Consider the following 230,686-nt stretch of genomic DNA (forward strand, 5'->3'; position numbering starts at 1 on the left):
AGCGGCCAAAGCAGGGGCATCATTGACGCCATCACCGACCATGATAATTGGTTTGTATTGTTTGGGAATATTATTGATCAGGCTGATCTTATCTTCAGGCAGGCACTGGGCATGGATCTCATCAAGTGCCAGTCCGGCTGCAATCTTATCGGCGACAGGCTGCTGATCACCAGTCAGCATGATTAGTTTGGACAATCCCAATTCTTTTAGCCGAGCCAGTGTGTCTTTGGCTTCAGGCCGGACCGTATCTTTAAAAGTGATTGATCCAGCGTATTTACCATCAATTGAGACATAGACGGCCGTCTGATCCGGTAGATCTGTGGCTGGATTTTGGGCAAACGCGGCTTTACCGACAGCGATTTGCTGGCCATCAACTTCAGCTTTAATCCCTTGTCCTGTGACTTCGGCTAAGTTTGTGACAGGCAGCAAGTGGATTTTTTTATTTTTAGCATCGGTCAATAATGAACGGGCCAAGATGTGTGAAGAATCCTGCTCGGCACTGGCTGCTAGAATCAGCAGGCGGTCTGCGGAAAGTGCAGCATCCGCTGATTCGATCTGGTCAACGAAGAGACTTCCGGCCGTAATCGTACCTGTCTTATCAAAGGCGGCACTTTTGGCTTTCGCTAATTTTTCAATTGTCGTCCCGTTTTTAACAACGATGCCTTTACGGCTGGAACGGCTCATACCAGCGACTAATGCGACTGGGGCGGCTAAAATCAAAGGGCAGGGTGAAGCCACGACCAGCACTTCAGCAAATCGGACCGGGTCCTTAGCGAGAAACCAGGCAATGCCCCCGATTAGATAGGCAATCAGGGTGAATGGTACTGCATAATGGTCAGCAAGTCTGACAAAATGTGCTGGCTTGGCTTCAGATTCCTTGACTAAGCGAACCAGCCTTTGATATTGGCTGTCTGAAGCGATTTTCGTGACGCGAAACTGCAAAGCACCATCACCATTGACAGATCCGGACATCAGCATATCATCGGCATCTTTTGTAACAGCTCGCGATTCACCGGTTAGAGATGATTCGTCAACGGTCGACTCGCCGGAAATGATCATGCCATCGACTGGCACTGTCTCGCCGGGTTTGACAAGAATGATATCGCCGATTTTGACGGCTTCGACTGGCAGATCGGTTGTCTGCTGGTCGCTGATTTTGTGAGCCGTATGCGGCGAATTATCCAACAATGACCGAAGTTCGCGAGAGGGCTGGCGGCTTGCGTAATCTTCCAAACTGTCACCGCCAGTCAGCATAATCAAGACGATCAGGCTGGCCCAATATTCACCAACGGCCAAAGTCGCGACGATGGCTGTAATCGCCAGAATATCGACACCGTATTTACCGCTGCGGATGGTTTTGATCATGCCGATCAGCATGGAAATCGTGGTCAGCCCCCCAGCTAGCAGAATCAGCCAGTAAGCAACGGCGCCGGCTGCAAAGACAAATTGGCTGATTAGGGCAATGACACCGATAATCAGCGCTAACATAAATTTTCTAAAATTAGACACTTAAATCCCCTTAAGTTTGAGAATATATTAGCATATCGATTTGAGTTAAAAAATGAGAAAAAATCAGATTATTTGTGAAAAAAGGGTTTGATGCCGTCGGTGGGAGTCGAACCCACAAAAAAACAAGCCTCACGACTTGTTTTTCTTATGGATAAATCCGTCTTTTTTAAAAGCGCGATAAGTGTTGATGACACCGAAAAAAATCAGAAAGGCCGATGCAATGATCCCAGTCATGTATTTGCCCAGCGTGCTCAGGACATCCGGCTGCTGTGAAAAAATCAGTAAATTCACCGTAAAGACAAAGAAGAGAGTTATAAAAATGTCGAAAATATCAAAGGCTAGATGCAACCACCGCCAGCGTTTTGCTTTTGTCACTTTGTCAGTCATCGCGTTTCCTCTCTGATGCCGCCAGTATAGCGCGATCCGGGATAAAAATCAGCGCAGCATTAATTCTGCTTCCATATGTATATCATCTTGCAGGTAAACGATAATCAATCTAATCCATTGTCATCGCGGCTGACTCCAAAACTCGCAGCTTCTTAAAGCCGAGATGCTCATATAACAATCCAGCCGCTTCAGCTTTTTCGGACTGAACCAGGGTCATGGTTTTACCACTGTCAGACATATATAAATATTGCCAAAGAAAAGCGATTAAATTTGTCGCAATAGATTGATGTCTGAATGCCGGCGCCACAGCTACAAAAAGCAGGCGTGCCAAGGTTTCTTCGACCTCGACGAGCGCGTATCCGCACAATTGTCTCCCTTGGTAGGCCAAAAAGAGGGGATGTTCAGCTGAGATATCGGCAACAGCATCATCATGAAACATTTGATGATGCAGCTTGAGAGCTTCTTCTGCTTTTTCCTTTGGAAGCGGATTTTCATAAGCCTCAAAGCGCAGGCTAGATGGCCTCATAGCTACGGGGTAAACCTGCCAAATAGTCTGCCGGGTCAACGCCGCCTGATGGCTTTTCAACCAATTGGCGAGTGCGGCGTTTTCCAATCCATAAAAGAAATTGATTTGTGCAGGAAAGTGCGAGATAGATTTTTTCAGATTTTCCGCCAGTGCTATTTCCGGGAAAACAGTACCCTGAAAAAAGGGTCCCCAGACTTCGACGAACCATTCTTTGCCGACTGCATATTGATCCAAGACCAGCAGGCAGTCGTCTTGATCGACAACAGTCACATCCGAATCGGCTAAATCAAGCTGAATTTCCGCTGCATTATCCGTGACAAATTCACAGTATTGATCTGGCCTTTGATTCAGATTGGCGATGCGGTCCGCGATCATTTTATTTGTCATGCAAGCTCATCTTCCCATCCATTATTTCATAAATTTTATCAGCAAAAGGCATCAAACGTGTATCATGCGTGACGATGACGACGGCTTTGTCACGCTGTTCAGCCAGTTCCTTAAAGAGTTGTCCGATTTTAACGACACGGTCCGAATCCAAAGCGGCACTGGGTTCGTCGGCAAGAATCACTTCCGGATTTGTGTAAACGGCTCTGGCGATCGCCACGCGCTGTCTTTGTCCACCGGATAGTTGTCCGGGATATTTGTTGACCAAATCTTCGATACCTAATTGGGCAAACAGTTCCTTTAGCTCCTCTGCATTCAGATTACCTTCCGGCTTGATCCGATCGACAAAAGCCAACTGCTCGCTGACTTTTAAATAGGGCACTAAGGCGTATGATTGCAGGACAAAACCAATGTGGGACAGTCTTAATTGATCGCTTTGTTCGCGGCTTAACTGATTAATTGATTGGCCTTCGATTGAAACATCACCCGAAGAGGCTGTCTGCAGACCGCCGGCAATTGTCAAAAAGGTACTCTTGCCAGAACCTGAAGGGCCGACAATCAGTACCAATTGTCCTTTTTCCGCAGAAAAATTAATGTCCTGTAAGACATGAACAAGGCTGCTGCCGGAACCGAAATAATGATTGACTTTTTTTAATTCAATTGCTGCCATATTAGCCTCCAATAACGCTGACCGGATCAATTTTCGCGATTTTTCTTGCTGGCAGCGCCGCACCGACAATCCCCATGACCATCAAACCTAGAGTAATCAGCGACAGCATGACCAGATTAAAGGAGAGCGGGACGCCGAAGGGAATCAAGCTGGCTGTAACAGCCGTTAATAAAGCACCGCCAATGATGCCGATGATCATTAAGACCAGTGATTGGCTGATAATCGTATTGACAAGTTTAGCTCCGGGAATACCTTGCGCGCGTAGTACGGCATAGGTTGGCAAAGCCTGAATTGTGAGGATGTACAGGAAGACGGCAATCACAACCAATGAAATGACCATCAAAAATCCGATCATAAAGGCAAAAGTCGTGTTCTGTGCTGAATAGCCGGGCAATTTGGAGATGAAGTAGTGACTGCTATACCGTTTTAAACCTTTGACACCGGCAGTAAAATGAGCTGTTTTTGAAATGATCGCACTGGCAGCAACTTGACCGCCAGGAAAAGGACGCAACTTTTTCCAAACGGCTATCTGTCCGTATACGATAGGAGCGATGTTCAGCTTCGCATTTTTAGTAAAACCGACGATTGTATACTGGTTGGACGCGGAATTGAATTTGATTTTGTCTCCGATCTTGTAGCCCTCGGATTTAAATTGCTGATCGACGATGACTTCGTGCTGCTTGCGAAAACGGCGGCCGCTGCTGGCCACGAGGTTTTTTGCAATATATTGGCTTTTGTCGAGTCCGATAAACTGTGCCGATTCTTTTTCGCGATTGCTGCTTTTGACAACGATTGCTGCTTGTCCGACAATTGCTTGGCTTTTCGTCAGGTTGGTTGCAGCGAGCTGTTTCTTTGTGATCGTGGATTGCGACAAATTCACATTAGCGTCGCGATTCAAGAGGACAGTTTTTGTGTGCCAGGAGGTGATTGCCTGCGTGTTCTCGCTCGCTAAGCCGTTTGCCAGCCCCGACAGAATAAAAATCAGGTAGCTAATCAGGACAATCATGGCCGTGATCAGCGTGTAGCGCAGTTTCTCGTGACGAATTTCCTTTAGAGCCAGATACATAATCATCCCTCCCTGCCGTGCTTGTGAATTCTGCCTTACCGCCTCATTTTACTCTTAAGTAGATTTTTCCTAGCGCTTTTGCGTGATAATAAAAAGTATCGATGAGAGGGGGCGATCGTGATGATTAATCAAGCTATTATTTGTTTCAACAATAAACGATCACGAGGTAATTTTTATATTGGTCACACTAAGAAAAGCATCACCGGTCGAACTCACTCAAATATATATGATGGGCTACGACGCCTGGGGCGAGCATCAATCAGTCGCAGCTTATTTACAGGAATGTCGTTCTTCGACTAAATATCAGCGGGGCACTTGGTGGGTTCTTGAAGAACAAGGCCAGCTGCTGAGTTCGTTAATTATTTATGAGCTGTCTAATCATGTATTAGGGATCGGATCGGTCTCGACTGATCCGGTTAGCCGGCATCAAGGTTATGCAACGGCTATGCTTAGACAATTCATGACTGCCCATCTGGCATTTAATTTCTTTTTATTCAGCGATATTGATCCATCTTTTTATATGCGGCTGGGCTTTCAGGCTGTCAGTCAGGAAAACCAGTCTTATTCCGATACGACGCTGATGTATTATCCTGAGGATTTTCATCCAGCAAAGGATCAGCTGCCAACTTATTTTTAGGGTCGCAAACGGTCAGAAAAACATTCTCAATTAAATTCGGGGGGTGTTTTTTTGACTTTGATCTTGTCATTGCGAACACATGTTCGTATAATTTTCCTATGACTAACGAGCAAATAATTATCCAAGCTGTCCGTGATCTGCCGTCTACTGATTACAGGCTGAAAATGATGGACTTTGAAGATCTGCAAGCATTGACAGATTTAGATGAAGCCGATCTAGTTGTTGCTTTAAACCATCTCCATGATCGCGGGCTTTTATTTAATGGCTATATTGATGAGGAGACAGGGGAAGTCGTGACTGACGATATTGGCTATTTGTATAAATTGGCAAACTGAATTCTTATGTGAAAACGGCCGAGTCTCATAGTTTGATCTGGAATCGAACCCACAAAAAAACAAGCCTTTCGATTTGTTTTCTACTGTATATTAGTTGCCTTGTGTGATCAAATTATAGGAACGCCATAGGCTACGAAGTTGTTTTGAAGAGGAATTTTCCGATAACAAAGAATTGAGAGGGGGCACTATCATTTCAAACCTAAATTCTGTTCACCAGATTGCTTGCCACACTGTCAAAATTCTGAAAGAAAACGATGAATTTTATAAAAGAATTCCAGAAAATCTAAGAAACAAAATAGACCAAAAAGATACACAAAAAAGTCTACCAAAAAGTAGTCTGGTGGGCTTCAATTTGTCTATTTATTATTGATCTGGCTGCAATATTGGTTAGTAAGTCGATGCACCTACTGTTACTTTTGCGTAATTGTCAATTCTTTTAGTTGAGTCGGCGTTATTTAGGAAGTGATAACGCCAATATTTGCTTATTTCATCAAGATTTAAGTTGCGCTTTATCATAAATTTGTTATTCTATTGTCAAAATCAAGGTAATATATTGATATGATAACGTTTAGTAGGACTATCAAAAAATTTAAGAAAAGATAAAATGATGACCCAATGTCAATTAACTCGGGTTCATATTATTCTTGTATCTTACTATTGGAAAGAAATATGAGGTCAGTGCCAAGTATGAAGGTGCTTAATCAGTTATCAAGTAGCCTTAGAGCAGAAAAATCAATTCTCTATCAGGCTGCAGGATTTGTTCCAAGTGGTACGGATGATTTTGATTCTAATATCAACATTAGTCATCCCCTCTCATTTTTAAAGATGAGGAGGTTCCCCAATTACCCATTTATGGCCGGATTTTTGCAGGTGCGCCATCTGGCGTTCAAGAAAATATTGAGGGTGCAATTACACCCAAAAAAGTTTGGTCGATAAATACGGTTTAGATGAATTGATGGGTTTACGCGTGGTTGGAGACTCCATGACCAAAGCCAGCATTGCTGAAAACGCCGTTGCTGTGATTCATAAAACATCCGATTTCGATAATGGGAATATCGTAGTGGCCATCATTAATAACGATGCAGGTACCTTGAAAAGAGTTTATAAGCGGCCCGATGGCATTTATCTTGAGCCTGATAGTTACGATCCCATTTATAAGCCATTTCCATATACTGAAAAACATATAAAAGACGAGGATCCAAGTGTCATTATCGTGGGCGTGTATCTGTACTCTGTAAGTGGAATTATTTAAAAACGCACGTGCAGCGACCACGTAAAACCGGATAAGATAAAATGAATTAATAATGAGCGTTTATAACACACTAGCTGTTTGGCAAAGGATTGAAAAAATGGGAATTAAAAACGATCTATCAAATTTCATTAATAGGAAAATCTATTCGAAGGAAGAAATTGAAAAAAATAAGCAAGAACTTCTCAAGCTTCGTGCCAAAATTGAAAAAAATAAAGTCCAATTAAAAAAATTAAAAGAGACAATTGCTGTTTCTCGAAATGAGTTTGACAACATTAACCAATCGATTTCAGCAGATAAGGAACTCAGTCAAATATTAGATCTTCAAAAGAAAGCCCACGAAAACCTTACTAATTTATTGGATAAAATCAAGTCTGAAAACAATGTTCAAGAATCAGGACTTTTCATACCAAGATATAATTTCGCAAGTTCGTTAAATTACAAAGATAAACTCGCTAGAATTCGTGAGAACGAAAAATTAATGATTGATACTGGAGACGCCGTGATGATAAAGGAACGGGTATCCCTGAACGGAGATTATGACAAAGGTGAAGCATTACAGAATTCACAGGCAAAAGCATTAACACGATGCTTTAACGGCGAAGCAGACGCGATTATATACAAAGTAACAGCAAGCAACTGGGAGCAAAGGAATAAACAACTGGGCAGAATTTTTGTTTCTCTCAATAGAATTTTCAAAAAACAATATATGTCCATCTCTGAAGCCTACCTGAGACTGAAACAAGATGAACTTAAGTTGGCGGCGGAATACGAACTTAAAAAAGAAGAAGAAAGAGAGGCATTGAGAGAACAAAGAGAAAAGGAACGAGAAGATAAAAAACTCCAAGAAGAAATTAAGAATGCTAGAAAACAAATTGAAAAAGATAAGCATCAATACCAGAATGCAATTCTAAAAACTCAAGAGCGTTTACAAAATGCGGCATCAACTGAAATAGCCAAATTAAAACAGCAGTTGGAAGAATATAGACAAAAAATGGCCGATTTGAGTGCGGAAGAAGAAAGTGTTGACTATCGGGAAGGGCATGCCACGGCTGGTTATGTTTATGTAATTTCTAACATCGGTTCATTTGGAGAAGGAATTTTTAAAATTGGAGTAACGAGGCGTCTAGATCCCTATGAACGTATTGCGGAGCTTAGTAGCGCATCTGTGCCATTCAGATTTGATGTTCATACAATGATTTTTAGTGAAGATGCTTATGGGCTTGAAACCGAACTGCACCAAACGTTTGACAAATACAAAGTAAATCAAGTTAACCTCAGAAAAGAATATTTCAAAGTTCCTTTGAAAGATATTGAAGATGTTTTGGCCAAACACAAAGATTTAACTGTCGATGTTACGGAAAATGCTGAAGCTTTTGAATTTCATCAAAGTCTAGCAATTGCTAGTCAAAAGCTGAATACAAAAGTACATACTGCGGCCACTTTAATTCACTAAGAAAATGAAAACAAAAATATTAAATATCTTTTTATATTTACTTGCTGCAATCTCCATCCCACTAGCATTCATGGACACATCAAAAGCACCGCTTATTTTTGCAGACTGGGGAATTTGGATCATTTTTGTTTTTGACTATTTTTTTGAATTCAATCTAGCTAAAGATAAAAGAAATTATTTAAAGCACCATATCATAGAACTCATCTCAATCATCCCCTTTAATGCGTTCCCGGCATTTAGAATTTTAAGAATCGTGAGAGTCTTCGCCTTCGCTGGCCGTTTTCTGCATAAAACCAAAGACTTTCTTATCGAAACAAAAGTCTATATTGCTTTTATCATTACCGGCATCATCCTGATCATTTCAGGATTGTTATTCGCCTTTTACCAAAAAGATAACTTTCTAGATGGCCTATTTTGGGCCCTAGGTGTAGCGACAACAAGCGGGTCCCCATTCACTGCTACCAAAATGGTGATTAAGATCGTCAATATTATTCTCATGTTTACCGGAATTGGACTAGTTGGGTATTTCACCGGTGCATTGGCAAGTTGGTTAACGAAGGACGATATTTCCAACAATGATATTGATAAAAAACTAGATGAAGTACTGAAGAGAATCGATCTTATTGAGAGTGAAAGGAAATAACACAAAATGAGTGACACTGAAAAACAATATTTTGCAAGTCAACTACGTCAAGCCGTTGATAATTCTGATCTGACATACAGCGACCTTGCTCATACAAGCGGTATTAGTCTATCCACAATTAATCGATGGAAAGAAGGAAAAGCAGTACCAAGATTTGAGAATATTCTCAAACTCGCTGACGCACTGAATGAAAGTATCAATTGGTTTCTTGGCCGTTATTAATGTAATCAGTTAATTACTATGAGCTTAACGTACATACGTGCTGCGACCACGTTAATCCACCAAGGAAAATGAAAATGGGATTATTTTCACAGTCACAGAAAAACAGCAGCGAGAATGTTTATACAAACAGCGTTTTGCCTAACCTACATGCTAAAGACGGCAATAAACATATTGTCATGATCACGAGCTTCAGTAAATGGATCGACCAGGTGTTTGGTGTTGAATCTAAATATACGACTCAAGTTGGCTACATTGTCGATAAAATGCAAGAAGACGGCTATGAAATAGTCGCTATCGAACATACAACTTTGCAAAATCAGGGCATGTTTAAATCCATGGAAGGATTTCATACTTTAATTTACCTATAAGTGATAACTAGCTATGAGTCGAAAGAAGCGAATTAAAGGTTAATAAGATGTCAAATGGAGATTTAGATAATTTCATAGCTGCAGAGTTGCAGAAGCTTGATAAAGATATAAATTTAGATTTTCAGGACTTATATGTGGATTTCAAGAATTCAGATTTAATAAATCTTCTCTCAACTTTACAGAGCTTAATAAGTAGCGATTATGTCACAGATAGTTTCGCTATGAATCAACGGCTTCCAACGGATGATAATGAAGCATACTTTTGGGCCCCTGAGAGCAGGAAAATTCTGTCACATATTAGAACAATCGAAAGACTGCAAGATTTTTTGGTGGGCAATGAAGATGAGTTTCAAATTGATTCTTATTATAAAAATATTTTTGATAATTCGCTCAAGTTTCTAAAGCCTACAGGTGGAAGCGTTATTCCACCGCACACTGCAGAAGTTACTCTTTATTTGAAGAAACCTATTTTTTTGAAATCTGAGAAATTTAACATTAAGAGAAGTAACGAAAGCAATTGGATCAACAAGCAATTAATTGGCCAAGGATCATATGCCAGGATATATAAATATAACGATCCATTTTACAAAACCACTTTTATTCTAAAGTCTGCTCAGCCAGATCTTAATGACCAAGAGCTAAGACGATTCAAACAAGAATTTGCAATTTTACGAAAATTGGACTCGCCTTATATCGTCAAAGTCTACGATTACAATGAGACCAACAACACGTACACTATGGAGTACATGAAATCTGATCTAGACAAATTTATAAATCACAATAATAACAAACCAGATTTCAATAAATCGACAAGATTTTCAATAGTTAACCAGTTATTTGCCGCATATAAATATGTGCATGATCAAGGAGAACTTCAGCGAGATGTTAATCCAAAAAATATTTTAATTAATCAGTATGGAGATCAAACAATTGTTGTTAAATTATCCGACTTCAATTTGGCAAAAATTCCTAATAGTGAAATTACCGAAAGCGTTAGTGAAGTCAAGGGCCATCTAAAATACATCGACCCTGCTTTACCGGACTATGACTTTAAGCACTATGGGATTAAGAACGAAATCTACTCTATTGCACTAGTAATCAATTTCGTTATGACCGGGAAAGAATCATTTAAAACAACTAAAAATGAACAATTTGATCATTTTATGCAGAAAGCCACTGACTTGAACATAAATAATCGCTACGAAAACGTGTCAGAAATGAAGGCGGCTTTCAAAAAAATAATTTTTGACGAATAGTTTATAGACAGTAAACTTCATCAGGTTAAAAAACACATGCATTTATGAAAATTTTATTGACATCGTAACTGACATTAAATTTTATATGAAGTCTAATCGGAAATATGAAGAAGGGAAACACTATCATGGCTGGAGATATTAACTTTGATTTAGGACAAATACTACCTGAAAAAAGCATGGACGCACTTTTATATCCGACTTGCAAAGATCTTGGCATTCTTGCAGGGGGATTGGTAACAGCAATTACAAAACCGCTTCTAAAGTGGTCACTTTGTCAACAACAGGACATTGATGACTATCAAAATAAAATACAAAAGAATTTAAATACTATACCCGAGGACCAACTAGCAACTGATAAATTTGGAATGGCAATCAAAGCACTTAACGATTCACGGTTCCAATTAGGTGATGAAGGTTTGAGAGAAATGTTCGCGAAACTGATTGCAACAACTTTTGATAAAAGAAAAAATGAAAATTTGGTCCCACTATTTTCATCTCTCCTATCAAACATGTCACCAAAGGAAGCTGGATTCCTAAAAAAGTGGTATGAAAAAACTAAAGTATCACATTTTAACTCCGTCGTCATCAATATGGTTCAGCAAAATTCCATTGGCACTCAATTTCCTCTTTTAGATGGAATCCTGGTATATCCAGATGGATCAATGGAAAATGATGCATTAAATATTAATCTCCTAGAAAGTGCTGGCCTTATGGTTAGGTATAGAGGTCGAGAACTGAAGCATGAATTATTTCAAAAGCAGTATATTTCTGCTGAAAATTATTTCAAAAGCATTAAAGTGCCTCAAGAAAAATTCATGCCAGACTGTCATTTGGAATCAGAAAGAGGATATGTGATTTTGACAGAATTAGGCAAAATGTTCACGAATGTTTTGTTTGATTGATAAATGTTTCCTACAAATAGTTATGAAAAAAGTAACCATATATCTATCTACGGGTCTTTACTCTGGAGCAAGCTGAAAGCGGCTATTCGATTGATGAGCAGATCTCTAAATTAACTTATATACGTTGAAGTGAAAGATTGGACCGTCTATCAAGTTTATAAAGATCCTGGCTTTTCTGGATCTAACATTAAACGCCCAGCCATCACGAAATTGCTTGGAATTTTTGAACAACTTTAGTTATCTTTATTTTAACGATACTGGTTTTATGTTCACAATGGCCCAGCCCGGAATCGAACCCACAAAAAAACAAGCCTTTCGACTTGTTTTCTACTATATATTAGTTGCCTTGTGTGATTGAATTATAGGCTTTTCTGACAACATTGAAGTTACTATTTTTCGAACGCTCAAAGCCGGCGATGCCATAAAGGTTTTCGACGAGCTTTTTGCCTTTTTTCGTCTTCACGATTTGCATGAAGGCTTTAGAAATTTTCTGATCCAGCGAAGAAGACAAAGTCTTGCGAACCGTGATCGTATCATTAGGAATCTTCATGGTCTGTGCCAAAATCCGCGTGTCTTTGAAAATGTTAGGCACATCGCTCTTGACGAGGTTGCGGGCATCCTGATAAACGAATGCAGCGTCTGCCTGCTTGTTTGCCAAGGCCAGAACCCCTTGATCATGGCCTTTGACAGTAACGAGATGGGCATTTTTCACAACATCGATTCCTTTAGCATTCAGGTAGTAGATCGGGAAGATGTAACCCGAAGAACTGGTCGAATCCTGGACCGCGATATTTTTGCCTTCGAGGTCTTTTAAGCTCTTGATATTGGAATCCTTGCGGACAAGAATCAGTGACCGGTACCAGCTGACCATTTTCTTTTGATTGGAGCCGTCGTGATTGATGCCGTTTCGTACGACTTGAAGCAGGACTTTGGATCCATACTGCTTGTGTGCCTGGACGTAGCTTGCAGGCGGTAGGAAACCAACATCGATTTTGCCGGAGCCTAGGGCCTCGACGATCGAATTATAATCAGTGGAAACGGTGACCTGGACTTTTTTGCCTAAGCGTTTGGATAACATTTTTCCTAACGGGATGGCGCGGGCCTGCATGGTTGACGCATTCTCAGAAGGGACGAATCCAACGCGGATTGTCTTGGGATTGCGGCTTTGTGCAGCTGAAGCAGGGGATGCAGGCAGGCTGACAATCAGACCAGCCGCCAGCAGCAGACTGCCGATAAAGGTGATAATTTTTCTCATAACTTCTCACTCTCTTAATCTTGTTAATTTAAGTAAATAATACCTTTAATTGGTTAAAATAAAGGTATCGTTTACTTTTATTTTAACCTCTTGATACGATATCACGGTGAGGAGGGGAAAGCAAGTTCGCTTTGGATGTAAATCGCTGAAAAATATTTATTTTGGGAATGTTTTTAACATTATAATTAAGTGAATTAATTATGATAAATCCGCCAATCATTAAAAAAATAAAGTATTCCGAGGCTTCGATTGAGAGTCTTGATGATGTTTTAATCAACTCTGAGGAAAAGCACTACATTGAGGATTATCCGACTGTTTATGTTGTCAATGACAAAAAAGATAATGCAGGGAGGCTGAACTTTGATGTCTATGTTGGAGAAGCCAACTGGATTATTCAGAGAACAAAACAGCATCTTGAGAATGCAAATGATAAATTACAGCATTTGAATTCTGATGCGCAGATCATGATTATTGGCCATGATCATTTTAATAAGTCAATGACTTTGGATATTGAGAACCGGCTTATCAATCATATGATTGGCATTGATAATGTTGTTTCCTTGAATGGCCGGGGCAATCAGCAGGGAACTTATTTCACCTCCAATTTGACAGGCGAAATTTTTAATAAAATATGGCGAAAAATGCATCTGATTGAGCCTGAATTAATTCCACCTCTAAATGTTGTCAGAGATTCGGCACTTTTCAAAGCTTCGCCATTCCATAACCTTTCCGAAGAACAGCGAAATGATAAAAACCAAATTGTTGCGGAAACCGAGGCTGCACTTTCTAGAGACGAAATTGGCCAGTTAATCATTGTCGAAGGAGCCGCCGGAACTGGCAAAACAGTCTTGCTGAGCAGCTTGTTCTATGAATTCGCCTCACACGGCGGAGGAGAATTCAGCAACTCGATTATTAATGATGCGAGGAGTTTTCTGCTTGTGAATCATGACCAGCAGTTGACTGTTTACCAGCAAATCGCCAAGAAACTTAATTTGAGTTCAAAAAATAAAGAAGTCGTTTATAAGCCGACTGTCTGGCTAAATTATATGGAAAACCAGCCAATTGCTGATGTTGCCTTAGTTGATGAGGCACATTTACTTTGGACTCAAGGTAAACAAGCTTATCGTGGCAAAAATCAACTGGATGATATTCGCAAACATGCCCGAGTTGTGATTGCTGTTTTCGACAAAAATCAGATTCTGAGATCCGAACAGCATCTGTCCGATGAGTCAATCGCGAAATTATATGTTGGAGCAAAGGTGATTAAGCTGAATCATCAATTTCGCATCCACGCAAACGAGAATACAATTCAGTGGATTGATGATTTTGTTGAAGGCACACTCACCAAAATCCCTAAAGACGACAGCTACGACCTGAAAATTTTTGATGATCCCGAAAAAATGTACGAGCAAATTAAGCAAAAGAATCAAGATCAGCGATTCGGCTTGTCCCGTATGCTCGCGACTTTTGATTGGAAATATATTGAAAACAAGGAGCCTGAAAATGGCGGGCTCTGGCGTGTGACCGTTGGTGATTTCTCATTGCCATGGAATTTGGAATTAGAAAATAAAACCAATAGGAAACGCAATAAAGGTCTTTCTTGGGCTGAGCGGGATTATACAATTAATGAAATTGGATCAACATTTACGATTCAAGGTTTCGATTTAAATTATGCAGGTTTGATTATCGGGCCATCGGTTAAATGGCGTAATGGTCGTTTGGTCTTTGATCGCGATGCAAGTGCCAATCATAATGCAATTAAAAAACGTGACGGTCAGGATTTTTCTGAGCAGCACCTTCGAAATGAGTTAAATGTGTTAATTAAAAGAGGTGTCCGCGGCTTATGTATTTATGCAGTCGATGATGAACTGCGAAATAAACTTATGTCTTTGACGAACTAATATTAAAAACTAAATTTTAATGATATTTGGTATCAGCCATTCTTTCAAATAGCCATTTATTTTTTTAATTTTGCTTATATTTCCGTGTTAATTAAGTTTAAAATTATATCGAAAAGGATGGTTTTTATGGCACGGGATTATTCAGTTGGGTTGGATATTGGAACGAGTTCTGTTGGCTGGGCGGCGATTGACAATAAATATCACTTGATTCGAGCAAAAAGTAAGAATTTGATCGGAGTCAGGCTTTTTGATTCTGCCGTTACTGCAGAAAAAAGACGAGGCTATCGTACGACACGTCGGCGATTGTCACGCAGGCACTGGCGTTTAAGGCTATTGAACGACATATTTGCAGGGCCACTGACAGATTTCGGGGATGAAAATTTTCTTGCACGTCTCAAATATTCTTGGGTTCATCCACAGGACCAATCAAACCAGGCTCATTTTGCCGCCGGACTCTTGTTCGATTCCAAAGAACAGGATAAAGATTTTTATAGGAAATATCCCACAATCTACCATTTACGATTGGCATTGATGAATGATGACCAAAAGCATGATCTCAGAGAAGTCTATTTAGCGATTCATCATCTAGTCAAATATCGTGGTCACTTTCTCATCGAAGGCGATGTGAAAGCAGATTCTGCTTTTGACGTACACACTTTTGCAGATGCTATTCAGAGATATGCCGAGTCAAATAATTCGGACGAAAATTTACTTGGTAAAATTGATGAAAAGAAGTTGTCTGCTGCATTAACTGATAAACATGGTTCGAAGTCTCAACGCGCAGAAACAGCAGAAACTGCTTTTGACATTTTAGATCTACAAAGCAAAAAACAAATTCAGGCAATTTTAAAATCTGTCGTTGGTAATCAAGCTAATTTGATGGCGATATTTGGCTTGGATTCATCAGCTATTTCCAAAGATGAACAAAAAAATTACAAATTCTCTTTTGATGATGCTGATATTGATGAGAAAATTGCAGATAGTGAAGCATTGCTGTCAGATACTGAATTTGAGTTTCTTTGTGATTTAAAGGCGGCTTTTGATGGTTTGACCTTGAAAATGCTTCTAGGCGATGATAAAACGGTCAGTGCCGCGATGGTTCGCCGCTTTAATGAACATCAAAAAGATTGGGAATACATAAAATCTCATATTCGTAATGCAAAAAATGCCGGCAATGGTCTCTATGAGAAAAGCAAAAAATTTGATGGTATCAACGCAGCCTACTTGGCTTTACAAAGCGATAACGAGGATGATCGCAAAAAGGCCAAAAAAATTTTTCAAGATGAAATAAGTTCTGCCGACATTCCGGATGATGTAAAAGCTGATTTTCTTAAAAAAATTGATGATGATCAATTCTTACCAATTCAAAGAACAAAAAATAATGGTACGATTCCTCATCAGCTTCACCGTAATGAACTGGAACAAATTATTGAAAAACAAGGTATTTATTATCCATTTTTGAAGGATACATATCAGGAAAATAGTCATGAACTGAATAAAATAACGGCTCTAATTAATTTTCGTGTGCCGTATTATGTCGGCCCCTTGGTAGAGGAAGAACAAAAAATTGCAGATGATGGAAAAAATATTCCCGATCCAACCAATCATTGGATGGTAAGAAAGTCCAATGATACGATTACGCCATGGAATTTAAGTCAAGTCGTAGATTTGGATAAATCAGGCAGGCGATTTATTGAGAGATTGACGGGTACGGATACATATTTGATAGGCGAACCCACATTACCAAAAAATTCGCTTTTGTATCAGAAATTTGATGTTCTACAGGAACTAAACAATATCCGAGTATCCGGCCGCCGTTTGGACATTAGGGCAAAACAAGACGCATTCGAACATCTTTTTAAGGTACAAAAAACAGTCTCAGCAACGAACTTGAAGGATTTTTTGGTTCAGGCCGGTTATATTTCAGAAGATACTCAAATTGAAGGATTGGCTGATGTAAATGGGAAGAATTTTAATAATGCACTAACAACCTATAATTATCTTGTTTCGGTTTTAGGAAGAGAATTTGTTGAAAATCCTAGCAATGAAGAATTGTTGGAAGAAATAACAGAATTACAAACCGTTTTTGAAGATAAAAAAGTCTTGCGCAGGCAGCTTGACCAGTTAGATGGCCTTTCCGATCATAATCGAGAAAAACTGTCAAGAAAGCATTACACCGGTTGGGGACGGATTTCAAAGAAACTTTTAACCACAAAAATTGTTCAAAATGCTGATAAAATTGATAATCAGACTTTTGATGTTCCCCGTATGAACCAAAGTATCATTGATACTCTGTACAATACAAAAATGAATTTGATGGAGATTATTAATAACGCGGAGGATGATTTTGGCGTTCGGGCCTGGATTGATAAACAGAATACGACGGATGGGGATGAGCAAGATGTTTACAGTCTCATTGATGAGTTAGCTGGTCCAAAGGAAATAAAACGTGGTATTGTTCAGTCCTTTCGAATCCTGGATGACATCACAAAAGCTGTTGGCTATGCTCCGAAACGTGTTTACCTAGAATTTGCAAGAAAAACACAAGAATCACATCTAACTAATTCTCGAAAAAATCAGCTAAGCACATTATTAAAAAATGCCGGGCTGTCGGAACTTGTGACTCAGGTGAGCCAATATGATGCTGCCGCTTTGCAAAACGACCGCCTATATTTGTACTTTTTGCAGCAAGGCAAAGATATGTACTCTGGCGAAAAGTTGAATTTAGATAATCTTTCAAATTACGATATTGATCATATTATTCCGCAAGCCTACACGAAAGATAATTCTTTAGACAACCGTGTGCTTGTCAGCAATATTACTAACAGGCGCAAATCTGATTCGTCAAATTATTTGCCAGCTTTAATCGATAAAATGCGCCCATTCTGGTCTGTGCTTTCAAAGCAGGGCCTATTGAGTAAACACAAATTCGCTAATCTGACTCGGACACGTGATTTTGATGATATGGAGAAAGAGCGTTTTATTGCACGTTCGCTGGTAGAAACACGCCAAATTATCAAAAATGTTGCCAGCTTGATTGATTCGCATTTTGGCGGTGAAACAAAAGCCGTTGCCATTCGTTCATCATTAACGGCTGACATGCGGCGTTATGTCGATATTCCTAAAAACCGTGATATTAATGATTATCACCACGCGTTTGATGCCTTACTTTTTTCAACTGTCGGTCAATATACAGAAAATAGCGGACTAATGAAAAAAGGTCAGCTTTCAGACAGTGCGGGAAACCAATATAATCGTTATATCAAAGAGTGGATTCATGCTGCTCGTTTAAATGCTCAGTCGCAAAGAGTTAATCCATTTGGTTTTGTTGTTGGGTCTATGCGGAATGCTGCTCCCGGAAAATTGAATCCAGAAACTGGTGAGATTACGCCAGAGGAGAATGCTGATTGGTCCATTGCTGATTTGGATTATCTGCATAAAGTGATGAATTTTAGAAAAATAACTGTGACTCGCAGGTTAAAAGACCAAAAGGGCCAATTATATGATGAAAGTCGTTATCCATCCGTTTTGCATGATGCCAAAAGCAAAGCATCCATCAACTTTGATAAACACAAGCCCGTAGATCTATACGGTGGATTTAGTTCAGCTAAACCGGCCTATGCTGCATTAATTAAATTTAAAAATAAGTTTCGATTGGTCAATGTGCTGCGGCAATGGACTTATTCTGATAAGAATTCTGAAGATTACATTTTGGAACAGATTCGTGGAAAATATCCTAAGGCTGAGATGGTCTTGTCACATATACCATATGGCCAGTTGGTAAAAAAAGATGGTGCTTTAGTTACTATCTCATCAGCGACTGAATTGCATAATTTCGAACAGCTATGGCTGCCTTTGGCTGACTATAAATTAATTAACACTCTCTTGAAAACAAAAGAGGATAATCTCGTTGATATTTTGCATAACCGCTTAGACTTGCCTGAAATGACTATTGAATCAGCTTTTTACAAAGCTTTTGATTCGATCTTATCTTTTGCTTTCAATAGGTATGCTTTGCATCAAAATGCATTGGTAAAGTTACAAGCACATCGTGATGACTTTAATGCTTTAAATTATGAAGATAAACAGCAGACTCTGGAGAGGATTTTGGATGCCCTGCATGCGAGCCCGGCTTCTTCGGACTTGAAGAAAATCAATTTATCGAGTGGATTCGGGAGATTATTTTCTCCCTCGCATTTCACATTGGCAGATACTGATGAATTCATATTCCAGTCTGTCACTGGTTTATTTTCTACTCAAAAAACTGTTGCACAGTTGTATCAAGAGACAAAATAAAAGTCCGCAAGTGAATGCGGACTTTTTATGTATTGTGGGCATAAGCCCTTCTGCACATAAAATGTGAAGAAAATTAAGCTTGAAATTAATCTTGCTTTACTTCAATGCTGTGTGTCAGATCAATGAGGTAGAACCCAATGATGTTTGGGATGATCAATCCCAAACATCATTAGAACATAATTCGGGAGTGCTTGCAAGATGGCATGGCGAAATATTTTAATTAATCAACATTGTAAAATCTCTTACAAAATGAATATGTGCGTCGTTCAGACTGAAACAGATGTTCATCAGATTCCGGTGGAAGATATTCGACTACTGGTTATTGCAACCACAAGAGCCGTGATTACCACTTATGCAGTCATGGAACTGCTTAAAAGACAAGTCGGTATTTTGTTTACTGACGACAAGGCTTTTCCGATTGGTGAGATCAATAATTATTTAGGTGGTGGCAATCGAAATAAAAATATCCAGCAGCAGGTTGATTGGCCCATTGAAAGAAAACAAAATTTATGGGCCGAGATAGTTAAATCCAAAATATTGAATCAATCGAAATGTCTAGATTTTTTTTCTGAAAATGATCGATCACTAGAGCAGCTAATCATACAGGTTAATCAGAACGATAATTCGAATAGAGAAGCTGTCGCTGCACGCATGTATTTTACGAGACTTTTTGGCCCGAGTTTCGTCAGGCACAATGATGATGAACCTATTAATGCGTTGCTAAATTATGGTTATTCGATTCTGTTATCGACCGTTGCTCGAGAAATTTCATCAAATGGTTTTCTGACAGAACTTGGCATTCATCATAATAGCCAAGAAAATGTTTTTAACCTCGCCTGTGATCTGATGGAACCCTTTCGTCCGATTATTGATCGTGCTGTTGCACAAATGACAGATTTTGATTTATCACTGCAGCATAAGATAGAGCTAATTGAATTATTTGATGATGAAGTGGGTTATTTGCAACACCAAGCGACTGTTAACAGTGCCATTACGGAGTATGTAAGAAACGCACTCGACTATTTATGTGGCAAGCGACCGGAAGTTGCGGTTAGTGTGGCGATATGAGGTATCGAATTATGCGCTTAATGATTTTTTTTGATCTACCGACTTTAACAGCCTCAGATAGACGAAATTACAGACAGTTTCGAAAGATGTTGATTAATGAGGGATTTTTGATGATTCAAGAAAGCGTATATGTGAGAGTCGCTATGAATCGAAAATCTGCGGACTTTTTAGTTAAGCGCGTCGCACAGCTTTGCCCGAAAAGTGGCATTGTTCAGTCGCTCATGATCACGGAAAACCAATATGCCTCCATCGAATTTTTGGCCGGTAATCCTATTGAAGATGTTCGAAATAGTGATGCAAAGGTAGTGGTGATATGAATTATCAAATTACGAGATACCCATTTGATCCTGTTGCTCTTGATACGGGACTGAATATACTCTCGGTTGAGGATACACAATTATTTTTTGATTTTTGTCAAGATTTTCAGTCAGAAGAAGGAAAGACAATCATTACGAGTGGTGGGAAACAGCTCGTGATGCAAAAAAATATGACGTTTTTTGGGGATGTGACACGAGTTTTTGATTTTAATCAGCTTTATTTAAAAGCAGCAATCAAAACTTTATCAAAAAATTTTGACGAAATGGATTTGCAACAGCTTGACGATCTTAACGGTCAAATTAATCGGTTATTTACAAAGGTCATTTTTTCTAGCAATTTACCAATAGATTTAAACTTAGAATTTGATTTAATGGAGACAATCAAATCTAGGAAAATCGTGATAGATATGCCCATTCTCAACACGCCCTACGATAAAATTCGAAGTACAATAGATCTAGCAGCTGAGTTGTCAGATCCTCATTTGCTTGTTTTTACGAATGCTTTTCAATACTTGACTATGGGCCAAACCAATCAATTGGCTGAATATTCAAGATCAATGGAAAGAAATGTCTTATTTTTAGAAAGGTTTGATTCCAAAATTGATCTCACTGAAGCAGCTAATTCCTATTTCTTCGATAAAGACTTTGTCCAATTCTAGAAAGTACGAACATGCGGTCTGCTTCAGATGTGTGTCAGATCAATGAGGTAGAACCCTGCACCATGTGCCATATCATCGGCATTGCCGCTTCAGATGTGTGTCAGATCAATGAGGTAGAACCCATAATCACCCAGCTAGGATTTGTACATGGCGCTTCAGATGTGTGTCAGATCAATGAGGTAGAACCCAAGAATTCTGTCAAATGCTAAAGACAGATAGCTTCAGATGTGTGTCAGATCAATGAGGTAGAACCCCACCACTTTTTACAAGCTCTGTTCTAATGGGCTTCAGATGTGTGTCAGATCAATGAGGTAGAACCCGCTATATCGGCCAAACACAAGACCAACAAGGCTTCAGATGTGTGTCAGATCAATGAGGTAGAACCCTTGCTTCTGTCGGGAATGCCGTGACTCAAGGCTTCAGATGTGTGTCAGATCAATGAGGTAGAACCCAAAGTTTGGTCATTTTTTTACCTCAATCATGCTTCAGATGTGTGTCAGATCAATGAGGTAGAACCCTTCAAACAAAGCAATTGGTCGAAACATTGGGCTTCAGATGTGTGTCAGATCAATGAGGTAGAACCCTGATACGATTGACTTTCAATATCACCAAACGCTTCAGATGTGTGTCAGATCAATGAGGTAGAACCCTAATTGATACAAACGGCGAAGTGTTAAGCAGCTTCAGATGTGTGTCAGATCAATGAGGTAGAACCCACTGTGATTTGCCTGTACGTGTGAAAAACGGCTTCAGATGTGTGTCAGATCAATGAGGTAGAACCCTGGAACGGTGCTGAGAACCAATGGTTATGCGCTTCAGATGTGTGTCAGATCAATGAGGTAGAACCCGTGATATTTGGATTAGGTGAAACAGAAACGGCTTCAGATGTGTGTCAGATCAATGAGGTAGAACCCACAACCTCAACTATTTGAGTGTTGGCAAGCGCTTCAGATGTGTGTCAGATCAATGAGGTAGAACCCGCAACGAATAGGCCGTACCGACCTATTCGTGCTTCAGATGTGTGTCAGATCAATGAGGTAGAACCCAAACGGATATTATCAATTTGAGGTAATCGCGCTTCAGATGTGTGTCAGATCAATGAGGTAGAACCCTTCAGTGGCTCATAACCCATTGGCATTTGTGCTTCAGATGTGTGTCAGATCAATGAGGTAGAACCCATGATTTGAAAACAATCTTGCAGATAAAAGGCTTCAGATGTGTGTCAGATCAATGAGGTAGAACCCAACGCATTTGCTGGAATTCGGACACGCCACGCTTCAGATGTGTGTCAGATCAATGAGGTAGAACCCAGTACAATACGGATGAAATCAGCATGTCGAGCTTCAGATGTGTGTCAGATCAATGAGGTAGAACCCATTCATGGGCTTAGGCACACACATGCGAGTGCTTCAGATGTGTGTCAGATCAATGAGGTAGAACCCACAATCGTGTGCTTATCGCCACGCCATGGCGCTTCAGATGTGTGTCAGATCAATGAGGTAGAACCCGGTTGGATGACCATAATTTGCTGGGCTTTGGCTTCAGATGTGTGTCAGATCAATGAGGTAGAACCCAATCCTTGAGCTAAATTACCGTTAATCGTAGCTTCAGATGTGTGTCAGATCAATGAGGTAGAACCCTTTATTACTCCTTTCAAGCTGACTGTTGGGGCTTCAGATGTGTGTCAGATCAATGAGGTAGAACCCTAGCTGCACTGGCAGAAACACGGGCATTAAGCTTCAGATGTGTGTCAGATCAATGAGGTAGAACCCAAAATATCGTCAATACACAATCAGAAGGTTGCTTCAGATGTGTGTCAGATCAATGAGGTAGAACCCTTTCTGTCATCTCGATCCTTTCTAAATTAAGCTTCAGATGTGTGTCAGATCAATGAGGTAGAACCCAGAATGCGTTGTTTATCAAGGCTCAAAGTGGCTTCAGATGTGTGTCAGATCAATGAGGTAGAACCCAGTTATCAAATCAAAATCGAGAGTATTAACGCTTCAGATGTGTGTCAGATCAATGAGGTAGAACCCGAGACCACTGGCTCTATGATGGAAAAGTAGGCTTCAGATGTGTGTCAGATCAATGAGGTAGAACCCCTACTTCTATTGAAGTAGTACTACCAAGCAGCTTCAGATGTGTGTCAGATCAATGAGGTAGAACCCAAGTAAATGGTACAAAAGCTCTCACAACGCGCTTCAGATGTGTGTCAGATCAATGAGGTAGAACCCTCTTGGCCGGTATCGGAAAGGGCATTGCTAGCTTCAGATGTGTGTCAGATCAATGAGGTAGAACCCAATTGCTTAGAGAGCGATTTTTCAAACAATGCTTCAGATGTGTGTCAGATCAATGAGGTAGAACCCTACCACATTCTTCAACAGACTATCAGTCCTGCTTCAGATGTGTGTCAGATCAATGAGGTAGAACCCAACTAATTTATTCCTTTTAAGGAACATATTGCTTCAGATGTGTGTCAGATCAATGAGGTAGAACCCGCGTATATGCTCAAACCGGAGTTCATAGAAGCTTCAGATGTGTGTCAGATCAATGAGGTAGAACCCATAGCGACGTTGGCTAAACAACCAAATGGGGCTTCAGATGTGTGTCAGATCAATGAGGTAGAACCCTTTATCAGGTTTCTCTAAATAGTTCTGCCAGCTTCAGATGTGTGTCAGATCAATGAGGTAGAACCCTACAAAGCCGTTGGTAATTTATCCGGTTCAGCTTCAGATGTGTGTCAGATCAATGAGGTAGAACCCTTCACTTCCTCTTTTCTGAGCCCAGAAAATGCTTCAGATGTGTGTCAGATCAATGAGGTAGAACCCAAGCGGTGGTTCATGAAGCTCGCCAAAATTGCTTCAGATGTGTGTCAGATCAATGAGGTAGAACCCCTGATAAACGACGGAATTTTGTCCCTTGACGCTTCAGATGTGTGTCAGATCAATGAGGTAGAACCCATTTCAAAGCAATTTCGCAAAAAGATCAAAGCTTCAGATGTGTGTCAGATCAATGAGGTAGAACCCGAAAGCAAATCTTATCTCGTGACGCAGGTGGCTTCAGATGTGTGTCAGATCAATGAGGTAGAACCCTAGAATCAATCCCCTGTGCTTCGTCTCTTGGCTTCAGATGTGTGTCAGATCAATGAGGTAGAACCCGAAGGCTACATCAAGACTGGTGTCGATCATGCTTCAGATGTGTGTCAGATCAATGAGGTAGAACCCCCGTTGGCATGCAACCAGATGCCAACAACCGCTTCAGATGTGCGTCAGATCAATGAGGTAGAACCCAACCGTTCAGTCCATAAACGCCGGCGCTATGCTTCAGATGTGTGTCAGATCAATGAGGTAGAACCCCGGCAAAGCGGAATAATCTTGTCACCTTCGGCTTCAGATGTGTGTCAGATCAATGAGGTAGAACCCTACAGCTTACAAAATACATAAAAGTATGCAGCTTCAGATGTGTGTCAGATCAATGAGGTAGAACCCTTATTTAAAAGCCGGTCAACATCCTTTTAAGCTTCAGATGTGTGTCAGATCAATGAGGTAGAACCCCATTTTTATCTGTAATGTCACTAAAAATATGCTTCAGATGTGTGTCAGATCAATGAGGTAGAACCCTACAGCTTACAAAATACATAAAAGTATGCAGCTTCAGATGTGTGTCAGATCAATGAGGTAGAACCCTTTCCCGTGCGTGGGAAAACCCTGATTTAAGCTTCAGATGTGTGTCAGATCAATGAGGTAGAACCCCATGCTGGTCTTGTATGACACCAAACATGAGCTTCAGATGTGTGTCAGATCAATGAGGTAGAACTTACTTTATCTCGCATAACTATTTGTGCTTGTGGCTCAGATAAATATCAAATCCAGTTAGCACCGCCAGATAGTTCTTTATATGATAGTTTGCAAATAAAATTGAGTGAAAATTCAAATTTCCTGTCGGAAAATCTCGTTTTAAACTAAAATTTAAATGGGTAAAGGGATTTAAAGGGGAGATTATGAAGAGCGTTTTTTTATTGTGCGTAATAATTGCGTCAATTAGTTTGGTCTTATTTGTCGTTTCAGGAATTTTATTAATCTTAAAGAAATTTAGAACGGTTTCAAAAATCGTTCTTTTTCTATCGCCAATTTTACTTATTTTCGCGGTGTTTGGTGGATGGGCTGCTAACAATCAATATCAAGCTAATCTGAGGCAAGCACGCATTGCCCGAGAAAAGCAGGATCGGAAAGCTGCCATTAAAGAATCAAGTAGCTATAAGGCGGATGTGCTTGCCAGTGGCTATCTTGCTGGTTCGGAAATTGAAAAATCCGGATCTTATATTTACGGTAAGTGGCAAAACTATTTTAATGATGATAATGCTGACTATAATTCAGACGGCATCACCAAAGTTGTTAACGCGGCTGTCAGTGACCAATCTAGTAACTTGTCTAAAGCACAGGCCAAGATTTCTTCTATAGAAGATGATGTTTCCAAAATTAGGTTGATTTATGATAAATATCCACATGTCACACGGATTGCCAGCAATTACTCCAGCAGCAAAAAAATGCTGAACTTGCTGAATAAGTTTTATGATAATTGCTCGAATCCTGTTGGCACCTATAATGGTTGGACTGATAAATATAATAGTCTGGATAGTGATTTGGGCAATTTGTTAAAAAGCGACTATTGATTTTTTATTTGAATATTCAGATGTTCTTTGACACCCAATATCGTAACTTTTAGGCTTATGCTGTTTGTATAACTTGGTCGTTTTCACACCACCGACCAAATCTAGAAAGCTGGGCATGCCTATCAAATTTCAGAAGCTAAGAATCGTTATCGTTGGTGTTTTACTGATATTTATAGGGTGGACGATTATCCACTTTTTCATTCTGACTTTGCCATCGAATACTGCCAGTTGGCCGAGTACTGAAAAATTGGCTGGCTACAAGCCGCCTTCAGCAAAGGTCAAAGCGTTCGCGAGGGCTTATCCGACCGATTATTGGGATAAGGAGACGCGCACACGTTATGTCTTTGACAAGTCGCAATACATCTCTGGGTTTTTTGTTGATGATATCAACTTCATTAATCACTACTATATGGCTCGCGACCAGCATCACCCGGGTATTTTTGTGGTGGCCGTGCCAACGACTCATGGCCAAAACGCTGCCCAGCAAGCCGAACAGGCCTTTAAAAAACACAAACTTGATAAACGGCCGCATGACACGGCTTTACTGATTTATGTAGCGATTAAAGAACGCCAAGTATCGGTTGTGACGGGCAGCGGTTTGCGCAGCAAGATAGGGAATAACGCTATTTCCTGGATTGTGAATGATGAAGATAAGCTCATGATGCAAAAGCAATCCTATGGTGAAGGCATTGATAAGATGGTTCGCCGTGCCGCGGGCCTGATCAATGTTTACATGGATCCAAGCGTCAAAGCTAAAACGAAAGCTAGCCAGCATGCGTATGCCCAGACTTATTTGCAGAAATTCAATCGTTTTATCCTGATTTTTTTGGCGATCGGATTAGTCCTAGTTATTGCGCTGCTTGTTTTCCTGTTGCCAAAAGGTCGCCGAAATAAGCAGATGCGTCTGGCACTTGTTTCTCTGCAGCCTGTCATTCAGCCAAATTTAGGAGAGATGACGCCTGTGCTGAAAGATAATTTAGTTCTGCTCGCTCAGGCCCTGCAGACTGTTGATGCTGATTTACTGACGCGCCTTAAAATCGCAGTCAACATGGTACGTTATGGACATCCTGATTCTTTAGGACTGACGCAGGTTTTCAATGATTTTACTCGCGCGGTTAAGCTCTATGCGGATTATGGCGACAGCAAAGATTACCAGGGTGCCGAGATGACTTGGGCCAATCTGGCTTTGCCAACTTTCGATCCTGCGACCTTTGTTGCGGATTTGGCAGCTTTGGATGCATTGAAAAAGCGGGCTAACCTGAAATAATTTTTTATCGAGCTTTTAGCCACCAATGCAGGAATTGTGAGATGGCGATAATGACAATCACGCCGAGAAGGCCAGCCCAAAAAGATTTTGCTCCGAAGAAAAGCCAAAGAAAAATCGCGATTAATTCAGCTGCAAAAATAAGATATTTGGTCATGTTTTCGCTCCTTGCTTTAATTATTCCTTATTTCGGGGAAGGTTGACAACTTATTACTAAAAGCTCCTATAATGATCTCAATCAAATCTGAAAGGAGTTTTTATGTGCACATCAATTACGTATCAGACAGAGGATAATGTCCGCATGCTGGCTCGGACGATGGATTTTTCATTTCAGCTGGGTGCCAAACCAATCTACATCCCGAAAAATTACCATTTTGCCACTTTGGCAGGGCAGTCAGGATTCACTGGCCGCGAAGCTTTTTTGGGCGCCGGTGCCAATGTCGGTGGCTATATATTCGCTGACGGACTCAATGCAGCGGGTTTTTCGATGGCCGCGCTCTATTTTTCAGAAAACGCTAAATATGCTGATGAAGCCGATCCCGATAAGACAAATCTTGAATCTGCCGACTTGGTCGCTTGGGGATTAAGCCAGGCGTCATCTGTGGCGGATTTCATTGACCGTTTTAAAAAAGTCGTGATCGTCAATCAGGAAAATCGTTTCTTGAAAATTGTCGTCCCGCTGCATTGGGTGCTGGCTGATAAATCCGGTGTCTCAAAAGTCTTGGAAATCACGGCGAGCGGCGTACATTATTACGATAATCAGGTCGGCGTCATGACTAATTCGCCGGCGTATGGCTGGCACATGGAAAACTTGCGCCGTTACAATCATTTGCAGCCGCAGGATCATGCTGATAGACAGTACGGCAGTTTTAAATCCATTTCTGACGGCCCTGGATATGGTGCATTGGGCTTGCCGGGCGATTATAGTTCCGTTTCGCGTTTTATCAGAGCAGCTTTTTTGAGAAATTATATTGGCAAGACGACTGGCGGCGAGGCTGGCGCGAAGGCTGTTTTCCATCTTTTAAATGCTTTTGATATCCCTAAGGGTGTCAAAATTCAGGCTAATGGCGAGTCGGATTACACGCAGTACAAATGTGTCATGGATTTGACGAATTCAGCCTATTATTTCCAGCTTTACGAGCAATTCGGGCCGGCAAAATATGCCTTGGATGCCCATCTGTTGGCGAGCGATCAAGTCGTGGAATTGGATAAAGCGACTGCATGATCATCTGAAATCAGCCCATTTCAAATAAGGCTATGATGGAGGTATACGAAATGGAGATGGAAAGATGAAAGCAGGAATTTTTGTTGAAGCAGGCAAGATTGAGACACAGGATCTGCCTAAACCGGAAATCAAGGCGCCGACTGATGCCATTTTGAAGATCGTTCGCGCCTGTGTCTGTGGTTCGGATTTGTGGTGGTACCGCGGCATTTCCAAGCGCCAGCTGAATTCGCAAGTTGGCCATGAGGCGATTGGGATTGTTGAATCTGTTGGGTCGCAAGTTACAAATGTTAAACCGGGCGACTTTGTCATCGCACCATTCACACATGGCTGCGGTCATTGTGCTGCATGTTTAGCCGGATTTGATGGTGATTGCATGACGAAGACTGATTCTGAAATTGTGGGCTATCAGGCTGAATATCTGCGTTTTAAAAATGCTAATTGGGCCTTGGTCAAGATTCCGGGACAGCCTGAAGATTATAGCGATGAGCAGTTAAATGACTTGCTGACGCTGGCTGATGTGATGGCGACTGGTTATCATGCGGCTGCCAGTGCTGAGGTTAAAGATGGCGATACAGTCGTTGTCATGGGCGATGGTGCCGTGGGCCTTTGCGGAATTATCGGTGCTAAATTGCTGGGTGCCAAACGGATTATTGCCATGAGCCGTCATGAAGACCGTCAGAAATTAGCCAAATCTTTCGGTGCTACTGATATCGTGCCAGAACGTGGTGACGCTGCTGTTGCTCGCGTCTTGGAGCTGACTAATGGCGCTGGTGCAGATGCTGTGCTGGAATGTGTCGGCACGGAGCAGTCCATTGATACAGCTGTCAAAGTCGGCCGTCCGGGCTCAATTGTCGGCCGTGTCGGTGTGCCGCAGAAGACTGAAATGGACACAAATGATTTGTTCTGGCGCAACATCGGCCTGCGCGGCGGGATTGCATCTGTCACAACTTACGATCGTGGGGTATTGCTGGATGCTGTTTTGCAGGGCAAGATTCATCCGGGCAAAGTCTTCACTAAGCGCTTTGATTTGGATCTTATCGAAGATGCCTATGCAGCTATGGACAAGCGTGAAGCGATCAAGTCACTGCTGGTTGTTAGTGCTTGATAGATTCATGTTGCAGAAATTTTGAGTAAATTAAAACCCAAGCAATTAAGCTTGGGTTTTCTTTTGTTTAAGCGAGATGCGGCTGGCCAGTTGAAGCACTTGTACCGCCATCGACCGTCAGGATTGTGCCTGTGATGTAGGCAGCATCTGCTGAGGCCAAGAAGAGGACGGCAGGCGCAACGTCGGCCGGTTTTTCCACACGGCCCAAAGCAACACGGTTATTGTAGGGTACTAATTGTGCTGGGTTTTGGATGGCATTTTTCGTCATGTCAGACAGTGTGAAAGCTGGTGCCACGGCATTAATCCGGACACCGAAGGCGCCCCAATCAAGTGCTAGCGAACGGACGAAACCGTTAATCGCATGTTTGCTGGCATTATAAATGGCTTGTTTCCAATCTCCGAAACTTCCGGAGACAGAGGAGATGGCCACGAAATTACCTTTGCTTGCTTTTAAAGCCGGCAGGGCAGCTTGAGCTAGGTAGAAAAATGCATCAACATTGATCGAGCGCAGCGTTTCCCAATCGGCGACGCTGACTTTATCAAAATCACCGCCCTTGAAGACTGCGGCATCACTGACGACGACATCCAATCTGTGAAAATGTTCCAAGATTTCTTCGACGATTTCATGAGCAGACTCGGGTTTTGAAATGTCTTCAGCGATAGCGAGTGTTTTTTCTGCTGGATAGCCGGCAAGTGTCTCCTGTAAAGCCGAAAGACGACGGCCAACGATCGCGACGCTGGCACCGTTTTGCAAAAAGGCCTGAGTGATTGCTCGGCCGATACCGCTGCCGCCTCCCGTGATCAGGACAACTTTATTTTCGAATTGATAGTGATTTTCTGTCATTAATTTTCCTTTCGATTGTGCCAAAAAGGACGCAAGTTAATTATAGGCAACTTCGTTAGCAGCGACAATTTGCAATTGCTTCTGTAAAGACAGGGATTTTAGGTCATAATAAATAAAGTTCTGTTTTTTGAGGAGCTGGGGATGTTTTTGGTTTTTTCGGTCAAATTGCGAAGATTATTGATAACAGGTTTGGCAGCTTTTATGTCGCTGTTTTTGTTTTCCATGTTTGGGCCGATGGAATCGATAAGCGCGGATACGACAGCTAACCAGGCCTCGACTCAAGTCAAATATGATCAGATTCTAAGCCGGAATACCAGTGCAGTCTATCCGGTTATCATCCGTCAGACGACACGAAATGATTCGCTATATTCAGCACCAGCTCTAACCGCTGCCGCTTTCATGCAGCCAGTTGGCAGCGCAAAGACATTAAATGGCCAGATTGCTTTGGTAACTGAGATAGATTCGACACAGCGTGCCGCTAATGGGCAGACTTATCAGTACGCGAAAATTATCGTGGGCGGAACCAACCATATCTATTGGCTTGATTTACGAGCGCTTGAAACAACCACATACGCAAGTGTCAAAAAGACCGGTATGAATGACGAAGGCTACATTAATGAGAACGGCCGTCATGATGGTGCCTTTCTATATGGCCCGGCACTAACATCAGCTGAGACTTTCCAGCCTGCCTTTGATGGTGCAACAGTTAATTCGCAGCAAGTACGAATTCTGGAAATGGACAAAACTGATCGCGGCAATGACCAGTACTATTCTTATTATCAGGTTCAGGATCAAAGCGGCAAGACTTATTGGATCGATACACGAGCAGTCACTATCTATCATTTTGCGCAGATTGATAAGCGAAGCCCAGAAAATTTTCAGGCAATCGTTGATCAGTCTTCACGTCATGATTATTTATACAGCAATCCCGCTTTGACGAGTCTCGATACTATGAAGTATGTTGGGGATGCACAGGCTTTGAATCAAAAACTCGTCACCGTGACCGAGCTCGTCGATACCAAACGGCCGGGAAACAGCCAGACCTATACTTACGCCCATATCCAAAATGGTTCTGCCGATTACTGGATTGATTATCGTGCTATAAAACGGATTGATTTTGATCAAATCACTGATCGCATGCCAGTCGATTTTACAGCGGCTATCAATGGCAGCAGCCGAAATGATGGCCTGTACTCAGCTCCGGCTCAGACTGATCCAAATTCTTGGGACGCAATCGCTCAGGCATCCTGGTCTGGATTTAATCACCGTTCAGTACAAGTGTCCGAAATTGACACAACCAAACGGGCCTCAAACGGGCGGACTTATCAATACGCTCGCATCACTTTGGATGGCAAAACTTATTTTTGGATTGATCTGCGCGGCCTATTTTCACCGATTCTTTCTCGAGACAATGTCGATTATTCCGCTTGGATAACACCGCAAACTGGACAGGATCAAGGCTTATATACCGGTCTCCCTAAAAATAGTCCCGACGCTTTTTCCAGCAGCCAGACAGTTGACAGCTTGATTGGTAGATCAATTCAGGTCACGGAAATTGATCGTTTATCTGATAATGCGACACAGGCTGTTGAGCAATTCGCCAAGATCCTAGTCGATGGTAAGACATATTGGCTCAGGCTTGAAAATTTGCAGTTTGCTCGGATTGTTTCTCAGAAGAACTTTAGCGGTCAGTCATTGATTGTCCAAAAGAAGACACATCGTAATGATGGTATCTTTGTTAACGGTCCCGGCTTGACCGCAATGAATACGCTTTTGCCTGATCGCCAGGGACTACCTTATAATGCCCATCAAGTGACTTTGCTGAAAGAAGTCGTGACTGTACGTCCCAATGGTGGCCAATATACTTATGTCTATGTCCAGGATGGCAACCAACATTACTGGATTGACGCGCACGCCTTGGCTAGTGGCTTTCAATACGTGAACGGTGTGAAGTATTACGATCCGAACTCACATGTTTTAAAGACAAACGCGACCGTTTGGGATCGTGGACATAGTTATCACACTGACCAATATGGGAATCTCACTAGCGGTAATTCACAAATAGAACGCGCAATTTCTGCTGGTCTATCGATTGTTGGCAAGTCGCCATATCTGTGGGGAGGCGGTCGCAACGATTGGTCTGTTGCTGAAAGAAGATTTGATTGTTCGTCATTTGTCTATTGGTGCTATCAGCAGGCTGGTATCGTACTTGGAAAACGTTCTATTGTTGTGACTTGGTCATTGGCAGAAGAAGGCCGTCCAGTATCGTGGGACTCTATGAAACGTGGCGATATTTTCCTCATGGATGAGTATAATCATATCGGTATTTATCTCGGCGGTGGCTATTTCTTGCATGATTCGCCAAATTCGCCGACAGGTGGCGTCGGCATTTCTAATTTGTCCGATATTGTCAATCCAGATAATTTTCCATATACCTGGGAAGGGATTCGAGATAATTGTATCCGCCGCATCGTCGGCTAGTGATTCTGTTTCATAATTTCTATGAACGAACGATTTTCTCATTATGAGAAAATTCGTTCGTTTTTTTTGTCACATTTCTATTGCATTTTTCACAAATGAGACTACTATTAAAAACAAATCTAATAAGACCCAATCGGATCCCAGGGGGATAAGTTAATGAAAAAAATCAGATTTTTTTCTGTAGCACTGGTTGCTGTTCTTTTATCTTTATTATTCTTCGCTAAAGCACAGCTGATAGCAGCTGATTCGAGCAGAGGCTCGGTAGCGCAGACTGTCACAAAAAAGGTGCTCAATCAAGCGGATTATAGTTCAGCCGTTCCAAACGACACTCAGGAAAGTGTTGATGTGATTTTAAAGCCAAAAAGTCAGACGGCTTTGGGTAATTATGTTTACAGCACGGTATCTCCGACTAGTTTTTCATATCGGCGCTATATGACGCCAGGCCAGTTTGGCAGTACTTTTGGTGATGCTGGTGCGGCACGAGCCGTTTTGAAGTATTTGTCAGGATTTGGCATTCACGCTAGTCTGGCCGCTGATAATCTTGTCGTAAAATCGGTCGGTACCACGAGCCAATTTGAAAAGGCATTTGATACCTCGATCAGTCAAGCCACTTATCGGGGCCGCAGATTCCATGCGACAAGAAAAACACCGACTTTACCGTCTTGGTACGCCAGCCGTATTCTTGGAATTCTTGGCCTGACCACTTACAACTCGCTCACGAGTAATATTCAAAAAGCACCAAAGAATTTGATGAAAGCTGTAACGCCCAAAGATGACCCGACGACGGCTTATCCGTCCACACCGGCCAGTTTTGCTGCTCGTTACCACCTAGACCAGCTTTATAAAGAAGGCTTCACAGGTGCTGGTCAGCGGATGGCAATCGTTTCCTTAGCTGAATTCAATCCGGCTGATGCTTATGCGTATTGGCAGACAATGGGAATCAAAGTGCCGAAAAATAGGCTTGATTTGATTAACGTTGATGGCGGATCAGGCTGGGATGGTTCGGACGAAACATCTTTGGATGTTGAACAGTCCGGAGCCTTGGCGCCGCAAGCCAAAATCAGCGTCTTTGTGGGTCCCAATAGCGATACTGGTTTCTTCGACGCTTTGGAAACAGCTATCGATCAAGATAAAGCCGCTCAATTGTCCCTGAGCTGGGGCGAGAGCGAGACGGCGATTACGGAGAGCGTTGCTCAAGGCATCGAAACGCCAGTCTATGGCCAGATCTTCAATCTGATTTTCGAACAAGCTGCAGCAGAAGGCATCTCTTCCTTTGTGGCTTCCGGTGATCAAGGTGCGTATGATGCGACGAAAGACGTCGGCACCTTTGATTTAGCTGTTGATAACCCGGCAGATTCGCCATTCGTCGTGGCAGCAGGCGGTACCACACTGCCATATTCCGCTACTTTCGTCGATGGTACTTCGATTTCCATTCCGCAGGAACGTACTTGGGGTTGGGATTATCTGTATCCTGTCTTTGATAATCTTGGATTTAATCAGACACCGGACGGCTTAGGCTACTACTTCGCCGGTGGTGGCGGTGGATTCAGCAAGTTCTTTGCTACACCGCGTTATCAATTTGGTGTTCCGGGTGTGAACCACTTTACAAGCCTTGCTCTCTGGCAGACTGATCCTACCTTCTCGACTGTTCAGCGTATTGCACAGCCTGCACTTGCAAACGGCAGCGGGACAGGCCGAAATGTGCCGGATCTTTCACTGAATGCTGATCCGGAGACAGGCTACGGTGTCTTTTACAGCGCCGGCCCTGGACAGCCAGCCTCTTGGGATGGGGCATATGGCGGCACGAGTTTCGTCGCGCCTCAGTTAAATGGTGTTTCTGCGCTGCTTAATAGCAAACGCAAGACTCGCCTAGGATTCTGGAACCCGCAAATTTATCACTTTGCCACAAGCGGCCATTCGCCATTCACGCCTTTGAATGCGACAAGCGACAACAGCAATCTGTTCTATACAGGAACTCCTGGGACTGTCTATAATCAAGGAAGCGGGCTTGGTACGATTGATTTCACTAAGCTGCAGCAATCCTTTGGTTCTCGATAATCAATATGAAAAGTAGGCAAAACTGTGCCAATCCATGACACGGTTTTTGTTTGGCCATATTAGAGGGTTTATCCAATTTTTTAATCGTCGTTTTATTTTCAGCACTAGAGGTTGGAGCTGGCTTTATGTTACGATTTGTGTGTAAAAGCGGCGTTTTAACGCGTTATCGCATCTACTACCATCTTCGCTGCTTTAGCCAGCTGCTGATCGGCAGCTAATCCAGTTACTAGAAAAGAGGTCAAATGAAAAAAATACTTTTAGCAGTCATCGCTGCAGCCATCGTCATTGTCGCAGGAGTTGTGTGGGCGATGAATGGCTTGAGGACTGCACCCCAGACATCTTCCAGCAGCTCGCAAATGTCCACAAGCAGCACTTCTGGATCGGGATCGGGGACAGGGTCTAATCAGAAGACACTGATCGTTTATTATTCTCGGACAGGCAATACAAGAGCGGTCGCTGAATTAATTCAGAATCAAGTCGGCGGCGATCTCTTTCAAATCGAGACCAAAGTACCGCGGCCAAAAAACTATCGTGCTGAGGTTAATCAAAATGAGCAGGAGCAAAGTGATAATACCTTACCGGTGCTGAAAAGCAAAGTACCGAATTTTGCGTCCTATGACCGTGTCTTTATCGGTTCTCCGACTTGGAATATGGCACTGCCGCAAGCTGTTGTCACATTTTTGGACAGCTATAATTTTTCCGGCAAGACCGTGATTCCTTTTAATACGAATGGTGGCTATGGTGTCGGTTCTGTCTTCACACAAATCAGATCAGGCGCGAAAAATGCTGATCGTGTCCTTCAAGGCTTTTCTGTTGAAGGCGGCCAAGAGACAAATGGTATTTTGCTGGCCATTAAAGGCAATCGCCGTGTCCAAGTAAGCAAAGAAGTCGATAGCTGGCTTTCTAGAATCGGACAAAATCGAAAGTAAGTCCTTTGAATCAATCAGGTTCAGGAAAACATGCAGCGCAAACGGATAATTAGCATCACTATTTTAGTATTCGTGGCCATTGCTGCCATATCTGTCTCAGTTTGCCTATTTTTTGTAAATCAATCAAATGATAGTCAGGCTCGCAATCGGTTGGTTCGCTATCAGACTGTTTATAAGGGCAGAACTTATGATAAAACAGCCTTAGTATATTTGCCTCGCGGCTATCAGAATTCGTCAAAAAAGTACAATGTGCTGTTTTTGATGCACGGATGGGGGATGTCTGAGAATGATTTTATTAAGGGCGATTCCAATGACCAAGCACCTGTTATTAATGATTTAATGAAGGACGAGAAGGATCCTTTTATCGTTGTCTCTCCGACCTATTATCCAGATCGAACATTTGCAAATGATAGTCAGGCTAGTGAAGACAGGCTGACAAAACGCTTCGCTAAGACTGAGATTTTACAGGTTTTACGTGTGGTTCAAGCCAAGTATCGCGTTTATAAGGGCCGTAACCATTATGGTTTTGCCGGATTTTCCTTTGGTGCGATCACAGGTTGGGCCGTCATGCAGGATCAATTAAGCCATTTTCGGTATTTTCAAATGATCGCAGGCGGAGATGACCGGGCCGCTCAATTACGCAGCAAGCTTTTGAAAAGCAAATTGGCTTACGATGTCACTGTCAGCGTCGGCAGCGATGATTATGTGAACAACGGCACGCCCTATGATATCGATCGAACCATGAATACGCTGAAAAATGTGCCGCATATTCGTTTCCATATTGAATTGATAAAAACGGGAGCCATGATTTGCCGAGCGCCATGCGGCAGTTAAAATACGGCATGCGTTTCTTCTTTAAATAAGCTAATAAAAAACCGGCCTCTAATGACCGGTTTTATTTTATTTGCCAAGTTTGCTCAATGCTTTGAAATCATCATCGTCCAGCTCAATTTTTTGAGCGGCAATATTATCGATCGCATGATCAGCATTGCTGGTTCCTGGAATCGGCAGGATAACATCGGACCGTTTTAACAACCAAGCCAATGCCAGCTGGGCCGGACTGGCAGCGTATTTTTCCGTCAGTGAGGCGAGTTCTGGATTTTCCAGCAGTTTGCCAGTTGCCAAGGGGAACCAAGGAATGAAGGCGATATGATGTTTTTCAGCGTATTTTAAGACGTCCTCATCTCGGCGGTCAATCAAATTGTAGCGATTTTGCACGGAAACGATCGGAGCAATCTTTCTAGCGGCTTTAACCTGCTTGACAGATACTTGGCTCAGGCCGATATGCTTGATTTTGCCTTCATCCTGCATATCTTTAAGTACGCCGATTTGATCTTCCAAGTCGACTTTGTGATCAATCCGATGGAGCTGGAGCAGGTCAATGTGGTCAAGCCCTAAAGTATACAAGTTTTCCTCGACTTGCTGGCGGAGATATTCGGGACGGCCAACTGCTGTCCATTCATCAGGCCCTTGACGTGTGAAACCAACTTTCGTGGCGACCATGACTTTGGCATCCGGCCTGTTTTTTAAGGCTTCTTTCAAATAAAGATTAGCAAACAGTGGGCCGTAGGCATCGGCTGTATCAATAAAATCCACGCCGTGGTCAATCACGGTCTCAATCACGTGAACGGCGTTTTCCGGGTCGGCAGAAGGGCCCCAGACACCTGGTCCCGGCAGCTGCATTGTCCCATATCCCAAGCGATTAACGGTCAAATCATCATCAAACTGAAATTTCTGTTCCAGCATCATTCACCTCTTGCATATAGCATAGGCGCGTGTCAAATGATAGTCAAAGCATTTCAAGTTATTTTTTTCATTTGTTACTAACATATTGTAAGGCTAAAAAAACTAGTGTAGCCTTGACAGTATAAGAAGAAAATTGGAGGAACGACAATGCCTGATAAGCAATTTGATTATGATGTTTTGTACATTGGAAGTGGTCATGGTACTTTTGACGGTGCGATTCCACTTGCAGCTAAAGGTTACAAAGTAGCAGTTGTAGAAGCTGATTTAATTGGCGGTACCTGTCCGAACCGCGGCTGCAACGCGAAAATTATTCTGGATATGCCCGTTGCGCTTCGTCGCCAATTCGAGGATCTAAATGGTGTCGTAACAGGCGGCGTTGCAATTGATTGGTCGCAAAATGTTGCTCATAAAGATGAGGTCATCGGGGTACTTCCCGGCTTTATCGGCGGCCTTTTGGACTCAGTGCACATCGACGTGATTCACGGCAAAGGTGTTTTGGAAGATCCTCATACTGTTTCGATTGATGGTACTTTGAAAACGGCTGGCAAAATCGTGATTGCGACTGGCCTGCGCCCCAACCGTCTGGACATTCCTGGGATTGATTTGGCTCATGATAGCAGTGATTTCATGAATTTGACAAAGATGCCGAAAAAAATCACGATTATCGGCGCCGGTTATATCGCGATGGAGTTTGCGACAATTGCCAGTGCCACTGGTGCTGATGTGACCGTTTTGCTTCGCGGCGACAAGGCTTTGCGTGCCTTCCATCAGGAATTTGTCGAGACGATTATCAGCGATTTGGAAAAACACGGTGTTGCTTTCAAACGCGAGACCTCAGTAACAGAACTGAAAGCCGCTGGCGATCAGATTGAAGTGCTGACATCTGATGGCCAATCCAGCACGACAGATTGGGTACTGGATGCCACTGGCAGAATCCCAAATGTTGAAAACATTGGTCTTGAAAAGGTGGGTGTGCACTATACAGCTAAGGGTGTCACGGTGAACGATCACCTGCAGACTTCTGTCCCGAGTATTTATGCTTCTGGCGATGTGATTGATAAGACACAACCTAAGCTGACACCGACTGCGATCTTTGAATCTAAATATCTATCGGCACAGTTTGCCGGAGAATCAAGCGATCCGATCAAGTATCCGGTCATTCCATCGGTCGTCTTTACGACACCGCGTTTGGCTAAAGCCGGTGTTTCACCGGAAACAGCAGCTGCAGCACCATCTGATTACACAGTTTCAGCTAATCATATTCCTGATGATTGGTACCGCCAGGCAAGCAAAGAGACGCTGGGCGATAACCTGCTGGTCTTTGATAAGGCCCATCATCTAGTAGGTGCGACTGAAGTCAGCAATCAGGCGGAAAATGTGATCAACAGCCTGCTGCCCGCCATTGAATTCAAATTCGGGCCGGCTGAGCTGAATCGTCTGGTTTATTTGTTCCCATCGATTACTTCTGCGGCTTATGGCCAATTGTAAAATTAATTATTAAAAAAAACGCCGACCATTTGGCCAGCGTTTTTTTGTTGAAGAAGATTACATCACTATCTCTGAAAGCGAAGACTGTGACATGTTTTGGGAAACTTGTGCCCAATTAACGACGTGCCAGAATGCTTTGATATATTCAGGCCGGCGATTTTCGTATTTCAAATAATAAGCATGCTCCCAAAGATCAATTCCCAAAAGCGGTGTCAGCCCCATCGAAATTGGCGAATCCTGATTCATTGTGGAGACAATTTGCAACTTGCCATCTGGTTTCATCACAAGCCATGTCCAGCCGGATCCGAATACGGCAACGGCGCTGCTGGAAAAGGCGTTTTTGAATTCTTGCAGGTTTCCCCATTCTTTGTTGATCCTGCTGAGAAGTCCGGCATCGATTTTCTGATTAAAGTCCGGAGAAAGCATCTTCCAAAAAAGGCTGTGATTGTAGTGGCCGCCAGCTTGGTTTCGTACCGGTGTCCGTAGATTTTCAGGCAGTTTGTCCAGATTGGTCAGTATCTTTTCAATCGGCCAATTTGCAAATTCCGGGTAATCCACCAGCAGGGCATTTAATTTATTAATATAGGTCTGATGGTGCATGTCATGGTGAAGGTGCATGGTTCTTTCGTCGATATAAGGTGTTAGCGCATCGTAATTGTAGGGTAATTCGGGTAAAACAAAAGTCATCGGATAGCCTCCTTATTTTTGGATTAAGCACTTACATCCACCTCAATTTTATCAAATTTCGGAATTTGTTTCTTTAAAGGACTGTCTTGACAAATCGTTTGACAATCCAATAATTTCATGTATCATTGAAGACAATATATCGGCATAGAGAAGATAAGTAATTAGCCAAATTTTAAGAGAGCCGGAGGTCGCTGAAATCCGGTAATGACAGCTAATGAATCATGGTCTTTGAGCTTTGTTCTTGCGAGTGGTTTACCGCGAGTAGGAATCGGTTGCGTCCGTTATCACGTCAGACTATAATCGCAGGTTCATCTACCTTGCGACGTAGCCACAGAGGGTATGCAGGTGACTGTATACTGAACACGAGTGGTAAAGCGCTTATTCGCCCCGTAAACAGGTCTTTCTGTTTGCGGGTTTTTTGTGCAGACGGGAACAAATTGAGAATAGGGGAAAAATTATGACATTAGTAGCAAGTAAAATTGGTTTTCAGCACGTTGGTTCCTTTTTGCGGCCGCAGGCAATCAAGGAGGCCCGGGCTAAGTTTGCTAAGAAGGAAATTACCTTCGATCAGCTGCACGAGATTGAAAATCAGGAAATCGGCAAGTTAATCAAAAAAGAGGCTGAGGCAGGACTCGATTACGTCACGGATGGTGAATTCCGCCGCAGTTACTGGCACCTTGATTTCTTCTGGGGATTTGGCGGCGTAAAACACACGCATTATGGCGAAGGCTATCGTTTTGCCCATGAAGAGACGCGTGATGACTCGGCTGTTTTGGATGGCAAGCTGACCTTTGATGCTGAGAAACATCCCTTTATTAATGACTTTAAAATCACGAAAGCCTTTGCTGACGAAAATAATGTCCAAGCCAAAATCACAATACCAGCGCCCGCACAGTTCTATGCTGAGCTTGTTCGCGGCGATAATGCAAAAACAGTTCGCAATTTTTATGCCACAGATGATGCCTTGTTTGCTGATATCATCAAGGTTTATCACGAAGCCATTTTGGCCTTTTATGATGCCGGCGCTCGTGTTGTGCAGATTGATGACTGCACTTGGGGCATGCTGGTTGATAAGAATTTTTGGCAGACAATGGTTGGTGCCGGTTTTGATCCCGAGAAGCTGAAGGATACTTATTTGAGGCTGAACAATGGTGCGATTGCTGACCTGCCCTCAGATTTGACAGTTAATACACACGTTTGCCGTGGCAATTATCATTCTGATTGGGCAGCACAAGGCGGCTATGATTCAGTAGCCGATAAGCTTTTCGGCCAGGAAAATGTTGCCAACTATTTCTTGGAATATGATTCTGACCGTGCCGGCAGTTTTGCACCTTTGGCTAAAGTCAGCGGTGATAAAAGAGTTGTTCTGGGCCTTATAACTTCTAAAAGCCCTGTATTAGAAGATCGTCAAGTCATTATCGATCGTATTCATCAGGCCGAAAAATATCTGCCTTTGGACCGTTTGTGGCTCTCGACTCAGTGCGGTTTTGCTTCGACCGAAGAAGGTAATGAGTTAACTGAAGCTGATGAATGGAAGAAATTAGCTTTGGTCAAGTCAATTATCGAAGAGGTTTGGGGATAAACATTGGCACATATCGACACAATCTTAGTCCAGGCCAGCAATGGGTCTGATGATGCAAAGACCGGCGCCGTCAGTACGCCCCTGTATTTTTCGACGGCTTTCCGTCATCCGGGATTAGGCGAGTCGACCGGGTTTGATTATGCACGCCTGCAGACACCGACGCGCGCGATTTTGGAAAAACAGTTAGCCGTCTTGGAACATGGTTCCGATGGTTTTGCTGTTTCTTCAGGCATGGCAGCGATCGACCTGCTGTTTTCCAGCCTTATGCATAGTGGTGAGAATTTTGTCAGTTCGGATGATTTGTATGGCGGCTCTTTTCGCTATTTTGACGATATCGCCAAGAAAGATAATGTCAGCTACACGCTTTGGGACGGCCAGGACGAGCAGGCATTAGCGGATAAAATCAACGATAAGACGCAGTTGTTGTGGCTGGAAACACCCAGCAACCCGACCATGAAAATCATTGACATCAAAAAATGCGCTGAGGTTGCCCACAAGAAAAATCCAAATATTATCGTGGCTGTCGACAACACATTTTTGTCGCCGATTTTCCAAAATCCGATCGACGATGGCGCTGATGTTGTCGTACATTCAGCGACGAAGTACTTGGGCGGCCATAACGATATCCTGGCTGGTGCTGTGATTACAAAGTCGCACGATTTAGGCGAAATTATTGACTATAACTTAGTCACACGCGGGCAGGTGCTGGATCCCTTTTCCTGCTGGCTATTGCTGCGCAGCTTAAAAACGCTGCATCTTCGAATGGCACGGCATGATAGCAACGGCCGTTTCCTGGCCAAACACCTTCCGAAATTTGCCGGTGTTGACAAAGTCCTATACCCAGGACTGGGCGGCATGTTGAGCTTTTACTTGGCTGACGGATATGATACCGATAAATTCCTGAAGGGTTTAAAAGTGTTTTCCTTTGCTGAAAGCCTGGGCGGTGCTGAAAGTCTGATTACGATTCCTAGTATCCAGACACACCATGACATGAGTCAGGAAAGGCGTGATCAGCTGGGTATTACGGATAATCTCGTACGTGTTAGCGCTGGATTGGAAGATCAGGATGATTTACTAGCTGATCTCAAGCAGGCGATTAAGGGGGCAAAAGTATGACGCTATATGTCGCAAATGGTTTAGCCAAAGCCAGGCAAACTGAAAACAGCTTTCGCCAGCTGGCTGATAAGGACAGAGATTACTCGGACAATGCGAGTAGTGTTTTAATTGTCTGCCTGATGTCGACTCGGGAACAAAGCGAGCTGCAGTATTTAGCTTTGCTGAAGTTGATTTCTGATCAGAGCGGTCAGGATTTTAATGTGCGTTTTGCAATGCCAGCCACACATCATATGAAACAAGAGTCAGAAACGATTCGCGGCTGCTATGAACCCTTGCCAAAAGCCGAAAAAAACCACTACGACTGGACGATTGTCACTGGTTCGCCAGTGGATCGGATCGCCTTTGAGGAGGTTGATTATTGGTCGGAGTTTGCTGATTTTGTCGATTGGCAAAGCGAGAATTCCAAGCGGACCTTCTTTGCCTGCTGGTCGGCTGCGGCTTATGCACATGTCAAAGGAGTCCATGTGGCACAATTAAAACGCAAGCGTTTTGGTATCTATCGTTTTGATCTAGATGAAACACATGTTGACCGGGCACCGCATTCTCGCTGGTTTGCCATTGATTTTCATGCGGCACAGAAAGCTGGCTGGCGGATTCTGTCAGGCGACCAGGGTTTTGGTGTTTCTCTGGCCGAACTTGAACAGGGCCGTGTCTTGCTGTCTTCTGGACATTTTGAATATGATCAGGATACGCTGCAAAAAGAGTATTTGCGTGATATCGGCAAGGGGATGAATCAGGCCAAACCCGAGAATTACCTACTTGATAATCAGCAGGTAAACGATTGGCGGCAGCCGGCATCAGAGCTGCTTTTAGACTGGCTTGGTTTAGCTGGAAATTCTGCTTCGAATGGCAAGAAAAATTTATTTAAAGAGGTGGCATGAACGATTTTAGCGATCCAACAAAAATAATTAAGTTAACAACACCGCATGATCCAGAGAATGGTGCACTGAATACGCCGATTTATATGACATCGACCTTCAGCCAGCCGGATTTGGATCATTTTCATGAGTTCGATTATGCGCGTTCTGGGAATCCGACGCGTCAGGCTGGTGAAAAGGCACTGGCTCAGTTGGAAGGGGCTGAATATGGTTACTTATTTTCGACTGGTATGGCTGCCATCTCCAGCGTTCTGCTGACTTTCAGTGCTGGCGATCATCTCGTGATTTCTGGACATGTCTATGGCGGTACTTATCGTGTTTTAAATGAAATTCTGACGCGCTTTAACATCAGTCACAGCTATGCGGATTTTTGCGATCCGGATGCAGTTGAAGCAGCTATCAAGCCGAATACGAAAGCACTTTATATCGAGACGCCTTCAAATCCGACTTTGGATGTGACAGATATTGCTGCAATTTCTAAAATTGCTAAGGCGCATCATCTGATCTCGATCGCTGACAATACTTTTATGTCGCCCTATTTGCAAAAGCCTCTATCCTTGGGTGCTGATATCGTCGTTCATTCGGCGACTAAATTTCTTTCCGGCCATTCGGATCTCTTAGCTGGTGCTGTTATGACCAATGACCCTGAATTGGCAAAACAGATTTATTTCGTCCAAAACGCTGTTGGCGCTACGCTGAGTTCCTTTGATACTTGGCTGCTGCTGCGCGGTTTAAAAACATTGGCTGTCCGTCTGGACCGTTCATCGGCTTCGGCTTTAAAACTGGCTTCTTGGCTGGAAAATCAGCCCCAAGTGGTGCGTGTCCTTTATCCTGGATTGCCCAGCCATCCGGGTTATGAGATCCAACAAAAGCAGGCTAAAAACGGTGGGGCCGTCTTTTCATTTGATATTGGCAGCGAGGCTGCTGTGAGAACCTTTGTCGCGGCTTTAAAAATTCCGATATTTTCTGTTTCTTTGGGTGCGACAGAGACGATTGTGTCATATCCGCCAAAGATGAGCCATGCTGAATTAAGCGCGGCAGACTTAAAAAAAGAGGGAATTACGCCCGGTTTACTGCGTGTTTCCGTTGGATTAGAAGATGTCGATGATTTAATTGCCGATTTCAAACAAGCGCTTCAGCAGATAAAATAATATACAAAAAAGCCATCTTGCATTTGCAAGATGGCTTTTATTTTGCTTATTTAACAACCAAGACATCGCAGCTGGCGTTGCGGATCACATAACTGGTATGCGAACCAACGACAAGCCTTTCAATTGAATTGAGGCCTGTATCGCCAACGACAATCAGATCGATACCGTGCGCTTCAGGATATTCTTTTGCCAGCAGCATTTTGACATTGCCCAACAGCGTTTCGGCTGTGATATCAATATGCTGTTTCTTAGCTTTCTCGACATATGGGCCTAGTTTCTGTTTCACTTGGCCAATACGGTCTTGATAGAAATCTTCGCTAACGCCGAAGGTCGAATCCATGCCGCGGTCGCGATTGACAATCCAGACAGCGCTGAGACTGGCAGATAAGGCTGAGGCCAGTGCACAAGCCGTTTCAAACGCTTTATCAGCTTTCTTTGAACCATCAAGGCCAACCAGAATATGCTTGTAAGTCATATTAATCAGCTCCTTTTTTAGCAGAGGCCGAGCCGTCAGAATTGGACGGATTCAATTTCGAATGGCGCTTAGCATAAGCGAAGTAGATTACCATGCCGATAGCAAACCATACGATGAAGCGAACCCAAGTTTCCCAGTTCAGTCCGGCGATTAAGACCAAGCAGAAGAGAATCGCAATGATCGGTGTCACAGGAACGCCGGGAGCACGGAAGCCGCGATGCAATTCTGGATGACTGTGCCTCATCCAAAGTATACCTGCAGAAACAAGCACGAAAGCTGTCAAAGTACCAATGTTAACCAGTTCGGACAGAATGTTCAAATTGATTAAGCCGCCTGCAATGGCAGTGACGATACCAAAGAACCAAGTCCCTTTGAAGGGTGTTTGATACTTTGGATTAACTGAACCAAAGAATCTCGGGAACAAGCCATCACGAGACATTGAATAAGTAATCCGTGACTGGCCGTAAAGCTGAACGAGAATAACTGTTGTCATACCAAGAATCGCACCAACACTGACGATAATGGACAACCAAGTCTGGCCAGTTGAATGAAGAACGGCAAGAATCGGTGCATCCAAGAAACGAGCGAAGACTGTGTACTTAACAACACCAGTCATAATCAAGGTCATGATAATGTAAAGCACAGTTGAGATTAAAAGCGAACCCAGGATGCCTCTTGGCAAGGTCTTGCTGGGGTTGATCGTTTCCTCGGCACTGGAAGAGACTGAATCAAAACCAATGAAGGAAAAGAAAACAATCGAGGCAGCTGGGATAATGCCAGCTGCACTGCCGCCATGGAACGAATACAAGCCGTAAGGTGAAAATGGTACCCAGTTATGCGGCTTGATGAACCAGATCGTGCAGACAATGAAGAGAATGATAACGGCTAATTTGACGATAACCATCGAGTCGTTGACTCTTTTTGTCTGTGTAATACCAATAGAAATAATCCAAGTAATCAGTAAAACAATTAAAAACGCCGGCAAATTGAAGAATGTTGTCACGCCAGGTGTTGTACCTGCAGCAGCTGTCAGAACCGTCGGAATATGAATTCCGAGATTTTGCAGCAGATTGACAAAGTAACCTGACCACCCGACTGAGACGGTCGCAGCCCCTAGGGCATACTCCAAAATTAAATCCCAGCCAATGATGAAAGCAATAATTTCACCAAAGGCAATGTAGGAATAAGTATAGGCAGATCCTGAGACAGGAGCCATCGAAGCAAATTCCGCGTAACACAAGCCGGCAAACCCACAACAGATTGCGGCGATCAAGAAGGATAGCGACAAGGCCGGCCCGGCGGTCAGCGCTCCTCTACCAGTTAGGACGAAAATTCCGGTACCAATAATGGCACCGATGCCTAGGAAGGTAAGATCCCAGGTTCTCAACGTCCTTTTCAACGGCGACGAGTATTTCAAAATCTCGTTGACGTCTTTTTTTCTAAACACATCCATGTAACTACCACCTTTCTAAAATTTAGTCACCATTCTATCCCTAAATTTTTTTAAAAATGAAAGAGATGTTAGGAAAGCTGACATTTTTTCAAATTAAATTTATCGTTTTCAATTTTTTCCGGCCGTGATATAGTATGTAGGAAAGCGGATATGTTCTGAAGCGGATTTTTAAGAGACAAGCCGGTGCTGCGAGGCTTGAAATCTCAATCTGGATGCTCCCGTTTATTTAAAAAATAGCAGATAGAGACACAACACTGTGTGAAGCCGGGTGGTACCGCGAATTTTCGCCCCGGCATTACGCGGTGTTTTTCTATTTACAGTGATGAGGAAAAATGAAAAAACTTGATTCTGCACAAATTCGTCGAATGTTTCTTGATTTCTTTCAATCAAAAGGGCATAAGATCGAACCCAGTCAATCCTTGATTCCAAAAGACGATCCCAGCCTTCTTTGGATCAATTCCGGTGTGGCGACTTTAAAAAAATATTTCGACGGTTCTGTGGTTCCGGAAAATCCGAGGATCACAAACTCACAAAAATCAATTCGGACTAACGATATTGAAAACGTCGGCCATACGGCGCGTCACCATACTTTCTTTGAAATGATGGGCAATTTTTCAGTTGGCGATTATTTCAAAAAAGAGGCGATTCCTTGGGCTTGGGAGTTGCTGACCAGCCCTGACTGGTTTGCCATCGAACCAGAGAAGCTCTACGTAACTTATTATCCGCGCGACACAGACACCAAAGCATTATGGGAAGCCCAGCCAGGTTTTCTGCCCAATCACACGGTGCCTGAAGAAAGCAACTTTTGGGATATCGGCGAAGGCCCTTCGGGACCAGATACAGAAATCTTCTTTGACCGCGGGCCAAAATTTCAGGACCTGCCCGACGACGATCCTGAAATGTATCCCGGCGGTGAAAACGAACGCTATCTAGAAATTTGGAATATCGTCTTTTCACAATTCAACCATCTGCCAGGCATGACCGATAATTCTCAGTACCCTGAATTACCACACAAAAACATTGATACCGGCATGGGCTTGGAGCGTGTTGTCTCAATTTTTGAAAACGCGCCGACTAATTTTGAGACGGATCTTTTTCTGCCGATTATTCATAAAGTCGAATTGCTTTCTGGCAAAAAATATGGCCAGGACAAGAATCTAGATGTCAGTTTTAAAGTGATTGCCGACCATGTTCGTGCTGTGACTTTTGCTATTTCTGATGGTGCACTGCCGGGTAATGGCGGCCGCGGTTATGTGATTCGCCGTTTGCTTCGCCGAGCTGTCATGCACGGACGCAAATTAGGGATTGAAAAACCGTTTTTGACACAGCTGGTGCCGATTGTCGGGCATATTATGTCTTCATATTATCCGGAAATTTTGGCCAATCAGAATCAGATTATTCCAGTGATTAAAGCCGAAGAAGACCGTTTTGACCAGACATTAACGGCTGGTTTGGCTTTATTGGACCAGGATATTCAGGAAAGCAAAGACAAACATGAAACTGAATTATCTGGCGACAAAGCCTTTAAATTATTCGATACTTACGGTTTTCCTTTGGAATTGACCGAAGAGCAGGCCGCTGATGCCGGATTAAAAGTTGACCGCAAGGGTTTTGAGACCGAGATGAAGGCTCAGCAGGATCGAGCTCGTAAAGCACAGGGCAAGTTGAGGACTTTTGGTGTCCAGGACGCAGCTTTAATGAACCTAAAAGTGCCTTCCGAGTATGTCGGCTGGTCGCAGACTTCAGTTGATGACACAGGAATCAATGCAATCATTGTTGATGACAAGCAAGTAGATCAAGCAAAAGCCGGACAACAAGCAGCATTAGTCTTTGCAAAGACGCCATTTTATGCTGAAATGGGCGGGCAGGTTGCTGATCACGGTACTGTCAAATCGCTTGACGGCCAATTATTGGCCGAAGTATTAGATGTCCAAAATGGCCCAAATAAGCAGCACATTCATACGGTCAAACTTTCAGGGGATGTCGAAGTCGGACAGCACGTGGCTTTGGCCGTCGATATGGCGCGTCATTTAGCCGTTTCAAAGAATCATACGGCGACACATTTATTGGATCAGGCTTTAAGAAATGTGATTGGCGGCAATATTCATCAAGCTGGCTCGCTGGTCGAGACAGACTACCTGCGTTTTGATTTCACCCATCAGGGTGCTGTTTCTCAAAAAACTTTGGATCAGATCGAAGACCAAGTAAATCAGGAGATTGCCTTAGCGTTGCCAATTACTTGGATTGAGACTGATATCGAATCAGCCAAGAAATTAGGTGCAGTCGCTGTTTTCGGTGAAAAATATGGTAAAAAAGTGCGTGTTGTTTCCATCGGGGATTACAACAAAGAGTTTGACGGCGGCACGCATGCTTCAAACACGAGTGAGCTGGGCCTCTTTAAGATTGTCAGCGAGTCAGGAACCGGTGCCGGCACTCGGCGTATCGAAGCCGTGACTGGGCAAGCTGCTTTCCGTCTGTTCAAACAGCATGAAGATGAATTGAAAAAGACAGCTGCACTCTTGGATACTCAGAAAATCACGGATGTTCCGGAAAAAGTTGCTGGATTGATTCAAGAACTAAAAGACAGCAAAAAGTCATTAGAAGCCTTATCGGCCAAAGCTGCCAATCAAGCAGCTGAAAAACTATTTGACTCAAGCCAGACGGTTAACGGCATCAGTTACATCACAGCCCAAATCGATGGCCAGACTGCTGATGGCTTGAGATTGATTGTTGATGACTGGCGAGCTAAAGAAGTTTCCGACTTGATTATTCTCGCCAGCAACAATGCGGGCAGCCCAATTCTTGTTGCTGCATCACGAATTCCAAAGCAGATTAAAGCTGGCGATCTTATCAAAAACCTTGCTGTGAAGATTCAAGGCGGTGGCGGCGGACGACCAGATTTGGCGCAGGCTGGCGGTAAAAATCCAGCCGGCATTAAAGATGCGTTATCCGCAGTTAAGCAATATCTACAAAACCTGTGATAGGGTAGAATATAGTAGATGGCAGAATTTGAAGACACAACAGTATTTGATTTCGGTTCACAGAAGCCGGAAAATGTCCGTTCGATGCTGAAGCTGGTTTACGAGGCGTTGGAGGAAAAAGGGTATAACCCAATCAATCAGATTGTCGGTTATTTGATTTCTGGCGACCCGGCCTACATCCCGCGTCTCAACGATGCCAGGAATCTGATTCGCCGTTTTGAACGCGATGAGATTGTTGAAGAATTGGTCAAAAACTACCTGGCTGAAGATGTTAAAAAGCCGACGGATGAAGACAAATGAGGATTTTAGGCCTGGATGTCGGCTCTCGGACAGTTGGTGTCGCACAATCCGATCCGCTTGGATGGACGGCCAGTTCTGTTGAGATTATTCGAATCAATGAAGATAAGGGTGAATTCGGTTTGGATCGATTGGCCCAGCTGATTGACGAAAAAAAGGCGACTGGTATCGTCATTGGTTTGCCCAAGAATATGAACAACAGCGAAGGGCCTCGCGTGGATGCTTCGCGCAGGTATGGCCGGATGGTCGCCAAACGTTTTGGTCTTCCGATTGACTATGAAGATGAGCGTCTGACCAGCGTCCAAGCCAATCGAATGCTGATTGAGGAAGCCGATTTGTCTCGCGAAAAGCGAAAAAAAGTGATTGACAGTCTGGCGGCTCAGTTGATTCTGCAAAATTATCTAGATAGAAAAGGAAAACTCGTAAATGGCTGACCAAGATAATGACAAATATGTAACTCTGACTGATGATCAGGGCAATGAATCTCTCTATGAGGTACTGTTTACTTTTCATTCTGACGAGTACAACAAAGACTACATCCTCTTTACGCCGGCTGGTGCCGATGAGATTGCGATTGAAAATCCCGATCAAGAAGTAGAGATTCAGGCCTTTAGTTTCGACCCGCAGGCTGGAGATTCCGAGACTGATTCTGATCTGTTCCCAATCGAGGACGAAGATGAATGGAACATGGTTGCTGAAGTTCTGAATACTTTCGTTGCAGATGATTCATTAAAGACTGAAGACGACGAATAAAAAAACAGCCTCAAAAGCATAAACGAACTTCCTGTCTGGGTCATCCCTGACAGTGAAGCTCGTTTTTTTGAGGCTGTTTAGAAAATATTAGAACAATTAGTCTTGGTCAAAACCATCCGCGTAAAGGACGTTAAAGCTGGAATAGAAATCAGCGGAAATGCCTTGTATGATCTTCGAGTGGGAAAAATGTTCGTAGGCTGCTGCATCGTCCAATTGAACCAGGAGAACATTTCTGTGCAGATATTTGTGTTCTTTGGCCCAGATAGCACTTCCGTGAGCGCCCAGACGTTTTAATTCATCTCGGTGGATTTCAAGTGTTTTCTTTGCGATTTCGGCCTGTTTGTCTTCTCCAATAAAATAGAAAAGTCCAATCAATTCTGGCCCCTTAATCCGCTTGGCATATTCTTGTTCAATATCCAGTTCGATCGGGTTGGCATTGGGAGCTAAAATTTCCCGAGAAATAATGCCAAACTGTGATTGACCCGGTTTGGAGATGAATTGGATATCTGAAACATTCGTCCGATCTGCTAATCCGAGCAGATAATCTTTACTTCCGAAGGTTAAATATAGTTTATCCATAACTAAATTTTAACGCTATAATAAGCAACTAAACGAATTGGTATAATAGAGATGATGAAATTAGAAAAAATTGATGCGAATACTCTGCATATCATGTTGACCAAGGCTGATCTAGATGATCGCCATGTCTCGATGATGGATTTGATGTCCGACCGTAATCAAGTCGAAAGTTTTTTCTATGCAATTTTAGACGAGGCGGATGCAGACCATTCCTTTAGCAATGATGACCAGGTGACCTTTCAGATTTTGCCGACGGGCAAGCACGGTGTTGAGTTGTTTATCTCGAAAATTGTTGACGATCCGAATATTTCAATCGACGAGAGCGGCAATACGGTATTTGCGTTAAAAGACGAGCAGGTAGATCCGGCAGTTTCCAAGCTGCTTTCGGGTTACGACCGTTCATCAGCGGGGCAGAGGAAGACGATCAAACAAAAGACTTCAAATTCATCAGTAATGAAGAAAACAGATAGCACACCAAGTACGATCCTGGACAGCTGGTATCTGCTGGCAGACTTTGATGAGTTTTTGAGTGTTGCTCGCCAAATTGATGCCAGACAGGTTGTCTCTGATCTGTACGAGATTCAAGCACCAAATGTTGATTCACAGACACATCGTGCCTTTCTGCTTCACCTGTTTTCACGGACGAAAAAAGCACCTGCCATCCAGCTTTTGATGACAGATTTCGGTGTTCGCCTTGATGGCGGCAAGATTCAAGCAGCCGATTTGACCAAACCCATTTTCACGAATCTCGCTTTGGAACTTTCAAAACATATTTTTTGATTTTCAGCTGCTGATATCGTAATAATAATCAGTGCTGATTGCGAAGAATCAATCTGGTGAGTTGATTGAGGCTGACTATGCTATTGCTGGTCAGCTTTTTTCCTGTCCTGGATGCCAGCGGTCATTATGCCTAAAAAAAGGGCAGATCAAAATGCCGCATTTTGCCCATCAGTCTGGGACGGCTTGCGGTTATTTTTCGGAAAACGAAAGTCAGCTGCATCTAGAGGCTAAAAAGTGTTTGAATCGGATCTTAACCCAAGCAGGCTATCAAACTCAGCTAGAAAAAGTGTTTCCAGAAATTAAACAACGAGCTGATCTTTGGATCCAAGATGCTCATGGCCGACAGCTGGCAATTGAATTTCAGCAAAGCCCGATCAGCGTTGACAAATTAAGACAGCGTACGGCAGGCTATCTGCAACTGGAAATACCTGTGATTTGGATTCTAGGGCCGAATTATTTTCGTCAACGCTGGCAAGAAAGGACGATCTTTAAATTCGCCGACGCCAATGACATGATATTCACTTGGGCGCCGTTATTGGATCAATTGACCGTTTACAGTGGTTTTCAAAAAAATGATTTATCAGTCTTAAAAATGCAGCAGCATCAATACTCTCCGGCGACTTTTTTTGATATTTTTTTGAACGGCCGGCATCGAACAGAAAGACGCACCCAGCCGATTTTGTCAAAGAGCAATTTACGTCGAGATCTGCAACAGATGCAGCAGCAGTTAACACTGAAACGATTTTCCTCTGAAATAACCCGTCTTGTCTATGAACGAAAACACACAAGTCCAGTCAGTGCGCCATGGCTGGTTCACGGCGGCAATCAGGCCGGATTAAAAGTCAGCAATTGGCACTGGCGGCTAGCGATGCTTTTGGCTTTAGAGACTGGTTGCGGGCTTGGCCGTCTTTCTCGCAATGCATTTATTAAAGAATTTTCATCCGAGACCTATTTTTATGAGCGCAGTTGCGAAAGCCGTTTTTCTCAGCAGGCAGTTGTTAATTTTTTACGAGAATTGTCGGCAGCGGGCTATATTTATCTGAAAAACGCCTATATTTTAGTGCGGTCGCTTCCGCCATGGCCTGACAATTATCAACAGAAATTGGCACTTTTGCGGTAGAATAGTTTCAATTAATGGAGGTTTTATGACAGAGAGTAAAAAACAGATCACTCGTGCTGAGGTGGAAAAAAATCCTTCTCAGACTTGGGATCTGAGCCAGATTTTCAAAACAGATGATGATTGGGAAGCAGCTTTTAAGCTTTCTGAAGAAAAAGCACAAGCAGTCGCAAAATTGTCCGATACAGTCAAAGACGCGGGCAGCCTACTGACTGCAGTCAAAGCTGTTCTGGATTTATTCCGTTTAGTAGAAAAAGTCTATGTCTATGCTTCGATGAAATCCGATCAGGACACCAGCAATAATAAATACGCTGCCTTTGATGCACGTGTTGCGGGTTTGGCAGCTAAATCCGACTCGGCCAGCTCGTTTCTGACCCCGGCGATCATCGCCTTTTCGCCTGAGCAACTGGCATCTTTCTACAAAGATGCACCAGAATTAGAAGATTATCATCATTTGATTGATACTTTCGCAAAAAAGCGTGATCACACGCTGCCGCCAGCTGAAGAAAAGCTCTTGGCCAGCGCAGGGGATGTTTTCTCTTCAAGTTCCCAAACATTTAGTACATTGAATGATTCTGATTTGAAATACGGCGATGTCGTTGACGAAAATGGCGATACCGTTCAACTGACACAGGGCCTTTATTCAACCATGCTGGAATCCAGTGACCGCAAGATTCGCCAGACTGCCTTTACGACTCTGTACGCCGCTTACGGCACTTACAAAAATACCTTTGCTTCAACGCTTTATGGGCAGATGAAAGCCGATAATTTCCTTGCCAGTGCCCATCATTTCAAGAGTGCACGCGAAGCTGCCACCTTTAGAAGCGATATTCCAGAAACTGTTTTTGAAAGCCTGGTTGCTTCGACTGATGCCCACTTGGCCTTGCTGCACCGCTATGTAGCACTGCGCAAAAAATTATTAGGCGTTTCCGAATTGCATACCTATGACCTCTATACACCAATTACAGGTGATGTTGATTTTCCGGTTGATTTTGAAGGTGCCAAGGCGATTGCGTTAGAAGCTCTTAAGCCATTGGGCGACAAATATCTGGCTGGTTTGCAGCGCGAATTCGACGAACGCTGGATTGATGTGCCAGAAAATGCTGGTAAACGGTCAGGTGCCTATTCGGGCGGTGCTTATGACACAAATCCCTATGTACTGCTGAATTGGCAAGATACTTTAGACAATATCTTTACTTTGGTTCATGAATCCGGCCATTCGCAGCATTCGTTACTGACTCGCAGCAATCAGCCATACCAGTATGGTGACTATCCAATCTTTTTGGCTGAGATTGCTTCAACGACTAACGAAATGCTGTTGACTGATTATCTGCTGAAGACGCAGACAGATCCGAAGATCAAAGCTTATGTTTTGAATCATTATCTGGACGGTTTTAAAGGAACAGTCTTCCGTCAGACGCAGTTTGCTGAATTTGAGGATTGGATGCATAAACAGGCTCAGGCCGGTGTGGCTTTGACTGCTGATGCCTTGTCTAAGTTCTATGGTGATTTGAACAAAAAGTTCTATGGTGATGCGCTCACTTTTGATCCGCAGATCGCTTTGGAATGGGCACGAATTCCGCATTTCTACTATGACTACTATGTTTATCAATACGCGACTGGTGAATCGGCCGCTACGACGCTTTCACAGGGAATTATCGATGATCCGGAGAAAAATGTTCCGCTTTACTTGGGCTATCTGTCAGCCGGGTCTTCAGATTATCCTTTGAATGTGATTAAAAAGGCCGGTGTTGACATGGAGAAAACTGATTATCTGGACAAGGCCTTTGCCGTCTTTGAGAATCGTTTGGATGAATTTGAAAAACTCATGTCCAAGTAACAATATCGCATCAAAAACGGCCATCAGGCTTTTTTTTATTTGCTGATTAATCATGATTTTTCTGGAAAAAACGCGGCAGGGATTAATAATGACTGCTTTTCCGCTAGAATGGAAGATATGAAAGTTTGCCTGTTTCCTAATGATCAGCCGCAGTCCTTGGCAGTGGCTGACGTATTAAAAAATAAATTAGAAGCAGCCGGCCAGGAAGTCTCCAGTCGACAGCCGGATTTGGTGGTTTCAATCGGTGGAGACGGGACTTTTTTGTCAGCGGTTCATCAATTTTCCAATCAATTAGCCAACATTCGTTTTGTTGGCGTACATACGGGGCATTTAGGCTTTTATTCGGACTGGCTTGTAGATGAGCTTGATGACCTGGTTGATAAAATTGCTCATGATCACGGGCAATTGAACGAATACCCGTTAATGGAAGGTGAAGTTTTTTACGCTGATGGTCAGGTGGCCGAGATATTAGCAGTCAACGAAATCATTTTGAACAGAATTACCAATTCATTGGCGATTGATGTTTATATCAATGATGTGCTGTTTGAAAAGTTTCGCGGGGATGGCCTGGCTGTTTCCACGCCGGCTGGTTCTTCAGGCTATAACAAATCCTTGGGCGGTGCTTTGATTGATCCGGATTTTGCAGCCCTGCAGATGACTGAGATTGCCTCGATCAATAACCGCGTTTACCGGACTCTTGGTTCGCCGATTATTGTGTCGGCCGATACACGCATTCGTGTTGTCTTGGAAGTGGGGAATTCGACAATTAATTACGATAGTTTCCAATTGCCGCAGGTCGCCTACAGACAGATTTTATTCAAAATTTCCAAAGAACCATTAAAAATGGCCAATTACAAACAGATTAGTTTTTGGCAGCGTGTCAAAAATTCATTTATCGGAGACGGTCATCAATGAAGTTTTCCTGGGTTTCTGATTTAGACGACATGCAAAAAGTTCGCCTCTTTTTAAAAGCGCGCGGCGTTTCGCATCGAATGTTCTCACAGTTAAAACATTTCGGCGGCAAAATCGTTGTTGATGATCATGAGGTCTTCACAAATGATTATGTCAAACCAGGCCAGCAGATCAGCATCTTCATGCCGGCTGAGAAGGAAAACGGCCAACTGACCGCTGATTTTAAAGATCCGCTTGATGTCGTTTTTGAGGACGACAATTTTTTGCTTATCAATAAAGCACCTTTCGTGACGACCGTTCCTGGCCATGCTGACCGGCAAACAACTCTTGTCAATATGGTCAAAGCTCATTTGATTACTGAAGAAGCCGAAAGCCTTGTGCCGCATGTTGTCACGCGTTTGGATCGTGATACAAGCGGACTGGTCTTGCTTGCGAAACATAAATTTGCCCACGCGTTGCTAAATGACGCACTCATGGACCATCACGACATCGAGAAATTTTATCAAGCCTTTGCAGTTGGCGAATTTCCTGAGGATCATGGCATCATCGACCAGCCGATCGGACGCGTTGAAGGCGACTTTATCAGGCGCCAGGTGCGGCCGGATGGTAAAGAGTCATTGACCGAATATTGGGTGGAAAAACGTTATGACAACTTTACCCAGCTAAAAGTACAGCTGCATACAGGCAGGACTCACCAAATTCGTGTTCATCTGGCCTGGGCTGGCCATCCTTTAGTGGGTGACGACTTGTATAAGGGCCCAAAATCATCTTTTATTTTTCGCCAGGCCCTGCATGCTTCGGATTTAACTTTTTTCGATCCTTTTGCAAACAAAAACCAGCATTTTCATGCTGGCCTGCCAGAAGATATTCAGCGTTTGATTGACGCTGGACATTACTAATTTGATTACGCTTGGAAGTAGACGCGAACGGCTTCGGGCACGTAAAAGTCTTTTTGAATCAATGTTAATTCGCCGCTAGTCTTGTCAATGGCATAACTAGAGGCGTTATTTGTATTTTGGTTAACGGCAACTAGATAACGGCCGTCCGGTGTGATATTGAAGTCACGCGGAAAATCACCCTCAGTCGGGATCTGCTGGATGAGTTTGACATCATTTTCATCGTCTGCAATTTTGAAAACAGCGATTGAATTATAACCGCGATTTGTCGTGTAGATATACTTATAATCGTCGGATAGGCGGATCGCTGCTGCACCGTTATGTTTTGTCCAGTCAGCCGGAATGGTTGAAATTGTTGAGATTAACTTGAACTTGCCCTCCTGATATTTCAAAAGGGAAAGCTTTGAAGAAAGTTCGCCTAATAGAAAGGCACGTTTGCCGTCTTCACTAAAACGAATATGGCGGGGGCCAAAGCCGGCTTCTGTCTGAAAGCGGATCGGCTCTGATAATTTGCCATCCTGAGAAATTTCAAAAGTCAGAACTTCATCTGTTCCTAAATCAACTGCGACCAGACGGTTATCCGGCGTCAGATTCGTGAAATGGATATGAGCTGAATCCTGTTCAGCCCTTGGTCCTTTGCCTTCATTTTGAAATTCGTCTGTCTTGACCAATTTTTGGCCGTCAATCTTGAAAATTGTGATCAAGCCGGTATGATAATTGCCTGTAAACACCAGCTGTCGGCCTTCATCAACAAAAACATATGCTGGTGAAGCACCATCGCTAATCTGCTCGTCAGTCTTGGTAAAAGGCATCGTCGATGTGTCCCAGACGGAGACACCGCCGCGGCCCCCTTGTTTGTCTACGGCATAGAGCAAGCCTGCGTTTGAAAGTGCAAAATAGGTCGGAGATCCGATCTGTGCGACGTTTTCCAGGTTATTAAGTTTTCCATCATCTGATAGGAAGGCTTCGTATAGACCCTTGGAATCAGACTTCGTATAAGTTCCAAATAACAATTTGTAGCTCATTATTTTTCCTTTCGTGTTACATTACTATTATCATTCATGATAGAGTAAAAGGGAAATGCGATTGAATAAAAATGATAGCACCGAACAAAAAAGCTGGTTTTATCGTTGGGTGGTCAATAACCGCTTAGTAGCGGCACTTTTAGTGGTTATTGTGCTTCTCACAGCCATCTACATGATGCGCCGAGTCAATTTTATTTTTGAACCAATTTCTGCACTTTTTGCAGCAGTTGGGGCTCCGATGATCACGGCTGGTGTTTTTTACTATTTGCTAATCCCAATTGTGAATTGGGCCAATCGAAAATTCCGCTTATCCAAACAGACCATTGTTCTGATTATTTTTCTGATTGTGTTTGCCGTTCTGATACTTGGCGTCATATTCATCGCACCGATTATTCGGACTAATTTTGTTCAATTTGCCAAACATTGGCCTGATTACTATAAACACTGGTCCCGCCAACTATTGGTCTGGCTGGACTATCCAGCACTGAACCCAATTAAGAACTGGGCATTGGATGCCAACAATAATTTGAATAAGACGATTATTGATTGGTCTCGGAGTTATTTGTCCAACGGCATTGCCGGTGTCGGTTGGATTACGCACTTTTTGACGATGACGGCTATCACGCTAGTTACTTTTCCTTTTATGCTGTATTACATGCTGAAAGAGAGTGATAAGTTTCCAAAATATATTTCTCAGTTTTTTCCTGAAAAAACACGTCCAAGCCTCATGGAAGTCTTATATGAAATTAACAAACAGATTTCTGATTATTTAAGAGGCCAGATCTTGACTGCACTGGCAGTATCAATTATGTTCATGATCGGCTTTTCAGTCATTGGCCTGCCTTATGGTATTTGGATCGGTTTGCTAGCCGGGCCTCTGAACCTCATCCCGTACCTAGGTTCTTTTCTCGCTATGGTGCCAGCCATCATCATTGCGCTGCTCGGAAGTACGAATCTCTTATTGGCTGTCTTGATCGTGTTCGCTATCGAACAGACTTTAGAATCGCGTTTGATTCATCCAAAAATCATGGGTGCTTCGATGCATATTCATCCGGTGACGATTTTGGTTATTTTATTGGGAGCCGGCGAAATGTTCGGTCTGCTTGGCGTAGCTTTTGGCATTCCGGCTTATGCCGTGCTGAAGGTTTTGATTAGCCGTATTTATCTATGGTGGCGCCAAAATTCGGAGCTGTTTAAGTCATGAACCATATCGTTTTATTCGAGCCGTCTATGCCGGCCAATACTGGGAATATTGCCCGTACAGCGACGGCCATTAATGCACGGCTGCACCTGATCAAGCCTTTAGGCTTTGATTTGGACGACAAGAAAGTGGTTCGAGCAGGTTTAGATTACTGGAAAAATGTTGATATTACTCTGCACGAAAATTTACCTGCTTTTTTATCGACTATCAATAATGCCCAGCTCTTTCTCGTATCCAAGTATGCCGAAAAGTCCTACGATCAGATAGATTATTCGGACAGCAGCCAAGACCGTTATTTTTTATTTGGCAATGAGGCTTATGGCCTGCCGGAGATATTTATGCGCAGGAATCCGGAAAAGGCAATTCGTATCCCGCAAAATGATCAGCATGTGCGATCTTTGAACCTCAGTAATTCTGTGGCAATTGTCTTATATGAGGTCTTGCGCCAACAGAATTTCATCGGTTTGGAACGTGAACATCTTTATGAACAGGACAAGTTAAAGTAAACCTTAAGGCATTTTTAACTGAACCTGTTTTTTTATAGACTTAACTGTGGACTATGGCAGCTAGAACAAGAAAAAAAACAAGCACAAGAAGAAGCAGGAAAAATCAGGGTATTGACCCGAAAATTGTAGTAGTTCTCATTTTTGAGATTTTTTTTGCTTTAGGCATATTTCGTTTAGGACTGGTCGGAAATTTCTTCGCGGATGCCTATAAATATGTTTTTGGCGACTATTTTGTCATCTTTATTCTGATGATTGCTATTTTCTTTGCTTATTGGCTGTTATATCGTAAATTCCCTAAAATTCCGGGCCGAATCATTGTTGGTATCTGTTTTATTGCTTTGTCTTTTTTGACGATTAGTTCACTTTTTTTCGCATCATCTCTGAAAAATGAGAATAATCTCATGTCTCAATTAGGCCAAATTATCTTAAATGATATGCGTCACGGACATTCGCAATCAGCTAGCGGCGGCGGGATTATTGGTGCGGCAATCTATACTGGATTGGCACGGCTGATTGCAAATGCCGGAGTTTGGGTGATTTCGATTTTATCTCTGGTTTTTGGTGTTTTTCGCCTGCTGAATAAATCGGTCCTGCATTCTGCTTCCAAAGCTGCCGAATTCAGCCGCGATAAGATTTCAGACATTCAAGAAAAACGGCTCAATGCACCGAATAATAGAAAAGAGTCTAGTTTTTTTAAAAAGTACTTCGAAGACCCTAACAGCGCTGATCCTAAAAATGATGCGCAAGCACAAGAAGGGAAGTCGGCAAGCAGTCCAACAACGCCGGTTCAGCCGAAAATTCATTGGAATCAGACGACACCCTCAACAGACAATAGCTCTGCCGACAAAGAAAGTGCCGCTTTACTGAATAGTCTGCGGCCTGCACCAGCCAGCACTGCGCCGGATGATTTCGGGGATGAGGCTGCAAAAGCAGTTTCAGATGATCAGGTAGTCGATTCGATTGAAACGGCTGACAACCCCGATTATCAGGTACCGCCCGCTACGATCTTGTCTCATGTACGTGCCGTTGATCAGACTGGTGAATTTCGTCAGCTGAACAAAAAATCTCAGATTGTCCGTGATACACTCAAATCTTTCAATATTGAGACAGAGGTGAGTTCTGTCAGCTTGGGTCCGACCGTCACGCAATACGAACTCAAGCCGGCTCGAGGCGTCAAAGTATCGACGATTGCCAACCGTGCTGATGATTTGGCTCTGGCACTTTCGGCCAAATCTATTCGTATTGAAGCACCGATTCCTGGCAAGCCCTTTGTCGGTGTCGAGGTGCCCAATGAGGTTCAAGCAACTGTTGGTTTTTCGGATGTAATCGAACATTCAAGCTTTAATCCCAAACACCCATTAACGGTTCCTTTGGGCCGCGATGTTGATAATCAAGTCATTTCTGCTGATTTAGCAGCGATGCCGCATCTGCTGATTGCTGGTGCGACTGGTTCTGGAAAATCAGTCGCTATCAATGGCATTATCAGTTCATTGTTAATGCGCCTGAAACCTAACGAAGTCAAACTGATGATGGTCGATCCTAAAAGAGTCGAATTGTCCATGTATAATGACTTGCCGCATTTGCTTACTCCTGTTATTTCAGAGCCGAGAAAAGCTGCTCGCGGGCTGCAAAAAGCTGTTAAAGAGATGGAACGCCGTTACGAACTTTTTGCTGACCATGGTGTCAGAAATATCGACGGATGGAACCAAAAAGTGGCTGATTACAATAAGACGAAGGGGCACGCGATGCCTAAAATGCCCTATATCGTGATTATTGTTGATGAGCTGGCCGATTTGATGATGACTGCCAAAAGTGATGTCGAGACGACGATTGTGCGTATTGCGCAGATGGGCCGAGCGGCCGGCGTGCACTTGATTTTGGCAACGCAAAGGCCGTCTGTCGATGTTATTACCGGTTTGATCAAGGCCAATGTCCCATCCAGGATTGCTTTTGCTGTTTCCTCTGGCATTGACAGCCGCACTATTTTGGACCAGAACGGTGCTGAAAAACTGCTAGGCAAAGGGGATATGCTATTTGCGCCGGTTGGCAAGGAACCAACGAGAATTCAAGGTGCTTTTATTTCTGATCAGGATGTTGAAGCTGTAACGGCTTTCATTCGAAAAGAATCTCCAGCTCAGTACGCTTCCAGCATGCTGGTGGATGACGATAGCCAAGAAGATGATCAGACAGATGAGACGGGTGCTAATGGCGAACCAGTCGATGATTTGTTTAACGAAGCTTCTGAGTTTGTCATTCAGCAGAAAAAAGCTTCAACAAGTCTGCTCCAGCGGCGCTTTCGTATTGGTTATAACCGTGCGGCCCGCATTATCGATGATTTGCAAGCAGCTGGTATTGTCGGACCACAAGATGGTAGTCGCCCAAGAGATGTATTAGTCAGCCACCAGGATGGTTCGGAGGAAAATCACTAGTCTGCTGTCATAAAAGACTTTCCAGCGGCCGAGATTTAACGTATCGTATAAACTATGTTCTATTCTGCAATCACTTTTTGGCTGATCTCGCTTTTTTCCTGGGTCGCACTGCAATTTTTCGCGCGTCAGTATCGTATTAGCGATTTGCCTTTTTGGACCTGGCTGTTACCGGCAGATTTCTTCTTGGCGATTGGAATTATTAATAAATATTTAAGTTTTAATTTTCAATATATTCTTATCACTGCTTGGCTGATTTTATGGCTGCTGATTATTATTTTTCTGATCTGGCGGTCCGAAGATCGCCGGAGTCTCAGGCGTTGTTGGTTATTTTTTATTAATTTAAGCGGTATTTTACTGCTGTTAGAGGTGATCGGAATCGCCGCCTATATTTTCTTAAACAAAGATTAAAAGCTAGACCGAAAGGTCTTTTTTTGTGTCCAAAAATGCATTTTTCAAAGTGGGTTTTATGTGGAAATAAGTGGGGCAAAGTGGTAAATTTATGAAGTGAACTTGAAAGGAGGATTAAACGCATGTTTATGGGCGAGTATCAGCACACGCTGGATGATAAATCCCGTTTAATTATTCCGGCCAAGTTTAGAAATCAGCTTGGGGACACTTTTATCGTGACTCGTTGGATGGAACATTCCTTGTTTGCTTTTCCCAAAGACGAGTGGGATAAATTTGAAAGCAAGCTGGATAAATTGCCTCTTGGTGCAAAAGATGCACGTGCTTTTCGGCGTTTTGTGCTGGCAGGCGCGGTGGAAGCTGAATTCGATAAGCAGGGAAGAATTATTATTCCGGCCGTATTAAAAGCGCATGCTCAGTTGGCTAAAAGTGTCGTCATCACTGGTTCTGGCAATGGGTTTGAAATCTGGAGCAAGAATAACTGGGACGAATATACGGCTGGTACGGCTGAGAATTTTGATCAGATTGCCGAAGAATTGACGGACTTTGACCTATGAAAACAAATGATTATGGACATATCACAGTTTTCCTACAGCAAGCGGTTGCAGCATTGGAAGTCCGTCCTAATGGGATTTATGTTGATGCAACGCTTGGCGGCGGCGGCCACAGCGATTTGATTCTTAAAGAAGCACTGCAAGGCCATCTGTACAGCTTTGATCAAGATGAAGAAGCAATTCGTTTTAATGAAAAGCGTTTTGCTGAAGAGATCGCTGCCGGCAGAATGACACTGATTCACGATAATTTTAAAAACTTGGCCAGTGAGCTGGCAAAATACGGTGTGACACAAATTGATGGTATTGTCTTTGATCTTGGCGTCAGTTCACCGCAGTTTGACGAACAAGGCCGCGGCTTTAGTTATCGCAGTGATGCGCGCTTAGATATGCGAATGGACCAGGAACAATCCCTCGATGCTTATGAGATTGTCAATCATTGGGATTATAAGGAACTGGCTCAGATTCTGAACCGTTATGGCGAAGAAAAATTTGCTTCTTCGATTGCCAGACGGATTTTGCTGCAACGTGAGAAAGCCCCGATCGAAACGACTGAACAACTGGTCGCAGTGATCAAAGAAGCACTTCCTGATCGGGTCCTGCATGCCAAAGGGCATCCGGCTAAAAAAACTTTTCAGGCCATTCGAATCGCAGTTAATGACGAATTGAATGTGCTTAAAGAAGCGTTGGCTCAGTCGGCTAATCTATTAGCGCCCCATGGCCGAATTGCAGTGATTACTTTTCAATCTTTAGAGGATCGGATTGTTAAACAATTTTTTCGTGATATGGCTACGAAAAATCAGCTTCCTGACAAGATGCCCGTCTTGGATAAAGACATTAAAGAAGATTTCAAATTGGTCACGCGGCACCCGATTGTGCCTAGTGAAAAAGAAATCTCGGCAAATCATCGATCTCACAGCGCAAAGCTGCGTGTTTTGGAGAAAAACTAATGGCAGAAAATGCACCTTCATATACATATAGAAAAGTCAATAAACAAGCATCGACTTTAAAACTCGTTAAAAGCCGCCCAGCCGCCCGTACCTATAAAAAAGCCCGCTGGTCGCTCGGTGATTTTGTATTTGTTTTTGTTGTTGCAGCTTGTGTGTCGGCTGTCATGTTTGCCAGTATTCTGCTTTCCAATACGACTGCGCGAGTTGATGACCAGCTTCAAGCAGCGAATGGGCGAATTCAAGCAATGCGCAGTGAAAACGATAAATCTAAAGAAGAGATCAATAAGGCAACGAGTGTTATAGCTTTGCAGCATTTTGCCAAACAAAACGGCATGACATTGAACTCGGCAAACGTTCAGAATATAAATAAATAGTGGCAAAGAAGAGAAGAAAAAAAATATCGAGTCCGATTGGCCGCAGTAAAAAAGCCGGCGTGGTTATTTTTGTGACAATTTCGCTGGTTTTATTGCTTTTATCAGGGCATTTTGTCTATGTAGCTGCGACTCGCAATATCAAGGGACGCAAACTTTCCGAAACCGAGCTGCGTCATTTTATGCGTGATCAAGCAATTCAGCCTCGTCGCGGAAACATTTTTGATGCTAGCGGCCAGGCTTTGGCTGAAAATACGACAACTTACAATCTTTATGCCATCGTTAAAAAAGGTTTTCGTTCTGGGACAAAACCGCTTTATGTCGTCAACAAACAGAAAACTGCGCGTGTTCTGGCACCGATAATTGGAATGAAAGAGTCGGATGTACTCAACCACTTGCAAGCCAGTCCAGGCACCTTTCAGGTTGAATTTGGTTCGGCCGGGGACAATCTATCCATTGCGCAGCACGATCAAATCGTGGCCGCAAAACTTCCAGGCCTGAATTTTGTCAGCAATGCAGCACGTTTTTATCCGAATGGTGTTTTTGCTTCGCAATTGATTGGCCTTGTTTCCAACGGCAGTAACAATAATCAACCTGCCAAGATGACGGGCATTATGGGGCTGGAGCAATCCTTAAACCGTTACTTAACAGGAAGAGCAGGCATCAAAACCGGGCAGCAAACCGCCGGCGGCGTGGCCTTGACATCATTTACGAATAAAAAAGTTAAAAATGGCGATGATGTTTATCTGACTCTTGATTATCACCTGCAGTTTCAGCTTGAGCACTTAATGAGCAACGTCTTTGATAAGACCAAGCCGCAGGCGATGACTGCTATTCTTGCCAATGCTAAAACCGGTGCCATTCTCGCCGCCACACAAAGGCCTACCTTTAACGCATCGACAAAGGCGGGTTTGAGCAAAATGTGGGATAACCTCTTGGTACAAGACCCTGTCGAGCCGGGGTCAACCATGAAAACTTTCACGCTTTCTGCAGCCATTGACAGCGGCCATTGGAGCCCAAATACAATCTATAAATCCGGTACTTTAAATATCGGCACTCAAAAGGTTTTTGATTTTAATCGCAACATGGGAAACATCAGCTATCGGGAAGGATTTGCGCGTTCGTCGAATGTGGCTTTTGCGAAAACTGAGATGGCCATGGGGCCGTCTATCTGGCGCGATTATCTAAATCGTTTTGATTTCCTCAAGGCAACGCAAACGATGCTGCCAAACGAAGCAGCCGGTTCGATGGTCTTTAATGAACCGATCGAGCAGGCCAATACGGCTTTTGGCCAAGGAATTGAAGTGACGCCTATGCAAATGGTCCAGGCACTCACAGCTGTGGCTAATAACGGCAGAATGGTGCGACCATATATTGTTTCAAAAATTGTTAATCCTGATAGCAAAAAAACAACTTACGAGCACAAAGTACAGCGTCTAGCTGTTGTGATGCGTCCAACAACTGCACAACAGGTTAGAAAAGACATGATTGACGTTGTTAATTTACCCGATGGAACTGCGCGGACTTATTCCTTAGCTCCACAAGGTATTCAAATCGCAGCGAAGACCGGAACAGCTCAAATTGCTATTGATGGAAAATATACGAATAATTATTCGGCCTCGACACATTCGGTAGAGGTCCTAGTTCCGGCTGATGATCCGCAATTTATTTTCTACATGTACTTGCGCCAGCCAAAGGAATTTATTGGTGGTTTTGCTGATGCGACGATTAATACAGTCTTTCATCCTTTGATTTTGTCGGCTCTGAATGCTGCTAAAACATCTGCCTCGGTAAAAAACACAAACCTGCTGTTGCCTAATTTTGTGGGGCAGACTGTGGATCAAGCTCGTCAGACTGCCCAAAGCAGCGGTCTGACCGTCATCGTTGCTGGCGATGCGAATCAGAAAATCAGCTGGCAGTCTGTCGGTCCATCTGCCCAGGTGATGGCCGGCCAGAAGATTTTTTTGAGGACATCTGGCAAAATAATAATGCCGGATATGAAGGGCTGGTCGATCGCTGATATCTCGACCTTCAGCAGTATGGCGAAATTGGACTTGTCGTATTCTGGAACTGGCCAGTTGGTTTCACAAACTATCAAGCCCGGAAGCATTCTCACAAAAGGACAAAAATTAGAGGTAAATCTGCAATGATGTTTCAAATGTTTCTAGCATTAATTATCAATTTCTTGATTGTGCTGCTGGCAATTCCAATCTTGACAAAATACCTGAAAGCAAGAGGAGAGGTCGGCGTCGAAAGAAGTGGCGAACATGGTTTTGGCGTGGATACTTCCGCTAAGAACGGGACACCGTCAATGGGTGGCTTGGCCTTTATTCTTTCCTCATTGTTGTCGACTTTGCTGCTGCTTGCAATTTTCCGCCAGGTCACAACAATCTACCTGCTGATTTTAGTTTCAGTATTTTCTTATGGCTTGATTGGTTTTATTGATGACTGGCTGAAGGCATTTTATCACCGTGATGATGGTTTTCGTTTTCTTCCGAAATTGCTATCTCAGATTTTTTCTGGATTGTTAACGACGTTTGTCCTCCTCTTTTCCGGTCTATCTGATCAGCTGACTTTCGCATTTCTCAAACAGCTGCCGATTTACCTGCTTTTGGAATTTCTTTTTTATTTAGTCTGGTTTGTCGGCTGGAGCAACGCAGCTAATTTCGTTGATGGTATCGATGGCTTGCTGGCCGGCGTATCAATCATCATGTTTACGGGCTTTGCCTTGGTTTCCTGGAAGAATAATTCAACGGTATTGTTCTTATTTGATATCTCTTTGATTGGCTCTCTACTGGCTTATCTGATTTTCAACAAGCCCAAAGCTTCTATTTTTATGGGTGATTGCGGCAGTATGGCATTAGGCGCCGCGATGGCTGTTAACGTGATTATTTTAGGAAATCCTTGGAGCCTGTTATGGTTCGGCTTGATACCGCTCGTACATACTTTATCTGTCATGATTCAGGTACCTGTTTATCATTTTTTCCATGTCCGCGTTTTTCCAGTGACGCCCTTGCAGCATGCGTTTCAAAAGATTGGCTGGCCGGAGTGGCGCATTGACGGCCTCTACTGGCTGATTCAGTTTATAATTACCGTGATTGGAGTATATGTATGGATCAGATGACTTTTGAAAATAAAAAAGTGCTTGTCTATGGCTGGGCACGCTCAGGAAGGGCAGTTTACCAATTTTTAAAAGAGTTGGGTGCTCAGGTATTTTTGACGACAGATGACAAACCACGAGATTTACCGAATGATATTAATTTCGTCACTGATATCGATGAGAGTTTTGCCTATCTCGTGAAGAATCCTGGGATCAGATATGACAAACCCATTATCCAAAAAGCGCTGGCCTTAAACATTCCTGTCATGACCGAAGTGCAGGTTGCTTTGAGTCAATATCACGGTGAAGTTGTTGCGGTGACGGGCTCTAATGGTAAAACAACGACCACAACTTTGATTGGCAAGATGCTTCAGGCTGACCAAGTGGATGTCAAAATTGGCGGGAACATCGGTGTGCCTGTCAGCGAATTATTGTTAACAAAACCTTACCCCAAAGTACTGATGCTGGAATTATCCAGTTTCCAGCTTGAAGGGGCGCAAAATATCGAACCAAGAATTGCTGTGATCACTAATTTATTTGCCTCGCATATCGATTTTCACGGCACGCGTGCCAATTATCTGAAAGCAAAATTCGCGATCACGCAAAATCAGACGGCTGACGATTATCTTGTCCTCAATGATGCCTCAGCCGATGAAAAAGATTTTGCCAAACGGAGCCACGCACAGGCCTATTATTTTTCGCCGACTAATACCCATACAACCAGTTATGTCAATAATGACGTCATCTATTTTGAGGATGAAAAAATTATCGATCTGGATGAAGTTGTCTTGGTAGGTGAACACAACCTGGAAAATATCCTCGCAGCAATCACAGCTGCGAAGCTCTTCGGCGTCTCTAATCAGGCGATTAAAGCTGTCCTGAGAAGCTTTAGCGGCCTGGAACATCGTTTGGAGCATGTTGGTACAATTCATGGCCGAATTGTTTACAACGATTCCAAGGCGACGGATATCGAGGCCACTCAAAAAGCCCTGGGCAGTTTCAAACAAGACATCACTCTAATCGCCGGCGGTTTGGACCGCGGTGACGATCTCACCAGGCTAGTTCCAAATTTGAAAAAGGTTGTTAATTTAATTGTTTACGGCCAGACTAAAAATAAACTTCAGGAAGCTGGGAAATTAGCTGCAATCTCAAAGATTGTCGTCCTTGATAATTTGGATGAAGCCGTCGCAAAAGCCAAGGAGATTAGCCAGCCGGACCAGGTTATTTTGTTCAGCCCGGCAGCCGCAAGCTGGGATCAGTTTGCCAATTTTGAAATTCGTGGACGCGAGTTTAAAAAACTGATTCAAGCCGAGGAGGGCTGGTCATGAGTATGAGATTAATTGTTTCTGGCGGTGGTACCGGTGGGCATATCTATCCAGCCTTAGCTTTGGTGGAGACGCTGCTGAAAAAGGACCCGGATGCCAAAGTACTGTATGTTGGTTCTTTTCGCGGCTTAGAGGGCGGCATTGTTCCGAAAACAGGACTGGCATTTAAGCAGCTTCATGTGCAGGGTTTTTCGCGCTCGCTTTCTTTAACGAACTTCAAAACAATCAGTCTATTTATTAAGGCTGTTAAAGAGGCTAAAAAGATTATTGCTGATTTCAAACCGGATATCGTATTAGGTACTGGTGGTTATGTTTCGGGTGCTGTCCTATATGCGGCTCAACGCATGCATATCCCAACAGTGATTAATGAACAGAATTCCATTGCCGGCATGACAAATAAATTTCTTAGCCGAGGAGCTGATAAAATTGCGATCAGTTTTCCTAATGCTGCTAGCCAATTTCCTAAAGACAAGGTCGTCATGACTGGCAATCCCCGTGGCCAACAGGTCGCTGAAAAAAAGAGCACCTTTAGTTTGAAGGATTTCTCATTTAAAGAGAAGCTGCCGACGGTTTTGATTTTCGGCGGTTCCGGTGGTGCTTTGGCTATCAACCAAGCCGTTGTTGATTTTGCGCAGCGTTTTGCCAAACAAACACAGATGCAGGCAATTTTTGTTACCGGTAAAAAATACTTTGCTTCGGTTAGCGAAAAATTGCTTAATCTTGATGTTCATAGCACTAATTTGGCTGTGCTGCCTTATCTGGATAATATGGATGACGTTCTGCCGAAAATTGATTTGCTGGTAAGCCGTTCCGGTGCAACAACCTTAGCTGAAATTACTGCGCTGGGCATTCCGTCTATTTTGGTTCCGTCACCAAATGTGACTGCCAATCATCAGGAAAAAAATGCCCGCCAATTAGAAGAGGCTGGTGCAGCACAAGTCATTGTCGAATCAGAACTAACCTCTGCAAAGCTTTATCATGATATGACGGAGCTGCTGTCTGATTCCGCAAAACTGGCACGAATGGCGGCTAAAGCCAAAAGCCTGGGTCACCCGGACGCTGCTGACCGCCTTTACGATTTGCTGCTTGAAGTGATTAATGAAAAGCAGAAACACTAAACAACCTGATCAAAACCATAAACAGGCAATGATTCATTTTCAAAAGGGCTCACCCAATATGCCGCATTTTAAAAATCCAATACTGAATAAGATTGGATTATTTTTTACTGCCCTGATATTTGCTATTTTGATTGCCCAGATGCTGCTGTTTTTGCGGCCTTGGCAAAAAATTACCGAGGTGAAAGTCTATACCGATCAGATGGATTATAAACAGATTTTGGACCGCGTCGGTATCCATACTGGCGATCCTTATTGGCGCTGGGCTGGGCAAGGGCAAACTGTCAACTATCCGGTTAAACACGATCCAATGATTAAGTCGGTCAGTATGACATTGTCAAAGAGCGGGGTAGCCAGCCTGCATGTTCAAGAAATACTGACGGCTGGTTTTGTCCAAAATGGACAAAGCTGGTATCGCTTGGATCAGCAGGGAAACTTGGGCCGAAAAATTGCTCAGCCGGACGGCAGGACACCTGTTTATACAAACTTTTCACTGGAGTCACCCGTTTTAAAGCGGACTATCAAAGCTTACTTGTCAATGGACAAAGTGATTCGCTTATCTATTGCACAAATTGTATTCTCACCGATCAAAAGTGCACGAACAAGGCTGGCATTGATTATGAATGATGGCAATCTTGTCTATGCCCGGCCTGTCTCTATGGCGGCAAAAATGGCCTTGTACCCGCAAATGGTTACGGCAATGAAATCGCAAGGCATCGAAAGGGGTGTGATTGATTTGCAATATGGTTCTTTTGCAAGAAAATTTCAGGAAAGCGATAAACATTTGACTGATTCGATGCAAAATAGCAAGTGACTAAATTACCGGTTAGAAAACAGCGAACAAATGTTTGAAAATTAAGATGGTTTTAAAGACCTTTATTATCGGGGTAATCACTGTTAAATTTGTGTTTGTTGGATATGAATAATGATGTAATCGTCGGCCTTGATGTCGGCTCGGATAAAATTAAATGTGTGATTATCAAACGCACGCCTAATCAGCACTACGGTATTGTGGCTGTTGGCGAGACAGTCAGTCAAGGCGTTAAGCATGGTATGGTAGTAGATATAGCTGCAGCCAGCCGGTCGATTGCTGATGCGATTGCCCAGGCAGAAAGCAAAGCCAATTTCTCGATTACCGAGGTAAGCCTGTCCTTACCGGCAATTCAGATTTCGATGCGGCACCTTCATGGTTCGGTGAATGTTGCCAGAAATGATAAACGCATCACTGAAGACGATGTTGTCAATGCCTTTCGACAAGCGATTTCCACAGCACAGCTGCCAGCTAATCAGGAAGTTGTCGATTTGATACCAGAAGAGTTTGTGATTGATGGTTTCGGCCAAGTTCCTAATCCGCTCGATATGGTTGGCGTGGTTCTGGAAGTGAATGCTCAGGCTTTTATCGGGCCAAAGACGATTGTTGAAAATTTGAAAACGGCCGTCCGTCAAGCCGGTCTGATCATCTCAGAATTAATTCTTTCGCCAATCTCTGAAAGCGAGCTGATACTCTCTGATAATGAACAAAATGAAGGCAGTATCATTATTGATTTAGGTGCTTTTCAGACAACGGCTTCCATTGTTAAAAATCATCGTCTGCAATTCATTGCGAATATACAGCAGGGCGGCGCTTACGTCACTTCTGATATTCGGACAGTCCTGGCTGAAGAAAATCACATTTCGATTAGTTTTGATCAAGCTGAACAGATAAAACGTGATTTCGGTTATGCTGACCCTTTGAGGCTGGAAAGCGGACGTAAAATCGAACTGAACCGCGCTGGCAGCGGGCAGGTGCAGGAAGTTCCCGTTTCATATCTCTCGCAAATCATCGGCGCACGATTAGAAGAGATTTCATCTGAGCTCTATGCACATCTCAATCAGCTCCAGTCGTTACCGGTACCCAGAAGTATGGTCTTGACTGGCGGCGGCGCGGCTTTGGCCGGCATTGACGATCTGTTCAATAAACGTTTCAATAAGCAGGTACACGTTTTTGTTCCTCAGGAGATTGGGCTCAGGCATCCATCGTTTGTTAACTCTTTGTCTGTTGCCAACTATGTTGCAAATCAATCTGTGACAGACTGGCTGGCAAAGCGTACACTAAATTTGGCGCTTGTCCCTCCGAGTTCAGATTTCACACAGGCAGGTCCTGAAGGTGAGCAGCAAAAAGCAAGAAAGCGTAATAGGACCGGGTCAGATGAAAAAAAGCCGGGTTTTCTTGATAAAATAAAAGAATATTATTCGCGGATGTTCGAATAAGAGGTAAAGATGGTAGGTAAAAGAAAAGTGACAGAAAATAATAATAATGACTTGGTTGCACCGGCGGCTCAGTCAGGTTACGGCGCTAATATCAAGGTAATCGGTGTTGGCGGCGGCGGTTCTAATGCGATTGACCGTATGATCGAAGAAGGAATCGAAGGCGTTCAATTTATTGTCGCAAATACTGATATGCAGGCTTTAAGTGCTTCTAAAGCACCAAATAAGCTGCAATTAGGACCAAAGCTGACACGTGGCCTTGGAGCTGGTTCGACACCTGAAGTCGGTGAAAAAGCCGGTGAAGAATCACAACAGTCAATTCAAGAAGTATTGCAGGGCGCTGATTTGGTCTTTGTTACTGCTGGGATGGGCGGTGGTACCGGTAATGGTGCCGCTCCTGTTATCGCACGCATTGCACGCGAAGTTGGTGCATTGACAGTTGGTGTTGTGACACGTCCATTTAATTTTGAAGGTCCTAAGCGTGCACGTTTTGCTGCCGAAGGCATTGCAAAATTAAAGGAAAACGTTGATACCTTAGTGGTTGTCTCAAATAATCGTCTTTTAGAAATTATGGACCGCAAAGCATCCTTGGCTGATTCCTTTAGAGCGGCTGATAATACTTTGCTGCAAGGTGTCCGCGGAATTTCCGACCTGATTACCAAGCCGGGTATCATTAACTTGGATTTTGCCGATGTTAAGACCATCATGACAAACGGCGGTATGGCCCTTATGGGTATCGGTTCTGCAACAGGCGAAAATCGTGCCGCAGAAGCGACAAAGGCTGCTATTGCCTCACCATTGCTCGAAGTTGATCTGAAAGGTGCCTCTGACGTTATTTTGAGTGTTACCGGTTCAGCTGATATGTCTCTGTATGAAGCCCAGACGGCAGCTGATGTTGTCACACAAGCCGCTGGCCAAGATGTCAATATTGTCTTTGGAACTTCGGTCGATGATAAGCTTGAAGATGAAGTACGTGTCACAGTTGTTGCTACGCATATTAATCAAGGCCCTAGCCAGCCTGCTGCTTCTTCCTCCAATGACGTTTTCACGATGAATAGCGACGCAGAGGACTCCGAAGCTGATCAAGGCAAAAAATCTTCAGTTTTTGATGATATTCCAAATGTGACTGTTGATCCGATTAGTGGTAATAACAAGGTTGTACCGAATTCTAGTGCTGCCTCAGCTGCACCTAAATCTGCAGCACCGAAGAATAATTCAGGCAAGCTGTTCGAAGATTGGCAGTTGAATACGGTTCATCGCGATCAGAATCAGAATCTGCAGAACAATAATTCACAATTTGATCGTCCGAATAATCAGGGTTCAGCATTTAACCAATCCAACGATCCTTCAGATGATGACGACTCATCATCGAGGCCTTCATTTTTCAAGCGTCATTAATATTAATTAGGAGCAGATATGGCATTTTCATTTAAAAGTTTTTTCGGCGGCGCAGATGACGACGAAGAGGAATACGAAGACGCGAATTACGAACAGCAGCCCGCTCAGGCACAACGTAATCCCAATCCTCAGGCACAGACTGCAACCGCACAAAACTCAGCGAATTATCAAGGTAGAGGCAACTACGGATATAGTAACGAATATCGGCAGCAGCCTCGTATGTCTGCTGTTGGTTCTTCAACGCAGAGTAATAATAATAATTCGGCTAAAATCGACAGCCATATTGCGCTCTTTGTTCCAAAAGTGTTTTCTGATGCCAAAACGATCGTGAATCAATTGCTGCTCCATGAAGCAGTCATCGTGAACTTTTCTGCAATTGACAGCACTCAGTCTTCAAAAATTGTTGACTTTGTTGCCGGCGCAATTTATGCAGTTGAAGGGTCCATTGAAAAGATTTCTGATGATATTTGGCTAATTGCACCTAATAATTATGCAGTATCTGGTTCCGGATCAGCAGCGGATGCGATGGGTCAAAATGCCCGTTTCTAACATTCTATATTATTTGTACGCCCTCATTCATTGGGCTGTTAACATTTATTCTTGGATTATCGTTTTTTCAGCCATTATTACTTGGCTGCCGAATTTGAGGGCTTCACGACTGGCCTATTGGTTAAATCGCTTGACACAACCTTATGTTGGTTTCTTTCAGAGACTGATTCCGCCAATTGTCGGAATTGATTTTTCACCTTTGATCGCATTGCTGGTTTTACAGTTTGCTGATCGTGCTTTGTTCGCAATTTTTGTACAATTGTTTTAATGACAAATTTTGAGATTAATTTAGACGCATATCCTGAGTCGGAGCGCCCTTTTATTAAAAAGGCACTTGGCTGGGTGCGTGCTGCATTCAAAGACAGTTTTTTAACTGTCTTTTTGAATCCACGAGAACAGCTTCTTCTAGCGGGATTGGCCAAACAAGACGCCTTGCCAATTGTATTTTCCGGTGGATACCCGCAGGCAGAAAATAAACGTGCCCTTATTGGGGCTGAAGATGGCAAAGCAGATTTTCAGATAGCGGTTCTGCAATTGGATTATGCGGTCAAATATATTCATCTGCATCATTCTACGATCCTTGGCTCATTGCTCCATCAGGGAATTGCCTATGACCGTATCGGTGACGTGATCCATGAAGCAGATCGCTGGCAGATTTTGATTGATGCTCAGCTGGCAGAATTTGTGGTCGAAAACGTTAAACGGGCCGGGTCGAAAAAAATCGCTTTTCATGAAGTAGCGGCTTCTGAGATGCTTGCACCTGAGTCAGATGAAAAAGAAAAAGAGGTAATTGTGGCCTCTCAGCGGATTGATCTGCTGATTAGCCAGATTTACAATTTTTCTCGCGCACATGCCAAAGATTTGATCGAGAGCGGTCAAGTGATGGTCAATTGGTTTGAGAATGATAACCCGAGTTATTTGGCCAAATTGGGCGATGTGATTTCAACACATTCATTTGGGCGTATTCGTTTGATTGAGACTCGCGGGACAACGAATCGCAATAAAATCAAGCTAACGATTGGAATTGTCGGAAAAAACTAGAAATTTGCTGACAGTTTTGTATAATGGCTTTATATCACTGGAACAGAAAGTTAAAGTTTAGACGCCAAGCAAGCCGGGTTGATGGAAGCCGGTCGTCAATGAATTTTTTCAGATCAGCCGGTTGGAGTAATTTAGATACTGAGGCATGCTGCAAATGTCAGCGTGTGAAGTTGGGTGGTACCACGTGAAAACGTCCCGATATTTCGAGGCGTTTTTTATTATCTGGAAAAGGGTGAGAAGAGACTATGAAGATCAAAGATACATTACATTTAGGCCATACGGATTTTCCAATGCGCGGCAGTTTGCCAAAGACTGAACCTGTCCGCGAAAAACAATGGGCTGACGACAAAGTTTATGAGCAGCGTTTGGAATTGAATAAAAACAAACCGCATTTCAATTTGCATGACGGCCCGCCATATGCCAACGGCAATATTCATATTGGCCATGCGATGAACAAGATCTCCAAGGATATCATTGTTCGTTATAAAAATATGACCGGGTATTATGCGCCTTATGTGCCAGGCTGGGACACACATGGTTTGCCAATTGAGCAGCAGCTGACCAAGGCCGGCCACGATCGTAAAGCGATGGCCAAAGCTGATTGGCGCCGTTTGGCACATGATTATGCTTTAAAACAAGTCGATATGCAGCGCAGAGATTTCAAGCGCTTAGGTGTTTTGGGCGACTGGGATCATCCTTATCTGACACTGCATCCGGAATTTGAAGCTGCTCAGATTCGTGTCTTTGGCGCCATGGCGGGAAAGGGATATATCTACCGCGGTTTGAAACCAGTTTATTGGTCTTGGAGTTCTGAATCTGCTTTGGCTGAAGCTGAAATCGAGTATCATGATTTGGAATCGACTTCGCTTTTTTATGCAAACCGTGTTAAAGACGGCAAGGGCATTTTAGATCGCAATACTTATCTGGTCGTCTGGACGACGACGCCTTTTACGGTCACGGCCTCTCGCGGGATCACCTTAGGACCTGATTTTGATTATGTCTTAGTCAAAGCTGCTAATGATGACCGCAAGTTCGTTGTTGCCAAAGCTTTACTGGAAGAAAATGCCAAGCGTTTTGGCTGGCAGGATTACAAAGTTCTTGCCACTTATAAAGGCATGGATTTGGATAAAATCACGGTCGAACATCCTTGGGATCCGGATGTGACTGAACTTGTCATGAACGCCGATCACGTCACTTTGGATGCTGGAACCGGTTTGGTTCATACCGCCCCTGGCTTTGGTGAAGATGACTACAATGTCGGCATGAAATACGGCATCGAAGTAGCCATGACCGTCGATGAAAAAGGTTATTTGATGGCTTCTGCCGGACCTGATTTTCAGGGCAAATTCTACGATGATGTCGCACCGATCGTGATTGATAAATTAAAAGCGGCTGGTTTGTGGCTGGCAACGGAAAAAATTGTCCACTCATATCCATTTGACTGGCGGACAAAAAAGCCGATTATCTGGCGTGCTGTGCCGCAGTGGTTTGTTTCCATCGAGCCATTTAGAAAACAAATTCTTGATCAGATCGAAAATGTGACCTTCTACCCGGATTGGGGCAAAGTCCGTTTGTACAACATGATTAAGGACCGTGGCGACTGGGTCATTTCCCGCCAGCGTGTCTGGGGCGTTCCGTTGCCGATTTTCTATGCCGAAGACAAGACACCAATTGTCGATGAAAAGCTGATTGATCATGTGGCTGATTTGTTTGCTAAATATGGATCGACTTATTGGTTTGAACATACGGCCAAAGAATTGCTGCCGGATGGCTATACAAATCCGCACAGCCCTCACGGCGAATTCACAAAAGAAGAAGATATCATGGATGTCTGGTTCGATTCTGGATCAAGCTGGGCCGGCGTCATGCAGCAAAGAGACAATCTCGATTATCCAGCTGATGTCTATTTGGAAGGTGCCGACCAATTCCGCGGCTGGTTTAATTCCAACATCATCACGTCTGTAGCTGTGAACGGCATTGCACCTTATAAATCTGTGATTGCGCAGGGATTCGTCTTCGATGATAAGGGCCAGAAAATGTCCAAGTCCTTGGGGAATATCATTTCGCCAAACGAAATCGCTGACCAGATGGGCATTGAAATCATCCGTCTTTGGGTCATGAGCATTGATTCAAGTGAAGACGTGCATGTTTCGCGCGGTATTTTGAAACAAGTTTCCGAGTCTTATCGTAAGATCCGCAATACGATGCGTTTCCTATTGGCCAATACGGAAGACTTTGATGCTAAAAAAGACCGCGTACCATTTGAAAAACGGGCAGCCGTTGACAAGTGGATGACCGTCAAATTGAATCAATTTGTCAAAGACTGGCACGAAAAGATGCAGCGTTATGACTTCTATGATTTGTTCAAACAGCTGATTAATTTTGTTTCCACGGATTTGTCAGCCTTCTATCTGGATGTGGCCAAAGACATTGTCTATATTGATGAAGCAGATTCGGCCGAACGTCGTTCCATGCAGACTGTTTTCTATGAGACGGCTGTGACGCTGACGAAGCTTTTGACCCCATTTTTGCCGCATACCGCTGAAGAAATTTGGGAAAATCTCCAGGAACCGGAAACTTATGCTTATTTGTCTGAGGCACCGGAATTTCAGCCGATTGCTGAAGCTGACAGTTTGCTAACCGATTGGCAGACATTCTTTGATTTCCGCGACCAGGTGAATAAGGAATTGGAAAATGCCCGTGAAAAGTCTTTGATTGGCAAGAGCGCCGAAGCAGCTTTGACAGTTGTTTTGACAAAAGAACAGGCTGATACTTTTGCAAAGCTCGGCTTGGATCTGCGTAAATTGCTGATGGTCAGCCAATTGACACAAAGTCAAGGCAGCGAGACATCTGTTCAAGTGGCGCATGCTAGCGGAGCAGTCGATCCTAGAGACCGGCTTTTCCATGATGATATTGGCGCTGATCAGAAGTTCCCGATGTTTTCCAAGAAAAACGCTGAAATTGTCGAGCATGATTTCCCGACTTTGACTGCAGCAGACTTGGAAGATTAAATTAATTATTTGTTTAAAAAAGAGCTTAGGCTCTTTTTTTGTTTGCCATTTTTTGGAAAGAATGCCCTCGTTTAGGGATTCTGGTCGATATGCTTAATATTCGGGAAACAATAAAAATAATAAGAATTCTTAATCAAAACTTACGTAAATATAGTAAAACACGAACGTTCGGAAATAGATAGGCTGGATTTTTCAGTTTTTTTGGGGTACACTAAACAAGTATTTCGGAGGAAAGATGTCAGATACGAAGGTTGCGCTAGTAATGGGATCGGTTTCAGATTGGGACACAATGAAGCAGGCTGTCTCAGTTTTGAAGAACTTGCATGTGCCCTTTGAGAAGCATGTTATTTCCGCTCATCGTATGCCAGATCAGCTGGGTGCTTTTGCCAAATCTGCGAGAGATCGGGGCATTCAGATTATCATCGCTGGTGCTGGCGGGGCTGCACATTTACCCGGCATGCTGGCGGCTAATACGACTGTACCCGTTATCGGCGTACCCATGCAGACTCATGCACTAAATGGTTTGGATTCATTATTATCAATTGTCCAGATGCCGGCAGGCGTTCCTGTAGCGACGACGGCGATCGGCACGGCTGGTGCAAAAAATGCCGCTTATCTTGCTGCATCCATCCTGAGTCTTTCTGATTCAGAAGTTTTAGATCAATTAAATTTATTTAGGAAAACACAGACTGAAAAGGCCATTGAAAGCGAGATGCAGCTCAATGACTGAGATGAGGTCTATTTTTTTTCCGCCAGCAACGATCGGCATTATCGGCGGCGGACAATTAGGGCAGATGATGGCCCTATCTGCTAAAGCCATGGGCTATCACGTTGGTGTGTTGGATCCAACCCCTGATGCGCCGGCGGCTCAAGTATCCGACTTTCAGATCACAGCTGCCTATGATGACCAAAAAGCCCTGACCAAGCTGGCTGAAAAATCTGATCTGCTGACTTATGAATTTGAGAATGTCGATCAAACAGCGCTCGCGGCTGTTGCCAAAGCGACTGGGACAGCAGTTCCGCAAGGCGTAGCTTTGCTGGATATCACGTCCAACCGTTTGAATGAAAAAAATTTCCTGCGCGATCATGGTTTGCCGACAACAGCATTTGCAGCGGTCGCTTCGCCAGCAGAATTGAGAAAAGCGGTCGAAGAAATTGGTTTTCCTGGAATTTTAAAAACAATTTCCGGCGGCTATGATGGGCACGGTCAATGGGATATGAATTCTCAGCAGGATGTTGACCAATTGATAGAAAAATGGCCGGACAAGCTAACGGCGATTTTAGAAAAACGCGTGAACTTTGTCAAAGAAATTTCAATTATGGTCACGCGTGACGGCCAAGATCAAGTCAAATTATGGCCGGTCACGGAAAACCTGCATCAGCATCATATTCTGCATTTCTCTTTGGCACCAGCTGATATCAAGCCGGAAGTCCGCCAATCAATTCGTGAGAAAGTCACGCATTTGGCACAGGAATTGCACTTATACGGGGTTTTGGGTGTTGAGATGTTTCTTACAGCCGATGATCGCGTGATTATCAATGAATTGGCACCGCGGCCGCATAATTCCGGACATCTGACAATTGAGGCCTGCAATGTTTCTCAATTTGAGGGTCATATCCGATCAATCTGCGGACTGCCGATTGCCGATCCGATTTTACAGTCACCGGCCGCTATGCGAAATCTATTGGGTAATGATTTATTGGCTGCACGACAGGATTTGCTGAAACATCCCGAGTGGCATTTTCACGATTATGGCAAGGCAGAAGTCCGGCCCGGCAGAAAGATGGGACACATTACAGTCGTTGGCAGCGACGCGATCAAAGAACTGAAAGGGTGGAGACCATGACAGAAAAATTATTGTATTCAGGAAAAGCAAAAGACATGCTGCAGACGGACGATCCGCAAGTGATCCACGTCCGTTACAAAGATCAGGCGACAGCCTTAAATGGCAAAGTCAAAGAACAAATTCCCGGCAAGGGACAGCTGGCTTCGCATATTTCGGCTCTGCTCTTTGATTATTTGACAGCAAAAGGCATTGAAAACCATTTTATAAAAGAACTGGATAACGGCGATGCACTGGTCAGAAAAGTCACGATTGTGCCATTGGAAGTTGTCACACGGAATCTGACGGCTGGCCACTTTGCTTCACGATTCGGCCAAGCTGAACMCCTGCCACTAAAACCCGCTGTTCATGAATTTTATTTCAAATCTGATGCATTGGATGATCCCTTTATCAATGATGAGCAGGTCTTGGCTTTGAAAATTGCTGATGCTAAGACGATCGCGGCCTTAAAAGAAAAAGCTGAAACAGTCAATCAGCTGTTAACAGAATTGTTTGCTTCAATCGGCGTGACCTTAGTCGATTTCAAATTGGAATTTGGTTTTACAGATGACGGGCGGCTAATTTTAGCTGATGAACTGTCACCGGACAATATGCGGCTGCTTGATCAGGAGAGCCAGCAGTCCTTGGATAAAGATGTTTTTCGGAAAAAGACCGGCGATTTGAGGGTCGGCTATCAGACTGTGTTAACCCGTTTGAACAATAAATTGAGCATAAAGGAAAACTAATTATGTATTTGGCTAAAATTTACGTCACTTATAAAAAATCGATTCTGGATCCGCAAGGCGAGGTCGTTAAGTCAGCCCTGCATCGTCTGAGCTATACGAATGTCGAGGCTGTTACTTGCGGGAAATATTTTGAAATCAAGCTGGATACCACTGATAAAGCGGCGGCTGCCAAGGAAGTGGAAGCATTTTCTGACGAGCTGCTGATTAATATCAACATGGAAAGCTTCACTTACGATTTGAGCGAACTGGCTGAGGCGGTGGATTAACATGCGCGCGGCGGTGATTAATTTTCCTGGTTCCAATTGCGTACTGGATATGTATTATGCGCTGAAGGATTTTCGACTTGATGCTGAAATTGTTGATGCCAACCAGGAAAATCTAGATGGCTTTTCAGCAATTTTTCTGCCGGGCGGCTTTTCTTATGGTGATTATCTGCGCACAGGCGCGATCGCGCGTTTTGCGCCAGCCATGAAAGGCGTTGCCAAAGCGGCGAAAGATGGTCGGCTGGTTGTCGGCATTTGCAACGGTTTTCAGATTCTGACAGAAGCTGGTTTGTTGCCTGGAGCCTTAAGGGAAAATGCCAAACCCGGCTTTATCTGCGATGAAATCACATTAAATGTTGCTAACCCCGACAGTATCTTCTCATCGGCTTATGACAAGTTGCAAATCACATTGCCGATTGCTCACGGTGCCGGCAATTATTACGCTGACGCACAGACACTGGCATCATTAAAAGCACATCAGCAGATTATTTTCACTTATGAAGATAATCCCAATGGCTCCTTGGATGATATCGCCGGAATCGTCAATCAGGCGGGTAACGTGTTTGGCATGATGCCCCATCCTGAACGTGCTGTCGATTCGCTTTTAGGCAACACGGACGGCCGCGCTTTCTTCCAATCAATTCTGCAAAGAAAGGATCTTTTAACCCATGCTGACTAAAGTAAATCCCGAACCAAAAACGGCTGTCCAGATTCAAACCGAGAAAATTTACGCGGATTGGGGCTTGACCGAGCGCGAATACGAGATCATAAAAACGCGTCTTGGCCGTTTGCCTAATTACACGGAAACGGGCTTATTTTCAGCCATGTGGTCCGAACACGCTTCTTATAAAAAATCCCAGCCATTACTGCGCAGCTTTTGGTCAAAAAATGAGCGCGTCCTGCAAGGGCCTGGTGAAAACGCCGGTATTTTGGATATCGGTGATGGTCAGGCAGTTGTTTTCAAAGCCGAAAGCCATAACCATCCGTCACAAGTCGAACCCTATCAGGGTGCGGCCACCGGAGTTGGTGGTATTTTAAGAGACATTTTTGCCATGGGGGCTCAGCCGATCGCAGTTTTGGATTCCTTGCGTTTTCCGGAAGTCACCGATGACAAGACACGTTCTTTGATTGACGGCGTGATTGCAGGGATTGCTGGTTATGGAAATTCAATCGGTATTCCAACGGTTGGCGGCGATGTCTATTTTGACGATTCATATCGCGGCAATTTGTTGTGCAATGTAATGGCTGTCGGCTTGATGAATCACAGTATTATCAAAGTCGGTCAGGCTCGCGGTGCCGGCAATTCGGTGATTTATGTTGGCGCCAAGACAGGACGCGATGGGATAAACGGTGCCAGTTTTGCATCAGCTGAATTCTCGTCTGAAAAAGCTGCTCAGCGTTCGGCCGTCCAAGTCGGCGATCCCTTTATGGAAAAACTGGTCATGGATGCCACAATCAAAGCTGTCAAAGACCTGCCGGATATTGTCTTGGGCATTCAGGATATGGGTGCGGCCGGGATTTTGTCTTCCTCATCGGAAATGGGCGAAAAAGGCCACTCAGGGATTGAGCTGAATCTGGATCGCGTACCAGTTCGTGAGACCGGCATGATTCCTTATGAATTGATGCTGTCCGAATCGCAGGAACGCATGCTGCTTGTCGCCGCTAAAGGGCAGGAACAGCGCGTGATCGATCTCTATAAAGATTTCGGATTAGACGCGGTTGTGATTGGCAAAGTGACAGATGATGGCCGTTATCGTTTGACCTTTCAGGGGGAAACGGTCGCTGATGTCGACATTAATCTGTTGACAAAAGCGCCTTCCAGCGAACTGCCTAGTCAATTACCGGCTCATATCGCCGAGGCTGAGCAGACACAATTCCAGCCTGTCGTGAAAGATCCTGCTGAAATGTTTTTGAAAATGCTGGCATCCCCGACAATCGCTTCAAAAAAAGCCTTTTATCGTCATTTTGATTCCATGGTTAGAAGCGACACCGTTTTGCGTCCTGGATCCGATGCCGCGGTCTTGCGTATTCGCGGGACAAAAAAAGCGCTCGCGATGACGACTGATGTCAATAGCCGCTACGTCTATTTGGATCCCTATGAAGGCAGTCGTATGGCCATGGCTGAAGCAGCTAGAAATATTGTCGCCAGCGGTGCGATTCCGATCGGGATTACGGATTGCCTGAATTTTGGCAATCCCGATGATCCAGAAATTTATTATGAGTTAAAAGAGTCAATTGCCGGCTTAAATCAGATGGCCAAAAAACTGAATACGCCAGTGATTTCCGGCAATGTTTCCCTATATAACGAGACAGATCATCAAGCGATTTACCCGACGCCGATGGTCGGCATGGTTGGCTTGATTGAAGACAACCGCCAGATTACTTCGGTACCTTTCAAGCGGGCCGGTGATTTGATTTATTTAATCGGCCAAACACAAGACGACTTTAACGGTACGGAAATCCAAAAACTGTTAACGGGTAAGATTTCCGGAAAACTTTTCACTTTTGACGAGACGGCTGAATTAGCTAACCAACAGTTTGTTACTAAGGCGATTGCAACTGGCCTGCTGGCTTCGGCACATGATTTGTCTGAAGGCGGTTTGGCTGTGGCTTTGTCCGAATCTGTTTTCAATACGGATTTCAGTTTCCAAGTGGCTTTTCAGGGCACACATGCAGCTTTGTTCTCAGAGACCAATGGTCGTTTTATCGTCTCCGTGACAGCTGACAAGCAGCAGGCCTTTGAACAATTAGCCGGTAAACAGGCTGAGCTGATCGGTCAAGTCACCGATGGCACAACACTAGAAATTAAAGATGCTGAAGGCAGTTTTTCAATCAGCAAGCAGCAAGCCGCCGATCGCTGGCAGAATGCACTGGCTGAGTTGATGAGCTAATGGAGAAATCATGACGAAATTGCAAGCAGCAACTGATGTACAAGGATTGAATGAAGAATGCGGCCTCTTTGGTGTCTGGGGATTGCCGGATGCGGCGCAGACAACTTTTTACGGCATGCATGCCTTGCAGCATCGCGGTCAGGAAGGTGCTGGGATTGTTTCAAATGATCACGGCCATTTGTGGCAGCGGCGCGGACTTGGACTGTTGTCGGATGTTTTCCGTGATCCAGAGAAAATCGAAAGCCTAAAAGGGACTTCGGCGATTGGCCATGTACGTTATGCCACGGCCGGCACGCATGGGATTGAAAACATTCAGCCTTATCTGGTACACTTTAATGATTATCAGATTGCTTTAGCTCACAACGGCAATATCACAAATGCGCTGACTCTTCGCAAACAACTGGAGGATTCTGGATCGATTTTCCAGTCTTCTTCTGATTCGGAAATTCTGCTGCATCTGATCCGCCGTTCGCACAAAAGCACGATGAAAGAAAAAATTGCCGAATCGTTATTAAAGCTGCGCGGCGGTTTTGCCTTTCTGCTGTTAACGCCGGATGGTATGTACGCCGCTTTGGATCCGCATGGTTTTCGGCCATTTTGTGTCGGGCGTCTTCCTGGCGGCCAGTATGTCGTGGCTTCTGAGACAGCCGCTTTGACGATGACCGGGGCGGAATTTTTATTCGATATTCAGCCCGGCGAATTATTGACGATCAACGATCAAGGCTTGCAAATCGACCATTATACGCAGCATGTTTCGCTGAATATCGATGTGATGGAATATATCTATTTCGCGCGGCCGGATTCGACGATTTACGGGGTTAATGTCCACATGGCGCGCAAACACATGGGACGCAGACTGGCGATCGAACAGCCAGTCCCAAATGCTGATATGGTTGTCGGCGTGCCAAATTCATCACTGTCGGCTGCTCAAGGATACGCAGAAGAAGCCGGCCTACCAAACGAAATGGGCCTCGTGAAAAATCAATACATCGCGCGGACTTTTATTCAGCCTAACCAGGATCGGCGCGAGCGGGCTGTCCGTATGAAACTGTCGCCAGTTAAAGAAGTCGTAGCAGGCAAGTCAATTGTGTTGATTGACGACTCGATTGTTCGCGGCACGACCTCCATGTACATTATCCAGATGCTCAAAGACGCCGGCGCGCGCGAAGTGCATGTCCGGATTGCCTCGCCAGCTTTTAAATACCCGTCTTTTTACGGCGTTGATATGCAGACGACTGACGAATTGCTGGCTGCCAACCACACGCTGGCAGAAATGACTGAGATGATTCACGCTGATTCGCTGGCCTTTTTATCCGTCGAAGGCTTGGTTGATTCGATTAATCTCAAGACGCCTTATCCGGGAAACGGTTTAACGACAGCCTATTTCGACGGCCATTATCCGTCACCGATTTATGATTACGCACCGTCTCTGCAGGCAAAAGCTGATGCTGGCCTGGTGGTCTTTGATCCAGAGCCGGCTGCTGAATCTGTCTTAACCAGCAATATGATTATTTCCAAACAAGAAGGAGCTGTCTATGAGTGAGGATGCTTACGCCAAATCCGGTGTTGATATCAAAGCCGGCGAAGACGCAGTCGCAAAAATTTCGGATTCAGTCAAATCTACTTATACAGATGGCGTACTGGATGGTATCGGGTCTTTTGCTTCTTTTTTCCAGCTGCCGGCAGGGTACAAAAATCCCGTCCTCGTCTCTGGTACAGACGGCGTCGGTTCCAAATTATTGTTGGCCCAAGCTGCTGATCAGCATGGCAGCATCGGCCAGGATTTAGTCGCGATGGTGGCAAACGACATTCTCGTCCAAGGCGCCAAGCCTTTGTTTATGCTTGATTATTTAGCCATTGATCACGTTGAATCCGACAAAGTTGCCAAGATCGTGGCCGGAATCGCTGATGGTGCCCGCCAAGCTGGGATGGCTTTAATCGGTGGCGAGATGGCCGAATTAGCTGATATGTATCCCAAAAATGAGTACGATCTGGCAGGATTTGCTGTCGGCGTTGTCGACAAAACAGCGATTTTGGACGGCAGTCAATCGGCCGAAGGGGATGTGTTGCTGGGTCTAGCATCAAACGGATTACACTCAAATGGTTTTTCGCTGGTCCGCCAACTGCTCATGAAAAATCCTGGCCTAAGTTGGGCACAGCTGGATCCTAATTTGCAGACAGAATTATTAAAGCCGACGCGCATTTATGTCAAAGCGCTCTTACCGTTAATGCAGGCAGATCGAATTCATGCGGCTGCTCACATTACGGGCGGCGGCATGCTGGAAAACCTGCCGCGCATGTTAAATGACAATGTTACTGCTGAAATTCACTGGGGGACTTGGCCGATCCCAGCTATTTTCAAACGCCTGCAGACTGCTGGCCAATTATCAGACACAGAGATGTTGCGGACTTTTAACCTTGGTATTGGCTTGGTTGTCGCTGTGGCGCCTGATCAGGCGGCGGTCGTTTCAGAAAGTCTACAAGCTGCCGGCGAGCAGGTCTATCCAATCGGGCATCTAATAAAAAGGGCCGCGTCCGATCAAGCCCTGACATTTGTCGGACAGCCGGATTGGAGCCAGGAGCCATGACGGCGCCGATTCGCTTAGCTGTTTTTGCTTCGGGGAAGGGCACAAATTTCTCAGCACTCGCAGCATTTATCGAGCAAGAATTGCCGCAAGCTCAAATTGTCCGTCTGATTGTTGACCACGCGCACGTTCCCGTCATTGACCGCGCCGCCAAACACGACGTGCCGGTCAGCGTGATCAAATATTCAGCTTACGCAGACAAATCTGCAGCCGAAAAGGCGATTCTGGCGATTCTCGATAAAGATCAGGCCCAAGGTATTTTGCTGGCCGGTTTTATGCGCATCATCGGGCCGGATTTGCTAGCCGCCTTTCCAAATAAAATCATCAACATCCATCCAGCGCTGCTGCCGAGTTTTCCGGGCCGCCAGGGCATTGCCGATGCCTTTGATTACGGCGTGAAAGTGACCGGCGTGACGATTCATTTCGTCGATAGCGGTGTTGATTCAGGAAAAATTATTGCTCAGGCTGCCGTTCCGATCGCAGATGGTGAGACTTTAGCCGAGGTAGAAACACATATTCACGAAGTCGAACACCGGCTTTATCCGCAGACTTTAAAAAAATTGATTAAAAAGGGAGTATTTACCGCATGAAAAGAGCATTGTTGAGTGTTTCAGATAAGACAGGCCTCGTCGATTTTGCCAAGAGACTGGTTGAAAACGATTACGAGCTGATTTCCACGGGCGGCACTTTAAAAACACTGCAGGACGCCGATATTCCAGCTAAATCAATCACGGAAATCACGCATTTTCCGGAAATTCTCGATGGCCGTGTCAAGACTTTACATCCGGCTGTCCATGCGGCTTTGTTGGCCAAACGGGAAAACGCTGATCATATGGCAACTTTAAAAGAGCTGGACATCACGCCAATCGACCTCGTGGCTGTCAACTTATATCCTTTTAAAGAGACCGTCAGCAATCCCAACGCGACTTACGATCAGGCGATTGAAAATATCGATATCGGCGGGCCTTCGATGATTCGTTCGGCGGCCAAAAACGCCAAAGATGTCCTGGTACTCGTTGACCCGGCGGATTATGCCGCTGTTTTAACGGCCATTTCAGAAAACCAAATCACTGACGACCTGCGCCGGACACTGCAAGCCAAGGCTTTCCGCCACACGGCAGCTTACGATGCTTTGATCGCGTCCTATTTGTCAAAGACAGCCTTCCCGGAAAAACTGACGCTGACCTACGAAAAAGATTTCGATCTGCGTTACGGTGAAAACCCGCATCAAAAAGCGGCCGTTTATGCCAATCCAATTCCGACGCCATATTCGATTCTGCAGGCTAAAATTCTGCACGGTAAAAAACTCAGCTACAACAATATCAAAGATGCCGACGCTGCCTTGAGAACGATTCTGGAATTCAATCGGAAGCCGACTGTCGTGACACTCAAACATATGAATCCGGCTGGTATCGGTCAGGCCGACACGATTGAAAAGGCCTGGGACAAGGCTTTTGCGGCTGATGATATCTCGATTTTCGGCGGGATCGTCGTTGCCAACCGTGAAATTGATCTGGCCACTGCGACAAAAATGCACGCGATTTTCCTGGAAATCATTATTGCGCCGAGTTTCACGCCGGAGGCTTTTGATATGCTGGCCAAAAAGAAGAATCTGCGCTTATTGTCGCTGCCGATTGCCGACCAGCTGCCTAAAGAAATTGAAGTGACTTCTGTCTTGGGCGGCGCTGTGGCTCAGGAAATGGATGATGTCGTTGAAGAAGAAGCTGATCTAGAGGTCGTTTCAGAAAAACAGCCGACGGCCGAGCAGATTTCAGCTTTGATTTTTGCCCAAAAAGCTGTCAAACACGTCAAATCAAACGCCATTCTCGTTGCGACTGACGGACAGACTTTGGGTATCGGTGCCGGTCAGCCTAACCGCATTGATTCTGTGAAAATTGCGATTGCACATGCCGAGACGAAGCCGGATTTTGCAAATGCTGTCCTAGCTTCCGATGCCTTTTTCCCAATGGACGACTCTGTCTCTTTTGCAGCTTCCAAAGGTATTTCTGCGATTGTCGAACCCGGGGGTTCGATTAAAGACAAAAATTCGATTGCCATGGCAAACAAACTGGGCGTCGTCCTCGTCTTTTCACACCGCCGGCATTTCCGCCACTAACACAAAAGGAGGGCTCATTAGTCATGGCTAAAGTATTAATCATTGGCACAGGTGCTCGCGAGCATAGCCTAGCCAAAACATTTCTGACAAGCAAACATGTCGACACTGTGATTGTCGCACCTGGCAATGACGGGATGATAGAGCTTGGCATCCAGACTGCGTCCGTGGCCGTGGATGATTTGCCCGGTTTGGTCGCTCTGGCGAAAAAAGAAGAGATCGACTTGACTTTTGTGGGCAGTGAAGAGCCGCTGGTTTTGGGCGTCGTTGATGCTTTTCAACAAGCCGGCCTGCGCATTTTCGGGCCAAATAAAGCGGCTGCTCAATTAGAAGGATCCAAGACATTCACCAAAAAAATCCTGCAATTAGCCCAGGCACCGACGGCAGCTTATCATACGGTTAGTTCACTGACCGATGCTGAAAAAATCGTGGCTGGCAAACAGTTTCCGCTTGTCTTTAAGCTAGACGGTTTAGCGGCTGGAAAGGGCGTCTCAATTATCAAAACGCGCCCAGAAGCTGCTGAAAAACTCACTGACATCTACAGCAAAAATCCTGCCGAAAGTCTGTTAATCGAAGACTTCATGTCTGGGATAGAGTTTTCAATGTTTACCTTAGTCGGCAGTCATGGACAAATCGTTAACTTGCCAGCGGCTCAGGATCACAAGCGCCGTTTTGATGCCGACAAAGGGCCTAATACTGGCGGCATGGGTGCCTATAGCCCGATGCTGCAGCTGCCGGATTCAGTCTTACAAGAGACAACAGACAAAATTATTCTGCCGACAATCCGGGCCATGGCCGCCAATCAGACACCTTTTGTCGGGGTCTTGTATTCCGGCTTGATGTTGACACAGGCAGGTGTTAAAGTCGTCGAATTCAATGTGCGTTTTGGCGATCCAGAGACACAGGTGATTCTGCCTCAATTGACCTCGGATTTTTACGAGCTGATCTCAGATCTGCTTGCTGGCAAAACGACTCAGGCAGCTTGGCAAGATCAAGACGTGTATTTAGGCGTTGATATCGCAGCTCCGGGTTATCCCGAAGATGTTCAGCCGGGCTTCCCAACGCCACTGCCAGCAGACTTGCCAGATGGTTTTGAGATTGATTATGCGGCCGTACGCAAGTCCGGCCAGCAATTCCTATCGACTGGCGGACGTGTGGCGACGATCGTGGTGCACGCTGCGACAATGCTGGCGGCACAAGAAAAAATTTATAAATATTTAGATCAGGCACATTTAAAACTGACTTATCGTCATGATATCGGTTATCAATTGGCCGATTTCCAGAAAAATTTTTCACGGCAGCATTAAGATTTGGCATTCTCGGCCAATTTAGCTGTTGCTTTTTTACTGATCTTTGGTAAGATAAATAACAATCAAGCAGGTATATCGTCGGATAATGGCTGACAGTTTCTACCCAGCACCTATGCTGGACTATCTGTGGATGTAGCTCTTTTTGGCATCCGCAGGGACTTCTTGAAGCTTTCTGCGAATGCCTTTTTGTATATAAACGTGAGGATAATATGACAGATTTTTCAAACAAATATAAGAAACTCGGATTGACTTTTGACGATGTTCTGCTGATCCCGGCCGCTTCAGATGTGACACCTGACCAAGTCAAACTGGGTACTGACCTGACACCGACTCTGCACTTGAATATCCCGATTCTAAGCGCAGCTATGGATACAGTCACAGAACACGCCATGGCCGCGCAATTGGCTTTAAATGGCGGCATGGGCGTGATTCACAAGAACATGCTGATCGCAGATCAAGCTGCTGAAGTCGCCAAAGTCAAGGCCACGGCAGTTGATTTAAACAAGTATCCCAATGCTGCTATTGATTCAAAGGGCCAGCTGATTGTTGCGGCTGGTGTTGGTGTGACAAACGATACCTTAGACCGCGTCACCGCTTTAGTCTCAGCTGGTGCAAACGCCATCGTCGTTGATTCAGCTCACGGTCATTCGGCTGGTGTTTTAAGAAAAATCCGTGACATCCGCAGCGCTTATCCAACCTTGAATATTATTGGCGGCAACATCGCCACTGAATCTGGTGCCAAAGCCTTATTCGATGCCGGTGCTGATGTTGCCAAAGTCGGTATCGGTCCTGGTTCGATCTGCACGACGCGTGTTGTTGCCGGTGTTGGCGTTCCGCAAATTACAGCCATTACCGATGCTGCCCAAGCTGCAGCTGATTATGGCAAGACAATCATCGCTGATGGCGGTATGAAGTGGTCCGGCGATATTGTCAAAGCGATTGCTGCCGGTGGCAATGCTGTCATGCTGGGCTCGATGTTGGCCGGCACCAAAGAAGCACCTGGTGAAGTGATCACAGGCGAAGATGGCAAACAATACAAAACTTACCGCGGCATGGGATCCATGGCAGCTATGCAGAATGGTTCTAAAGACCGTTACTTCCAAGGCGAAGTCAAAGAGGTCAACAAACTGGTTCCTGAAGGTATCGAAGCCGTGACTGCATATAAAGGCACTGTCGATGACGTGATCTTTGAAGACCTTGGCGGCATCCGTGCCGGCATGGGTTACACAGGTTCTGCCGACATCAAAGATCTGATCGAAAAAGCTGAATTTGTCCAGATTACAAATGCTGGTTTGATCGAATCTCACCCGCACGATGTCCATATTACAAAAGCTGCCCCAAATTACGTCCGGATTTGATAACGTTCGTGTTCTAATCGCATATAGTAATTCACGTCGAGAACAACGACGTGTTTTTTTGATTATTTAGAACTTTAGGAGATTTTATGGCTGGAATTGTCGTAGTAGGATCGCAATGGGGAGACGAAGGCAAAGGCAAGGTTGTTGACTTGTTTTGCCAAACGGCTGACGCAGTCGCCCGCTATCAAGGTGGTGATAACGCGGGTCATACGGTATATCATGGCGGCAATAAATTCGAATTGTCGGCGCTGCCGGTGGGTATCATCAATCCCAAACATTTAGCAATTATCGGCAACGGTGAAGTTGTCAATCCAAAAGAATTACTGACAGAAATGAAAGGCTTGTCGGAGCGCGGTATTGATCTATCCGGCTTGCGCATTTCGGATCGAGCACAGGTGATTATGCCATATCATATTGCCTTGGACGGCTTGGCAGAAGAAGCCAGCGGCGGCCGTATCGGTACGACGAAAAAGGGCATCGGCCCGACTTACGCTGATAAAATCAATCGGCAGGGCATTCGCATGGTGGATTTAATTGATCCAGAAGCCTTTGCCGAAGCACTAAAACAAGTGCTGCCTTTAAAGAATAATGAAATTACGAAATTATACGGCGGACAGCCTTTTGATTATGAGACTGTTTATAACGAATACAGCGCCTACGGAAAAGAACTAGCCAAATATGTGACGGATGTCACGGTTCTCATGGACGAATTGACGCGGGAAAACAAGCGGATCGTCTTTGAAGGCGCTCAGGGCGTCATGCTGGATATCGACCACGGTACTTATCCTTTTGTCACCTCATCAAATCCCGTTGGTGCCGGTGCTGCTGTTGGCACAGGTGTCGGCCCGGATAAAATCCATGAAGTTGCCGGCGTTGTCAAAGCTTATACCTCGCGTGTCGGCGAAGGGCCTTTCCCGACTGAATTGAAAAACGAAATGGGCAGCCATATCCGCGAAATCGGTCACGAATACGGCGTGATTACGAAACGTCCCCGCCGGATCGGCTGGCTGGACACAGTTGCTTTGCGCCATGCCGTTCTAGTTGCCGGCATCACGGAATTAGCAGTTAATTCATTGGATGTGCTTTCCGGCTTAAAAGAAGTTAAAATCGCGGTTGCCTACGAAAAAGATGGCCAGCGTATTGACAATTTCCCAGCCAATCTGCGTTTGCTAAAAGGCGCGACTGCGATCTATGAGACGCTGCCGGGCTGGTCGGAAGATATTAGTGATGACGCGCATTTTGAAGATCTGCCAGTCAATGCACAAAATTATTTGAAACGGATTTCCGAATTGCTGGAGCGGCCGCTATTGAGCTTTGCTGTCGGCCCGCATGCTGAACAGACTCACTTGCTGAAAGATCTTTGGTCTGACGGCAGAGAGGCGATGCATACCGCATGATTGATCGATATACGAATCCGGAAATGGGCGCCGTTTGGGAACTGCAGAATCAGTACCAGACCTGGCTGGAAGTTGAAATTGCCGTTGACCAGGCTTGGGCCAATTATGGCGCGATTCCACAAGCTGATGTGGACGCTATTCGCGCTAAGGCACATTTCAATGTTGACCGAATCGCAGAGATCGAAGCACAGACGCATCATGATGTTGTCGCTTTTACACGTGATTTATCAGAATCTTTGGGTCCAGAAAAACGCTGGATCCATTTTGGCTTGACCTCCACTGATGTCGTCGATACAGCTCAAGGCTTGCGTTTAAAACAAGCTAATCAAATCATCAAAAAAGATTTAGCTGCCTATCTGGCACAAATCAAGGTCATGGCGCTGAAATACAAAAAGACTGTCATGATGGGCCGGACACACGGTGTTCAAGCTGAGCCGACGACTTTTGGCTTGGTTGTGGCACGTTATTATGAAGAGACCCTGCGAAACATCCAGCGTTTTAATATCTCCTCTAAAGCACTAGAGACGGGCAAATTATCCGGTGCTGTCGGGACTTTTGCTAATATTCCCATGTCTGTCGAGGAAGACGCCATGGCCCAATTAGACTTAACGCCTCAGCCGATTGCTTCTCAAGTCCTGCCGCGTGATCTGCATGCGGCTTACATTAATGACATTGCCTTAATTGCGACCGGAATTGAGAATTTTGCGACGGAAATTCGCGGCCTGCAGCGCTCAGAAATTCATGAAGTCGAAGAGAATTTCGCGGCCGGTCAGAAGGGTTCATCGTCAATGCCACATAAAAGAAATCCGATTGGCTCGGAAAACATGACTGGTCTTGCCCGCGTGATTCGCGGCCACATGCAGACAGCCATGGACGATATTACTTTGTGGCATGAACGCGATATTTCTCATTCATCTGCCGAACGGATTATCCTGCCGGACACGACGATCCTGATCGATTACATGCTTCAGCGTTTTACCGGCATCCTCAGCAAGCTGGCTGTCTTCCCGGAGACGATGAAGGCCAACATGCATCGGACTTACGGCCTGATTTATTCGCAGCGTCTGCTGTTGAAGCTGATCGATAAAGGCCTGAGCCGAGAAGAAGCTTACGACACAATTCAGCCTTTGACAGCCCGTTCCTGGGACGAACACAAGATGTTCAAGGATCTGGTCGAAGGGGATAGCAAAGTAACAAAAATTTTGACTCAAGCAGAAATCGACGACGCTTTTGATTATCACTATCATCTGCGCAATGTCGATAAAATATTTGAACGGATAGGTTTGGAGGAATCATGAACGCGTTAGTGAGCCACCCGGCGATTAAATCAGTCTTAGCCACGGAAACGGATATCTCGGCAGTTGTCCAGCATCTGGCTGATCAATTGGACAAGAAATTTGCTGAATCTGATCCGCGGCCGCTTTTTATCTCCGTCTTAAAAGGGGCAGCCATTTTTACAACGGATCTACTGCGGAAAATGACTGTTGATGTCGACCTGGATTATATTGATGTCAAATCTTATAACAACACTGAATCGACTGGTAACATCCGCGTCACCCATGATGTCGATACAGATATGACAGGTCGCGATGTCGTGGTCGTCGATGAGATTGTCGATACAGGCCGCACAATGAAGTGGCTGCGCGATTATTTCATGTTAAAAGGCGCCAAGTCAGTCACAACGGTCGTCTTGACTGATAAAAAAGCTGCTCGTATCGTCGAAGTTCCGATTGATTACGCGGGCCTGCAAGTGCCAAATTCTTTCTTGGTCGGCTACGGCATGGATTACAATAGTTATTTTCGCAATCTGCCCGTGATTGCGATCATTGATACGACAAAATTGGATACGATTAAGTAATGGTAGAAATCGATAAAAAATACGACAAAGTCTTGGTGCTGGATTACGGCAGCCAATATAATCAATTGATTACACGCAGAATCCGTGAATTCGGCGTTTTTTCCGAATTGAAATCGCGCAAGATGACGATTGACGAAATCAAAGCTTATGCACCAAAAGCGATTATCTTATCCGGTGGGCCAAAATCCGTCTACGCCGAGGATGCTTTTACGATTGATCCAGAGATGTTTGAATTGGGCATTCCGCTACTAGGTGTCTGCTACGGCATGCAGTTGATTGCCTATCGCTTGCCAGGCGGTAAAGTCACTGCTAATCAGGGAAACGGCGAATTCGGCCAAGCAGCATTGCATTTTGATGAAAAGTCACTTTTGTTTGCTGACACGCCTGAAGATCAAAAAGTTCTGATGAGCCACGGTGATTCTGTCGAGGCCGTGCCGGATGGTTTTGTTATTGCAGCCAGCACAGATAAGACAAAAATCGCGGCCATGGCTGATGACGACAAGAAACTGTATGGTGTCCAATTCCATGCTGAGACGACGCTTTCTGAATACGGTAACCAGATTATAAAGAATTTTGTCTTTAAGATTGCTGGCTGCCAGGCTAATTGGCAGATGAAAGATTTCATCGAAGACCAGATCGAAAAAATCCGCGCTGAAGTTGGCGACAAAAAGGTCTTACTAGGTCTTTCCGGTGGTGTCGATTCTTCAGTCGTCGCTGTTCTTTTACATAAAGCCATCGGCAAACAGCTGACTTGTATTTTCGTTGATCATGGCCTGCTGCGTAAAAATGAGGCTGCCATGGTGATGGATTCTCTGGTTGGCAAGTTTGGTTTGAACATTATCAAAATCGATGCACAGCAGCGTTTTTTGTCTAAATTAGCGCATGTGACCGAGCCTGAGAAAAAACGCAAGATTATCGGCAAGGAATTTATCGAGACCTTTAATGACGAAGCCAAGAAGCTGAAAGGGATTGAATTTTTAGCTCAGGGCACTCTGTACACGGATGTGATTGAATCTGGGACGGATACGGCTCAGACGATCAAATCCCATCATAATGTCGGTGGCCTGCCTAAAGACATGCACTTCAAATTGATCGAGCCTTTACGCACGTTATTTAAGGACGAAGCCCGTGAATTGGGTGAAGAGCTGGATATGCCGCATGCCTTGGTCTGGCGTCAGCCATTCCCAGGTCCAGGATTGGCTATTCGTATTTTGGGTGAAATTACCGAAGAAAAACTGGCGATTGTCCGTGATTCCGATGCGATTTTGCGTGACGAGATCGCTAAAGCCGGCCTGGAAGATAATGTCTGGCAGTATTTCACGATCCTGACCGGCCTGCGCTCTGTTGGCGTTATGGGCGACGGCCGTACGTATGACTGGACGATCGCCATCCGCGCCATTACCTCCATTGACGGTATGACGGCTGATTTTGCCAAACTGCCATGGGACTTATTAGGCAAGATTTCTGAACGCATCGTCAACGAAGTCGGCCACATCAACCGCGTTGTCTACGACATCACGAGCAAGCCACCCGCAACGATAGAGTGGGAATAATTTCGTAACCATATTTGAAGCTTAAACAGCGGTATAAAGGCGTTTTAGATTTTTATTATTGGGTTCAAACTCCGCCAAATCCGCCAAAATTATAAGGTGCTCCGCCATAACTCCGCTAGAACCCAGTGGACTACCGTTTGTAAAACTCATTTGAAAGCTGTTTGAAATTTGATAATTTCTGATGGCTTTTTATTTTAGAATGTTATTTGTAAGAAACTTTGGAAGGTATTATGGCCATGACGGGGTCTTATTTTCGTGGCGATTCATCACCAATTCTTTCCCCGGAGGATGAACAACTATATGACAAGGTAAGTTATACCTATTATGAGCAGCTTGATGGTTACAAATATTTGAAATCGTTTGGGATTGATTACAAATTTTATCAAGGATCTTATCTGACCGCCTTAAACAATGCTATCGATATCTCTAAAAAAACAATTATCCATATTCCTAGTGTTAATTCCGGTGAATCAACTAAAGACAAATACAATGAAGTTGATGCAATTTTTGATGCTATTGGAGAAGTTATAAAACAAGATCCTGAAACCGGTATTTATATTCTGAAAAGTCATGTAGATGGTCGGTTACTGAAAGTGGCTGATTTAGTAAACGAAGAAGGACGTGACAAGGTCCAAGACTATCTACGCAAGATGAATAATGAGGATCAGCTGGATATTCTTGTTGCGCTCGGCATGGCAAAAGAAGGATTTGATTGGCCTTGGGCCGAGCAGGCACTAACGATCGGTTACCGTCGCTCTTTAACTGAGATTGTGCAAATTATCGGACGAGTCACGCGTGATAGTTCCAATAAAACACATGCGCAATTTACCAATATGATTGAAGAGCCAGATGCAAAAGATGGGGAAGTCCAGTATGCAGTTAACTCAATTCTGAAGGCCATTACGGCATCTCTACTAATGGAACAGGTACTGGCCCCAGAGATTCACCTTAAGGCACGTAAACACAAGCAAAATAAGGGCACAGGCAATGCTGGCGATATCTTTATTCGTGGGTTGAAGGATCCTTCAACCGAAAAAGTCAAGAGCATCATTGAGAATGATATGCCTGATCTCAAGGCAGCTATTCTTCAAGATGATGGAGTCAAAAATGGTATTGCAGCTAATGTGAATGCTGAGACGATGAATAAAGTATTGATTCCGAAAGTTATTATGACTCGTTATCCTGGCCTGAATAATGAGGAAATAGAGGAAGTTCGTCAATATGCAGTGGCTGATACCGTATTAAGACACGCGGTCGTTGACCAGACAACTGATAAAAAAGGTAACACAAATGAGTTTTTGAGAATGGCAGACAAATTTATTAATGTGGATGAATTAGATATTAATCTGATTGATTCCATTAATCCCTTTCAGCGTGCTTATGACGTGTTGTCTCGAAATATTGATAGCGACATCCTTCGTGTTATTCAACGCTCTATTGATGCGAAAAAATACGATTTTACTGATGATGAACTTGTATATTTGTATAACCAAATTAAGCAATTTGTTGTTAAAAATGGGAGAGAACCAGATAAAAATAGCCACGATGAAGTCGAAGCCAGGATGGCATATGCCTTAGCCAAACTCCGGGATATGCAAGCAAGGAGAAAGCAAGTTGAATAATTTGAATCCAATCCGCTCCTTGGAAGATATTTTTAATGATCCGGACGCTACAAACTTGCTTGCCAGTAAGCCAAAACATCATTCAGTTAGTTCCGATCCGTTAGTTGAAGGATTTCAAGAGATTATCAAGTGGGTAAACGATCATGACGGTCAGGAACCTCAAAAATTACGCGATCCTGCGGAAATGCAACAGCGCAAGTTAGCGAGCCGTCTTAAGGGAATTCGTGAGGATCCCAAAAGGTATGAATTGTTAAAACATTATGACACGATCGGACTCCTAAAGGAACAAGAGAATTCACAAGGGCTTGATGAGGTCGTGCAAAAAGAAGAAAAAAATTTTTCTTCGTTGGACGATATTTTGAGTGATGATTCTATACTGTTCAAAAAAAGTGATCAACAAGTTGCTGATAGTAGATTGTTTGATACTGACAGGTTGAATGAAATCAAACGGGAACAAGAGAACAAACCCGAAGTTATTTCACAGCGGAAGGCTGCAAGTGATTTCGGTATTTATCGAAATTTGTTCAATAAGACGCAGGCAGAAATAGCATCTGGTCAGCGGCAATTGTTGCCATTCAGAAATTACGAATTGCTACCGAAGCATTTTTATGTTTTAAAAGGGCAACTACTGTATATTGATGAAATTGGCGAAGAGGTCAAATTGAATGACAATAGTCAACGCAAGACGGATGCTCGTATGCACGTGGTCTACGACAATGGCACTGAGAATAATCCAACACGAAACGGATTAGCTGCTTCGCTATATGGGAGGCAGGGCCGTATTGTGACGGACCTGGAAGAGAATTTTGAATTAAAAAATGAAGATCGTGTTACCGGATATATTTATATTCTGGAGACTTTGAGTGAAAATCCACAGATAAAAAAAATTCAAGCCGAATACCCACTTTACAAAGTTGGATTTACTACCGGATCCGTTCAGTCAAGAATTGCCAACGCTGCGAATGAACCAACTTATTTGTATGGCCCAGTTCGACTAGTTAGTGAATTAAAAGTCGTTAATTTGAAAGCTGAAACATTGGAAACGGCACTGCATCATGCGCTTTCTCCGTATCAGCTTAATGTAGATATTGAAGCTGGAAATGGCCGAATTATCAATCCACGAGAGTGGTTTACTGCCAAATTGGATGTCATTATTAGCACTGTGCAACATATTGTGGCACAGCTTCTGGAAGCGAACTAATAAGGGATTGTGAGTATGGAGAAAAAGAAGTTTACAGAATATGATATGCGGGATGATTTTACATTTCCGGTATATGTTGGATACGGTCTAATCGAACAAGGTGGGATCGAGGATATCGATCCCAGCCAACAGATTCCAGGGGAGCTAACACGGCGAAATGGGGAAACTTATTTAGAATTAGCTGATAATCCCAGAAAGAAAGATTTTAGGAAGACCGGCATTATTTACAACGATGAAGATAGGGTATCTTCGGAGGAAGATGGTTACACATGGTTTGCTCGTACTTGGGATGGCAGGATACTTTTTGTCATACATAAATATTTTAAGATAGCTTCACATTCTCCCAGCGCATTTAATCACTTCAGTAACGAAACTTCCAAATGGCTGATTAACGATTATTCCATGTCTAGTCAGTATATGCTGGCTAGTGGTGTTTATCAAGCAAGATTATATCTCGATCACATTTATTCTTGGTTCGCCCTTTTTAAGCCCGAACAGGAACTCGAAACAACACCACCCTTAATTTTTTCTAATTTACAATTTGAAGGCAAAACATTTTCCTTGATGGTTGGTGCAGAAGGAAAAGAAAAACATAAGCTTCACTCGTTTGAGCGAACGGCACACACTTTTATCAAGATTAGCTTTGAGGAGACGCAGACAAGAGATTTTATTTATCGTCTAGCAGTTGCTATTCGAAATTTTTTCCAAATTTTGATAGGCAAGGCAATAGGCATTAGTCGTATTATTCTCAATCGAAATAAATCATTTAATCCTAAGACAAAGATAATGAATCCTGAAGATGAACGAGAAAATTGGTTTTTAGATCAATCTTTCCTTCCTCAAACTATTGTTGAAAAAATAGACCAATCAGATTATCCTTATCGCCGGATCTCTGAAAAATTTGATTCTATCTTGAAAAAGTATTTAGCTGATGTGAAACTTCAAAATCTTGTTAGTACATATTTGACTGTAGACCAATTTCAGATACCCGTGAATACTCAAATCATTACCTTGGTATCAGGCATTGAGTCCTATTGCATAGATTTAAAATATCCATCTAATGGGAAACCCATTAAGAGAGCTATTGAAAAACTTCAATATTTTTTTGGGTTACTGGATAACTTGGATGAGTCGGCGCAGCATGTTATAGAAGGAAGAAAAGTAGATGTTCAACTTCTGTTGCAAGGTATGATCGATTCGAGGGATTATATCGTTCATGGTGAAAAGACAGAAAAAGCCCGTTCTGAAACCGAACTTATACCTGATTTGATTATTTTTAAAAATTTAATGCGCAAGGTGATCGCGAAAATAATACTTACGACTGTGGATAAAAACGGTTCATGTAGTGCCTACTAGTCGCGATAAAAAAGCTGATATAACTGAAAGATGAATGACTATGATACAAACTGATGAGAATGATTTATTAAAATCTGAACAAAATAAAACCGCACGCTCCGAATTGACAAAAGTAGTTCGTGAGTTTGTTGACTATAGTGACTGGTGTTATCGAGAAAATGAGGGTAAATATTCGCGAGAAAAAGCACAGGCAAATACTTACATTACAGGAAAAAAGAAATCTTCTGGATCCTCGTCAATATTAATAGGTGGATTGAAATTTGGATGGAATTTTAATCAATCTTGGGGAGGGGCAAAACTTTGGAGCAAGGGCTTTGTTAATAGCGCTGATGTCAATATTGTTTATGATCGATCAGATGAATCTCAAAAAGAATTGAAAGTAGAACAATATGTACACGAATCTCAGGCAAATATTTTTGCAAACATTCCGCTTGGCACACAATCGCCTACTGATGCTCAGATAGAGGAAATCGTTAATGATTTTTGGGAATTTGAGGATCAAATAAACGATTCAAAGAAAGAAATTCAAGACAAAGTTTCTTACAAAAATCAATTTTCAAACGTTCTTCTGGAATCCAAAAACATTATTTTTCGAGGTGCGCCGGGCACGGGTAAGACTTATCTGGCCAAGTCACTTGCGGCTGATATTGTTTCAAATGGTAGAAGCACAGCAACAAAAGATTTGACTGATGAGGAGAAATCCCGTATAGGCTTTGTCCAATTTCATCCTAGCTACGATTATACAGATTTTGTCGAAGGCTTGCGTCCAAAAATCAACGATGATGGCTCAATGGGATTTGAATTACAAGATGGTGTCTTCAAGAAATTTGTTTCTCAGGCACAAGCTAATTTGGACAATTCCCAAAAATCAAAAGAAGATATCCAAAAAGAAGCAACCGCTGACAATAAGATGGATGCTTTCTTTGAGAATATTGAGTTTGGTGGTGATACCTTTTCGACTGTCAACGGCTCGAAATTTACTATTGCTGGCATAGATGACCGGCATATCCGTATTGATGTACCGGGTAACAAAATTTCGGATAAGGTCAGCTTGAATATCCATGAACTACAAAGCATGTTGACGGCTAACCAGGATTTTAAACAAGTTAAAGATGTTAATGTGTTTTTTGGTAAACCGCATGGAACCCAACAGTATTCTTATGATTTAGCACTTTACAAAAAAATTAAAATACGCAACACGCGTCCTACTTTACCAACCGTCCCTCCGAAAAAGAAGAACTTTGTTTTTATCATCGATGAGATTAATCGTGGTGAAATTTCTAAAATTTTTGGTGAATTGTTTTTTGCTATTGACCCAGGTTATCGCGGAACCACTAACGGGGTACTGACACAATATGCGAATTTACATGATGATCCGGGAAGCAAGTTCTCCATACCAGAAAATGTCTATATTATCGGGACAATGAATGATATTGATCGTTCAGTTGATAGTTTTGATTTTGCGATGCGGCGTCGTTTTCGCTTTATCGAAATTAAGGCACAAGACAACATTGGAATGCTGGACGAACTGGATGAACCAAAGCGGCAAATGACAATTCAATGCATGCAATCTTTGAATGATGCGATCGTTAATGTAGAAGGCTTAAACGAAAATTACGCCATTGGTGGCGCATACTTTTTGAAATTGAAACATTTGACTTTTGACGCACTTTGGAACGATTACTTACAGCCTCTTCTCCAAGACTATGTTCGTGGCATGAATGATGAAGAAGGCATCATGCAAAAATTCGAAGCAGCCTATAATCGCGGTTATCAGAGTGCTGCTCAAGATAATGCAGAACGGCCTACTGATCCAGATGGGAATAGCCATTGAAAATTAAGGATAATACTCGTAACCCTGCAGCTGCTTTTCAAGCAATTAGTGGGATTGTGGATCGAATCGGTGATAAGACTCTGGGACAACTTGAAAAAGAGGGGATATTTGTCTTCCCTGATTTGATTGAGGACGCAGAAGATATCACTAAAGATGAGATTGTTCTACAAAAAATCGATAATTGCTATCGTTCGAGCAATGTGATGGGATTTATAGGCTTAGGGAGCGAACGATTGGTCATTGAATCACGTTTTTCAGTGGGTCAACAAGATTATTTTTTTCAGTATCTCTTGGAAAAAGTTTTAGATTTGCCAAACATCTTGAGTTTGAATACAGCTGCGAATCAAGAAAATCGTGTGTTTGATTGGTTCGTATTTTTGTTTCCTTATTATTTAAAATCTGCGATGCGCAAGGGTGCTTATAAGACTTATATTCGCCATGAGTATAACAACAGTAATGTCCGCGGTGTCATTGATATCGCCCGCCATGTTCGACAAAACTCGCCTTTTATTGGTCGAGTTGCTTATAGTCAGAGAGAATTTTCTTACGACAACGATCTCATGGAATTGGTCAGACACACGATCGAATACATTAAAAGCCAGCCTTACGGAAATCACTTGCTGCGTCAAGTAAAAGACCAAGTTGATCTAGTGGTTTCAATAATCGGCAGTTATGGCTATCAGAACAGAAGGAAAATTATTATCAAGAATGAAGACAATCCTGTAAGACATGCCTATTTCCGTGAGTATCGTACGCTCCAGCGCTTGTGCCTAATGATTTTGCGACACGAAAAACATCAAATTGGTTTAGGTCCTGAGCATTTTCACGGTGTCTTGTTCGATGGTGCTTGGCTCTGGGAAGAATATATCAATACCCTGATCGGTTCGGATTTTGATCATCCAATGAACAAGGGCCATAAGGGTGCTCAAGAGCTTTTTTCGACCGATATTCGTCAGCAAGGTTTGATTTACCCTGATTTTTTGAGTAAAGGGACTCAGAATGTCGTCATAGCGGATGCAAAGTATAAGCCAGTTGAGAATATCCAAAATAAAGATTATTTACAAGTTTTGGCCTATATGCTGAGATTTGACGCAAAACACGGTTTTTACCTTTACCCGGAAAGAAATACCGATGGAACTGGGTCTTTGAACCTGACACTAAATTCTGGATCAACATATGCACACAATGTGAAACCTCGAAATGATATTGAGGTTACGAAATTAGGATTGAAAATTCCTTGTCCTACGAATAATGGCTATCGCTATGAAGATTTTAAGAAAGACATCTCTCAAGCGGAGAAAGAATTTTTAGGTCGACTGATCGCTAAATCATCAGTCGCCTCTAGCAAATGACTTCCGGACCGATAAAGGCAAGTTGCCAAAGACCAGCGAATAGGAGTTTTCGATCATTTTCTCTATCTCTTGGTCTGAAAGTTCGTCGGTCGACAGCTTGATGGAAATCCAGTGTTTTTTATTCATATGGTGGCCGGCACTGATATCACGGTACATCTCGCACAGCGCGGCATTGGCTTCCAGCCGGCCCTTTAGCGTGATTGCCGTGTCGTCGGTGGCATGAGGTGACATGACGCCAAACATTTTGCCAGCCAAACCAAAATACAGCGTTTCCCAATCTTCGCGATAACAGACCTTCGCCTGCGGTAAATGATTGCCAAAGTCTTGGAAGTGTTCAATTCCGGATTTCACTGATATGTTTGTCATTATGAATGTGTCCTCGGGATTCTGAGTTCTTATGTATTCTAGCAAAATCCTAGACTGAACTCATTTTGATAATCCTACCGCTTAAGGGCTTAAAAGTACCGCTTAACAAAATGGCTGTCTTTTTCCTGAAATTTTTTCCTATGATGATTCCAGGCTCATGGTCAGGCACGCACCCAAATATAAGTGTGTTACTGACAATTAGCGTAGCAAGCCAAGGGATTTTTAAAGGAGAACTCGAGCATGGCAGCTATTCTGCAAATTATTTTTCAAATCATTCGCCACACGCCTTTTTGGGTGTGGGTTGTGTTATTCATTTTAATCAAGCGCGGTAGGGCTTTAATGACCGAGAGTCCTGTGTCTGTAGGACGGTCTTGTCTTATGCCGGCGATTTTCATCATCTGGGGCCTCAATACGATTGTCGACCGTTTTCAAAGCCCAAATGTGTTATTAAGTTTCTATATTAGCGCATTAGTTCCGGGCTTTTGATCAACTTTGACACTATCTGACAGGTGTTATTTCAGTGTTTATTAATGATTGCCCACAAGTTAAATGTCACTAGGAAGTCAGTATTTTTGATACGAAAAGGGCCTAACTTTACTGCTGGTAAAATAGACTCATGGTCTCCAAAACGATGAGAAAAGTCTATTTTTACGGTGCGATTAGTCTTGACGGCTTTCTAGCTCGAAAAGATGATAGTTTGCAGTGGCTGTTTGACACAGAATTGGATCCGGATTATAGCATTGCGGATTTTGAGGCCGGCATTGACATGGTCGTTATGGGCAATACGACTTATAAAGAGACAGGCAAAATACTTGGAGATAGGCCCATGTTTCCTGGCAAAGAAAAAATCGTCTTTTCACGCAGTCAGACTGGTTCAGTTGCTGATGGCGGGCGATATGTTTCTGGCGATCCCGCAGCTATTGTCACGGATTTAAAATTGACTGAAGGTAAAAATATCTGGATTGTCGGCGGCGGCGCAATCGTGACGCAACTGGTTCGACAAGACCTGATTGATGAATTTTGGATTCAAATTGCGCCTATCTTGATTGGCCGGGGTAAGCGATTGTTTGAAGAAGCAGATTATGAAAAACGTCTGTCACTAATCGGCATTAAAGGGATTGGCCAGTTGACAGAACTGCATTTGAAAAGAGAGTAACCTGAAAAAGAAATAGGAATCTGTTTTTATGTCAGTTTTATTTTCATAGCGTATAAAGGGCTGTAATTAAGGTCATGGACGAGATTATTAGTGAGACATAAATTAACAATTATTCTGCTTGCCGGACTGGCAACTGGTACTTTTCTGGTACATCAGAATTACATTACTTTGCCAGGCAACGGCAATCAAGTCGTCCGCCAGTCGACAGATTCGATCGCTTCTCAGCTCAATGATTCCTGGAAACGGCTGACGCTGGCACTGGGGCAGAAGGGTCAGGGATTCAATCTGCCTAGCCTGCCGACGATTGATTCAGGATCCACTGGCCAAGCAAGCGGCCAGAATTCAGCAAGTACAGAAGTGCCTACTGACCCAAATGCCACACCTGTCGAGTCGATTGTTGCCGGCGTGCCTTTAAGCAATGTTTATTACTATCGTTTCCAGCCTGGTTTGCCGCAAGCTGCCCAACAACTTTTTCAACGAGCCGTCAATATCTATAATGCGACTGGGATTGTCCGCCTGATTCCGGGCAACGCGACTGGTACGCAGAATAGTGTCGTTTTTACGGATTACCGTAAAGATGACGGCCCGGTCTCACAACTCGGAACGATCGAGCTCGGCCGTGGCGGCCCGCAGATTATTCAGCATTATGGTATCGCAAATACTGCTTATAACCATGGCATGGCCAGCCTGAATATGAGCTATCAGCAGTCGCTCTCGCTATCCGTGGCCGTTCACGAATTAGGGCATGCACTAGGATTGGGGCATAGCAGCAGTCGCGATTCGGTCATGTATCCGATCGACCAAGGGAAAAGTCAGCTGTCACCTGGTGATTTGGCAGGGTTGAGAGCAATTTATACACGGAGTTAAAGCCGGTTTGAGACCGGTTTTTTGTTTGCCCAAAAAAATTATTAAGCGTTTAACAACATCCAGATAAAAGTCGGGTAGAATAGTTTTGTTAAATCTAAAAAATTGGGGAAGTAGCTATGTTAACCGAAGATAAATTACTGGGTTCGATCGAAGCTGGCGGCACAAAATTTGTCTGTGCTGTGGCCGGGGATGATTTTAATATTATTGATCAGGAGACTTTTAAGACGACGAATCCTGCCGAGACAATGGGAAAAACGATTGCCTTTTTTCAAAAGTTCAACGTCGCTTCGATCGGAATCGGCTCTTTTGGGCCGATCGGTATCAAGGAAAACAGGCCGGATTATGGCTTTATCACAAAAACACCAAAAGTCGGCTGGTCTGATTTTGATTTTGTCGGCAGCCTGAAAGCCGCCATCAATGTCCCGGTTTTCTTCACGACCGATGTTAATTCATCTGCATATGGCGAATATCAATTCGGGGGCGTGCCCAAAGAGGAGACGCTGGTCTATTTCACGATCGGCACCGGTGTTGGCGCGGGTGTCATTCAGGGCGGATCTTTTGTCGGCGGCCGTTCTCATCCGGAAATGGGCCATATTCTTTTGAGAAAACATCCTGATGACATTAATTTCCCCGGTGTCTGCCGTTTTCATGGCGACTGTCTGGAAGGATTAGCTTCTGGACCTTCATTAGCCGCAAGAACCGGTATCAAAGGCGAAGATATTGCCGATGATGATCCAGTCTGGGAGATTATTGCCTATTATTTGGCACAGGCTGCTTGGTCAGCTACGTTGGATTTTCGGCCGGACAAAATTATTTTCGGCGGTTCTGTCTCCAGCCGTCCAGGCCTTTTAGCAAAAACACGCCAGCAGTTTAAGCTGATGAATAACGATTATTTGACGGTGCCGGCTTTGGATGATTACATTGTTCACCCAGCGATCGAGAATAACGGTTCGGCGACTTATGGTGATTTTGCTTTGGCGATGTTTGCCTTGCGAAATGCTGAAAAATCTGATGAAAGGGCTTAAGCGTCAAATTTTCGTTTTTCCAGTTCCTATTTCGGTAAGTTTAATTGTATTCTAAATACTATGAAACGGATTTTTATTGTGAGACATGGGCGGACGGAATGGAATTTGGAATCGCGTTTTCAAGGTGCAAACGGTGATTCGCCGCTTTTGGAGTCGAGTAAAAAAGATTGTGAGGATTTGGCTGTGTTTCTCGATAAATTCGATTTTGCAGCCATTTATACCAGTCCGATCAGGCGAGCGAGGGTAACGGCCGAGCTGACATTATCACATACGAAAAAATATGGCAAAGCGCCAATTGTTGATGACGAAGACTTTCGGGAAGTTGGCTTTGGCGACTGGGAAGGTTTGACAAGGACACAGGTCAAGACTGCTTACCCGGAGCTTTTTGATGCTTTGACTCATCGGCGGGATGACCCGCGTTTGCTGGCTTTCGGGATTGAAAAATTCACGGCAGCCCGCAAGCGTTTTAAAGCGGGCATTATTCACCGCCTTCAGACGGTTTCGGACGGTCAGAATATCTTGATTTTTTCGCATGGATCGATCAGTCAGCTTGGTATTAAGGCTTTGACCGGCAACGAACACCTTACGAGCTTGAAAAATACTTCGACTTCAATTATCCAGACCAGTGACGACCAGCATTTTGATATTGCCGCCTATAATGAGGCAGCATATTTGGAAAATGTCGACAGCAAGGGAAGCACAACATTAATTTAAAGGAGAATCATGTTTCAGCTTGAAAAATATCACACGAATGTCCGGACAGAGATAATCGCAGGGATTACGACTTTTCTCTCAATGGTCTATATTTTCTTTCTAAATCCACAGATTTTAGGTCAGACTGGCATGCCCAAACAAGGCATTTTCCTAGCTTCGATCATTGTTTCAACGATCGGAACGCTTTTCATGGGCCTATTTGCCAATCTGCCCTTTGCGCTTGCTCCAGGAATTGGGATGCAAGCCTACTTTACCTATACCATTGTCTTCGGCTTTCACTTTAAGTGGCAGCAGGCTCTGGCAGTTGTCTTTTTGGTCGGTGTCTTTGATTTGGTGATTACTTTAAGTCACGGCCGTCGGGCAATCGTTAAGGCGATTCCTGAAGAGTTAAAAGCTGCCATCGCTGGTGGTATTGGTCTCTTTGTGGCTTACATCGGTTTGAAAAACGCCGGTTTCATCAATTTTATTATTGATAAAGCCAATATTATTACAGGTTGGGGAACACCTTCCATGGTTGGAAACGGCGGTGTTACGCCCGAGATGGCCAACTTTAACCAGCCGGCCGTCATTTTGTCTCTTCTAGGTGTTTTGATTTTAATTGTGCTTTTGCTGCGCAAAGTACCAGGTGCATTTTTGATTTCCATGATTGTGACCACGATTATTGGTATTCCTATGGGCGTTACCAGCACCCATATTGAATGGACACAATCACTTTCACAGACTTTTTCTCAGTTTTCGAAATTGATTTTTTCTGGTTTTGGTGGCCAGGGTATGCCAACACTTTTCAATAATTGGCATGATTTTCTTTTGACGTTAGCAACAGTCTTTGCCATGGGCTTGACTGGTTTGTTTGATGCCATTGGTACTTTACTGGGTATCGGCGAACAGACTCAGATTTTCACTGCTGCTGATCAAAAAGAATTCGCTGAAAATAAAAGCGGATTCAAAACACGTATGGACCGTGCCTTGCTGGCTGATACTGTGACAACGACAGCTGCTGGTGTTCTGGGCACTTCCAATACGACGACTTTCATTGAATCTGCTTCTGGTATTGCTGCCGGTGGGCGTACTGGTTTGTCCAATATTGTGACTGCGATCGGTTTTCTTTTGACGATCTTCTTGGCACCATTCGTCTCTGTCATTCCGACTTCGGCAACCGCACCGATTTTGATTGTTGTTGGTATGTCCATGATGGGTCAGCTGAGGAAAATCCAGTGGGATGATTTCGAAGTTGCCGTACCATCGTTTTTCACCTCGATTTTCATGGCTTTGTCTTACTCGATTTCCTATGGTATCGCGGCCGGTTTTATCTTCTATATTCTGGTCAAGATTACCGTCGGCAAGTTCAAGCAAATCAATCCGGTTGTTTTGATCATCAGCCTCATGTTCCTGGTCAACTTTATCCTGATTGCCTTCCGTTTTGCTAGCTAAGCTTCATTTTACTTGGGCTTGCTTGTATGATTAATTTATGTCGCTAAAAAGCAGACTGAACAATTGGGTAAGCAAAAGGAACGCGAAGACGGATGTCGAACAGCGTTTGCGCCGGCGAAAAGAAGTCGAGCGGCAATACGCAAAAACACATCCGGAAAAAATCGTTCCAGTCCAGCCTGAATATGAGCAGGAATTTAAATTAACGCATAACGGCAAATTTCAATTAGGTTCAAACGGAAAGCTGACTCGTGAAGGCTTAATCCACCGGCTCAAATATCGTCTGAACATTGCGATTGCTGTGCTGGTTATATTGATCATCATTTTGTATCTGTACTTTATTTTTCTTTAAGGAGAACGCATCACATGAAAATTGGCATTATTACACCCATGGAAGAGGAAAAACGCGACCTGCTGGCTGCGCTTGACAGCATTTCAAGCGATCAAATCGGCGGTCAAGATTTTTCTCAGGGCACGATGTTCGGAAAAGATGTGATTCTGACTGAATCCGGTATCGGCAAGGCACAAGCTGCCATGGCGACTGGTGTTCTTTTGGATCGATATCAGCCGGATATTGTCGTTAATACCGGTTCTGCCGGCGGCTTGGCGAGTGGTCTGCATATTGGGGACCAAGTGATTGCTCAGCGCCTGGCTTACCATGATGTGTATAACACAAAATTTGCTGGATCAGTCGGATTTGTGCCAGGGAAGCCCCTTTATTACGAATCAGATGCCAAGCTGGTAGCTGATTTTCAAGAAGCCAATCCTGAAGCCAAGACTGGCTTGGTTGTTTCTGGTGATTCCTTTGTCATGGGAAATATGAAGACACAGATTGTGACCAATTTTCCTGATGCCATGGCTGTCGAGATGGAAGGCGCTTCGGTAGCTCAGATTGCTTATGACTTCGGTGTACCTTTCATCGTCCTGCGTGCCATTTCTGATTCAGCCGATGATGGGGCACAAGAAAGTTTTGATCAGTTTTTGCTCGAAGCCGGCCGCAAGTCAGCCAAGTTATTGTTGAACTTTATTCAAGGTTTATAAGATGCTTGCTGCCTGTCAGCTGATATAATTGGGTTATGGCATTTTCAGAGACAGTTTCAGTAAAAGGTGATCAGACATATCGCATCAGTCCGTCCATTAAAGCATTTACATTGCGCGATTTGGGATTTTTCCCGAATAATGCAGGCGCTTTGACCAAGACGACACTCTTGGAGCCTGAAAAGGGCACTGCGGGTTCGCGAAAATTGAAGCTTGTCTTTGCTAAGGATGTTTCCGGCTTTAAAGTTTCGATCCTGACAGCTAATGAGGCTTTAAATGTTGATATTTTCTCAAACGATCAGGATCAGCCTTTAGTTGAACAGTACCGTTATCAAATTCAGCAGCTGATCGACAGAAATGTGTTGGAAACCGTTTAAAAATCTATTTTATTTCTGGAACAAGTGCGCAACAGCACTTGTTTTTTTGCGTTAAACTTGTTTACGTGCCTGAATTAACAGCAAGTGTAAAACGGTCTTTTTTTGTCAGCAGCGATAGTGGCTATGCTGTTTTTTCGGCGAAGGTTTCTGACAGTGATTTCAATTGGGAAGAATCCATGATCACGCTGACTGGTGAGATCGCTGATTTAAAGGTTGGCGAATCCTACGAGTTTTCCGGCCAGCTGACTGAACACCCGCGATATGGCAAGCAATTCAAAGTCGTGGATTATCAATCGGTGCTGCCCAATGATAATGATGGTTTGGTCGATTTTTTGAGTTCGGATTTATTTCCCGGAATCGGTCGGACGACAGCTGAAAAAGTTGTTGATAGTTTGGGCAGCAAGACAATCGAGCTGTTGACCAGCGATGATAGTCAGCTGCAGACACTCTCTTTGACAAAAAAGCAGCTGGCAACCCTGAAAAAGGGACTGCTGGAAAATCAGGAAAAAACTTCGGCCTTCAGTCAGACGGGCAAATATGGCCTTAGCCAGTCCTTGATCGAGCGGCTTTTTGACGAATATGGCCTGATGTTTACGACCATGCTGGCCGAAAATCCCTATCAATTTATCGGCCAAGTTGAAGGTTTTACTTTTGATAGCGCCGAACAGGTGGCACGAGTCGACAATTTCCAGGACGAAAAGGCCCAGATCCAAGGTGCGATCGTTTATGCCTTATTGAGTGATCAACAGGAAAACGGCGGTACTTATTTGACTGAAACACAGCTGTTTGCAGCTGTGGCAGCTCTATTACATAGTGACCCTGGATTCTTTGATAAAGAGATTTCAGAGAATCTGCAGCTTTTGAAGACAAAAAAACGCATCGTTTTGATTGATGACCGCATCAGCCTTGTCGAAAGCTACAATTTGGAAAGGGCAGTTGTCAAAGATTTAAAACGTTTGATTTCCTTTCCTGAAGCCAAAGACAAGCAGCCCTTAGCTGCCAAGACCGATGCTGCTTTAGACAAAGACCAATTAGCAGCGGTTAAATCCGTTTTCCAAAATCGGATTACCATTTTGACAGGCGGCCCTGGGACTGGCAAGACGACCGTCATCAAAGAAGTGATTCATCAATGGCATGCTGCGGCATCTAAATCCCAAGAGAATGATGAAGAGGATCATAAGAAAACAGTTCTTTTGGCAGCACCGACTGGTCGCGCCGCTGCAAGAATCACAGAAGTGACCGGTAAAGAAGCTGTCACGATTCATCGTTTGCTGGGTGCAACGGCTGATGGCTACTTTGATTTTGACGAGAGCAATCAGCTTCAGGCGGGCTTGATCGTAGTTGATGAAATGTCGATGGTCGATTTGGCACTGTTTCAGCATTTTCTCTGTGCCGTGCCCAATCACTGTACACTATTATTAGTCGGCGATAAGGACCAATTGGCGTCAGTCGGTGCCGGTCAAATCTTAAATGATCTAATTTTGAGCGAGAAATTTGCCACGGTTCAGCTGCAGACTAATCACCGGCAGACTAAGGGATCCGGCATCGATTTATTGTCGCAGGATATGAAACAAGGTATCGTTAATCCAGCTATGTTTCAAAATAGCAAAGATGTGTCTTTTTTTGCTTTGGAAGAGTACCAGTTGGATCGCGGCATCAATCGGATTTTGTCAGCAGCCATGCGCTTCGGAATTAAAAAAGAAGATTTGCAGATTATCACACCGACCAACCGTCTCGTGGATTTATTGAACCAATTGGCGCGGCCTTTTCTGATCGATAGTGACGGTCAAGTTGATTTGTCGGCGGATTTTCTGCCGGGCGATCGTGTCATGCAGCAGGAAAACGATCCGGAAAAAGGTGTCAATAATGGCGATATCGGTTATGTGACAGCTGCCCATTTACAAGGCCCGGTCCGCTCACGTTTTCTATCGGTCGATTTTCTCGGCAGTCTCGTCACTTATAAAGAAAACGAAATCAAGCAGCTCCGGCTCAGTTATGCGTCTACGGTCCACAAATCACAGGGTAGTGAATTTAAAAATGTGATTTTTGTCTTGACCAGCACCTTTAATAATTTTGTGACACGTAATTTAGTCTATACAGGCGTTACGCGAGCCGAAAAGTCTTTAATTATGATCGGCAGTCAAGCGGCTTTCACGGATGCAATTAACAATCCGACACCGTTGCGCCAGACAAATTTGGTTAGCCTTCTGGGTGGCAAAAAAACGTTAGTCGCTCAAAAGGAAACAAATATCGAGGCAGAACCTGCGGCTCCGACTGCTGCACCGAGGCTTTTCACATTAAGTAAGCAGCTGATAGATAGCGGCCGGATTGATCCGATGATCGGCATGGCAGACATCACACCAAGGGATTTTTTACAAAATGATTAATTTTCCTCTCACAATTGAATCACATGCTTTTTTGGGTAGTTGGATTGAAGATCCTGACCATCAGCACATTCTAACCACAAATCTGGGTGCTGAGATTTATTTAAAAAGCCATGAATGTTCTCAAATTGTCCTAGACTGGGCTGCTAAGACGCGTGATGGCCAGTGTTCGCGTATTCTGATTTCACTTGATGGCGGTGTTTTTAAATCCGAAAAACTGACAGCCGATCCGATTATTTTGTCACTGGATCCAAAAGAAGACCATTTAATCCGTATCATGACACAAGCAATCAGTTATGAAAAAGCACGGACATGGACGCTGACTGACTATTTTTGTTTGCAAGGGGTTACGCATAATGGTCAGCTGACAGGTGCTGTGCCAAATCGTAAAAAACTGATTTTTGTTGGGGATTCGATTATTAACGGGCAGAAAGTTCTGGCGGACAAGACGACAGCGGCACACCGCCCCGATTTAAGCTGGGATTTCTTAGTCTCTGAAGCCTTGAATTTGAATAATGTCCGGATCGCTTATGGTGGCTGCGGTATTACGCAGCATGCCAAAATCTATCCGCCGACTGCCATGGATTTTCTTTGGCTGTCGTCTGAGACTTTGCCCCGCCTGATCGATCAAAGGGATGATATTGCTGGTGTGGTCGTGAATTTGGGAACCAATGACGGCGATGCCGACCAGCAGGAATTTACCTTTGCGCTGAAAATGTTTCTCCGGGAATTAAAAAAACGTTTTCACGACGCCAAAATCATCATTGTCGAACCCTTTAATGGTAATTTCAAACAAGTCTTTGAATCGGTTGTCACATCCTATGATCCGAATTACACATTAATCAAAAATACATCTTGGCAGTTTCCGACCAGCGACGGCGGTGTCCATCTAAACCAACTCGGCCATCAGCAAGCCGCAGACATTTTACTTCCGAAGATTAAAGAGGCCATTAATGCTTAAATTGCCTGCGGCTTTTATTACTAAATATCAGCATTTGCTAGGCGATCGGGCCGAGTCTTTTTTGGCCTCTTTTCAATCTGAACCGGTTGCTGCTTTTCGCCTGAATCCTTTAAAAAACCTGCAAGATTACGGCGATTTATCTAAGAAGCACCCAGTATCTTGGAATCCGGAAAACGGCCGTTATGGCAAGATTTCCGGTCAATCCGACGCTTTTTTAACCGGTGTGGTCTATTCGCAAGAAGCCAGTGCCCAATTTGTTGCTCGTGTGGTCGATGCTGCGGCCAATGAATGCGTCTTAGATTTAGCAGCCGCTCCTGGTGGCAAGACGACACAAATGGCAGCTGATATGCAGAATCAGGGACTTTTGGTCGCTAATGAGATTAATTTTGGACGCGCCAAAATCTTGAGCCAGAATATCGAGCGCATGGGGATTAACAATTGTCTGGTTACCTGTGAAAAACCTGACGCGTTAGCCGATTTGTTTCCCAATTATTTTGACAAGATTTTATTGGATGCGCCCTGCAGCGGAGAGGGCATGTTCCGAAAAGACCCGAATGCCATCGATTATTGGCATCCGGATTATAATGACGAATGCGCTCATCGGCAAAAAGAGATTTTAAAATCAGTTTTATTGATGCTAAAACCTGGCGGCCAATTAATTTACTCCACTTGTACTTTTGCGCCGGAAGAAGACGAGCAGGTGATTGCCTGGCTGCTCTCAGAATATCCGGATTTGCAGCTTCTACCGATAAATAAGCCGGAAGGGATCGAGGACGGACGCCCGGATTGGGCTGACCATAATCCTGAGTTGAAAAAAACAGCGCGCCTGTGGCCGGATAAGCTTCAAGGCGAGGGTCATTTTGTCGCCAAACTGGTCAAAGCGACTGACGAGCCAACTGACAGTCAAACGAAACTTCTCAAGAGCAATCTGAATAAAAAAGATCTGCCCGTCATCCGAACTTTTTTCAAAGAAAGTCGTTTGAGCTTTCCCTTAGATCGTTTATTTGAATTTGCAGATTATGTCTATCTGTTTCCAGAGGGCTGCCCACCAATTAAAGGCTTACGCGTTTTGCGTTTGGGTTTGCAATTAGGCCAACTGAAAAAAAATCGTTTTGTACCTTCACAATCCTTGGCAATGAGCTTAATTCCCGCTGATAGTGCTGAAATTAACCGATTTGAGTTATCTGATGATCAGCTAAAAGCTTATGTCCATGGCGATGTGATTGCGAATCTGACAGTGCCTTTACAAAAGGGCTGGGTTCTTGTCACGAAAAAAAATAACGGCCTTGCATTCGGTCGTTATTCAGATCATATGATTAAAAACTTTTATCCCAAAGGGCTGCGAACAACCCTGCACGATTAAATCAATTATCTGTTCAATTCTTTTAAGGCAGCGATTTGGCTGCTTTTTTTGACACCATACATGGCATAAAGCAGCGGCAGTTGTTTTTGCCAGCTTTCAATCGTTTCGCCTAATTGATGTTTGCTCAGTTGAAAAAGAAAATAGCCAGCCACACCGGCCATTTTGGCACCGAGTGCCAAGGCGTTGAACAGTTCTGGTGTGTTTGTGATGCCGCCGTTAGCAATAATCGGTGTTTGCGTGTCGGCTTGTCTAGCGAAACGCAATGAATCAGACGTACTGATTCCCAAGCAATCATTACTTGTCAGGACATCTGCCATTTCTGGGTCGTCACTGTCGTTTTCACTATCATCATCTTCAGAATCCAGGCCATCAGCAAATAGTTGCCACAAGGGAGTACGGTTACGTCTCTCTTCAATCCGGCCAAAATCAGTCCCGCCGGATCCTGCAACATTGATAGCTGCCGGCTGCAGTGCTGATAAGGTTTCAATAGCGGTTTGCGACATGCCAAAACCAACTTCTTTAATAATCACGGGTACTGATACCTGGTCAATGATTTGTGTGATATTGGACTGCCATTTCGTAAAATCCCGGTCGCCATCATTCATTGACAACTCTTGAACCGCGTTGACGTGGATTTCCAAAGCATCCGCATCAACAATCTTAATGGCCTCTTTTGCATCTTGAGCGGAATGGCCAGCGCCGATATTGGCGAAAATAAAACCTTCAGGATTTTCTTCTCGCACAATCGAAAAACTTTTGCGTGTCTCTTTTTCTTTAATAGCGATCGATTCAGATCCAACAGCCATGGCTAAATCGTATTTTTTAGCTATTTGGGATAATTTTTGGTTGATCGCGCCTGTTCTCAGACTGCCGCCGGTCATAGCTTCAATATAAAAAGGCCATTGGAATCGGTGGCCGAAAAGTGTAACGGAGGTGTCAACGTCTTTAACAGCGACGTTAGGCAGAATCGGCCGATCCAATTGCAGATAACGCAAATCGTTAAAGGGTCGGTTGTTTCGCCACTGCCAAATGGCCAAACTAAGATGTTCGTCTTTTCGGTGAGCATGAGCAGATTCAATTTTTTGTGTTTTGTCGGTCATTTTTTATAGTATACGTGTAAATCCAGCGGGACAATGCCGATCCGCCGCCATTCTTGCTGAATCTTAGGAATATCATCAATTTTTTCTGTAAAGGCAATAATATTATCACCACCACCAGCTCCGGAGATTTTAGCCTGGTACCCGCACCGATTGGCGGCACGAATACCTTGGACGATCTTTTGTGTCATGACGCCAGTCAGCTTTTCAAGATTGTCTTCTGCTAAATGCATCTGTTGGCTAAAGGCAGCAAAGTTCCGATCTTTGATGGCTGTAAACATGTTTCGCACGATTTGGTCGGAAGTTTGAATAAAGCTCTGTGACAATTGGTTGTTTTTGACAAGTTCGCTGGTTACAGCAGGTTGCCCGGTCCAGCCAACCAACAGGTGCCAGGATTCTGGAAAACGCGCCTGGATCGGCAGCTGGCCGTTTTCATAGAGCAGCAGGCCGCCATAAGTCGAGGCAGCAATATCGGCGCCGGAATTTTGAGGCTGCTGCTGGCGTGAAAAAGCCAGTGCTTTATAAAACAACTCGTCATCAGACAGGGGCAGCAGATTGTCGCTTTTGGTTTTCAGCACGGCATAGGCACCCGAAGAACCAAGGCCGTATTTAACACCTTGGCGGTTGACGAGTTCGGACTTGGTCTGCGAGATAAAACGATTGATCGAAAACACCAGCGCCAAATGTTTTGGAACTGTGACAGCATATTCGCCGGCCAGCATTAATTTGCCAGGCACTCTCATTTCAGACATGAACGACTCCTGGACCGGGCTTTTGAATTAAAATTTCGCCAAAGTTTTTCAACTGGTCAGCGACTTTTTGACAAGACCGGCTATCAGTAATCACTTTAACGTTTGGCCCGGCATCAATCGTTGCAAATGCTGGAATACCGGCATGGTAAAGACGATGTATGTCATTGATCACGGCCCAAGTCTCGCCGGCAAAATAGTCAAAAGGCTTATCAGCGCTGCGATTGAGTGCGTGCATCCCCATGGCGTTTCGTTCAGCAATCAGGCCGATTTTTTCAATATCCTTGTTTTTGATTGCAGCTATCATTTCCCTGATTTGCATTTTACTCTGTGAAAGCCAATTTGAGTAGTCAGGCGAGCTTTGGGCACGCTGCATGCCTTGGCTGGAAGGGATTTTTTTTGTCTTTTTGTCTGTCAAAACATCGATGACACGAATGCCAAAGTCGACCGGGTCTAAAATACTTTGTGCAAAAGAGCTCTGATGATCATACCCTTGATACCAAATCGAAAAGCCGCCATAGACAGAGCGGCTGGCTGAACCAGATCCAAGGCGTGCCAGACGAGAAAGGGACGGACGGTCAGTTGGCAGGCCGTAACTATCGCTGGCTGCTAATGCAAAAGCTGCAAAAGCTGAGGCAGAAGAAGCTAATCCAGCTGAATTCGGCACGTGATTTTCACTAGTGATCTTGGCATACTTGTGGCTGCCAGTCTGCTGACGCACAAAATCCAGTACTTTTATAATTCGAGGATTGCTGGCGAGCTGACCGTCTAAAATGAACTGATCCTGCTTGAGATCATCGGTTAAGTCAACACGCGTATCGGTATACAGCTGATCTAAAGTCAGGCCAATTGAACTGCTGGTTGGCAGATTCCAAGTGATGTCCGATTTTCCCCAATATTTAATTAAAGCGATATTTGTATAGGCGCGTGCTTGAGTCATTATATTTTTGAAATCCAGCTGCCGGTCGCACCGGATTGTGACAAGGCGCTCTTAATCTGATTAGCGGTTTCTTTATCACTTGCTAAAGCCACGATGCTACCGCCTAGGCCCCCACCGGTTAATTTAGCTCCAAGTGCACCATTTTTAATCGCGATTTTGATTAATCGTTCCAGATAGGGTGTTGAAACACCTAGTTGTGCGAGCAGTTTTTGATTGCGGGTCATCAAATCTCCGAAATCCACTAAATCACCGGCAATGATTTCTTCACGGCCGCTTTCAGCAATGGCGCCCATTTCCTTAAAATAACTGCCGTATTTTTTTGGATCTCTATGATAATTATCGGCGACTAATTTGACAGCTTGCGAAGTGAGGCCGGCTGTTCCAGAATCGGCGATAACAATATAGGCTTCCGTGTCGAGCTTTAAAATAGTTGCGTCTTTGCTGCTGTCAAAAAAAATCGGCCCGTCCGCCATAACTGCATAAGTATCGCCGCCCGATGATTTGCCATGATTTTTGTTTTCTGCAATCTGAGAAAAGTTATAGACCTCCTCGTCGCTGTATTGATAATCAAAAAAGTCAAAAAAGGCTTTCGTGATGGCGACTGAATAGGCCGCTGAAGACCCGAGGCCTTTTTTTGAAGGGACATTTGATTTGATATGTAGTTTAAAGGGTAAATCAGGCTGCTGGAAAAATTTCAGCAGTTCGGTCAATAGGCTGTAGATGCCGGAAAAACGATAATTCAATTGATACATGGTGCCAGAAAAATTATCTGTTTCAATTAATGTCTGGTCAGAACTGATGACCTCTGCCTTGCAATTCAAACTCAATAATGGCGCGATAATTGCAGGATAACCGTAAACAACCGAATGTTCTCCTAAGAGATGTGCTTTTGCGTGTGACTGTCCAAATCCGAAATTCATAATACTAATTGTAGTAAAAAAGGTAAAATTTTGTAGATGGATGAAAAATCAACTTTTGCAATTGTGGATCTCGAGACGACCGCGCCATTCAAAGAGGGCGGCCATATCATTCAAATCGGCATTAGTTTTGTACAAAATTGGAAAATCATCAATAACTTTCAGACCATGGTCAATCCAGGCGTCCGGATTCCGCCGCAGATTGTCGAACTGACTGGGATTCAAAACGCTGATGTTCAAGATGCGCCCTACTTTGAGGATCTAGCTTTAATGATACATGAGCAGCTGGCCGGCACGGTTTTTGTTGCACATAACGTTCACTATGATTTTCCTTATTTGAATGGTGAATTTTCGCGAATTAAGATGCGGCGTTTGCGTCTGGAATCAGTCGATACGGTTCAACTGGCACAGATTCTTTTCCCGACGATGCCAAGTTATAAATTAGACGAATTGGTCGAAAATCTTGGCATCACACTTCCCAGACACCACCGCGCCGATCAGGATGCTTATGCGACGGCGCAATTGTTTTTAAAACTGCATGACCGGATGGCGTCGCTTTCGCAAAATACTTTGAAAAATCTATCGGCCTCATCTTCAACACTGATCGGCAATACGGAAAATCTTTTCAGTCTGGTTAAGGGCCAGCCAAAATTCAAGGGCAGCCACTATAAAGAACTGGATCTTTTACAAGTACACCGGGCAAAGGCAGATGATCTGCATGCATGGCTGACGGAAAAACGGCGTTTTTTGACTCGCAAGACACCTGTGACAGCTGTTTTAAGGCCCCGACAGGAAAGTTTTGCCAATATTTTTCTCTCCAAACTCAAAAAGGGCAGTTCAAAAACTTTTTCTGTCTTCTCGCGTCCGCGTTTTGGCAAAAGCAATGCTTATCTACTGCTGGCAGAGAAGTTGGCAGCAAAGCGCGCAAAAGTCTTGATTATCGAAGAGGACCCGCAAAGAAAAAAGCTCGTATTTGAAAAATCCCAGCTGCTGATGCCAGAAAAGCGCAGTTTGTTTGCTAACCCAATCAGCCGCAAAGATTTTATCAGCTTGAGCAAATTCAGGGAAGCTTTGGCAATTGAAGACAGCCCGACAAAACAATTGGCCAAGCTGAGGCTGCTGGTCTGGCTGACAGAGACAAAAAGCGGCAACTTGAATGAAATCGTTAATGGTTTTCCAGAATCTTTATACAGCCTATTTGCCGATCAGACGTCACCGGATACCTTTGATTATTTCAAAGCTGGCACGCATGATTACGAGTTTCCAGATATCGCGATCACCGATTTGGCGAGTTTTCTCGTGACTAAGCATGAATTTCTGTCCTACTATGATTATTTGATATTCGATATCGATAAAGGTGTTTCTGATCTGGCTGATTTGGCTGGGAACATCGATAAGACGAGTATTATGTTTACACAGGCGAAAGATTATTTGAAAAATTGGTATTCAAGTCGGGAATTTCCCGATCTGGCTGCCACGATTTTATCTTTGAAACAATGAATTTCACGCTGTTTTTTTATATAATTTAAGTCAAAACCTTTTGAACAACTATTCGACAATCCAAAATGCAGAACGATCAAATAAAGCCCACCGACTTGCGATTATTGTCGGTATCGGTATTTTTTTGCTGGTTTTGATATCTGTTTATCTTTTCATTATTCTGCTGCCTAGCAGAGATGATGCTACGCGTTTTTCCTCTTTGGCACAATCTGAGGCCGGCATTACAGGTGTTAGGGCTTATAAAGCGTCGGACCGCAACGGCAATTATTATTCGATATACGGCGATAATAGCAAGGGAAAAGAGTATCTGGTCATTTTTAATAGCAAAGAGAAGCTGGTTCGCCGAATACCAGTGAGCCAGCAGGTATCTAACAGCCGGTTGGATCAGATTTACAAAAAATACCGTGTCCACAACGTTTATTCTTTTGCACCATCGATTTACAAAAAGCGGCCGGTATTGGAATTGAGTTATGAAGGACAGAATCAGTCCCTTAATTATCTGACAATTGATTTGAAAAGCGGCAAGGTTTATCGTGTGATCGAAGGTTTATAGTGTTTTCAGGGAGCATTTATGTCAGAAGAAATAAAAGTTATCAGAATTGAGGATGTCCCTCATTTTGTCGGACAGACAGTTAAAATCGGTGTCTGGTTGAGACAAAAGCGGGGAAGCGGAAAAATTGCTTTTCTCCAGCTGCGCGATGGCACTGGATTTATGCAAGGTGTCGTCGTTTCAGCAGATGTGGACGAGGCGCTTTTTAAATTAGCCGAACATCTCAAGCAGGAGAGCAGTTTTTATGTGACGGGTGAGATTCACGAAGATTCCCGCAGCAGTTTCGGCTATGAAATGGCCGTTTCCGCGATCGACATGGTCGGCGAGTCGGAAGGTTATCCGATTACACCTAAGGAACACGGCACTGATTTTCTCTTTGACCAGCGCCATCTATATTTGCGCCATCAAAAGCCCTATGCGACTTTGAAAATTCGCGATGAAATCATTCGTGGCATTTATGATTTCTTTTATCAGGACGGTTTTTTGAAATTTGATTCGCCAATCTTGACTGATTCAGCACCGGAAGGAACCACTGAGCTTTTTCCTGTTGATTATTTTGACCAGACAGCTTATTTGTCTCAGACCGGTCAATTATATGTTGAAGCTGGCGCAATGGCCTTTGGCAAGGTTTATGATTTTGGGCCGACTTTTCGTGCAGAAAAATCTTCCACGCGCCGCCATTTGACCGAATTTTGGATGATTGATGCCGAAATGGCTTGGATGCACCAAGAACAGTCTTTGGATGTTCAGGAACGGATGATTGCTTATCTGATTCAGCGAGTTGTTGACAATTGCCAGACTGAACTAGAAATGCTGGGCCGTGATGCCGACAAATTACGCAGTTACACAAAGCTGCCTTTTCCGCGTGTCAGCTATGACGACGCCGTCAAACTGCTGCAGGACAATGACTTTGATATCAAATGGGGTGTCGATTTTGGTTCGCCGGAAGAGACCTTTTTGGCTAACTACTACAAGACACCTTTCTTCGTTGTGAACTTTCCTAAAGCTATCAAGGCTTTCTACATGAAACGTCATCCGACACGCGATGATGTCGTGATTTCGGCTGATTTGATGGCTCCTGAGGGTTATGGCGAGATTATCGGCGGCTCTGAAAGGGATACCGATTATGATTATCTCAAACAGCGCCTGATTGATCAGCATTTGGACTTAAAGGAATACGATTGGTATCTTGACTTAAGGAAGTACGGCTCTGTGCCACATTCCGGATTTGGTTTGGGCCTGGAACGCTTTATTCGTTTTGTGGCTGGCGAGGATCATATCCGTGAGACAATTCCGTTCCCAAGAACCCTGAATCGTTTGCATCCCTAATATGGACGACGGACTAAAAAATTTCTTGGCTCAAGGCAATGTCGAAATCCCATTGAGGCTGTTTCAAAACTACCATCAGCTCGGTCTCAGCAATGAGGATTTTGTTGTCTTGATTCAATTAATGGCTTTTCAAAAAGAAGGCGTGGCACTCCCGGATGCTCAGCGTATTTCGGCGAGGACGAATTTTTCTCAGCAGGCTGTTCAGCGCGATATTGAAAAACTGCTGACGCATCACTTCATCGCTTTGTCCGCGGACAATGATGCCTATGATTTCACGAATTTATTTCAAAAACTCATTGGCAGCGGAGCTGACGATACGGTAGCTTTCTCTTCACTGGACAATAGCTTGGATCAAACGGGGACAAAAAAACAGCTTTATCAGCTTTTCCAACGTGAGTTTGGTCGTCTACTGACACCGATGGAACTGCAAACCATTTCTGAATGGCTGAAAAAGGACAAATTTAGCCCTGAATTAATCGTTACGGCGCTAGGCCAGGCTGTTAATGCTCAGATATTAAATCTGCGTTATATCGAAAAAATACTCCTGAATTGGAAGAACAGCCACGTGCAGACAAAAGCACAGGCTCAAGCTGATAACCTGCATCATCGTCAGCAATTTGCTGAGATGCCACACGGAGCCAAACTGCCGCAAACTAAAAAAGGCCCGACTATCAAAATTCCCCTGAAAAAAATTGGCGAATAAGTATTAAAAAAAGCCCGCAGAAAGCGGACTTTTTATTTGTTCTTTTTAAGGTCCGGGTGGCGTTGATCCCGAACCGGAAGAACTTGATGAACTAGTCGAATTCGAACTCGATGAATCACTGGATGACGACGAACTGCTGGAACTAGAAGCAGGCGGTGTGACTACGACGACTGGGGCACTAGAAGACGAAGAAGACGGTGTATTTTGGAATGCGTTTGGCAAGCCGCCATTGCTCCATTTAGCACCTTTGACTTCGTATTCCGTAATACCGCCGCGTGTAACTCGCTGAACCGTACTTGGCGCTTGCCAATCCGTGTTTTCATAACCTTGCGAGGCCACAATCATGAAGTCGTGATAGGCTCTTTCGGGCATTGAGGACTCAGAGTACATCGGGATGTAATTCCCAGGCTTGTTCGGTTCATCAAATCCAACCCAGAAAGAAGCAGACAGGTTTTTTGTGTATCCTGTAAACCACACATCAGATTCTGCGCCTGATGGCTGGTTGATAGCTGAATCATAGCCGACAATCCCTGATTTTCCAGCTTGATAGAGACCTGGAATTAAAGCACCTGGGGCTGATCCAGTCGGTTCAGGCACGTCTTGCAACATGTTGGTCATCATGAAAGCCGTTGATTCCTTCATAGCTCTTTCTCCTGGATTGTCATAACTATGAGTGATGCCGTCAGCTGTGATGATTTTTTCAACATATTGCGGTTTGTAGTAAGTACCGCCATTTGAAAATGCAGCAAAGGCGGCTGCTTCCTGCTCAGTTGAGACATCAATACCGATAGCCGAAGAACCAGTTAGCTGGCTTGGTTTGTAAGGAATACCAATTTTGTTCAAAAATTCTGATGAACGGGGCATGCCGACATCCATCAATGTATGAATAGCCGGGATATTACGCGAAATCGCAATGGCGTGTCTCATGGTCATATTTCCGAGAAAACGCCCGTCAAAATCGTGCACATCAATATTGGTTCCTGGATATTGGTAATGGTTATCCTGAACAGTTCGATAGGTTGGCCAATTAAGGTACTCAATGGCTGGGCCATAGTCAACGATAGGCTTAGCTGTTGATCCGGAAGATCGATTTGTCTGGACGGCACGGTTGCGGCCGAACATCACAGTATTGTTGCGGCCGCCAATTTGTGCGACAACACGGCCATTTTTAGGGTTCGTCACTGTAGCGGCTGCTTGAATGCCATTCTGCCAAGGAACACCGGTACCGCCGTTTAAAACCGTATACAGGCGCTGCTGCAAGCGGGGATTCAGAGCTGTATAGATTTTCAGGCCATCTTTTTCAGGATCGTATCCCAAGCGCCGCACTTCACTTAGAACAGAACTAATATAGGCGCTATCCATTAAGTGGGAACTGGTCGAATCCTGCGTATGCTGGTCTTTAGGAACCAAGCCCTGCTGAATCGGTTCAGCCATTGCTTGATCGGCTCGGCTCTTGCTTAAATATCCCATCTGTACTTCACTGGCGAGAACTTCATTGCGCCGGATCCTGAGATTATCCGGATAGACATAGGGGTCGTAATAGACAGGTGAACGGGGAATGCCGGCCAAAATAGCTGTCTGCGAGGCATCCAAATCTTTCAAACTCTTATTAAAATAATATTCGGCACCTGTCTTCATGCCGTAGATCCCATTGCCCATTGGTACTTTATTGATATAAAAAGTCAGAATCTGGTTTTTACTAAAATTACGCTCGACTTTCAAGGCCAGCCAAGCTTCTTGGGCTTTTCTTTTTAGGGTCTGATCCGAGGCCTTTGTTGAAAAGACAGACAGTTTGACCAATTGCTGGGTGAGTGTTGATCCGCCTTGCAGGCCATTGGAACTACCGGTTAATTTACCTCGCAGGTTAGAGACCAGAGCACCGACCGTACGGTAGAGATCGACACCATGATGTTTGTAAAAACGACGATCTTCTATTGAAACGACGGCATGCATGAGGCTCTCGGGAATTTCGGATTGATCAGCATAGTCGCGTTCCTGCTGAGACATCTGATAAAACTGGTTGCCTTGCGCGTCAAAAAATTGTGTCGAAGTTTCTGAAGCTAAATCCGACTCAGTGATTTTTGGGGCGCCGGCAGCATAGGTAAAGAAGACAGCCATACCGGCCAGTATTCCCAAAGCCGCAATTGTGACACACCAAGCAGCGATTTTACCGAAAAGTTTAATTTTTGACCGCTTTTTTTTAGGACGGCCTTTAGAGGGGCGGCGTCGATCATTTCTTGATTTATTCAAATTGCTTGCACTCGCTTTTTTTTCGGGTCTGGTTGCTGGCTGATCTGCCGGCGAAAAAGCATCGAAATGAAAATCGCTGCTTTTCGGCTCATTTGCAGTCCAGCTGCCGTTTTTATTTTTGTTCCTGCCAAAACTAATCGGCCGACGTCCATTAGTATCAGGAAACATTTTTTCAGCGTCTTTTTCGTTGATCGGATTTTGATTCAAATCACGATCAGACTCATTCGGGCCGCTGATTCTGCCATCGTAATTATTGTGAAAATTATTTGGATTGTAAGAATTATCAGACATTTAAATATTTTAGAAAACGCTTCAAAGCCGGTAAATAATCAAGGCTAGGTATCATTTTACTGTTTATTTGAAATCCTTGCTGAGAAATGATGCTGTAGGGGACGGATTTTTCCCCGCCACGCAAGGCTTCATCCCAAATTTTGATTAAAATCGAGGCCGGAAAAAGATAAAATTCAGACCGTGTTGTAAAACCAAGAATGAAAAAACCGATGCCGCCGTTTTCCAGGACATTCTTCAAATGAGTAATTTGATGCTGATGGAAATTCTTCAGCGGCATATTGGTCTTATTTTTTGTCTCTTTGGCGTCAAAGTCAATATAATGGCCGTCCAAGACGCCATTATAATCAGTCGTGGAAGGCTGTACATAATAGGCTTCTGTAATTTTAGCCATACTGCGGTCTGGGTAATCAACGTGGACAACTGTAATTGGTGTCGGTTTTTTATGAATAACAGCTAGATGCTTGCTGAGATAATAGCTGTTAGCTTCGTTGATCAATTCTTCGAGTCCCATGCCGCGTTTGCCATAGGAAACATTTTTACTTGCCTGCGTTTTTGGCGATCTTTTAGGATTGACGCCGCTGGGGTAATTAATCATACAACAATTGTAGAATAAAGGCATGAAAAAACGCCTATGGATTACAGGATATCGCAGTTTTGAACTCGGCGCTTTTAATGATCAGGATCCCAAGGTTCAGGTGGTTAAGCGTGCAATCAAAGATGATCTTGTCGATGAAATCGAAAATAATGACTTAGAATGGCTGATTACAAGCGGTCAGTTAGGGGTCGAACAATGGGCCAGCGAGACAGCCATTGACTTAAAAAAGACCTTTCCTACACTTAAAATCGCGATTATGCTGCCTTTTTCTGACTTTGGTTCGCAATGGAACCCCGAACATCAGAGTGCTTTATTGAATTTGCGAAGCCAAGTTGATTTTTCTCAGTCACTAACTCAGGAAGGCTATAAGAGCCCGATTCAGTTGCGCAATTTCCAGCAGTTTATGCTCACACACACAGACGAAGCCTTAATGGTCTATGACCCGGAGAATACGGGCAAAGCTGATTACGATTACAAAGCTATCAAAGAATACCAGGGTAAACATCCTGACTATACTTTAAAATTGATTGATTTCGATATGCTGACTGACCTTTCGGAGGAGATGGAAGAAGAACGCAGAGAATGGTAGGTAAAAACGTTTTATGCGATCTTGACTGCCCATTTTCTGACATCATAGCGTTCTTTAAAACGACTTTTTAACAGCCAATATTGACCATCAATCGGGTCGGACAGATGCACATAGCTTTCTGAATAACCATCCAGGACGACGGCATGGTTATTTGTCAATTCATGGCCGAATGAAAAATCTTCTTCACCAAAAGGTGCAAAGCCAATCGAAACATAGGTCAGTAGCGGCCATCCGAATTTTACAATTTTCAATAAATCATTCAGTTCGGCGCCTGGCAACGCTGTTAACGATCCAAAAAGAGAGCCCCATCTGACTAAGGGATCGATAAATATAGCTTCTAGCTTGCCGGGCGTATTTTTAAAAGGCGATCCGCCAAAACCTTTATAGGGATTGCCGTCCGGATCGATCGGCATCGTGTCCAAAAAAGCCGGATAATCAAATTCACGAGCTTTGCCGACAAAATGCAAAGCAGCCAGCAAACTAGCTGCTTCACAACCGTTAATAGCTGAATAGGCATTTTGATCAATGTTTTCAACCCCGAGGACGAAATATTTTTCCTCTCCCGGTTGTGTATTTTTCCAACTAGATTTCATCTGCGTAAGCAATAATCCGATCAACGGTATCAGATAAGAATTGAATCGTGTTTTTCAAAGCAGCATCCGTAGTGACATCAACTCCGGCGACTTTTGCAGCTTCGATTGGCGCTTTAGAACCGCCTAATTTCAGGAAATTCAGCCAAGCCTTGCGGCCCTTTTCGGGATCTTTTTTCAAATTAATGAAGCCTTGTGTCGAGATCGTCAAGCCAGCTGAATAGGTATAAGAATAAAGGCCCATGTAGTAGTGAGCCTGGCGCATCCAAGTCAAAGCTGCATCATCATCAATTTCAACTGCATCGCCCCAGAATTTAGACAAAACGCCTTTCATGATCTGATTCAAACGATCGGCATTAAAGGATTTGCCTTCGTCAATCAGCGTGTAGACTTCGCGCTGGAAGGCGGCCTCAGTTAGATGCGTAATGAAATTATGGAAATAAGTGTCACTTAAGCGGTGAGCCAGGGCGAAACGTTTTGTCCGTGGATCATCTGATTGATTTTCCAAATAATCAGACAGCAGCAATTCGTTAAAAGTCGAGGGGCCTTCGACAAAGTAGGTCGAAGGTTCATAGTTATAATAACTTTGATTCTTTGCTGACAAGCTGCCTTGCCCGGCGTGGCCGATTTCGTGTACCAATGTATAGACATCTGACAGGCGCCCAGTCCAACTCATTAGAATGTAGGGATGTGTGCCATAGGGGAAGGTCGTATAACCACCAGAATCTTTACCTGTGTTGGCTGGAAAATCCACCCAGCGGTCTTTTAAGAAAGGCTTGATTGTCTCCGTGTACTCATCGCCCAATTGGGCAGTGGCATTCATGACGTAGTTATAACCATCTTCGATGCTGACTTCAGGATTCAAATCAGGATCCAGATCCAGTTTCCAATCGGCAAAAGTCATTTTGGATAAATGATTAACTTGGGCAACATGTTTTAAATACTTTTGAGCGACCGGCGCAAAATCATTCATGATCAAATCGATTTGGCGGTCAAACATGCTGCGGTCAACTTCCTGAGGGGCCAACAAATAATCAAAAACTGAATCATACCCGCGCATAGTGGCCAAGGTTTTTTCATTAATAACTTGGTTTAGGTAAGCTGCTGCAGCAGCATTTTCGTTGGCGCGCAAGCCAGCCGAAAATGAGCGAAAAGACTTCTCTCGAATCTCGGCATCGGCATCATTCTGATAGAAGTTCTCATAGGTAACAAATGAGTTTTTATATGTCTTGCCATGAGCCGTAAAATCAGCCATATGATAATCGCCGGCACGCAGTTTTGTGTATACGTCATAAGGCGTATTCAAAGCATTCTGCAAATTAGAAATAGTCTTTTCAACTGCATCGCCCAGATATGTTTTTTTTGTGATTTTCGTGTGTCGAAGCAAGGCCGCGTACCTTGGATTTTGGCCAATCTCATCTAGGACACTGTCATCAGCTTTGACGAGTGCATCATCCCAAAAGCTGAGCTCAACACTTGCTTTGGTCGTGTAATCCTGTGCAGCATGCGCGATTTCACCGTATTTTTCATCGGAAAAATCTGAGGTCTGCGGCATAAAACCATAGTTTGCAATATGATCGATATCAATTGCAATCTGTTCATAAATCTTGAGGGCCTTATCGAAATCATCAAAAGTGTTGAGATGCCCTTGAAAATTTTTCTTGAATTCGTTGATTTGGTCCAGACTGTCGCTGATTTCTCTCAAAAAGGCATTTTCATCGGCAAACAAAGGCCGTAAATCCCATTTTTCCTTCTCATCAAACTCCGAACGCGCTTTTAATTCAGCCATTTAACTTACTTCCTCCTAAAACTTTTATGAAAAGTCTAGCACGAAAGCTTACTGCACCAAATAGAAACAATCACAAAAATCGTTCGGATGAACAGGCACGTGTATAATTAATAAAGGCAAATCGGACAATTGCGCGATGAAAGACTCGTGAGGAAGGTCCATGCCCGTCCGATCTGCGATGATTGGAGTTTTTGTACCGAGCCTAATAAGCGAAGGTGGGTGGCATTCGTGTTATCCGACGGCTGGAAAAAGCGCTAAACTTCGGCATGCGTGATTATCCTATAAAAGTGCTATAGCGACGAAGAACCGGGAAACTGGGGAAGTGAGACGACGTAAACCCTGCAAGCGGGCAACCCAAACTTTTGGTAGGGGCGGTCAATTTAGCTAACTGAAGTAAAAATTGACACTGATATCGCAAAATATCGGTAGATAGATGATTGTCGAAGAATACGGCTGCCAACCGTATTTGGAACATAACATGGCCTATAGATTTGCCAAGGCAACCGCAGTAATGCGGTTTTTTTGTCGCAAAAAAGCCCCGCAAGAGGTTATTTGATGTTTTCATCTCGATAAAGCAGCTTGGGACGGCCGTAACGCAGGCGATAGTATGTTTTACCCAACCACGGAAGCCAATATTTATCAAGGCCTAAAATGCGTCCGGATCCATTCATGATGGCTAGTGTCATCGGAAAAACCCATATATATGACCAGATAAAAGCGTGATTCAGGACTAAAAAGACTAACAGTAGGATTGAAAACAGAGCCGAGAGCCATGTGAAAAATCCTAAGAATAGACTGACTGAAATTGTGAAGATCAAAATCGTCACAACAGCATGCAAGCCTGAATCAAAATTGGTTCGCAGCAAAAAATCGCCCAGCACAAATGTTGGTAAATGATCAGCTAGTGCTGGCTGCGTTTGGGCAACGAGACTAAGCCCGGCAACTAGCCAAATTAAAGCGAGAAACAGGCGTGCTGCCAATCCCCACACAGTACGTCTGGTTCCTTGAAGGATGTTTCGATTAACGGCCTTTTTAGTCAGCCACTGCCATTGATAATAAAAGCTGCCGATATGTAAGAAAAAGGCGAGAACATTTCTTTTTTGTATCCAGCGTGCATGCAATCCGGATATTTGTTTGCCGCTTTTTGTTGTCGCGATAGTCAGCTTCTTTTTTAAAGACAGTGTTTGCTGAACTGATTTATCTTTCATTAGCTGAAGCTTGTCCTTATGCTTGATCGCTGATGCGACGTTTTTCGCGACTGTTTTAACAGATTGCTTGATAGCGATGTCGTCGCCAGCCAGCGACAATGGTTCTTGATTGTCGCCTTGGTCATTGATGCTAATATGACTACCGATGACATAGATAGCAGGGTCAGCTAAGGATTGGCCTGTGGGCTTGATTGAGATATGGCCGGCATTGCTCGATTGCAAACCAAAAATGCCATTCAGCCAATTATTCGGATCATCGGCGGACCAAATGACAGTTGAGGCAAACAGTTTTTTGCCATCGAATAAATCAACATAACCCGGGCCGGCTGAGACGACTTCAGCGTTTGATAAAAGCCTGACCTGGTTATCCTTCAGATAGGCATTGATTTTTTGCTTCAGTTTTTCCGGAAAACGATCAAGCGGATCTTTTTGTTTATCAATTAATGACAGCTGAATTTCAGTAGGATCGATTCTATTTTCTAAAGCCAGTCTGTCTCGCCAATTGATTAAATCAGCCATGATCTGCAAACCCTTGTAACCGGCTCCGATCACAGAAATAGACAGCAGCGAACGGCGTTTTTCCAGGTCAGTGGCAACAGCACCCAAATGAATGCTGGTCTGTACATTGTTTCTCAGACTGAGAGCCTGGTCAGTGTTTGTCAGGCGAAAAGCGGCCTGGCTAATTCCCGGTACCGGCTCTTTTTCTGACGCGTCATCAGCTGATAAAATCAAAAAGTCGTAACTAAATGGGCCGTTGCTGGTGATAATTTTCTTGTTGGCAAAGTCGACAGACAAAAGCTGATCCGTGACGATTTGTACATTCTTACCGGCATGAAAAATGTTTTGCAGATCGTAACCGCTTTTACCGACCAAGAGGCGATCGGTGGCAATACCGCGTAAGGTTGCAAAAGAGGCCAGATCCGAGGATTGACTGATGATGATCAGATCGATGCCTGAATGTTTTTTAAAATGCCTTGCTAATTTTTTGGCAGCATACACTGCCGCAAAACCCGTGCCAACAATCACAATTTTTTTATTTGCCAAGCTGTAAACCCCCAAAAAGCTGATACCTAAATTGTAATCTTTGAATATATTTTTTTGAATTCTGCTGACAACATCCGAGACCCTTTAACAAAAAAATAAGAGTCTATTTTTAACTGTTGCCCTGATCGAGTAGAATAAGGCGATGGATAATTTTAATTTAATCGCGACTTGCGGACAAGGGATTGAATCTCTGGTTGCTAAAGAACTGAAAAATTTAGGTTATGCAACTAGGACGGAAAACGGATTTGTTCGTTTTTCCGGCACGCAGCGGGATATTTTAAAAACAAATCTTTGGCTGCGAACGGCTGACCGTGTCAAAATTCTGGTCGGCGAATTTCATACTTTGCGTTTTGACGACTTATTTGAATCAGTTAAAGCTCTGCCTTGGAGCGAATTTATCAATTGGGATGATGAATTTCCGGTCGCTGAAGCACACAGCCATGATTCACAGCTTTTTAGTGTGCCGGACATTCAGCGAATCACGAAAAAGGCAATTGTTGAAGCTTTAAGAGCTCAGACGGGACATGACGACTTGCCGGAAACAGGTCAGTATGTTGGTATTGATATTCGAATCGATAAAAATAATGTCCGGATTATGATTGATACCAGCGGTGAATCTTTGTTTAAACGCGGCTACCGGACTGAACATGGTGGTGCACCGTTAAAGGAAAATTTTGCCGCAGCTTTGATACTGCTCACTAATTGGTTTACCGACAATCCTTTTGTTGACCCAGTTTGCGGTTCAGGGACAATTCCAATCGAAGCAGCCTTGATTGGTAAAAATATCGCTCCGGGCATGAATCGCCGTTTCCAAATTGAAGATTGGGGCTGGTTTGACAAAAAAATCAGCGACGATGTGCGTGATGAAGCTGATAGCCTTGCAAATTATGATCAAGAACTGGATATCAGCGGATACGATATTGACGGCAACATGATCCGTATTTCCAAGGAAAACGCGAGAAAAGCCGGCCTATATAACGACATCACCTTTAAGCAGCTGGCTGTTAAGGATTGGTCCACTGATAAATTGAACGGCATTATCGTTGCTAACCCGCCCTATGGCCAGCGGCTAGGGGAGCTGGAAGATGCACGGAAACTTTATGAGCAAATGGGTGAGATTTATAATAACATGCCGACTTGGAGCGAATATATCCTCACTAGCGATGAAGATTTTGAACATTTTTATGGTCAGCGCGCAACTAAAAAACGTAAATTATATAACGGCCCAATTCGGACAGACCTCTACCAGTTTTGGGGCAAAAAAATTCGCTAAGCGTTTGTTTTATAATGAACACAATGAAAAAGAAGCGTTTAATTACTTTTTACCAGGACTTGAATTTTAAAGGCCAGATGAGTCTCATTTGGCTGGGTATCTTTGTTTTCATCACTCTGATTGTCCAGCTGGAATTTTCACGTCTGGCATTCACGGCTTTTGTGATTTGGGCAGTACTCGTGCTGACTCTGCTCTTCTATTTTCTACGCTTACGATTATTGATCGATGATGACCATATTTTGTTTCAAAGCATTTTTGTCGGTAATGATTTAGAGATTGATATTAAGAATTTGGTGATCACGCGGCTGGACTTAAAGAAAAGACTAGTTGAATTCAATTTTGAAGATCAGCATTACCGAATTTGGACCAGCAAAAAAGCGATCAATTATTTCCAGAAAATCGAGCAGCAAAACCATCAAAACACTGACAGTCACAATTAAAAATGAGAAGGGTCGCTTGGACAAAGTCCTTTCCGAGAAAATTGCCGATGCTTCCCGCAGCCGGATTGATCAGCTAATTAAAGAAAGTTACGTCACAGTAAACGGGGAAAGCCGCGCTTCTAAGTATCAAGTAAACCCTGACGACAAGATTCAGGTCACGTTTCCCCAAAGCAAGCCCTTATCTTTAACGGCTGAAAACATACCGCTTGATATTGTTTATGAGGATGATGATCTGCTGGTTGTCAACAAACCAGCCGGGATGGTTGTGCACCCAAGTGCTGGACACGCTGACCACACCTTGGTTAATGCACTTTTGGCTCACGCACCTCTGTCAACAATCAACGGCGAATTTCGTCCCGGGATCGTGCACCGTATTGATAAAGATACAAGCGGCCTTTTAATGGTTGCAAAAAATAATTTTGCCCACGAAAAATTATCCGCACAATTAAAATTACATAAAACAGGACGAAAATATCTCGCGATTGTACATGGCCGCTTTTCCGAAAAAAGCGGCACAATTAATGCACCGATTGGCCGTGATCCTAAGAACCGTCAAAAACAAGCTGTTGTTGCCGGCGGGCGAGAAGCGGTTACACATTTTACGGTATTGGAACAGTTTGACAACTTCGCTTTGATTCAGGCCGTCTTAGAGACTGGCCGCACCCATCAAATTAGAGTACACATGGCTTTTATCGGCCATCCAGTCGCGGCAGACCCGCTATACGGCCCAAAAAAAACATTGCCAGGAAAGGGCCAATTCCTGCATGCAGCAAGCCTGGCTTTGACGCAACCACACACAGGAAAAGAGCTTGTATTCACGGCACCTTTACCTGAAGAGTTTCAAAATATGCTGACAAAATTGAGAAATATGTCGCATTAAAAAACGTTAATTCAATTGCAGGACAATGGAATTAACGTTTTTTAAACTTTTAATTTTTCTACTAATTCTGCGTCTGGTGTAACATAAATCGTTTGCTGGCCTTCAAAAATCACAAATCCTGGTTTTGCACCATTGGGTTTATGCAATTTTCCAGCTGGCAGATAATCGACTGGCACATTGGCGGAGTGCTTGGCTTTGCTGAAATAGGCGGCCAATTCAGCGGCCTCGACTAGAGTTTGCTCACTCGGCTGGCTAGAATGAATAATCACATGAGAACCGGGTATTTTTTGAACATGAAGCCAGATTTCGTCTTTTCTTGCACGTCTTAGACTAAGTTCGTCATTTTGGAAATTGTTTTTACCAACTTCGATTGCTGTTTGGTCACTGGAAAGGAACTGATCCGGTTTGGCGACATTGTTTCTTTTCTTGGCTGGATTCTTGTTTGTTTTTTTGTCTTTGAGAACGCCTTGGTTGACTAATTCAAGTTTAATCTGGTCAAGATCTTTGGGAGAGGCGTCTTTGAGCTGTTCGTCAATCGTTTCAAAATAATTCAGGTCGGCCGAAGTTAGAGCGATTTGCTCATTGAGATGTTTAACTGATTTTTTCAGTTTTTGATATTTAGTAAAGTATTTTTGGGCATTGGCATTAGCAGAAATTTTTGGATCCAGCTGGATTTTTCTGTCTTGGCCGTCATAATAGTTTTTCAGCGTGACGGTTTTTGCACCATGTGTGACCTGCTGTTGGAAGGCGGTTAAAAGTTCGCCATTAATCCGGTCATCTTCGGCTTGATCTGTTTTCATCAGATCACCATTCAGCCTTGTGAGCTTACGGCGGTTTTTATGCAGTTCGTTTTTAACAACCTGGTCAATTTGAGACGATAATGCATGCACGCGGGATTCGTTGGCTGATTCAGCATAAAAATTATCCAAGAGATCTGACAGGAGTGAAAACTGTTTCTTCTCCCCGGTCAGTGTCTGGTATGGGAAAACGGTAAATTCGCTTTTACTGCCATTTTTTGTCATCGTTGGCTCAGCTTGATCAAATTTTTTGAACCAGTCGGGCAGATAGGCTGCCTGCGCCGCTTCTTGTGCTGACAAAGCCGACATGCCTTGGTAATGCTGGAAAAGAACTTTGGGATCGCTGGAAGTAAACTCGCTTGATTTAAAAGGATCGATCAGATCCTGCTTGGGCGGCCGCTCATATTGAGCGCCGGGCATTAAGACACGGACGCGGTTTTCAAAAGCCGGTACATGCTTGATTAATTCGACAATTTTATTCTCGGCATCCAACAGGAAAATGTTCGAATGCCTGCCCATGATTTCCAGCACAATCCGATAAGAAACAGCGTCGCCGATTTCATTAGCGTTTGCAACTAAAATCTCCAAGATACGGTCGTTTTCTACCTGCTTGAATTGAATAATTTTGCCGCCTTGCAAGTAACGCCTTAAGACCATGACGAAATTCGGTGCAATAATCGGGTTTTCAAAATCAACCTGCGTAATTTGAGCACGTGCCATGACGGGATGTGCCGAAAGCAGCAGCTTTCGGTTCTTGCCAAAAGAACGGACTGTCAAGATAATTTCGTAAGGGAAAGGGAAGGCGATCTTGGAAATCCGCCCGCCAGCCAATTCCTTATTCAATTCTTTTGTCATCGCGTGCAGAAAAAGTCCATCAAAAGCCATAAACCTAGTCTAAAACAAAGTCCAAAGATTTTCTTAAATTGATTTTATGTTCGCTTGTATAGTACAAAATCAGTGTTTATAATTTGTTGCAGTATACAAAGACTAATTATGAAGACAGCTTTGGAAAGTTTAAGAAATGCGGATGCGCTATATACAGAAAAACTCGTCAAATTGATGAAATCTTTTGGCTTGACAATTGCAGAACACCGTCTGCTATTGCTGATTGAGTCTGGGCTGGATACGCAGGAAAAAATTTCGCAGGCAACCAGCCTTGATACCTCAACTTTGAGCCGACAGCTTAAATCGGCCGTCAATAAAGACCTTTTAGATAAAATTGCGACCGGGCGGGACAAGCGCCAGTTGATTTACTCCGTTACTGAACGGGGCTTGGATGATGTGAAGAAAATTGCCGCTGAATTGGCACGTCTGGATGCCGCGGCTTTTGAGAATTGGAATCAAAACGACCGCTCGCTGCTCGAGCAGCTTTTAGAGAAACTTGAAAATTCTTTTTGATTTATTTTTTCTCTTTGTCGTCCACGCGGCGTGTTTTCTTGACACGGTCTTTTTGGCCCAATGCTTTCTTACGTAACTCAGCCTGTTCATTATCTTCAGGCATGACAAAGTATTTCTCTAACTCTTTATATTGATCATTTTCTAGTTTTTGAATTTTAGCCATGGCAACCTCGCTAATTAAATTTTATCTGTTTTGCGCCCATCATTGAAAATTAAGTAAAACAGCCAGTATAAAGCTAATGTCATTGTGGCAAACAAGATGACAAAACCTAAAGTATGCTCGTTTAGCTGCCGAAGAATATTTGACAATAAAAAGCGCGGCCTTCTGAGAATATCCCAAGAATTAAATCTTGGGAAACGGCCTAAAAAGATGCCAAAACCAGCTAATCCGCTGACAATCACTGAAAACAGCCAGGCCAACGGTGTATTAAACCGTTTTCTGATAATTTCATCGACAATATAAAGAGACAGCATCCCCATCAGTACACCTGTAATAATTGAAAAAGTGGCAAATAAAACACCAAACCAGGCCGAATGAAAAGTGGAGATATTCAAGCCATAAGAGACGCGGTAGAGATTTAAATGAGCCAGATCTGTGATCATATAGGGCGAATTTGGAAAAACGAACAGCCAGGCCAGCCCGATAATCAAGGTGATAAAAATAGGTGCTTTGTGGTCATGGAGAAAATCAATGATCAGTGCGAAAACCAGTGGCAGCAAAGCGAGGAAAATATTCCATAGATATGCACGCACAAGCGGAATATAATCCGCAAAAAAGAAGGCAACAACGCCAAGCACCAGATAGGTAAAAATCAGGCCAAAGGTGAGGCGGTAATTACGTTTGTTTTTCAACTCATTTAACATTAAATTCATTCTAACTTAGATTTGTTTATAATTTTATCGTGGCTTCCGAGTTAATCGAACAAAAATTAAGACTGCTTCCCGATCAGCCGGGTTCCTATCAAATGAAGGATAGGAATGACAAAATTATCTATGTCGGCAAGGCCAAAAATCTGAAGAATCGTGTCAGGTCTTATTTCAAATCCGAGCACACAGGCAAAACGGCTGAATTGGTGGCCAACATTCATGACTTTGAATTTATTGTGACCAATTCCGATAAAGAAGCTTTTTTGTTGGAAAATACGCTGATCAAGCGCTATCGGCCTTATTTTAATATTCGTTTGAAGTTTTCCGGCTCTTACCCCTATATCGAAATTACAAACGAGCGAGACCCGCGCCTGATTTTAGCCAATACGTTAAAACATGATCATGGAACTTATTTCGGTCCCTATCCTAACGTCTATGCGGCCTCTGAAACACTGCATTTTCTGGAGTCCACATATCCGCTCCGCCGCTGCAATGGTTTTCAAGGCCGGCCTTGCCTCTATTATTCGATGGGACAGTGTCTGGGTGCTTGTTTTCGTGAGGTTCCCGAAGAAGAATATGCCAAGAATGTGGCTGCCATTACACGTTTTCTGAATGGCGATACGAAAAAAGCTATTCATGACATTCAAAAGAAAATGAAGGGTGCTTCAGACCGCATGGAATATGAGCTGGCGGCTGATTTGCGCGACCGTTTGAAGTTCATTGACCAGACGGTCGAGAATCAACGGGTACTGCAAAACGATCACACGCCGCGCGACCTGTTTAACTTCTATATGGATAAAGGCTGGATGACGATTGAAACATTTTTCCTACGCCAGGGACGTCTGCTCCGCCAACAAAAAGAGACTTTTGCGATGGTTGATTCGGCGACAGAAGAATTGGAATCCTATATTCAGCAGTTTTACGGCCAGAGAAATGCGCAAAAACCTAAAGAAATTCTTGTTCCTAAGGGTGTTGACACGCAGCTTTTGACAGAGACGATGGAAGTGCCGGCTCGTGTCCCAGCCCGGGGCGAGAAGCGCGATCTGCTGGCTTTGGCCGAAAAAAATGCCCGTATCACTTTGGAAGACAAATTCCGTTTGATGGAATTAAATGAGCAGAAAACCACGGGTGCCATGAAAGAAATCACAGATGCGTTGAAACTGCCGCAAGGCCATCGCTTTGAATCTTTCGACCATTCCAGTACGCAAGGGACTAATTACGTTTCGGCCTTAGTTGTTTTCGAAGACGGCCTGCCCAACAAAAACCTTTATCGCCGCTACAAGCTGCAGACCCCGACTGGGCAGGACGAAGCTCAGGCGACTTTTGAAGTGATTACGCGCCGTTATACGCGTTTGCGTGATGAAGGGCAGATGTACCCGGATTTAATTCTCATGGACGGCGGCGAGATCCAGCTGCATGCGGCCGAACGCGCACTTAGAGAGCTGAATATTAAGATCCCTGTTGCGGCCATGGTTAAAAATGATAAGCATCAAACGGCTGATTTACTGAATTCACAAGGAGAGCATCTTTTTTTGGACCCGCATTCGCAAGGCTTTTATCTGCTGCAGCGTATCCAAGATGAAGTGCATCGTTTTGTGATTACTTTTCATCGCCAACTGCGGACAAAGACGAATTTGTCTTCACGCTTAGATGAGATTGCCGGTATCGGCCCGAAGTCGCGGATTAAACTAATGCGCCGTTTCGGATCCCTGCCTAAGATTGCTGATGCCTCGCTAGAAGAATTGCAGTCACTGGGAATTGGCGCTAAGACGGCAGCTTTGGTCAAGGTTTCTGTGACCGCTATGGTACGATCTGAGAATAAAAAAGTCTTTGTCAAGGCAAAGCGAAAATTTGAAAAAGAATAGACCTGTATAATAGATTAGATGGCATTCGTAGATCAAGCAACAATTGAAATAAAAGCCGGCAGCGGCGGTGATGGAATCATCTCTTTTCGTCATGAAAAATTCGTTCCATTGGGCGGCCCTTTTGGTGGTGATGGCGGTAAAGGCGGTGACGTCTATTTTATTGCCGATGAAGGTTTAAGGACTTTGATGGACTTTCGATATAACCGGCATTTTCGTGCTAAACACGGTGAAAAAGGCGGCACGAAAGGCATGACCGGCGCATCCTCTGATGACTTGTATATCAAGGTACCGACTGGAACCATTGTTTCGGATGCAGAAAATAATCAGCAGCTGGCCGATATGACAGAAAACGGGCAGACTTTTATGGTAGCTAAAGGCGGACGCGGCGGACGCGGCAATATGCGTTTTGCCACACCGTCCAATCCAGCGCCGGAAATAGCTGAAAACGGCGAACCCGGACAGGTTTTGAAGGTTAAGCTGGAATTAAGAGTTCTGGCAGATGTTGGCCTGGTTGGTTTCCCATCCGCTGGCAAGTCAACTTTTTTGTCCGTCGTTACTTCAGCCAAGCCCAAAATCGCGGCCTACCATTTTACAACGATTGATCCCAATCTGGGGATGGTGCAATTACCTGACGGCCGAGATTTTACAATTGCCGATTTGCCAGGGTTAATCGAAGGTGCCTCCAAAGGTGTCGGACTGGGCTTTGAATTCTTGCGGCATGTTGAGCGCGCGCGTGTCTTGCTGCATATGATCGATATGAGTGAAGAGTCCGGTTTGGGTATCTCGCCTTTTGAAGCTTACCAGCAGATTAATCATGAACTGGTGACTTACGACCCGGCTCTTTTACAGCGCCCAATGATCATCGTGGCGACGAAAATGGACCTGCCGAGTTCACAGGCTAATCTGCAGCAGTTCAAGGCAGATTTAGCTGCACATGATATTGATCAGCCTGTCGAAGAAATTTCCTCTGCGATGCAGAAGGGAACGCGCCAGTTATTGTTGAAGGTCGCGGATCTTTTGGATCAGACACCTAAGACAATTGCAAAGACCAATCAGGATGCCGAGAATCAAAGTGGCGAAAAGCTTTATGAATTCAAAGATGACAAGGCATTTGATTTTCAAATCGAGCAGGATGGCGATGATTGGGTGATTGTGAGCGATCGCATTAGCAAGCTGGCTAAGATGACCAATAAGACCACCGATGAATCGCTGCGCAGGTTTGCGCGCCAACTGCGCAACTTTGGTGTTGATGAGCGTTTGCGGCAAAGTGGTGCTAAAGACGGCGATATGGTTTACATTGACGGTGCGGATTTTTCTTTTGAGTTTGATGAGTAATTAAGATATGGAAATAGAATTTTTAGGAACAGGTGCTGGACAACCGAGTAAACAACGAAACGTCACGTCAATTGCGCTGCGTCTTTTAGACGAGAGAAATGAAGTTTGGCTGTTTGATGTCGGTGAAGCCACGCAGCATCAATTATTAAAATCAAATACAAGAGCGCGCAAGATCACGAAGATTTTTATCAGTCATATGCATGGCGACCATATTTTTGGTCTGCCGGGTTTTTTGACTTCGCGAAATTTTCAAGGATCCGAAGCAATTGATCAGGGCCGTCCCAGTGATTTGACCATTTATGGGCCAGCTGGTTTGCGGCAATACGTTTTTTCTGCACTGAAAGCAGCACAAGTCCGTCTGCAGTACCGCGTGGATTTTGTCGAGGTGCATCCAGGCGTTGTTTTTCAAGATAAACAATTTTCAGTAACGGCTTTTGCGATGAACCACGGCATTGAAGATTATGCCTATCGTATTGTTGAAGCTGACGCGGTCGGCGAACTTCAGGTGGCTAAGCTATTAAACCTTGGCTTAAAATCCGGTCCCTTGTTTGGACAAATTAAAGCTGGCCAGGATATTAGCCTGCCCGACGGTCGCGTGTTGAAGAGTGCTGATTTCATCGGGCCTGATCGGCCTGGCAGGATTGTGACAATTGTTATGGATACTAAATCCAACCCAGCAATCATTGAAGCTGCCAAAAACGCCGACCTGCTGGTTCATGAATCGACCTATGATGGACAAAACACAGCCATGGCCAAAAAACACGGCCATTCCACTTGTGTCCAAGCGGCTGAAAATGCGAAAAAAGCTCAGGCTAAACATTTAATTTTGACGCATATTTCGGCACGCTACTTGGGCAGAGCCGCTGATAATTTATTGGATGAGGCCAGAGCTGTTTTTAAGAACACAGATCTTGCTCACGACTTAGCTGTCTTTCCGATTCCTGCTAAGGTCCCTGTCACGGAGAAATTGGTTAAAGCTCATGCTTGATAATCAATATCCTTGGGTCAAAAAAACAGTCGACAACGAGTTTGAAAATGCGGTGATGACGCATTTTTCATTCGATCAAGTGACCAGCCGGATTTTGGCCAGCCGTTTTTCTACGCTCAGTGATATTCATGATTTTTTGGCTACAGACGCAGACGATTTGATTGCGCCTAGCCGATTGGCACAAATCGAGCAGCTGAAGACACGGTTGGATTTGGCCATCAGCCGTCACGAACAGATTGTCATTTATGGCGATTATGACGCGGACGGTATGACAAGTACGGCCATTTTATATGATTTGCTGAAATCCTTAGGTGCCAAAACTGATTACTATGTCCCAAATCGATTCAAAGATGGCTATGGCCCTAATCCGCTTGTTTATCAGCGTTTGATTGACGAAGGGGCTCAAGTTATTTTTGCAATTGATAATGGTATCAGCGGCAACCAAGCTGTTGATCTGGCTAATTCGCAAGGTGTCGATGTCTTGATTGCTGATCACCATCAGATTCCCGATCAGCTGCCGAATGCAAAAGTGATTATTCATCCTGACCTGTCTCCCGATTATCCTTTCAAAGGACTTTCAGCTGCTGGCCTTGCATACAAGATCGCCAGCTATTTGATTGGGCCGGAGAAGGCGGAGAAGTATCTGCCACTGACAACAATTGGAGAGATTGCTGATGTGATGCCCTTATTAGGTGAAAATCGTGCCATGATCAAAAAAGGGATTGCCTTGCTGAAATCCGGCAGCAATCCAGGACTGCAAAGCATCATGAAAAAGGCGGCCTTGCCCATTAAACATTTATCTGCTCAGGATATTGCTTTTAAAATTGCGCCGCGGCTGAACTCATTAGGACGCATGGCTGATGCCTCTATGGGTGTTGAGTTGTTAACAAGCCAGGATCCAACTATGATTGCAAAACTGACCAAAGAAGTTGAACGCTGTAATCAGAAAAGACGGACTGAGTCCAATAAAGTTTATGAGGCCGCTGCAAAACAAGTACATATGGACCGTTCCGATGTGATTGTTGCTGCTGGTGAGAATTGGCACGAAGGGGTCATTGGCATTGTTGCGGGCCGTTTAGCCCAACAATTCAACCGTCCGGCACTTGTTTTCTCAATTAAAGATGGCGTTGCCAAGGGATCCGGCCGGAGCTGCGGTGATTTTGATCTTTATACATTACTGGAAAAAGGCAAGAGTTTATATCTGTCTTTTGGTGGGCACAAACAAGCAGCGGGCCTCAGTTTGCCAGCAGTTGATTTACCCAGATTGGATCATATTTTAAATGACACCAGCTTTGATTTTCCGAAAGATAAAATCCTGCTTGATGCAGATATTGATGCCAAGCAGGTTTCGCTAGCCGCCTATCAGCGCCTCGAGAAATTAGCGCCTTTTGGCCAGGAAAATCCAGAACCTGTTTTTGAATTTCAGCATCTTCACCTGCAGAATATCCAAATTCTTGGTGCTGACAAAAAGCATTTCAAGCTGACTGTGAGTGATTTTCAGGGTGAGATATTATTTTTCAACCGCCCGGATCTGATTGGCAAATTACAAATTGGCGAAGCAATTGCCATTGTGGGGACACTTTCGGTCAATGAATGGCGCAGCCATCAGACACTGCAGATTATCGCCAATGATATTCGTAGTGAAGAGGCGGTTCCAGATCGAAGCGTTTTCGCTCGCATTTATAGCTATTTTTCAACAAGAAATGTGACTTATTCACCAAATGATTTCTATCAAAAAGTTTTTTTGGAATTAGGATTTGTTAAAATTGTTGATGGCGTTGTTTTTGTTAATCCAAAAGCAAGGCATGCTGAATTATCTGAGTCTGACACATATCGAAAGCGAGCTGAAAATGGATATTGATTTACATGATTATATTGCGACCACACCGGATTTTCCGAAAAAGGGGATAATGTTTCGCGACATCAATCCACTGATCGGTAACGGTCCTGCCTATAAGCAAGCAATTGATCAGCTGATTAATTTCGCCAGCCCCTTAAAACCGGATATTATTTCTGGTCCAGAAGCACGAGGATTCGTGATTGGATCTCCGATGGCCTACGAGATGGGCATTGGCTTTGTACCGGCTAGAAAATATGGCAAACTGCCGCGCAAAGCAGTTAGTTCCAGTTACGGATTGGAATATGGCCACAGCGAGCTGCAGATGCATGTTGACGCAATCAAACCGGGACAGAGAGTTTTCGTTGTCGATGATCTCTTGGCGACTGGTGGTACGATTACAGCTACGATTGACCTCATTAGACAATTAGGTGGCATCGTTGTCGGTTGCGGATTCTTTATTGAACTCGAAGATCTGCACGGCCGCGAAAAAATCATGGAAACAGAAAACATCCCGTTCATCGCTTTATTGGAATATTGATTAATAAAACCAGCCATCAGGCTGGTTTTTTAGTACCCTAGATTACATGAAGATCATTGAATGCAAACTTGCTCATTATGAAGTACCGTTAAAAACCGTTTTCAAAACTGCTCTGCATGCCCAGAACAAAGCTAACGGCTGGATTGTCCGATTAAAATCAGACCAAAACCACGAGGGTTATGGGGAGGCGATTCCTTCCTTGCGCGTGACAGGTGACAGCGATGCCAGTATTTTTGGTGTCTTAACGCAAGTTATTTTCCCAGCAATTGTGCAGCATGATTTTGAAAATATCGGCAAATTTGATGATTTCGTCAGCAAGCTGCTAACAGGCAATACAGCTGCTAAAAACGCAGTTAGTCAGGCGGCTTTGGACCTGATTATTAAAGACCGGCAGACGAGTTTGCAGCATTTTTTTGGCAGTCCGAAAACGCATATTACAACAGACTACACATTAAGTATTAATGATGAAAGCAGCATGGCAGTTCAAGCAGAAAAACTGATCAGGGCGGGTTTTTCGACTTTGAAAATAAAATTGGGCGATAGTCCGATTCAAGAAGAAGTTGCAAAGCTCCAGCAGCTGGCCAAGGAATTCCCCAAAGTTGTTTTTAGAGTTGATGCCAATCAAGCTTGGAATATCGCTAAATCGCGTCAATTTGATCAATTGGCTGCTGCGGCTAACTTACCGATTGCTTGTATTGAACAGCCTTTGCCGGTCGGCTATGAAGATGGCTACGCTGATCTAACCAGCAGCAGTCATTTTCCGATTATTTTAGATGAGTCGATTCATGATTTTAATGATGCCCGTAAATTACGTCCTGGGATTGATTTCACTGGTTATAACGTTAAATTGGAAAAAACCGCAGGTATTTCTCAAGCCAAGGCACTGCTGGATTATTCTGAATCGCTGGACCTGCCGATCATGGTCGGCTGCATGATTGAATCAAATATCGGCATTGCTTTTGCTGCAGCTATGGCGTCGTCCTATGCCAATGTCCGTTTTATTGATTTGGACTCTGCTCTGATGTTTCAGACGGAGATTTTTAAAGGCTGGCTGACAGATGAAGCCAATGGTTATCGTTTTAATGAGCAATTTGTGGCAAATGATGCTTTAAGGGAGCTGCCATGGCAATGAACTTTTCGCAAATCAGCCAGGAAATTGAAGATATTTTGGAAGGCGTCAGCCCGACGACCAATTTTTCTTTTTATTTGGCATTTGAAGATAAACAATTTACTTATCACGCTAACCGTACCCTGCCTAGTGCAAGCCTGATCAAACTCATGATTGCAGATTTTTACATGACACATTATTCTGAGCAGGAGTTGACCGAACAGACAACTAAATTAGATTCACTGATTTTTGGTGCAGGCATCACGTCGATTTTGCAGGCAGATAATTTTTCGCTAGCGGATTTAATCACGATGATGCTAAGCCTGTCGGATAATCGCGCAGCCAATACTTTAATCGAATTTGCCGGTCTCGCGCCATTGCGCGATTGGATTAGCAGTCGTTATCCGAAAACCATTCTAGCGAGAAAATTTATGGATTTTAAAAATTCCGAAGATAATTTGACAAACGTCTATGATCTAGCTGCTGCTTTGACTGCGCTGATGCGCTTTCCTTTGACCAAGCGTGCACTTTTAAATCAGCAGTCTTTGGATAAATTTGAAATATCTTTTGCTGAATCCAGTGACCAGCGAGCCAAGTTTTACAATAAAAGCGGTGAAGATGACGGCATTGACCACGATGCGATTTTGTTTGAAAAGGGCAATCAGACAGCCACAATGATTTTAATGACCCAGTATGATTCCCAGCAGCAGAGCCGCCTTAGCATTATTAATCTGTTTTCCGAACTGGGTTCTTTAGTCTGGGCATCATTAAAATAGCTGCGGCGTATACTCAAGTTAAAAGTAATTTACAGTGAAAGAATATTTGTATGCCAAAAATTAAAATTGATCTTCCGCAGGAAGCTTATTTAAATAATCCCTTTTTGAGACTTGTGAATCGCCAACATCAATTGCGGTCTGAGCTGGTTTTTGATCGTTTTAAAATCGGCCGACAATCTTTTGACAAGGGCATTTTAGACAATCTGATGCATTTGATCAGTGATGCAGAACGGCATATGTTTAAAATCACACTGGTCTGCGGCTACAAATCTATTGCCCAGCAAAAACAGCGGTATGATCGACAAATCAGACTTTTGAAAAAACAAGGATTAACAAGCATCGAGGCAGCATCCGAGCTTTTGCAAACAATGCCCGAGCCTGGTGCTTCTGAACACCATACGGGATTGGCAGTCGATTTGATCGATAAAAGCTTTCTCGATGAAATGGGCGGCCTATCGACAGCATCTGACCAGCTATCCTCGCAGCAGTGGCTGATCGCTAATTGCAGCAAGTATGGCTTTATTCTTCGCTTTCCAAAGGACAAAGAAGCTCAGACCGGTGTCGCATATAAATCTTGGCACTTTCGTTTTGTAGGGATTGAAAATGCTCGATATATGCAGGCATTAAATCTCAGTTTGGAAGAATTAATCACACTCTTAAAAAAGGAAAAAAGGGACAAATTAACGATCCCGACACAATATAACTCATGAAACATCGAACACAGATTCTTCATTTGAAAAACGGTTTTGATCTCTGGGGTGCCCGTTTTGGCAATCCTGATGCAAAAATAAAGATTCTCGCGCTGCACGGCGGGCCTGGAGATGATGCCAACGAGTTCATTCCCTGGGCTGACCAGCTGCAGGAATTTGGCGGTTTGGATGCTGAAATCTATGCTTATGAACAATTAGGATCCTTTCACAGCGAATCACCAGATTTTTCCAAGCAGACAGAAGTTGATAAATATTTGACACTAGACCGGTATGTTCAGGAAGTTGATGAAGTCAGGGCACTTTTCGGCCTAGATAATTTTTATCTGATTGGCCATTCTTGGGGCGGGATGCTGACTTACGAGTACATGCTGCGTCCGGATTTTGCCAAACATTTAAAGGCTGGGATTGTGTTTTCCATGACGGATAACATTGCCGATTATGTCGACCAGATTAATCAGGAACGTTTGGACATGTTTGGTGAACAAGAAGTAGCTTACATGCAGAGCATCGAAAAATCCGGTGATTTTGCCGATCAGCGTTATCACAAGGATTTGGTGGCGCTGTATAAAGCCCATTTGAACCGTGATCCGAACTATAATCCGGATCAGGGGATGGCGATGATGGCTGAACCTGTTTACAATCACTTTCAAGGTAATAATGAGTTTGTCGTGACAGGTGCAATGAAGGGTTGGGATGTTTCTCAGCGCTTGGACGAGATTAATTTGCCCGTCTTATTGACTTTCGGCGAATACGATACAATGCCGATTGCTTCGGCAAAGAAATCGCTGGCACATCTCAAGCATGGCCGTCTGGCAGTGACAAAAGACGGTGGTCATTCGCATGCCCAAGATCATCCAGCAGAATTTTTTAAGCATTTAGGCGCATTTATCAGAGAGGTGGAGGTTGACAATGTCTGAAATGGCTTTTATTGAAGAAAATCATGATGCTTGGCTGACAGATTTAAAGGAACTATTAGCTATTAATTCAATTCGTGATGATCAGCACGCCGATCAGGCGCATCCTTTTGGCCCCGGCCCGAAAGCCGCACTAGATAAGATGCTCGCATTTGCTAAAAGAGATGGTTTTGATCGCACCGGCAATGTGGCAAACAAAGCTGGTTATATCGAAATCGGGCCAAAGGATGCCAAGCAAACTGTCGGAATTTTAATTCACGTGGACGTTGTCCCTGTTGACCGCGAATTATGGGATAGCGATCCTTTTGTGCCGAAAATTGTCGGTAGTCGTCTTTATGCCCGTGGCGCTGATGATATGAAGGGCTCGGACATGCTTGTTTATTATGCCTTAAAAGCCTTAAAGGATCAGGCTGGCCAATTTAAAAACAAAGTGCGTCTGATTATCGGCACGGACGAAGAAAACGACTGGGATGATATGGCCAGCTATTTTGCTGCTGAAGGCCGGCCGGATTTAGGTTTTTCACCAGATGGTGATTTTATTGTCGAGAATGCTGAAAAAGGCATAGCGCATTTGGATCTTTTGTCTGATAGCCACTCGATTCAGACAGACAAAAATGAACCGCTATTACTGTCTTTTCAAGCTGGTAAAGCATCTAATATCGTTCCAGGCGTTGCTACTGCTGATGTCCTTAATTTAGATGCGGCCACAGTGCAGATCGATTTTCAGAAATTCTTGGCTGATCAAGGTATCACTGGCAGTTTGACCCAAGAAGGAACAAACAGTCATTTTGTGTTAAACGGTTTTTCGGTACACGGTTCTGTGCCTGATGAGGGTAAAAACGCAGCAACATATTTGGCTTTGTTTCTTAGCCAATATTCGTTTGAAAAGACGGCGGCGCGCTGGCTGGATTTTCTCGGTCATGTCCTGCATCAGGATTATTTTGGCGAACAGCTGGGTATCGGGGTCACAACCAAAGACATGGGTAAGACCACTCTGAATGCCGGTATCATCGACTGGCAAGCCGGTCATCAAGCGGCCATTAACTTGAATTTGCGTTATCCGGTTGGCTTTCATGAACACGAGGCTGCCCGTCTGGTGTCCGACCGTTTTCCTTGGATCACTGCAAAAGCAGAAGGAGACGGTATGGCCCCGCATCTGTTATCAAGTCAAGATCCGGTCGTCACAAGCCTGCTTCGTATTTACAAAGAGGTGACTGGCAAAGAGACGCATCTAAATGTTTCGGCTGGTGCTTCTTTTGGCCGCCTGATGCCGCGAGGGGTTTGCTATGGGACGCGTTTTATCGGCCAATCATCGACTGCACATCAAAAAAATGAATATTTTCATCTGTCGAACTATGAGCCAGCCATGAAAATTCTGATTCGCTCCATCAAGGCCTTAGCCATGCTGGACTAATTTGTGAGATTGTGAATTAGCTTTTGATAAATTGGACTAAAATAGAAATGATTATAAGGTTTAATTGATTTGGAGCGGTTTCTCAGCTTTTAGGTCAATCCTGCAAATCAAAAATCTTGGGATTTTATCTATGGAGACGAGTTTATGAAAAAAATTGTTGTCTTGGGTGCGGGCTATGCCGGATTACGTACGGTTAAAGAGTTGATACGGTTAAAGGCGGATGCCCAAATCGTTTTGGTAAACAAAAATGATTACCACTACGAATCAACACAATTGCACGAAATTGCGGCCGGTACAAAAGAACCTGATGATATTACCTTTAAAATTATGGATGTTATCAGTCCAAAAGTTCATTTTGTTAAGGACGAAGTACTGAAGATCGATCGTTCAAAACGGCAGGTTCAGCTAAAAAATTCTCAAGCCATCAGTTATGACTACCTGGTTAATTGTTTGGGATTTGAATCGGAGACTTTTGGCATTAAAGGGGCTGACGAATTTGGTTTGCCTTTGATCGATGTGCCATCAGCTTTAGCGGCTAGGAAACATCTTGAAAAGACGCTTGCCAACTACAGCAAAAGTCAGGATGAGAACGATTTACATATTATTGTCTGTGGTGCAGGCTTTACTTCAATTGAATATTTGGGTGAACTGGTCTATCGTCTGCCCGAACTAATTAAAAAATACGATTTGCCAAAGGACAAAATCAAGATTTATTGTGTTGAGGCCGGACCGAAGATTCTGCCTATGCTGCGTCCCAACCTTGCAAAATATGCGATTGATTACTTGGAAAAACACGGTGTTGAAATTCATACGAACACACCAATTACTGAGATTACGGCCAATAGTGTCTTAAGCAAGGATCTGAGTTTTACTGCTAACACCATTATCTGGACGACCGGTGTCAAGGGCAGCCACGTCATCGCCGATTCTGGCTACCAGCAGCACCGCAATCGTGTGGCTGTGTCGACTGATTTGTCATTGCCTGATGATACAAATGAGTTTGTGATCGGGGATGTTTCAGCTGTGCCAAGTCCCGATGGCCGTTTTTATCCGACTACTGGACAGATCTCGATTGCAGAAGCGACGCTTGCAGCTAAAAATATTGTGGCCAAGCTGCAGGGAAAACCAACAGCACCCTTTGTCTTCAATAATCTCGGTACTGTCTGCTCTTTGGGACCCTTCAACGGTGTTGCCGAACTGCTATTGGCCGGTCATTGGCACTTAAAGGGCCTAAAAGTCGCACCTTTGAAGCGCATTGTCAATGATCGCTCGGTACTGGAATTAGCACATTTTAAGACGATGCTGGAGAGCAAATAAAGAGAAGGGAAGCCGAATCATATGTCTTATGTCCTCATGAATGTTATCTCGCTCTCACGTTTTCAATTCGCGATGACGACCTTATTTCATTTTTTGTACGTACCGCTTTCGATGGGTCTTGGGTTAATTGTTGCCATCATGGAGACGGCTTACGTCCACACTAAGAAACCCGTCTATTTAAAAATGACAAAGTTTTGGAGCAAAATTTTTCTTTTGAGTTTTGCTGTTGGCGTTGTCACAGGGATTATCCAGGAATTCCAGTTTGGGATGAACTGGTCCAATTATTCTCGTTTTATGGGCGATATTTTCGGCGCCCCACTCGCGATTGAAGCCTTATTGGCTTTCTTTTTGGAGTCGACGATGCTGGGTGTATGGATGTTTACTTGGGATAAATTCAAACCTGGCCTGCATGCCTTATTCATGTGGCTGACTTGGATCGGCTCTGTTTTGTCTGCTTTATGGATTTTGGCTGCCAATAGTTTTATGCAGCATCCGACCGGCTTTATGATTAATCGTGTGACTGGCCATGTTCGGCTGGTTAATTTTTGGTCGGTTCTGGCTAATCCACAGCTTTGGCGGGAATTTCCACATGTTGTTTTTGCCTCCTTCACGACTGGCGCAATGGTGGTCGCTGGCATGGCTGCCTTTGGCCTGCTTTGGAAACAGAATCATGATTTTCATATAAAATCCCTTCGAATTGCTTTGCTGGTCGGTTTGATTTCTTCTGGACTCGCCGTTGCCACGGGTGATATGCAGACGCAGTTTATTATTAAAGACCAGCCAATGAAGTTTGCTGCCACAGAAGCAGTTTACAAAGATACTGGCAGTCCCGCCCCTTGGCGGGTTATTGCCTTGATTGATACAAAGAAAAAAGCGGTCAACCCGTCGATTGATGTGCCATACATGCTTTCTTTGCTGTCGTATCACAAATTGACGGGTTCTGTGACCGGTATGAATTCGGTCAGCCGAGAGCTGCATGCTAAGTATGACAAAAAATTCGGTCAAAACATGGATTACTACGTCCCAGTGAAAACACTTTTCTGGAGTTTTCGTGTCATGGCCGGAGGCGGCATGCTGGTCTTTTTGATCAGTTTGCTAGGACTTTTCTTTAGCCGTGCCAAAAAAGATTTGTTGTCAAAAAGTAAATGGATGCTATGGGTTTTGGGCATCATGACTTTTGTGCCCTTTGTCGTTAACAGCTGCGGTTGGATTATTACGGAAATGGGCCGTTATCCATGGGTTGTATATGGGCTGCAGACAATTGCCGATGCCGTTTCACCAACAAGCACCGTAGGAGCCTTGCTCTTTACGAATATTGTTTATTTCCTGCTCTTTTCATTTATTGGTGCGTTTATGTTTTATTACGCAAGGAAAACGCTGATCGATGGGCCGGATAAAGAGGAAGATGAGGATAGCGCTTATGCGCAGCCAGTGGATCCGCTTGATAAGGAGGTTTTTAACTCATGACATTTTTACAAATTCTATGGTTTGTCGTGATCGGCATCCTGTTTGCGGGGTTTATCTTTTTTGAAGGCTTTGATTTCGGGATCGGGATGGCAACTCGCTTCTTCGCAGTGGATGACCAAGAACGCCAACAAGTTTTACGGTCGGTTGCGCCGCATTGGGATGGCAACGAAGTCTGGCTGATCACAGCCGGCGGAGCTATGTTTGCCTCTTTTCCACTATGGTATGCAAGCCTATTTTCAGGTTATTACATTCTCTTGTTTTTGATCTTGATCGCATTGATTTTCCGAGGCGTGTCCTTTGAGTTCGGCGTTCATGCACAGACAAAATTTGAACGGTCGACTTGGCTTTGGGCTAATTTTATCGGCTGCTTGTTTGCACCTTTTTTGCTGGGCATGATGCTGACTAGTATGATTCAAGGCGTCCCGATGGATGCACAAGGGAACGTCTGGGCTGGATTTGGTGTCGTCGTTAATTGGCTATCGGTCGTTGGCGGCTTAGCAGTGACATATTTGTGTTTTATCCATGGCCTGAATTATTTGAGTTTGAAAACGAAAAACGACCTGCATGCGCGTGCGATGAATATGGCGGATAAGCTGTACTGGCTGGTTTACCCGGTATTGGTACTTTTTGCCTTACTCGCTATTTTTCAAACTGATTTCTTTGCCCGCCATGTGATTAGCAGTAGCGTCATCCTAATTGTGATTGTGCTGCTGACGGTTTGGGGTCATATTAGCGCGCGTTTCGGTCATAGTGGGCATGCCTTTCTGGCCTCGGGTTTAAGTCTAATTTTGATTATGGCTTTTATATTTAACGGCATTTTCCCTCGGGTCATGATTGCAACGCAAAGCAAAAACGACCTCTTAATCCACAATGCTTCTGCGTCGCCATTAACGCTGGACATCATGACTGGTGTACTGCTTGTATTGCTGCCGATTGTTCTGATTTATTTCGCTTGGAGTTATTGGATTCAGCGTCGGACCAAGGTAGATTTGGCAAATGGGAGCGAGACCTACTAGGCCGCTTTTACATGATTGATGAGCATCTTTGGAAACTGCCTGGAATTAAACGCCGCCTGATCTATTCAACCATTTATGCCCTCTTAAAGGGGCTGGCAATTGTTGGACAAGCAGCGTTTTTAACACAGGCACTGACAGCCGCTTGGCGCTTGCAGATCAATTCAGCCTGGTATTTTGCCACGCTGTTTTTTTTCATTTTTTTCTGTCTGCGCCAATTCTTTGACTGGTTGCAAACACGACAATTAAGCAGTTTTGCGGCAAAAACAGCCTATTATTTGAAACAACAAATCGATGCCAAAATTCTGCTTCAAGGACCAGCAATCGTTGATCATTTGGGCAGCGGTAATTTGCTGACTTTAAGCTATGAACGGGTCGACCAAATCAGAATTTATCTGGAAACGATTTTGGCACGGTTTACAGACTTGATGACCATTCCCTGGCTGATTCTGATCTATGTTTTTTGGCAGAATTGGCAGAGCGGTCTGATTTTATTTTGTTCTTTGCCTCTGATTGTATTTTTCATGATAATTTTAGGTTTGGCGGCTCAAAAAAAAGCTGATGCCCAATATGCTGACTTTGCCGCTTTGAATAATCATTTTCTTGACGCAGTTCGCGGACTGGAGACATTGAAGATGCTGGCTGTTAGTCAAAAATACAGTCAAAGTGTTAAAACAGCTAGCGAAGACTACCGCAAAAAAACAATGTCTGTCCTACAAGTGGCGTTCACATCTTCTTTTGCCTTAGATTTTTTTACAACATTATCCATCGCGATTGAAGCGGTCATGTTAGGGATTGCTTTAATTAATCGGCAGCTGCCCTTGGCGCCAGCTCTGGCAGTTTTGATCGTTTCCCCAGATTTCTTTTTGCCGCTGCGCCAATTTGGTGAGGATTATCATGCTAATTTAGACGGTAAGAATGCACTCCATGAATTGTCCGCACTTTTAGAAATGCAGGCACCAAAGAGAATAGTGATGCGGCCAGCTGATTGGTCACAAGAATCGCAATTAAGTCTGTCTCATTTGTCCTATCGCTATGCTGAAAATGCTGATGCAGTCCAAGATCTTAATTTGACGATTCACGGTTTTTCTAAAATCGCAATTGTCGGGATGTCCGGGGCAGGGAAGTCGACGTTACTGAATCTCTTGGCTGGTTTTTTACAGCCGGATCAGCCAAATCCTGCATTTAATCTGGATGGCCAATCGCTAATGAGCTTGAATGCTGACAGTTGGCAAAAGCAATTGAGTTACATGCCGCAGAACCCTTATCTGTTTTCGGCAAGCATTGAAAAAAATATCGCTTTCTATGATCCACAAGCAAGCCGTCAACGTATTCTGGCAGCAGCAGATCAAGCAGGCTTAAGTCCGTTTCTGGAAAACCTCCCAAATGGCTTAGACACCCAAGTGGGAGAGTCTCATCGAGGTATTAGCGGCGGGCAGGCACAGCGAATTGTTTTGGCGCGGGCTTTATTGGATCCCAAACGGCGTATCTGGTTAATGGATGAACCGAGTGCCCACCTCGATATTGAAAGCGAATATGCATTGAAACAAACGATTCTGCCACTGACCGATCATCGATTGCTGATCTTAGCCACTCATCGTCTGCATTGGCTGAAACAAATGGACTGGATTGTCGTGATGAAAGCCGGCCGCATTGTGCAGCAAGGAAGGCTGGACGATCTCATCAATCAGCCTGGTGAGTTAAAAAATATGTCTGACAGTTTGGCGACGGAAGGAGATTTGCATGCGGCAGCGGATATCTAAAACGATGCGTTTATTAAAACAAGACCACTGGTTCATTCAATATCTCAAAAAGGATCGATTGCGCCTTGGCCTGCTTTTACTGATTGCATTGATGACCATTTTTTGTGCGATGGCGCTCATGTTTACCTCGGGTTTTCTCATTAGTAAATCCGCACGTCACCCCTATAATCTTTTTGTTGTCTATGTACCGGTTGTTCTGACGCGGGCTTTTGGTATAGGAAGACCAGTGTTCAAATATTTCGAGCGGCTTGAAAGCCACGACTGGGTTCTGCGGATCGTTTCTAAACTACGTGCTGATCTTTACAGCCGCCTGGAAAGACAAGGGTCATTTTTGTCGCGACATTTTCAAACTGGCCGTTTATTAGGCTTATTTGCCGATGATTTGGATCATTTAGAGAACTTTTACCTGCGAACGATTTTCCCAATCAGCATTGCTTACCTGCTTTTCTTTCTGCTGGCAGCTGTCATGGCTGTTGTTGACTGGCGCTGGGCAATATTAGTCGTTTGTTTGATGCTGATTGTCTTGCTGCTTTTGCCGGTGGTCGCTTTGTCCTTAGCGTGGGAAAAAGATCAGCACGAAAAATCTTTAACTAAAAAACAGTATCAAGACTCGGCAGAGGCACTTTTTGGATTGACTGATTGGCAGATTTCTGGGCATCGAGCAGATTTTTTGCAAACAGTTGGCCAGGGCAATCAACAGTTAAGCAGAATTAAAAACAGTAATGACCAGCACCAGAATAATATGAGGCTGCTTTCAGAACTGTTTTTTGCTTTAGCTGCTCTGACACTTTTGTTTTGGAGCAGTCAGCATCTCACCAACAGCCAAAATGCCGCCAATTTTGCTGCCTCAGTCATTCTGGCTTTCTTTCCTTTGATGGATACCTTTGTGCCAGTCATAAAAGCTGCAGCTGATCTGCCTTTGTATTTTTCATCGTTAAACAGCTTGAATCAGCTTAGCCGGCAAACGATGCTACCTGCAGCCGTCACACAATCCAATAAATCTCATTTTGATAAAATTTGTTTTCAAAATGTTTCTTTTACATACGGCGATGAAAAAAATCCTTTACTTGACCATTTTTCCTTAACCATTAATCGTGGCGAAAAAATTGCGATTCTAGGTCCTAGCGGTGAAGGCAAAACGACCTTATTGCAGCTTTTGATCGGTGATTTACAAGCTGACCAAGGTGAAATAAGTTTTGATGAAGTTCCGGTCGACCAGCTGCAGCAAAAACGTGCTGCAAATTTTGCTTATCTCAATCAAGCACCCTTTATTTTCAACAGCACAATTTTAAATAATGTTCGATTAGGCAATGAACAAGCTGATGACCAGCAGGTCGTTAAAGCTCTGAACCAAGCTGGTTTGACAGATTTGATTCAGCAATTACCTGCAGGAATCGAAACTCAAGTGGGCGAGAGCGGCCATTTACTGTCTGGCGGTCAGCGGCAGCGAATCGCTTTGGCGCGTATCTTGTTAAAAGATGCGCCAATTCTGCTCTTGGATGAACCGACACTGGGTCTTGACCCGGTCACTGAGCACAGTTTGATGCAGACGATTTTTCGCAATCAAAAAGACAAGACAATGTTTTGGATTACACACCATTTAGCAGGTCTTGAAAAAGTCGATCGGATCATCTTTTTAGAGAAAGGCAAAGCAGCCATGTCTGGCAGTCCACGAAGCCTTTATGAGACCGAACCACGTTTTAAAAAACTCTACGATTTAGATTTGGGCAGAATCTAACTGAGATTGGATTTGTTTGATCAATTTTTGCAATTCTTTGATCTCATCTTCCGGCTGAAAGAAATCAAGATTTTTTTGAGCTTCTAAGAGGAAATGCTGGCAAATTTCCCGGCTGCTTTGAAAATATTCTGAATGGCTTTGGAAAAATCCGATCACTTGATTAAGACCGGGATGGTCGTTTTTTAAAATTGCCTGAAAATCAGCATCAGCTAAAGCTAAGATAATCGGGAGTGTGTAGACACCCTCTTTGAGATCTTCGAACTTGGGCTTGCCGGTCTTTGCGGTCATATCCAAATCCTGCAGATCATCGATCATCTGAAAAGCCATGCCGAGATTTTCGCCGAATTGATATGCCGCCTGCAAAGTCGTCTTGGCATCTTGCAAATGCTGAATACCAGATCCTAGCCAGAGGCCCGATACAGCCGACAGACTGAATAGGGCAGCTGTTTTACCTTGAATGGCTTGATAATAATCAGCTAACTGGATATTGTGATTGAAGCGCATACGATCTTGAATCAATTCGCCGGAAAGAATTTTTTCCATCATATCTGCGTGATAGCGGATAAAATCGTTTGACGGGGAAACCGCAATCAACAGCTGAAAATATTTTGTAAAAAGCTGATCACCAAGATAAATGGTGTCTTTATTGCCAAAAAAATGCTGTAAGGTCGTTAATCCGCGACGCTGATCAGCATCATCAACCACGTCATCGTGGACTAAAGTCGCTAGGTGCAGGACTTCGATGGCGGCTGCGCCTTGATGAACATCTGCTAGAGTGGCTCGATTAAGACCGTTTGAAAGGTGCAGGCCATAGCGTCCAAAAAGGTTGGCAAGTGTGGCACGCAGCATTTTGCCATTCTGTTTGAGCATGTTTTCGACTTTATCCTGATAAGGCTTAATTGGAAAACGCTGTTTGGCCAATATATCTCTGACTGCTTTTGCATCCTGGCTGGCAAAATGATATCCCTGAAAAAGTGTTGCCATGTTTCTCCTTACTTTTACTAGTTGGGCTGCATTTGAACAAAGCAGTAATTTCTAGTACTATCTTACCCGAGTCGCGGCAGGCTGTCTAATATAATAGTCATGAGGTTAGAGATATGAATTTGAAAGTTTTTTTGGAATTAGTTGAGATTAAAGCCAAGACGGCCAGCATTTTTCCTTTTTTGCTGGGCCTTTTGTACAGCGCTTATCATTTCAAGCAGGTCAATTTAATCAGCTCGCTGATATTTTTTATTGCCATGCTGCTGTTTAATATGGCAGTCGACATCAATGATAATTATCAGGATTATAAACGAGCGCAGCGTCATCATGCTGATGAGTTTCGTCTGAAAACCAATGTGATTGGTGTCAATCATTTGTCCATCAAAGCCGTTGGCAGATTAATGGTCAGTTTTGTCACGATAAGTGCTCTGCTGGGTATTTGGCTGGTCAGCAGGTCTGGCTGGCTGCTGTTGATTCTGGGGATTTTTTGTTTTGCCGTCGGCTATTTATATGCAGGAGGCGCCAAACCCTTGTCGGCATTGCCACTAGGCGAATTCTTTTCAGGATTTACAATGGGCTATATGATTTTTTTAATCACGCTTTATTTGAATTTGGCACCGCAAAAATCGCTAAGCTGGCTGATTGTGTGGCAGGCGTTTTTGCCGATTGGTTTGCTTGCTTTGGCGATTGCGGCATTGCTTCTGGCAAACAATATTTGTGATCAGAAAGAAGATTTGGCATTAAACCGCCGGACGATTGTCTATTATCTTGGCAAACGGCGAGCACTGATTCTCTTTAATCTTTTGTATTTACTGGGATTTGTTTCTCTTGTCTGCGCTGTTTGGCTGAATCTGCTGCCGAAAATGTCTTTGCTGACCCTGCTCGTGATACCGATTATTTGGCACAATCTCAAAGCTTTTAATGCAAAACAAGTCAAAAAGGAGACATTCATCCTAGCAGTGAAAAATCTCTTGGTTCTGTCCTTAAGCTGTACTGTTGCTGTCGCACTAGGCGTTTTGCTGCACATATAAAAAAGCACCCCAGATAGCGGTGCTTTTATTTTTAGTGGCTATTCAGCAATTTGCCAACAACTGGAATCTGCCCCAAAGAGGCAACTTGGTCGCTCGAAACAACGATCGTATTCGAATTAGATTTGGCTAAATCGGAAAAAGCGTTAATGCTTTGATTCTGAAAGTATTTGTCGTCGGCTTCTCTTAAACCAGCCTGGACAGTATCGATACGATACTTTTCGGCATCGGCCCGGCTTTTGGTTGCATCTGCCTCAGCTTTGGCAGTGGCCATAATCGCATCATTTTTGGCTTTAGTCGTTAATTCAATCGATTTGGCTTCACCTTCAGCCTGTGCGATTGTGGCAACACGCTCACGATCGGCCGTCAGCTGTTTGTCCATGGCTTCTTGAATGGCACGGGAAGGGGTCAATTCATCGATATTGATTCGGTCAACATTGATGCCGTAAGTGTTTGTCAAATCACCAATGGCTGTTGCCAATTCTTGGTTAATCCGAGCCGTTGCGCCGAGCGCTTCATTGAGGTCCATGCGTCCGATAATGTCACGAAGATGTCCACGAACCAATTGTGCCATTGATTCGACCGAATCCGTGTTTTCATATTCGTATTTCACTGCATCGGTCACGTGATAGTTCAAAGTGACGCTAGCCGATACATCTGCGTTATCTTTTGTGATAACCGAATAATTCGGCAGTTTGAGCGGGTTCATTGCCAAACTGACTTTTTTAATTCCCTGAAAAAAAGGAATATAAAAGTGAATTCCGGGTTCGACGCTGTTGCGGTATTTGCCCAAAGTTTCCACCAGACCGCGATTGTTCTGCGGTACGATCTTGAAAAATATTGCCATGTGTTTCTCCTAATTTGTTTCTTCAATTTTTCTTAGCGTTAAAACATTGCCGCTCGCTTCTAAAATAACGTAATTAGCCGTTTTATCGACTTTTTGGTTATCCTCGATCAAGTAGCGGTAATAGATACCGGAAACATCGACAAGGCCGTTTTTGTCGTTTATTTTCCTGCCTGGCACAGTCGTACCGACAAATTGTCGATCTTCAAAAGAACTGTTTTCAACATTTTTCTCAAGGACTTTTGTAATATAGGAATTCACACTCCGCTGATCCGCTGCGGCCAACCGCGTGATTTTCTCATGCAGTTCCGGATCTATTCGAAGCGCAATATTGCCAGATTTCTTCTCAACCACTTAGATACCTCCTGACCGTCATTGTAAATATCGTTTTGATATCATAATGATATAAATATTGTAGCATCTTTTGAAGCTTTAAAAACGTTTTTCGCTCAATCATATCTTTCTTGGATTACACTAAATGTTATAGCACGACGGTGTTTTTGATAAATAGCCTAGAGCCGTATCAGCACTGTTAGCAGCACGTTCTGAAAGGTGAGAGATGACAGAGTTTAAACATTTTTTTGAAACATTCCAGCCGGATCACTATGATATCTTTTTGGATATCAATCGCGGCACGAAAAAGATCAACGGCCAGGTAACCGTCACTGGTGAAGCTAAGACTGATTCCGTTTCGCTTCATGGCAAGGATTTAGCGGTAGCTTCAGTCAAAAGCGAGGGGAGAGAGCTGCCTTTTACGCTGGATAAAGACACTGATGCGATTGCTATTTCGCTGCCAAAAGCAGGTAAGACTAGCCTGACAGTTGATTATTCAGCAAATTTGACAGATACAATGATGGGTATTTATCCATCATATTATGAGTTGGATGGTGAAAAAAAGCAGATTATCGGCACGCAGTTCGAGACGAATTTTGCTCGTCAGGCATTCCCATGTGTCGATGAGCCGGAAGCCAAGGCGACTTTCAGCCTTGCGATTAAGTTCGATGAGCAGCCCGGCGAGACGATTTTGGCCAATATGCCTGAAAAACGTTTTGAAAATGGTATCCATTATTTTGATCAGACAGTCCGTATGTCGACTTATCTAATCGCTTTTGCCTTCGGAGATCTGCAGAGCAAGACAACGAGGACTAAAAGCGGCGTGAAAATCGGCGTTTATGGGACTAAAGCACACAAATCCGATGAATTGGATTTTGCTTTGGATATTGCTAAACGCTCGATTGAATTTTACGAAGACTTTTACCAGACACCGTATCCATTGCCACAATCGAATCAGTTGGCTTTGCCTGACTTTTCTGCCGGTGCGATGGAGAACTGGGGACTTGTTACGTATCGTGAAGCCTACCTGCTATTGGACCCGAAAAATACCTCGCTTGAAGTCAAACAGCTGGTTGCCACGGTTGTCGCTCATGAATTGGCTCACCAGTGGTTTGGCGATCTTGTCACAATGAAGTGGTGGGATGATCTCTGGCTGAACGAAAGTTTTGCCAACATGATGGAATATGTGGCCGTTGATGCCTTAGAACCTGATTGGCATATTTGGGAAACCTTCCAGATATCTGATTTGCCAGCCGCACTGCAGCGGGATGCGACTGATGGTGATCAATCCGTGCATGTCCAAGTTGAGCATCCGGCTGAGATAGACGCCTTGTTCGATGGCGCCATTGTCTATGCCAAAGGTGCCCGTATGCTTGTGATGGCGCGTGCTTTGATTGGAGATAAAGCCTTAAGAAAAGGTTTGAAAAATTATTTTGCTGCACATCATTATGGCAATGCGACCGGCGCTGATCTTTGGGCAGCTCTTGGCGATGCATCTGGTATTGATGTTAGTGCTGTCATGAATTCTTGGTTGGAACAGCCTGGTTACCCAGTTGTTACAGCAAGCGTTGTTGATGGCAAACTCACTTTGTCTCAGCAGCAGTTTTTCATTGGCGAACACAAAGAAGCTGGCCGTCAATGGCAGATTCCTTTGAATAGCAATTATGATGCTGTGCCAGCGCTGATGACTGAAAAGACGCTTGAAATTGGTGATTACACTGCTTTGCGTGCTGAATCAGGCAAGCCTTTCCGTTTGAATGTCGGCAACAATTCTCATTTCATTGTCAAATACGATCAGACTTTGCTGGACGACATTTTGTCCGATACACAATCCTTAGACGCCATTGCACAATTGCAGATTTTACAGGATTTGCGTCTGTTGGCCGATGGTCGTCAAGCTTCTTACGCTGACCTTGTCCCGCTTTTGACTCATTTTTCTGACAGTCATGCCATGCTGGTCAATGCAGCTTTGTACCGGCTGGCTAATAATTTAAAGAAATTTGTCTCAGCTGGTTCAGATGAAGAAAAAGATTTGCAGGCCTTTTTCAATCAGCTTGGGAGTGAGCAGGTAACACGTTTGGGCTGGATGCCAAAACCCGGTGAATCCAATGATGACCAGTTGACCCGGCCATATGTACTGAGTGCCGTTTTGTATGCGAAAAATCCGGCAGCAATTGCCTCGGCTCATGATCTGTTTGCTAAGAATGCTGATAATTTGATTGCTTTGCCAGCTGATATTCGTCTCTTCGTCCTGAGAAATGAGATGAAGAATTTTGCCAGCGAAAGTTTGTTCAACGACTTCTTCGCTGCTTATCGTAATACCTCTGACGGCAGCTACAAATCAGATTTGCGAGCCGCACTGACGAGTGTCTCTGATCCAGCCTTAATTGCAGCTTTAATTGGCAAATTTGAAGATGCCGATACAATCAAGCCACAGGATCTTCGCGGATGGTATCGCGGTGCTTTGGATAACGATGATGCTCAGCAGGCTGCCTGGGACTGGTTCAGGAATGATTGGGACTGGCTGGAGAAAACAGTTGGCGGCGATATGGAGTTTACGACTTATATTACGGTCACTGCCATGGTCTTCAAGACGGCCGATCGTTTGGCTGAGTTCAAAGCCTTTCTGGAGCCGAAAATCAACACACCAGGCCTTACACGTGAGATTGTCATGGATACAAAGGTGATCGCTAGTCGTGTTGACTTAATTGAAGCAGAAAAAGATGCTGTTCACGCGGCTGTAGCTAAAGCAATTAAGGATTGATTTAAAGTTTTTCTGAAAACGCCTCAGGGCGTTTTTTATTTAGTTGATTAATAGGAATTGCAAGCCAAGCAGTGCGACGTTTGGTCACTTTAATATAACTTTGAATAATATATATTATGTAAACTAAAATATATTTATCTGTATCTAGGACATAAAACGCCAGTAACTTGTATATATCAATCAAACAAAATCATTCATCAAAGTCCCCTGTAATACTCCGACAAAATTTTGCAAGTGTTAAGACAGTTAATTATTGCGTTTATCTAAAAACTTATATGTACAATATCCAACAATCATAATAAATACTAGATAACTGAATTCAAGCACATGGTTCGGCAATGATGCCTTGTTATTGTCTAGAAAAAACATGATAACTGCACTGACGGTTGCTGCAGCGATGTATTTGATCTTATTTGTCATTCTGTTTATAATCCTTTTCCAATAAAATTCACGTAAAAAATTAGTTTCATGGCGCAATTTCAAGAGGCGAGATGTCTCCCCTTTGACCGTAGTATAGGATTCTCAAATATTCACCCCATACTCTGGAACGGCCAACACTGCTAGCCATCCATTGTTCTCGACTTACTGGTTGACCTGAGTATTCTGCATCAAATGTATAAGGGACATATTTGATGGTTGAAGGCAGGTATTTAGTGAGTGTTCTTAGCTGCCTGCCGGCTGCATGGCTTTTGCAAACAAACATCAAACTATTTATTTGAGAAAAGTCAAAAACATTCAGTGCAAATTTAACGTTTTCCAGCGAATTGGTGGATAATTTTTCAGCAAATATTTGGCCGCTGGGAACGCCATGCGCCAACAAATAATCAATAATGACATCTGCTTCAGTTTTGTTGCCAAACTGCCATTCAGGGTGTTTGACGCCTGTTAAACTGTTGCCGCCAGTGACGATAATCTTTTTCACACCTGTTTGCTTATAAGCCTCTAACGCTTTTTCCCAATGACCAGGATGCGTGCCGCTAAATACAAAAAGCGCATCACATTTTTTAATTTCTTTTTTTGGACCGAATACGACATTGGTTAAAAAATCTATCTCAGCCTCTGTCAGGTCCGGTACCTCAGGACTTTTAGGAATAATTGGATGCATGGCTTTTTCCTCTCTTTTTTAACGACTAAATTGCAACGGCCTTAGTTTTTGTTCTCATACAGATCCACGAGACGTTTGCGTAAAGCATCATCATAAGCCGTCAGATACAAACCGTATTTGCCACGCTTAATCAGCACATTCAGGACATTAGCAATAAAATCTTTGTATTCTTCCCTCGTGAATTGAATGTCTTGGCGCTTTTTGAAAATTTCTTTGTGTGAATATTTTTCCGGGATAATCGTCATACTGTCTGTCTTTTCGTCATAGCCGAAAGATGGCCCGATAATCATACCGACATAATTCAAATCAAATCCTTGGAGCGTGTAAATCGTCCCGACTTGTGCAATGGAAGAGGTCCTCTTAGCCCAGTGTGTCCGCTGCGGATCCCATTCATCCCAAGGCAGAGAAAAAGTATCCATTTCAACATTGTGGCGGCCATCAATACGAGGAAAACCCGAAGTTGCCACCACCCTGCTTAAGCCGGCTTCTTGGTTTTTCTTTTTGATTTGTTCATACAAAGCACCAGCAGTCGAAAACACTTTGAAGTCAAAATTACTGTTTGTCGGAAAGGGTTTTAAGGGCTTTTCGGCAGTTAAATCATCCATCCAGCGGACTTGGTCATCGCTAGCAACCATGCGGTACTGGAAATCCATATTAAACAGCTGATAAGGATGATCGCCAATCGTTTGCCTTAATAATTTTTTAGACCAATACATTTTTGACTGGAAGACTTGCGCAAAATCATAAACAACCACGACAATTTTGGCTAAATTCATCAAGTCTGTCAGCTGATTTTGGCCCCGATAATGCGCATAAGGTTCCGATTTGGAATAAAGCAAATGTGCCTCATCAACGAAAATAACATCATATTTCCAATGATTTTTTTCGGCATGATTAATCAGCGGCGTCGGGCGTAAAATATCTTTTTCAGCCATGCCAGGTATATCATCTGCTAAATCTTGATAAGCCTTGAAGAGTTCAGGATGATTAACTACCAAAGCCGTTTTATAACGTTTATCGGTCATATATTTTGTGACCAGGCGCATCAAAACCACTGACTTGCCAGTGCCGGCAGCCCCTTCGATAATGGCGACGGCATGCTGTTTGCCATTGAGATATTTGCCAATGAAAGTGTTCATGTCGGAGATAGTCTTGTTTTGGCTATCCGATAAATGGTCAATCATAAATTGGTCTTTTAGAATTTTATTCAATGCGATTTCGCTCCTTATAGTCGATTATTGCGCCATTAGCAAATCTTTTAGTTGATTTGAAACGCGAGTTAGTCTTTCTTTTCTTTGTTCGATTCTTTTGAGTTCTTGTTCAGCCCTTTTGATTTCCGTTTCGACTAAGGCTAAGTTTTGCTGCCATTGTTCGCTAGTTGAACAATTAATATCATGCTGCTGCTTGATTTTTTTAATTAATTCGATTGAAAATCCAAGCTGCTTTAGTTGAATGATTTCATTGTATGCTATGATCTCTTGCCTCGTAAAAACGTATTTACCAGCAGATTTACTTGGCGATAGCAGATCCTCTTCAATATAAAAACGAACCGTATCACGTGTTGCGTCCACGGCAGTCATGAATTCTCTTAATTGCATGATGATTCCCTCTTGCCAAGGGGTCAACCCCTTGTGTTTCAATTATTTTATCAAAAAAGGAGCATCACTCTTGGCAATTATAACTGAGGTTCTTATTTATTTGTACGCGGCACTTATGATAATCGCGACTTTCTCGGCTCGATCGAAAATGCCGATCTGGCTTTTTGGCGCAAATCTGATATCTGGGATTTTACTGGCCTGCTTTCAATTGAATCCTATTTTTCTGAGAATCGGACTGCTGGCACTCATTACTGTCGCAATATTAAACGGCTCGCTCATGAATAAAAAAATTCACCTCAGCCACTTGCTTTTGCGACTGCTGATATCTTTACTTTTATATTTACTTTTTACGACTTTTCATTAACGCTGTTCTATAACGCTATTATTTTGACAAACAACACTTCTTCCTACTAGAACAAGCCTCAGTATTTACTTTTAGTTAATTGTTTCGATCAAAGAAGGTGTTCAAATACGACTAGCAGAAATCATCGATCAGTTTCGATTTCTCAAAAACCGTTTTCCGGAATTTTCATCACTGCTCTTCTATTAGGAGCGGCCCTAAATCCAATCAACGATACACTAATTTCCACGGCGCTTGTGCCAATTGCTCATAGTTTCCATATTGCAGTTGCTCAAACGGTTTTACTTGTCTCCGCGCCCTACTTAGCTTGTGCTGTCGCCCAACCGACTGCCGGCAAACTGTCTGAACAGATTGGCCCGCGCAAAACATTTCTTTCAGGCGTGATCATGGTTCTCCTAGGCGGTATTTTAGGTGGACTCAGTCAAAATTTGATTTCTCTAATTGTTTCTCGAGTCATTATCGGGATTGGAACATCAGCCGGTTATCCGTCGGCCATGTTCATGGTACGAGCTCGCGCTAAAAAAGCCGGGATGATCAATGCGCCAGGTGGTGTACTAGCAGCCTTGGCTGTTGTGGGCCTGACCTTTATTGCAGTAGGCCCGCCAATTGGTGGTGTACTTGTAGCCAACCTGGGTTGGCGCATGATTTTCTTCATTAATGTACCCTTTGCCTTGCTGACGATTTTGTTCATCTTTATTGGCGTGGAGGCCGACGAACCTCTGGTGCATCAGAGCATTAAAAGTTTATTGATGCGTATCGATATTATCGGTATTTTGGGATTTGCTGTGATGATTTCAGCTTTGCTGCTGTTTTTAATCTCAATCCCTTCACCTGAATGGATAAGTTTCATCGTTTTCTTGATTGCGGGTTTTCTGTTCGTCATCTGGGAATTACGTATACAGACACCATTTTTCGACATCAAGGAACTGCTTTCCAATACACAATTAATGCTGACATATTTAAGAACCATGATCGCCATGCTCGGCGCCTATATTATTTTGTACAGCTTGCCTCAGTGGCTCGAAGATGCGCATGCTTATCCTGCCGATACGGCTGGCTTGATGATCGTGCCAATGGGAATTGTGTCAGCGATCGTTTCCACTTTGATTTCTAGAAAAGGCTTTGTTCTGGGGTCTTTTATTGCAACTGGTACATCTACTGTGGCTGGTGGTATTCTGCTGACTTTGTTAGGCGGAAACAATACACTTTACTTGTCTCTGATAGTGACTGCTGTGTTCGGAATTACTTTAGGAGCTGCTATGGGCGGCGGTCAGTTGGCATTGTTCAAACAAGCGAATCCACAACGAGTCGGCACTGCTTCAGGCTTATTAAGAACATTCACTTATTTAGGCTCAATCAGCGCTTCTTCGGTCACCGGGATTGCTTTTCATCAGTCAGTCAGTGATCCTGGACTCCATGCAATCGGCCTGGTTGTCGCGATTTTAGGCGTCGTCATTTTGTTGATTACTTTAGCGAATCATTTGAGCCATGAGAGAGTGAAATCTTAATTTGAAACAACGATCTTAAAAAATAAAGCAACCCAGTAGTTGCTTTATTTTTTATGCTTTTAAAGTTTCTCTAATGGCAGTTATTGTCCTCTTCCAAACGCTCGCATATGGATTGATGAGATCAAAATGGTTGGCATCCGGATCTAAAATGAGTTGGATATTGTCGTGAAGTTTTTCGGCTTTTTCAGCATATTGTATCGTCATACTGCTTGGTACGTAATCATCTTTTAGGCCCTGTACGAGAATTTGCGGAATCTGCATTGGTAGCAGATCAAAAGGAGAAGCCAATTGATAGTCAACTTTTTTATTGACTGGTGTTCCTGCCATCAGGTCTGTGACGGGACTATGTTTGCCTAAAATTGTATCGCGTTGCCAGGCATCCTCTAAATTAGAAACAGCGGCCAGGCTGACAACAAGTCTAGGCTTGACCGATAAACGATGAATATTATCAGATTGGTCTAGTGCTTGATTCCGGTATTGCAAGCCAGCCCATAGTGCTAAATGGCCGCCTGCTGAATGGCCAAGAATGATGACACGATGCTTATCAATCGGCCAGCTATACGCCAGTTCCGTCAAAAAATCGATGGCATCAATGACGTCGTTAAAAGTGTCTGGCCATCCTGCGCCCGTTTCACCAATTCGTCGGTATTCGATATTCCAAACTGCATAGCCGCGTTGATTCAGATCATTTGCCAGTGCCTGAAGTTGTGTGAGGTCAGCAAAAGATTGCCAAAAACCGCCATGAATCATAACAATTATTGTGTATTTATCATGCTTTTCTTCCGGCAGACTCAGTAGACCGAATTGTGACGGGGCTTTGCCGTAATAAATTTTTTTACCAGTAAACATTAACACCAGCGTTATAACGATTTCTTTGGTTCTACTGCAGCAGGCTGATGAATGATTTTATTAATGATAAAAACAGCCAATAGCCAAATGACGACAAAACATGCATAGATGATCAAAGACCGCCAAGTCAGTGCGAAACTGATCTCTTTTGTCGCTTGACTGCTGGCTTTTAAACCCATGAAGTTTGTCATCGTAGCCCCTTTCGTAATCTGAAAGAGCGTCACAATATAATCGGCAATAAAAGCCACCAGGTATACGGTGGTTGCTATGCCTATTTTTCCAATGGTTTGCATTAAAAAACTCCCTTCTGTTTTCCAAAGCAAAATTAAAATTTTATGCTGCTGTTGTCAAATCGAGGATTTCTCCTTGTAAACAATCTTAAGCTTATAAACTGATTTTCGGACCTATCAATCTGTAAACACTTGCAGAAAATCTTCGTGCCAGAGCAGTCGTATCGGTAATTTTGGTCCAGGATCACCATCGATTCTCGTCTGAAGCGGATGATTGGTATTTTTACTTGTTATCAGCATGTTGCGCAATTCAAAAAAAGTCAGACTCTCCGAACCGCGAATATTGCCTGTCAGTGCGAAGTAAACATAGCTCGGACTTTTAAGCAGACTCATGTTGTGGAGAATCGTCGCATGCAGTCCTCCCAAAGGGTGATCAATATACTTGCGACCGCCAACATTGCTGCTGGTCGTAATCAGGCACATCCAAATTTTATAGTCAGCCTGAAAACTGTCACTTTTAAATTCAATCTGCTGCGACCCGGACTTATTCAGGTTTTTCATGGCCTGCAAAAAATAGACAATTTTCCCAAATTTTCTCTTATCTTCTTGGCGGACATCGTTGGAAAGGTCAGCCAGACTGCCAAAGGTTAAGGAACTGATGATCGCTTTGTCATCGCCGCAAGAACCGATATTAAAGCTTTTTGTGCGGCCTTTTAAAATAATGTTAACGGCCGATTTTTCATCATTAGGAATCTTAGCCGTTTTGGCAAAATTATTGACCGTCCCGCTCGGAATCAAACCAACAGGGACCGTTTTCCCACCTTGCAAAAAAGCTGTGGCGACTAAATTTAATGTGCCATCGCCGCCGATTACAATAATGGCATCAACCTCGTTCGCGGCTTTTTTAATGGCCGAAATTGCATCATCAATATCTTCGCCAGTAATAAAAGCTGACTGGATATTCTGGCCGGACAAGGAAATTGCTAATCTTTGTGCAACTTGTTTAGCTTGTCCGTCACCAGCGTTTGCATTGAAAAAAATACCATACTTTTTTGTCATCGCATCTTCCTCGAAAACTCGGCCAAAATCGCCAAGTGTCAGATCTATTTTCCTTTTAGGACTAGGGTCTTTATCATAATATATTTGCCGACAGCATTGCCATCAATTAGGCAGAACAGATTTAATCTGGTTAATCAACAAATCTATCCCGATGCGATTACTCTTCCCTTCCGGAATAATCACGTCAGCGTATCGTTTGGTTGGTTCGACAAATTGATGATACATTGGTTTGACGGTTTTCAAATATTGATTAATCACGGATTCAGTCGATCTGCCGCGCTCAATCATGTCCCTTTTGAGGCGGCGGATAAAACGAATATCGTCATCGGTATCGACAAAAATTTTAATATCGAGCAGATTGCGGATTCGTTCATCAACAAACAGCAGGACACCTTCGACAATAATGACTCTGGCCGCTTGCATCGGCAGTGTTTTAGCTGAACGGGTATAGTTTTCATAATCGTAAATCGGCAGATCAATGGCCTGATTCTGCTTCAGTTTTAACAGATCTTCATACAGCGAATCCATATCAAAGGCATCTGGATGATCATAATTGACACTTTTTCGTTCCGCCATCGTCATGTCTTTTTGGTCATTATAAAAAGCGTCTTGCGGAATAATGGCCACTGATTGATCTTTAAGATGTTCGTAAATATCTTGGGCAATGGACGTTTTCCCGGAACCAGAACCGCCGGAAATACCAATAATTGTGACCTTATTTTTCTTAGATGTCTGCATTACTTTACTATTGTTCTATTCTGGGCTATATCTGTCAATGATAATTGTGATCGATCGCACGATTTTGTTTTAAGATAAAAATTAAAACAGAGGTAGATAAATGGCATCAGCTTTAACAAATGATGATTTAAATGAATTACGAGAGGCTCTGGCTAAAGACGACCGAGCCGGTGTATTAACGAGAACAATTACAAAAAACGGTATTCGCAACAGCAGTTTTGACAATCAAGCTGCCGCACGTTTGAACCGCACCTTTTCGGTCGAAGTTGAGACTGGACAAGTAACTAATCAAAAACGCAGCGGCCGCTGCTGGGAATTTTCATTATTAAATACCTTGCGGCACCAGTTTGCTAAAAACTATAAAGTTAAAGACTTTGAGCTGTCTCAGAATTATTTGTTTTTCTGGGACAAGATTGAACGAGCCAATATTTTTTATCACAATGTTCGGCAGACTGCAGATAAAGCCATAGATGACCGTTTTGTCCATATGTTGTTTAACCAGCCCGGGGAAGATGGCGGTCAATGGGCCATGGCGGCGGCGTTAGTCGAAAAGTACGGTGTTATGCCGGCTTATGCGATGCCAGAAACTTATAACACAGATAACACGAGCGATTTTCAAGAAGCCATGAATAAAAAATTGATCAAAGATGGTTTCAAACTGCGCGATATGGCCAAGTCCGGCAGCAGCAAAGATGAATTGGATCAGGCTGAGAAGAAAATGCTGCAGGAAGTTTATCGCATGGCCGCTTATTCTTTTGGCGAGCCGGCTAAAACCTTTGATTTAGAATACCGTGACGATGATAAAAAATACCATCGCGAAGCTGCCTTAACGCCGCAGGACTTCTTTAAAAAATATTTTAAAGTTGATTTTGATGATTATGCCGTTGTGACCAATTCGCCTGATAAAGCATTTAACCAGTTGTACAGCCTGCCAAGTCAGGACAATGTCTTAGGCGGACGGGATATCGAATTTTTAAATGTGCCAATCGATGTGTTGGAAAAAGCAGCAATTGCTCAGCTTCAGAGTGGCGAAACAGTTTGGTTTGGCAACGACGTTCTTCAGCAGATGGACCGTCAAAGCGGTTTATTGGATGGACATTTATTTGACGAATCTTCCCTCTTTCAAGTTGACCTGAATATGACTAAAGCGCAGAGATTAACCAGCGGCGAAGGAACGGTCTCGCATGCCATGACTTTAACTGGCGTTGATTTAATCGATGGTCAGGCAGCAAAATGGAAAGTTGAAAATAGCTGGGGAGATAAATTAGGCGATAAAGGCTACTTCGTCATGAGTCCTGATTGGTTTGAAGACTATGTCTATGAAGTTGTTGTACATAAGGATTTTCTGCCGGATGATCTAAAAGCTGTTCTGAAACAGCAGCCAACCGTTTTGCCAGCCTGGGATCCGTTAAGCTGAAATTTGTTTATAAAAAAAGCCTCATGATTAGATGAGGTTTTTTAATGCTTGTGATAGGCGGTTAGGAAATAAAATGGCACAGCGACGACTAGAGCACCTAATCCCCAAAAGAGCTGCTGCGGATTTGTCTGAATCAGTAGCCATAGGCTGATAATCAGAGCAACAGCCGGAATCACGGGACCGAGCGGCAGCTGAAAAGCACGCGCCTGCCCTTTTTTCGTCTTGGCAAAGACAAAAACCGCGATAATCGTTGGAATATACTGGGCAAAACGCGAGACAGCCGAAATCAGCGCTAAATTCGCAAATGTCGAGTTAAATAAGGCAATAATCAGGGAAATAGTCGTTGACACAATAATCGCAACGTATGGGGCGTTTTTGCGATTCTTTTTGGCTAATAAAGATGGCATCATTTTATTTTCAGCTAATGCAACGCCAGATCTTGGCGTAATGAAAGATGAAGCCACCAGCAGGCCGCCGATTGATATCAAGGATCCGGCAGCAATTAAATCACGTCCAAATGTGCCGATCGCTTGACCAAGTGCGTCCATCAAAGGCGTTGCTGAATTTGCCAGGCCATAGCCCATCATGCCGATCGCAGTCACTTGAATCAGCACGTAAACCAGCGTTACAACTGAAATAATCAGAATGATTGCACGCGGCAGATTTTTTTGTGGATTTTTCATCTCGCCTGCAGCGACTGAAATACCTTCAAAACCCGTAAAAGCAAAGAACATCGTCAAAGCTGCCTGCCCGAAACTGCCAGATGTATAACTGCCATTAGGGAAAAAAGGCGTAAAATTGTTTCCCCGAATAAAGAAGAGGCCGATTGCAATAAAGAGCAGTAACGGCAGCAGCTTGCTGACTGTGACAAAATTATTGACAATTTTAGTCAGCTGAACGCCGGAAATATTAATCAGAGCCAGCAGAAACAATAATACGGCAACCGTGATCATACGTGCGGTATTGCTGGATAATGCTGGTATAAAGGAGCCTAAAATAGTAGCAAAAGCAACTGCAGCTGTTGCTTCAGCAATAATTCGAATGGCCCAAGTAACGAACCCTACTTCGTAACCGACAAAATTACCAAAAGCTTCTTTTGCATAAAGGTATGGACCGCCGTTTTTATCGAAAAAGTTCGCATCCTGAGCAAAACAGAGTGCAATCGTGGCAACTAGTACAGCATCCAGCAACAGGACCAGAATACTAGCCACACCAATTAATTTCATTGGTGCACTTGGCAGCAGGAAGATTCCCGATCCGATAATGCCATTAATACCGAATAGAACAATACTCCAAAAGCCTAATTTTTGTTTTTGTGTTGTCTTATCTTCCACTTGCTGTCCCTGCTCGATCTATAAAATTTTGAAATATTGCCAGTTGTTCCGGAAAACGCTGCCACATGCTCTCAGGATGCCATTGAACTGCAATAACCTGATCGGAACCAACACTCTCTATGCCCTCAACGACGCCATCGGGTGCCTTTGCCGTGACTTTTAAGCCTGCACCAAGTTCTTTAACAGCTTGATGATGGCGAGAATTGACAAAACCTTCTTGGCCGAGAATTTTAGCTAATTCGCTCCCCTTTTCCATCGTAATGCGATGAGTAGGAAAAGCACCTTCCGTTGGAGATTGGCGATGTTTAATCTTCAGGTCTGGATACTGAGCTGCCAAGTCTTGGTAAAGATTGCCGCCTAAAGCGACGTTGATTGATTGAATGCCTCGGCAGATACCGAAGATCGCTTTACCAGCCTTCACTGCCGCTTTGATCAAACTCATTTCAAATTGATCACGTTCATAAAATGTTCCGCCTAATTGAGGAATCGGATCTTCGCCGAAGAATCTCGGATCAATATCGGGTCCGCCTGGAATTAATAAGCCATCGAAGCCGGCGACTAATTGGTCCATGTCGCTTTCCTGAATTGAGACGGGTGCCGGCAAAATAACAGCGATGCCGCCAACTTGATTAATGGCTCGTACGATATCCCTGGGTGCGTAATCAATGGCCTGATCGTTAGAAGACATTGATTGCGAGCGAGAAATATCAGAGGTAATTGCAATAATTGGTTTTTTCATATTGTGAGTAATTTTAACAAAGGAAGCCTAGAAAATAAATAAAAAAACACCAAACTCTTAAAAGAAATTTGGTGTTTTTAGAATTACCAACTTGCTTTACGAACGCCAGGCAACTGACCCTTATGTGCCAATTGGCGGAAGTTCAAACGACTCAAACCGAATCCACGCATATATGCATGCGGACGACCATCGGTCAAATCACGATTATGTGCGCGCACTGGTGATGCATTACGAGGAAGCTTTGCTAATGCTTGATAGTCGCCAGCAGCCTTTAATGCAGCACGCTTAGCAGCGAACTTAGCAACTGTAGCTTCGATCTTCTTTTCTTTTTCGATCTTGGACTTTTTAGCCATTACTTCACCTCCTTAAATTCAACAACTTGACGCAATTTTGGTGAATACTTCTTCAAAACAAGTCTATCAGGCGTATTGCGACGATTCTTGCTCGTCAAATAAATGCGTTCGCCCGTCTTGTCGTTCCCAAGAACGACGTGATCTCTTTGTCCTTTTCCTGCCATTTTTTCTCCTAAAATTCTATTTAACGAAAGTCAATCAGTACAAGCAAATATTATACACAAGCTAAAATTACTTGTAAAGTGCAAGTTCAATTAATTTGCTTATTTGAACTGCTCGGTGATCGGTGGTACGACTTGTTTCTTCCGTGAAACGACACCAGGAAGATCCAATGAATTGGCCGTGAGTGTCTGACCAAAGGCGGCAGCAATTTTATCTTCATCCGAACCATAATAAAGTGCTTTAGAGTTTGAATTCAGAATATCTGTGATAACAAACAGAAAGCCGTTGTAGCCATCACTAGCAATCTCAGCTTCGATTTCTTTTTTAATGCCGTCCTTGCGTGTCAGGACTTCTGGAATATCAACAGTATTCACTTGACCGATTCTCAGCGTCTTGCCAGCCAGCTCAAAACTCTTGGCATCACCATCAATTAATTCTTTATCAGTCTTCTTCGAAAGATTCGTACCAGCCTTGAGTAGGTGAATACCGAAATCGTCAATATCCGAAACACCTGCTTGTGCAGCCAGCTTACCAATGATTTTGCGGTCAACATCTGTGGTTGTCGGGCTTTTCAGCAGCAAAGTATCCGAAATTAAAGCTGACAGCATCATACCTGCAATTGGTTTTGGAATCTCAATACCATCTCTCTCAAAGAAAGTGAACAGAATTGTCGATGTAGAACCAAGTGCTTCAGCATGGTAAAACAGTGGTGCGCTTGTTTTGAAATCAATCTTATGATGGTCAAAAACATGTGTAACTGTCAGGTCGGCAATATTAGAAACTGATTGTGCCGCCTCATTATGATCAACTAAGACAACTTCTTTTGTGTCAGCCTTTTCAATCACACGTGGTGCTTGTACTTTAAAATAGTCCAGAGCGAATTTTGTTTCGTCGTTAGGTTTGCCAAGTGCGACAGCCTCTGTGTCCATCCCTTTTTTATTTAGATAATAAGATGCTGCAATTGCAGCTGCAATTGCATCTGTATCAGGATTCTGATGCCCAAAAACTAATTCTTTCGCCATTTAATCTATAACCTCTTGTTTTAATCTCACTTTTATAATCATACTATTTTTTTCGACTTTGACTTTTCTTTTAAAGTCATCGTCTAATCCACCCAAGTTATCGGCATTTGCAAAGAAATCGATGACCTGATTGTCGGAAGTAAGCGCCTGCAGCTGCGTTTTGCCTTTATCGGCAATAGCTGTCATACCAGCGATCAAATCGTCTGACATGAAAATTGTTTCGGCACGCTGAACGGAATCATTTGTGGAGATCGGAATTTCCAGAGGATTCAGAATTTTCAGATGGCCTCTGTCATTCATCAAAGCCACGAGATCCGAGTCAGATATCAATGTCATCGCCACAATAGCATCTTTTTTGCCAATCTTGGCGGGTTTTCCACCACTAGACTTGGCAGTCATTTGGGTGATCTCACTCAGTGGAAACTTATACAGATAACCTTTTTGGCTGGCCATAATTGCTAAGAAATCCTGTGTAGCAGCTAATTGAACAGAGACAAGTTTGTTATCGCCTTTGATCGTTATCGCCTTGCTGGCACGTTTTTTATAGTATTTGCTTGGTAAAAGATCTTGCTGGCTGACCTGTTTGATAAAGGCATCGCTGCTGGTCAAAACAAAGCTGCCCTGCCCTTTTAGATCAGGCAAATCGAAAACCTGGACGATGTTTTCATCGGGAGCAAGGCCGGAAATCTCTTGAGAAAGATGTTCACCGACATCTTTCCATTTCGTATCGGCCAATTCATGTACTGGCCGATAAATCATGTTGCCCTTGCTCGTGAAAATGAACAAATGGCTTAAAGTATTCACTTTAGCCAGGTAAACAGCGTAATCGTCATCAGTCAGGCCGTTTTCATCACTGGCCTTGTATGAACGAAAAGAAGCACGTTTGGCATAACCGTTCTTTGTTATTTGGACAACAACGTCCTCATCGGCAATCATAACCGAGGTCTTGATTTTGAGCTGTGCAACTTCCGCTTGGACTTCACTCTTTCGCGGATTGCTATAGCTCTTGTCAATCTCTTGCAGTTCTTTTTTCAGCACTTTATTGAGTTCGCGCGGCTCATTTAAGATGAGATTAAACTCATTAATCTGCTGAGTTAGTTGATCGTGTTCCTGCTGCAAAGCTGTCACATCTGTGTTGGTTAAACGATAAAGCTGTAATGTTACAATCGCTTCTGCCTGAGCTTGAGAAAAATCGAATTTTTTAACCAGATTGTCTTTGGCGTCTTTGCGGCTTTCTGAAGCACGGATTGTGGCCACAACCTCATCTAAAATACTCAGCATTTTGATCAAGCCTTCGACAATATGCTGCCGCGCTTGGGCCTTTTTCAGATCAAAATCAGTCCGGCGATAAATAACTTCTTTTCGGAATTCCAGAAAAGCTGCCAAAGCCTGCTTTAATCCAACGGAGACAGGGCGCTGATGTGCAATAGCTGTCATATTAAAGTTATAAGCAACTTGCAAATCCGTTTTCTTAAACAGGTAGTTCAAAATACCATTTGCATCGGCATCCTTGGTTAGCTCGATGACAATCAAGAGCCCCTCACGACTAGTATCGTCTCGAACTTCACTAATGCCGTTAACGTCTTTATTAACGCGAATTTCATCAATTTTAGCAACTAGTGCCGATTTATTGACTTCATAGGGCAATTCAGTAATAGCAATCTGCTGTTTGCCGGCTTTCATTTTTTTGATTTCTGTCCGAGCGCGAATATAAATTTTGCCATGGCCGGTCGTATAAGCGTCTTTAATCCCGCCCAAGCCTTGAATAATCCCGCCAGTCGGAAAATCAGGCCCTTTGACAAACTGCATCAGATCTTCCAATGAAGCTGCAGGATGTGCCAGCAGGTAAATCAAAGCACTGATGATTTCGCCTAAATTGTGCGGTGGGATTTCCGTCGCATAACCGGCAGAAATGCCTGAAGCGCCATTGACCAGCAGATTGGGAATACGACTGGGCAGAACCGTTGGTTCATAACGTGTGTCATCGAAATTCAAGACCATATCAACGGCTTGACGATCCAAATCAGACAACATTTCGCCAGCAATTTTAGATAAACGCGCTTCGGTATAACGCATTGCTGCTGGTGGGTCGTTATCAATTGACCCATTATTACCGTTCATGTCAATTAAGGGTTCACGCATTTTCCAGCTTTGACTCATACGGACCAAAGCATCGTAAATTGACGAATCACCGTGGGGGTGATAGTTGCCCATGACGTTGCCGACAGCTTTAGCTGATTTGCGATATGCATGCTCGAAGGTATTTCCGTCCTCATTCATGGCAAACAGAATTCGCCGCTGAACCGGTTTTAAACCATCACGGATATCTGGTAAGGCACGCTCTTGAATAATGTATTTAGAATAGCGGCCAAAGCGTTCGCCCATGACATCTTCGAGGCTTAATTCTTGAATTCGGCTTTCATCTGCCATCAAACAGGCTCCTTTTCGTTAAGTTTCGGGTGATAGGTCCCATCATTACCGTTGACTGTGTCTAAAATCGACCCGGCTTCATCCAAAGAGAATGCGACATTGTCTTCGATCCATTTTCTTCTCGGTGCTACTTGGTCACCCATTAACACCGTGACCCGCTTTTCAGCTAAAGCAGCATCTTCAATCCGGACACGGATCAAAGTACGATGGTCAGGATCCATAGTTGTTTCCCAAAGTAGGCTGGCATCCATCTCGCCAAGCCCCTTATAACGTGTAATCGCATAACCGCGTGCAGCTTTTTTCGTCAAATCGGCCAGTTGCTCATTAGTCCAGGCAAAATCTTCAGTTTTACGTTTGCCGCTGCCTGCTGTGACCTTGTACAGAGGCGGCAGTGCAATGTAGACACGGCCAGCTTCGACAAGCGGCCGCATATATTTGTAAAAGAAAGTCAGCAGCAAGGTCTGAATGTGGGCACCATCATCATCGGCATCGGTCATAATAATTACTTTATTATAGGCAGCGTCTTTCAAACTGAAATCGGATCCGACTCCCGCTCCGATTGTGTAAATCATTGTGCTGATTTCTTCATTTTTCAGCAATTCGTCTAGACTTGCTTTTTCTGTGTTTAGGACTTTGCCTCTTAAAGGCAGCACAGCCTGGAACTTACGGGCTCGTCCTTGCTTGGCTGACCCGCCAGCCGAGTCACCTTCGACGAGAAAAAGTTCGTTTTTCGATGCATCTTTAGATTGAGCAGGTGTTAATTTACCAGACAGCAAATGTTCCTTGCCCTTTTTCTTTTTGCCGCTGCGTGATTCATCACGCGCTTTTCTTGCGGCCTGTCGGGCTTCACGAGCACGAAGCGCCTTTCGAACCAGATTTTGAGCAAAATCACCGTTCTCCATCAAATAGCGGCCCAGCTGTTCGGATAAAACAGAATCCACGGCCGATCTTGCTTCCATTGTGCCCAATTTCTCTTTGGTCTGGCCTTCAAATTGCAGAATATCTTCAGGGATTCGCAGATTAATCACGACTGCCAGCCCTTCACGGACGTCAGAACCTTCGAAATTGGCATCTTTTTCTTTTAAAAGACCAATTTTACGTGCGTAGTCATTAAAAGCTTTTGTCCAAGCGGTTCTAAAACCAGTCTCATGAGTTCCGCCATCCGGTGTGTGGACGTTATTGACAAAAGAGAGCAGCGTTTCGGAATAACCATCATTATACTGAGCAGCAACCTCGACCTCGATTCCCTGCTGGCTGCCATCAAAATACATAATGTTGCCGATAACCGACTTTCCTTCATTTAAATAACTGACAAATTCTTTAATGCCATCCTTGTAACAGAATTCTTCTACCGTCGATGGCTCTGTTCGTTCATCTGTGAGAACAATGCGAATACCCTTAAGCAAAAAAGCTGATTCGCGCAAACGGTCGGAAATTGTTTGAAATTTATATGTTGTTGTTGAAAAAATCTTTGGATCAGGCTTGAAAGTGATCGTCGTGCCAGTCTGGTCGCGCGTTTTACCAATCTTTTTCAGGCTGCCGTCCGGATGTCCGCCATTAATAAAGTGCTCACGATACTTGTAGCCATCACGATTGATCTCCACCGTAAGGCTTTCAGATAAAGCATTAACGACAGAAGAACCGACACCATGCAGTCCGCCGGATGTTTTGTAACCGCCTTGGCCGAATTTTCCACCAGCATGCAAAACAGTCAAAATGACCTCGGGTGTCGGCTTGCCTGATGCATGCATCCCCACCGGCATACCACGACCGTGATCAACAACTGTGATTGAATTATCCCTATGGATCGTGACTTGAATGCTGTCGCCAAATCCAGCCAGAATTTCATCAACAGCGTTGTCAACAATTTCCCATACTAAATGGTGCAAACCTCGGCTGTCAGTCGAGCCGATATACATGCCAGGACGGACACGAACAGCCTCCAGGCCCTCTAAAATTTTAATATCTGATTCGTCGTATGTGTTTGTGTTTTTTTGCGTCATAGCCACCCGTGCGAACATTCATTCGCTATCAGTTTGTAAAGATACACTATTTGAGTTATTTTTTGCAAGTCAAACAAAAAGCACGCTATACTTATTGAGTGATTTTCAAAGCAATAATCTATATAATCCTAGCCTATTTGATCGGTTCCATCATGTCAGGCTACTGGATTGGAAAAATTTTTTATCATGAGGATATTCGTGATATGGGGTCCGGAAATATCGGGACGACCAATGCCTTTCGCACACTTGGAGTAAAAGCTGGTATTGTTGTCATGATTTTGGACATTGCAAAGGGAACTGTTGCTACTTTATTACCGGGAATGCTGGGCTTTCATGGTGTTAATCCATTAATTTTCGGCCTTGTTGCCGTGCTCGGGCACTGCTTCTCTATTTTTATGCATTTTCATGGCGGAAAAGCTGTCGCAACCACGGCAGGCGTAATGCTGGGCTATAATTGGCAATTCTTGCTAGTCTGCGCTGTGATCCTGCTTATCACGCTCTTGCTGACGTCGACAATGAGTCTTGCATCAATCACGAGTTTTGTTCTCGGCACCATTTATTCGTTTTTTATCGGTGATCTATTTCTATCAGTTATTTGTGTGATTGCCTGTGCTGTCACGATCTATGCGCACCGGGAAAATATCAAACGCATCAAAAATGGCAGCGAATCGAAAATACCCTTCGGTTTCCCCTACTGGTCATCAAAGAAAACTCATTGAATAATTGAAAAACTGTTTTTCACCTGCTGGCAGTTTTTTGATTGCGAGTTTGTGATCGAACTGCTGGTCACTGTCGGTTGTGTCTGCCACACCCCACCATGGTTCCAAAGCTACAAAATTTGCGCCTTGAGAGCTTTTTGACCAAATCCCGAAGAAATCAACATTTTCAGCCGCAACGGCGATCCGAGCACTTCTCTGGCTTGGGTCGTCTTTTTTCATATTAGCCTGTAAAAACAACTCAGTATAAGGCTTGTCGGCTTTTAAAATGATCGCGTCATTAATAAAATCCGATCGTTGAATTTTGTGAACGGATGAAAAACTAAATTTGCCAATCGGCTGAGGATTCAAATAATTACCAGCCAATACGTAACGTGTGAAAGTCTGTTCATTGGCTGTGACGCTTGTTTGTGCATCACTGAAATCGGCATTGAAGGCAGGATGCCCGCCAATAGAAAAAGGCATTATGCGGTCACTGCGATTAGCGACCTGATAAGTTACGCGTAACTGAAAACCGACCAGCTCATAATGCGCTTCCAACGCAAAATCAAAGGGATATTTTACTAATGTTTCAGGGTTCGATTGAAAACCTAATGTCAAACTTTCATCGTCCTGAGATACAAGCTGCCAGTCAAAATCACGGGCAAAACCATGCTGGGACATATGATATCGTTTACCCTCATAAAGGTAGCTGTCATCTTGAAGACGCCCAACGATTGGAAACAAAATAGGTGCATGCCGCTTCCAAACTTTCGGATCTGCCTGCCATAAATATTCGTAACCGCCATTTGCGGCTTTGACGGAAGTGACTTCGGCACCGGCCGAGGAAATTGTCACCCTTAGAAAATTGTTAGTTAGTTTATATTCAGTCATCATGTTTTATTTTAGCCCGATCGAAAAATTTTTCGTAACTTTCCTGCAGGTTTTTCGTTGTGATATGTGTGTAGATTTGTGTTGTTGATAAGCTCGCATGCCCCAGCAGTTCTTGGACAGTTCGGATATCAGCACCATTATTCAGCATGTGCGTTGCAAACGAATGCCGCAGCATGTGGGGATGAACTGAACCGGTGAGCGTCGATCTTTTAGAAATTTGTTTAAGAATATATTCAGCACCAGTTTCGGTCATCTGCCGGCCTCGAGTATTAATGAAGACAAAATCGTGCTGCTGGCCGAATTTTGTCATTTGTTCCTGGCGCCAAGGGAAATATTTTTGAAGCGCTTGAGCAGCCGGTTTCCCAAAAGGAATAATCCGTTGTTTATTGCCTTTTCCAATAATATTCAGCATTCGGTTTGCAAAATCAATTTGTGGAAACGTGAGATTGGTTAGTTCAAAAATTCGCATCCCGCTCGCATAAAGCAATTCTACCAGTGCCAAATCCCGCAAATGCTCTGCATCCTCAAGGCTGCCGGCACTATGCAAGTAGTCCAAGATCTCATTAGGATAAAGGAATTGAGGCAGCTTCTTATTTTTTGATCTAAATTCAATCCCAAAGAATGGATTTTGAGTTAATAAATCATTGTCAAGCAAGAAGCCGTAAAATGTGCGCAAACTTGATATTTTGCGCGCAATTGTGCTTTTGGCAAGATGCATCTCATACAAGCGATTCAAAAAAATACGGACGTCAAATCTATCGATCTTGGAAAACTGCTTAAATCCCCCATTTTGATCAAAAAAATGGACAAATTCTTGAATATCAGAAAGATAGGCTTGGGCAGTTTTCTTGGAATATTGGCGTTCTGACAAAAGATAGTCGCGGTAAAGCATCATTTGTTCTTCGTAATTTGCCATTGCAACCATTATAAATGCCAGTCGGCTATTGTGCCCCATTTGTCCTTTTATCTTATGAATTGGTAAAAGTCATTAAGCGTTTTTAATCTGCCAGCCCAGGATCGTTAAACACCGATAAGATTCTGTTAGAGGCTCGATTATGACAGAAATTTCATCTATTAATCCAGTAGAAAACATCCGTTTAAGCAGCGAGCTGTGGAAAAATAATGCGCTCGAGAAACTGCATCTTTTTCGGCAAAAGACAGTTGATATATATGACCATTGCCTGATTGCGCAAGTGAATTTTACGGATCGGATGAAACATAATGCGCAATTAGCTGCTATCGCCCAAACACCTGCACCGGCTTTTGCAGCCGCCCTGCCGACGGCGGCCACGAGTTTTTCAGCTTTTTGGGCAAGATCGGCATATTTCAAAAACAGTCTGACAAATATTGCCAGACAAATTAATCTCTTTGCCTCCTGGGCTGCAGTTCAAACTCAAGCACTGAGCAGAACACTTGCCTTAATGGGAAAAAACCTTGCCGTCCAACTTGAACCAGCAGTCAGAAAACAGTTGTCAATTCTTGACTCATTCGTCAATCAAAATATGATGCAGCCAGTAGTAAGGGCAGCACGACACCCGATCAGGATTCTAGTTGTCACTTTGTTTACAGGCTTGACGATCTATATTGTCATCACAGCGACGCAGGCTTTTATAAACGGCAACTGGTAATCATGCTCCATGCTTGCTAGAAAAAACCTCTCATTTTTAAAATGAGAGGTTTTTAATTACTGCTTTTTACTTCTGTCTTTGTGTCATCGCTATCTTCAGCCGGCTTCGGCTTTGTCCAGCTGGCAAAATCACATTCTGGATAACGCGAGCAGCCATAAAAGACACGGCCGCGTTTTGTATGCTTGACAACCACATCGCCAATACCGCATTTCGGACACTTCATGCCGATTTGTTCAACAATTGACTTGGTCCCATGACAGTCAGGAAAACGTGCACAGGCGTAGAATTCACCTCTCCTGGACCGTCGAATAACCATCAAGCCGCCGCAGTTATCACATAATTCCGGCGCGATCCGATCATAGATTGGTACTTTTTCCAAGTTTTCAACGGCTGCATCAACTTCTTTGCTGAAAGGCCGATAGAATTCATCGATTACTTTTTGCCATTTTGCACTGCCAGTCTCGACTTTATCCAGCTCGCTTTCAATCTTGGAGGTGAATTTTTTATCAGTCACTTCTGGAAAAGATTTAACGACCACGCCTTGAACAATATCGCCCAAATCGGTCGGCACAATTTTCTTCTGATCAAAACCGATATAACCGCGTCTTTGCAGCGTATCCATAGTTGGCGCATAAGTGGAAGGACGTCCAACGCCAAGTTCCTCTAATGCACGGATCAGAGTTGCTTCAGTGTATCGTGCCGGCGGCTGGGTAAAATGCTGTTCAGGCAGGTTAGAGACCATTTGCACATGATCACCAATCTTTAATGCTGGCAAAATATTATTTTTCGTCGATGATGTCTTCATCACTTTCGTCCAGCCATCAAACAGAACCTTGATGCCTGTTGCCCGCCAAGTTGCTTGCTTTTGAACAATCATGAGTGATTGATTTTCGAGCCTTTGTTCGCTCATTTGACTAGCGACAAATCGTGACCAGATGAGATTATAAAGTCGGTACTGGTCGCGCGTTAGAATCGTTTTCAAAGATTCGGGCGTACGCTTAACATCCGTTGGCCGTACAGCTTCGTGGGCATCTTGAATCGAATCTGATTTTTTAACCAAATTATGACGATGATAGTAATTCTCACCATATTCGGCCAAGATAAAGTCCTTTGCCATTTCTTGTGCAGTTTGCGACAAGCGAGTAGAATCGGTACGCATATACGTAATCAAACCAACATGTCCGACTTTCGGTAAGCTGATTCCTTCGTACAAGCCTTGGGCAATCTGCATCGTTTTGCGAGCGTGAAAATTCAACTGCGAGTTGGCCGTCTGCTGCAAAGTCGAGGTCGTAAACGGGTTTGGTGCATTCCTTTTTGATTCTTTAGTTTGCAGATCACTAATTTCAAAATCTTTTTTTGTATCAATCTGCTTGAGAACTTCAGCAACGGCAGTCTGTTTTTCTAATTTGGTCTTTTTGCCGTTCAAGCCATAGAAATCGGCTGAAAATTCTTGTCTGCCTGCTTTGAATATCGCTGCTAAACTCCAATATTCCTCAGGCACAAATGCCGAAATCTCTTTCTCTTTATCGAGAATTAATCCTAGCGCAACGGATTGTACACGACCCGCTGATAAACCGCGTTTGACTTTTTGCCAAAGAATCGGACTAATTGAATAACCGACTAAACGGTCTAATACGCGTCTCGCCTGCTGAGCATCGACCAAATCATGTTCAATACTGCGGGGATGCTTAAAGGCTTCTTTGACAGCAGGTTTTGTGATTTCGTTAAAAGTAACACGGTTCTTGCCATCCTCTGGAAGTCCGAGAATATGTCCCAAATGCCAAGCGATTGCTTCGCCTTCACGATCCGGATCAGAAGCCACGTAAACAGCTGATGCAGCCTTAGCAGCCTTTTTCAAGGAATTGATCAGCGGTGCTTTACCGCGAATATTGATATATCTTGGCTCATAATTATTAGCTGTATCAACACCAAGCTGAGATTTGGGTAAATCGCGAATGTGGCCCATTGAGGCTAAAACCTCATAATCTTTGCCTAGGTAATTTTCAATCGTGCGTGCCTTGGCCGGGCTTTCAACGATGACCAGTTTTTTTGCTTTTGTTTTTTTAGTTACCACGAATATCAGTCTACACTAGCTGTCAAGTATCTATATTAGTAACAGATGATTTCATTTAAAATATCATCGAGTTTCAAAGCGGGACGAGCACCTGCTGCAATGAGCTGATTTGTGCCCGCAGAACAGCTGCCATTGATGTTTCCAGGGACTGCCAATACGTTCCTATTTTCCTGTGTTGCATATGCAGCAGTGATCAGGCTGCCAGAACGTTCTTGTGCTTCGATGACAAGAGTTGCTGACGATAAAGCTGCCAAAATGCGATTTCTAGCCGGAAAATGATGCTGTTTAGGCCTAGTTTCTGGGAAATATTCTGATAATAACAAACCATTTTCAGCAATGCGATGCTGCAGATCTCGATTTTCAGCAGGATAACAAATATCCAGACCATTTCCGATTACCGCAATTGTCCTGCCGTTTTCTGCTAACGCCAGCTGTTGTGCGTAGGCATCTATGCCCTTTGCTAAGCCTGACACAATCGTGACACCAGAAGCAGCCAGTTTTGGTATGAACGACTCTAGGGTCTTTCGGCCATAATCCGACATTGTTCTCGTCCCGACAATTGTCAGCAAAGGTGCAGATAAATATTCAAGATCACCTTGGTAAAACAGAATCACAGGTGCTTCGTAGGATTCTCTCAATTGTCGAGGATATTGCCGGTCGCAAATGGCTAGAAATGGAAATTGCGCATATTTCTCTTTGAAATTCACAAAATTTTCAGCTAATGTCATATAATCATTCACAATAGACGTTTGCAAAAAGTGGTAGTTATCATACTTCATCAATAAATCTGTAAATGCGGCCCGCCCCAGCGGCAAATCTTTCTCCGCGATCTGATTATTAACGAGATAGTCATAAATAAAATGTTCTTGCTTTGGCGTCGTTAAAACGGTATGCAAAAGCAGCAGGTATTCTCTAAGCCTCATGTTGCCTCCTGCTTTGTATTACGTTTTATTTCAACAGATTCGAAACTGGTGCAAATGATTTTCTATGTATTGGCGTGATTCCGTACTCTAAAAGCGCTTTCTTACCTTCCTTTGTCAAATACCCAACGTTACGTTCAAAGCCGTAGCCAGGGTATTTTTCAGCCATTTTGGCCATGATTCGGTCCCTGTGGCCCTTTGCAAGAATCGAAGCTGCTGCAATTGAATTCGATAATCGGTCGCCATGGATGATTTTGACTTGTTTAAGGGGCAAATCGACAGACATTGCATCAATCACTAAAGCAGATGGTTCAGTATGCAGTGCCAAAACGGCTTTTTTCATTGCTTGCCTGGCTGCTTGATAAATATTAATTCGATCAATTTCAGCGGCTGACACTTCACCAAATGCAAAGTCCAAAACCGACTTTTTCAGCTCCGCTTCAATAGCTAGACGCCTAGTTTTAGTGAGACTCTTTGAATCAAAAGTTTCGGCCAGGGAAAAATCGGCCGGAAGAATGCAGGCACAGGCAATCACTGGCCCGGCGACACAGCCGCGGCCAACTTCATCAATTCCGGCAACGATTGGAAAACCGGCCGTTTTTAATTCATTTTCAAATTGAAAACGCGCTGGGAAATCAGCGCGTATGTCAGCTATTTTCATTTAATCAATTCTCAATGTAATCATCACCATAAAAGTCAAGCGAGATTTGGCCGAATTTGCCGGAGCGAAAGTCATTAATAATTTTCAGACTGGCTTTTTCAAAGTCTTGACGCATGCCAAGCTGACTCGTTATTGACATCAATGCAGCAATCGGATTATCAAGCGGAAAATGACTGATTTTATATCTTGTCGCAATAACTGTTGGATAATTTTTCTGGATAAACGAGATCAGCCACAGAGCTAAATCATCCGGAGCTAATAGCGTATCTTTGATACCACCGAGAATACCAATTTTGGTACCGATTTCCTGATTTTCGAATTTTGGCCACAGCAGACCTGGTGTATCCAAAAAATCAAGATCATATTTGGTTCTGATCCAGTACAGAAAACGTGTTACGCCAGGCGTATTGGCCGTACGAGCAATATTTTTACCAGCTAAATGATTGATAAAAGTGGATTTTCCAACGTTTGGAGTCCCAACAACCAGCGCTTTTAGACTGGCGGCTTTTTTATTTTCAACCATTTTGGCATAGACTGGATTCGTTTTGAGCTGCCTAAGAAAGTCCTTGGATAATAGACCCATTTTTGCATCAGTGGTCAAAATACCGGCAAACTTATCTTTATTGGCAGCAACGAACTTGTGAACCTGGCGGGCATCAGCTAAATCGATTTTGTTCAAGATCAAAAAGACTGGTTTGACAGAGATTGAATCCATGATCTGCGGATTTTGTGTCGATTCTGGTGCCCGTGCGTCAACAATTTCCAAACTAAAATCAACCAGCTTCATCTGTTCGCCGATTTCGCGGATCGTCTTGGCCATATGGCCGGGAAACCACTGAATTTGTTGTGTCATAATTCCTCCTCTGATGCCAAAAAACGGCGCCAAGCTTCGTCAAAAATCTGCATACTCATCAAGTAACTGCCATTTTCTTCCAAGTATTTCGAAACTTCGTCAAAATCCTGTGATTGTTTTGGAAAAGCCGTGTCGTAAAAAGCTGCGTTGGCAAACTCCTGTACTTCATCGGCGTCCTCTGGCTTTCTTTGTGTCATTAACCACTGATAAAAACTTCGGCTTCTCATTTTAAATCACCCTGAAAAATAATTTTGTCCTTCTTTAAATCAATTGTTTTAGCTTTGAAAGTCAAAAGTCTGCCCGTCTTCATCCTGCTAATATCAATTCTAATGGTTTTCTTGGCGGCATTAATGTTAACAAACTTTGGTAAATTAGCCGCTGAACCAATATAACGCAACACAAAAGAAATTGGTAAAGGCATAGACCCGGCTACCAGCCTTTTGGCTCTTAAAAGGATACTGCCGTCTGGTGCAACACTTGGCGTGAAGGCTACACCAACATTGATATTGCTGCCTAAAAATTTGACGCTGCCATAAAGATCCGCCTGCTGAGCACCGACATCCAAAGATAAATTCTTGATTTTCTGTTCTTTTAAAAATTTAGCAGAAATAGCATTTACCTGAGTCCGAGTCAGCACAACATCAAAACTGGCCTGGCTTCGTGCAAAGGGCCGGCTTGAAAACCCGCTTTGGTCCCCAACTCGGAAAAGCGCCGTGAGAACCAGCACAACCGATAGCAGGAGTGTCAATAATAAGACCCAAAAAGCCCAAAACCAAACGCCTCTTCTTTTTTTTATTTCTTTTGCCATTGATTATTTTCTCGCATCGAATTAAATAGCGTCTTTGACATATAATCGTACCCCAAGTTATTTGGATGAAAATGATCAGCAGACGAGATGTAATTGTTTTTAATTTTATCTCTGCCCCTTAACAAGGCAGATTGGAGCGGATTAGCTAACTGGCCATTGTAGATACGATCCTCTTTGACCAATTGTTTGATTTGTGTTCTGCCTTGATATTGGCCATAAGTCAGCTGCCGGAAGACTGAAAGATAATGGCCGCCTTGCTGAGACTCGGCTAATTGTTTATTGATGGCATTATAGCCTTGAACATCTTGATTGATATCGTTTCGACTGGCAGTATTCACAAAAATCGGATTGTAATTTCCAAATAGAAATAAAGGTGCTTGTGTTCGTAATTCATGTATGCGGCTCAATAAGCTGGTCAAAGACTGTTTGTAGCGGTCTTCTCCTTGTCGAATGTCTCGACTAAGCTGGATTTTATCTGGGGCATTGGCATAACGCATAAATTGCTGCCTTAAATCATTGCCACCAACCGTCATAACCACTGCATCAGCTTTTTTGACCGCTGCTTGCTGTTCAGTTGAATGATTAAGGCGTTTTAGAATTTGGTCGGATCGATCGCCAGGTTTACCAAAGTTTTTAAAGCTGAAACGGTATTCTGGAAAAGTTTTTTCCAATAACTTGATTGTTCTGCCTGTGTAGCCTTGTTCTCTTGTTTGGTCGCCAACGCCGTAGGTTAAGGAGTCGCCTAAGAAAACGACAAAAATATGGTGTTTATCAGAGCTGCGAATTGGATGATTAACTGGATTTTTAGATACGAAAAAAAAGCCCAACGCCAAGATCACAAAAATACCAAAGATAAATGCCAGACAAATTTTTAAAAAATTCCGCAATTACTCACCATAATACAGAATGCAGAGTGTACCAATACCAGTGTGTGTTGCAATGATCGGTGCAGTACCCATCTTCACAATAGGTGTATCGGGAAACAAATTGTGCAAACGTTTCGCCATCTCACTGGCCTTGATCTCAGCATCAACATGCGAAATACCAATTTCAGAAATTTTGTGTAATTTCTGCATACCTGCAATGACCTGGTCAAAAAACTGATTGATGGATTTCTCGCCCCGACCCTTCGAAATCGTCTTAATTGAATCATCGATAAATTCAATTCCGACCTTAATATTCAAAAGAGAACCGACTAAACCGCTGGCGCGGCTGATGCGGCCGCCAGCAATCAAGTTTTTTAACGATTCTAGGCTGAGGTAGATTCGTGTCTGGTCTTTAATTTTAGCCAGTACCTGTTCGATTTCTGGAATTGTCTTGCCTTCCTCCGCCATTTTTGCGGCCGTCAGAACCTGAAAAGACAAGCCGCGATCGATCGAATGCGAATCCAAAAAAGTAACTTTTCCAGGAAAATCCTTTGCCACAGCCGCAGCTGTCTGACCCGTCCCTGATAGGCCCAAACTCATGTGAATACTCAATATCTGAGCACTGGGATAGCGATTAAGAATGTTTTCATAAGCATCATAAAAATTAATAACAGCCGGCTGACTTGATGTAGGAAGCTTTTTTTCGGTCTCCATCTTTTTGAAAAATGCTTCACGGGTAATATCAACACCCTCTAAATAATTTTCATCATCGATTGTTACTTGAAGCGGCACAACACTGATATCGTATTTTTGTATTTCTTCATCTGTTAACGCAGCAGATGAGTCCGTTACAATTTTAATCATTGGCATACATAAAATTATACTTGATCAGCGGCCTCTTTCCGTAAATACGTTAGAAAATCAAAAGAATAAGCGTGTTTTTCATCAATATCGTGATGCTTTTTTGATGCTAAACGGAAAATTTCGGAATCTATTTGCGGCGCAAATGTATCTCCGGTAATTTCCGTATTAACTAAAGTGACCAGCAGACAATCAGTCTGCGTCATAAAAGTCTGATAGACTGCCGCACCGCCGATGATATATAAAGGCAGAGCAGCTTCATGGGCAAGTTCGATTGCCTCTTGCGGTGAGTGTACAATTTTGATTTTGTCATCAGGCACAGAAAAATGCTGATTATGCGTCAAGATGATATTTAAACGCTTGGGCAAAGCTCTGGAACCAAATGATTCAAAAGTCTTTCTTCCCATCACAATCGCTTTGCCAGTTGTCTGTTGTTTAAAGAATTTTAAATCATCCGGCAGCGACCAGGGAAGTTTCCCCTGATTGCCAATAACATTATTTTTCGATTGTGCCCAAATTGCTGTAATCATGTAATGCCTCTTTTAGTAAAATTTCCCGTGAATTTTCAATTTCTAATAAAACAACTTTTTTCTTCAAATCATCAAGAATTCGGCCATACACTGGACCTTTTGGAATATTTAGAGCCATCAGATCTTGGCCATCCAGCTGCAGCTGGTTATCTTTGTGCATGGGCAAATGCTCATAACGGTCTAATAATTGTTCAGCGTCAGGCCTGGGAACCGCCCGTAATGCAATATGAATTGTTTCGCCAATTTTATAGAGATCGAGATTTCCGATATTTTTCTGAGACAAGAAATCAATTGAAGCAAGTATCTGCGTCTCCAAATGACGACTCATTTTCCATTGCTTGAGATAGCGAACTAATTTATTTGATTTTAACTGGCTGAGGTAGATAAATTTGACCCAATTAACTGCATCTTCACTTTGCCCGCTGCCTGGGTAGTTGACAAACAAATCTTGAACCGATTCAAGCAGTTGGTGGCCAGGCAAAAAATCCACGATTCCGATTTGAAACATTTGCGTTAGGGATCGTCCCGGATTGGTACCAGAAAGAAGCTTGGTAAATTCGGAGTAGATACGTTCAACCGCAATTGCCTGAAGATTTGCTTTCATATCATTGGCAGCAGCCAGTGTTGACGGGTCAATAGCAAAATTAAGCTGGCTTGAAAAACGAAAGGCCCTTAGAATACGCAAAGCATCTTCCGAGAATCGCTGGTCGGCCTCTCCAACGGTTTTAATTGTTCGATTTGCAAGGTCTGTGAGCCCGTCAAAGTAATCGAAGACCTGGCCTTGTTGATTCATTGCAAATGCATTGATCGTAAAATCCCGTCTGGCTAAGTCATCGACTAATTTTCGCGTAAAGAAGACTTTGTCTGGATGACGATTATCCAAATACTGGCCATCAACCCGAAAAGTTGTGATTTCATAATTTTCATGTTGGAAAAAAACAAGGTCGGTTCCGTGCTTTTCGCCCGCATAGTGATCGGCCGTTTTAAAGATTTCTTTCATCTCTGACGGCGTCGCATCGGTCGTAATGTCGATATCATTGATGGGCCGTCCCAAAATAGCGTCTCGAACAGACCCGCCAACAAAAAAGGCCTGGTAGCCATGTTTTTCTAATTCGTCGAGAACCGGTACGGCTCGTTTGAATTTTTCGGATAATACAAGTTTCATTCGGCTAAATAATTCTCCATATCAAAATCGTCAGGAACCAGTTTTAGATATTTGGCCAGGAAATTTTGAGAGCGTGTTAAATCAGTGTTCCTAAAAACGAAGAAAGCATCTTTCAAAAAACCGGCTTGATCATCAAAATAGTCTGATACTTGGAGAAGATTTTTTTCAGCCTGCTGCTGCTGATCTGTATGAAAATAGGCCATGCCGAGATACCAAAAATAATGCTGATCAATCTCTTCGTCCTCAATATGCTGATTTAGCAGAGAAATCACCTCTGAGTATTGTTTCGTCTCTAGTAGGTTGCTTGCCAGCAGACTGATCGCTTCCGTCTTCGAGGGGTCTTTTTTTATGATTTCCGTCAATTCTTTATCAGCATCATCAAAGTGTCCTAAATGACTTTGTGCCAGGGCTAAACGAAAACGTGTCTGCAGATCATATGGATCAATGGACTTGGCCAATTGCAATGTACGAATCTGCTGCTCATAGTCTGCTCGCTGCTCATATATATCCGAGAGATTGAGATAATCAGCTAGAGTTGCTTCCTCGTTTTCCATATTCTCTTTTAAAACAGCTTCTGCCTTATCGGGCTCTTTAGTCTGCATATAAGCTTGGGCTAGATTACTCAGTTCTTTGCCAGATAGATTTTTTACACCGATTTTTTCAAATTCAGAGACGGCTTCTTCAAATTCACCATTCGAAGTGAGTGCCACCGCCAAACGTGCATGAAGATTGATATCAGCAATCTGATCCTGGCCTTGATTGATCAGATAATCGTACAGCTGTACCGATTTGCCGCTTTCCCCTTCGGCATCATAAAATTCCGCGAGAGCAAAACGAACCAAGGGATTGTCGCTCACTGTCTGCAAATCCAGCAAAACGCCCTCCGCCGATTCGGTCAGGCCCTCTGATTCGTAAAGATCAGCTTTATCAATCTGAGCCGAAAGATACAAATCACTGTCTTTATTGATCAGCCCCAGCAATTCCAGGGCCTGATCATCATCACCGTCCTCGATATAAATTTCCGCGAGGTTCAAATTTATCTGATCGTTATCTCTGTGATTTTGTTTTAAATTTTCCAAAACAAAACGTGCATCATCGGTAAAACCTTGTTCGATCAGTTCGCTTGTTAACTCAGACAAGGTATCCAATGAGTCCGTCTGCAGTGCTTGTTTCATGAGCGGCCGGTTATCAAACTTAGCGTTTGCGATATTATCTAAAATTTGTTTGGAAAAATTTGTCATAAATTAATTCTATAATAAAAAACCAGCCGATCGGCTGGTTTGAGTTTTTACTTAACAGTATCTTTCAGTGCCTTACCGGGTTTGAAAGCTGGAACTTTTGATGCAGGAATTTTAATCTCCGCACCAGTTTGCGGGTTGCGGCCTGTACGGGCAGCGCGGTCACGAACTTCAAAATTGCCAAAGCCGATCAATTGAACTTTTTCGCCTTGTTTCAAAAAACTTGCGATTGAATCAAAGACTGCATCAACAGCAGCGGTTGCATCTTTTTTAGTGAGGTCGGTTGCTTTTGCAACTGAATCGACTAATTCTTGCTTATTTGCCATAGTTTCTCCTGTTTAAAAATTTAGTAAAATTCACGACTACCATGCATTTCACTATTAAGAATTTAACACAAAACAGCTGTTAAATATCAAGAGACAGTCTGAAAAGCCCGTCATAGCGCGAATTGTAACCAATTTGTCACGAAAACGAACGAAAAACAAGCTCATTTTCTCGCACGAATTCGTAAGCGAATTGGTGTTCCGGCAAAATCAAAATTTTCTCGAATTTGGTTTTCCAAATATCTTTCATAGCTGAAATGCATTAATTTGGGATCATTAACAAAAATCGCGAAAGTTGGCGGTGCAACAGCAACTTGTGTCGCGTAATACACACGCAGACGTTTGCCGTTTTTCGTTGGCGTAGGATGCAATGCTAGAGCATCTAAAATAGTCTGATTCAAAATAGAGGATTGGATACGCATCTTGTGGTTATTATCGACCTGGACAACCATCTCTGGAATCTGTTTGATTCTTTGATTTGTTTTGGCAGAAACAAAAAGAATCGGTGCATAATCCAAAAATTTAAATTCTTCTCGAATGGCCGCTGTGAATTCCTGCATAGAATGGTCATCTTTTTCGATCGCATCCCACTTATTGACGACGATAATCACGGCACGACCTTCATCGGTCGCTAAACCGGCAATATGCTTGTCCTGATCTTGAATGCCGGCAGACGCATCTATCACCACCAAAACCACATCCGCATCCTCAACGGCCATTTGGGCCCTTAAAACAGCATATTTTTCGGTACTCTCGATAATTTTGCCTGATTTTCTGATGCCGGCTGTATCGGTGATTGTAAACCGCTGTCCCTGATCATCTTGAAACTGTGCATCAACAGCATCACGCGTCGTTCCCTGAATGTCACTGACGATTGCTCGGTTCTGCTGAATTAAATCGTTAAAAATAGAAGACTTACCAACATTCGGACGGCCAATAATCGCGATTCGGATTTGATCATCGTCATCAACCGGCGACGCAGCACTGTCATCATTTTGCTTGAAATCATCAATAATTTGGTCTAAAAGATCACCGACACCATTTCCATGGACAGCCGAAACTGGATATGGATCGCCTAAGCCGAGCGCATAGAAATCATAAATATAATCATGCTGCTCAGCATTATCTAGATGGTTGACCACCAGATAAACTTTTTGCTTAGAGCGATAGAGGATTTTAGCTACCAGCTGATCATCCTGTGTCAGGCTGCTATGGCCGTCAACGACGAAAATAATGGCATCTGCCTCAGCAATGGCTAATTCAGCCTGTTCCTTGATTTCCCGAACGAAAACATCTTCGGAGGCAGAAATTCCACCTGTATCAATTAATGAAAACTGGACGCCATTCCACTCTGCTTTTTCGTATAAACGATCCCTAGTTACACCCGAGATATCGTTAACGATCGCTTTTCGGCTTCCAACAATTCGATTGAAAAGAGTTGATTTTCCAACGTTAGGGCGACCCACGATCGCAATTGTATATTTTTTACTCATCTATATAAGCATACAGAAAACACGCGCCTATGCGCGTGTTTTAATAATTTGAGAAATTTTTTCGACGACTTGGTCGATAGACAGATGGCTGGTATCAATCTCGATTGCATCTGAAGCCTTTTTTAACGGACTAATTAAACGATGCGAATCTTTATAATCTCGGGCAATAATTTCTTGTTTTAAATCATCAAGGCTAGTCGACATGCCCTTTGCCTGATTTTCTTTAAAACGCCGTCTCGCACGTTCGTCCACACTAGCCACTAAGAAAATTTTAATTTGCGCCTTAGGCAGGACAGTTGTCCCAATGTCGCGGCCATCCATGACAACTGAGGCATTTTCACTCATCTGACGCTGACGTTCAGTCATTTCTTCACGCACTTTTGCATACGAAGAAACTAATGAAACATTATTCGTAATTTCTTCTGAACGGATGTCTGACGTCACATCCCGACCGTCTAAGATAACTCGCTGAACTGGATCAGCTGGTACGAAAGTTAAGGCAATCGTGGACACTAATTCTGCGATGCGGTCCTCGTCTTCAAACGCAATTTGATTTAATTTGGCAAAAAGCGTTACTGCACGGTACATAGCACCGGTATCGACATAAATGTAATTAAATTTTGATGCAATAATTTTGGCAATCGTTGATTTGCCAGATCCAGCCGGTCCATCAATAGCAATTTGTATTTTAGTTGCCATTGACCTTCAAAACCTGTCCCGGCTGCAAGGTTGCGCCAGAAGCCAACCCGTTTAATTGATAAAGTTCGGCTACTGTCATATTATTCGCCCTTGCAATAGCATATGGCGTATCCCCTGCCTTAACAGTATAAGAACTCGTAGCGGCTGCCGCGCTGCTGCTAGAACTCGTCTGTGCATCTGACGAACTGGAACTTGCTGGTGCAGACGAACTAGACGTTGAAGAACTGCTTGTGCTTTGACTGCTTGTCGAACTGCTGCTTGAGCTTGTCACAACGGAAGGAGTTCCGGAATTATTGTTGGCTCTTCGCCCGCCAATTACTGAACCGATCACTGGAATTGCCAGCAGAATGATCAAAGTGGCAATAACAAGAGCTACCACGGAATTTCGACTCAGGCGAGATGCAGCCCCTTTTGGAATCGGATTTGTATTGCGTGGAGCGGATTGCCTTGGCTGCTGAGGCTGATTATTGCTGTAATTATTCGGATTAAAGCTGTTGGTCGGCCGACCAAAATCATTATTGTCTTCCTGCGGGTCGAATTGTGAATAAGGATCCTGCTGATTGTTAGTAAAACCTTGGTTCGGCTGCTCATATCCTCTAAAAGAATCTGGTGCCTCACTTGGTTCTGGCTCAGAATGCTGAAAATATGTTTCTGCTGGCCTGCCGGTGTCAAAATCGGAAGCAGGCTGCTGAAAAGGCGACCCCGTCGATGACTGGTCAAAAGATTGAAAGCTATCGGAATTTGGCGCTTTTTGGGCAGCACTAAAATCAAAGCTGTCATCATCTTGCTGGCTAGAAAAACTATTCGGCGAAAATGGCTGAAAACTTTGCGAATTTTCACCTGCGGTACTGTCTGGAAAACGGTCATTTAATGGTTGAAATGGTGCAGCACTGCTCTGTGCGGCACGCTTATTTTTGCCGTTCTCACTATTGTCTTCATTTGGATCATATGGTTGAAAATCGCTCATGTCTACCTCGTACAGAATTTATTCTATCATAGCCGATTCTTGAAAATTTTTGTAAAGAAACGCTCGATAGGATAATAAATGGCACTCCAAACCAAGCCTTGGATAATATTAAACGGCACTACCATTAGCAAGATATATTGCCAGAAACCTAAAATTTTATTAATATCAAAATTCATAAATCTTGCGTAAAGCGGAATTGCAAAGACGATGTTGACAAGGACGGCAACGATGGTTAAGACTGCCGTAGCAACCACGATCGCCAACCATATATTCCGTTTTCTCAACCATGCAAAAACAAGCATAAATGCAAGGACAGCTGCGATATTAGTTGTCAAACCGATCCAAGTTGCAATACCCTTATTCAATAAAATTAAATGAAGCAAAGAACGTAAAACCAATCCGAAGAGGCCATATTTAAGGCCGACGAAATAGCTTAACAGCAAAAGAGGAATAATTGAAAGTTCTAATTCCAGGAAACTGGCCTGCGGAATGATTGGTATTTGCGGGAACACCATCAAAATAAAACTCGCAGCCGAAAATAGGACTGTAATCATTAATTTTCTAAGTTCGCTTCGATTGTTACTTGTATTACTTGTCATTGTTTTAATTTCTCAATCTCTTTCTGAGTTAGTGCTCTGTACTCGCCGGCCTTTAAACGGCCCAAAGATATTCCGGCAAACATTTTACGATGCAATTTGATGACTGGATGGCCGATATGCTGAAGAATCTTTTTTATTTCGTGATTTTTTCCTTCAGCAACAGTAACTTCCAATAAACTTTGCGTCTGACTGGTCTGTTCTATGATCTTGCCTGATTGCGGGAAAAAGATTTCATTATCAAACCTCATAGGTTTGGTCAAATCAGCTAATTCGCTCTCAGTGGGTACGCCTTTGACCAGCGCTTCATAAATGCGCTTAATTCGGTGTTTTGGATGCGTCAATTTTTGTGTCAGCGCCCCGTCATTCGTTAGAAGCAAGACACCCGTTGTGTCCTGGTCCAGCCGTCCGACTGAGAACAGACGCGACTGGCTGTCGATCAGCTCTATCACGCTGGGCTGATTCGGGTAACTCTTGTTTGAAGAAACATAACCAGCAGGTTTATTGAGCAGATAATATTCAAACTTTTCACTATTAATGATTTGGCCATTTACAGAAATAATGTCTTGGTCTGTCACTTTTCGTCCTAATTTAGTTAAGGTTTTGCCGTTAACTGCAACTTGGCCATCAATAATCAGTTGTTCGGCCTTGCGCCGTGATGTAATGCCAGCTTGCGCAATGCGTTTTTGAACTCTTTGCGGTTCGTTCATTCATTTTTCCCTTCTTCAAAAGATTTGCGTTGTGAGAACAGATTGGCTTGATCTTCGATATCCAGATCCTTTGGATTTTGAATGTCTGGCAGCTCTGGCAGGTCGCCAAGTGTTTTTAAACCAAAGTAATCTAGAAAAAAATCTGTCGTAGTATATAAAATCGGCCGGCCGATCTCATTTTTTCTACCTGATTCCTGGATTAAATCCCGAAAAAGCAGCCGAGAAATTGCCCCCGAAGAATTGACACCACGAATTTTATCGACCTCCACCCTTGTGACCGGCTGTTTATAAGCAATAATAGTTAGTGCCTCGAGGCTGGCCTTTGATAAACTGCTTGCAATTGGTGACTGATAATATTTGCTTAATAAAGGCGCAAAATCTGTCTTGGTGATTAGGCGATAAGTTTCCTCGTTTTTGACCAACTTTAATGGGTTTTTGACATCCGCTGCCATACTCTCTTCTGACGAAGCCAACAAATCTTGGACTGCCGAACGATCAAAGCCGGTAACGTCACTCAAATCTGTCAAACTGATGCCATCATCTCCAGCAACAAAAATTAAAGCCAATAAGGCAGCAGTTTCATCAAAATGGTTCATTGGGCCATCCTCTTAGTCACATAGATTTGCTGCGTCTCATTTTGGCTGATATGCAGAAAATGATCTTTGGCCAACTCTAAAATAGCGAGAAAAGTCGTAATCATTTCATCCGGATCATGATTTTCTTTGAAAAGCTGGTCAAAAGCGATCTGAAAATCCGCAAGCCGATTTCGAAATAGTTCTTTGATTTGATAAATTTTGTCTGATATAGAAAATGTCTCTCTCTCAATTCGTCTTTTCTGCGGGTTTTCTTCCAAACGGCGCTGCCAAATGCTTAAAAAAGCATGTTGGAGATCCTGTAATGTGACCCCCGGAGATAAAGGGACTACAGTAACACCGCGAGGGATTTCAGCGACGGGGCGTGTGTAGGAAAGTGCGCGATGCTGCTGAAGTTTTGACATTTGGCCGACAACGTCTTGATAACGCTGATATTCCAGAAGTGTTTGAACGAGTTCCAAACGAGGATCGTTCTCGGCGTCTTGATCCGCCTCTTGTTTGACTGTCGGGAGTAAAAAACGTGACTTGATCTTAATGAGATTGGCTGCCATGTACAAGTATTCGCCTGCCGAGTCTAATGAAGGATTCAACTGCTGATGAACGAACTGTAAAAACTGATCGGTCACCTTCGCAATCGGAAGATCAAAGATATCCAGCTCTTGCGTGCGAATCAGGTGCAGCAGCAAGTCCAATGGACCATTAAAATCGCTTAGTGAAATTGTTAATTTTTCCTGAGGCACAAACATCATTTTAACATCATTAATCAGGTCAATTGGCGCGCGGATGAAATTTATTATATTGATCACGTAGATGTTTTTCGCTGACCTGAGTATAGATTTGAGTGGTACTAATATCTGAATGGCCAAGCAATTCCTGGACAATTCTCAGATCGGCACCATTTTCCAGCAAATGAGTGGCAAACGAGTGCCGGAGTGTATGCGGGCTTACATCTTTAGTAATGCCAGCTTCACTGACAGACTCTTTTATCAATTTAAAGACGCCTTGTCGCGAAAGCTGCGAACCACGATTATTGACAAATAAATAAGGACATTCTTTTTTTGCCGTTAAAAGAGGGCGGGATTCTTTTAAGTATTTGGAGATATAGAGCAGTGAGATTTCGCCGATTGGCACGATGCGTTGTTTTTCACCCTTTCCGACTGTGGTAACCAGGCCCAAATCTGCATGAAGATCAGCCATTTTCAAGTTGCATATTTCAGAAACACGGAAACCTGTCGCGTACATGGTTTCAAGCATGGCACGATTTCTTAGACCCAGCTTTGTCGAAATATCCGGCACTGCCAATAACTTTTCTATTTCCTGAGTAGAAAGAACCTGCGGCAAATGGCTGCTTTTTTTGGGGGTGGTAACTTTTTCCATAGGATTTTGTGTCAAACGCCTGTCTAAAGTCATGTAAGCAAAGAATTTCCTCAAGGAACTAACCATGTGGACAATCGAATTATTCGATTTACCAGCATTTTTTTGTACATTCAACCAATCAAGAATTGTAAAACGATCAACTGAATTCAAGTTTAAATGCTGCTGTTGCAAAAAATTAACGAATTCTGAGAGATCTTGATGATAACTTTTGACAGAATTCTCCAAAAGTCCCCTCTCGCTGCGCAGATAGGCACTATAGTCGTTTAACAAATCATTCATTTCTTTATTGCCGGCTAGCATAATTTAATCATACAGTCTAAATGAAGCTAAAAACTTCGCAAGCAAAATACCTCATTTTTTTATGATTTATAGCCATTAGTCACTTGCAGTGATGCTGGTCTTTTGCTTTAATTCAATCTGTATGGCATCAATCTGAAGGGAGATACATAAATGCTTGCATACAGCTTTCTAAATTTAGGGCCGCGGCAAAATGCGCCACGAAACGGACTGACCATGGTTTTAGACAAGGGACTGGGATTAAATGAAACAGATGATTTGATCGCCACGGCGGCCGGATCAATTGACTTTGTTAAATTCGGATGGGGAACCTCGGCAACGATGGATCGAAAATTCATCATGACAAAAGTTCAAAAATATATCGCAGCCGGTATTACGCCCTACCCCGGAGGTACTCTGCTTGAAGTCGCATTGCTGAAAAATCAACTTGACGCATTTTTTGCCGAAAGCAAGGCATTAGGTTTTACAGCCCTCGAAGTCAGCGATGGTTCGACTAAGATTTCTGCTCAAACCCGTGCTGAAATTATTAGCAAAGCCAAAGAAAATGATTTTTTTGTGATTTCGGAAGTTGGAAAAAAGAACCCCGATTTGGATCATCAATTGAGCATTCAAATGCGTTTGGAAGAAATTCGCGCTGATCTAGCGGCCAAGGCTGATTTGGTGATCATTGAGGCCCGGGAAGCTGGGAAAAATATTGGTATCTATGATGCCCAAGGCAATATTATCGAAGAAGAACTTGACCAAATCGCGACTATCGGCACTGAAAAGTTGATTTTTGAAGCACCACTTAAAAAACAGCAGGTGGATCTCATCCTGAAATTTGGGTCTCAGGTTAATTTAGGAAATATCGCTGCGACAGATGCCGTATCCTTGGAAACATTGAGAACTGGTCTGCGCGGCGACACAGTGAACAAAATTAAGTTTTAAGTTCGTACCTTCCTTTTTGAAAATTAAATGGATGTTTTTGAAGAATTTTCTGCAAAAAAAGAGTGGCTAGAAAATCTAGCCACTCTTTTTAATATGTGATCAAAAGATAAATTCTTCTGTCAGCAATTTTAAAGTTTAACAACATGAATCAAGTTGGTTGTGCCAGGTGTCTTGATAGGCAGACCAGCTGTGACTACGATCGTATCGCCTTTTTTAGCCAATTTCTTGTCGTGAGCTGTCTTTTTAGCTAATTCGATCATATCGTCTGTGGTCTCAGGTGCTTCTTCAACAACTGGATAAACCGCGTAATTGATCGTCAATGAACGTGCAGTCAATTCGTCATAAGTGATGGCCAGAATCGGCATGTCTGGACGGTACTTGGAAATCAAACGTGCTGTATATCCAGAAGCAGTTGAAGCAACAATGGCTTTAGCACCAGCTTCACGAGCTGCATCAACAGCAGCTTGAGCCAAGACTTCTGTATCGCTTGTCTTTGGTTCATTATGCAAATCAATACGATTGCCATCATCGCGAACATGGTCTTCAGCATATTCATCAGATGTCGCCATCGTCTTAACAGCTTCTACAGGCCATGAACCATTAGCAGATTCGCCAGAAAGCATGGTAGCATCGGTGCCGTCCCAAACGGCGTTTTCAACATCGTTGATTTCAGCACGAGTAGCACGAGGGTTCTCAATCATCGAGTCCAACATCTGAGTTGCTGTGATGACAGGTTTGCCAAGGCGGTTCATGTAACGAATCATTTTCTTTTGAATAACAGGGACTTCTTCGTAAGGAATTTCGACACCCATGTCGCCACGAGGAACCATCAATCCATCAGAAACTTCAATGATAGATTCAAAGTTATCAATTCCTTCTTGAGATTCAATCTTAGGGAAGATCATGACATGCTTTTCTTGATGATGCTTTTTAAGAAGTTTGCGGATATCAAGAACGTCTTCGGCTTTACGTACGAATGAAGCAGCGATGAAATCAATGCCTTGTTCTAGGCCGAATTCGATATCTGACTTGTCTTTCTCAGTGATACCAGGCAAGTTGATAGCAACACCAGGTGCATTAACACCCTTTCTGCCACCAAGAACGCCATCGTTATCGACTTCGACGAGCAATTCCCTTTTCTCAACGTCTTTGTCTGTGACAGTCATTTCGATAATTCCGTCATCAAACAAAACTTTACCGCCAACTTTGACATCGTCGTACAATCCCTTATAAGTAACGGCGATCTTGTCTTTGGTACCCTTTAATTTCTCATTCATGGAAATGCGCAGCTTATCGCCTTGCTTGAACTCGATTTTTCCAGTTGGTGTATCCTGGACGGTTGTTCTGATTTCAGCGCCCTTCGTATCAAGCATGAAACCAATCAATTTACCAGTCTTTTTTTCAGCTTCGTGAACCAAAGCCATTCGACTGGCATGTTCATCATGATCACCATGGCTGAAGTTAAAACGGGCAACATTAATCCCATTATTAATCAACGCGGAAATAGTCTTAAGATCATTTGAAGCAGGTCCTAAGGTGGAAACAATTTTTGTCTTTTTCATTTAATGCTCCTATTTTGATTTTCATTTGACAAAACACTTTTTATCTTAACATTTTCTTCACAAATCAGTCGCCGATCTGCTTGATTTTATTTGCAATAATGTTAATTTCACCCCGTCTAAGCTGCGTTTTTCCTATAAATGCAATTAGTACACCATTTTTTAAAATTGGCGCAGCTTTCGCATACTCACGAGCAAAAACAGTTAAGGAACTTTCGCCGCTGCCGTCAGAAATAGAGACGAAAGCCATTTGATTACCGTTTTTATCACGAGTGGTTCTGACGGAATCTACCATCACAGCCATTTTTACTTCTGTATCTGCTTTTAAATCGTTGATCTGCGTGTAGCCCTTGGCAAGGATTTCTTTTCTTAAACTATCAATTGGATGGCCTGAAATCGAAAAACCTAAAACAGCTTTTTCCTGCTGTAAACGCTGCAATAGAGGCATTTCTTTTGCGGCATTCAGCTTGGTCTCACTAAGCAGGCTGCCGCCAAACTGCATGGCCGTAATTAATGAAGCCGCATTCTCGACCAGTTCTTGACGAGTATAGCCAAAATGGTCCAAAGACCCGGCATAGGCCAGCTGCATAATATCGTTTTCGCTCAAATCACTTCCCGACATACGCTGTAAAAAGTCAATTAAAGTCGGGAATGGGCCGCGGCTGTCACGCTCATTTAAAATCTGTTCGGCCACTTTTCTATTCAGTCCCTTGATTTTGCTTAGCCCAGTGTAAATCACATGATCACCGCTTGAAAAACCGCTTTGAGCATGATTAATGTCCGGACCGGCAAGTGGGATACCACTGTTTTTGACGTCCTGCAGATAAGCTGTTTTACTATCAAAGTTCAGCAATACAGAGAAAAATTCCAAGGGGAAATAAGCTTTGACAAAGGCCATTTCAAAGGCGAGCTTGCTGTAGGCGACCGCGTGGCTTTTGTTAAAACCGTAATTAGCAAAACGTTCGATATAAGCGAAAATTTCTTCTGCTTGCCGGCTGTCATGGCCTTTTTTCAGAGCTCCAGCAATAAAAGCATCATGCTGGGCCATCAAAACACTTTCATTCTTGTGCCCGATTGCTGCTCGAAAAACATCGGCCTCTCCTAATGAAAAACCAGCATAAACCTGGGCAATCTGCATGACCTGCTCTTGGTAAATAATCACGCCATACGTCGGCTGCAGAATATTTCTTAAACTTTCATCGATAATGTGAATCTGTCTTGAGTCGGCCTTACCCTTTGCATAGGCCGGGATATTCTCCGACGGCCCGGGCCGATTCAATGCATTAACCGCCACAATATCATCAAAACTGCTGACAGAAACCTGTTTTAAGGCACTTTTGGCTGAATCAGACTCAAATTGGAAAATACCGTTTGTCTGGAGTGTTCTGAAAATGGTCAGCACTTTAATGTCATCCAGCGGCACATGGTCCAGATTAATTCGGCGGCCCGTATTCTTTCTGATCAGTGCACGCATATCGGCAATCATGTCGAGATTGGTCAAACGCAGTAAATCAAATTTGACTAAACCAATTGCTTCGACATCATCTTTATCAAATTGTGTCACGGTCGTATCAGAAACGCGATTGAGAGGAACGTAATTAACCAATTTTTCTGGACTTAAAACAATTCCAGCAGCGTGAATGCCGATGTGCCGAGGCAAACCGGAAATCTTTTTGGCAAGTGCAATAATTTCTTTAGCATGGGGCAAATCAGAGATAGCATCTGGCAGGTTTTCTGGATCCGCTTTCTCCAAAGCATCATCATTTGAAGCCATAAATCTAGAAAAACGTTTCAAACTTCCTTCACTGCTGGCAAAAATCCGTGCACTATCTCTAACTGCCAGTCTCCTTTTGAAAGTGTCAAAGGTACCAATTTGAGAAAAATGGTCGATTGAATACTTGTCCTGCAGATATTCAACAATTTCCTGACGGCGATTGCCCGGTACATCAATATCGATATCCGGCAGCTGCACACGCTTAGGATTCAAGAAACGCTCAAAATAGAGATCGTATTCAATCGGGTCGATCGTGGTGATATATAAAGCGTATGCAGCGAGTGAGCCGACAGCCGATCCTCGACCAGCACCAAGTTGGATGTTGTGGTGACGAGCAAAGTTGACAATATCCCAGACGACCAAAAAATAATCTGCTAAACCGAGCTGGAAAATAATTTTTAATTCATAATTCAGGCGTTCTTTATAATTGTCGGGAATCTTCCGATTCAAAAAGCGGTTCTGCAAGCCTAGCTTAACTAATTCTGAAAGATATTTTTTTGGATCCGTCTGACCTTCCGGTAATGGAAAAATGGGCAGATGCTTCGCGTTCTCGGGCCAATCATTTTGGATAGCATCGGAAAAATTGATATTATTTTGCAGAATGTCCGGAGGCAGCTGGGATGCATAAAAATCGGCATCTTGAAGACTATGGCCGGTCAATTCTGCCTGTCCAGTGAAGTTCAAGGCGTTTTCATCGATGTGCCTCAAAGCAGTCGCGACAACTGCATCCGTTTCGTTGACCCAATCGATTGGAAAATAACCCAGTTCTTTTCTTGTAAAACAGTCGACGTTTGCTAAAGACGTTACATCTTGGCCGTCTTCAAAAACCATAGCAATATCTGCAAATGACAGGCTCTTATCATGCAGGCTAAGTGTCTCGTCTGGATGAAAAGCCAGATAACTGCTGATTTTCATTAGGTTCTGATAGCCGTGAAAATTTTTAGCAATGGCAATAATTTCACCGAAATCAGTCTGACTGATCGTCAAACCAATTATTGGCTTAATTCCAGCGGAAATAGCCCCCTGACGGAACTTTTCTGCACCATAAAGGTAATTATGATTTGCTAAGACAGCTGCCTTAAATCCCTTATTTTTTAAAGCACTAACGAGCAGGTCGGTCTTATCGGGATTTCTCAACAGATCGTATTCGCTAAAAACTTGTAAGGGTGTATAGCTCACAAGTAAATAATATCGCGAATGTGCGAAACTTTGTTCGTGTATTTGTATTTTTTACGCAACAGTCTTACACTTTGTTCATGAAATATATTGCAGTGGGTATTTGGTCGGTTATTTTAGGCAATGTTTTGGGTTTTATCGTTGGAGAACTTTCAAAACAGGCCTATATACCATGGAAAATTTCAATCATCTTTCTAGTTATTGGCGAAGCAGCCGCGATTCTCATCACGACAATTTCTCAATCAGCCGACAATTCGAAAAAAAACACCGATCAATAATGATTCGGTGTTTTTTTATTTAGATTGTAAAGCAATAATCTTAAGGACCACGTCAACAGCTAGTTCCATGTCCTGAACTGAAGCAAATTCATATGGGCCATGTAGATTCTCAGCCCCGGTAAAGATGTTCGGTGTCGGCATACCTAAGAAAGTAATTTTAGAGCCATCCGTACCGCCGCGAACCGGCGCCTCATTAGGCGTAATGCCTAATTCTTTATAAGCTGCTTCTGCTAATTTGACCGACTCGAGATGATCCTTTAAAACATCAGCCATATTGTAGTATTGGTCGTATTGATTTAAATCCAAAACAGGATGCGAATATTGTGCATTGACCTGTTTAACAGCATCCGCAAGAATTTGTTTGCGCTGTTTGAGGCCATCGCGCTTAAAATCGCGAATAATCAAATGCGCCTCAGCTGAATCACCATCACCATTGAGATCCAGCAGATAATAATAGCCTTCATCACCACGTGTATTTTCTGGGCGCTCATTTGGCAGCAAATTAAAAGCATCAATGATTGCAACAATTGGATTAATCAATTTGCCATAACCTGATGAAGGGTGAACTTGCGTGCCTTTGGCCTTGATTGTTGCTGCAGACGCAGAAAAAGTCGCCCACTGCAGCTCTCCTTTGATTGCGCCGTCGACTGTGTAAGCAAATTTAGCACCGAAATTCTTCGTATCAAAGTGATCGGCCCCAATGCCTATTTCCTCATCTGGCCCGAAAGCAATCTCGATTTCACCATGCAGCATTTCTGGATGATCCAGCAAATACGACATAGCTGTAATAATCTCAGCCACGCCGGCTTTATCATCAGCACCTAGCAAAGTTGTACCGTCCGTCGTGATTAAGGTATGACCCTTATAATTGTGAAGATTCGGGAAAACAGCTGGATCCAAACTGACACTGTCGCTGAGTTTAATAGCTGACTGGCCATCGTAATTTTCATGAATTTGCGGCTGGATATTTTCAGAATTAAAATCAGCTGTATCGACATGCGAAATAAATCCAATCGGCGTAACCGTTTCTTTGCCTTTACTTGCTGGCAATTTAGCAAACACATAGCCATCGGGCATCGTACGGACATCAGAGAGGCCGATTTGTGTTAATTCTTCGGACAATTTCTTCAAAAAGGCAACTTCTTTTGGATCGCTTGGAACTGTCTTTGACGCTTCATTAGATCGTGTATTTATCTTGGCGTAGCCAATAAAACGGTCAACTAATTTTTCGTACTTCACATTAACACCTCATCAATCTCTTTTATTTCTTCTTGCAAACTATCGTATCGCAAACTTCCCTGCTGCTTCGACTCTTCGAGAATTTTTTTAATATTGGCTAAGTGCTTACGCTTTTTCTGCCATTTCAGACGAAAAACATCCGAATTTTGCTCTAGGAGAAAGGGCCCGAACTTCATCTGACGGTTCGTTAAGGTTTTGGGCTTGCCAGCAGCACAGGAAACAATAATCTCATAAAAATGCCGGCCTTCCTGAATAATCTTTTCATCAGTAATGGTGCGCTTTTGCTGAATAATCACTTCTCTAACCATGCCTTCTTCATTATTCGCCTGCAAAATAAGAAGACTATCTGCCAAAAATGTTGGTATCTTTTCAATTAATTTAGCAATGAGTTCGCCGCCCATGCCAGCCATCACGATCGTATCAATATCATCGTCTTCCTGAAGAACGCTTAGACCGCTTCCAAGGCGGAGTTCAATTTGCTGAGGATTATCTAAATCTGCTAATTCAATCTGCTCTTGGGCTGAAAACAAAGGCCCCTTTCTCACATCAGAAGCAATAATAAAAGGTGATTTAGCTGTTTCTAAAAGCGCAATCGGGATTGCCGCGTGATCGGTGCCAATATCAGCGACACGAGCGCCATTCGGGATCAAACGATAGATTGCCATTAAGCGATCCGACAATTTTGCCATAAATAAATCCTTTCGAGAAAATAATAAAAAACCGAACACTAAGTTCAGTTTTTAAACCATGAAAAACTTTATTCTTCCATGAAATCCTTTAACTGCTTAGAACGGCTTGGATGACGTAATTTGCGTAAAGCCTTGGCTTCAATCTGCCTAATTCTCTCACGCGTGACGCCAAAGACACGGCCGACTTCTTCCAAAGTTCGAGTCTTACCATCTTCTAGGCCAAAGCGCAGACGCAAAACATTCTCTTCGCGCTCCGTCAAAGTACCTAAGACTTCCTCTAACTGGTCCTTAAGCATCTGATCAGAAGTGGACTCGATCGGTGATTCGCCTTCATTGTCTTCAATAAAGTCGCCCAAATGAGAATCATCTTCTTCACCAATAGGAGTTTCCAAAGAAACCGGCTCTTGGGCAATTTTTTGAATTTCACGCACTTTGTCAGCTGTTAATTCCATTTCAGCACCAATTTCTTCAGGCATTGGGTCACGGCCAAGATCCTGAATCAGTGTACGCTGAATTCTAATCAGTTTATTAATTGTTTCAACCATATGAACAGGAATTCTGATCGTTCTCGCCTGATCAGCAATCGCACGTGTAATTGCTTGACGAATCCACCAAGTGGCATAAGTCGAGAACTTGAAGCCTTTGGTATAATCGAACTTCTCAACAGCCTTCATCAAGCCCATGTTGCCTTCTTGGATCAAATCAAGAAAATGCATGCCGCGGCCGACATAACGTTTTGCGATTGACACAACCAGACGCAGGTTGGCTTCAGCTAGTTCCTGACGAGCTCTTTGACCATCTGCACCGCCCTTTTCGATTCTTTTAGCAATCTCGACTTCTTGAGTGGCATTTAACAGTGAAACACGCCCGATTTCCTTTAAATACATACGGACCGGATCATTGATTTTAACACCTTTAGGGGCTGATGAAGCCGCCGAAAGTTCTTCTTTGCTTGGATTATTTGTCTTCGTATTCAGTGACTTTTCGGAAGGATTTCCGTCTTCATCGACAATTGAAATACCGGCATCTTCGACTTTTTCAATTAATTTATCAATTTGGTCAGCGTCCAACGAAAAAGGCTTAGCCATCTTTTCTTCCAGATCGTCATAAACAACTTGACCAGCTTTTTTGTTCTTTTTGATGAAAGCTTTTAGAGCCTTATCGTAGGCTTTTTCATCAAAATCAGCAGAAGCATGATCCTGATTCATATTAGCGGGCTGATCGGCTATTTTCACAATTTTGTTTTTGTCTGCCGCAGTCAGTGTCTTTTTCTCTGCACGGTCTGCTTTTTGGTTGTTCTTTTGAGCTAAGCGCAACAAAACTGCTTTTTTATCTTTTTTCAAAAAACTGACATCAGCCTCAGTCAAAGCCTCTTGAATTTCTGCAACAGTGTTTTTCTCAGAAACAACAATTTTTTTAGTCATGTTTGTTCTCCGCCTTTTCTTTCATTAATTTTGCCAATTTGACATTCAGTTCTTTAATTTGATCGCTTTGATTTAAATTAATAGCAGTCTGGATTTGCGATTTTAAATTCAAAATCTGTTTTTCAAAGGGAATCCTCACGGTCAACTGCCAGATATAATCATCAATTGCATCAGTGTTAGCTGTCGAATAAAGGGCCAATTGCTGATTAATCAGCGGTGCAAATTTTTCTTGCTCTGCTGCTGTCATATTTTCCATCAGTGCCGATCCAATCGATTCCATTCCCGGATGTCTGCTGCGAAAACCCTTAATGAGAAAATAATATAACTGGTTTTCAGGGCTTTGAAAAACAAAAGTCTGATTTTTTTCTATCTCTTTAAACACAGATTCATGGTAAATAGCCGAAACGATCATTTTTCTTTCGATCATCGCCTGCTGTCCACTGATTGGATCGCGTAAGCTAGTTGCGGCGCCGGCTGGTACTGGGGCTGGCCCAGGATCTGGCTCAGCGAATCCTTGTAGACCGGTTTCCCGAGTCTGCGGGCTGTTTCTTGTAAGCTGTGTTAAGGATTGATCCAAAACAGATCTGCTAAGCCCGAACTGATCGGATAGTTTTTTTAATGTCAGATCATTCGCAATTGGATCAGGATGCTCTGACAAAAAAGTCAGCAAATCAGTTGTATAAGCACTAAGGTCGGCTGTATTACTCAAATTGCGATTGTGTTTCAAATACTCCAGCGCAAAATCGTTGATAGAACTGCTGTCCTGCTCGAAAATTTGCTTGAGAGCTTCTGGCCCCTTTTCCTGCAAATACTCATCCGGGTCTTTACCAGCCGGAATGGTCACAATATCGACTTGGAGATGAGGAAACTGTCTGGTCTCGGAAATTGCACGCCAAGTCGCATTCTGCCCCGCTGAATCACCATCATAAGCAATTGTCAGCTTTGGACTGTTGCGAGAAATTAATTGCAGCTGTTCTTTAGTCAGACTCGTACCCATTGACGCAATGCCATAATCTACGCCGGCTTTGTGTGCTGCGATCACATCCAAGTAGCCTTCCAGCAATAAGAAACGCTGGGAAAGTTTGGCCGCTTGTTTGGCCTGATCAAAATGATAGAGTAGCCTGGATTTTTTGAAGACTGCCGTCTCCTTGGAATTAATATATTTAGCAGAATTAGTCGAGTCTAGTGTGCGGCCTGAAAAACCAACCACATTGCCATAACTATCTTTTAGTGGAAACATGACGCGATTAGCAAAGACATCATGAAAACTGCCATCATCATACTGAGAAATCAGCCCCGAGGTCAATTGTTCTTCTATTGGAATTTTTTTCTCATCAAAAAATTGGTGTAACGACCAATCCGAAGGAAGATAACCGAGTTGAAAATCAATCATCGTCTGACGATCAAGATGACGATCTTTTTCAAGGTAATGCAATGCCTGTCCAGACAAGTCTGTGTTTAAAAGCAGGTGATTAAAAATCTCAGCCGCCTGCTTATTAAGATCGATCAGGTGCTGTTCTTGTTCATTGAAACGGCTGCCGGCATTTTCCGTATATTTTTGATCAATATGAATGCCCAGGCCAGAAGCAAGTTCCATCACAGCTTGAGGGAAAGATAGGCCCTTTTTTTCAGATAAAAAGTCAAAAACATTGCCGCTGCGGCCGCAAGAATAGCATTTATACCGCTGCCCTTCTTCATCCACTGTAAAGCTAGCGGAATTCTCAGAAACGAAAGGGCAAAGTCCCCAATAATATTTGCCTTTTTTCTTCAGATCCACATATTGGCCGATAATGTCAACGATATTAGCGGCATCTTTTACCTGTTCAATTGTCTCTTTAGGAATTAAAGCTGCCATTAGATCGAGACTAAATTATATGCTGAATACTTGACTTTGTCAAGTAGACAAAAACGTGCCACTACGGGCGCTTGGCACATTATTTTATTTAAAATACCAGATTATGTTAACTTAAATGAGCTTAACGGCGAGACTTATTTTGTAACGATTTTTCTAAAATCACCGAAAGTAGAAATCTGGTCATTTAGCAAGTTAATCTGTGCGAGCCGGTTCTTTTTAATCTGCGGGTCTTTGTCCAAAATCATATTGCTGTCAAAATAATCATTGATTGGATCTTTCAAAGAGACAAAGTAATCATAAATCCCCTGATCCTTTAATTGCGAAATTTGCTCAGCGAGATATGCTTGGCTGGCAGAATATAAGGCCTTCTCCGAATCATTAACAAACAAATCCGGATCGACTTGTTCTTGACTAGGATTCTTTTCTGCCAAACTCTGTACACGCGCTAAAGCTTCGACAACTGCTTTGAAATTCGTATCATCTGCGTGGCTAGCCAAAAAACTAATCCGTCTTAAAATCAATTCCACGTCACCCTGTTCGATCTTACTTGTTGCAGCATCGAGCAAATCATAGCGACTGCCATCGGAAAGCTGGCGAATTCGGTCAACAATAAAAGCATTAAGCTGTGCATTAATGCGGGTTAAATTCTGATCTTGTATTTCCGCAAAAGATCCCTGTTTAGCGAGGACTAGGCCGTTTAAATTCGTGAGAAGTTCTTTCAAAGAAAAACGCCACTTTTGATCGGCGATAATCCGAACCATCCCCAAAGCTGCTCGCCGCAAACCATATGGATCGTTTGAGCCAGAGGGAATCAAGCCGCAAGCAAAAAAGGAAAAGAGGCTGTCCAACTTATCGGATAGTGCCAATAAAGCGCCCACTCGGCTCTGCGGCAGGCTGCCTTCAGAAGAATTCGGTAAATATTGTTCAGAAAGTGCTTGTGAAACAACGGCATTTTCACCGAACAGGCCAGCATAAATTCCTGCCATCGTGCCCTGGAGTTCGGAAAACTCGCCTACCATCGCAGTCGTCAAATCAAATTTATAGATTTGACTAGCACGCTGCAAGTCTTGCGTTTCTGACTCGGAAAAACCCATTTTGTCAGCCAACAAAGCTGCAATTTTGGAAACACGTGCCATATGCTGGACCACGGTACCGATTTTTGCGTGGAAAATCAAATGATCTGCCTTAGCCATGAAGAAATCAATTGAATGTTTCTGATCCTCTTGAAAGAAGAATTTTGCATCCTCCAAACGGGCGATTAGCACCTTTTCATTACCAGAAATGACATTATCCAAATGGTCGCCATTACCATTTCTGACAGAAATAAAGTGCGGCAGCAGCTGGCCTTGTTCATCTGTTAAATAAAAGAAACGCTGATTGTCACGCATACTTGTGATCAAAACAATATCTGGCAGCGAGAGATATTTTTCAGAAAAACTACCCGCAAAAGCTGTTGGATATTCAACAATATTATTGACTTCCTCCAGCAAATCTTGGTCAATGTGCAAATGCCAGCCATGCTGATCAGCCAATTCATGGATTTGTTTCCTAATCGTTTCTTTTCGGGTCTGGGCATTGGCAATCACAAAAGCGTCGGCTAAATCTTTTTCATAATCATCAGCTTGTGCAATTTCCACCTCACCAGTATTGAGGAAACGATGGCCGCGCGTCACGCGTCCAGCCTTCACATCTAAAACTGTGAAAGGAACAACATCCGTACCTAGCAGCGACACAAGCCAGCGAATTGGACGAACGTACTCTAATTTAAAGTCAGCCCAGCGCATATAGGTCGAGAACTTCATTTGTTCAACAACTTCAGTCGCAATATTTTTAAGGATTTCAGAGGCAGCAACACCTTCAACATGTTTCGTCAGATAAACATAGCCATCCTTCTCCGTAAAATCATCAGGCGACATTTTCTGGCCGCGAGCAAAACCTTGTGCCGCTTTGGTCCACGCACCATCAGAATCTTTAGCAACTTTTAGTGAAGGTCCGCGATGTTCTTCATCTGTTGAATCAGAGAAATCAGCTAAATTTTTGACTAAAATAGCCAGACGTCTCGGCGTAGAAAAAGGAAGCACGTGGTCATAGTGTAAAAGATGTTCTTTTAGAAAATCCTCGCTGCGAGAAACAAGCTGATTTTCAGCGCTCGTAACAAGATGAGCTGGTATTTCTTCCAGACCAATTTCTAATAAATAATCCGCCATGATTTACTTTTCCTCCTTAAGCTGCACAATTTGACCCATTTGGGCACGCATGGGTGCGTCAATGACAATGCCGTTCGCCGCGATATGGTCATCTAAATAAAAATCGCCTAATTTCTCTGATTGCAGAAGGTCGTCTTTTGTTAAGGCAACAACGGCAATATCAGGATCATAAAAATGTTTTGCAAAGGGTTCTTGCGACCATTCTTTCAATTTAGCCAAATCAGTGAAAACCGGGATCCAGTTGCTCTCATCTGCACCATTGTGCAGGGTGAGATATGAATGATGTTCCTGCTGCTGTTCTTCAAAAAGATGTCCAGGGACAATAAAACTCAAACGATTTATTGCGTTTTCCGTGAGAGCCATATCATCATTAATGCCAAGCTGCCTTAGAATGGCATCATTATGGAGACTTTTTTCCAATAAGTCCGCTCTTGGCAGAATAGAAGTTTCGTAATCCTCTGCCGTTAGACTGTAATCAATCAGTGTGTGGTCAAAAATAATACCATCCAAGCCTTCATTTTTGACAATCTGGATTGCCTGATCAAGCATCAATTCTTTAGTAAGCGGGAAATTCAGATTGAAATCATCTTTTAAAACGCGTTTAGCCAGCTGCTCACTGGTAAAAAGCAGCAAATAGCTTCTTCCAGCGGTCGTTTTATATCGAAAATTGACTTCTAAAAAGAAATGGCCGAACAGCAGAGCTGCTAATAGGTCCTGTTTAGTAAACCAATCCTGTTTGGAAGGATGATCGACATTATGCTTGAGAAGTTCTGCTAATTGTTCAGCACTGAAACGGCTCTCATTTTCCACCATGGTGCTGCTCCTGACTGGCTCTTTTGGTTAATTTTTTTGTATAAATACCCTTTTTGCCGATGTATTTTTCCCTCGAATCCTGATCTTTTAACAGTGGAAAAGACAACTTGGCCCGCGCCAAGATAAATTCATTAGCAACGCTGTGAGCCATGCTGCGGATTCGATGCAGATAACTCGCTCTTTCGGTAACGGAAATAGCACCTCTTGCATCAAGCAGATTGAAAGTATGACTGCACTTTAGAATATAGTCATAAGCCGGGTGAACCAATCCGAGGGCTAACAGGCGTTTAGCCTCTTTTTCAAATTGATCAAAATTAACTAACAGCATTTTTTCATCAGACTGTTCAAAGGAATAAACCGAATGTTCATATTCCGGCTCTTTAAAAATATCGCCATAAAGGACGCCGTTTCCCCATTCCAAATCATAGACAGACGGTACGTCTTGGATGTATGAGACCAGCCTTTCCAGACCGTAGGTAATCTCAGCTGTTACCGAGTCTACTGGAATAGAGCCGACCTGCTGAAAATAGGTAAATTGGCTGACTTCTTGGCCATCCAGCCAGACTTCCCAGCCGATTCCTGCAGCACCCATAGACGGATTTTCCCAGTTATCCTCGACAAAACGAATATCGTGCTCCAAAGGATTGATCGTTAATTTTTCCAGGCTTTGTAAATAAAGTTCTTGAATATTTTCCGGAGATGGTTTCATCACAACTTGAAATTGGTGATGCTGAAATAAGCGATTTGGATTTTGACCATATCGGCCATCGGCAGGACGTCTCGAAGGCTGTACGTAGGCTGCGTGCCAAGGTTCCGGCCCGTTTGCCCTTAAAAATGTATAGGGGCTTTGTGTACCTGCACCAACTTCATTATCATAAGCCTGCATGAGGTTTGCGCCTTGACTTGCCCAATATCCTTGAAGTGTGAGAATTACATCCTGCATTGATAATTTTTTTGTCATTAACGATTACTCCCCGTTCAATTATGATGCCAATGGCTGACTTTGAAAACAAAAAAAATCCCGACAGCACATCGATGCTGCCAGGACGCTTGCACGCGGTTCCACCTGACTTCCGCCAAAAATGGCGACACTTTACTTCCAAACACACTCAACAATCGCCACACTGTCTCATCGTACGTTTGAACACAAACAAATAATACTATTTTCAAAAAATTAAAACAATGGTATGCAGCAGACTACGGCATCATGACAGCACAGTAATATACACACATTATTGTCAGATGGTAGGTCTTGGTTTGACGAACTGGAAAGCGTACAGTCAAACATGAAATGATCTTTTAATCAAAGGAGGATTGATTGCATGAAAATTGAAGAAGGCTACATGCCCTTTCGCGGGTTTAAGACCTATTATCGTATCGTTGGTGAAGCCAATGGCAAGGCACCCTTGCTTTTAATTCACGGCGGCCCCGGATCGTCGCATAACTATTTTGAACTGCTGGATGACTATGCTGAAACTGGCGGCCGGCAGCTGATCATGTACGATCAAGTCGGTTGCGGCAAGTCTTCCTTGCCAGAGGACGAATCCGTCTATGTCAAGGAAACCTGGGCCGAAGAATTGATTGCCCTGCGCCAATACCTGCACCTAGATGAATTACATATGCTAGGACAATCTTGGGGCGGGATGCTGGAAATGCTCTACCTCACTCAGTACGACCAGACTGGTGTCAAGAGTGTCATGATTGACGGCTCGCCAGCCTCAATTAAATTATGGACGCAAGAGCAACATAGGTTAATTTCCTACTTGAGCTACGAAGACCGTCAAGCGATTGCCGAAGCTGAACGGACTGGCAACTTCTCTGGGCCGAAATACCTGGCTGCTAACGACCGTTACATGGAACGTTATTGTTGGGATGACCCGGATGAAAGCTCACCAGAACCGCTCCGTCGCAAAACTAACGGGAAACGGGCCAGCCTGATTGCTGAAGGCCCCAACGAATTTACAGAGAACGGCACTATCAGCGACTACGATGTAACCGATGATTTGCACAAGATTCACGTGCCAGTGCTGGTAACCAGCGGGACAGATGATTTGTGCACACCATTGATCGCCAAATCCGTTTATGACCATATTCCTGGAGCAAAATGGCATTTGTTTGCCAATAGCCGTCACCTAGCATTGTTGGATCAGCGTGATAAATTTATTTCTGTGCTGGATAGCTGGTTAAAAGCAAACGATTAGAGATGATTGAAAAAGCCCATGACCTGTGATGAACAGATTGTGGGCTTTTTGATTCTTTTAGGGTCGCTCTTTCACAACTTATTTAGTGTTTTATTGCAAATATTCTATAGCGATTTTTTCGTAGATTGCAGCGGCCTGCAGATAGACCTTCAAATCCAAGTGCTCATCAACAGCATGGGCACAATCGTCAGATTCCGGTCCGAAAATCAAAATTGGGAATTTTGCAGTTCCCTTGATATATTCAGAGGCCTCATTAGCACCCGAGCCAGCTACCAAGCTTCCCGGAAAACCACTGATTTCCTGAATCGCTTTTTGGGCTAGACGTGTAAAATCACTTACCTTCTGAACCGGCAATGGCAGTTCCGGAAAGACAATTTCTAATTTCAGCTTTGCAACCGAAGATTGGTTCAACTGGTCGATAATTTGTTCAAGTGATTGAATAATCTCGTCATTGCTGACCTCAGGGATTGTTCGCATATTGCCGCCTAAAACAGCAGAATCGGGAATCTGATTCAACTGTTTCCCACCTTCGATCGTTGTAAAGGCATTCGTAAATGAACCTAAAATCTCATTTTTTTGCGTCAAGCTCTTAAAGTATGTATCAAATCGATCCATGACTTGACGCAAAGCGTTAATGGCATTGATGCCATTTTCAGGCCTGGAAGAATGAGCGCTTTTTCCAGTTGCAAAGACACGATAATCGATCACACCTTTGTTTGTGTAGCCTATCTGAAATTCCTTGCGCGGTTCACCTAGAATTAAAGCCGTAACGTCATCTAAGGCACCGCTTTGTGTGACCTGTTTGGCACCAATTTCGCTTGTCTCCTCGCCAACCGTCCCGATTAATTTGAGACTGCCGCTAAAATTCGATCCAGCTCTGACAATCGCTAAAGCAGCTGAAGTCAGCGCAGACAATCCGCCTTTCATGTCATCCGCACCGCGTCCATACAAGATATTGTCCTGAATTTCAGCCTTAAATGGATCATGTTTCCAAGTTGACAAGTCACCAGCCGAGACCGTATCCTCATGTCCAGAAAACGCCAGCACCTTGTTGCCAGGTTTTTTACCCTTAATCGTCAAAACCAATGACTTTCTGCCAGTATCAGCCTCGATAAAACGGCTTTGAACATTATCATAACCTGAAAATAAGTCGCTAATATAGGCAGCCACGGCTGCTTCGTTCTTGTTATCAGTCTCGAACTGGACAATTTTTTGAAAAATCTCGATTTTTTTTGAATCTGCTAAAACCATATAATCCCCTTCATTTTCAGATTATTGTATCAGTTCAGTCATTGTTTGTGCGTTTGATTTCTAAGCCGTTCATCTGCTCAATAAAACTACGAGCTCGTGTTTTCAAGCCAATTTGACGATCGTAAATTAAATTAATCACACGCTGCAAGCTGCGCTTAATCTTGTCAGAAACTTTGATTGAATGAATTTTTTCAAGGTCTAGGCGAGAAAACATCCTCAAATAGTAAATAGCAGCCGGGTCGGCATGCAAACGATGTTCATCCATGGCAAAGTGTTGTTTGGCCAAGATGCCATTATATTTTTCTGAAAAATCGAATTCACCTTGCTGAGTATGATCAATTGGGTCATCAATCAGATTGGGTTCAACACCAAAAACAGTCAACAATTGAATTTCGAAAATATTGGCAATGATTTGAGGATCAAGACCTGAATTAATCTTTTCAAGACCAGTGGCCAGCATTCGATACCAGCGATCGATGGGCTGATGCTCCTCAAAAGCGGCAGCCAGCAGTTCAGCAATATGGCTGGCATAGGCATTTAAAAGGATATCCAATGAAATTTGCTGATACAAACTGATTTGATCAATCGAATTTAAATATCCAAGCCCATTATTTTTGGGCAATCTGCCAAAAAAAGTGCCATGCGCAAAAAGCTGAGTCACGATTTTCATCTGACTTTTGGCTTTTTTGCTGCCGCGGCAGAGATAAGTATTGATACCGATCCCAGGGCTGATGATTCTGATAAGAGAATCATTTTCCGAATAGTCGCGTACACCGATAACGATGCCGGAAAATCTATCATCCATTAGTTGTCTTGTTTGGAATTATAGCCCAGTTCCTGTAAAGCCTGCGGCCGTTCGCGCCAACGCGGTTCGACCTTAACCCAAGTTTCCAGATAAACTTTGTCGCCCAGCAATGGTTCGATATCTTTTCTAGCAAGCTGACCGATTCTCTTAATCATGCGGCCCTGCTTGCCGATGATAATATTCTTTTGAGAAGCGCGTTCAACAATAATCGAAGCTTGGATGTGCAGCTTGGCATTTTCGCCATCTTTTTTCATTGAATCAATCACAACCGCAATCGAATGAGGAACTTCCTGCTCTGTGAGCTGTAAAATCTTTTCCCGAATTAATTCTGAAACTAAAAACCTTTCCGGATGATCAGTGACCTGATCTTTATCAAAATACTGTGGTCCAGGATTGAGCTTACCAATAATATTTTCAACCAAATCCGGAACCTGCTCGCCAGACAAAGCAGAAATAGGATAGACTTCTGACCAGTCAATCGCATTTACCGTGTAACTATTAATCGTATTGAATAAATCATTTTTATTTTTGATAAGGTCGATTTTATTAACCAACAAATAGATCGGCGTGTTTTTGATTTGTTTTAAGCGATTAATAATAAAATCATCGCCAAGGCCGCGTTTTTCAGAAGCATCTACCACAAATAAAACTGCGTCAGCTTCATTCAATGCACCAAGACTGGCTTTTTCCATATACTGATCCAAACTGTTATGCGGTTTATGAATGCCCGGCGTATCCAAAAACACCACTTGAGCATTATCTGTTGTATAGATGCCGGCAATTTTATTACGCGTCGTTTGTGCCTTGCTTGAAATGATGGCAATTTTTTGTCCAACGATATAATTTATTAACGTTGATTTGCCGACATTCGGTCTGCCAATAATTGCCACAAAGCCAGATTTAAAATCTTTTTCCAAATTAGTCTCCATTTAATAATTAAATAAATTATGTATGCCAAGCCAATGCCAGAGATAAGGCTGCAAAATAATTGCCAAAATCGCAAATTCAATCATCACAGCAAATACAACACCAGCTGCCGCGACATCTTTAGCCAATTTTGCAAGATCATCATAACGATCGCCTACAGTTAAATCAACAATTGCCTCAATGATAGTATTCAAAATTTCTGCAATGATCGCAAAAGAGACCGCAATCGTTACCCAAAGCCAATCCGAACGAGATAGATGGAATTGAATGCCAACCCATAAAACGGCAAGAGCAATCACGATATGAATACGAAAATTCCGTTCCCGGCTCAGCATGATCCAGACCCCGTTAAATGCATTAAAAAGCGCAACAAAAAAATTCTTGTTGCGTTGATATGTTTTCCTTTTTGGCCACAACGGTTTTTTATCTTGTAAGCCCATATTCCTCTAAAATCGCATCCTGTAAACCGAACATTTCGTCTTCTGCTGCCTGACTTTTAGTATGATCATAACCTAAAAGATGCAAAAAACCATGTACAGCCAAATAAGCCAACTCTCGGTTGTAACTGTGACCATATTCTTCTGCTTGGTGTTTAGCATGATCCAAACTAATAAAAAGATCACCAAGCTCCTCGGGAACACCTTCGATGTGAATGCGGTCCGCCTCTTCTAAAGCAAAAGAAATCACGTCAGTTGCGCGGTCGGTATCACGATACTGTTTATTAATTTTGTGAATTTCTTCATCGTCGACAAAATTAACAGACATTTCATAATCGTGATCCAATTTCATAAAGACTGCTGCATGCTGCAAAACATCCTTCACGAGAGCCGCATCGTCATTGTTCACTTCTTCTTGTTTGTCGTCTAGCACAACAACATCAAGCATCTTTTTTCTGTTCCCTTCTCTTTTCATCTCGTTCATAGGCATCAACGATTAATCCTACCAATGGATGACGCACAACATCATCGTGTGTAAAGGTGACCATACCGATCGATTTAACACCCTCTAAGATCCGACGAGCCTGAATCAGCCCAGATTGTTTTGACCCCTTAGGCAGATCAATTTGTGAGATATCACCATTAATCAGCATACGCGAATTAAATCCGAGCCGCGTGAGGAACATTTTCATTTGCGCAGGCGTCGTATTTTGTGCCTCATCCAAAATAATAAAAGCATTGTCCAAGGTACGGCCACGCATATAGGCTAAGGGTGCTACTTCAACAATCCCTCTCTCTAATAAGCGGCTGCTTTGTTCAGATCCGATGATAGCGTCCATGGCATCATAAATCGGGCGAAGATAGGGATCGACTTTTTCCTTTAAATCACCTGGCAGAAATCCTAAGGATTCCCCCGCCTCAACAGCTGGCCGTGTGATAATAATTCGGTCAACATCACCTTTTTTCAAAGATGAGATCGCCATAACAACAGCTAAATAGGTCTTACCAGTTCCAGCCGGTCCGATGCCGAAAGTAATCTCATTCTTTTTAATCGACTGAATATACTGACGTTGCCCAATGTTTTTGACGCGAACCGGACGATTTCTCGCGTCATTGATCAAGGTATCGGAGTAAAGCTCTGTGAAATACTCCAAAGTCCCCTTTTTCTGCATTGTGATAGCACTTGCAATATCCGACGGTCCAATCTGGATATGTCTTTTGATCAATTTGACCAAAACTAAAATCACGTCTTGTGCAGCTTGGACGTGTTCCTCTGGTCCCTTAACAATAATTGAATTGGCTCGCTGACTGATTTCGACATTAAAGCCCTCTTCTAAAATCGTGAGAAACTTGTCTTGATTGCCGACGATACTTTGCAGTTGTTCAGGACTTTCTAAAGGAAATTCGCGGTTAATTATCTGACTCATTGAGCTCCTAATTTTGTTTTCACGAGCGATGCAACTTTAGCACCGTCTGCGCGACCCTTAGTCTTAGCTGAAAGGACGCCCATGACTTTACCCATTTCTCTCAGGCCGCTTGCATTCAACTGCTGAATTGTCTGAGAGACAAGATCATCTAATTCAGCCTCAGTCAGCTGTTCAGGCATATACTTGGCCAGCACTTTGATCTCATCTTCAGTCTTCTCAACTAGATCCTGTCTTTTGCCCTTTTTAAAATCAGCAATTGAGTCATTTCTAGATTTAACTTCGCTTGCCAAAACAGCTAGCGTCTCGTCATCAGATAGATCATGACCTAATTCAATCTGCTTATTCGAGATGGCCGCCTTGGCCATTCTCAAAACACTGAGCGTTTCTTTGTCCTTGGCTTTCATCGCTGTAATGATAGCTGCTTGAATATCGTTTGTTAGACTCATTTCTCTCCTAGTTATTAGTAATTATATAAAAAAAGGCCTTGCGGCCGTTTCCAAATTAATGATCGTTACGAGCACGCTTACGAGCACGCTTTTGTGCGGCCTCGCTCTTTAACTTGCGAGCCACAGAAGGCTTGACATAAAACTCACGCTTGCGAACTTCCTGAAGGGTACCGTCTTTTGCGACACCGCGCTTGAAACGACGAAGTGCATCATCAAACGATTCATTATGACGAACAATAATACTTGCCATGTTATATCCCCCTCCTTTCGTGTCCGATTTACTTGCGTATGACCTAATAATTATGACATTTTTAGGCTTAAATGGCAAACAAATCCATTTGATTGGCATCTGTCATACCATCCAGCATATGATTCTGATCCATAAAATCGATCAAAGTCTTGTTAACAGAGCCGCGTTTGGCCAAATCTTCTTTAGAAATAAAGTCGTGTTCAGCTCTAGCTGCAACAATGGCTTTAGCCACGTTATCGCCCAGGCCGGGTAATGTGATAAAAGGCAGGATAATTTGATTTCCCTTGATTTTCCAATCAAAAGCTTCGGATTCATAGAGATCAACCATTTTAAACTCGATGCCGCGCTGCCAGGCTTCATTGGCAATCTCATAAATGGCAAGTGTTTTCGATTCTTCTTTATTCAAATCATTGTAACGGCTGCGGTAACTTTTCACGAGTGCTTGAACTTTATTTTTCCCTTGCGTAATCCCGACAGCATCTAGTGTCTTATCTTTGGCACGGACAGAGAAATAAGCTGCGTAATAAATGGCTGGGAAATAAACCTTGAAGTAAGCAATACGGAGTGCCGAGGTCACATAGGCTGCAGCATGTGCACGAGGAAACATATACTGAATCTTCTGCATCGATTCAATATACCAGTTCGGTACTTTCGGATGTGCTTTCAAAATAGCCATGTGCTCATCGGAAATTCCTTTACCTTTACGCACTTTTTCCATAATTTGAAAGGCATCAGACGAGTCTAGCCCAAAGGACATTAAATCGGTCATGATCTTATCACGGGTTCCGATAACAGTACCAATGTTGGCCTGCCCAGCTTTAATCAATTCATCAGCGTTGCCATTCCAGACGTTCGTTCCGTGAGACAATCCGGAAATCTGCAGCAGTTCGCCAAAATTATGCGGCTTTGTCTGCTCAAGCATACCGCGGACAAAGTTGGTCCCGAATTCCGGAATGCCTAAAGTACCTGTGTTGGACATAATTTCCTCTGCAGTTACCCCAAGAGCTTTGGTCGATGTAAACAAGGATAGAACACCTGAATCGTTGACAGGAATCGTTTTAGGATCAATGCCGGACATATCCTGTAATGCTCGAAGCAAGGTTGGATCATCGTGGCCTAGGATATCCATTTTCAAGACATTATCATGAATTGAATGGTAATCCAGATGGGTCGTTTTCCAGTTGGACTTTGTATCATCGGCCGGGAATTGAATAGGCGTGAAATCATAAACATCATGATTAGCTGGAATAATGATGATACCACCAGCATGTTGACCGGTTGTTCGTTTAACACCTGTAATGCCGTCAGACAAGCGGTCTTCTTCAGCCTTGCGGTAATGAATCTGCTCTGATTCCTCATAATTTTTAACCATGCCATAGGCAGTTTTTTCAGCAACGGTACCAATTGTTCCGGCACGAAAAACATTGTTTTCACCAAACATGACCTTCGTATAATTATGCGCGATCGGCTGATAATCGCCAGAGAAATTCAAATCGATATCCGGTACTTTATCACCTTTAAAACCTAAGAAGGTCTCAAATGGGATGTTTTGCCCATCGCCAATTAAGAGTGTGCCGTCAATCGGATTTCGTTTTTCCGGCAAATCAAAACCTGATGAGATCGTATCGTCATCAACGAACTCAGTATAATTACCATTTCTGGAACGATAATGTGGTGGTAGAGGATTGACTTCAGTAATACCCATCATCGTCGCAACTAGTGACGAACCAACCGATCCACGCGAACCGACGATATAACCGTCTTTATTTGATTTATCGACCAGGCGCTGACAAATAACATAAATAACCGCATAGCCGTTACCAATAATCGCGTTCAACTCACGATCCAGACGTTTTTGGATAATATCCGGCAACGGGTCGCCATACATTTCTTTGGCACGCGCAAAGGTTTTTTGTCTCAGAATTTCTTCTGAACCTTCAATTTTCGGTGTTGATAGTCCTTTTTTCAAAGGCTGAACATCATCGATACTGTCGGCAATCTTGTGGCTATTTTCGACAACAATTTCATACGCCTTATCTTCACCAAGAAAACTAAATTCATCTAACAGATGCTGCGTTTTTTTCATCGACAAATCGGCTAAGCGATAACGTGTTTCACCGCCTGCTGATGACCGAGCAATTTTTGAATTCAACAGAATTGTTCGATAAATGCGGTCTTTTTCGCCAACATAATGCACATCACCAGTAACTACTAATGGTTTTTTCAACATTTCGGCTAAGTTGACATAATCACGAATAATTTGCCGCAAAGCTCCATCGTCTTTAATAAATCCCGACTCAATTCGCGGTTGATAATTCTCTAAGGGCTGTACTTCAATGTAATCATAGCCAACTCGGTCGGCCAGTTCACTAGCCTTGTCGAGTCCTTCACGCGCAAGCGTATCAAATAATTCACCAGAAACATCGCCCGAACCAACAAGCAGCCCTTCATGATATTTTGTTAACAGGCTTTTAGGAACACGAGAAACACGATAGTAATAATTAACATTCGACTCAGAAACCAGCTTGTATAAATTCTTCAAACCGATCTGATTTTTCACAAGGATCGACAAATGTGTCGGCCTTGTTTGACGCCAGCTGTCATGATCATCTGTATGCTCGTTCAATTGCTCATCGTAGACGATACCGTACTTCTCTTCAGCTTCTTTTAAAAACAGATGCAGCAGCATCCCAGTTGCTGTCGAATCGTCAATCGCGCGATGATGGTGCTCCAAATTAACATTGAACTTCTTAGACAAAAAATCGAGTGTATAACGACCAAAATTCGGGTACAGCCAGCGAGCCAAATTCAACGTATCCAAAACCAATGTGTCGATTTTAGGCAATTGATGCTGCACTAAAGCATGATTAACAAAGCCATAATCAAAGCGAATCACATTATGTCCAGCTAGGATAGTTCCCTTATAAAAATCCTGGAATGAGCTCAGTACTTCAGCTTCGGGCTTGCTATTCCTAACAAGATCATCGGTAATTCCTGTCAGATTGATTGTTTGTTCAGACAGAGGGAAACCAGGATTGATGAATTCATCAAAAGTATCCAACACAGTACCATGTTTCATTTTGACTGCGGATAACTGAATAATTTTATCTGAAACAGCCGACAAGCCAGTGGTTTCAATATCGAAAATTGTATATTCAGAATCGGATAACTTCTCATGCTGCGTGTTTATTGCAATCGGTTCACCATCGGCAACAAAATTAGCTTCCAAACCATAAATTGCTTTGACACCAGTCTTGGCGCTGGCCGCAGCTGCTTCAGGAAATGCCTGAACATCCGCATTATCCGTGATCGCTAAAGCAGGCTGCTGCCACTGCGCTGCCTGATCAAATAATTCACTAGCCGAATTAACAGCATTTAACGCCGTCATTGTGGTGTGCGCGTGTAGCTCGATACGATGCTCCTTTCCTTCTGGAACAGGATCACTGTCGGCTTCTTTTTTGACAGTTTGCAAATCATTAATATTCAGAGACAATTCGCCGCCCATAAAATCATCCACAGCAACACGACCACGAATTTTCACCCAAATTTGAGAAGGAATATTTTTTAGTACGGCGTTGTCTTTGGCATTCCGTGAGAAAACTTTTGCCGAAATCGAGTTCGTATAATCAGTCACTTCAATCGTTAAAATGGCACCGCCACGGCGTGTCTCACGATAATCCGATTTATAAACGTACCCTTCGACAACTACATTGTCCCCATCGGAAACCTGGTCAATTGGCGTCAATTTACTCGATTTAGGAATTGCATTGCCTAAGAGCACATTTGTGCTTATTTCTGGCGCCGCTAATTGTGCGACAGAGGCCGCGGATTCATGTATTTCAGCTGCCTGAGATGTTTCAAACTGTTCTTGAATCTCAGCTTGCTTTTCACTATCGACATTAAAAGTAAATGGCAGGTCAACACCTAATTTCTTGTAAATATCGATAATATCTGCATGCAAATTCGTAAAGTAAGACACGCCCGCTTTTGTCGTCAGCAAGGCTTCAATACCACTACCAGTATCTGCAAAATTGATACCGGCTGAAATTTCATTAGTAAATGGTGTGTTTTTATCCAAAATAGAAAGGACAAGATGCCAATATTCACCTAGCTGTGTTATACCAGCCCGCTCTGCAACTTGAAATTGAAAGACACAATGAATATTTTCTTTCACGAAAGTGTCTTTAGTATCAATGATTAGACGGCCTAAAACCGTGGGAAGCAGAAAATGATCACTAGTAAAACTAAAAACCCACTGCCGTTCATCTGGATCAACTAAAACACTTTGAAGTACGGCACCATCTAATTTCTTAGACAGCTGATCGTCGCCATGTCCGATTTGTTCCAAGAGAATTTTTAATTTAGAGTCATTTTCATTCATGCTGTTATTTTAGTTCACTAAATTTATTTTTTAGATACAAAACAAGATCATTTACAGAAATTTTTTCGGATGTTTCCTCACTTCTTGCCTTAACCTCGACAAGTTTATCAGGCGCATCGCGGCCGACAACAACTCTGATTGGGATACCGATTAAATCTGAGTCCGCAAATTTAACACCGGGCCGTTCCTTTCGATCGTCAACTAACACCTCAAATCCAGCTGCTTGTATTTCTGTTTCAATTTGAGCACTTAGCGCTTGTTGAGTTGCATCTTTCGTATTCATGATGATGACATGCACATCAAAAGGTGCTACAGCCTTAGGCCAAATGAAACCTTTGTCATCATTTGATTGTTCAGAAATTGCCGACAATAGGCGTGAAACACCAATACCGTATGAACCCATGATCATATCAGTTAACTTTCCTTGGTCGTTTTGAATTTGGCCGCCCATTTTGCTTGTATAAAATGTGCCAAGTTTAAAAATGTGTCCGATTTCAATTCCCTTAGTGAAAACTAACTTGCCTTTTCCATCAGGTGCGAGGTCTCCCTCTTTAGCAGTTCGAAAACTGCCAATTTCAAAATTCGTCAAATCACGATCAAGATTGAAATTGGCATAGTGCTTGCCATCCTGGTTTGCCCCAACAAACCAATTTGCTTCATTGCTGATCGTTCGATCAACTAAAATACGCAGTTTAGAGTCTGCACCTATTGGTCCGAGCGAGCCAAAATGTGCCCCTAATGTCTGGAAGACATCCTTTTCGTTTGCCTCAACTAACGAGTCCGCATTCAGAAAATTCTTAACCTTAATTTCATTAACTTCGTCATCTCCCGGAAGCAACACAGCGACGAATTGCTCGTCAGCTTTGAAAACGATCATCTTGGCAATTTTATGCTCAGAAACCTGCAGTAATTGGGCGTCATCAGTAACTGTTCGCGTATTCGGGGTATCAACAAGGTGAAGTTCTCCGGCCGCTTCGGATGGTTTTTTGCTTTCAAAGAAAGTTTCTGCCATTTCGATATTTGCTGCATAGTTCCCTTGATCCGAATAGGCAATCACATCTTCACCAGTATCGGCAATTGCCTGAAATTCAGCTGAAGCTTTGCCGCCCATATCACCAGCATCAGCAATGATTTCACGGTAATTCAGCCCTACGCGTTTAAAAATCGTCTTATAAGCTGCTTCCATTGCATCGTAAGCCTGATCTAGGCCTGCTTGATCGGCTGAAAAAGAATAGGCATCTTTCATAATGAATTCGCGGCCTCTTAGCAAACCGTTTTTTGGACGCAGCTCATCTCGAAACTTTTGTTGAATCTGGTACACAATCAAAGGCAGTTTCTTGTAAGATTTGATCTCATCAGCAAAAATTCGTGTAAACGTCTCTTCATGTGTCGGTGCCATGATAAAATCACGTGCCTGTCTATCCTTGAGCTGGTACATTTGAGGACCATATGTATAAAATCGACCTGAACTCTTCCATAATTCAGCTGGAATCATTTCTGGCATCAGCATTTCATTAGCATCAATTTTGTCCATCTCCTGTCGGATAATGGCTTCAATTTTGTTAATCACGCGATCTGCTAGTGGCAGATAAGCAAAAATACCGCCTGCTAGCTGTCGAATAAATCCGGCACGCAGCATTAAGATGTGACTTTGCACCTGTGCATCACTGGGAACTTCTTTCTCAGTTGGTATAAACATTTTGGATTGTTTCATTTCTTTACCTCAATAAATCATTAATCGTAACTGCGATCATTAATAAAATTATAAATACAACACCGGAAATCATCACAACTTGATTAGTTTTCTCAGAGAGAGGCTTTCTGCGGATCGCTTGGATCAAATTCAGCAGAAGTTTCCCGCCATCTAAAACTGGAATTGGGATCAAATTAAAAATGCCAATGTTTAAACTTAGAAATGCCGTTAAACTTACAACACTTAAAAATCCAGCAGCAGCTGCGCTGCTGGTTGTTTGCGCAATTGCTACAGGACCTCCCAGTTGATCGAGGCTGGGGTGAGTGATTAAGTGCAAAAAGGCAGAACCGATCATTGTTGCGCCTTGATAGAAACTTGAAAAAGCATAATTAACTCGCTGATTTAATCCTGTTCCTGTATCCTGCTCAACGCCAATCAGATATCTGGTCTGTCCTGACTCAACTGCTTTACGGGGCTGAATAGATATGGTCCGCTGCTGGCTGCCTCTTTTAAAAGTAACCTTAATAGGCCGATCCCCCACCGATGTGACAGCCTGTGTCAATTGATTCCAACTATGTACTGATCGGGTATTTATTCGCGTAATCACATCGCCTTTTTTCAGACCTTGTCTTGCGGCGGGATAACCTGGCATTGGATCAATCTGCGAATTGGACAATGGCACACGAGGTAAAGCCGCTGACAAGCCGATAAATAAGACAAAAGCAAGCAAGAAATTCATCAATGGCCCAGCAAAATTAACGATTGCCTGTTTCCAGATTGCAATATTTGGTAATTGTCTATTTTTAGGCGCTAATTCGAATTGACGATCTTCGGAAATTTTTATCTGAGTATTTTCGGCCAAACGATAGCTGACGTCCACATTTTGGTCCTCATTAATAGTGCCGGAAATAATAAAAGTTTGGTTGGTATCCAATTCCTTGATTCGCATCAATTGTGTGTCCGAATCGGCTGGCGAATCCGAAATATCTATTTGATTAACAACCTGTTTTTTTTCATCAGCAAATTTGAGTTTCACCAATTTTCCCGGTCGTAAATCCTCAAGATACTCATTTTGCTGGTCTCCACCTGCCATTAAGACATATCCGCCAACAGGCAGAATTCGTATGACATAGTTGGTACCGTGCCAATTTTTGCCGAATATTTTAGGACCCATCCCTATCGAAAATTCATAAACCACAACACCGAATTTTTTAGCCGCAAAGAAATGGCCAAATTCATGAACCGTGACAATCAGGCCGAAAACTAGGATGAAAGCAACAATCGCAGTTAAATTCATGCTGTCAGTCCAATCAAAACGATAATCGGCATGACGATCAGCATGGAATCAAAACGATCGAGAATACCGCCGTGACCCGGCAAGAGAGTACCGGAATCTTTGACACCAAAATACCGTTTTAAGGCTGATTCAATCAAATCTCCGAATTGGCCTGCAATCGAAAGAACGAGAGTAGCCAGTACAATTTCAAACAGTGAAAAATGAGTTGCAAAATGCGTACTTTCTGCAAAAATAATTGCCACGATTGTCGCTACTGCAGTCCCGCCGATAGAGCCTTCCCAAGTTTTATTCGGACTAATTTTTGGTATCAGCTTGTGTTTACCCAATTTTCTGCCAATTATGTATGCAAAACTATCCGTCAGCCAAACAATAATCAGTCCGAAAACGAACGCCATCCAGTTTTCGGCCCTTGCCTGTAAGAAGAAATGAAAGCCGAAACCTATATATAAGACCCCTAGTGAGAGAGCACCGGCATCATCGAAACTAAGTTTGTTATTCGACAAAACCGTTGTCAGCAGCAACAGGAAAATAAACAAATATATTAAAGTTCTTGGATTTAAGAAAGCCGGTGCCGGCAGCAAACGCCAAAAACTATTTGGTAAAATGGTGACAACAACAGCCACAAAAGAGACTAAAGCCTCAAAGCTGACAAGCAGCCGTTTTTTCATGAATAGTAGTTCGCCTACTGCAATCACGCCTAATAACGAAATCAGAATAGTTAAAGGAATGCCCCCTTTAATTACAAAAGGAACGAAAATGGCCAGAGCAACAATTGCTGTAATAATTCGAGTTCTCATGATTCCTTTATCTTACCAAAGCGCCGATCGCGTTTTCCAAAAGAAGCCAACGCGAATTTGAAATCCTCTCCAGAAAAATCTGGCCACAATTTTTCAGAAAAAATAAATTCAGAATAGGCCGCCTGCCAAAGAAGAAAGTTGCTGATTCTTTTTTCTCCGGAGGTTCGGATAATCAAATCAGGATTAGCCAAATCTCCTAATTGCTTCGTTAAGAGATTTTCTTGAAACAACTGATCGTTTATCTGGTCCGGTTGAATAAGACCCTCCTGGACTTGTCGTGCAAGCGATTGTGCGGCATCCACGATCTCTCTTCTGCCGCCGTAATTAAAAGCAAAATTTAAAATCATACCAGTGTTTTGCGAGGTGTCTGCAACAGCTTTCTCGACGGCTGACCGTGTTTTATCAGGTAGGCCATCGACTTCACCGATCACTTCAACTTTGATATTATTTTCAATTAGTTCAGGCACAAACAGATTAAAAAAATCTATAGGCAAGTGCATTAAATAACTCACCTCAGTAGCTGGTCTGCCCCAATTTTCCGTTGAAAACGCAAAAAGAGTCAATACTTTGACTCCAAGTTGATTGGCAACAAGCGCAATCTTTTTCACATTTTCCATGCCGGCTTTATGTCCGAAAACTCTTGCCTGGTGTTGACGTTTAGCCCAGCGCCCATTACCGTCCATGATAATCGCAACGTGCTTGGGAATCAGCTGATCGTTTTCCTTAGAACTCGCTGCATTAAAAAAAACCATCAAATCTCCATTAATTCTTTTTCTTTGTTATCCGCAATTTGATCAATATCTTTTATTTCCGAATCGGCTACTTTTTGAACATCCTCTTCGGCTTTATGGCGCTGATCTTCGGACAAATCCTTGTCTTTTTTTAAATCATTCATAAAGTCTCGACGAATGTTTCGACTAGCAACTTTTGCCTTTTCGGCCTCGGCTTTGACTTGTTTGACCAAATCTTTACGACCATCCTCAGTTAGGATAGGAATCATCAGACGGATAACATTACCATCGTTTTGAGGCGTCAAACCAAGATCACTCGCAAAAATAGCCTGCTCAATAGATTTCAATGAGCTTTTGTCGTAAGGCGTAATCAGTAATATCCGTGCCTCCGGAACTTGTATACTAGCAAGTTGATTTAGCGGCGTCGGGGCACCATAATACTCAACCTGAATTTTATTAAGCATATTCGGATTTGCTCTGCCGGCACGAATGTTGACCAATTCATTTTGAAAGGCTTTGCTGGCCTTTGCCATTCTATTTTTTAAATCTGCTAGATCAATCATTATCTGGATCCTTTAATTACTGTTCCGATATTTTGTCCTTCAATGGCTTTCTTAATATTGCCAGGCTCATTCAAATTAAACACAACCAAAGGCATATCGGTATCCTTTGCCATAGCACCTGCGGTTGAGTCCATAACCTTTAATCCTCTTTGCAAAACTTCATCGTAGGTCAGTTCGCTGAATTTAACTGCATCGGCAAACTTGCGAGGATCAGCATTATAAACACCATCGACACCATTTTTACCCATTAAGATTGCATCAGCATTAATCTCAGCGGCGCGAAGAGCTGCTGTTGTATCTGTTGAAAAATAAGGTGAACCAGTACCAGCACCAAAAATGACAATTCTGCCCTTCTCCAAGTGACGAATTGCACGTCCACGAATATAAGGCTCAGCGATTTGTCTCATTTCGATTGCTGTTAAAACACGTGTATCGACACCTGCCTGCTCCAAACTATCAGCTAAAGATAGGGCATTCATCACTGTACCCAGCATACCGATATAATCGGCTCTTGCTCGATCCATACCTGCTTCAGCAGCCGGTTCCCCACGCCACAAATTGCCACCGCCATTGACGATTGCAATTTGGATTTCCGGATATGTCCTCTTAATTTCAGCTAATTCATTTGCAACACGACGAACCGTTGGCAAATCAATTCCGGTTCCAGATTTACCAGCTAGTGCTTCTCCTGAAAGTTTGAGTAGTACACGATGAAATTCTATTCCAGCCATAGAATTACCCGTTGATCTGTTTAGCAATTTCTTCAGCTAAACTCGTCTCTTGTTTCTCAATGCCCTCTCCAACTTGGTAACGGACAAAAGATTCTACTTGAGCACCTTGCTGCTTCAAATATTCGGCAACTGTTTCACCATCACCCTTAACAAAAGGCTGATTCAGCAATGCCAATTCATCCAAGAATTTGCCTAAACGGCCCTCAACAATTTTTTCTTTGATGCTATCAGGCTTGCCGCCCAAATCATCGGCTTTCATCTGGATTGCCTTTTCGTGTTCAACAACTTCACTTGGAACATCTTCTCTGCTGAGATATTTCGGTGCAATGGCTGCGATATGCATCGCAATGTCTTTTGCAACTGCAGCATTTCCGCCTTTAAGCAAAGCGATGACTGAAATCTGACCGCCAAGATGTGAATAATTACCAAAAACCTCGTCATCTTTTTTCTCAATCAGGCTGAAACGGCGAAGCGTAATTTTTTCGCCAGTGTGTGCCGATGTCTGTACGATTTCGTCATTAAGGGTGCCGTCATCAACAG

General features: G+C 43.4%; 211 protein-coding genes, 1 other RNA gene, 2 pseudogenes, 1 CRISPR repeat array and 1 riboswitch (2 of these 216 running past the window's edge). Of the genes and pseudogenes, 123 read left to right on the top strand and 91 right to left on the bottom strand.

Translation table 11 applies throughout. From position 1 onward, the window contains the following. From OKIT_RS06155 to OKIT_RS06175, 5 genes are all read right to left on the bottom strand, one after another. Window positions 1-1,509, bottom strand: partial view of a heavy metal translocating P-type ATPase gene (locus tag OKIT_RS06155; RefSeq protein ID WP_007746195.1) — the 5' portion only. Its footprint begins 288 nt before the window's first position; 1,509 of the gene's 1,797 nt are visible here — the first part of the coding sequence; its start codon is at window positions 1,507-1,509; the stop codon falls past the left edge of the window. A 129-nt stretch (window positions 1,510-1,638) separates the two neighbouring features. After that, on the bottom strand, window positions 1,639-1,896 hold the full coding sequence (locus tag OKIT_RS06160; RefSeq protein WP_007746196.1) for a hypothetical protein: 258 nt from the start codon (window positions 1,894-1,896) through the stop codon (window positions 1,639-1,641). A gap of 109 nt (window positions 1,897-2,005) precedes the next feature. After that, window positions 2,006-2,809 carry a GNAT family N-acetyltransferase gene (locus tag OKIT_RS09400; protein WP_007746197.1) on the bottom strand — a complete coding sequence of 268 codons (804 nt, stop codon included), beginning with the start codon at window positions 2,807-2,809 and terminating at the stop codon, window positions 2,006-2,008. Then, window positions 2,799-3,476 carry an ABC transporter ATP-binding protein gene (locus tag OKIT_RS06170; protein ID WP_007746198.1) on the bottom strand — a complete coding sequence of 226 codons (678 nt, stop codon included), beginning with the start codon at window positions 3,474-3,476 and terminating at the stop codon, window positions 2,799-2,801. The genes OKIT_RS09400 and OKIT_RS06170 overlap by 11 nt, the downstream gene beginning before the upstream one ends. Before the next feature lies 1 nt (window position 3,477). Continuing rightward, window positions 3,478-4,542, bottom strand: coding sequence for an ABC transporter permease (locus OKIT_RS06175; protein ID WP_007746199.1), 1,065 nt, complete (start codon window positions 4,540-4,542; stop codon window positions 3,478-3,480). Between the two features lie 178 nt (window positions 4,543-4,720). Between OKIT_RS06175 and OKIT_RS06180 the strand changes: the two genes are divergently transcribed. The 11 genes and pseudogenes from OKIT_RS06180 to OKIT_RS09785 all read left to right on the top strand — a co-directional run. Continuing rightward, the gene (locus OKIT_RS06180) at window positions 4,721-5,179 is read left to right on the top strand and encodes a GNAT family N-acetyltransferase (RefSeq protein ID WP_007746201.1); all 459 of its coding nucleotides are present in this window, start codon (window positions 4,721-4,723) and stop codon (window positions 5,177-5,179) included. A 98-nt stretch (window positions 5,180-5,277) separates the two neighbouring features. Then, window positions 5,278-5,514 carry a hypothetical protein gene (locus tag OKIT_RS06185; RefSeq protein ID WP_028291744.1) on the top strand — a complete coding sequence of 79 codons (237 nt, stop codon included), beginning with the start codon at window positions 5,278-5,280 and terminating at the stop codon, window positions 5,512-5,514. Window positions 5,515-6,192: 678 nt separating this feature from the next. After that, a complete protein-coding gene (locus OKIT_RS09405; protein ID WP_148128076.1) occupies window positions 6,193-6,450 on the top strand; it encodes a hypothetical protein in 258 nt (85 codons plus the stop codon). Between the two features lie 19 nt (window positions 6,451-6,469). Continuing rightward, window positions 6,470-6,766 (top strand): LexA family protein, encoded by a 297-nt coding sequence (locus tag OKIT_RS06195; protein ID WP_148126081.1) that lies wholly within the window; start codon window positions 6,470-6,472, stop codon window positions 6,764-6,766. A gap of 52 nt (window positions 6,767-6,818) precedes the next feature. Beyond that, on the top strand, window positions 6,819-8,219 hold the full coding sequence (locus OKIT_RS06200) for an SNIPE associated domain-containing protein (protein ID WP_007746205.1): 1,401 nt from the start codon (window positions 6,819-6,821) through the stop codon (window positions 8,217-8,219). Between the two features lie 4 nt (window positions 8,220-8,223). Further along, the gene (locus OKIT_RS06205) at window positions 8,224-8,862 is read left to right on the top strand and encodes an ion channel (protein ID WP_007746206.1); all 639 of its coding nucleotides are present in this window, start codon (window positions 8,224-8,226) and stop codon (window positions 8,860-8,862) included. 6 nt (window positions 8,863-8,868) lie between these two features. Beyond that, a complete protein-coding gene (locus tag OKIT_RS06210) occupies window positions 8,869-9,084 on the top strand; it encodes a helix-turn-helix domain-containing protein (protein ID WP_007746207.1) in 216 nt (71 codons plus the stop codon). A 74-nt stretch (window positions 9,085-9,158) separates the two neighbouring features. Next, window positions 9,159-9,452: a hypothetical protein gene (locus OKIT_RS06215; protein ID WP_007746208.1), complete on the top strand. Its 294-nt coding sequence runs from the start codon at window positions 9,159-9,161 to the stop codon at window positions 9,450-9,452. A gap of 47 nt (window positions 9,453-9,499) precedes the next feature. Further along, window positions 9,500-10,708, top strand: coding sequence for a protein kinase family protein (locus tag OKIT_RS06220; RefSeq protein WP_007746210.1), 1,209 nt, complete (start codon window positions 9,500-9,502; stop codon window positions 10,706-10,708). 125 nt (window positions 10,709-10,833) lie between these two features. After that, window positions 10,834-11,610, top strand: a complete 777-nt coding sequence (locus OKIT_RS06225) for a DUF4393 domain-containing protein (RefSeq protein WP_007746217.1) — start codon at window positions 10,834-10,836, stop codon at window positions 11,608-11,610. Between the two features lie 41 nt (window positions 11,611-11,651). Then, a pseudogene (locus OKIT_RS09785) lies at window positions 11,652-11,826 on the top strand (recombinase family protein); the annotation flags it as partial. A gap of 121 nt (window positions 11,827-11,947) precedes the next feature. Here OKIT_RS09785 and OKIT_RS06230 read toward each other — a convergent pair. After that, complete coding sequence (locus OKIT_RS06230) at window positions 11,948-12,865, bottom strand: phosphate/phosphite/phosphonate ABC transporter substrate-binding protein (RefSeq protein ID WP_007746218.1); 918 nt, start codon at window positions 12,863-12,865, stop codon at window positions 11,948-11,950. A 200-nt stretch (window positions 12,866-13,065) separates the two neighbouring features. Between OKIT_RS06230 and OKIT_RS06235 the strand changes: the two genes are divergently transcribed. The 7 genes from OKIT_RS06235 to OKIT_RS06265 all read left to right on the top strand — a co-directional run bounded on the left by OKIT_RS06235 (window position 13,066) and on the right by OKIT_RS06265 (window position 27,045). Further along, window positions 13,066-14,766 carry a DUF2075 domain-containing protein gene (locus OKIT_RS06235; RefSeq protein ID WP_007746219.1) on the top strand — a complete coding sequence of 567 codons (1,701 nt, stop codon included), beginning with the start codon at window positions 13,066-13,068 and terminating at the stop codon, window positions 14,764-14,766. A 126-nt stretch (window positions 14,767-14,892) separates the two neighbouring features. Then, complete coding sequence (cas9, locus tag OKIT_RS06240; RefSeq protein ID WP_007746220.1) at window positions 14,893-19,062, top strand: type II CRISPR RNA-guided endonuclease Cas9; 4,170 nt, start codon at window positions 14,893-14,895, stop codon at window positions 19,060-19,062. 198 nt (window positions 19,063-19,260) lie between these two features. After that, window positions 19,261-20,130: a type II CRISPR-associated endonuclease Cas1 gene (gene cas1 / locus OKIT_RS06245; protein ID WP_007746221.1), complete on the top strand. Its 870-nt coding sequence runs from the start codon at window positions 19,261-19,263 to the stop codon at window positions 20,128-20,130. An 11-nt stretch (window positions 20,131-20,141) separates the two neighbouring features. Next, complete coding sequence (cas2, locus tag OKIT_RS06250; protein ID WP_028291739.1) at window positions 20,142-20,447, top strand: CRISPR-associated endonuclease Cas2; 306 nt, start codon at window positions 20,142-20,144, stop codon at window positions 20,445-20,447. Then, window positions 20,444-21,106 (top strand): type II-A CRISPR-associated protein Csn2, encoded by a 663-nt coding sequence (gene csn2, locus OKIT_RS06255; RefSeq protein ID WP_007746224.1) that lies wholly within the window; start codon window positions 20,444-20,446, stop codon window positions 21,104-21,106. The genes cas2 and csn2 overlap by 4 nt, the downstream gene beginning before the upstream one ends. Before the next feature lie 20 nt (window positions 21,107-21,126). After that, window positions 21,127-24,924: a CRISPR direct-repeat array (repeat unit 36 nt; unit sequence GCTTCAGATGTGTGTCAGATCAATGAGGTAGAACCC). A gap of 182 nt (window positions 24,925-25,106) precedes the next feature. Beyond that, entirely contained in the window at window positions 25,107-25,778 is a 672-nt protein-coding gene (locus OKIT_RS06260) for a hypothetical protein (RefSeq protein WP_007746236.1), read from the top strand. A gap of 115 nt (window positions 25,779-25,893) precedes the next feature. Further along, complete coding sequence (locus OKIT_RS06265; protein WP_007746238.1) at window positions 25,894-27,045, top strand: TPM domain-containing protein; 1,152 nt, start codon at window positions 25,894-25,896, stop codon at window positions 27,043-27,045. Between the two features lie 4 nt (window positions 27,046-27,049). Here OKIT_RS06265 and OKIT_RS09655 read toward each other — a convergent pair whose 3' ends face one another. Next, entirely contained in the window at window positions 27,050-27,199 is a 150-nt protein-coding gene (locus OKIT_RS09655) for a hypothetical protein (RefSeq protein ID WP_155811386.1), read from the bottom strand. Between the two features lie 102 nt (window positions 27,200-27,301). Between OKIT_RS09655 and OKIT_RS06270 the strand changes: the two genes are divergently transcribed. Both OKIT_RS06270 and OKIT_RS06275 read left to right on the top strand, forming a co-directional pair. After that, window positions 27,302-28,267: a choloylglycine hydrolase family protein gene (locus OKIT_RS06270; RefSeq protein ID WP_007746242.1), complete on the top strand. Its 966-nt coding sequence runs from the start codon at window positions 27,302-27,304 to the stop codon at window positions 28,265-28,267. Between the two features lie 64 nt (window positions 28,268-28,331). Further along, window positions 28,332-29,372, top strand: coding sequence for a zinc-dependent alcohol dehydrogenase family protein (locus OKIT_RS06275; RefSeq protein ID WP_007746243.1), 1,041 nt, complete (start codon window positions 28,332-28,334; stop codon window positions 29,370-29,372). A gap of 67 nt (window positions 29,373-29,439) precedes the next feature. Here OKIT_RS06275 and budC read toward each other — a convergent pair whose 3' ends face one another. Beyond that, on the bottom strand, window positions 29,440-30,216 hold the full coding sequence (gene budC / locus OKIT_RS06280; protein WP_007746244.1) for a meso-2,3-butanediol dehydrogenase: 777 nt from the start codon (window positions 30,214-30,216) through the stop codon (window positions 29,440-29,442). Between the two features lie 234 nt (window positions 30,217-30,450). Here budC and OKIT_RS06285 point away from each other — a divergent pair, with 234 nt between their 5' ends. From OKIT_RS06285 to OKIT_RS09410, 4 genes are all read left to right on the top strand, one after another. Then, window positions 30,451-32,697, top strand: a complete 2,247-nt coding sequence (locus OKIT_RS06285; RefSeq protein WP_169311635.1) for a GW dipeptide domain-containing protein — start codon at window positions 30,451-30,453, stop codon at window positions 32,695-32,697. 156 nt (window positions 32,698-32,853) lie between these two features. Next, window positions 32,854-34,755: a S53 family peptidase gene (locus OKIT_RS06290; RefSeq protein WP_007746247.1), complete on the top strand. Its 1,902-nt coding sequence runs from the start codon at window positions 32,854-32,856 to the stop codon at window positions 34,753-34,755. Window positions 34,756-34,997: 242 nt separating this feature from the next. Then, the gene (locus OKIT_RS06295) at window positions 34,998-35,684 is read left to right on the top strand and encodes a flavodoxin (RefSeq protein ID WP_007746249.1); all 687 of its coding nucleotides are present in this window, start codon (window positions 34,998-35,000) and stop codon (window positions 35,682-35,684) included. Window positions 35,685-35,960: 276 nt separating this feature from the next. Next, a complete protein-coding gene (locus tag OKIT_RS09410; RefSeq protein WP_155811387.1) occupies window positions 35,961-36,518 on the top strand; it encodes an alpha/beta hydrolase in 558 nt (185 codons plus the stop codon). Window positions 36,519-36,584: 66 nt separating this feature from the next. Here the strand turns inward: OKIT_RS09410 and OKIT_RS06305 are convergent, their stop codons facing one another. After that, window positions 36,585-37,430: an aldo/keto reductase gene (locus OKIT_RS06305; protein ID WP_036593597.1), complete on the bottom strand. Its 846-nt coding sequence runs from the start codon at window positions 37,428-37,430 to the stop codon at window positions 36,585-36,587. 147 nt (window positions 37,431-37,577) lie between these two features. On the opposite strand from OKIT_RS06305, the gene OKIT_RS06310 reads away from it, so the two are divergent. Next, complete coding sequence (locus tag OKIT_RS06310) at window positions 37,578-38,918, top strand: dihydrolipoyl dehydrogenase family protein (RefSeq protein WP_007746252.1); 1,341 nt, start codon at window positions 37,578-37,580, stop codon at window positions 38,916-38,918. A gap of 57 nt (window positions 38,919-38,975) precedes the next feature. Here the strand turns inward: OKIT_RS06310 and OKIT_RS06315 are convergent, their stop codons facing one another. Beyond that, window positions 38,976-39,605 carry a superoxide dismutase gene (locus OKIT_RS06315; RefSeq protein ID WP_007746254.1) on the bottom strand — a complete coding sequence of 210 codons (630 nt, stop codon included), beginning with the start codon at window positions 39,603-39,605 and terminating at the stop codon, window positions 38,976-38,978. A gap of 457 nt (window positions 39,606-40,062) precedes the next feature. Between OKIT_RS06315 and OKIT_RS06320 the strand changes: the two genes are divergently transcribed. From OKIT_RS06320 to OKIT_RS06335, 4 genes are read left to right on the top strand one after another with little or no spacing between them, the layout of a single operon-like run. Further along, a complete protein-coding gene (locus OKIT_RS06320) occupies window positions 40,063-41,187 on the top strand; it encodes a 5-methyltetrahydropteroyltriglutamate--homocysteine S-methyltransferase (RefSeq protein ID WP_007746255.1) in 1,125 nt (374 codons plus the stop codon). A gap of 3 nt (window positions 41,188-41,190) precedes the next feature. Beyond that, entirely contained in the window at window positions 41,191-42,303 is a 1,113-nt protein-coding gene (locus tag OKIT_RS06325) for a trans-sulfuration enzyme family protein (protein ID WP_007746256.1), read from the top strand. Then, a complete protein-coding gene (locus OKIT_RS06330) occupies window positions 42,300-43,184 on the top strand; it encodes a homoserine O-acetyltransferase/O-succinyltransferase family protein (RefSeq protein WP_007746257.1) in 885 nt (294 codons plus the stop codon). Before OKIT_RS06325 ends, OKIT_RS06330 begins: the two co-directional genes overlap by 4 nt. After that, complete coding sequence (locus tag OKIT_RS06335; RefSeq protein ID WP_007746258.1) at window positions 43,181-44,332, top strand: trans-sulfuration enzyme family protein; 1,152 nt, start codon at window positions 43,181-43,183, stop codon at window positions 44,330-44,332. The genes OKIT_RS06330 and OKIT_RS06335 overlap by 4 nt, the downstream gene beginning before the upstream one ends. Before the next feature lie 46 nt (window positions 44,333-44,378). Here the strand turns inward: OKIT_RS06335 and OKIT_RS06340 are convergent, their stop codons facing one another. After that, window positions 44,379-44,807 carry a universal stress protein gene (locus OKIT_RS06340; protein ID WP_007746259.1) on the bottom strand — a complete coding sequence of 143 codons (429 nt, stop codon included), beginning with the start codon at window positions 44,805-44,807 and terminating at the stop codon, window positions 44,379-44,381. Window position 44,808: 1 nt separating this feature from the next. Further along, on the bottom strand, window positions 44,809-46,260 hold the full coding sequence (locus OKIT_RS06345; protein WP_007746260.1) for an amino acid permease: 1,452 nt from the start codon (window positions 46,258-46,260) through the stop codon (window positions 44,809-44,811). Between the two features lie 332 nt (window positions 46,261-46,592). Between OKIT_RS06345 and alaS the strand changes: the two genes are divergently transcribed. Genes alaS through OKIT_RS06365 form a run of 4 tightly spaced genes read left to right on the top strand, consistent with a single transcriptional unit; the run spans window position 46,593 to window position 50,291 of the window. Next, window positions 46,593-49,241 carry an alanine--tRNA ligase gene (gene alaS / locus OKIT_RS06350; protein ID WP_007746263.1) on the top strand — a complete coding sequence of 883 codons (2,649 nt, stop codon included), beginning with the start codon at window positions 46,593-46,595 and terminating at the stop codon, window positions 49,239-49,241. 18 nt (window positions 49,242-49,259) lie between these two features. Next, a complete protein-coding gene (locus OKIT_RS06355) occupies window positions 49,260-49,541 on the top strand; it encodes an IreB family regulatory phosphoprotein (RefSeq protein WP_007746264.1) in 282 nt (93 codons plus the stop codon). Then, window positions 49,538-49,972 (top strand): Holliday junction resolvase RuvX, encoded by a 435-nt coding sequence (gene ruvX / locus OKIT_RS06360; RefSeq protein WP_007746265.1) that lies wholly within the window; start codon window positions 49,538-49,540, stop codon window positions 49,970-49,972. The genes OKIT_RS06355 and ruvX overlap by 4 nt, the downstream gene beginning before the upstream one ends. Then, complete coding sequence (locus OKIT_RS06365) at window positions 49,965-50,291, top strand: DUF1292 domain-containing protein (protein ID WP_007746269.1); 327 nt, start codon at window positions 49,965-49,967, stop codon at window positions 50,289-50,291. The genes ruvX and OKIT_RS06365 overlap by 8 nt, the downstream gene beginning before the upstream one ends. Window positions 50,292-50,387: 96 nt before the next feature. Here the strand turns inward: OKIT_RS06365 and OKIT_RS06370 are convergent, their stop codons facing one another. Further along, window positions 50,388-50,870: a hypothetical protein gene (locus OKIT_RS06370; RefSeq protein ID WP_007746270.1), complete on the bottom strand. Its 483-nt coding sequence runs from the start codon at window positions 50,868-50,870 to the stop codon at window positions 50,388-50,390. A gap of 54 nt (window positions 50,871-50,924) precedes the next feature. Here OKIT_RS06370 and OKIT_RS06375 point away from each other — a divergent pair, with 54 nt between their 5' ends. From OKIT_RS06375 to OKIT_RS06395, 5 genes are all read left to right on the top strand, one after another. Continuing rightward, the gene (locus OKIT_RS06375; RefSeq protein WP_007746271.1) at window positions 50,925-51,650 is read left to right on the top strand and encodes an adaptor protein MecA; all 726 of its coding nucleotides are present in this window, start codon (window positions 50,925-50,927) and stop codon (window positions 51,648-51,650) included. Between the two features lie 31 nt (window positions 51,651-51,681). Then, window positions 51,682-52,770: a competence protein CoiA gene (locus OKIT_RS06380; protein WP_007746272.1), complete on the top strand. Its 1,089-nt coding sequence runs from the start codon at window positions 51,682-51,684 to the stop codon at window positions 52,768-52,770. Between the two features lie 25 nt (window positions 52,771-52,795). Then, window positions 52,796-54,607: an oligoendopeptidase F gene (gene pepF, locus OKIT_RS06385; protein WP_007746273.1), complete on the top strand. Its 1,812-nt coding sequence runs from the start codon at window positions 52,796-52,798 to the stop codon at window positions 54,605-54,607. Between the two features lie 117 nt (window positions 54,608-54,724). Next, window positions 54,725-55,522, top strand: coding sequence for an NAD kinase (locus OKIT_RS06390; protein ID WP_028291737.1), 798 nt, complete (start codon window positions 54,725-54,727; stop codon window positions 55,520-55,522). Further along, the gene (locus OKIT_RS06395) at window positions 55,519-56,418 is read left to right on the top strand and encodes an RluA family pseudouridine synthase (protein WP_007746277.1); all 900 of its coding nucleotides are present in this window, start codon (window positions 55,519-55,521) and stop codon (window positions 56,416-56,418) included. Before OKIT_RS06390 ends, OKIT_RS06395 begins: the two co-directional genes overlap by 4 nt. Before the next feature lie 5 nt (window positions 56,419-56,423). On the opposite strand, the gene OKIT_RS06400 is transcribed toward OKIT_RS06395, so the two are convergent. After that, window positions 56,424-57,440, bottom strand: coding sequence for a lactonase family protein (locus OKIT_RS06400; RefSeq protein WP_007746278.1), 1,017 nt, complete (start codon window positions 57,438-57,440; stop codon window positions 56,424-56,426). 55 nt (window positions 57,441-57,495) lie between these two features. Here OKIT_RS06400 and OKIT_RS06405 point away from each other — a divergent pair, with 55 nt between their 5' ends. The 39 genes and pseudogenes from OKIT_RS06405 (at window position 57,496) to OKIT_RS06595 (ending at window position 102,901) form a co-directional block, all read left to right on the top strand. Continuing rightward, entirely contained in the window at window positions 57,496-58,644 is a 1,149-nt protein-coding gene (locus tag OKIT_RS06405) for an AI-2E family transporter (RefSeq protein WP_007746279.1), read from the top strand. After that, window positions 58,641-59,147 (top strand): tRNA (cytidine(34)-2'-O)-methyltransferase, encoded by a 507-nt coding sequence (locus OKIT_RS06410; RefSeq protein ID WP_007746281.1) that lies wholly within the window; start codon window positions 58,641-58,643, stop codon window positions 59,145-59,147. Before OKIT_RS06405 ends, OKIT_RS06410 begins: the two co-directional genes overlap by 4 nt. Before the next feature lie 53 nt (window positions 59,148-59,200). Then, the gene (locus OKIT_RS06415; RefSeq protein ID WP_007746282.1) at window positions 59,201-61,576 is read left to right on the top strand and encodes an FtsK/SpoIIIE family DNA translocase; all 2,376 of its coding nucleotides are present in this window, start codon (window positions 59,201-59,203) and stop codon (window positions 61,574-61,576) included. Between the two features lie 54 nt (window positions 61,577-61,630). Next, window positions 61,631-61,984 (top strand): hypothetical protein, encoded by a 354-nt coding sequence (locus OKIT_RS06420; protein WP_007746283.1) that lies wholly within the window; start codon window positions 61,631-61,633, stop codon window positions 61,982-61,984. Between the two features lie 122 nt (window positions 61,985-62,106). Further along, complete coding sequence (mraZ, locus tag OKIT_RS06425; protein WP_007746284.1) at window positions 62,107-62,538, top strand: division/cell wall cluster transcriptional repressor MraZ; 432 nt, start codon at window positions 62,107-62,109, stop codon at window positions 62,536-62,538. Further along, the gene (gene rsmH / locus OKIT_RS06430; RefSeq protein ID WP_007746285.1) at window positions 62,535-63,482 is read left to right on the top strand and encodes a 16S rRNA (cytosine(1402)-N(4))-methyltransferase RsmH; all 948 of its coding nucleotides are present in this window, start codon (window positions 62,535-62,537) and stop codon (window positions 63,480-63,482) included. Before mraZ ends, rsmH begins: the two co-directional genes overlap by 4 nt. Beyond that, window positions 63,482-63,856, top strand: coding sequence for a hypothetical protein (locus OKIT_RS06435; protein ID WP_007746286.1), 375 nt, complete (start codon window positions 63,482-63,484; stop codon window positions 63,854-63,856). The genes rsmH and OKIT_RS06435 overlap by 1 nt, the downstream gene beginning before the upstream one ends. Then, the gene (locus OKIT_RS06440; RefSeq protein ID WP_007746287.1) at window positions 63,856-66,003 is read left to right on the top strand and encodes a penicillin-binding protein; all 2,148 of its coding nucleotides are present in this window, start codon (window positions 63,856-63,858) and stop codon (window positions 66,001-66,003) included. Before OKIT_RS06435 ends, OKIT_RS06440 begins: the two co-directional genes overlap by 1 nt. A gap of 8 nt (window positions 66,004-66,011) precedes the next feature. Continuing rightward, entirely contained in the window at window positions 66,012-66,977 is a 966-nt protein-coding gene (locus tag OKIT_RS06445; RefSeq protein ID WP_241778126.1) for a phospho-N-acetylmuramoyl-pentapeptide-transferase, read from the top strand. Then, a complete protein-coding gene (murD, locus tag OKIT_RS06450; protein ID WP_007746290.1) occupies window positions 66,965-68,281 on the top strand; it encodes a UDP-N-acetylmuramoyl-L-alanine--D-glutamate ligase in 1,317 nt (438 codons plus the stop codon). Before OKIT_RS06445 ends, murD begins: the two co-directional genes overlap by 13 nt. Window positions 68,282-68,283: 2 nt before the next feature. Beyond that, complete coding sequence (murG, locus tag OKIT_RS06455) at window positions 68,284-69,396, top strand: undecaprenyldiphospho-muramoylpentapeptide beta-N-acetylglucosaminyltransferase (RefSeq protein ID WP_028291735.1); 1,113 nt, start codon at window positions 68,284-68,286, stop codon at window positions 69,394-69,396. A 28-nt stretch (window positions 69,397-69,424) separates the two neighbouring features. Then, window positions 69,425-70,207, top strand: coding sequence for a cell division protein FtsQ/DivIB (locus OKIT_RS06460; RefSeq protein ID WP_050804097.1), 783 nt, complete (start codon window positions 69,425-69,427; stop codon window positions 70,205-70,207). A 104-nt stretch (window positions 70,208-70,311) separates the two neighbouring features. Next, a complete protein-coding gene (gene ftsA, locus OKIT_RS06465; protein ID WP_007746296.1) occupies window positions 70,312-71,643 on the top strand; it encodes a cell division protein FtsA in 1,332 nt (443 codons plus the stop codon). A 9-nt stretch (window positions 71,644-71,652) separates the two neighbouring features. Continuing rightward, window positions 71,653-73,038: a cell division protein FtsZ gene (gene ftsZ / locus OKIT_RS06470; protein ID WP_007746297.1), complete on the top strand. Its 1,386-nt coding sequence runs from the start codon at window positions 71,653-71,655 to the stop codon at window positions 73,036-73,038. Window positions 73,039-73,056: 18 nt separating this feature from the next. After that, a complete protein-coding gene (locus OKIT_RS06475; RefSeq protein ID WP_007746298.1) occupies window positions 73,057-73,587 on the top strand; it encodes a cell division protein SepF in 531 nt (176 codons plus the stop codon). Further along, window positions 73,574-73,855 carry a YggT family protein gene (locus OKIT_RS06480; protein ID WP_007746299.1) on the top strand — a complete coding sequence of 94 codons (282 nt, stop codon included), beginning with the start codon at window positions 73,574-73,576 and terminating at the stop codon, window positions 73,853-73,855. The genes OKIT_RS06475 and OKIT_RS06480 overlap by 14 nt, the downstream gene beginning before the upstream one ends. Then, entirely contained in the window at window positions 73,855-74,628 is a 774-nt protein-coding gene (locus tag OKIT_RS06485; protein ID WP_007746300.1) for a YlmH family RNA-binding protein, read from the top strand. The genes OKIT_RS06480 and OKIT_RS06485 overlap by 1 nt, the downstream gene beginning before the upstream one ends. Window positions 74,629-74,873: 245 nt before the next feature. Continuing rightward, the gene (ileS, locus tag OKIT_RS06490; RefSeq protein ID WP_007746306.1) at window positions 74,874-77,639 is read left to right on the top strand and encodes an isoleucine--tRNA ligase; all 2,766 of its coding nucleotides are present in this window, start codon (window positions 74,874-74,876) and stop codon (window positions 77,637-77,639) included. 235 nt (window positions 77,640-77,874) lie between these two features. Further along, window positions 77,875-78,369 carry a 5-(carboxyamino)imidazole ribonucleotide mutase gene (gene purE, locus OKIT_RS06495; RefSeq protein WP_007746307.1) on the top strand — a complete coding sequence of 165 codons (495 nt, stop codon included), beginning with the start codon at window positions 77,875-77,877 and terminating at the stop codon, window positions 78,367-78,369. A gap of 1 nt (window position 78,370) precedes the next feature. After that, window positions 78,371-79,486, top strand: coding sequence for a 5-(carboxyamino)imidazole ribonucleotide synthase (gene purK, locus OKIT_RS06500; RefSeq protein ID WP_028291733.1), 1,116 nt, complete (start codon window positions 78,371-78,373; stop codon window positions 79,484-79,486). Beyond that, window positions 79,483-80,208: a phosphoribosylaminoimidazolesuccinocarboxamide synthase gene (purC, locus tag OKIT_RS06505; protein WP_007746309.1), complete on the top strand. Its 726-nt coding sequence runs from the start codon at window positions 79,483-79,485 to the stop codon at window positions 80,206-80,208. The genes purK and purC overlap by 4 nt, the downstream gene beginning before the upstream one ends. A 2-nt stretch (window positions 80,209-80,210) precedes the next feature. Beyond that, window positions 80,211-80,474 carry a phosphoribosylformylglycinamidine synthase subunit PurS gene (gene purS, locus OKIT_RS06510; protein WP_007746310.1) on the top strand — a complete coding sequence of 88 codons (264 nt, stop codon included), beginning with the start codon at window positions 80,211-80,213 and terminating at the stop codon, window positions 80,472-80,474. A gap of 1 nt (window position 80,475) precedes the next feature. Then, complete coding sequence (gene purQ / locus OKIT_RS06515) at window positions 80,476-81,150, top strand: phosphoribosylformylglycinamidine synthase subunit PurQ (protein ID WP_007746311.1); 675 nt, start codon at window positions 80,476-80,478, stop codon at window positions 81,148-81,150. Then, complete coding sequence (purL, locus tag OKIT_RS06520) at window positions 81,140-83,362, top strand: phosphoribosylformylglycinamidine synthase subunit PurL (protein ID WP_007746312.1); 2,223 nt, start codon at window positions 81,140-81,142, stop codon at window positions 83,360-83,362. Before purQ ends, purL begins: the two co-directional genes overlap by 11 nt. A 10-nt stretch (window positions 83,363-83,372) precedes the next feature. Next, the gene (gene purF / locus OKIT_RS06525) at window positions 83,373-84,905 is read left to right on the top strand and encodes an amidophosphoribosyltransferase (protein WP_007746314.1); all 1,533 of its coding nucleotides are present in this window, start codon (window positions 83,373-83,375) and stop codon (window positions 84,903-84,905) included. Beyond that, a complete protein-coding gene (gene purM / locus OKIT_RS06530; RefSeq protein ID WP_007746315.1) occupies window positions 84,898-85,950 on the top strand; it encodes a phosphoribosylformylglycinamidine cyclo-ligase in 1,053 nt (350 codons plus the stop codon). The genes purF and purM overlap by 8 nt, the downstream gene beginning before the upstream one ends. After that, a complete protein-coding gene (gene purN / locus OKIT_RS06535; RefSeq protein ID WP_007746317.1) occupies window positions 85,947-86,537 on the top strand; it encodes a phosphoribosylglycinamide formyltransferase in 591 nt (196 codons plus the stop codon). Before purM ends, purN begins: the two co-directional genes overlap by 4 nt. Next, a complete protein-coding gene (gene purH / locus OKIT_RS06540; protein ID WP_007746318.1) occupies window positions 86,534-88,063 on the top strand; it encodes a bifunctional phosphoribosylaminoimidazolecarboxamide formyltransferase/IMP cyclohydrolase in 1,530 nt (509 codons plus the stop codon). Before purN ends, purH begins: the two co-directional genes overlap by 4 nt. A 23-nt stretch (window positions 88,064-88,086) precedes the next feature. Continuing rightward, window positions 88,087-89,367 carry a phosphoribosylamine--glycine ligase gene (purD, locus tag OKIT_RS06545; protein ID WP_007746319.1) on the top strand — a complete coding sequence of 427 codons (1,281 nt, stop codon included), beginning with the start codon at window positions 88,087-88,089 and terminating at the stop codon, window positions 89,365-89,367. A 51-nt stretch (window positions 89,368-89,418) separates the two neighbouring features. Continuing rightward, window positions 89,419-89,513, top strand: a riboswitch (purine riboswitch). A gap of 66 nt (window positions 89,514-89,579) precedes the next feature. Beyond that, entirely contained in the window at window positions 89,580-90,728 is a 1,149-nt protein-coding gene (guaB, locus tag OKIT_RS06550) for an IMP dehydrogenase (protein WP_007746320.1), read from the top strand. 86 nt (window positions 90,729-90,814) lie between these two features. After that, window positions 90,815-92,125 carry an adenylosuccinate synthase gene (locus tag OKIT_RS06555; RefSeq protein ID WP_007746321.1) on the top strand — a complete coding sequence of 437 codons (1,311 nt, stop codon included), beginning with the start codon at window positions 90,815-90,817 and terminating at the stop codon, window positions 92,123-92,125. Continuing rightward, window positions 92,122-93,423: an adenylosuccinate lyase gene (gene purB, locus OKIT_RS06560; RefSeq protein WP_007746322.1), complete on the top strand. Its 1,302-nt coding sequence runs from the start codon at window positions 92,122-92,124 to the stop codon at window positions 93,421-93,423. Before OKIT_RS06555 ends, purB begins: the two co-directional genes overlap by 4 nt. Next, window positions 93,420-93,983, top strand: coding sequence for a hypoxanthine phosphoribosyltransferase (gene hpt, locus OKIT_RS06565; protein ID WP_007746323.1), 564 nt, complete (start codon window positions 93,420-93,422; stop codon window positions 93,981-93,983). Before purB ends, hpt begins: the two co-directional genes overlap by 4 nt. Then, window positions 93,983-95,536, top strand: a complete 1,554-nt coding sequence (guaA, locus tag OKIT_RS06570) for a glutamine-hydrolyzing GMP synthase (RefSeq protein WP_007746324.1) — start codon at window positions 93,983-93,985, stop codon at window positions 95,534-95,536. Before hpt ends, guaA begins: the two co-directional genes overlap by 1 nt. 227 nt (window positions 95,537-95,763) lie before the next feature. Continuing rightward, window positions 95,764-97,158: pseudogene (locus tag OKIT_RS06575) on the top strand (DEAD/DEAH box helicase); the annotation flags it as partial. Beyond that, on the top strand, window positions 97,151-98,359 hold the full coding sequence (locus OKIT_RS06580; protein WP_007746326.1) for a GIY-YIG nuclease family protein: 1,209 nt from the start codon (window positions 97,151-97,153) through the stop codon (window positions 98,357-98,359). The pseudogene OKIT_RS06575 and the gene OKIT_RS06580, both read left to right, overlap by 8 nt. Window positions 98,360-98,374: 15 nt before the next feature. After that, window positions 98,375-99,715 carry an ApeA N-terminal domain 1-containing protein gene (locus OKIT_RS06585; RefSeq protein ID WP_007746328.1) on the top strand — a complete coding sequence of 447 codons (1,341 nt, stop codon included), beginning with the start codon at window positions 98,375-98,377 and terminating at the stop codon, window positions 99,713-99,715. 40 nt (window positions 99,716-99,755) lie between these two features. Further along, window positions 99,756-101,549: an McrB family protein gene (locus OKIT_RS06590; protein WP_007746330.1), complete on the top strand. Its 1,794-nt coding sequence runs from the start codon at window positions 99,756-99,758 to the stop codon at window positions 101,547-101,549. Continuing rightward, on the top strand, window positions 101,546-102,901 hold the full coding sequence (locus OKIT_RS06595) for a 5-methylcytosine restriction system specificity protein McrC (RefSeq protein ID WP_007746332.1): 1,356 nt from the start codon (window positions 101,546-101,548) through the stop codon (window positions 102,899-102,901). Before OKIT_RS06590 ends, OKIT_RS06595 begins: the two co-directional genes overlap by 4 nt. Here the strand turns inward: OKIT_RS06595 and OKIT_RS06600 are convergent. Continuing rightward, entirely contained in the window at window positions 102,881-103,267 is a 387-nt protein-coding gene (locus OKIT_RS06600) for an MmcQ/YjbR family DNA-binding protein (RefSeq protein ID WP_007746333.1), read from the bottom strand. The two genes, OKIT_RS06595 and OKIT_RS06600, sit on opposite strands and share 21 nt — an antisense overlap. Window positions 103,268-103,507: 240 nt before the next feature. Here OKIT_RS06600 and OKIT_RS06605 point away from each other — a divergent pair, with 240 nt between their 5' ends. From OKIT_RS06605 to OKIT_RS06660, 12 genes are all read left to right on the top strand, one after another. Next, window positions 103,508-103,753, top strand: a complete 246-nt coding sequence (locus OKIT_RS06605) for a hypothetical protein (protein WP_007746334.1) — start codon at window positions 103,508-103,510, stop codon at window positions 103,751-103,753. A 130-nt stretch (window positions 103,754-103,883) separates the two neighbouring features. Then, on the top strand, window positions 103,884-104,423 hold the full coding sequence (locus OKIT_RS06610) for a dihydrofolate reductase family protein (RefSeq protein ID WP_007746338.1): 540 nt from the start codon (window positions 103,884-103,886) through the stop codon (window positions 104,421-104,423). 90 nt (window positions 104,424-104,513) lie between these two features. Next, window positions 104,514-105,290 (top strand): matrixin family metalloprotease, encoded by a 777-nt coding sequence (locus OKIT_RS06615; protein WP_007746340.1) that lies wholly within the window; start codon window positions 104,514-104,516, stop codon window positions 105,288-105,290. 116 nt (window positions 105,291-105,406) lie between these two features. Next, window positions 105,407-106,315: a fructokinase ScrK gene (gene scrK, locus OKIT_RS06620; RefSeq protein WP_007746341.1), complete on the top strand. Its 909-nt coding sequence runs from the start codon at window positions 105,407-105,409 to the stop codon at window positions 106,313-106,315. 60 nt (window positions 106,316-106,375) lie between these two features. Beyond that, window positions 106,376-107,029, top strand: a complete 654-nt coding sequence (locus OKIT_RS06625; RefSeq protein ID WP_007746343.1) for a histidine phosphatase family protein — start codon at window positions 106,376-106,378, stop codon at window positions 107,027-107,029. Window positions 107,030-107,038: 9 nt separating this feature from the next. Beyond that, window positions 107,039-108,460, top strand: coding sequence for an NCS2 family permease (locus OKIT_RS06630; protein ID WP_007746345.1), 1,422 nt, complete (start codon window positions 107,039-107,041; stop codon window positions 108,458-108,460). 37 nt (window positions 108,461-108,497) lie between these two features. Then, a complete protein-coding gene (locus tag OKIT_RS06635; RefSeq protein WP_007746346.1) occupies window positions 108,498-108,809 on the top strand; it encodes a hypothetical protein in 312 nt (103 codons plus the stop codon). A 14-nt stretch (window positions 108,810-108,823) separates the two neighbouring features. Then, on the top strand, window positions 108,824-109,498 hold the full coding sequence (locus OKIT_RS06640) for a 5'-methylthioadenosine/adenosylhomocysteine nucleosidase (protein ID WP_007746347.1): 675 nt from the start codon (window positions 108,824-108,826) through the stop codon (window positions 109,496-109,498). A gap of 35 nt (window positions 109,499-109,533) precedes the next feature. Further along, on the top strand, window positions 109,534-109,872 hold the full coding sequence (locus OKIT_RS06645; protein ID WP_007746351.1) for a DUF1831 domain-containing protein: 339 nt from the start codon (window positions 109,534-109,536) through the stop codon (window positions 109,870-109,872). Window positions 109,873-109,937: 65 nt separating this feature from the next. Continuing rightward, a complete protein-coding gene (gene recD2 / locus OKIT_RS06650) occupies window positions 109,938-112,259 on the top strand; it encodes an SF1B family DNA helicase RecD2 (protein WP_028291730.1) in 2,322 nt (773 codons plus the stop codon). Further along, a complete protein-coding gene (locus OKIT_RS06655; RefSeq protein ID WP_007746359.1) occupies window positions 112,252-113,217 on the top strand; it encodes an SGNH/GDSL hydrolase family protein in 966 nt (321 codons plus the stop codon). The genes recD2 and OKIT_RS06655 overlap by 8 nt, the downstream gene beginning before the upstream one ends. Next, window positions 113,210-114,580 carry an RsmF rRNA methyltransferase first C-terminal domain-containing protein gene (locus OKIT_RS06660; RefSeq protein ID WP_007746360.1) on the top strand — a complete coding sequence of 457 codons (1,371 nt, stop codon included), beginning with the start codon at window positions 113,210-113,212 and terminating at the stop codon, window positions 114,578-114,580. The genes OKIT_RS06655 and OKIT_RS06660 overlap by 8 nt, the downstream gene beginning before the upstream one ends. Before the next feature lie 5 nt (window positions 114,581-114,585). On the opposite strand, the gene OKIT_RS06665 is transcribed toward OKIT_RS06660, so the two are convergent. The 4 genes from OKIT_RS06665 to mvk are packed head-to-tail and all read right to left on the bottom strand — an operon-like array spanning window position 114,586 to window position 118,286. Next, the gene (locus tag OKIT_RS06665; RefSeq protein WP_007746361.1) at window positions 114,586-115,680 is read right to left on the bottom strand and encodes an alpha-hydroxy-acid oxidizing protein; all 1,095 of its coding nucleotides are present in this window, start codon (window positions 115,678-115,680) and stop codon (window positions 114,586-114,588) included. Then, window positions 115,677-116,429, bottom strand: a complete 753-nt coding sequence (locus OKIT_RS06670; RefSeq protein ID WP_007746362.1) for a mevalonate kinase family protein — start codon at window positions 116,427-116,429, stop codon at window positions 115,677-115,679. The genes OKIT_RS06665 and OKIT_RS06670 overlap by 4 nt, the downstream gene beginning before the upstream one ends. Beyond that, window positions 116,422-117,366: a diphosphomevalonate decarboxylase gene (gene mvaD / locus OKIT_RS06675; RefSeq protein WP_007746363.1), complete on the bottom strand. Its 945-nt coding sequence runs from the start codon at window positions 117,364-117,366 to the stop codon at window positions 116,422-116,424. The genes OKIT_RS06670 and mvaD overlap by 8 nt, the downstream gene beginning before the upstream one ends. Then, window positions 117,366-118,286, bottom strand: a complete 921-nt coding sequence (mvk, locus tag OKIT_RS06680) for a mevalonate kinase (RefSeq protein WP_007746366.1) — start codon at window positions 118,284-118,286, stop codon at window positions 117,366-117,368. Before mvk ends, mvaD begins: the two co-directional genes overlap by 1 nt. A 36-nt stretch (window positions 118,287-118,322) precedes the next feature. Between mvk and OKIT_RS06685 the strand changes: the two genes are divergently transcribed. The 4 genes from OKIT_RS06685 to OKIT_RS06700 are packed head-to-tail and all read left to right on the top strand — an operon-like array spanning window position 118,323 to window position 122,365. After that, complete coding sequence (locus OKIT_RS06685; RefSeq protein ID WP_007746368.1) at window positions 118,323-119,783, top strand: exonuclease domain-containing protein; 1,461 nt, start codon at window positions 118,323-118,325, stop codon at window positions 119,781-119,783. A 40-nt stretch (window positions 119,784-119,823) separates the two neighbouring features. Beyond that, complete coding sequence (locus OKIT_RS06690; RefSeq protein WP_007746369.1) at window positions 119,824-120,336, top strand: hypothetical protein; 513 nt, start codon at window positions 119,824-119,826, stop codon at window positions 120,334-120,336. 18 nt (window positions 120,337-120,354) lie between these two features. After that, entirely contained in the window at window positions 120,355-121,662 is a 1,308-nt protein-coding gene (gene asnS, locus OKIT_RS06695) for an asparagine--tRNA ligase (RefSeq protein ID WP_007746370.1), read from the top strand. 1 nt (window position 121,663) lies between these two features. Then, entirely contained in the window at window positions 121,664-122,365 is a 702-nt protein-coding gene (locus OKIT_RS06700) for a DnaD domain-containing protein (protein ID WP_007746371.1), read from the top strand. Between the two features lie 45 nt (window positions 122,366-122,410). On the opposite strand, the gene OKIT_RS06705 is transcribed toward OKIT_RS06700, so the two are convergent. Beyond that, a complete protein-coding gene (locus OKIT_RS06705; RefSeq protein ID WP_007746373.1) occupies window positions 122,411-124,906 on the bottom strand; it encodes a transglycosylase domain-containing protein in 2,496 nt (831 codons plus the stop codon). After that, window positions 124,899-125,501, bottom strand: a complete 603-nt coding sequence (gene recU, locus OKIT_RS06710; RefSeq protein WP_007746374.1) for a Holliday junction resolvase RecU — start codon at window positions 125,499-125,501, stop codon at window positions 124,899-124,901. Before recU ends, OKIT_RS06705 begins: the two co-directional genes overlap by 8 nt. A 22-nt stretch (window positions 125,502-125,523) precedes the next feature. Here recU and OKIT_RS06715 point away from each other — a divergent pair, with 22 nt between their 5' ends. After that, window positions 125,524-126,090 (top strand): SLOG family protein, encoded by a 567-nt coding sequence (locus tag OKIT_RS06715; protein ID WP_007746375.1) that lies wholly within the window; start codon window positions 125,524-125,526, stop codon window positions 126,088-126,090. Between the two features lie 11 nt (window positions 126,091-126,101). Here the strand turns inward: OKIT_RS06715 and OKIT_RS06720 are convergent, their stop codons facing one another. Together OKIT_RS06720 and pepF (OKIT_RS06725) are read right to left on the bottom strand one after the other, a co-directional pair. Then, entirely contained in the window at window positions 126,102-126,683 is a 582-nt protein-coding gene (locus tag OKIT_RS06720; protein WP_007746377.1) for a C39 family peptidase, read from the bottom strand. After that, window positions 126,673-128,469 (bottom strand): oligoendopeptidase F, encoded by a 1,797-nt coding sequence (gene pepF, locus OKIT_RS06725; protein ID WP_007746380.1) that lies wholly within the window; start codon window positions 128,467-128,469, stop codon window positions 126,673-126,675. Before pepF (OKIT_RS06725) ends, OKIT_RS06720 begins: the two co-directional genes overlap by 11 nt. Window positions 128,470-128,586: 117 nt before the next feature. Here pepF (OKIT_RS06725) and rnpB point away from each other — a divergent pair. Continuing rightward, window positions 128,587-128,960: RNase P RNA component class B (rnpB, locus tag OKIT_RS09545), an RNA gene on the top strand. A 57-nt stretch (window positions 128,961-129,017) separates the two neighbouring features. Here the strand turns inward: rnpB and OKIT_RS06730 are convergent. Then, window positions 129,018-130,721 carry an NAD(P)/FAD-dependent oxidoreductase gene (locus OKIT_RS06730; RefSeq protein WP_007746381.1) on the bottom strand — a complete coding sequence of 568 codons (1,704 nt, stop codon included), beginning with the start codon at window positions 130,719-130,721 and terminating at the stop codon, window positions 129,018-129,020. A gap of 142 nt (window positions 130,722-130,863) precedes the next feature. Between OKIT_RS06730 and OKIT_RS06735 the strand changes: the two genes are divergently transcribed. Genes OKIT_RS06735 through OKIT_RS06745 form a run of 3 tightly spaced genes read left to right on the top strand, consistent with a single transcriptional unit; the run spans window position 130,864 to window position 133,314 of the window. Continuing rightward, window positions 130,864-131,994: a THUMP domain-containing class I SAM-dependent RNA methyltransferase gene (locus tag OKIT_RS06735; RefSeq protein WP_007746383.1), complete on the top strand. Its 1,131-nt coding sequence runs from the start codon at window positions 130,864-130,866 to the stop codon at window positions 131,992-131,994. Window positions 131,995-132,017: 23 nt separating this feature from the next. Next, entirely contained in the window at window positions 132,018-132,434 is a 417-nt protein-coding gene (locus OKIT_RS06740; protein ID WP_028291728.1) for an EbsA family protein, read from the top strand. Further along, entirely contained in the window at window positions 132,409-133,314 is a 906-nt protein-coding gene (locus OKIT_RS06745) for an RluA family pseudouridine synthase (RefSeq protein WP_028291727.1), read from the top strand. Before OKIT_RS06740 ends, OKIT_RS06745 begins: the two co-directional genes overlap by 26 nt. Window positions 133,315-133,355: 41 nt before the next feature. Here the strand turns inward: OKIT_RS06745 and OKIT_RS06750 are convergent, their stop codons facing one another. After that, window positions 133,356-134,996: an Rqc2 family fibronectin-binding protein gene (locus tag OKIT_RS06750; protein ID WP_007746386.1), complete on the bottom strand. Its 1,641-nt coding sequence runs from the start codon at window positions 134,994-134,996 to the stop codon at window positions 133,356-133,358. Window positions 134,997-135,104: 108 nt separating this feature from the next. Here OKIT_RS06750 and OKIT_RS06755 point away from each other — a divergent pair, with 108 nt between their 5' ends. Further along, window positions 135,105-135,509 carry a MarR family winged helix-turn-helix transcriptional regulator gene (locus tag OKIT_RS06755; protein ID WP_007746389.1) on the top strand — a complete coding sequence of 135 codons (405 nt, stop codon included), beginning with the start codon at window positions 135,105-135,107 and terminating at the stop codon, window positions 135,507-135,509. A gap of 1 nt (window position 135,510) precedes the next feature. On the opposite strand, the gene OKIT_RS09710 is transcribed toward OKIT_RS06755, so the two are convergent. Continuing rightward, on the bottom strand, window positions 135,511-135,672 hold the full coding sequence (locus OKIT_RS09710) for a hypothetical protein (protein WP_007746394.1): 162 nt from the start codon (window positions 135,670-135,672) through the stop codon (window positions 135,511-135,513). 14 nt (window positions 135,673-135,686) lie between these two features. Continuing rightward, window positions 135,687-136,373 (bottom strand): DUF1361 domain-containing protein, encoded by a 687-nt coding sequence (locus tag OKIT_RS06760; RefSeq protein ID WP_007746395.1) that lies wholly within the window; start codon window positions 136,371-136,373, stop codon window positions 135,687-135,689. 38 nt (window positions 136,374-136,411) lie between these two features. Between OKIT_RS06760 and uvrC the strand changes: the two genes are divergently transcribed. The 15 genes from uvrC (at window position 136,412) to cydC (ending at window position 155,162) form a co-directional block, all read left to right on the top strand. Further along, entirely contained in the window at window positions 136,412-138,241 is a 1,830-nt protein-coding gene (gene uvrC, locus OKIT_RS06765) for an excinuclease ABC subunit UvrC (RefSeq protein WP_007746397.1), read from the top strand. Between the two features lie 18 nt (window positions 138,242-138,259). Beyond that, window positions 138,260-139,576: a GTPase ObgE gene (gene obgE, locus OKIT_RS06770; RefSeq protein ID WP_007746399.1), complete on the top strand. Its 1,317-nt coding sequence runs from the start codon at window positions 138,260-138,262 to the stop codon at window positions 139,574-139,576. Window positions 139,577-139,583: 7 nt separating this feature from the next. Next, complete coding sequence (gene rnz / locus OKIT_RS06775) at window positions 139,584-140,564, top strand: ribonuclease Z (RefSeq protein WP_007746402.1); 981 nt, start codon at window positions 139,584-139,586, stop codon at window positions 140,562-140,564. Beyond that, entirely contained in the window at window positions 140,557-142,425 is a 1,869-nt protein-coding gene (gene recJ / locus OKIT_RS06780; RefSeq protein ID WP_007746404.1) for a single-stranded-DNA-specific exonuclease RecJ, read from the top strand. The genes rnz and recJ overlap by 8 nt, the downstream gene beginning before the upstream one ends. Beyond that, window positions 142,415-142,942, top strand: coding sequence for an adenine phosphoribosyltransferase (locus OKIT_RS06785; protein WP_007746406.1), 528 nt, complete (start codon window positions 142,415-142,417; stop codon window positions 142,940-142,942). Before recJ ends, OKIT_RS06785 begins: the two co-directional genes overlap by 11 nt. Window positions 142,943-142,988: 46 nt before the next feature. Continuing rightward, the gene (locus tag OKIT_RS06790) at window positions 142,989-144,074 is read left to right on the top strand and encodes a dipeptide epimerase (protein ID WP_007746409.1); all 1,086 of its coding nucleotides are present in this window, start codon (window positions 142,989-142,991) and stop codon (window positions 144,072-144,074) included. Then, window positions 144,065-144,826, top strand: coding sequence for a serine hydrolase (locus OKIT_RS06795; RefSeq protein WP_028291725.1), 762 nt, complete (start codon window positions 144,065-144,067; stop codon window positions 144,824-144,826). Before OKIT_RS06790 ends, OKIT_RS06795 begins: the two co-directional genes overlap by 10 nt. Window positions 144,827-144,876: 50 nt before the next feature. Further along, the gene (locus tag OKIT_RS06800; protein ID WP_007746412.1) at window positions 144,877-145,536 is read left to right on the top strand and encodes a M15 family metallopeptidase; all 660 of its coding nucleotides are present in this window, start codon (window positions 144,877-144,879) and stop codon (window positions 145,534-145,536) included. Continuing rightward, the gene (locus tag OKIT_RS06805; protein ID WP_007746414.1) at window positions 145,533-146,453 is read left to right on the top strand and encodes a proline iminopeptidase-family hydrolase; all 921 of its coding nucleotides are present in this window, start codon (window positions 145,533-145,535) and stop codon (window positions 146,451-146,453) included. The genes OKIT_RS06800 and OKIT_RS06805 overlap by 4 nt, the downstream gene beginning before the upstream one ends. Further along, window positions 146,446-147,864 (top strand): dipeptidase PepV, encoded by a 1,419-nt coding sequence (pepV, locus tag OKIT_RS06810; protein WP_007746415.1) that lies wholly within the window; start codon window positions 146,446-146,448, stop codon window positions 147,862-147,864. Before OKIT_RS06805 ends, pepV begins: the two co-directional genes overlap by 8 nt. 144 nt (window positions 147,865-148,008) lie before the next feature. Continuing rightward, window positions 148,009-149,181 (top strand): NAD(P)/FAD-dependent oxidoreductase, encoded by a 1,173-nt coding sequence (locus OKIT_RS06815; protein ID WP_007746417.1) that lies wholly within the window; start codon window positions 148,009-148,011, stop codon window positions 149,179-149,181. Between the two features lie 21 nt (window positions 149,182-149,202). Then, complete coding sequence (locus OKIT_RS06820) at window positions 149,203-150,648, top strand: cytochrome ubiquinol oxidase subunit I (protein WP_007746419.1); 1,446 nt, start codon at window positions 149,203-149,205, stop codon at window positions 150,646-150,648. Then, the gene (gene cydB / locus OKIT_RS06825; RefSeq protein ID WP_007746421.1) at window positions 150,645-151,664 is read left to right on the top strand and encodes a cytochrome d ubiquinol oxidase subunit II; all 1,020 of its coding nucleotides are present in this window, start codon (window positions 150,645-150,647) and stop codon (window positions 151,662-151,664) included. Before OKIT_RS06820 ends, cydB begins: the two co-directional genes overlap by 4 nt. Next, window positions 151,610-153,424 (top strand): thiol reductant ABC exporter subunit CydD, encoded by a 1,815-nt coding sequence (gene cydD, locus OKIT_RS06830; RefSeq protein ID WP_148126030.1) that lies wholly within the window; start codon window positions 151,610-151,612, stop codon window positions 153,422-153,424. The genes cydB and cydD overlap by 55 nt, the downstream gene beginning before the upstream one ends. Next, complete coding sequence (gene cydC / locus OKIT_RS06835) at window positions 153,405-155,162, top strand: thiol reductant ABC exporter subunit CydC (RefSeq protein WP_007746425.1); 1,758 nt, start codon at window positions 153,405-153,407, stop codon at window positions 155,160-155,162. The genes cydD and cydC overlap by 20 nt, the downstream gene beginning before the upstream one ends. Here cydC and OKIT_RS06840 read toward each other — a convergent pair. After that, complete coding sequence (locus OKIT_RS06840; protein ID WP_007746428.1) at window positions 155,142-156,146, bottom strand: polyprenyl synthetase family protein; 1,005 nt, start codon at window positions 156,144-156,146, stop codon at window positions 155,142-155,144. The genes cydC and OKIT_RS06840 overlap by 21 nt on opposite strands. Window positions 156,147-156,259: 113 nt before the next feature. Here OKIT_RS06840 and OKIT_RS06845 point away from each other — a divergent pair, with 113 nt between their 5' ends. Further along, window positions 156,260-157,174 (top strand): 1,4-dihydroxy-2-naphthoate polyprenyltransferase, encoded by a 915-nt coding sequence (locus tag OKIT_RS06845; protein ID WP_007746429.1) that lies wholly within the window; start codon window positions 156,260-156,262, stop codon window positions 157,172-157,174. A gap of 31 nt (window positions 157,175-157,205) precedes the next feature. On the opposite strand, the gene OKIT_RS06850 is transcribed toward OKIT_RS06845, so the two are convergent. Together OKIT_RS06850 and OKIT_RS06855 are read right to left on the bottom strand one after the other, a co-directional pair. Then, window positions 157,206-158,018, bottom strand: coding sequence for an SPFH domain-containing protein (locus OKIT_RS06850; protein ID WP_007746430.1), 813 nt, complete (start codon window positions 158,016-158,018; stop codon window positions 157,206-157,208). 9 nt (window positions 158,019-158,027) lie between these two features. Next, window positions 158,028-158,369 carry a type II toxin-antitoxin system antitoxin gene (locus OKIT_RS06855; protein WP_007746431.1) on the bottom strand — a complete coding sequence of 114 codons (342 nt, stop codon included), beginning with the start codon at window positions 158,367-158,369 and terminating at the stop codon, window positions 158,028-158,030. A gap of 205 nt (window positions 158,370-158,574) precedes the next feature. On the opposite strand from OKIT_RS06855, the gene OKIT_RS06860 reads away from it, so the two are divergent. Continuing rightward, a complete protein-coding gene (locus OKIT_RS06860) occupies window positions 158,575-161,112 on the top strand; it encodes a M1 family metallopeptidase (RefSeq protein WP_007746433.1) in 2,538 nt (845 codons plus the stop codon). 466 nt (window positions 161,113-161,578) lie between these two features. Here OKIT_RS06860 and OKIT_RS06870 read toward each other — a convergent pair whose 3' ends face one another. The 3 genes from OKIT_RS06870 to OKIT_RS06880 are packed head-to-tail and all read right to left on the bottom strand — an operon-like array spanning window position 161,579 to window position 163,815. Further along, on the bottom strand, window positions 161,579-162,217 hold the full coding sequence (locus OKIT_RS06870) for a YdcF family protein (protein WP_007746434.1): 639 nt from the start codon (window positions 162,215-162,217) through the stop codon (window positions 161,579-161,581). A gap of 41 nt (window positions 162,218-162,258) precedes the next feature. Continuing rightward, window positions 162,259-163,428: a DUF2075 domain-containing protein gene (locus OKIT_RS06875; RefSeq protein WP_007746436.1), complete on the bottom strand. Its 1,170-nt coding sequence runs from the start codon at window positions 163,426-163,428 to the stop codon at window positions 162,259-162,261. Between the two features lie 24 nt (window positions 163,429-163,452). Next, a complete protein-coding gene (locus OKIT_RS06880; RefSeq protein ID WP_007746437.1) occupies window positions 163,453-163,815 on the bottom strand; it encodes a MerR family transcriptional regulator in 363 nt (120 codons plus the stop codon). 531 nt (window positions 163,816-164,346) lie between these two features. Here OKIT_RS06880 and OKIT_RS06890 point away from each other — a divergent pair. Further along, window positions 164,347-165,684: an MFS transporter gene (locus OKIT_RS06890; RefSeq protein WP_277868706.1), complete on the top strand. Its 1,338-nt coding sequence runs from the start codon at window positions 164,347-164,349 to the stop codon at window positions 165,682-165,684. 51 nt (window positions 165,685-165,735) lie between these two features. Here the strand turns inward: OKIT_RS06890 and OKIT_RS06895 are convergent, their stop codons facing one another. From OKIT_RS06895 to udk, 4 genes are all read right to left on the bottom strand, one after another. Further along, window positions 165,736-166,533, bottom strand: coding sequence for an alpha/beta hydrolase family protein (locus OKIT_RS06895; RefSeq protein WP_007746440.1), 798 nt, complete (start codon window positions 166,531-166,533; stop codon window positions 165,736-165,738). An 11-nt stretch (window positions 166,534-166,544) separates the two neighbouring features. Next, window positions 166,545-166,826: a hypothetical protein gene (locus OKIT_RS06900; RefSeq protein WP_007746445.1), complete on the bottom strand. Its 282-nt coding sequence runs from the start codon at window positions 166,824-166,826 to the stop codon at window positions 166,545-166,547. A 114-nt stretch (window positions 166,827-166,940) separates the two neighbouring features. After that, window positions 166,941-167,822, bottom strand: a complete 882-nt coding sequence (locus OKIT_RS06905) for a diacylglycerol/lipid kinase family protein (RefSeq protein WP_007746446.1) — start codon at window positions 167,820-167,822, stop codon at window positions 166,941-166,943. 102 nt (window positions 167,823-167,924) lie between these two features. Beyond that, on the bottom strand, window positions 167,925-168,560 hold the full coding sequence (gene udk, locus OKIT_RS06910) for a uridine kinase (RefSeq protein WP_007746447.1): 636 nt from the start codon (window positions 168,558-168,560) through the stop codon (window positions 167,925-167,927). 100 nt (window positions 168,561-168,660) lie between these two features. On the opposite strand from udk, the gene OKIT_RS06915 reads away from it, so the two are divergent. Continuing rightward, window positions 168,661-169,977, top strand: coding sequence for a C1 family peptidase (locus tag OKIT_RS06915; protein ID WP_007746448.1), 1,317 nt, complete (start codon window positions 168,661-168,663; stop codon window positions 169,975-169,977). Window positions 169,978-170,018: 41 nt separating this feature from the next. Here the strand turns inward: OKIT_RS06915 and OKIT_RS06920 are convergent, their stop codons facing one another. The 7 genes from OKIT_RS06920 to parE all read right to left on the bottom strand — a co-directional run bounded on the left by OKIT_RS06920 (window position 170,019) and on the right by parE (window position 178,038). Further along, entirely contained in the window at window positions 170,019-171,311 is a 1,293-nt protein-coding gene (locus OKIT_RS06920; RefSeq protein WP_007746449.1) for an APC family permease, read from the bottom strand. After that, window positions 171,301-172,050: a gamma-glutamyl-gamma-aminobutyrate hydrolase family protein gene (locus OKIT_RS06925; RefSeq protein WP_007746451.1), complete on the bottom strand. Its 750-nt coding sequence runs from the start codon at window positions 172,048-172,050 to the stop codon at window positions 171,301-171,303. Before OKIT_RS06925 ends, OKIT_RS06920 begins: the two co-directional genes overlap by 11 nt. Window positions 172,051-172,133: 83 nt before the next feature. Then, window positions 172,134-172,403, bottom strand: a complete 270-nt coding sequence (gene rpsN / locus OKIT_RS06930; RefSeq protein WP_007746454.1) for a 30S ribosomal protein S14 — start codon at window positions 172,401-172,403, stop codon at window positions 172,134-172,136. Further along, on the bottom strand, window positions 172,403-172,567 hold the full coding sequence (gene rpmG / locus OKIT_RS06935) for a 50S ribosomal protein L33 (RefSeq protein ID WP_007746456.1): 165 nt from the start codon (window positions 172,565-172,567) through the stop codon (window positions 172,403-172,405). The genes rpsN and rpmG overlap by 1 nt, the downstream gene beginning before the upstream one ends. Window positions 172,568-172,666: 99 nt before the next feature. Beyond that, window positions 172,667-173,587 (bottom strand): manganese-dependent inorganic pyrophosphatase, encoded by a 921-nt coding sequence (locus OKIT_RS06940; protein ID WP_007746457.1) that lies wholly within the window; start codon window positions 173,585-173,587, stop codon window positions 172,667-172,669. After that, the gene (gene parC / locus OKIT_RS06945) at window positions 173,588-176,017 is read right to left on the bottom strand and encodes a DNA topoisomerase IV subunit A (RefSeq protein ID WP_007746458.1); all 2,430 of its coding nucleotides are present in this window, start codon (window positions 176,015-176,017) and stop codon (window positions 173,588-173,590) included. Beyond that, a complete protein-coding gene (gene parE / locus OKIT_RS06950) occupies window positions 176,017-178,038 on the bottom strand; it encodes a DNA topoisomerase IV subunit B (protein ID WP_028291719.1) in 2,022 nt (673 codons plus the stop codon). Before parE ends, parC begins: the two co-directional genes overlap by 1 nt. Window positions 178,039-178,118: 80 nt before the next feature. On the opposite strand from parE, the gene plsY reads away from it, so the two are divergent. Beyond that, window positions 178,119-178,739, top strand: coding sequence for a glycerol-3-phosphate 1-O-acyltransferase PlsY (gene plsY, locus OKIT_RS06955; protein WP_028291718.1), 621 nt, complete (start codon window positions 178,119-178,121; stop codon window positions 178,737-178,739). Here the strand turns inward: plsY and OKIT_RS06960 are convergent. After that, a complete protein-coding gene (locus OKIT_RS06960) occupies window positions 178,722-179,609 on the bottom strand; it encodes an aldose 1-epimerase family protein (RefSeq protein WP_050804103.1) in 888 nt (295 codons plus the stop codon). The two genes, plsY and OKIT_RS06960, sit on opposite strands and share 18 nt — an antisense overlap. Beyond that, window positions 179,602-180,534: a tyrosine recombinase XerC gene (xerC, locus tag OKIT_RS06965; RefSeq protein WP_007746463.1), complete on the bottom strand. Its 933-nt coding sequence runs from the start codon at window positions 180,532-180,534 to the stop codon at window positions 179,602-179,604. The genes OKIT_RS06960 and xerC overlap by 8 nt, the downstream gene beginning before the upstream one ends. A 130-nt stretch (window positions 180,535-180,664) precedes the next feature. Between xerC and OKIT_RS09415 the strand changes: the two genes are divergently transcribed. Further along, entirely contained in the window at window positions 180,665-181,237 is a 573-nt protein-coding gene (locus OKIT_RS09415) for a hypothetical protein (RefSeq protein WP_007746464.1), read from the top strand. Window positions 181,238-181,289: 52 nt separating this feature from the next. On the opposite strand, the gene topA is transcribed toward OKIT_RS09415, so the two are convergent. The 20 genes from topA to xerD form a co-directional block, all read right to left on the bottom strand. Next, window positions 181,290-183,311 carry a type I DNA topoisomerase gene (topA, locus tag OKIT_RS06975; RefSeq protein ID WP_007746465.1) on the bottom strand — a complete coding sequence of 674 codons (2,022 nt, stop codon included), beginning with the start codon at window positions 183,309-183,311 and terminating at the stop codon, window positions 181,290-181,292. Window positions 183,312-183,346: 35 nt separating this feature from the next. Continuing rightward, window positions 183,347-184,234, bottom strand: coding sequence for a DNA-processing protein DprA (dprA, locus tag OKIT_RS06980; protein ID WP_007746466.1), 888 nt, complete (start codon window positions 184,232-184,234; stop codon window positions 183,347-183,349). Between the two features lie 25 nt (window positions 184,235-184,259). Then, window positions 184,260-184,892 (bottom strand): ribonuclease HII, encoded by a 633-nt coding sequence (locus OKIT_RS06985; protein ID WP_007746473.1) that lies wholly within the window; start codon window positions 184,890-184,892, stop codon window positions 184,260-184,262. A gap of 4 nt (window positions 184,893-184,896) precedes the next feature. Next, entirely contained in the window at window positions 184,897-185,745 is an 849-nt protein-coding gene (ylqF, locus tag OKIT_RS06990; protein WP_007746474.1) for a ribosome biogenesis GTPase YlqF, read from the bottom strand. Further along, window positions 185,742-185,972, bottom strand: coding sequence for a YozE family protein (locus OKIT_RS06995; RefSeq protein WP_007746476.1), 231 nt, complete (start codon window positions 185,970-185,972; stop codon window positions 185,742-185,744). The genes ylqF and OKIT_RS06995 overlap by 4 nt, the downstream gene beginning before the upstream one ends. Continuing rightward, window positions 185,969-186,553 carry a YpmS family protein gene (locus tag OKIT_RS07000; protein WP_007746477.1) on the bottom strand — a complete coding sequence of 195 codons (585 nt, stop codon included), beginning with the start codon at window positions 186,551-186,553 and terminating at the stop codon, window positions 185,969-185,971. Before OKIT_RS07000 ends, OKIT_RS06995 begins: the two co-directional genes overlap by 4 nt. Further along, a complete protein-coding gene (locus OKIT_RS07005) occupies window positions 186,538-187,440 on the bottom strand; it encodes a GDSL-type esterase/lipase family protein (protein ID WP_007746478.1) in 903 nt (300 codons plus the stop codon). The genes OKIT_RS07000 and OKIT_RS07005 overlap by 16 nt, the downstream gene beginning before the upstream one ends. Beyond that, window positions 187,441-188,289 carry a fatty acid kinase binding subunit FakB gene (locus tag OKIT_RS07010; protein WP_007746480.1) on the bottom strand — a complete coding sequence of 283 codons (849 nt, stop codon included), beginning with the start codon at window positions 188,287-188,289 and terminating at the stop codon, window positions 187,441-187,443. Window positions 188,290-188,297: 8 nt separating this feature from the next. Then, window positions 188,298-188,810, bottom strand: coding sequence for a dihydrofolate reductase (locus tag OKIT_RS07015; RefSeq protein ID WP_007746482.1), 513 nt, complete (start codon window positions 188,808-188,810; stop codon window positions 188,298-188,300). Beyond that, a complete protein-coding gene (locus OKIT_RS07020; RefSeq protein WP_007746483.1) occupies window positions 188,776-189,975 on the bottom strand; it encodes a CCA tRNA nucleotidyltransferase in 1,200 nt (399 codons plus the stop codon). Before OKIT_RS07020 ends, OKIT_RS07015 begins: the two co-directional genes overlap by 35 nt. After that, window positions 189,972-191,216, bottom strand: coding sequence for a tetratricopeptide repeat protein (locus OKIT_RS07025; RefSeq protein ID WP_007746484.1), 1,245 nt, complete (start codon window positions 191,214-191,216; stop codon window positions 189,972-189,974). Before OKIT_RS07025 ends, OKIT_RS07020 begins: the two co-directional genes overlap by 4 nt. A gap of 47 nt (window positions 191,217-191,263) precedes the next feature. Further along, on the bottom strand, window positions 191,264-191,539 hold the full coding sequence (locus tag OKIT_RS07030; RefSeq protein WP_007746485.1) for a non-specific DNA-binding protein Hbs: 276 nt from the start codon (window positions 191,537-191,539) through the stop codon (window positions 191,264-191,266). Between the two features lie 161 nt (window positions 191,540-191,700). Beyond that, a complete protein-coding gene (gene der, locus OKIT_RS07035) occupies window positions 191,701-193,029 on the bottom strand; it encodes a ribosome biogenesis GTPase Der (protein ID WP_007746486.1) in 1,329 nt (442 codons plus the stop codon). 27 nt (window positions 193,030-193,056) lie between these two features. Next, window positions 193,057-193,728 carry a (d)CMP kinase gene (gene cmk, locus OKIT_RS07040; RefSeq protein WP_007746487.1) on the bottom strand — a complete coding sequence of 224 codons (672 nt, stop codon included), beginning with the start codon at window positions 193,726-193,728 and terminating at the stop codon, window positions 193,057-193,059. Then, a complete protein-coding gene (locus OKIT_RS09420; RefSeq protein WP_007746488.1) occupies window positions 193,718-194,695 on the bottom strand; it encodes a LysM peptidoglycan-binding domain-containing protein in 978 nt (325 codons plus the stop codon). The genes cmk and OKIT_RS09420 overlap by 11 nt, the downstream gene beginning before the upstream one ends. A 26-nt stretch (window positions 194,696-194,721) precedes the next feature. Beyond that, on the bottom strand, window positions 194,722-195,294 hold the full coding sequence (locus OKIT_RS07050; RefSeq protein ID WP_007746490.1) for an ECF transporter S component: 573 nt from the start codon (window positions 195,292-195,294) through the stop codon (window positions 194,722-194,724). Next, window positions 195,291-196,001, bottom strand: coding sequence for a pseudouridine synthase (locus OKIT_RS07055; protein WP_007746492.1), 711 nt, complete (start codon window positions 195,999-196,001; stop codon window positions 195,291-195,293). Before OKIT_RS07055 ends, OKIT_RS07050 begins: the two co-directional genes overlap by 4 nt. Further along, entirely contained in the window at window positions 195,998-196,597 is a 600-nt protein-coding gene (gene scpB / locus OKIT_RS07060; protein ID WP_007746493.1) for an SMC-Scp complex subunit ScpB, read from the bottom strand. The genes OKIT_RS07055 and scpB overlap by 4 nt, the downstream gene beginning before the upstream one ends. Next, entirely contained in the window at window positions 196,594-197,340 is a 747-nt protein-coding gene (locus tag OKIT_RS07065; RefSeq protein WP_007746494.1) for a segregation and condensation protein A, read from the bottom strand. The genes scpB and OKIT_RS07065 overlap by 4 nt, the downstream gene beginning before the upstream one ends. Window positions 197,341-197,362: 22 nt before the next feature. Continuing rightward, window positions 197,363-198,271 (bottom strand): site-specific tyrosine recombinase XerD, encoded by a 909-nt coding sequence (xerD, locus tag OKIT_RS07070; protein ID WP_007746495.1) that lies wholly within the window; start codon window positions 198,269-198,271, stop codon window positions 197,363-197,365. A gap of 150 nt (window positions 198,272-198,421) precedes the next feature. Here xerD and comA point away from each other — a divergent pair, with 150 nt between their 5' ends. Beyond that, window positions 198,422-199,195: a phosphosulfolactate synthase gene (gene comA / locus OKIT_RS07075; RefSeq protein ID WP_007746496.1), complete on the top strand. Its 774-nt coding sequence runs from the start codon at window positions 198,422-198,424 to the stop codon at window positions 199,193-199,195. Between the two features lie 128 nt (window positions 199,196-199,323). On the opposite strand, the gene pyk is transcribed toward comA, so the two are convergent. Together pyk and OKIT_RS07085 are read right to left on the bottom strand one after the other, a co-directional pair. Beyond that, the gene (gene pyk, locus OKIT_RS07080; protein ID WP_007746497.1) at window positions 199,324-200,757 is read right to left on the bottom strand and encodes a pyruvate kinase; all 1,434 of its coding nucleotides are present in this window, start codon (window positions 200,755-200,757) and stop codon (window positions 199,324-199,326) included. Between the two features lie 64 nt (window positions 200,758-200,821). After that, entirely contained in the window at window positions 200,822-203,707 is a 2,886-nt protein-coding gene (locus OKIT_RS07085; RefSeq protein WP_007746499.1) for a DNA polymerase III subunit alpha, read from the bottom strand. 77 nt (window positions 203,708-203,784) lie between these two features. On the opposite strand from OKIT_RS07085, the gene OKIT_RS07090 reads away from it, so the two are divergent. Further along, entirely contained in the window at window positions 203,785-203,982 is a 198-nt protein-coding gene (locus OKIT_RS07090) for a YjzD family protein (RefSeq protein ID WP_007746501.1), read from the top strand. Between the two features lie 15 nt (window positions 203,983-203,997). On the opposite strand, the gene pepT is transcribed toward OKIT_RS07090, so the two are convergent. The 7 genes from pepT to glyQ form a co-directional block, all read right to left on the bottom strand. Beyond that, window positions 203,998-205,221, bottom strand: a complete 1,224-nt coding sequence (pepT, locus tag OKIT_RS07095) for a peptidase T (RefSeq protein WP_007746502.1) — start codon at window positions 205,219-205,221, stop codon at window positions 203,998-204,000. Further along, a complete protein-coding gene (locus OKIT_RS07100) occupies window positions 205,218-205,910 on the bottom strand; it encodes a tRNA (adenine(22)-N(1))-methyltransferase (RefSeq protein ID WP_007746503.1) in 693 nt (230 codons plus the stop codon). The genes pepT and OKIT_RS07100 overlap by 4 nt, the downstream gene beginning before the upstream one ends. Before the next feature lie 68 nt (window positions 205,911-205,978). After that, a complete protein-coding gene (gene rpoD, locus OKIT_RS07105; protein WP_007746504.1) occupies window positions 205,979-207,334 on the bottom strand; it encodes an RNA polymerase sigma factor RpoD in 1,356 nt (451 codons plus the stop codon). After that, the gene (gene dnaG, locus OKIT_RS07110; RefSeq protein WP_007746505.1) at window positions 207,327-209,189 is read right to left on the bottom strand and encodes a DNA primase; all 1,863 of its coding nucleotides are present in this window, start codon (window positions 209,187-209,189) and stop codon (window positions 207,327-207,329) included. Before dnaG ends, rpoD begins: the two co-directional genes overlap by 8 nt. A gap of 134 nt (window positions 209,190-209,323) precedes the next feature. Continuing rightward, a complete protein-coding gene (glyS, locus tag OKIT_RS07115; RefSeq protein WP_007746506.1) occupies window positions 209,324-211,396 on the bottom strand; it encodes a glycine--tRNA ligase subunit beta in 2,073 nt (690 codons plus the stop codon). 3 nt (window positions 211,397-211,399) lie between these two features. Next, window positions 211,400-212,209, bottom strand: coding sequence for an SseB family protein (locus OKIT_RS07120; protein WP_007746507.1), 810 nt, complete (start codon window positions 212,207-212,209; stop codon window positions 211,400-211,402). Then, a complete protein-coding gene (glyQ, locus tag OKIT_RS07125; protein ID WP_007746511.1) occupies window positions 212,196-213,170 on the bottom strand; it encodes a glycine--tRNA ligase subunit alpha in 975 nt (324 codons plus the stop codon). Before glyQ ends, OKIT_RS07120 begins: the two co-directional genes overlap by 14 nt. A gap of 361 nt (window positions 213,171-213,531) precedes the next feature. Here glyQ and pepI point away from each other — a divergent pair, with 361 nt between their 5' ends. After that, a complete protein-coding gene (gene pepI, locus OKIT_RS07130; RefSeq protein WP_007746512.1) occupies window positions 213,532-214,410 on the top strand; it encodes a proline iminopeptidase in 879 nt (292 codons plus the stop codon). A 90-nt stretch (window positions 214,411-214,500) separates the two neighbouring features. Here pepI and OKIT_RS07135 read toward each other — a convergent pair whose 3' ends face one another. From OKIT_RS07135 to tsf, 16 genes are all read right to left on the bottom strand, one after another. Beyond that, the gene (locus OKIT_RS07135) at window positions 214,501-215,661 is read right to left on the bottom strand and encodes an ArgE/DapE family deacylase (RefSeq protein ID WP_007746513.1); all 1,161 of its coding nucleotides are present in this window, start codon (window positions 215,659-215,661) and stop codon (window positions 214,501-214,503) included. A 34-nt stretch (window positions 215,662-215,695) separates the two neighbouring features. After that, window positions 215,696-216,466 carry a DNA repair protein RecO gene (recO, locus tag OKIT_RS07140; RefSeq protein WP_007746514.1) on the bottom strand — a complete coding sequence of 257 codons (771 nt, stop codon included), beginning with the start codon at window positions 216,464-216,466 and terminating at the stop codon, window positions 215,696-215,698. Next, on the bottom strand, window positions 216,466-217,395 hold the full coding sequence (gene era / locus OKIT_RS07145; RefSeq protein ID WP_036593571.1) for a GTPase Era: 930 nt from the start codon (window positions 217,393-217,395) through the stop codon (window positions 216,466-216,468). The genes recO and era overlap by 1 nt, the downstream gene beginning before the upstream one ends. Continuing rightward, window positions 217,396-217,833: a diacylglycerol kinase family protein gene (locus OKIT_RS07150; protein WP_007746516.1), complete on the bottom strand. Its 438-nt coding sequence runs from the start codon at window positions 217,831-217,833 to the stop codon at window positions 217,396-217,398. It abuts the gene before it with no gap. After that, window positions 217,817-218,278 (bottom strand): rRNA maturation RNase YbeY, encoded by a 462-nt coding sequence (gene ybeY, locus OKIT_RS07155; protein WP_007746517.1) that lies wholly within the window; start codon window positions 218,276-218,278, stop codon window positions 217,817-217,819. Before ybeY ends, OKIT_RS07150 begins: the two co-directional genes overlap by 17 nt. Then, window positions 218,271-219,257 (bottom strand): PhoH family protein, encoded by a 987-nt coding sequence (locus tag OKIT_RS07160; protein WP_007746519.1) that lies wholly within the window; start codon window positions 219,255-219,257, stop codon window positions 218,271-218,273. The genes ybeY and OKIT_RS07160 overlap by 8 nt, the downstream gene beginning before the upstream one ends. After that, window positions 219,254-219,703: a GatB/YqeY domain-containing protein gene (locus OKIT_RS07165; RefSeq protein WP_007746520.1), complete on the bottom strand. Its 450-nt coding sequence runs from the start codon at window positions 219,701-219,703 to the stop codon at window positions 219,254-219,256. Before OKIT_RS07165 ends, OKIT_RS07160 begins: the two co-directional genes overlap by 4 nt. A gap of 55 nt (window positions 219,704-219,758) precedes the next feature. After that, entirely contained in the window at window positions 219,759-219,953 is a 195-nt protein-coding gene (gene rpsU / locus OKIT_RS07170; protein WP_002817109.1) for a 30S ribosomal protein S21, read from the bottom strand. A 67-nt stretch (window positions 219,954-220,020) separates the two neighbouring features. Further along, window positions 220,021-224,334: a PolC-type DNA polymerase III gene (locus tag OKIT_RS07175; RefSeq protein ID WP_007746526.1), complete on the bottom strand. Its 4,314-nt coding sequence runs from the start codon at window positions 224,332-224,334 to the stop codon at window positions 220,021-220,023. Window positions 224,335-224,338: 4 nt separating this feature from the next. After that, window positions 224,339-226,048, bottom strand: coding sequence for a proline--tRNA ligase (locus tag OKIT_RS07180; protein ID WP_007746527.1), 1,710 nt, complete (start codon window positions 226,046-226,048; stop codon window positions 224,339-224,341). 4 nt (window positions 226,049-226,052) lie between these two features. Further along, on the bottom strand, window positions 226,053-227,324 hold the full coding sequence (locus tag OKIT_RS07185; RefSeq protein WP_007746528.1) for a M50 family metallopeptidase: 1,272 nt from the start codon (window positions 227,322-227,324) through the stop codon (window positions 226,053-226,055). Further along, entirely contained in the window at window positions 227,321-228,121 is an 801-nt protein-coding gene (locus OKIT_RS07190) for a phosphatidate cytidylyltransferase (RefSeq protein ID WP_007746536.1), read from the bottom strand. Before OKIT_RS07190 ends, OKIT_RS07185 begins: the two co-directional genes overlap by 4 nt. Continuing rightward, complete coding sequence (locus OKIT_RS07195; protein ID WP_007746537.1) at window positions 228,118-228,873, bottom strand: undecaprenyl pyrophosphate synthase; 756 nt, start codon at window positions 228,871-228,873, stop codon at window positions 228,118-228,120. The genes OKIT_RS07190 and OKIT_RS07195 overlap by 4 nt, the downstream gene beginning before the upstream one ends. Beyond that, window positions 228,873-229,415, bottom strand: coding sequence for a ribosome recycling factor (gene frr, locus OKIT_RS07200; protein WP_007746538.1), 543 nt, complete (start codon window positions 229,413-229,415; stop codon window positions 228,873-228,875). Before frr ends, OKIT_RS07195 begins: the two co-directional genes overlap by 1 nt. Beyond that, window positions 229,415-230,146, bottom strand: a complete 732-nt coding sequence (gene pyrH / locus OKIT_RS07205; RefSeq protein ID WP_007746539.1) for a UMP kinase — start codon at window positions 230,144-230,146, stop codon at window positions 229,415-229,417. Before pyrH ends, frr begins: the two co-directional genes overlap by 1 nt. 4 nt (window positions 230,147-230,150) lie before the next feature. Beyond that, window positions 230,151-230,686, bottom strand: the 3' portion of a protein-coding gene (gene tsf / locus OKIT_RS07210) for a translation elongation factor Ts (protein ID WP_007746542.1). Its footprint extends 343 nt past the window's final position; the window shows 536 of its 879 coding nt (coding positions 344-879); its start codon lies beyond the right edge, outside the window; its stop codon occupies window positions 230,151-230,153.

Source organism: Oenococcus kitaharae DSM 17330 (genome assembly GCF_000241055.1).
GTDB classification, from domain to species: Bacteria; Bacillota; Bacilli; order Lactobacillales; family Lactobacillaceae; genus Oenococcus; species Oenococcus kitaharae.

Excerpts from the sequence above, each read along its gene's own strand:
- OKIT_RS06160 (WP_007746196.1), bottom strand. The coding sequence starts at position 1,896 with ATGACTGACAAAGTGACAAAAGCAAAACGCTGGCGGTGGTTGCATCTA.
- OKIT_RS09400 (WP_007746197.1), bottom strand. The coding sequence starts at position 2,809 with ATGACAAATAAAATGATCGCGGACCGCATCGCCAATCTGAATCAAAGG.
- OKIT_RS06170 (WP_007746198.1), bottom strand. The coding sequence starts at position 3,476 with ATGGCAGCAATTGAATTAAAAAAAGTCAATCATTATTTCGGTTCCGGC.
- OKIT_RS06175 (WP_007746199.1), bottom strand. The coding sequence starts at position 4,542 with ATGTATCTGGCTCTAAAGGAAATTCGTCACGAGAAACTGCGCTACACG.
- OKIT_RS06185 (WP_028291744.1), top strand. The coding sequence starts at position 5,278 with ATGACTAACGAGCAAATAATTATCCAAGCTGTCCGTGATCTGCCGTCT.
- OKIT_RS06195 (WP_148126081.1), top strand. The coding sequence starts at position 6,470 with ATGGGTTTACGCGTGGTTGGAGACTCCATGACCAAAGCCAGCATTGCT.
- OKIT_RS06200 (WP_007746205.1), top strand. The coding sequence starts at position 6,819 with ATGAGCGTTTATAACACACTAGCTGTTTGGCAAAGGATTGAAAAAATG.
- OKIT_RS06205 (WP_007746206.1), top strand. The coding sequence starts at position 8,224 with ATGAAAACAAAAATATTAAATATCTTTTTATATTTACTTGCTGCAATC.
- OKIT_RS06210 (WP_007746207.1), top strand. The coding sequence starts at position 8,869 with ATGAGTGACACTGAAAAACAATATTTTGCAAGTCAACTACGTCAAGCC.
- OKIT_RS06215 (WP_007746208.1), top strand. The coding sequence starts at position 9,159 with ATGGGATTATTTTCACAGTCACAGAAAAACAGCAGCGAGAATGTTTAT.
- OKIT_RS06220 (WP_007746210.1), top strand. The coding sequence starts at position 9,500 with ATGTCAAATGGAGATTTAGATAATTTCATAGCTGCAGAGTTGCAGAAG.
- OKIT_RS06225 (WP_007746217.1), top strand. The coding sequence starts at position 10,834 with ATGGCTGGAGATATTAACTTTGATTTAGGACAAATACTACCTGAAAAA.
- OKIT_RS06230 (WP_007746218.1), bottom strand. The coding sequence starts at position 12,865 with ATGAGAAAAATTATCACCTTTATCGGCAGTCTGCTGCTGGCGGCTGGT.
- OKIT_RS06235 (WP_007746219.1), top strand. The coding sequence starts at position 13,066 with ATGATAAATCCGCCAATCATTAAAAAAATAAAGTATTCCGAGGCTTCG.
- cas9 (WP_007746220.1), top strand. The coding sequence starts at position 14,893 with ATGGCACGGGATTATTCAGTTGGGTTGGATATTGGAACGAGTTCTGTT.
- cas1 (WP_007746221.1), top strand. The coding sequence starts at position 19,261 with ATGGCATGGCGAAATATTTTAATTAATCAACATTGTAAAATCTCTTAC.
- cas2 (WP_028291739.1), top strand. The coding sequence starts at position 20,142 with ATGCGCTTAATGATTTTTTTTGATCTACCGACTTTAACAGCCTCAGAT.
- csn2 (WP_007746224.1), top strand. The coding sequence starts at position 20,444 with ATGAATTATCAAATTACGAGATACCCATTTGATCCTGTTGCTCTTGAT.
- OKIT_RS06260 (WP_007746236.1), top strand. The coding sequence starts at position 25,107 with ATGAAGAGCGTTTTTTTATTGTGCGTAATAATTGCGTCAATTAGTTTG.
- OKIT_RS06265 (WP_007746238.1), top strand. The coding sequence starts at position 25,894 with ATGCCTATCAAATTTCAGAAGCTAAGAATCGTTATCGTTGGTGTTTTA.
- OKIT_RS09655 (WP_155811386.1), bottom strand. The coding sequence starts at position 27,199 with ATGACCAAATATCTTATTTTTGCAGCTGAATTAATCGCGATTTTTCTT.
- OKIT_RS06270 (WP_007746242.1), top strand. The coding sequence starts at position 27,302 with ATGTGCACATCAATTACGTATCAGACAGAGGATAATGTCCGCATGCTG.
- OKIT_RS06275 (WP_007746243.1), top strand. The coding sequence starts at position 28,332 with ATGAAAGCAGGAATTTTTGTTGAAGCAGGCAAGATTGAGACACAGGAT.
- budC (WP_007746244.1), bottom strand. The coding sequence starts at position 30,216 with ATGACAGAAAATCACTATCAATTCGAAAATAAAGTTGTCCTGATCACG.
- OKIT_RS06285 (WP_169311635.1), top strand. The coding sequence starts at position 30,451 with ATGGAATCGATAAGCGCGGATACGACAGCTAACCAGGCCTCGACTCAA.
- OKIT_RS06290 (WP_007746247.1), top strand. The coding sequence starts at position 32,854 with ATGAAAAAAATCAGATTTTTTTCTGTAGCACTGGTTGCTGTTCTTTTA.
- OKIT_RS06295 (WP_007746249.1), top strand. The coding sequence starts at position 34,998 with ATGAAAAAAATACTTTTAGCAGTCATCGCTGCAGCCATCGTCATTGTC.
- OKIT_RS09410 (WP_155811387.1), top strand. The coding sequence starts at position 35,961 with ATGTCTGAGAATGATTTTATTAAGGGCGATTCCAATGACCAAGCACCT.
- OKIT_RS06305 (WP_036593597.1), bottom strand. The coding sequence starts at position 37,430 with ATGCTGGAACAGAAATTTCAGTTTGATGATGATTTGACCGTTAATCGC.
- OKIT_RS06310 (WP_007746252.1), top strand. The coding sequence starts at position 37,578 with ATGCCTGATAAGCAATTTGATTATGATGTTTTGTACATTGGAAGTGGT.
- OKIT_RS06315 (WP_007746254.1), bottom strand. The coding sequence starts at position 39,605 with ATGACTTTTGTTTTACCCGAATTACCCTACAATTACGATGCGCTAACA.
- OKIT_RS06320 (WP_007746255.1), top strand. The coding sequence starts at position 40,063 with ATGACATTAGTAGCAAGTAAAATTGGTTTTCAGCACGTTGGTTCCTTT.
- OKIT_RS06330 (WP_007746257.1), top strand. The coding sequence starts at position 42,300 with ATGACGCTATATGTCGCAAATGGTTTAGCCAAAGCCAGGCAAACTGAA.
- OKIT_RS06335 (WP_007746258.1), top strand. The coding sequence starts at position 43,181 with ATGAACGATTTTAGCGATCCAACAAAAATAATTAAGTTAACAACACCG.
- OKIT_RS06340 (WP_007746259.1), bottom strand. The coding sequence starts at position 44,807 with ATGACTTACAAGCATATTCTGGTTGGCCTTGATGGTTCAAAGAAAGCT.
- OKIT_RS06345 (WP_007746260.1), bottom strand. The coding sequence starts at position 46,260 with ATGGATGTGTTTAGAAAAAAAGACGTCAACGAGATTTTGAAATACTCG.
- alaS (WP_007746263.1), top strand. The coding sequence starts at position 46,593 with ATGAAAAAACTTGATTCTGCACAAATTCGTCGAATGTTTCTTGATTTC.
- OKIT_RS06355 (WP_007746264.1), top strand. The coding sequence starts at position 49,260 with ATGGCAGAATTTGAAGACACAACAGTATTTGATTTCGGTTCACAGAAG.
- ruvX (WP_007746265.1), top strand. The coding sequence starts at position 49,538 with ATGAGGATTTTAGGCCTGGATGTCGGCTCTCGGACAGTTGGTGTCGCA.
- OKIT_RS06365 (WP_007746269.1), top strand. The coding sequence starts at position 49,965 with ATGGCTGACCAAGATAATGACAAATATGTAACTCTGACTGATGATCAG.
- OKIT_RS06370 (WP_007746270.1), bottom strand. The coding sequence starts at position 50,870 with ATGGATAAACTATATTTAACCTTCGGAAGTAAAGATTATCTGCTCGGA.
- OKIT_RS06375 (WP_007746271.1), top strand. The coding sequence starts at position 50,925 with ATGAAATTAGAAAAAATTGATGCGAATACTCTGCATATCATGTTGACC.
- pepF (WP_007746273.1), top strand. The coding sequence starts at position 52,796 with ATGACAGAGAGTAAAAAACAGATCACTCGTGCTGAGGTGGAAAAAAAT.
- OKIT_RS06390 (WP_028291737.1), top strand. The coding sequence starts at position 54,725 with ATGAAAGTTTGCCTGTTTCCTAATGATCAGCCGCAGTCCTTGGCAGTG.
- OKIT_RS06395 (WP_007746277.1), top strand. The coding sequence starts at position 55,519 with ATGAAGTTTTCCTGGGTTTCTGATTTAGACGACATGCAAAAAGTTCGC.
- OKIT_RS06400 (WP_007746278.1), bottom strand. The coding sequence starts at position 57,440 with ATGAGCTACAAATTGTTATTTGGAACTTATACGAAGTCTGATTCCAAG.
- OKIT_RS06405 (WP_007746279.1), top strand. The coding sequence starts at position 57,496 with ATGCGATTGAATAAAAATGATAGCACCGAACAAAAAAGCTGGTTTTAT.
- OKIT_RS06410 (WP_007746281.1), top strand. The coding sequence starts at position 58,641 with ATGAACCATATCGTTTTATTCGAGCCGTCTATGCCGGCCAATACTGGG.
- OKIT_RS06415 (WP_007746282.1), top strand. The coding sequence starts at position 59,201 with ATGGCAGCTAGAACAAGAAAAAAAACAAGCACAAGAAGAAGCAGGAAA.
- OKIT_RS06420 (WP_007746283.1), top strand. The coding sequence starts at position 61,631 with ATGTTCTATTCTGCAATCACTTTTTGGCTGATCTCGCTTTTTTCCTGG.
- mraZ (WP_007746284.1), top strand. The coding sequence starts at position 62,107 with ATGTTTATGGGCGAGTATCAGCACACGCTGGATGATAAATCCCGTTTA.
- rsmH (WP_007746285.1), top strand. The coding sequence starts at position 62,535 with ATGAAAACAAATGATTATGGACATATCACAGTTTTCCTACAGCAAGCG.
- OKIT_RS06435 (WP_007746286.1), top strand. The coding sequence starts at position 63,482 with ATGGCAGAAAATGCACCTTCATATACATATAGAAAAGTCAATAAACAA.
- OKIT_RS06445 (WP_241778126.1), top strand. The coding sequence starts at position 66,012 with ATGTTTCTAGCATTAATTATCAATTTCTTGATTGTGCTGCTGGCAATT.
- murD (WP_007746290.1), top strand. The coding sequence starts at position 66,965 with ATGGATCAGATGACTTTTGAAAATAAAAAAGTGCTTGTCTATGGCTGG.
- murG (WP_028291735.1), top strand. The coding sequence starts at position 68,284 with ATGAGATTAATTGTTTCTGGCGGTGGTACCGGTGGGCATATCTATCCA.
- OKIT_RS06460 (WP_050804097.1), top strand. The coding sequence starts at position 69,425 with ATGATTCATTTTCAAAAGGGCTCACCCAATATGCCGCATTTTAAAAAT.
- ftsA (WP_007746296.1), top strand. The coding sequence starts at position 70,312 with ATGAATAATGATGTAATCGTCGGCCTTGATGTCGGCTCGGATAAAATT.
- ftsZ (WP_007746297.1), top strand. The coding sequence starts at position 71,653 with ATGGTAGGTAAAAGAAAAGTGACAGAAAATAATAATAATGACTTGGTT.
- OKIT_RS06475 (WP_007746298.1), top strand. The coding sequence starts at position 73,057 with ATGGCATTTTCATTTAAAAGTTTTTTCGGCGGCGCAGATGACGACGAA.
- OKIT_RS06480 (WP_007746299.1), top strand. The coding sequence starts at position 73,574 with ATGCCCGTTTCTAACATTCTATATTATTTGTACGCCCTCATTCATTGG.
- OKIT_RS06485 (WP_007746300.1), top strand. The coding sequence starts at position 73,855 with ATGACAAATTTTGAGATTAATTTAGACGCATATCCTGAGTCGGAGCGC.
- ileS (WP_007746306.1), top strand. The coding sequence starts at position 74,874 with ATGAAGATCAAAGATACATTACATTTAGGCCATACGGATTTTCCAATG.
- purE (WP_007746307.1), top strand. The coding sequence starts at position 77,875 with ATGTCAGATACGAAGGTTGCGCTAGTAATGGGATCGGTTTCAGATTGG.
- purK (WP_028291733.1), top strand. The coding sequence starts at position 78,371 with ATGAGGTCTATTTTTTTTCCGCCAGCAACGATCGGCATTATCGGCGGC.
- purS (WP_007746310.1), top strand. The coding sequence starts at position 80,211 with ATGTATTTGGCTAAAATTTACGTCACTTATAAAAAATCGATTCTGGAT.
- purQ (WP_007746311.1), top strand. The coding sequence starts at position 80,476 with ATGCGCGCGGCGGTGATTAATTTTCCTGGTTCCAATTGCGTACTGGAT.
- purL (WP_007746312.1), top strand. The coding sequence starts at position 81,140 with ATGCTGACTAAAGTAAATCCCGAACCAAAAACGGCTGTCCAGATTCAA.
- purF (WP_007746314.1), top strand. The coding sequence starts at position 83,373 with ATGACGAAATTGCAAGCAGCAACTGATGTACAAGGATTGAATGAAGAA.
- purM (WP_007746315.1), top strand. The coding sequence starts at position 84,898 with ATGAGTGAGGATGCTTACGCCAAATCCGGTGTTGATATCAAAGCCGGC.
- purN (WP_007746317.1), top strand. The coding sequence starts at position 85,947 with ATGACGGCGCCGATTCGCTTAGCTGTTTTTGCTTCGGGGAAGGGCACA.
- purH (WP_007746318.1), top strand. The coding sequence starts at position 86,534 with ATGAAAAGAGCATTGTTGAGTGTTTCAGATAAGACAGGCCTCGTCGAT.
- purD (WP_007746319.1), top strand. The coding sequence starts at position 88,087 with ATGGCTAAAGTATTAATCATTGGCACAGGTGCTCGCGAGCATAGCCTA.
- guaB (WP_007746320.1), top strand. The coding sequence starts at position 89,580 with ATGACAGATTTTTCAAACAAATATAAGAAACTCGGATTGACTTTTGAC.
- OKIT_RS06555 (WP_007746321.1), top strand. The coding sequence starts at position 90,815 with ATGGCTGGAATTGTCGTAGTAGGATCGCAATGGGGAGACGAAGGCAAA.
- purB (WP_007746322.1), top strand. The coding sequence starts at position 92,122 with ATGATTGATCGATATACGAATCCGGAAATGGGCGCCGTTTGGGAACTG.
- hpt (WP_007746323.1), top strand. The coding sequence starts at position 93,420 with ATGAACGCGTTAGTGAGCCACCCGGCGATTAAATCAGTCTTAGCCACG.
- guaA (WP_007746324.1), top strand. The coding sequence starts at position 93,983 with ATGGTAGAAATCGATAAAAAATACGACAAAGTCTTGGTGCTGGATTAC.
- OKIT_RS06585 (WP_007746328.1), top strand. The coding sequence starts at position 98,375 with ATGGAGAAAAAGAAGTTTACAGAATATGATATGCGGGATGATTTTACA.
- OKIT_RS06590 (WP_007746330.1), top strand. The coding sequence starts at position 99,756 with ATGATACAAACTGATGAGAATGATTTATTAAAATCTGAACAAAATAAA.
- OKIT_RS06600 (WP_007746333.1), bottom strand. The coding sequence starts at position 103,267 with ATGACAAACATATCAGTGAAATCCGGAATTGAACACTTCCAAGACTTT.
- OKIT_RS06605 (WP_007746334.1), top strand. The coding sequence starts at position 103,508 with ATGGCAGCTATTCTGCAAATTATTTTTCAAATCATTCGCCACACGCCT.
- OKIT_RS06610 (WP_007746338.1), top strand. The coding sequence starts at position 103,884 with ATGGTCTCCAAAACGATGAGAAAAGTCTATTTTTACGGTGCGATTAGT.
- scrK (WP_007746341.1), top strand. The coding sequence starts at position 105,407 with ATGTTAACCGAAGATAAATTACTGGGTTCGATCGAAGCTGGCGGCACA.
- OKIT_RS06625 (WP_007746343.1), top strand. The coding sequence starts at position 106,376 with ATGAAACGGATTTTTATTGTGAGACATGGGCGGACGGAATGGAATTTG.
- OKIT_RS06630 (WP_007746345.1), top strand. The coding sequence starts at position 107,039 with ATGTTTCAGCTTGAAAAATATCACACGAATGTCCGGACAGAGATAATC.
- OKIT_RS06635 (WP_007746346.1), top strand. The coding sequence starts at position 108,498 with ATGTCGCTAAAAAGCAGACTGAACAATTGGGTAAGCAAAAGGAACGCG.
- OKIT_RS06640 (WP_007746347.1), top strand. The coding sequence starts at position 108,824 with ATGAAAATTGGCATTATTACACCCATGGAAGAGGAAAAACGCGACCTG.
- OKIT_RS06645 (WP_007746351.1), top strand. The coding sequence starts at position 109,534 with ATGGCATTTTCAGAGACAGTTTCAGTAAAAGGTGATCAGACATATCGC.
- OKIT_RS06655 (WP_007746359.1), top strand. The coding sequence starts at position 112,252 with ATGATTAATTTTCCTCTCACAATTGAATCACATGCTTTTTTGGGTAGT.
- OKIT_RS06660 (WP_007746360.1), top strand. The coding sequence starts at position 113,210 with ATGCTTAAATTGCCTGCGGCTTTTATTACTAAATATCAGCATTTGCTA.
- OKIT_RS06665 (WP_007746361.1), bottom strand. The coding sequence starts at position 115,680 with ATGACCGACAAAACACAAAAAATTGAATCTGCTCATGCTCACCGAAAA.
- OKIT_RS06670 (WP_007746362.1), bottom strand. The coding sequence starts at position 116,429 with ATGTCTGAAATGAGAGTGCCTGGCAAATTAATGCTGGCCGGCGAATAT.
- mvaD (WP_007746363.1), bottom strand. The coding sequence starts at position 117,366 with ATGACTCAAGCACGCGCCTATACAAATATCGCTTTAATTAAATATTGG.
- mvk (WP_007746366.1), bottom strand. The coding sequence starts at position 118,286 with ATGAATTTCGGATTTGGACAGTCACACGCAAAAGCACATCTCTTAGGA.
- OKIT_RS06685 (WP_007746368.1), top strand. The coding sequence starts at position 118,323 with ATGGATGAAAAATCAACTTTTGCAATTGTGGATCTCGAGACGACCGCG.
- asnS (WP_007746370.1), top strand. The coding sequence starts at position 120,355 with ATGTCAGAAGAAATAAAAGTTATCAGAATTGAGGATGTCCCTCATTTT.
- OKIT_RS06700 (WP_007746371.1), top strand. The coding sequence starts at position 121,664 with ATGGACGACGGACTAAAAAATTTCTTGGCTCAAGGCAATGTCGAAATC.
- OKIT_RS06705 (WP_007746373.1), bottom strand. The coding sequence starts at position 124,906 with ATGTCTGATAATTCTTACAATCCAAATAATTTTCACAATAATTACGAT.
- recU (WP_007746374.1), bottom strand. The coding sequence starts at position 125,501 with ATGATTAATTACCCCAGCGGCGTCAATCCTAAAAGATCGCCAAAAACG.
- OKIT_RS06715 (WP_007746375.1), top strand. The coding sequence starts at position 125,524 with ATGAAAAAACGCCTATGGATTACAGGATATCGCAGTTTTGAACTCGGC.
- OKIT_RS06720 (WP_007746377.1), bottom strand. The coding sequence starts at position 126,683 with ATGAAATCTAGTTGGAAAAATACACAACCGGGAGAGGAAAAATATTTC.
- pepF (WP_007746380.1), bottom strand. The coding sequence starts at position 128,469 with ATGGCTGAATTAAAAGCGCGTTCGGAGTTTGATGAGAAGGAAAAATGG.
- OKIT_RS06735 (WP_007746383.1), top strand. The coding sequence starts at position 130,864 with ATGGATAATTTTAATTTAATCGCGACTTGCGGACAAGGGATTGAATCT.
- OKIT_RS06740 (WP_028291728.1), top strand. The coding sequence starts at position 132,018 with ATGAAAAAGAAGCGTTTAATTACTTTTTACCAGGACTTGAATTTTAAA.
- OKIT_RS06750 (WP_007746386.1), bottom strand. The coding sequence starts at position 134,996 with ATGGCTTTTGATGGACTTTTTCTGCACGCGATGACAAAAGAATTGAAT.
- OKIT_RS06755 (WP_007746389.1), top strand. The coding sequence starts at position 135,105 with ATGAAGACAGCTTTGGAAAGTTTAAGAAATGCGGATGCGCTATATACA.
- OKIT_RS09710 (WP_007746394.1), bottom strand. The coding sequence starts at position 135,672 with ATGGCTAAAATTCAAAAACTAGAAAATGATCAATATAAAGAGTTAGAG.
- OKIT_RS06760 (WP_007746395.1), bottom strand. The coding sequence starts at position 136,373 with ATGTTAAATGAGTTGAAAAACAAACGTAATTACCGCCTCACCTTTGGC.
- obgE (WP_007746399.1), top strand. The coding sequence starts at position 138,260 with ATGGCATTCGTAGATCAAGCAACAATTGAAATAAAAGCCGGCAGCGGC.
- rnz (WP_007746402.1), top strand. The coding sequence starts at position 139,584 with ATGGAAATAGAATTTTTAGGAACAGGTGCTGGACAACCGAGTAAACAA.
- recJ (WP_007746404.1), top strand. The coding sequence starts at position 140,557 with ATGCTTGATAATCAATATCCTTGGGTCAAAAAAACAGTCGACAACGAG.
- OKIT_RS06785 (WP_007746406.1), top strand. The coding sequence starts at position 142,415 with ATGGATATTGATTTACATGATTATATTGCGACCACACCGGATTTTCCG.
- OKIT_RS06790 (WP_007746409.1), top strand. The coding sequence starts at position 142,989 with ATGAAGATCATTGAATGCAAACTTGCTCATTATGAAGTACCGTTAAAA.
- OKIT_RS06795 (WP_028291725.1), top strand. The coding sequence starts at position 144,065 with ATGGCAATGAACTTTTCGCAAATCAGCCAGGAAATTGAAGATATTTTG.
- OKIT_RS06800 (WP_007746412.1), top strand. The coding sequence starts at position 144,877 with ATGCCAAAAATTAAAATTGATCTTCCGCAGGAAGCTTATTTAAATAAT.
- OKIT_RS06805 (WP_007746414.1), top strand. The coding sequence starts at position 145,533 with ATGAAACATCGAACACAGATTCTTCATTTGAAAAACGGTTTTGATCTC.
- pepV (WP_007746415.1), top strand. The coding sequence starts at position 146,446 with ATGTCTGAAATGGCTTTTATTGAAGAAAATCATGATGCTTGGCTGACA.
- OKIT_RS06815 (WP_007746417.1), top strand. The coding sequence starts at position 148,009 with ATGAAAAAAATTGTTGTCTTGGGTGCGGGCTATGCCGGATTACGTACG.
- OKIT_RS06820 (WP_007746419.1), top strand. The coding sequence starts at position 149,203 with ATGTCTTATGTCCTCATGAATGTTATCTCGCTCTCACGTTTTCAATTC.
- cydB (WP_007746421.1), top strand. The coding sequence starts at position 150,645 with ATGACATTTTTACAAATTCTATGGTTTGTCGTGATCGGCATCCTGTTT.
- cydC (WP_007746425.1), top strand. The coding sequence starts at position 153,405 with ATGCGGCAGCGGATATCTAAAACGATGCGTTTATTAAAACAAGACCAC.
- OKIT_RS06840 (WP_007746428.1), bottom strand. The coding sequence starts at position 156,146 with ATGGCAACACTTTTTCAGGGATATCATTTTGCCAGCCAGGATGCAAAA.
- OKIT_RS06845 (WP_007746429.1), top strand. The coding sequence starts at position 156,260 with ATGAATTTGAAAGTTTTTTTGGAATTAGTTGAGATTAAAGCCAAGACG.
- OKIT_RS06850 (WP_007746430.1), bottom strand. The coding sequence starts at position 158,018 with ATGGCAATATTTTTCAAGATCGTACCGCAGAACAATCGCGGTCTGGTG.
- OKIT_RS06860 (WP_007746433.1), top strand. The coding sequence starts at position 158,575 with ATGACAGAGTTTAAACATTTTTTTGAAACATTCCAGCCGGATCACTAT.
- OKIT_RS06870 (WP_007746434.1), bottom strand. The coding sequence starts at position 162,217 with ATGCATCCAATTATTCCTAAAAGTCCTGAGGTACCGGACCTGACAGAG.
- OKIT_RS06880 (WP_007746437.1), bottom strand. The coding sequence starts at position 163,815 with ATGCAATTAAGAGAATTCATGACTGCCGTGGACGCAACACGTGATACG.
- OKIT_RS06895 (WP_007746440.1), bottom strand. The coding sequence starts at position 166,533 with ATGTTTACTGGTAAAAAAATTTATTACGGCAAAGCCCCGTCACAATTC.
- OKIT_RS06900 (WP_007746445.1), bottom strand. The coding sequence starts at position 166,826 with ATGCAAACCATTGGAAAAATAGGCATAGCAACCACCGTATACCTGGTG.
- OKIT_RS06905 (WP_007746446.1), bottom strand. The coding sequence starts at position 167,822 with ATGACAAAAAAGTATGGTATTTTTTTCAATGCAAACGCTGGTGACGGA.
- udk (WP_007746447.1), bottom strand. The coding sequence starts at position 168,560 with ATGCAGACATCTAAGAAAAATAAGGTCACAATTATTGGTATTTCCGGC.
- OKIT_RS06915 (WP_007746448.1), top strand. The coding sequence starts at position 168,661 with ATGGCATCAGCTTTAACAAATGATGATTTAAATGAATTACGAGAGGCT.
- OKIT_RS06925 (WP_007746451.1), bottom strand. The coding sequence starts at position 172,050 with ATGAAAAAACCAATTATTGCAATTACCTCTGATATTTCTCGCTCGCAA.
- rpsN (WP_007746454.1), bottom strand. The coding sequence starts at position 172,403 with ATGGCTAAAAAGTCCAAGATCGAAAAAGAAAAGAAGATCGAAGCTACA.
- rpmG (WP_007746456.1), bottom strand. The coding sequence starts at position 172,567 with ATGGCAGGAAAAGGACAAAGAGATCACGTCGTTCTTGGGAACGACAAG.
- OKIT_RS06940 (WP_007746457.1), bottom strand. The coding sequence starts at position 173,587 with ATGGCGAAAGAATTAGTTTTTGGGCATCAGAATCCTGATACAGATGCA.
- parC (WP_007746458.1), bottom strand. The coding sequence starts at position 176,017 with ATGGCAGATGAAAGCCGAATTCAAGAATTAAGCCTCGAAGATGTCATG.
- parE (WP_028291719.1), bottom strand. The coding sequence starts at position 178,038 with ATGTTCGCACGGGTGGCTATGACGCAAAAAAACACAAACACATACGAC.
- OKIT_RS06960 (WP_050804103.1), bottom strand. The coding sequence starts at position 179,609 with ATGACTGAATATAAACTAACTAACAATTTTCTAAGGGTGACAATTTCC.
- xerC (WP_007746463.1), bottom strand. The coding sequence starts at position 180,534 with ATGGTTGCAATGGCAAATTACGAAGAACAAATGATGCTTTACCGCGAC.
- OKIT_RS09415 (WP_007746464.1), top strand. The coding sequence starts at position 180,665 with ATGACAGAAATTTCATCTATTAATCCAGTAGAAAACATCCGTTTAAGC.
- dprA (WP_007746466.1), bottom strand. The coding sequence starts at position 184,234 with ATGAGGCTTAGAGAATACCTGCTGCTTTTGCATACCGTTTTAACGACG.
- OKIT_RS06985 (WP_007746473.1), bottom strand. The coding sequence starts at position 184,892 with ATGAAAATAGCTGACATACGCGCTGATTTCCCAGCGCGTTTTCAATTT.
- ylqF (WP_007746474.1), bottom strand. The coding sequence starts at position 185,745 with ATGACACAACAAATTCAGTGGTTTCCCGGCCATATGGCCAAGACGATC.
- OKIT_RS06995 (WP_007746476.1), bottom strand. The coding sequence starts at position 185,972 with ATGAGAAGCCGAAGTTTTTATCAGTGGTTAATGACACAAAGAAAGCCA.
- OKIT_RS07000 (WP_007746477.1), bottom strand. The coding sequence starts at position 186,553 with ATGGCAAAAGAAATAAAAAAAAGAAGAGGCGTTTGGTTTTGGGCTTTT.
- OKIT_RS07010 (WP_007746480.1), bottom strand. The coding sequence starts at position 188,289 with ATGCCAATGATTAAAATTGTAACGGACTCATCTGCTGCGTTAACAGAT.
- OKIT_RS07015 (WP_007746482.1), bottom strand. The coding sequence starts at position 188,810 with ATGATTACAGCAATTTGGGCACAATCGAAAAATAATGTTATTGGCAAT.
- OKIT_RS07020 (WP_007746483.1), bottom strand. The coding sequence starts at position 189,975 with ATGAAACTTGTATTATCCGAAAAATTCAAACGAGCCGTACCGGTTCTC.
- OKIT_RS07025 (WP_007746484.1), bottom strand. The coding sequence starts at position 191,216 with ATGACAAATTTTTCCAAACAAATTTTAGATAATATCGCAAACGCTAAG.
- OKIT_RS07030 (WP_007746485.1), bottom strand. The coding sequence starts at position 191,539 with ATGGCAAATAAGCAAGAATTAGTCGATTCAGTTGCAAAAGCAACCGAC.
- der (WP_007746486.1), bottom strand. The coding sequence starts at position 193,029 with ATGAGTAAAAAATATACAATTGCGATCGTGGGTCGCCCTAACGTTGGA.
- cmk (WP_007746487.1), bottom strand. The coding sequence starts at position 193,728 with ATGGCAACTAAAATACAAATTGCTATTGATGGACCGGCTGGATCTGGC.
- OKIT_RS09420 (WP_007746488.1), bottom strand. The coding sequence starts at position 194,695 with ATGAGCGATTTTCAACCATATGATCCAAATGAAGACAATAGTGAGAAC.
- OKIT_RS07050 (WP_007746490.1), bottom strand. The coding sequence starts at position 195,294 with ATGACAAGTAATACAAGTAACAATCGAAGCGAACTTAGAAAATTAATG.
- OKIT_RS07055 (WP_007746492.1), bottom strand. The coding sequence starts at position 196,001 with ATGAACGAACCGCAAAGAGTTCAAAAACGCATTGCGCAAGCTGGCATT.
- scpB (WP_007746493.1), bottom strand. The coding sequence starts at position 196,597 with ATGAACCATTTTGATGAAACTGCTGCCTTATTGGCTTTAATTTTTGTT.
- OKIT_RS07065 (WP_007746494.1), bottom strand. The coding sequence starts at position 197,340 with ATGTTTGTGCCTCAGGAAAAATTAACAATTTCACTAAGCGATTTTAAT.
- xerD (WP_007746495.1), bottom strand. The coding sequence starts at position 198,271 with ATGCTAGCCGGCAATAAAGAAATGAATGATTTGTTAAACGACTATAGT.
- comA (WP_007746496.1), top strand. The coding sequence starts at position 198,422 with ATGCTTGCATACAGCTTTCTAAATTTAGGGCCGCGGCAAAATGCGCCA.
- pyk (WP_007746497.1), bottom strand. The coding sequence starts at position 200,757 with ATGAAAAAGACAAAAATTGTTTCCACCTTAGGACCTGCTTCAAATGAT.
- OKIT_RS07090 (WP_007746501.1), top strand. The coding sequence starts at position 203,785 with ATGAAATATATTGCAGTGGGTATTTGGTCGGTTATTTTAGGCAATGTT.
- OKIT_RS07100 (WP_007746503.1), bottom strand. The coding sequence starts at position 205,910 with ATGGCAAAATTGTCGGATCGCTTAATGGCAATCTATCGTTTGATCCCG.
- rpoD (WP_007746504.1), bottom strand. The coding sequence starts at position 207,334 with ATGACTAAAAAAATTGTTGTTTCTGAGAAAAACACTGTTGCAGAAATT.
- dnaG (WP_007746505.1), bottom strand. The coding sequence starts at position 209,189 with ATGGCAGCTTTAATTCCTAAAGAGACAATTGAACAGGTAAAAGATGCC.
- glyS (WP_007746506.1), bottom strand. The coding sequence starts at position 211,396 with ATGGCGGATTATTTATTAGAAATTGGTCTGGAAGAAATACCAGCTCAT.
- OKIT_RS07120 (WP_007746507.1), bottom strand. The coding sequence starts at position 212,209 with ATGGTGGAAAATGAGAGCCGTTTCAGTGCTGAACAATTAGCAGAACTT.
- glyQ (WP_007746511.1), bottom strand. The coding sequence starts at position 213,170 with ATGACAAAAAAATTATCAATGCAGGATGTAATTCTCACACTTCAAGGA.
- pepI (WP_007746512.1), top strand. The coding sequence starts at position 213,532 with ATGAAAATTGAAGAAGGCTACATGCCCTTTCGCGGGTTTAAGACCTAT.
- OKIT_RS07135 (WP_007746513.1), bottom strand. The coding sequence starts at position 215,661 with ATGGTTTTAGCAGATTCAAAAAAAATCGAGATTTTTCAAAAAATTGTC.
- recO (WP_007746514.1), bottom strand. The coding sequence starts at position 216,466 with ATGGATGATAGATTTTCCGGCATCGTTATCGGTGTACGCGACTATTCG.
- era (WP_036593571.1), bottom strand. The coding sequence starts at position 217,395 with ATGGAGACTAATTTGGAAAAAGATTTTAAATCTGGCTTTGTGGCAATT.
- OKIT_RS07150 (WP_007746516.1), bottom strand. The coding sequence starts at position 217,833 with ATGGGCTTACAAGATAAAAAACCGTTGTGGCCAAAAAGGAAAACATAT.
- ybeY (WP_007746517.1), bottom strand. The coding sequence starts at position 218,278 with ATGCTTGATGTTGTTGTGCTAGACGACAAACAAGAAGAAGTGAACAAT.
- OKIT_RS07160 (WP_007746519.1), bottom strand. The coding sequence starts at position 219,257 with ATGAGTCAGATAATTAACCGCGAATTTCCTTTAGAAAGTCCTGAACAA.
- OKIT_RS07165 (WP_007746520.1), bottom strand. The coding sequence starts at position 219,703 with ATGAGTCTAACAAACGATATTCAAGCAGCTATCATTACAGCGATGAAA.
- rpsU (WP_002817109.1), bottom strand. The coding sequence starts at position 219,953 with ATGGCAAGTATTATTGTTCGTCATAATGAATCGTTTGATGATGCACTT.
- OKIT_RS07175 (WP_007746526.1), bottom strand. The coding sequence starts at position 224,334 with ATGAATGAAAATGACTCTAAATTAAAAATTCTCTTGGAACAAATCGGA.
- OKIT_RS07180 (WP_007746527.1), bottom strand. The coding sequence starts at position 226,048 with ATGAAACAATCCAAAATGTTTATACCAACTGAGAAAGAAGTTCCCAGT.
- OKIT_RS07185 (WP_007746528.1), bottom strand. The coding sequence starts at position 227,324 with ATGAATTTAACTGCGATTGTTGCTTTCATCCTAGTTTTCGGCCTGATT.
- OKIT_RS07190 (WP_007746536.1), bottom strand. The coding sequence starts at position 228,121 with ATGAGAACTCGAATTATTACAGCAATTGTTGCTCTGGCCATTTTCGTT.
- OKIT_RS07195 (WP_007746537.1), bottom strand. The coding sequence starts at position 228,873 with ATGGTTTTTTTTAATGCAGCGAGTTCTAAGGAAAACGATCAGCTGATT.
- frr (WP_007746538.1), bottom strand. The coding sequence starts at position 229,415 with ATGATTGATCTAGCAGATTTAAAAAATAGAATGGCAAAGGCCAGCAAA.
- pyrH (WP_007746539.1), bottom strand. The coding sequence starts at position 230,146 with ATGGCTGGAATAGAATTTCATCGTGTACTACTCAAACTTTCAGGAGAA.